The following is a 210,064-nucleotide window of genomic DNA, read 5'->3' as shown; positions in this document are numbered from 1 at the left end:
GTAACGTAAGACATGAGGACCTCCGTGGACTCGATCAGGTGTGGTTACCCATATCGATACCGGAGGTCCTCACCTCATTTCCTCACGCCACGCTGCACACAACCACCGTGGGAAGAACAGCTAGGCAAGGACAAATGGCCTCCGCCGTGACTGCTGCAAGACGCGGCGTTCGTACGTCCGTCATGTGATGAGACGCCATCGGGGCGAGCGCATTCGCCCCACGCTATCTTCCGCTGCTACTACTTCTACTTCGCTCGACCTGGAGTCCTCTCACACGTCGCCATCCGCGATGCTGGCGAGAGCGGCAAGGTGGCCTTCCAGAGCGCGACTTCCGTCTGGCGTGATCGCTATCCACGTAAGTTTTCGGGCATCCGCGCGGAGGGGCGAGCTTTCTTTTCTGACGGCGACGAGGCCCGCTTCACTGAGTATCTTGAGGCTTCTCGACAGATTGACGTCAGTGATCTCAAGGGCGTCACGAATCACCCCAAATTCCAATTCCGCCACGCGCCGCAGCAGTCCGCAGATACGGAGGCGCGTCGGAGAGTGAATCACCTCGTTGAACATAGGAATGATCTTGGCGCTCATCGCGTCTGGTCTCTCGTGCCGGCAATCTCGTTCCGGAGGGCGTCGTCGTATCGACGGCCCAAGACGAGAGTGACAGTGAATGCAACAACCGCGGGAATAGCAACCCACCACGGGCTGGCGCCGACGACCTTAATCGCAACCCCTGCTAGGAACGCCAGAAGGGCTACCCCTAGCGTCACCAGGAGCAGACGCCTACTAAGCGGTCCTGCCGGCTGGGTGACCGTCACTCCATAGCGACTGCTGTAGGTCATGGTGAGAACTGGAATGGCCACAATGCTGAGGGCCACCACCATAATTGACGCTGGGCCCGAGAATGCTTGCGATCCCACGAGCAGTGCCACGATCAGCCCAAGCGCCGTGTGGTACCACCAGGGAGTGACAACCCGTTGAGACAAGCTCTTGCCATCAGCGTCGAGGGTGTTTAGCGCCTCACGTGCTTGCGCTGATGTCGGCTGTGCCGGGGGTTTCGGAGAATCTCCCGAAGAATCGTTTTCCATAATTGAAAGTCTATATATGATTTACACTTTTAGAAAGTAACTTTTCGCGTTTCATCGTGCGGCGCCGTGCGCTGCTTACTATCGACGCGGCCGATCGGATCGGCGCTCTCGCTGAGGGCAGCTCGGGCTGCGGGCCAGCTGTTTTCGTCGACATGCAGAGCGGTCCGAAGGTAGGCCGTGCTCATCCGCTGGATCACCGCGACCCGCTCCGGGTTCTCGTCGGTGGTCTCGGCGACTTCATATCCAACGATCCCGCCCAGCGCATGCTCGGCGCCGTAGAAGGAGAGCAGGTCGGTAGCTCCGGGACTGTACGTGAAGGCATCGGCAAACCAATCGGGCCCGCGACTCGACATCATTGACTGGTCATGGTCGCCCGCAACGACGAGGGTTGGCGTGGCCAACTCCTGGAACGAGGGTCGCATGAACGGGAAGTTCGCCTGCGCAAACGGGTGCAGGTCGTCACCACCAACACCGGTTGCTGAGAACAGGATGCCCGCGGTAACGCGGCTGTCAGACATATCTTCACCGACTTCGCCTGCATCACTGAGGATCCGTGCGCCAAGGAGCGACTGAGCGGTTTGCCCACCCCAGGAATGACCGGTGGCGGCAACGCGACCGTGGTCGACGCGCCCCGCAAGGCTCGGGACGGCGGCCTCAATGGTGTCGAGCTGGTCCAAGACGCGCGTGAGATCCGCGATCCGCTCAGACCAGATCGACGGGAAGACCGGGTGATCGAGACCGAACCCGTTGCGGCGCGAGTCCAGATGCGTCGGCTGAATCACGACGAATCCGCGGGAGGCCCAGAATGCCGTCAGCGGCGCGTACCCGTCGAGGTTCCACCCGTTCCCGTGAGAGAACACGACGATGGGGAGGTTCGTGCCGGTTGCCGGGGCAGACACTCGAACTTCCAATGGGACAGGTCGCCCCGAGGCGGACAACTCGACGGGAGCGACGGAGACGACCGGAGCGCCTCCCCCAACGATGCCGTCCAGTGTGTCGACGATGAATGAAGCCATGACAGGTTCCTTCCTCAGGGGTGCGCTGTGCGATAGTAGTTATCGGAGCATTGTTCCGCAACAATACGGAACAGTGTTCCGAAACGCAAATGCACGCCGCCAGTTTCGATGGGATGTCACATGACCATTGCTCGTTCCAAGCAGGTTGGTCGTCCTAGAAGCAGCGCCGAAACACTGCTCAGCGCAGCGGCAGCAGTGTTCGTGACGTCCGGAGTTGATGCCCCGGTACGGGAGATCGCGGCAAAGGCTGGCGTCGGCGTGGGGACGATCTATCGCCACTTTCCGACGCGTCCGGAGCTGGTGGTTGCGGTCTACCGCCACCAGGTCGAGGCATGCGCAAATGCGGGACCACGACTGCTCGCGGAGAGCGCGACGCCAGAGGCGGCTCTGCGGGCTTGGCTGGCCTTGTTCGTGGATTTCCTCGTAACTAAGCACGGACTCGCCGGCGCAATGCAAGGAGACAGCGCCGGATCCGACGCTCTGCACACCTATTTCGTTGACCGGCTCGTCCCCGTGTGCGCCGCGCTCCTCGAGGCAGCGCGCGAGTCTGCACACGCAGTGCCCTCGGTGGATGCCTACAACGTACTCAGAGGAGTCGGGAACCTCTGCATCGGTGCAGCGAGCGACGATCGGTATGAGGCAGACACTCTCGTGCAATTGTTCATTTCGGGCGTTCTAGCCCCGGGCGCTCGCTGACACGCTGCTAGATGCGACTCACTTTAGGGGCTGCCAACGGCCGTCTCATAGGCATTTGCTACCCTGACGGTAGTCAGTGACACCGAGGGACGACCTTCGGCAGGTGCATCATCAGGGGACGGCCCCATCAAGGAGCCCGTGGTGTCCCCCACAGATCTGAAACACCTGGTCGGAGCATCCGACATCGTCCGCGTCGTACTCGGCTGGAGCGCATTCGGCGCGCTACTGCTCGTCCGTCCACTGCTCGCAGCACCAGTCCCGGCGGCACTGCTGATCATCGCGCTCGTCGTGATCATCGCCGTGATCCTGGTTTGCGCGTTCGGCGTCGTGAAGCAGGCGGAAGCACTCGCCCATCGTCTCGGTGACCCCTACGGCTCGCTCGTGCTCACCCTCTCGATCGTGCTCATCGAGGTGATCCTCATCTCAGCGGTCATGCTCGGCCCCGGCGAGCATGCCACGATCGCCCGTGACTCCGTCATGGCGGTGTCAATGATCATCCTCAACCTCGTCGTCGGCCTCGCCCTGCTCGTCGGCGGCATCCGTCACCGCGGTATGAATCACAACCGAACCGGTACTTCGGCGTATCTCGCGATGCTCGTCGTGCTCGTCGCGCTCGCGTTCGCCCTGCCCGCGCTCATCGGAGAGAACGGCTCGTACACGCCGACGCAGCAATTCCCGATCATCGTCATCACACTCGTGCTCTACAGCTTTTTCCTGTTCCGCCAGATGGGATCGCAGGCAGGGGACTTCGTCGAGGTCGATGAGCGAGTATCGTCTGCCCCGCAGCACGCGACCCAGACCGCGACTGGGAGACTCGGCATCCGGCAGGTGATCCGCACACACCGCACCGAAGTGCTCGTCCGTCTCACGTTGCTCGTGATCACCGTCGTCCCGATCGTGCTGCTGTCGCACGATATGGCTGCGCTCCTAGACGACGGCCTCGGCCGCCTCGGCGCACCGGCCGCACTCGCTGGCGTACTCATCGCCGCCATCGTGTTCCTCCCTGAATCCATCACCGCCGTCCGTGCCGCACTGGGCGGCGAGGCCCAGCGTGTGAACAACCTCTGCCACGGCGCACTCGTCTCGACCGTCGGACTCACTATTCCGGCTGTGCTCGTGATCGGCATGCTCACCGGCCAGACCGTGATCCTCGCGGAATCACCGGCGAACCTGTTGATGCTCGGCGCGACGCTGCTGCTGTCCGTCACGACCTTCGCCGCGAAGAGCGTGACGGCAATGCACGGGGCAACGCACCTCGCCCTCTTCGCCGTCTACGCGATCATTCTCTTCAGCTGACAGCTGTCCACCGCGCTGGAAACGCCCCGGAATCCGGCGCGTCCAGACCTTGCTATGGTGGAAAGGATGCTCGTGGCCTCACGAGCAGGGAGCGCTTGCGCGCTCTCACGCGGGACGCGCCCGACTGCGCGACAACTGCAACCGATCTACTTCCCCCTCGAGGATGCACCGTAATTCGGCGCGCCTCAAAGCACCCCGAACCGAAAGGAGTCGCACCCCGGGTCTCTCGTCTGTGTGCTGCCATGCACCTCAGTGACCCAGGTTCGTTCCCCGTCATGCTGACAGCATCATCGATTCATCTGCCCATCACCACCCCCTCTCACTACTCCCCCACTTAGCACGCACTTTCTCTTTTCGAACAGCGGCGCCTGCCGCACCAAGACGAGAAAGTGAGAACCACCGGTGGGAGACCTCCAAACACTGTCAGGACCGATCGTTGTCCTGCTCATGCTGCTGTTCTTCGGCGGCAGCCTGTACATGTCGATTCGCATCTCCAAGAAGAAGGAGAACGCCGACGGCTACATGACTGCTGGCGGCAAGCTCGGATTCGGCATCTCTGCCGCATCGATGACCGCCACATGGATCTGGGCATCGTCAATGTATGCCTCAGCCACATCCGGCTACACATACGGCATCTCCGGCCCTATTCACTACGGGCTCTGGGGCGCCCTGATGATTCTGCTCATCTACCCCTTCGGCCGTCGTATCCGCAAGGTCGCGCCGAAGGCGCACACCATCGCCGAAGTGATGTTCGCCCGACACGGCCGCTCCAGCCAACTCATGCTCGCCGGGTCCAACGTGCTCGGCAGCGTTATCAGCCTCACCTCGAATCTGATCGCTGGTGGTGCCCTCATCTCGATGCTGTCGCCGTTCTCCTTCACGCAGGGCATCGTCGCCATCGCGATCGGCGTGCTGGCTTACACGCTGTGGTCCGGTTTCCGAGCCTCGGTGCTGACCGACTTCGCGCAGGTCGTAGCCATCCTGGGTGCCGTAGCGATCATCGTCCCGATCATCTTTTTCTCCGCAGGCGGGCCTGATCTGTTCGTCGCGGGAGCGAAGAACCTCACTCCGCAACAGGGAGACTTCTTCTCCTCTGACGCGTTCTTCAACCAGGGTGCGCCGTACATCGCTGCCGTGCTCGCCTACGCGATCGGCAACCAGACCATCGCCCAGCGCCTGTTCGCCGTGCGCGAGGATCTGATCAAGAAAACGTTCATCACCGCCACCTTCGGGTACGGCGCGAGCATCATCGGCATCGGCATGCTCGGAGTGATCGCGCTGTACGCCGGCATCGAGCCGATGGGCGGCGACGTCAACAACCTGATTCCACAGATGGCGGCAACTTATCTGCCACCTGTCTTGATCTGCCTGTTCTTCGTCATGATCATCGGTTCGCTGTCCTCGACCGCAGATGCCGATATGACGGCACTTTCATCGATCATGATGGCGGACATCTACGGTCAGAACATCGCCGGCAAGAAGAACGCCAACCCGAAGACGATGCTGCTCGTCGGCCGACTCACCATGGTCGGAGCGACTGCGGCAGCACTGGGCTTCGCGTCGATGCAGTTCAACATCCTCGATCTGCTCGTCTTCGTCGGTGCGATGTGGGGTGCGCTCGTGTTCCCCGTGATCGCGAGCTTCTACTGGAACCGCGTCACCAACGTCGCATTCAGCGTCGCTGTCGTCGCAGCCCTCGCCGCGTTCCTGCCGGTGCGCTTCGAGTGGGTCGATCTGTCCGGCGGGCTCGGCGTGGTCAGTGACGTGGTATCGGTGATCGGCATCGGCGTCGTGCTGGCGCTCATGTCGTTCGGGTTCTTCGGTCTGAGGGTCGCTCTCATCGTCGGAACTGTCGCAACCGTGGCATCCGCCCCGTTCGCGATCGGATTCTTGCACACATACCCCGTGCTGTCGGGATCGCTGGTCGCCTATGCGGTCAGCACTGTCGTATGCGTCGCTCTGACGATGATGAATAAGACCAAACGCTTCGACTTCAACCTCATCAGACAGCGCACCGGTGACTTCGACACTGCAGAATCCGAGATCATCGCGCAGGCCGAAACCGTCGTGAAAGACGCGGATGTCACTGGCACCACGGCATTCACAGGAAAGGACGCATGATGGAGATCATTCTGCTGACGGCATATGTGCTGGTCTGGCCGGTTGCGGTCATCGGCGTACTCGCCGTGATCATTCGCGCATTCACCAAGGATGCGCGCGAGGCCAAGCGTGAAGGGCGTCAGATCATCTGACGCCCCTCACGGGATTCCCAAGTGCGATGATGATCACATGATCACGAATCTCACGGCGCTTCAGGAGCAACTGCTGTCCAAGGCACGTTCAGCGAACGCCCAGCGCGCCGCGGAGACGGTCTATGGCGGTCGCGACGCTATCCTGCGTCAGACTGTCATGGCCCTCCTCGCGGGGGCTGAGCTTCCCGAGCATGAGAGCCCGCCGGAGGCGACGCTGCAGGTGCTCGCCGGAAGCGTGCAGCTCAACGGGCAGGACAGGCACTGGCAACTCACTGCCGGAGACGTCATCCCGATTCCGCCCGAGCGGCACAGCGTCAGAGCAGAGCAGGACAGCGTCTTCCTGCTGACGGTGCGCCGCTCGGTGGAGTAGCCAGACCCTGCTGATCAGCCGGACGGGTTCTCCAACGGCATCCCGTCGCATCCGTCTCGGACTTGTCACCGACGATCACTGGCGCAGACGACTGACCTCCGCCGTCGCCGATGCCGCCGGTGGGCTCGGACTCGACGACCGTGTGGCGCGTTCCACGCTCGCCAGCCAGGCGCGCACCGGCCATAACAGCCTCCTACGATAGGTCGCAGGCGCATACACTCCGAGGCCCTTGCGCCCATCGGAGTGAGAAGCTACAAGGAATCAGACGCCGGGTCGAACCGAGAGATCCGTGATCTGTGCGTCGCGTGGCAGGTCGAGAGCGGTGAGAATCGTCGTCGCGACCGACTCGGGGTCAATGAAGCGCTCGGGCACGTACTCGGTGCCCTCCTGCTGATGCACTCGCTCCTGCATCGGCGTCGCCGTGCGTCCGGGGAAGATCGAACTCACCCGCACACCGTGCTCTGCTTCCTCGGCGCGCAACGCGTCGGCGAGAGCTTTGAGGCCGTGCTTGGATGCCGCATACGCCGCCCACTCGGCGTTCGCCCGCAGACCAGCACCCGAGTTCACGAAAATCACCTGCCCGCGCGACACGCGCAGCACCGGTAGCATCAGTCGCGTCAGCTCGGCGGGAGCGATCAGATTCACGGCCAGCTGCTGCTCCCACAGTGTCGGCGGAAGGTCGGCAACGCGGCCAAGGTCCACGACTCCGGCGATATGGATGAGCGAATCGATGCGCTCCGGCAGCGGCTGCTTCGAGAACGCCCAGGAAAGACGTCCCGGTTGACTCAAGTCGCCGACGAGGGTCGTCGCGCCGGGGAACTCAGCAGCGATCGCGCGTGCTCGACCGGCATCCCGTGCGAGAAGAACGAGCTCGTCGCCACGCTCGTGAAGACGACGTGTCAGTGCTGCACCGATTCCGGAACCGGCGCCGGTGATCAGATGCACAGCCATGCTACGGACGCTCGGAGGCGGTCTCGGTCAGCTCGAACGGCACGACGGGGCAGTCCTTCCACAGGCGCTCCAACCCGTAGAACACGCGCTCTTCCGAGTGGAAGACGTGCACGATCAGGTCGCCGAAGTCCAGGAGAATCCATCGCGATTCTGCGCGGCCCTCGCGGCGGACGCGCTTGTGTCCCGCCTCGATGAGCTTGTCTTCGACCTCATCGGCGATCGCGGCGACATTGCGCTCGCTGTTTCCGGTAACGAGCAGGAAAATATCGACGAGCGGCAGAGGCTCTGAGACGTTCAGCGCGACGAGATCCTCTCCTCCTTTGGAGGAAGCGGCGTCTACGGCGAGTTGCAGCATCTCTTCGGCTGTTTCAGGTGATTGCATTAGAACACATTCGAGGTGAAGGCGATGACCAGAGCCGCCGCCAGGACGAGCGCCAGACCACCGGCGGTAATCGCCAGAGTCAGCATGAGCTTGTTGCCCTTTTCGGGCGCCGGTGGGCGGATGACCTCGCCGGCGGGTTTGATCGTGCTGACCGCGGCACTGGCTGCGATCGGCGTGGGTGAGGATGCCGGAGGCAGTTCCCCATCGATGAGAACAGCGTCTGCTTCCTTGCCGTCGGCGGTGCCGTGGGCGTGCCCCTGCGAGCCGATGCCCCGCGGCAGTTCGTAGCTGCCGGTGACCAGAATCTCGCCGGTGGAAGCAACGGGCCCGGACAGCGAGCCCTCCCCTGCGGACGGAGTGAAGATCAGGGTGTTCGGTGCGAGGTTCTGCGATCCACCCGAGTCCGAAGTGATCAGTTCGTCGAACGACGGTGTGAAGGCGGGAACAGCGGACTGCTCGGTGAACAGCTCCTTGCCGAACTCGGGATTGACGACAGGGGCTTCATCGATGACGTTCTCATCGACGACGTTCTCGTCGACGACGTTCTCGTCGACGGGCTCGTCTTCAGCGGTCGGCAGGTCTGCTTCTGCGGGCTGCTCGTCAACGGCCAGTTCATCCGTCTCGTCGGACTCTTCGACGGCTACGGGTTCGACAGCAACGGGTTCGACAACAACGGGTTCGACAACATCCCATTCGATCGCCGACTTTGCGGCAAAAGGCATTTCGGTCGCGGCTTCTTCGTCGACAGATTCTTCATCGACAGCTTCTTCGGTCGAAACAGCGTCATCGTCGACGAGCTCCGGCTCGATAACCGGAACAGATGCGGTACGAATGAGCTCCTGCTGTCGAACACGGCGACGAGTCAACGGCGCCTCGCCGGTTTCCGGATCGATCTCGGGTTCCGGAGCGGATGCGACGGGCGGGGCGGGCGACGGAACGGGCGCGACCTTTGCCGCCGCAGCGTCTTCTTCGCTGATGATCGGCGTGGTGCCGGTCAGACGCATCTCTCGCAATTGCTTGCGGGTCAGCGGCTGGCTTCCCGGCTGATCCGATGTTGTCATGCCTTGCTCCGATACAGATGATGCTTCGCTATGTACTGGACGACGCCGTCCGGAACGAGGTACCAAACGGGCTGGTCGTCACCCACACGGTCACGGCATGCAGTCGACGAGATCGACAATGCCGGAACCTCGAGTTGACTGACATTCTCGCTCGGCAGGCCATCCGTACTCAGCTCGTGCCCAGGACGGGAGACCGCGACGAAATGAGCCAACTCCCACAACTCATCATGGTCCCTCCAACTGAGAATTTGCGCTACGGCATCTGCTCCGGTGATGAAGAACAGCTCAGCATCCGGACGCTCATTCTTGAGGTCACGCAGCGTGTCTTTCGTGTAGGTCGGACCGCCACGGTCGATGTCGACGCGACTCACCGTGAACTGAGGGTTCGATGCGGTCGCGATCACCGTCATCAGATAGCGGTGCTCACTGGGGCTGACATTCGCCTTCTGCCAGGGATGCCCCGTCGGGACGAAGACAACCTCGTCAAGGTCGAACGAGTGCGCAACTTCGCTCGCCGCGACCAGGTGCCCATGATGGATCGGGTCGAACGTCCCGCCCATCACTCCGATACGGGGGGCACGCGTGGTCGTCGTCTTCATACGCCCTAGTGGCCGTGTCCGTCGGTGCCGTGTCCGTCAACACCGTGCTGCTTGGCCCAGGCCTCTGCCTTAGCCGAGTGACGGTTGGCAACATGGCGGTACGAGAACGTAACCAACGCGAGCAGCCCGAACAGGATCGCGGCGATGACACCGAAGATAAATGTCTCGGCAGCCACGTTCCCGTGGTGCTCAGTTTCGGCGGTGGCCATCGCAAGCTGTGCGATGAGGTTCATCCTGACTCCGTTTCGTGACCGGTTGCGAGTAGACGCTCCCCCATCCTATCGCTCAGCCGCGGGTCTGACCTGACCCACGCGCCAGCCACTTGGTGCTGGTGAGCTCTGACAGTCCCATCGGCCCGCGCGCGTGCAGTTTCTGCGTCGAGATCCCGACCTCGGCTCCGAAGCCGAACTCGGCGCCGTCTGTGAAACGCGTCGATGCATTCACCATCACCACCGCGGAGTCCACCTCGGCGAGGAATCGCTCGGCACTGCGAGAATCCGTCGTCACGATCGACTCGGTGTGGCCGGTGCTGTACTCACGAATATGTGCTAGCGCCTCATCGAGAGTGTCAACGACCTTGATCGCGATCTCGAGGCCGAGATACTCGGTGGCCCAGTCCTCTTCCGTTGCCGGAATCACTTCGGTGACCAGGCCCGCCACCACATCGTCACCGTGGATAGCAACGCCTTCACTCTTCAGCGCAGCGCCGATCAGCGGAATCAGCCGCGGTGCTGCCGCACGCAGTACGAGCACGGTCTCCACCGCGTTGCACACGCTCGGACGCTGCACCTTCGCATTCACGACGATGTCCCGCGCCCACTCGTCCGGCGCGCTCTCATCGAGGACGATGTGCACGTTACCGGCGCCCGTCTCGATGACCGGCACCGTCGATTCGGTGACGACGGTTTCGATGAGTCTTGCACTGCCGCGCGGAATGAGAACATCCACGAAGCCTCTCCCCTGCATCAAAGCCTTGGCGCCGTCCCGACCGAAGTCGTCCACGGTCTGAATCGCCTCCGCTGTGATGCCGGCGTTCGTCAGTGCATCGCGCATGACCTGAACGAGCACCGTGTTCGATTCGCGTGCTGCACTGCCACCGCGCAGCACGCTCGCATTGCCGGAGCGCAGCGCCAGCGCAGCGATGTCTACAGTGACGTTGGGGCGGGCCTCGTAAATGGCTCCCACCACCCCGAAGGGCACGCGGACCTGTTCAAGAGCGACACCATTGGGCATGCGGTGTCCGCCGAGCACCTGTCCGACCGGATCGGCGAGGGCTGCGACTTCTCGGACCGACGAAGCGAGAGCCGCGACCCGCCGCTCGTCGAGCCGCAGGCGATCGATGAGGGACTCACCGATGCCATCTGCGCGTCCACGTTCGACATCACGGGTGTTCGCCTCGATGATGTCGGCCGCCTTCGCCTCGAGGGCGTGGGCGATCGCTTCCAGCGCTTTGGCCTTCTCATCGCTGGTCAGGCGTGCGGTCGCACGTGAAGCTTCTTTCGCACGCGAAAGCCGGTGCTGCGGGGTCTCGACGGTCATGCCGCCAGCTTATCGAGACTGCGTCCGGCGGGCGCCGCGTATGACGCTTCAGCCGATGGGCGACACGGCCTGCTCAGCAGGCTCGAACCAGGTACCGATATCGGCGCCCTTCAGCGCACTGTCGACAAGATTCGCACTGGTCACCAGAACTCCGATTCCGGATGCTGCCGCCAGCCGCGCTGCGGACGCCTTCGTGGCCGCACCTCCGGTACCGACACTGTTGACCACGGTCGCACCGAATTCCATCCCGGCGAGGTCGGCATCGGCGGCTATGACGTCGATCGGTTCAGCACCCGGCTCCGACGGCGGTTTCGTGTACAGCGCTTCGACGTCGCTCAACAGCACCAGGGCATCCGCCTCGATCAACTGCGCAACCAGGGCGGCCAACCGGTCGTTATCGCCGAAGCGGATCTCCTGCGTCGCCACCGTGTCGTTCTCATTGACGATCGGGATCACGCGCAGGCTCAGCATCCGATCCATGGCTCGGCGCGCGTTGCTGCGCGAGGTGACCTGCTCCAGATCACCGGTGGTCAGCAAAACCTGACCGGCGACGATCTTGAAGGGACGCAACGCTTCGAGATAGCGGTACACGAGCACATTCTGCCCGACTGCTGCCGCCGCCTGCTGGGTCGCCAGATCAGTCGGTCGGGCTTCCAGATCCAGATCCAGATAGGGAATCCCCGTCGCGATGGCACCGGATGAGACCAGGACGATCTCGCAGCCACGGGCATGCGCCGAAGCCAGCGCGTGCACGATCATCGGGATACGCCACGACGACTCACCGCTGATGGACGAGGAACCGACCTTGACGACGATGCGCTCGGCGTGCGCAAGCTCCGCACGCGTACGTGCGGTCATGCGCCTTCTCCGTCGTAGTCCTCCTCGGCCGTGACACGACGCTTGTGCTCCTGCTCGGCCCGTTCCACCGCTCGCGCATCCATGCGCTCGTAGTACTGCTCGCGGCGCTCTTGCGTGGTGCGACGCGAGTTCGGGGCCAGTCGAGGATCGGTTCCGCGCGGTGCCGCCACCAGCTCGGCAGCCGAACGCACGGACGGCTCCCAATCGAATACGAGCCCCTCGCCTTCGCCGATGACGACGGTGGCGCCCGGTGTCGCACCGAGGCGGAAGAGCTCCTCCTCGACGCCGAGACGCTCGAGCCGGTCGGCGAGATAGCCGACGGCCTCTTCGTTCTGGAAGTCCGTCTGCTGCACCCAGCGCACCGGCTTATCGCCGATAATCCGGTAGTAGTTCCCGTAGGAGCCACCCTCCATCCGGATAGTGAATGCCTTCTCCGAACCACGCGGGCGAATGACGATCGGTTCAGCCGGCATCTCGACAGCGTTTTGCGCTCGGTGCTGCTCGACGATGTCGCCGAGAGCGAATGTCAACGGGCGAAGCCCCTCATGCGAGACCGTCGAGATGTCGAACACGCGGAACCCGCGCGCTTCCAACTCAGGGCGGACGAGATCAGCGAGATCCCGAGCTTCAGGAACGTCGATCTTGTTGAGTGCGATCAGCTGCGGGCGATCAAGCAGGGGAATCTGCCCCTCTGGAACCTCGTACGCTGCGAGTTCGGCGAGAATGACGTCAAGATCAGAGATCGGGTCGCGTCCGGGATCGAGCGTCGCGCAGTCGAGCACGTGCAACAGCGCCGAACAGCGCTCGACGTGACGGAGGAACTCCAGGCCCAGCCCGCGCCCCTCACTTGCTCCCTCGATGAGCCCGGGGACATCCGCGATCGTGTAGCGGGATTCCCCGGCTTGCACGACCCCGAGGTTAGGATGCAACGTCGTGAACGGGTAGTCGGCGATCTTCGGCCGCGCAGCAGACACAGCCGCGATCAAGCTCGATTTACCGGCCGAGGGGTATCCCACCAGCGCCACATCGGCAACGGTCTTGAGCTCGAGGATGATCTCGCCCTCGAAGCCCGGCGTGCCCAGCAGCGCGAAGCCAGGGGCCTTGCGCTTGGTCGTGGCCAGCGCAGCGTTTCCGAGGCCTCCACGTCCGCCTTCGGCTACGACAACGCGCTGGCCCGGTGCGACCATGTCGACCAGGACCTCGCCGTCCACCTTCTTCACGACCGTGCCTACCGGAACGGGCAACACCAGTTCTTCACCGGCGTAGCCGGCGCGGTGATCGCCCATGCCGAATCCGCCGTTGCCGGAAGAACGGTGCTGTGAGTGGTGGTACGACAGCAGTGTTCCGACCTGCGGGTCGGCGACCAGGGTGATGTTGCCGCCATCGCCGCCGTTGCCGCCGTCAGGGCCGCCCAAGGGCTTGAACTTCTCACGGTGAACGGAGACACAACCGTTGCCGCCCTTACCGGCGCGCAGTTGCAGCTTCACCGTGTCGACGAACGTGACCATGTGTCCCTTTCAGTCCCTGCTTGTGACAGGCTCAGCGACCGGCCGAGTGCGGATACGCAGACGGGGCGGGCCGAAGCCCGCCCCGTCTGGATGTCTACTGTGTTGCGACTACTGAGCAGCAGCGACGATGTTGACGACCTTGCGGCCGCCCTTCGCGCCGAACTCGACCGCGCCCGCTTCCAGAGCGAACAGCGTGTCGTCGCCGCCACGGCCGACGCCTGCGCCGGGGTGGAAGTGCGTGCCGCGCTGACGGACGATGATCTCGCCTGCGCTGACCTGCTGGCCGCCGAAACGCTTTACGCCAAGACGCTGGGCGTTGGAGTCACGACCGTTACGGGTGGAGCTTGCGCCCTTTTTGTGTGCCATGTCCTGAGCCTCTTCTGTGCTTACTTGATGCCGGTGATCTTGACGCGCGTGAGCTCCTGGCGGTGGCCCTGACGCTTCTTGTAACCGGTCTTGTTCTTGTACTTCTGGATGACGATCTTCGGGCCGCGGAGGTTGCCGACGACCTCAGCCGTGACCTTGACCTTCGCGAGCGTGTCAGCGTCGGTGGTCACCGTAGCGCCGTCGACGAGGAGCACAGCGGGAAGCTCGATCTTCTCGCCCTGGGCTGCCTGAACACGATCGAGCTGAACGATCGTGCCGACCTCGACCTTCTCCTGCCGTCCACCGGCGCGCACTACTGCGTAAACCACTTGATACCTGTTTCGTTGGGGAGCTGAACGCTCCGTAAATCTCACGGGAAGACTGTGCCTGCGTTCATCGCAAGTCCGACGGTGCGAGCTCGGCTGTACCGCACTTACACGTGGGGACGACTCAGCTCGCGCACCAAGGGACAACTTTACCGGATCAGAGGCTCACTCGCAAAGCGAGCCTCTACCGTGTCGCGCAACAGTAGGATCACGGCGTGACCCTACTGATCGATGATCCCATCTGGCCCGCGCACGGACGTCGTTGGTCTCATCTGGTCAGTGACTTCAGTTTAGACGAACTCCACGCATTTGCGCGCCAGAATCACCTGCCGGCGAGATCTTTCGACCTCGACCACTATGACGTGCCTGAGGACGCCGTCCCCCGACTCATTGCCGCCGGTGCCGTACCGGTCGGCGGCAAAGAGCTCACCAGGAGATTGATCGCCTCAGGACTCCGAATCCCCGCTCGCGACCGAAGTCGCTGACGAGTTCACCGAGATCGGCGTTCCGGTCAGCGCAGCGGTCGTCACCCGGCGACGGTTGCGCCCCTGCCCCGGAGCCTTCGGCTCGGGAAGTGCATCCAGGACCGAATCCAGGAGTTGTTCAGCTTCAGTCTTGGGCGCCTTGCCGCGATCGGACGAACGCTTCTTGCGCGGTTTCTTCGGACGCTCCGACGCCACCGGCTCTTCGCGTTCGACGACCGGCACGATGACGGGTGCATCAGCTACCGGCGCAAGCGTCGACGCAGCGATCTGTGCGAGCGCGGTCTTTGCCCCTTCCGGGATGCTGTGCGCGACAGGACTCGGAGCCTGCGAGTTCTGGTTCTGCTGGTTGCTGTTTCCACCGCGCTGGCGACGGTTGTTCGACTGACCGGAGTTGTTCGAGCTCGAACGGTGCTTCACGACCGGATCGTGATGAACGACGACGCCGCGGCCTGCACAGACCTCGCAGGCTTCGCTAAATGTCTCCAGCAGTCCCAGACCGAGCTTCTTGCGCGTCATCTGCACCAGCCCCAGCGAGGTGACCTCGGCAACCTGGTGCTTCGTACGGTCACGGCTCAAGCATTCGATGAGCCTGCGCAACACGAGGTCGCGGTTAGATTCGAGAACCATGTCGATGAAGTCGACGACGATGATGCCGCCAATGTCGCGCAACCGCAGCTGACGGACGATCTCTTCAGCCGCTTCGAGGTTGTTCTTCGTGACCGTCTCTTCGAGGTTTCCGCCAGATCCGACGAACTTGCCGGTGTTCACGTCGACGACTGTCATCGCCTCGGTGCGGTCGATGACCAGCGATCCACCCGACGGCAGCCAGACCTTGCGGTCAAGCGCCTTCTCGATCTGCTCGGTGATCCGGAAAGCGTCGAACGGATCCGTCTCGTCCTCGTAGGGCTCGACCCGCTCCAGCAGATCAGGGGCAACGCTTTCGAGGTACCCCCGAATCGTGTTCTGGGACTCTTCGCCCTGAATCAGCATCTTCGTGAAGTCCTCGTTGAAGACGTCACGCACGATCTTGACCAGCAGGTCGGGCTCAGCGTGCAGCAGTGCCGGAGCCTGCTGGCTGTCGACCTGCTTGCGGATGTGCTCCCACTGAGCAGTCAGGCGCTGCACATCGCGCGTCAACTGGTCTTCAGTGGCACCTTCAGCCGCGGTCCGGACGATGACGCCACTGGACTCGGGCAGCACCTCCTTGAGGATCCGCTTCAGGCGTGCCCGCTCGTTGTCGGGAAGTTTGCGGCTGATGCCGTTCATCGACCCACCGGGCACGTACACCAGGTAGCGGCCGGGCAATGAGATCTGGCTGGTCAGGCGAGCACCCTTGTGGCCCACCGGGTCCTTCGTGACCTGCACGAGAACTCGGTCGCCGGGCTTGAGTGCGAGCTCGATGCGTCGCGGCTGATTTCCGGTCTCGACGCCGTCCCAGTCGACCTCTCCGGAATACAGCACCGCGTTGCGTCCGCGGCCGATGTCGACGAAGGCGGCTTCCATGCTCGGCAGCACATTCTGTACGCGGCCGAGGTAGACGTTGCCGATGAGGGACGCGTCCTGGTTGCGCGCGACGTAGTGCTCCACGAGCACAGCATCCTCAAGCACACCGATCTGGGTCCGTCCGTTCTTCGAACGCACGACCATCTTGCGGTCAACCGATTCGCGCCGAGCGAGGAACTCCGCCTCGGTCACGACCGGGCGGCGCCGTCCGGCGTCGCGTCCATCCCGCCGACGCTGCCTCTTGGCCTCAAGTCGCGTGGAGCCCTTGATCGCCTTCGGCTCGGTGATGTACTCGACAACACGCTGGCGCTGACGCGGCTCGTCGCGCTGTTCGTCCGTGTCCGTGCTGCCGCCACGGCGGCGGCGCCCACGGCGTCCGGAACCCGACTCCTCGTGATCGCGGTCATGGTCACGATCGCGATCACGGTCGCGGTGGCTTCCGTGATCAGGACCCGCGAGCGCAGGCAACGGAACGATCTCCGGCGCGTAGAAGTGCAGCTGCGTGGAAACCTGCGAGACGAACACCTCGGGGATCAGCCCCAGCGCGACAGCGGTCAGCGGCTGTTCGGCTTCGACCTCCTCGATCACGGAGGTTTCCGGCGTTATCGGACTCTCCGCGTTCTCGTCGATGGTAGGTGTGTTGTTGTCATTGTTCTCATCGGCCATCTCTGGCTTACTCCCTGCGCGGAACACCCGGTGCTCCGCGAATTCTCATGCGGCACCCGCAGGTTCCGCGAACTCACTAGGTTTGCGACCGGCTCGTAGCTCTGGTCGCGAGGGGCATTGGACCCCGAAGTCTGCGTCGATGCTTCGTACGGCACGCCGAGCGCATGCATCTCAGCTCATTATCGCATCATGTTGGCCAGTTCGCGGCATCCGGGGTCCACGGATGTTATTCGCGGCGCACTTCACGTCGCATCCATAGCGTTCGCTGAGATAATCCGGATATGAGCGAGCAGCGCACGCGCCCCATCTTCTACGCCGTATGGCTGATCATTGCCAGCATCATCGGCTGGTGGGCTGCTTTCCAGCTCACGATCGACAAGTTCATCCAATTGGCGAACCCGGATGCCGATCTCAGCTGCAACATCAGCACGATGATCCAGTGCGGCAAGAACCTCGACTCGTGGCAGGGCGAGGTCTTCGGTTTCGCCAATCCGATCATCGGGTTGACTGGCTGGATGGCTCCGCTGGTGGTCGGGGTGGCTGTTCTCGCCGGTGCGAAGTTCCCGCGGTGGTTCTGGGCGGCCTTCGGCGCCGGCATCACCTTCGCGTTCGTCTTCATCTGCTGGTTGATCTCGCAGAGCCTCTACGCGACCAACCTCGGCTACCTGTGCCCGTTCTGCATGCTGACCTGGTCCGTCACGATTCCGACGTTCTTGGCAACAATGGTGCACCTGTTCCGTAACGGCACCTTCACCCGTTCCGAGCGAGTGATGGCGCGCGCTGACCGCCTGATGGCCTGGGTGCCGTTGGCGACGATCCTGGCCTACGCCGTCATCATCACAATGATCCAGATGCGTGGTCTAGATCTGCTGGGCGAAGTCGTCGGCATGATCTTCTGACGCGACAGCGACCCAGAAAAAGCGCGAAGCCCGCGACCTCAGGTCGCGGGCTTCGTGCTTTTCAGCTCAGATCAGGCGAACCAGATTCCCAGCTCACGGGCTGCGGATTCTGGGCTGTCCGAGCCGTGCACGAGGTTCTGCTGCACGGCCAGGCCCCAGTCGCGACCGAAGTCGCCACGGATGGTTCCTGGCGCAGCCCCCGTCGGGTCAGTCGTGCCGGCGAGCGAGCGGAAGCCTTCGATGACACGGTTGCCTGCGAGGCGGATCGCCACGGAAGGTCCCGACATCATGAACTCCAGCAGCGGCTCGTAGAAGGGCTTGCCTTCGTGTTCTGCATAGTGGGCCGCGAGACGGTCGCGGTCGGGCTCGACGAGACGGATGTCCACGAGTGCGTAGCCCTTCGCCTCAATGCGGGCAAGGATAGATCCGGTCAGTCCGCGGGCGACGCCGTCCGGCTTGACGAGGACAAGGGTTTCTTCGGTGGCCATGTCAATCACTCTCTGTGTGAGTTTCGGTTTCAGAACTGTTCGGATTCGCGACGGCTGGACGTTGTGCATCCAACCGGGCCCCCATGATCGTCGCATATGCCCACATGCCACCAAAAACCAGCGCCGCGATCACGATGGCAGGAACGAAGATTCCCGCTAGCGCCACGATGACCTGCAGCACCCATCCGGCCCCGATGGCCCAGGGTTTGGTGATCATGCCGGCGACGACGACCATCGCCAGCGCAACGACGGCGCCACCGACGATCGCCCACCATTGCGGGATACCGTCCGGCAGAGCATTCAGGCCGAAAATCGTAAGGCCGGCGAGAATGACCACGATCGCTTCAAAGCCGAGCACCATGGGCGCGAGCTTCTGTACCAGTGTGCGCGGAGCACGCTCGGGACGAGGATCGGTTGCTGGATCAGTCATGCGTGCCACCCTGACTTCCAGTCTTCCTCGTCCGCGAGCAGCATGGCCTCACCGGCGAGCACAATGGATCCGGCGATCACCACTGCGCGGCGCTCGGACGATGCTGCCCATTCTCGAGCGGCGTCGGCAGCATCTGCGAGCGCGGGGAGCACCGTGACACGATGCCCGGTCGCCTCGACGAGATCGCCGATCAGGTCGGCGTCGCTCGCGCGCTCCGATGTCGGAGACGTCGCGAAGATGTGCGCTGCGGCCGGGGCGAGCTCAGCGATGATCCCGGCTGCATCCTTGTCGGCGAGCACACCGATGACCAGGCCCCATTCATCGAAGTCGAAGCTGTCGTCCAACGACTGAGCGAGTGCCTTCGCACCGTGCGGGTTGTGCGCTGCGTCCACGATCACCGTCGGCGCGATGCCGAGCAGCTGCAGGCGTCCAGGAGACGTCGCCCCCTGCAGACCATCTGTGATGATGTCATCGGCGATGCGCTGTGATGCGCCGCCGATCAGCGACTCGACCGCCGCGACAGCGAGAGCTGCATTGTGCCCCTGGTGCGCACCATATATGGGTAGGTATTCCTCGACATACAGGCCGGCCAGACCGCGGATCGTGATCAGCTGTCCGCCGACGGCGAGCTTCTGCTCCGCGAGACCGAACTCGTCGCCCTCGAACGCGATCGTTGCGTCCTGCTCTGTTGCGACACGGCGCAGCACAGCGGCCACGTCATCCGGTTGCTGCGCTGACACGACGGCTGCGCCCTGCTTGATGATTCCGGCCTTGACTTCGGCGATCTGGGTGATCGTACTGCCCAAGCGGTCGACGTGGTCGATGGCAATGGGCGTGAACACCGCGACATCGCCATCGGCGGTGTTGGTCGAGTCCCATGCGCCGCCCATGCCCACTTCGAGAACGAGCACATCGACCGGAGCATCCGATGCCGCGACGAAAGCGAGAACAGTGAGCAGTTCGAAGAAGGTCAGCGGCTCGTCGCCAGCTGTTTCGAGCTCAGCATCCACAATCCCGACGAAGGGTTCGATCTCGTCCCAGGCGTCAGCGATCGCGGCATCCGCAATGGGCTCGCCGTCGATCATGATGCGTTCGGTGAAGCGTTCCAGATGCGGGCTGGTGAACAGGCCGGTGCGCAGGCCGTGCGCGCGCAGGAGACTCTCGATCATGCGCGCGGTCGACGTCTTGCCGTTGGTGCCGGTTATGTGCACGACGCGGTACGTCTTCTGCGGATCATCGAGCAGCTCGAGGATGCGGGCGGTGCGCTCCTTGCGCGGTTGCACCCACCGCTCGCCGGCGCGAGCCAGCAGCGCGTCATACACAGCATCGGCGCGGTTGCGGTCAGACATTCTTCGCTCCCTCGATGTTCGTATCGATCGTCACGATGATGGCTGCCTTCTCTGATCCGAGCGTCGTGGCGCCACTGCAGAAGACTCCGTCGCCGGGGTTCGTAACGTTCTGCACCAGCTCATCAATGTCGTCGGTCGCCTGCACGGCAAATCCGATAGCGAGGGTCTCCCCCGCGATCAGCTCAGCGTGTGCCTGCAACGCCTCCGCGTTCGCCGCCGAGACGTTGAGTGCGAGCACGATACGGTCACTGACATCGAGACCGGCGTTCTTTCGCGCTTCCTGAACGACCCGGATGGCGTCACGCGCCATACCCTCGGATTCCAGCTCCGGGGTCGTCTGCGTGTCAAGCAGCACGAAGCCGCCGCTCGGGAGGATCGCGAGAGCTTCACCCTCGGGCCGGCCGGAGGTTTCCAAAGCCATCTCGTACTCGGATGGTTCCAGCGCGATGCCGTCGACGACGACCACGCCATCGCGTTCTTCCCAGAGCCCAGCACGTGCACCCCTGATGACGTGCTGCACCTGCTTACCCAGACGCGGGCCGGCCGCACGGGCATTGACGCTGAGGCGATGGCTGATGCCGTACTCGGCGGCTGCGGTGTCTGTGAGCTTCACCAGCTCAACGGATTTGACGTTGAGCTCATCGCGCAGGATGTCCTCGAACTGACCGAGCGAATCGGCAAGTGGTGAAACAACACTGAACCGGGCAAGCGGCAGGCGCACACGCAGCTTCTCTTTCTTACGTAGCGCATTGCCGACGTTGGAGAATTCGCGCACAGCATCCATCGCGCCATTGATGTCGTCGGCTGCGGGGAACGCATCAGCATCCGGCCAATCCGTCAGGTGCACACTGCGCCCACCGGTGAGCCCCTGCCAGACCTTCTCGCCGACCAGCGGAACGAGCGGCGCTGCCACCCGGCAGAGCGTCTCGAGTACCGTGTACAGCGTGTCGAAAGCCTCACGGCTCTTCGGCTCGTCGGTCACACCCACCCAGAACCGGTCGCGCGATCGGCGGATGTACCAGTTCGTGAGCACCTCGGCGAAATCACGCAGGCGAGCGGATGCCGTCGTCGAGTCCAGCCCCTCGAGATCGGATGCCACGTCCCGCACAAGATCGCCCAGGCGGGCGAGGATGTAGCGGTCAAGAACGTCGGTGGAGTCGGTGCGCCAGGTGGCCTCGTAGCCATCGCCGGACGCGTTCGCGTAGGTGACGAAGAAGTACCACGAGTTCCACAGCGGAAGCAGGAACTCCCGGACGCCCGCACGGATGCCCTCCTCCGTGACCGCGAGGTTGCCGCCGCGAAGAACGGAGCTCGACATCAGGAACCAGCGCATCGCGTCGGAGCCGTCACGGTCGAGCACCTCGGAGACGTCCGGGTAGTTGCGCAACGACTTCGACATCTTGTAGCCGTCACTGCCCAGGACGATGCCATGGCAGCTGACCCCGGTGAACGCAGGCCGGTCGAACAGCGCCGTCGAGAGCACATGCATCACGTAGAACCAGCCACGAGTCTGCCCGATGTATTCGACGATGAAGTCCGCCGGCGAATGCGAGTCGAACCACTCCTGGTTCTCGAACGGGTAGTGCACCTGCGCGTACGGCATGGATCCCGAATCGAACCACACATCGAAGACGTCCTCGATACGGCGCATCGTGCTCGCGCCGGTGGGATCGTCCGGATTCGGGCGCGTCAGGTGATCGATGTACGGACGGTGCAGGTCGATCTCGCCCTCGGGGTTGCGCGGCAGCGCTCCGAAATCGCGCTCGAGCTCTTCAAGCGAACCGTACGCGTCGACGCGCGGGTACTCCGGGTCGTCGCTCTTCCAGATCGGGATGGGCGAGCCCCAGTAGCGGCTGCGGCTGATCGACCAGTCGCGCGCACCCTCGAGCCACTTACCGAACTGGCCCTCCTTGACGTTTTCCGGCACCCAGGTGATCTGCTCGTTGTTCGCGAGCAGGTCGTCCTTGATGTCGGTGACGCGGATGAACCAGCTCGACACCGCCTTGTAGATCAGGGGGTTGCGGCAGCGCCAGCAGTGCGGGTAGCTGTGCTCGTAGCTCGCCTCACGGATCAGACGTCCGCTGTCCTTGATGAGACGGATCAACGGACGGTTGGCATCCATCCACAGTTCCCCGGCGACGTCGGTGACGTTCGGCAGGAACTTGCCACTGTCATCGAGGGACAGGATGGTCGGGATGCCCGCCTGATCGCTGAGCCGCTTGTCATCCTCACCGTAGGCCGGGGCCTGGTGGACGATACCGGTGCCATCGGTGGTTGTGACGTAGTCATCGACGAGGATCTGCCACGCGTTCTCGGTGCCGTACGTCTCAACGTCCGTGTAGTAGTCGAACAGCGGCTCGTAGCGCAGGCCACCGAGCTCGGCGCCGGTGATGGCGCGCTCGACGGCTGCGGATGCGGATGCCGCATCCTCGTAACCGAGCTCCTTCGCATAGCCGCCCAACAGGTCGACGGCGAGCAGGTAGCGTTCAGTGCCTTCGGCATGCGGCACGACCACGTAGGAGATCTCCGGACCCACGGCGAGCGCGACGTTGGTCGGAAGCGTCCACGGGGTCGTCGTCCACGCGAGGGCGCGAACGCCGGCGAGGCCCTGGGCCACAGCATCCGATCCCATCAGAGGGAAGGAGACCGTCACAGAGGGGTCCTGACGCATCTGGTAGACGTCGTCGTCCATGCGCAGCTCGTGGGCACTCAGCGGTGTCTCATCGCGCCAGCAGTAGGGCAGCACACGGTAGCCCTCGTAGGCGAGGCCCTTGTCGTACAGGGTCTTGAATGCCCACAGCACGCTCTCCATGTAACCGAGGTCGAGCGTCTTGTACCCGCGGTCGAAGTCGACCCAGCGCGCCTGACGCGTGACGTACGCCTTCCACTCCTCGGTGTAGGCAAGAACGGAGCTCTTCGCCTTCTCGTTGAAGACGTCGATACCCATGTCTTCGATCTCGGCCTTCTCGGTGAGTCCGAGTTGCTTCATCGCCTCAAGCTCGGCGGGAAGACCGTGGGTGTCCCAACCGAAGACACGGTCAACCTTCTTACCGCGCATGGTCTGGAAGCGCGGGAAGAGGTCCTTGGCGTATCCGGTCAGCAGATGACCGTAGTGCGGCAGCCCGTTAGCGAAGGGAGGGCCGTCGTAGAAGACCCACTCGTCGGCGCCGTCACGCTGGGCGATGGATGCCCGGAAGGTGTCGTCCTGCTTCCAGAAGTCGAGGATCTCCTGCTCGATCTGCGGGAACCGCGGGCTGGACGGAACGGCGGCGGGGCCGAAGGCTGAGGTGCCTGCGCTGGCCGAAGGGCGTGGGTAGGTCATCATGTCTCGCAGTGTCGTGGGCGGATGCTGCTTGCGAGGACGATCTTGTACAAAGACCGCGGTACCACCCCACGTGCTCTTCGACCCTTCGACAAACTCAGGGATCGATGAACCACTCTCACTGCGGCGATGACGGGCCTGCCCCGCTCGGTTCTAGTTGCAGTCACCTGCGTTCTTCCGAGAGCTCCCCGGTGATGGCCGGATCAAAGCGTGTGCGTCCATTGTACGCGCGGAGGGCGCTGCGCAGGAACTTCGCAGAACATCACGAATCTCGCAGGTTTGAGGCGAATCTCTGCGAGATTGAGGCGGTCCTGCGGGATGTGCGCTCGGGCTGCGCGGCTCAGGAACGTCGGGAAGCGAGATGCAGCCCCTGCGCAACAGCGCGCATGATGAGATCTTGCACCATGTGCCACTCATCCATCAGTTGGTCGTAGCTGATGCGGATCACGTGGTAACCCATGAGCTTGAGCTCCGCGTCATGCCGAATATCTTCGGAGCGCTGCTCGCCGACATGGTGTCCGCCATCGATCTGCAGCACGAGCCGGTCGCCGATCAAGGCATCGACACGATGTCCTGCAATCCAGATCTGCGTCCGAATGGGGAGCTTCAGCCAGCGCAGGCGCGGACGCAGATAGCTCTCGGTTCCGGCGTCCGCGAACGGCTGCACTTCGCTCAGCAGTCGACGAGCGGACGGACGAAGCGGGAGATTCCCCATCGACTCACGGGCAATCAGGCCGAGCTTGAGCGCCGATTCCCAGGTCGCCAGAGCCTGTTCGTACGGCTCACACTCCGCGATGATGGCAAGCACGTTCTCGATCGAATCCTCCAGCACCCCCGGTGGGCGGGGAATCAACGGCTTGGACCAGTGCACGCGGATGTGCGTCGGCTTCCCGCCTGCGCTCCCCGGGGTCGCCGCTACGTGCACGCCTGGGTTCTGGTCATGCACCCAGACTCCGAGCCGGCGGGCCTGCGTCACACAGGAGAGCACGACCCCGCGCTGCGCAGCCGAGACCAGCAGCGGCGACGCATCCGGCAGGGCCACCCACCCCTGCCTGATGCGCTGAATCGCACCGGCGGCAAGAGCAGCGTCGAAATCGGCACGACGAAACCCGAGATCGATCAGCGCGGACACTCGTGCGACACCGCCGAGGCGTGCGACTTCGAGGGAGATATCTCGACGTGCGCGTGGATGCATGAACGAGACTGTGGCACAGCATCGGGACAGCCGTGGCGCTCGATCACGTGTTCTGCGTAGAGGCCTGGGAACTCTCGATCTGTGCAGAACGAGTGGCGATCCCTCGCAGAACAACCCATAGTTCGCAGGAACCGCGGCGGATCGTGCGAAATTAGTGCGGTCCTGCGAAGTTCGTGCTGAGTCTTACCCCGGCACCAGGCCGAACACGGCGACGTCGTGGCGGACAGGGCCCACGGGCAGCGCGCTGCGCAGAGTTCCCTCGTGGGTGAAGCCCAGGCGTTCAGCCAGGCGGATGCTGCGGACATTGTGCGCGGCAGTACGAATCTCCGCGCGTTCGATGCCATCGGCGAACATGTCTGAGATCAGAGCTTGACAGGCCCGCAGGACAATCCCTTTGCCCTCGGCCTCAGCCGCGATCCAGTAGCCGAGCTCCCCCGTCCGGTAGTACCGATCCAGCTGCGCAGACACCGATCCGATCGGCCGCCCGTGCTGCAGCACCACCGTGGGGATGGCAGTACCGGCAATGAACCGCCGCAGCTGCTCGCTGTTCCAGTCGTCGTCCACCCCGTCAGGGTCGAGATTGTGTGCCCAGGGCTCCCACTGACGCAGCCGCTCGAGATTGGCCAGCGCAACCGGACGCACCGCCCGAGCCAGATCGGGTGTCCGCAAGGCCAAGGTGATCCCGTCGCCGAGGTCCCGCTCGAAGCCCATCAGCGGTGGTATCCGTGCATGTCGTCCTGAACGCCGTTGATCCAGATCTCATCGCCGCCATCAGGATCGGCAATGCGGATCGTGCGCGCAAAGGCCTCATCCACGACGGATGCTGCAAACCCGGCATCCCGCAATCGCGCAGCACGAGCATCGAGGTCTCCGCGTGCCTCGAACGAGAGTCCGATCCGTGGCTCTCCGGCGTGCAGTCCGATCGAGCCCCCATCACAGAGCATCTCGGTCCAGCCGCCGCGATCAGCGGCGATCCCGGCCCGGAAACCGAGCGCCTCGAGAATCGCACGCGGCTGGGTGAGGTCTTCCTGGAACCAGATCGGCTGCACGGCGATCTCGCCGGCACCGCGCTGCACCGCTCCCTCAGACACGGAGATCGAGACACCGGATGCCGCACGCACCACGAGCATCTCCCCCACGCCTTCCATCGTCATCGCCTCGACGTCGAATGCAGCAAGGGCGGATGCCGCAGCATCCGTGTCTTCGACGATGAGGTGGATCTCGGTCACACCCGGTCGGTGCTCGTCCGTCGCCCCGTGCACGGCGAGGACGCCGTCGGCGTGAAACTCGGCCCACTCCGGTGCCGGTGGGAAGGGGGCAACGAACCCGAGGGCCTCGGCCAGCGCCCACCAGCGCTCGGGCTGCGCGGTGTACAGGATCTGCTGTACGACGGTCATGACAGTTCCTCCAGGTATCCCCGCAGCGCTGCCTCGACGAGCCCAGACAGACTCGTGCCCTCATCGATTGCTCGGTGCTTGATCTCGCGGATCAACTCCGGAGGGAGATAGACGTTGAACTGCGCCTTCTTCTCGCCAGACCCACTTGCTTGCATGCTAGCAATTTAGCATGCAGTACCCGATAGCCTCGACCTATGGCCCGAGTAACCGATTCTCCTGCAGCTCCGCGACTCTCACCGCCCGATCTCCCGCCGCACCTCGAGCCAGCACGCCCCTCTCGCGGCGCCGACATTCTGCAGTCGGCGCTGGAACTGTCCGGTGACGTCGATCTCGCCCATTGTTCGCTCGAGCAGTGCACCATCACGGCCGACGCGAACAGCATCGATCTCACCGGAGCCACGATTCTCGACGTCGCCGCCACAGATCTGCGCGCCGCTTCCATCACGCTGCGCAATGCTGGCATCCGTCGTCTGCGCATCAGCGGCGGACGCATCGGGACCCTCGACCTCAGCGGCACGCGCATCAACGAACTCGAGATCCGCGACGTGCGCATCGATTATCTGACGCTCGGCGGTGCGAAGGCGACAGACGTCCTCATCACGGACGCGACCATCCGCACCCTCGATCTCCCCCAGGCCGAGATCTCACGCATGGCGTTCAGTGGATGCCGCAGCGAAGAGGTCGACCCACGCGGCCTGCGCGCCAAGGACGTCGATCTGCGCGGACTCGACGCTGATGTCTTCGTGGATGCCACGAGTCTGCGCGGCACGACGCTCACGACCTTTCAGATCCAGCAACTCGCCCCGGCGATCGCCGCGGGGCTGGGCATTCGGATCCTGGACTGAGCCCCCTGGCCTGATCAGTCAACGCCGACGAGCAGGTCCGCCAGGGATCCCAATGCGCCGATCCCGGTGAGCTCTCCTGGCAGGAGCGGTATCTCGACGAGTGGCATGTCGGGGAGCGTTTTCCGCACCGTCCCGAGGTGCCGATCTTCCAGAGAGCGACGCGCGCGCAGCAGTTCACCGGCGTCTGCGGGCGAACGTCGATTCGCAACCAGCGCCGCCACTGGCACCTGCAATTCGCGTAGGGCATCGACGACTTCGATCGTCTCGGCCACTGGCAACGCTTCAGCAGTGAACACAACGATGAACCCGGCAGTTGACGGATTACTGATCGCCTCTTGCAGCGCGTCAAAGCGCGCACGACGCGCCTGCAGCGTACGGCGCAACTGCGCGTCTGAATCCGCGGCCGGTTCCGCCCGCCCGGCCAATCCACGCATCGCCGCAGAGAAGCGTTCTGATCGATCTCGGTTGCGCAGGAGAGACTCGGTCCATCCGGACAGCTGACCGGGCAGTGCAAGCAGCCGGAGAGTATGACCCGATGGGGCGGTATCGAAGACCACGAGGTCGTATTCGTTGCGCGCCAGCTCCGCAGCCTCGGCGATCCGCTCCAGCACGGCGGACTCATGACTCCCCGGAGCATGCCGAGCACGATCGAGGTGTTCTCGCGCCTGTGCGTGCTGACGCTCGGGCAGCATGCGCAGCATGGTCTGCTCAACCGCTGCGAGGTGTCGCTCGACCGTGGCGTGCGGGTCGATCTCCATCCCGTCGACCGCGCCCGCCGGTACGTCGCTGTTCACGTCGAAGCGGGCCAGACGCACCGGCTGATCCCCGACCTGACACTCCCAGAGATGTCCAAGATTGTGCGCCGGGTCCGTGGAGACCACGAGCACTCTCGCACCCTCTCGCGCCCGGGCGAGGGCCACGGCCGAGGCCAGCGAAGTCTTCCCGACGCCACCTTTTCCGCCGAGGAACACCACACGTCTGTCGCGGATCAGATCTAACAGCATGCGACCTGATCCAACGGCGAGCGCGGCATCCCCATACGCCGATGCCACGCATGAAAGTCATCCGCGAGCATGGGCATCAGCTCGACGCTGTAGTACGCAGCAGGATCGGGTACACCCAGAGCCTCACCAAGAACGACCATCGTGAACAGATCGTCCTCATCGCGTCGCTCCCGAGCGAGAGCCTGCCGATAGGGGCCGGCGTAGTACTCCGCCAGCCCCGATTGGAAGGCGGCCCAGCGCCGGGACAGGCGCCGGGCCGCCTCTCTGTATGTCACAGATCAGACCTCCTCGCGAACCGCCTGCAGCTGTGCATCCTCATCCTCATGCTCGGGCGGCTCTTTCGCGGCTTTACGCATCGCGATGACCGCCTCAACAGCGACCCAGATGCTGGCGACGATGATAATGACGTCGAGCACGAACAGCAGCCAGTCCGGCTCGCCGGGGTTAGCGAACGCCGCGAGCTGCTCGATCGCCGCCCAGAACGACATCACGAACACCAGGACCAGCGGGATGAGCGCCACCAGCGGATTACGCCGCTTCCGGATGAGCATCACCGCGATGATCGACAGAGTAAGCGAGGCCATGAGCTGGTTTGTCGTACCGAACAGCGGCCAGATCCGCAGCCCTCCGTCTCCTCCGAGCCCCTGCGAGAAGGTCAACCCGAGCCCGAGCACCACAACAACGACGGTCGCCGGGAACTTCGTGATGCGAATCTTCATAGATTCGCCCATCTCCTGCACGACAAAGCGGAGCAGACGCATACCTGTATCCATAGTCGTCGCGGCAAACAACACCGCCATCGTCGCCAGCACTGTCGCGCTCAGCGACGCCGGAAGCCCGATACCGGTCTCCATAAGTTGCCCGCCACCCTGAACGAACGCCTCAACACCGCCAGCGCCGAAGGAGCTGTAAACCTCATTCCACTCAGCCACCGTGCGGAAGCCGCCGATCACTGCGAGAATCGTGCCCAGCGCGAGCAGCCCTTCGCCGACAGCTCCGAAGTATCCGACGAAGCGAGCGTCAGTCTCCTTGTCGAGTTGCTTCGAACTGGTACCCGACGACACCATGCCGTGGAAGCCAGAAATGGCTCCGCACGCGATCGTCACGAACAACAGTGGAATCATGCTCGGCGTACCTTCCGGTACCGCCATGTTGATCATCGGGGCGACGATCTCGGGCTTATCTGCGGTGAAGAGAGTTGCGATCAGCACCGCGCCATACAGGAGGATCAGTCCCACGAAAAGCTGCACGCCGTTGATGTAGTCGCGCGGCTGCAGCAGCACCCACACGGGCAGCAGCGAGGCGATCGCGCCGTAGACGAACAGCGCCACAATCCAGAACGTGGCCGGGCTCATCCCCAGCGTGCTTTCCGGCAGAACCACCGGCACCTGGTCACCGAGCACGATGAGTGCATACAGCGCGACGACACCGACGACGGTGATGGGAATCAGCGGCCAGCGCAGACGGTACACGGCGACGCCAACCAGCAGCGCCACGATGATCGCGCCCCATGTCGGAATGACCGCCGACGGCGTGCTGATCAGCAGGTTTTTGATGACCACGGCGAACGCTGCGATGACCATCAGGAGCAGCAGGAAGATGACGACGAGGAACAGGTTGGCTCCGCGTTTGCCGATGTACCGGGCAGAGAGCGCGCCGATTGAACGCCCCTTGTTCCGCGTAGAGGCCCACAGCGCGCCCAAGTCGTGCATTCCTGCGAAGAGCACCGTGCCGATGGTGACCCAGAGGAATGCGGGCAACCAGCCCCAGATGACAGCGATCGCGGGCCCGACAATGGGCGCGGCTCCCGCGACCGAGGTGAAGTGGTGCCCCCACAGAATGTATTTGTTGGTCGGAACGTAGTCGACGCCATCATTCAACTCATGCGATGGCGTCTTGAATGACGCGTCGAGCTTGAACACGCGCTTCGACAGATATTTGGAGTAGACGAAGTAACCGAAGACAAACATCGCGATGCCGATGAGCATCAACAATAGGGGAGTCATGAGACGTTTTCCTCTCCAGCAGCGACGGCTTTGTCACTGCGTGCTCTTACGCTAGCAAACCTGAGAGTTCCCTGATAGAGACGCGCTCAACGTCCGGCCGCCAGCAGCTCCCTGGTGAACGGATGCTGCGGTGCGGCGAACACGTCCGCCACCGGCCCCTGTTCGACGATCGCCCCGTCGAGCATGACGAGAACGTCATCGGCAACGGCCACGACGACATCAAGATCGTGCGAGATCAGCACCATTGAGAGCCCTCGTTCGCTCTGAAGCCGTTTCAACATCTGCAGCACCTTCTCGCGTACTGACGGATCCAGCGCCGAGACCGGTTCGTCAAGGATCAGCACGTCGGGCTCTGCGGCGAGCGCACGGGCGATAGCCGCTCGCTGGCGTTGTCCTCCAGACAGCTGCGCCGGTCGGCGACGCGCGAGATCCGCCGAGAGATCCACCTCGGCCATCAGCTGTGCGACGCGCGCCTTCCGTGCGTTACGCGCAACGCCGCCCGCAGCCAGTGCTTCACGCAACGAGCGGCCGATGCTCCAGCGCGGGTCGAATGCGCCGAGCGGATTCTGATGCACAAGCTGCACCCGGCTCCTGCCGCGCCAACGAATGCTGCCGGCATCCGGGGTCTCGACTCCGACGAGCATGCGGGCGAGTGTGGTCTTTCCTGATCCCGACTCCCCCACGATCCCCAGCGTCTGACCCTCGAGCAGAGTGAAAGATGCATTCGCCACGGCCGTCCTGCCAGCGAAGCTCTTCGACAGTTCGACGGCGCCCAGCACCGCGGTACCGAGTCCGAAACGATCCTCCGACCGCGGCTCATGCCGGCTGGCTGCGATCAGCATGCGGGTGTAGTCCTCGCGAGGCGCATCGAGCACCTCAGTGACGAGTCCCTGCTCGATCACACGCCCTGCTCGCATCACAAGTACGCGATCAGCGACGCGCCGAACCGCGGCGAAGTCATGACTGATAAAGACGACGGCGGTGCCAGCATCTACGATCTGGCGCATCAGCGTCAGCAAGCGCGCCTGCACAGTCGTGTCCAGCGCCGTCGTCGGTTCATCGGCGATCAGGACGGCGGGGCCTGCGGCGAGCGCTGAGGCGATGAGCGCCCGCTGACGCAGACCGCCGCTGAGCTGGTGAGGATACTCCCGTGCACGCACCTGAGGGAACGGCATGGCAACAGATTCAAGCAGTTCGACTGACCGATCACGACGCTGGGAGCGGGTCAGGTCGGTATGTATGGCCAGGGGCTCGGCCACCTCGGCCCCGATTCGGCGCAGCGGGTCCAATGAGACCAGGGCGTCCTGGGAGACCAGCCCGATGCGGTTGCCGCGCAGCGCGCGCCACTCGCGATCGCTGTGCCGCCGAGCATCCACGCCATCGACAGTGAGCGTGTGAGCGGAGACGCGAGCGGTATCGGGAGCCAAGCCCAGCAGCGCGGCCGCGGTCAGCGACTTCCCGGCCCCCGATTCGCCGACGATGGCGAGGCATTCGCCGGGAGCGACGGTGAACGAGACACCGTCGACGAGTAGCGCCCCGCCGATGGAGATCGACAGTTCCTGCACATCGAGGGCCCTCATATGCGCCTCCCTTCGGCCCGCGCCCGCAGCGTGCGGCCGACGACGGTCGCCGATATGACCGTCAGCGTGATCGCGAGTCCGGGGAAGAGGGCGATCCACCAGGCTTGCGCGAGGACGTTGCGCCCGCCGGAGAGCATCAGGCCCCATTCCGGGACCGGCTCGATCGGACCGAGACCGAGAAAGCTGAGGCCTGCGGCGGCCAGGATGCTGGAGCCGACCCCGATCGTGGCCAGCACGCTGAGTGCACCCAGCACGCCGGGGATCACGTGCCTGGTGAAAGCCGGCACGGGCGGCACACCGAGGATGCGCGCCGCTTCCACGTGCTCGGCACGCACGAGGATGCGCGTCTGCACCCGCGCCAGTCGCAGGTACACCGGGATCGCGGCGATCGTCACGGCGATCGCGATGTTGACCGGTCCGGGTCCGAGGACGGCGACGACCACGAGGGCTACGAGAAATTCCGGAAACGCCATCCAAACGTCCGCGACCCGCATGAGAACAGCATCCACTGCCCGCGGAGCGATCCCACTGAGCGCACCGATGATCAACCCGACGACCAGGGCGAGGGCTGTGGCAAGCAAGCCGATCCCGACGGAGCGCCCCGCTGCGTAGACAACGCGGGAAAAGACATCGCGTCCGCTCTGGTCGGTTCCAAACAGGTGGGCGGCGCTCGGCGCTTCGAGGGCGGCCCGTACGTCGGTGCGCAGCGGGTCGTGCGTGCGATCAATTGGGGCATCAGCGCCATCACCGCCACCACGGCAAGAACGAGCAGGGCCGCGCCGAGCAGGATGCGTCGCGACGCCGTCATACGCTCACCTGCCGTCGCTGACGCGGATCCAGCACGGGCTGCAGCAGTTCGACGAGGAGATTCACAACGACGAACACGACGGCACTGAACAGGATGATCCCGGTGATCACCGGAAGATCACGATCGGAGATCGCCGCGAGGGTCACCCGGCCGAGCCCTGGTCTCGCGAACACCGTCTCGACCAGCACAGCGCCGCCGAGCAGCGATCCGATCAGATAGGCCGTGAGTGTCAGAGCGCCCGCTGCCCCGTGCCGGAGGGTGTGGTGCATTGTCAGCCGGGTGTACCCGGCGCCGCGTGCGCGCACCGTGGTCGCGAACGGCTGGCGTTCAGCCGCCTCGATGCCATCGCGGAGCACTTGGCCAAGGAGAGCTGAGACCGGAAGAGCGAGCGTCACCGCCGGTAGCACGATGGTCGCCGGATTGCGGGTTCCGGCGACCGGGAACCAGCCGAGACCGAAGGCGAACACGCTGAGCAGAATGAGGCCGATCCAGAACACCGGCGATGACAGCACAATCAGCTCGATCCCTGCGATCACGGTCCGCGAGATCTGCCCGTGAAACAGCAGCGTCCCGCAGAGCGCGAGAATCACAGCGATGACCAGGGCCAGTGCGGTCAACTGCACGGTGGAGCCGAGCTGGCGGCCGATCACCTCGGTCACCGGCATCCGCAACTGGTAAGACTCTCCGAGGTCGCCGCGCACGAGCTGCCCGAGATAGCTCAGGTACTGCTCCCCCGGCGGGCGATCCAAACCGAGCTGAGTGCGAATACCGTCCTTGACTGCGTCACTGACCTGGGCCTGCGGCCCGAGCATCACCGAAACCGGATCGCCGGGGATGACTCGGAATGCGAGGAATGCGACGGTCGCCGCGCCCCACAAGACGACGATGACGGATGCCGCGAGCTCCGCAATCCGCGTCAGGGTGGCTCTCACCGTTCCCCCTCCGCCGAGATCAGCTGACCGTCGCCGCGTAGAACAGCGGCCGTCCGTACAGATCGTAGGCCAGGCCGTCGACGCTGTCGTTCACTGCGGTGATCAGCGACGGACTGTACAGCGGAACAATCGCGGTGTACTTGGCGTTCCACTGCTGCAGCTGCTGGTATATCGCGGTGCGCTCTTCCGTGTCGGTGGTCGCGATGCCCTGCTCTAGCAGAGCATCCACGTCCGCGTTCGACACCTGTGACGCGTTCTGGAAGCCATCGGTGTGCAGGTGGCTGCGCAGCAGGTCGCCGTCGACTCCGGAGAAGCCCCAGTCCGTCAGGTCGAAAGTCTTCGGCCCGTACTGCTCGTTGTACGCGCCCGGCTCGAGGACCTCGCGCACGACCTCGAAGCCGATGTCGGCGAGGTCGGACTGAATCGCATTGCCGAGAGCCGCCTTGTCATCGGGAACCGGCGTCCACGCGATCCAGCGCACTGACAAGCGCTCGCCGTCTTTCATCCGGATGTCGTCGGCATCGCGCTCGGTCCACCCGGCGTCGTCGAGCAGCTGATTCGCCGCATCCTGGTCGAACGGCCAACTGCCCTCGAGGGAGGCGTCATAGCCTGGCGTGGTCGAGCCGAGGATGCTCCAGGCCCGCGGGAACTGGCCGAAGAAGATCTCCTCCACTGCTGCGTCGATGTCAATGCCACGCGCAAACGCCTGCCGCACCTTCTGATCTGCGAACACCCCGTACTTCTCATTGAGGTACAGCGAGTACGGCAGGCCGGGGTACTCAAGAGACTCGACAGTCAGCGTGTCGGGAAGCGTGGCGGCGAGGTTCGGCGGCAGATTGCTGGCGAGGTCTGCCTCCCCGCTCTCCACGACTCCGGCACGCACTGAGGCCTCAGGCAGAATCTCCACGCGCAGGGTCTCGAACTTCGCAGCCTCTGCACCATCAGGGCCCCACGCATAGTCGGGGTTGCGGGTGTAGACGAGCTCTTGATCGGGCGTGTACGCGGTGAGCTCGAAGGGACCGGTACCCACCGTCACGTCGGGTCCGCCGGCCTTTAGCTGATCGGCAGAACTTTCCAGTACAGCTGGCGAGTAGAACCCGAGCTGCGCGGTGCTCGCAGCCTGCAGGAACGGCGAGTACGGCTGAGTGAAGTTCACCTCCACGGTGAACTCGTCGATGACTTCGGTGCCCGCGTAGAAGTCAGCGCCAAGCATGCTGGCGGCCTGCGCGGATGCCGTCTCCGGATCGACGATGCGGTCGAAGTTCGCTTTGACCGCATCGGCGTTGAAGGGCTCACCATCATGGAAGGTGACATCGTCGCGGAGCTCGAAGGTGTAGCTGGTGGCATCCTCGGAGACCGTCCAGTCCGCAGCGAGCCACGGTGAGAATGACCCATCAGCCTGCTGGGAGACCAGAGAATCCAGGACGACCCGCTGCACCATGCCAGACACGTCGAGCTGACTGGTCTGCGGGTCCATGTGACCGGCCGAGAGATTCGCTCCCTCGATGGCCCAGACGACCTCGCGGTTCGAAGCCGCTGGCGGATCGTTCACCGTGCCCGTGCAGGCACTGAGGGCGAGTGCGGCAGCAGCGGCGAGCGCGGTGATGGGCAGAATACGACGCACGAGTGGAGTGGGCATGCGGGTCCTCAGAAAAGGTGAAGGGGTCGACCCAGTCTACTCGCAATTGTTGGACTCGGTCGAACTAGCCCCCGCTCCACCGCGCTCACTCTTCGTTAGACTGGTCAGCACATTCCACACTCAGGCACGCTCACACAGTGCCGCATACATCGCGCAAGGAGACCTTCATGGCCGCGTCCACTCAGAATCAGATCCCTGAAAAGCCCGTCCTCGAAGGTCTCGAAGCGAAGTGGGACGGCACCTGGTCCGCGCAGGGCACTTATCTGTTCGATCGCGTCCGCGCAGCAGAGCTCGGTCGCGAGGGCGTTTACTCGATCGATACACCTCCGCCGACGGCATCCGGTTCTCTGCACATCGGACACGTGTTCTCGTACACGCACACCGATGTGAAGGCGCGCTACGAGCGCATGCGCGGCAAGAGCGTCTTCTACCCCATCGGGTGGGACGACAACGGCCTGCCCACCGAGCGCCGCGTGCAGAACTTCTACGGAGTGCGCGTCGATCCGACCCTCCCCTACGACTCCGATTTCACTCCTCCGTTCGAGGGCAATGCGAAGAGCCTGAAGGCCGCCGACCAGCAGCCCATCAGCCGCCGCAACTTCATCGAACTGTGCGAGCGCCTCACGATCGAAGACGAGAAACAGTTCGAAGAGGTCTTCCGCCAGCTTGGCCTCAGCGTCGACTGGACCCAGACATACCGCACGATCTCAGATGAGACGATGCGCCAGAGCCAGCTCGGCTTCATCCGCAACCATGAGCGCGGCGAGGCATACCAGGCGCTCGCCCCGACGCTGTGGGACGTCGACTTCCGCTCCGCCATCGCACAGGCGGAGCTCGAAGATCGCGAACAGCAGGCCGCCTTCCACCGACTCGCCTTCCACAAGACCGACGGCACCGGCGACATCCACATCGAAACCACCCGCCCCGAGCTTCTCGCGGCATGTGTCGCGCTCGTGGCGCACCCGGATGATGAGCGTTACCAGTCGTACTTCGGCCAGACCGTGCGCACCCCGCTGTTCGATGTCGAGGTTCCGGTGCTCGCGCATCATCTCGCCCAGCAGGACAAGGGGTCCGGCATCGCGATGGTCTGCACCTTCGGTGATGTGACCGACATGATCTGGTGGCGCGAGCTCGACCTGCCGATCCGTGCGATTCTGGGTCTGGACGGCCGCGTGATCGCCGATGCTCCGGAGGCGATCGTTTCGGATGCCGGCAAGAGCGCCTATGCCGAATTGGCAGGCAAGACCGTCTTCAGCGCCAAGAAGCGCATCGCCGAACTGCTCGAGGAGTCCGGCGAGCTGCTGGAGGTCTCCAAGCCCTTCAACCACGCCGTGAAGTTCTTCGAGAAGGGCGACCGCCCGCTGGAGATCGTGTCGACGCGTCAGTGGTACATCCGCAACGGCGCCCGCGACGAGAAACTGCGCGAGCAGCTCATCGACCACGGACGCCAGATGCAGTGGCACCCGGACTTCATGCGCGTGCGCTACGAGAACTGGGTCGGCGGTCTCACCGGCGACTGGCTCGTTTCTCGCCAACGCTTCTTCGGTGTGCCGCTGCCGGTCTGGTACGGCCTGGACGCGAACGGTGACCGCGACTACGACCGCGTCATCATGGCTTCCGCCGAGCAGTTGCCGGTTGACCCGACCGTGGATGTGCCGGTCGGTTACGCCGAGGATCAGCGCGGCCAGGCCCTCGGCTTCGAGGCCGAGGTCGACATCCTTGACACCTGGGCCACCTCGTCTCTGACGCCGCAGCTGGCGGGCGGATGGCAGCGCGATGAGGAACTGTGGAACCTGGTTGCACCCTTCGACGTGCGCCCGCAGGGACAGGACATCATCCGCACGTGGCTGTTCTCGACGATGCTGCGCTCGACGCTGGAAGACCAGCGCTCGCCGTGGCAGCACGCGTCGATCTCCGGCTTCATCGTCGACCCCGACCGCAAGAAGATGTCGAAGTCCAAGGGCAATGTGGTCACCCCGGCCGACATTCTCGAGAAGCATGGATCGGATGCTGTTCGCTACTGGGCGGCCTCCAGCCGCCTCGGTGTGGATGCCGCCTTCGACCCGCAGAACCCGACGCAGATGAAGATCGGTCGCCGCCTGGCGATCAAGATCTTGAACGCGGCGAAGTTCGTCCTGTCGTTCCCGGTTCCCGAAGGTGCCGAGGTCACGCACGCTCTGGATGCTTCGATGCTCGCCACGCTCGATGGTGTCGTCGCCGAAGCCACCAAGGCGTTCGACGCGTTCGATCACGCCCGCGCACTGGAGATCACTGAGTCGTTCTTCTGGACGTTCTGCGACGACTACCTCGAGCTGGTCAAGGAGCGCGCCTACGATCAGACCGACGTCGGACAGCCCTCAGCTGCGCTCGCACTGCGGATCGCCCTGTCGACGCTGCTGCGGCTGCTCGCCCCCGTCGCGTCCTTTGCGACGGAAGAGGCCTGGTCCTGGTTCGAGGAGGGCTCGATCCACACCGCTGCCTGGCCGACCAGTGGTGACCTTGCCGGCGGCGACGCATCCGTGCTCACCGCCGCCAGCGCCGCTCTCATCGGCATCCGTCGGGCCAAGACCGAGGCGAAGGCCTCGCAGAAGACGCCGGTATCACGCGCCGTGATCGTCGCCCCCGCCGAGACCCTCGAGTCCATTCGCGCGGCCGCAGATGATCTCCGGGCCGTTGGCCGCATCGCCGAGTTGGAATTCGTCGAGGGCGCTGAACTCGCTGTCACCGAGATCGAGCTGGTTCCTGTGGAGGAGAGCTGATGCAGCTGGGTACGCGTTGGGCGGCGGGATCGGATGCTCCGGCATCCGTCCCCGCTGTCCTGCGTCCAGCGATCACTGAAGTGGAGGCCCGCGGTCTCGCCGGGCACTGGACGCTCACCTGGCTCGAGGGCCGTCCGATTGCAGAGTTGGATGCCGGGTGGGAGGTCTTCGTGACCGCCACCGGCGAGGTGATTGCGCGTGAGTTCGAGGACTGACGACCTCAGCGCAGTGGCAGGCCCATGTGCAACAGGGCATGGTCAGTGGCGCGCGGATCAGGCTTGCGAGTCTGTTCCGCTTTGATCGCTGCGAGCATCGCCTCTCGCCGATCCTGTCGACGCTCTACTCTGCGGGTTGCCCAACGCGTCATCGCATCGGCCAGCCTGATGGAGCCCCGCTCGAGAGCGTTCGCTCCGCGCGGCACGGGAGATGTACGGGTGACTGCGACAGCGCTCATGATGCGGACTCCTTGTTCGTCGTATGACTCTTCAGTGGGAAGACGTCGGCTCGAACACTGACCCGCCGCACACCCTCGCCCTTCTGATCCCGATACTGTTCAGCAGCCTCGTCGATGAGCGCCTCGATCTTCTTCGTGAGTTCGATGGTCTGCTCTGCGGTCATGCTGATCCCGCTGGTCATCGAGGTGCTGGCACCCCTCCATTCGACCGGCTCTTTATCAATGCGCCCGGTGAAGAACTCCATGAGCTCGTCATGCCGGCGGCGATGCACCTCTGCGACCGCGACCTGGAGTGCGGCTTCCCCCGAGGGTGAGCCCTGCACCGCGCGGGAGTCGTAGACGATCCCGCCCACCGGCCGCTCCCACCAGCGCTCTCGGCCTGCCCTGACACCGTCGACCTCACGGATCAGGTCGTGGCTGGCCAGCGACCGCAGGTGGTAGCTGGTCGCACCGGACGACTCCCCCAGTATTTCAGCGAGCGTGCTGGCGGTCTGCGGTCCCTCATTCGCGAGGATGTCGAAGATCCGCACCCGCAGCGGGTGCGACAGTGCCCTGAGTGCACCAGCATCCAGAACGCGACGTTCTGCTGCAGCGGGGGTCTTCTTTGCTTCGCTCATAATGCAAAGATATCCTTGCAAGGCTTTCTTTGCAAGCTTTATTTTGCAATCGTTTCTTTGCACGACACCATGCGCGCGCGTCGTAGGCTCGTTTTATGACCGATGCCGCGAACCCGCTCCTGACGCCGTCCGCTCTCCCCTATGCACTTCCGGACTATGCCGCGATTCGCCCCGAGCACTATCTCCCCGCTTTCCAGGCCGCGTTCGAAGAGCACCTCAATGAGATCGCCGCGATCACCCGCGTGCGATCGATGCCCACATTCGAGAACACAATGATCCCGCTCGAGCAGGCGGGAGCCCTGCTCGAGGCCGTTGCACACGCCTTCTACACGGTGAGCTCCGCGGACGCTACCGACGAGATCCAGGCGATCGACGAAGAGTTGGCGCCCCTGATGGCCGCTCATGAAGACGCCATCCGGCTTGACGCTCAGCTGTACTGGCGTGTGAAGAACATGTACGAGCAGCTCGATCAGCTCGACCTCGATGGCGAGAGCCGATACCTCGTGGAGCGGCACTACCGTGAGATGACGCACGCTGGCGCTGGACTGGATGAAGCCGCAAAGGCCCAGCTGACCGCGCTGAACCAGAAGCTGTCGATGCTGACGACGATGTTCGAGAAGAATCTGCTGGCCGATACCAACGACCTGGCTGTGCTCTTCGAGAGCGCGGAGGAGCTGGACGGCCTTTCCGAAAGCGAGCTGTCCGCGGCATCTCGGGCAGCGAGCGAACGCGGCGCTGATGGCGGCTACCTGATCTCGCTGCCGCTATTCACCGGGCATCCGTATCTCGCTTCGCTGACGAACCGCGAGAGCCGCAGACGGATCATGGCCGCATCGCGCTCGCGCGCCACGCGCAACAATGCCAACGGCAACCAGGCCACCCTCACGGAGATCGTCGCCGTGCGCGCAGATAGAGCTCAGCTGCTCGGATATTCCTCGCACGCCGCCTACGTCACCGCTGATGAGACAGCTGGCACACCGGAGGCCGTGTCGGAACTGCTGCACCGGCTGGCCCCTGCCGCGGCAGCCAACGCTCGCACTGAGCAGGCTGCCCTGCAGGCGATCATCGACGAGACAGAAACCGATCCTTTCACCCTTGAGGCGCACGACTGGGCGTTTTATACCGAGAAGGTGCGCACCACAAAGTACGACATCGATACGGCCGCGCTGCGGTCCTGGTTCGAGGCGGAGCGCGTCCTGCAGGACGGCGTGTTCTTCGCCGCAACGCAGTTGTACGGCGTGACGTTCGTCGAACGCGACGATCTTGTCGCGTACCATCCGGGTGCGCGGGTATTCGAGGTGCACAATGCCGGCGGCAGCGCGCTGGGGCTCTACATTCTCGATCTCTACACCCGGGACTCCAAGCGCGGCGGTGCGTGGATGAACCCGATTGTCAGCCAATCCGCGCTGCGCGGCACAGCGCCCGTCGTCGTGAACAACCTCAACGTGTCACAGCCGGGAGATGGGCAGCCGACGCTGCTGACGCTCGATGAGGTGACGACGCTGTTCCACGAATTCGGGCATGCGCTGCATGGGCTATTCGCGACAGTCAACTACCCGCATTTCGCGGGCACCAATGTGTTCCGTGATTTCGTGGAGTTCCCCAGCCAGGTCAACGAGATGTGGATCCTGTGGTCGGAAGTGCTCGACAACTATGCGCGGCATTTCGAAACCGGCGAGGCTCTGGATGCTGCGGTCGTCGAGCGGCTGCGCGCGACAGAGACCTTCAACCAGGGGCACGACACGAGTGAATATCTCGCCGCTGCCTGGCTCGATCAGGCCTGGCATCGGCTCGCGGCTGACGAGTCGGTTTCGGATGTCGCGGCATTCGAGGCGGCAGCGCTTGCTGAGATCGGGCTAGACAATCCGGTCGTCCCCACCCGCTACTCCTCGACGTACTTCGCGCACATCTTCTCGGGCGGGTACAGCGCGGGTTACTACTCCTACATCTGGAGCGAGGTACTCGACGCCGACACCGTGGAGTGGTTCCGTGAGAATGGCGGGCTCACCCGCGAGAACGGCGACCGTTTCCGCGCAAGGCTGCTCGGTGTCGGCGGCTCAAAGGATCCGCTGGATGCATACCGTGACTTCCGCGGCCGCGACGCCGATATCGCGCCGCTGCTGAAACGCCGCGGGCTGGACGGGTGACACAGATCGACGCGATCCCCTAGCGCTCTCGCGCTGATGGGCGACTCACTCAGAATTTTCAACGTGGATCGTCGCTGACGGGCACAGTTCCGCCGCTTCGCGAACCGCCGCCCATTCGGATTCTGGCGGGTTCGCGTCGAGAAGCCGGACGAACCCGCCGTCTTCGTCCCTGTTGGCGAACACCCGGGGCGCAGTCCTACTGCAATGCGCCGAGGCGATACAGGTGGTCGGGTGCACGGTGACCTTCATGATCTCTACTCTCGTTGTCGTGGTTGCTCATCCGCGATACTCGCGGACCAGCGGACAGGTATACGGGTCACGGTTCATGTGCCCCACCTGGTTCAGGTAAGCGAGAATCGTCCGAAACGACTGACTGAGTGTGGCTTCTTCGTAGGGGATGTCGTTGGCCGCACAGTGTCTGCGGACGATCTTCTGCAGGGCAGGAAGACTCGGTCGCGGCGCCTTCGGGAACAGGTGGTGCTCCACCTGATACTCCAGGCCTCCCATGAAGAAGTGCACGAGCGGACCACCGCGCACGTTCCGCGACATGCGCACCTGGCGCCGCAAGAAGTCGATTTTCGCGTCATGCGGAACCGTGGGCATCCCGATGTGGTTGGGCGTGAACGCACCGCCGAGGAGGAATCCGAACACGGCCACCTGCACCGCCGCGAAGGCCGCAGCCATGAGCGGCGGAAGGACAAGGAAGAGGAACGCGAGAAAGCCGACGATGCGGATTCCGACGAAGAGGATCTCCGTCCAGCGATGCGTCACATTCTTGCCGACGAGGATCGTCTTGACCGAGTCAACATGAAGGGAGAACCCTTCGAACAAGAGAAGCGGGATGAAAAAGAATCCCTGGAATCGGCCGATCCGTGACAGGAATCCCGTACGCCCATCAGTGCCTTCTGGGGTGAAGGAAAGCACGCCCGCCCCCACATCCGGATCCGAACGCTCCTTGTTCGGATTTGCGTGATGACGACCATGCTTGTCGACCCACCAGCCGTAGCTGAGGCCGGTGAACAGACCCGCGAGAACCCGGGCTGTCCAGTCGTTCCAGCGACGTGACTCGAACATCTCCTGGTGAGCCGCCTCATGACCGAGGAAGCCGAGTTGCGCCATGCACAACCCGAGCAGCGCTGCCAGGATCAGCTGGAACCAGGTGTCTCCGAGAAGAATCACGCCTACGAGAATCACCACTGCCGACAGCATCCAAAAGAGCATCATTGCCCAGTAGAAGCCGTAACGCCTGCGCATCAGATCGGCCTCATTCACCTCTGCCGCAAGTTGATGGTAGGCCTCCGTATACCGCTCGTCATGCATCGTTGCTCCTGTGATCACCGCCAGCGCAGTACAAATACAACATCTGTCGATGCTAACCAGTGGCGCTCGAATGATGCCACCCCTGGACCCGTTGCTGCGGGACAGGGATACTACGCACTCAGAGCAGTCCGAGCCCGGAGGCGAACTCGCGCATCCTCGTCGCCATTGCCTCCGGCACCTCGGCGATCGCGAAATGCCCACCCTCCGGCATCCGTCCGAAGGAACGCAGGTCGCGGTAATACGCCCACGCAACGCTCTCGGGGTAGTCATACTCGTGCCGCTGGATTGCGACTGCGGCTGGCACCTCGACGGGAGGGATGCGCTCATACTCGCCGCCGTCGAAGTAGCTTCGGAAAGAGGTTGCAATGCTCTGCGTCGACCAGTAGATCATCGCCTCGGTGAGGATGCGATCGCGCGAGATCCTGCGCTCGAGCAGCTCTGGTCGAGCCGTCGGAGTATCGCTCCATTCCACAAGTTTCTCGGTGATCCATGCGATGAGACCCGCCGGAGAATCGTTCAGAGCCGCGGCAAGCGTGTCCGGACGTGTCCCCTGGACATGCCCGTAGGCACCGTCCGGACCGCCGCTGGCAGCGAGGCGTGCAAAGAACGCGCGAGCGGCCGGGTCTTCCGCGTGCGCCCGTTCCTCATCCGTGCCGAAATGCGCATGTGTCGCGAAGATGCCCTGCACGCTTTCAGGGTACGTCGCCGCGATCAGATCGCTCACGTTGGCGGAGAGGTCCTCTCCGTAGGTGAGATACCGTTCGTAGCCCAGTGTGTCGCTCATCAGCGAGTGCATCAGCCGAGCCATCACGCCCTCTGACATGGTTCCGTCGTACGCAGCAGAGAATGCGAATCCGGGCAAGCTCGGGACGACCACGTGGAAATCAGGAAGCAGCCGAGCGAACTCGAGCTGAAGCGCGAAGGTGTGCGGCCACCCATGCATCACCAGCAGCACAGGAGCATCAGCGCGTTCCGAGCGCAGATGAACGAAATGAATATCGGTGCCCTCGACCTCGGCGATGAACTGGGGGTGCTCATTCAACCATCGCTCGCGCGCGCGCCAGTCAAACACGGCCCAGGCTTCGACGAGCTCGCGCAGATAGGCCGCCGACAGCCCGGACTGCGGGCGCCGGGGTGAGTCCGCAAGCAGGCGCGCATGCAAAAGCCGCTCGCGCAGGTCATCGATGATGCCATCAGAGATCGAGATTCGGAAGCTTCGCATGGCGTCACCTTAGACCGGAGCGCCGACATCCGAGGCGATGAGCTGTGTCTGCGGAATCAGAGTGGCGGCGCGGTATACAGCTGCGTCGAGCAGCCTTGCTCACCAGGTTGGAGCCAGGTCTGGTCGTACGAGGGGGCGAGCAGAGCCCCCGTTGCATCCTTGACCCGCAGAATGCAACCCGTCCCCGGTCGCACGCCGACGGCAACGACAACCTCTCCCGCTTCGGTTTTGACGACCTCGATCGTGAACTCCTCCCCCGGAAACTCGGCGCGCAAGCGGTCGGCCACTGTCGAACCGGGAGCGTCTATCAGGATTTTTTCCACCCGCTCCGCGGCGCCGTCTGGGAGGACCGGGCGGTTCGAGGCCGGGGGTGTTCGCGGTTCTGGAAGACCGTCGCACGGGATCATTTCCAAGCGGACATCCTCACCTAGCGCAATCGTGTAGCGGTAGCACTGCACGGCCGACCCGGCCGAGTTGAACGGTCCGTAGTATCCACCGATGGAGTTCTCCGTGACGCTTGCGCTGAGGCGGGCTTCGATCGTGCCTGTCTGCTCGAGTCCGATCGCCCCCGTCCAAGTCAACGGTTCGACCGTCGCAGCACGCGAATGGAATCTTTCGGCGGCCACCGTCTCTGCATCAATCGGCTCACGGATGCCGTCAAGGTCCTGAGCCAGAGCACGAGCGACGTCCTCGACCCGCGCGGCAGCAAGCTCGTCACCATCCCGATCTCGCATAGCTGAGATGAGGATGACCACGAGGACGACCGCGACGACCACGACCGTCAGTACCGCAATCGCGAAACTCACCCCCAACTTTCGCACGAGCGGGCTCATCGCCACCTCAGCAGCTGCATCGCCTTGTACCAGGTGAGCTGATGGAAACTCTGCAGCAGCCGCTCGCCGGCCTTTGCCAACGGCACGACGCGTACGGAAATGAGTTCGCCGGCATCGAGCGATTGTGCCGCCACCTGTGTACAGTCGCGAGCGAGGAAGTGGTGAACGCGGTTCGTATGGTTGCCGAAGTTCGCCCAGGTGGCGCCGAGGTCAATGATCTCGCTTGCTTCGCAACCTGTTTCCTCGCGAAGCTCCCTCGCCGCAGCGTCCTGCGGCAACTCTCCGGCATCGACCGCTCCACCGATCGTGCCGAGCGCCATGACGCCCGCGCCGTGTCGGTACTCCTCGACGAGCATCGCATCACCGTCGGCGTTCAGCGCGAGGACCGAGATCCACTCCGCTGGCTCCATTACGTAGTACGGCGCGATTGTGCGACCGGCGGCATCCAGGCACGTGTCTGCACGCAGTCGGATCCAACGATCGGCCACGACGATCTCGGAATCAACCACCGTCCACGGCGCAGGCTGTACCCGGGCCGCAGTCATCGTCCGCTCAGGCGCTCTTGCGCTTGCGCTCCAACACGACCGTGGGTGCCGCGCCATCGTCAACAGCCTCGCGGGTGACAATGACCTTCTTCACGTCTTCCGCCGACGGAATCTCGAACATGATCGGGCCGAGCACATCTTCCAGGATCGCACGCAGACCGCGCGCACCTGTCTTGCGCTCCACTGCAAGATCGGCGATCGAGCTCAGCGCATCGTCGTCGAACTCGAGCTCCACACCGTCGAGCTGGAACATGCGCTGGTACTGCTTGACCAGGGCGTTGCGAGGGCCCGTGAGGATCTCGATCAGCGCCTTCTGGTCGAGCGGCGTGACCGATGCGACCACCGGCAGTCGACCGATGAACTCGGGAATCAATCCGAACTTGTGCAGATCCTCGGGCAGCACCTCGCTGAACAGATCGAGGTCTTTGCTCTTGTCATGCAACGGTGCACCGAACCCGACGCCGTGCTTGCCTACCCGCGAGGAGACGATGTCTTCCAGCCCGGCGAAAGCACCAGCGACGATGAACAGCACGTTCGTGGTGTCGATCTGCAAGAACTCCTGATGCGGGTGCTTGCGACCGCCCTGCGGTGGCACCGCCGCGACAGTCCCCTCGATGATCTTCAGAAGCGCCTGCTGCACGCCCTCGCCGGAGACGTCACGAGTGATCGACGGGTTCTCCGACTTGCGAGCGATCTTGTCGATCTCGTCGATGTAGATGATGCCCTGCTCGGCACGCTTCACGTCGTAGTCGGCGGCCTGGATGAGCTTCAGGAGAATGTTCTCGACGTCTTCACCCACGTAACCTGCTTCGGTAAGCGCTGTGGCATCGGCGACGGCGAAGGGTACGTTGAGCCGCTTGGCCAGAGTCTGCGCAAGGTAGGTCTTACCGCAGCCGGTGGGGCCGATCATCAAGATGTTGCTCTTCGCGATCTCGACTTCGTCGGCCTTCTGCTCGGCGAGCTGCAGGGTGCCATGCGCACGAACGCGCTTGTAGTGGTTGTAGACGGCGACAGACAGCGAGCGCTTGGCCTGCTCTTGTCCGACGACGTATTCCTCGAGGAAGCTGTAGATCTCGCGCGGCTTGGGCAACTCGAAGTCCGCGACGCCCTCGGCCGAGGATTCCGCCATGCGCTCTTCGATGATCTCGTTGCACAACTCGACGCACTCGTCGCAGATGTACACACCGGGGCCAGCGATCAGCTGCTGCACCTGTTTCTGGCTCTTTCCGCAGAATGAGCACTTGAACAGGTCAGCGCTTTCACCGATTCGGGCCATGCGCGTCCTCCTTGGGGAGACTGAGAAACTCCTTCGAGCCTAACCGCTACCTCCGACACTGCGCCGCATTGGCACGGTCGGAGCGCACACTCCCGTGTCGATTGTCAGTAGTCGCTGGCTGCCTCGACGTCTTCGACGATTGCGCGGGTGCTCGAGACGCCCAGGCGTGTCGCGCCCGCGGCGATCATGGCCTCGGCAACCTCACGCGTGCGAATTCCGCCGGAAGCCTTAACCTCGAGACGGTCGCCGACGGTGCTCTTCATCAGCTCGACCGCATGAACGGATGCTCCACCCGCCGGGTGAAAACCGGTCGATGTCTTCACGAAATCCGCTCCGGCGGCTTCTGCCGCGCGGCTGACGGCCACGATGGCCTCATCGCTGAGCGCCGCCGATTCCATGATCACCTTGAGCACGATGGGCGCGGGAGCAGCTTCCCGGACGGCGCGGATATCGGACTCCACTCGGGCGTAGTCAACATCGATCGCGGCTCCGATGTCGATGACCATGTCAAGCTCGTCGGCACCCTGTGCCACCGCAAGCGCAGCCTCTGCAGCTTTGATCTCTGAGTGGTGCTTACCGCTGGGGAAACCGATCACGACAGCCAGCTTCAATCCCTCGGGCAGATCGATCGGGAGCATCGACGGCGACAGGCACACACTGTAAGCGCCGAGCTCGGCTGCCTCTGCAATGGTCGCGGCGACATCAGCTCGGGTTGCCTCCGGCTTCAGAAGAGTGTGGTCGGCGTAACGCGCGAGGTTCTGCGTCATGAGTGTTCTCCTTGAGATCTGGATCGGACAGAAGTGGGTCATCGGCACGATGGCCGATGACCCACATCTCGATTAGGACCGCTTACGCGTCGTCAACACCTGGTCAACGACACCATAGTCAAGAGCCTCAGCCGCGGAGAGAATCATGTCGCGGTCGATGTCCTTGTTGACCTGTTCAACGGGCTTGCCTGTGTGCTTGGCCATGGTCTCTTCGAGCCACGTGCGCATGCGCAGGATCTCGGCTGCCTGGATCTCAATGTCCGACGCCTGACCGTGCCCTGCTTCACCCATTGCCGGCTGGTGCATCAGCACGCGGGCGTTGGGCAGAGCGAGCCGCTTGCCTGGTGCTCCTGCTGCCAGCAGCACCGATGCGGCAGAGGCCGCCTGGCCGAGAACGACAGTCTGAATCTGCGGCGCAACGTACTGCATCGTGTCGTAGATCGCCGTCATCGCGGTGAAGGATCCACCGGGTGAGTTGATGTACATCGTGATGTCACGCTCGGCGTCCTGGCTCTCGAGCACCAAGAGCTGCGCCATGACGTCGTCAGCGGAGACGTCGTCGACCTGTACGCCCAGGAAGATCACGCGATCTTCGAAGAGCTTGTTGTACGGATCCTGACGCTTGAAGCCGTACGCCGTGCGCTCCTCGAACTGCGGGAGCACGTAGCGGCTGGAGGGCAGGTTGCCAGCGGATTGGAAAGTAGGGGTGTACATAGATATCCTCTCGAATCCGTTATTCAGCCGAGTCGGCGGTGCCGCCGCCGCCAATGACATCGGAGGCCGACTCGCGAATGTGATCGACGAAGCCGTACTCGAGCGCCTCAGCTGCTGTGAACCAACGGTCACGGTCACCGTCTTCGTTGATCTGCTCGACGCTCTTCCCGGTCTGTGCGGCCGTGATCTCGGCCAGACGGTTCTTCATCGAGACGATCAACTGGGCCTGCGTCTGGATGTCACTCGAGGTGCCACCAAAGCCACCGTGCGGCTGGTGCAGCAGAACACGGGCGTTGGGCGTGATGTACCGCTTGCCCTTGGTCCCAGCAGTGAGCAGCAGCTGCCCCATGGACGCCGCCATGCCGATGCCGACCGTGACGATGTCGTTGGGCACGAACTGCATCGTGTCGTAGATCGCCATACCCGCGGTGATCGAGCCACCGGGCGAGTTGACGTAAAGATAGATGTCCTTCTCCGAGTCCTCTGCGGCGAGAAGAAGAATCTTCGCGCAAATCTCGTTGGCGTTATCGTCACGCACCTCTGACCCCAGCCAGATGATGCGGTCCTTCAGCAGTCTGTCAAAGACGCTTGTCGCGACAAGGGGTTCTGCAGCCATTTCAGCTCCTGTTTCCGTGTTCGGTGATTCGAATCTACCGGCGCACGCGCCGCGCTCAGGCCGTGTTCGCCGTCGGCATATCAGCGTGGCGCACCAGATGAACGATCGCCGAGTCAGCAAACCGGTTCAGACGCCGGTAGCGTCGAGGTATGAGTGATACCGCACCCCTGCTCGGACTGCTGCTCGATGTCGATGGCCCGATCGCCAGCCCTGTGACCCGCACGGTCGCGATCCGGTCGATTGTGACCGATCTGGTGGAGCTTGCCGGCGCTGGCATCCCGATCGTTTTCAATACCGGACGCTCCGACGCTTTTCTGCGCGAGGAAGTCGTCATGCCGCTTGTCGCCGCCAGTCTTCCCGAGCATGCGCGGGTTTTCGCCGTGTGCGAGAAGGGTGCCGTGTGGTTCGCCATCACTCCCGAAGGTGCTGGCGAGATCGAGGTGTCGCATGAACTCGCGGTTCCGGCATCCTACGCAGAATCGATCGAAAAGCTCGTCGGGGAGCGATTCGATGATCACATGTTCTTCGACCGCACCAAGCGCGCCATGGTTTCGATCGAGCAGCACACGAGTATCGACAACGCCGCCTACAAGGTGCGACAAGTTGAGTTCGACGCCGCGGCCTTCGATGAGATGGGCCGGCACGATCTCGGTATCGAACACAATGGCGTGATCGCGGCGGATGCTGTCGGCGACGTCGGGTACCGCATCGACTCGACGATCATCTCCACCGATATCGAATCGGTCCGGCTCGGCAAGGATCTCGGCGCAATGCGCGCGATCGAGATGCTGCTGCCGAATGGCCCGCTGCCTCAGCAGTGGCGCACGGTGGGCGACTCGCGCACCGACTACGCGATGGCCGACTGGCTACACGAGCAGGGCTTCGTTGTTGCTCATGTCGATGTGCGGCCGGCCGATGGCATTCCGGAGACGCCCTACCCCGTACTGACCGCCGGAGAGTTGATCCACGACGAAGCAGGGGCTGCGTTCCTCACGCGCTGGGTCGAGATGGTGCGCGGCACGGCCACGCACGATACCGACGTGCGCTGAGCTCCTCGAGAGCGAGTTCGTTCTCGAAGCTTCACGCTTCAACGCGAAAGGACGGATGCCGAAGCATCCGTCCTTTCGTCAAATTTCAGCGCGATTACTCGGCTGCGTCAGCCTTCTTCGCCGGAGCCTTCTTGGCGGCCGGCTTCTTCGCAGCGGGCTTCTTCGCGGCCGGCTTCTCGTCAGCAGCCTCAGCGTCAGCAGCCTTCTTGGCAGCCGGCTTCTTGGCGGCGGCCTTCTTCGCCGGAGCCTTCTTCACAGCAGGCTTCTCATCGGCGGAAGCGTCAGCCGACTCAACAGCCTCGTCCTCGTCATCGACGGCGACCAGGCTCGACAGGTCCACGGGCTTGCCGTTGGTGTCGACCACGTTGACCTTGCCCAGAGCAATCGCGAGCGCCTTGTTGCGGGCGACCTCGCCGACCAGTGCGGGCAGCTGGTTCGAGGACTGCAGCGCCTCGACGAACTCCTGCGGAGCCATGCCGTACTGCGCAGCGGACTGGATCAGGTACTGGCTCAGCTCTTCCTGCGAAACCTGCACGTCAGCCTGCTCGGCGATCGTGTCGAGGAGGACCTGCGTGCGGAACTGCTTCTCGCTGGCCTCGGTGACCTCAGCGCGGTGCTCGTCATCCTCGAGGCGGTTCTCACCTTCGAGGTGGTTGTGCACCTCGTCTTCGATGAGCTGCGGCGGAACGGGGATTTCAACCTTCTCGAGCAGCGCCTCGATGAGCTTGTCGCGTGCGGCCGAGCCCTGTGCGAAGACGGCCTGCTCGCTCACGCGCTCGGCGAGGCTGTCGCGCAGCTCAGCGATGGTGTCGAACTCACTGGCGATCTGAGCGAAGTCGTCGTCTGCCTCAGGAAGCTCGCGCTCCTTGACAGCCTTGACGGTCACGGATACCTCTGCCTCGGCGCCGGCGTTGTCGCCACCGACGAGCTTCGAGCGGAACGTCGTGTCCTCGCCAGCGGTGAGCGACTCAACGGCGTCATCGATGCCCTCAAGCAGCTCGCCGGAGCCGACCTCGTAGGAGACACCCTCGGCGCGGTCGATCTCGTTGTCGTCGATCGTGGCGACCAGGTCGAGCTCAACAAAGTCGCCCTTCGCTGCCGGACGGTCGACGGGGATGAGCGTGCCGAAACGGGCGCGCAGCTGGTCAAGCTCAGCGTCCAGCGCAGCGTCGTCAGCTTCGACTGCGTCAACGGTCAGCGTGATCTCGTCGAACGCGGGAACCTCGATCTCGGGGCGCACGTCCACCTCGACATCGACGAGCAGGTCTCCAGAGAAGTCCTTCTCGTTCGGCCACTGGGTGATGTCAGCGGACGGACGGCCGACGACGCGCAGCTTGTGCTCGTTGGCAGCCTCGCGGAAGAACTTGTCAAGCGACTCGTTGGCAGCGTGCTCGATGACGGCGCCACGGCCGATGCGCTGGTCAATGATAGGAGCGGGGACCTTGCCCTTGCGGAAGCCGGGGATCTGGACGTCCTGCGCGATGTGCTCATACGCGTGCGCGATGCTGGGCTTCAGGTCGTCCGGGGTGACCGTGATGGTGAGCTTCACCCGGGTCGGGGTCAGCTTCTCGACGGTGCTATTCGCCATGCTTGTGTGTCTCCTTTTGGATTTCCGCGCAACGGCGCGGCCGTGAGGTTTTAGGGGGCCGTTGTCGGGGCGACAGGATTTGAACCTGCGACTTCCCGCTCCCAAAGCGGGCGCTCTACCAAGCTGAGCTACGCCCCGGTCGATCCCGTAGACGGGAACGGCCTCGTCGAGTCTAACGGACAGGAACACTCTCAACGTCCGCTATGCTAATCAGGTCCGGTTTTGACCGGGTTCGGTCCCAGAGCTAGTCGATGGGTCCGGGGCTGTAGCTTAGTGGTAAAGCCTCTGTCTTCCAAACAGATGATGCGAGTTCGATTCTCGTCAGCCCCTCCACTTCTTCGGAAGGATGCGCCGTGACCGAGTCACCAGCTCCTCCGGGTTCAGCACGACGCACCATTGTCATCCGCCTAGCAGTGACTGTTGCCGTGATCGGCATTCTGTTCGGGGCTGTTCAGCTGACAGCGAATCTGCTTTATGACGACGCGCGACGCGCATTCGATTCGCTCGCAACGGATGCCGAGACCAGTCGCTCATCCTTGGTCGAAGCCGTCGACGAACTTCACGAGGTCAGCAAAGCTGGAGAGAGCGTCACCGCCACAGCCAGCGTCTGGCTGATGGATGCTGAGGCCAAGCAGAACCTCGCCACTGCTGTTGACGACGCTGCGCCCGTGGTGGAGCAGATGACCTCGACGGCAGGCGAAACCGCGCCCACTGCGGCGACGAAGCCCGGGTGGGCATGGGAATTGTTCGGCGCGACAGCGCAGCTCAATGCCGATTCTTCGACGACCGTCCGACTGATCGACGATTACAGGTCGGCGGGTCAGGATGCTGCGGCCGCCACGAGTGTGCTGCAAGAAGCGGGCACCGCCGCTGTAACCTCGGCAACCGAATCAGCCGAACAGTTCGAGGCCGACCATATCTCGGCGCGCAACCCCGACATCGTGGCTTTTCGCGCTGCTACTCAACGCCTGACTCGGTCTTCCGATGACTTCTCCGCCGAAGCATCCACCGCTTACTTGGACATGGAACAGGCAGCTGCCGCCATGCTTACATCCGAGCATGCCGAACTCATGGAGAAGAGTGGCCCGCTGAACTCCGCTCGAGACGAGGTCGAGACCTTCGCTCGCAGCCTCGCACCCGGCCTCCTTCTTGACTTCGACTGGGCACCGCTCGTCAACGGATTCGGGGATGCAGACAGCATGGGCGGTTACGCAAGTTGGTGGTACGGCGACCCCGGGTACGCGAATATCGAGTTGTCGAACTCGGTGGCGGAACGCTGGCCGAGCGAGCGCAGCAGAGCCCTGGTCGCGCATGAGGTCGGTCACGCGATCAGCGTTCGATGCGAGGGCGCATATGACGATTCGTCACAGGACAAGGTCGAGGACTGGGCGACAGCGTGGGCCATCAGCATGGGCTACCTCAACCGAGCCAACGGAACATCCACTTACGGCACTCCCCCGCAAGAACTGATCGACGCTGCCGCTGCATGCCGTTAATGAGGCCGATTTGCATGCGTTCGCATATGGATTTGGTATGCTGATGTTTTTACCGATATCGACCAGGGCCCCAACGGGGGTTATGGTGTCGAGTAACAGGGCGTCCTACCCAAACGCCCACTATGAGGGGGATCCATCATGACCGAAGCTGTAGCCACACCTAAATCTGTCAGTTCTCGCACGAAGGCGATCATTGCCATCGCCGCCGGAGCCGTTCTCCTGCTCGGCGGCGGCACCACGCTCGCGTACTGGTCGACGACACAGACGCTAGCCGGCGGAACCGTCGCCAGTGGTGACCTCGACATCCAACCCGTCGGCGGACAGACGTGGACCCTTGTCGGAGAGGACGGTACAGAAGTCGTCGTCACCGATCTGTCCACCATCGACATCGTCCCCGGCGACACGCTTCAGCTCACCGGTGATTTTGCGCTCACCCTCATCGGTGACAATCTCGTTGCCGACCTCACCGTGTCTGACGTGGCTAATCTTCCCGCTGGTATCGTCACACCCGTTGTTGTGAACGTCGAGGATTCAACGGGCGTCGCCTTCCCCGGTACCGGGTTGACCAGTGACCTGAATGGGGAGACTGTCAGCGTCAACGTCGACTTCCAGTTCGATCCCCAAACCGTCGGCACCGACTTGCAGCTGACCGATTTTACTTTCGAGGACATCACGTTGACGCTCACGCAGGTTCAACCGTAAGGCAACGTCTGAAGCAGCGGTAAGCATGCGTCGCCTGGTGATCGGTGCCGCCGCCGGGGTCCTCGTGGCCCTAGCGGCGGCAACCGGAGTGTCCGCTTACTGGCAGGCACAGCAAGAGTTGCAAGGCGGTCTCGTAGCCTCCGGTGACTTGACCGTTTCGGCGACCTGGGTCGGCGGCACGCCTAACTGGACCGGCCTCTACCCCGGTCAATCCGTCGAACGAAGCGTCGCGGTCGTCGTGGCCCCAGAAGGCGACAACTTGAAGTGGACGGTGAACGCCTCTTCTTCCAATCCAAACGACGCCTTCACCTTCCAGGCTTGGCGGGGTGCGTGCGGCACCGGTGCTGCGCTGCCAGCAACCGATTCCCCGGAGACGATGAGTATCTGCGTGCGCTACACGCTGAGCTCCGACGCGGCTGCTGTCGCCCAGGGTCTAACCTCCACGCCAACCATCACCATCACCGCCGAACAGGTCAGCGGATGAGACGTGAAAACAGGCGCTTATGGCGTGCCGCCGCGGTCACCGCGATCATCGCGATGCTCACGTTCGCTGTCCCCGCGTCATCGTGGGGGTACTGGAGTGCGAGCACTGCACTGTCAGCCACAATCACGACCGGTGCAGTCGAGGCTCCGACCGGCCTCACTTGCACCTCGTCCGGGCTCCTCGTCTTCCGGCAGGCGAACGTCGATTGGGCAGACGTGTCCGGCGCAGTTTCTTACATCGTGATCGTGCGTAACGCTAGCGGAACAGTCAATCAACAGACCACAACCCCGACAAGCAACATCGCTCTCACCGGAGGAGTGCTGAACAACCTCCTCGGGGGGCTCGTCTCAGTACTTTTCAGCAGCGGAAATGCGCTCGTCGAAGTGCAGGCGGTCCATAGCAGCGGATGGGTCTCCCCCGTGAGCAGTTCCGCAGTAGCAATTGGACGTAGCGGCTTGCTCATCGACGGCTTGCTCGGAGGCGTCGAGTGCAAGTAACGGGCGTGCACACCGGCACCAAACGCAAGAGCCACCTACTTTCCCGCATTCTCGGCACCATCATCCTCGCCCTCGTGTGCGCCCTTGCTTTCTTCACCGTGATCATCCCCTTCGTGCTCGGCGCGCAGAGCTACACGGTCCTCACCGGCAGCATGCGTCCGGCTCTTGACCCCGGCCATCTCATTGCCGTCCGGGAGACACCAATCGACGAGATCAAAGTCGGCGACATCGTCACTTTTCAGATCGAATCAGGTAAACCCGAGGTCGCGACACACCGCGTCGTCGGCATCGGCTATGGCGCGGACAGTGACCGTTTGCTCATCACTCAAGGTGACGCGAACAACGTGCAGGATGCAAACCCTGTGCAGGAGGTCCAGCTACGCGGGGTTGTCGTCTATGCGATCCCCTGGCTCGGGTACATCAATATCTGGGCCACGCCAGCGGTGAAGTCCATCCTCGTCACGGTTCTCGGTGTCGGCGCGATCGGCTGGGGCCTGTTCATGCTCGTGAAAGACACCCGGACCCGACGACGGGTGGCACGGGCGGGAGCAGCCGTCACCACTGCCGCACTGCTGGTCATCGCAGTCCCTTTCGCCACGACCACGCCAGCTCAGGCGGCTACAACTTCGGAATATCTCCTTCTCAGCACCGACGGCATCACCTGGACGACGGGATCGAACCTCGCTCTGCCTGACGTCGCCGAGCGGATCGTCCCTGGCAAGCGGGTGCCGATCGAACTCTGGGTGCGCAACGTGAGCAGTGATGCCGCTGAGTTCACGATCACCGGACTCTGGTCGCCCGGCGACCCGACCGCCCCAGAAGACATCGCCCTCGCGTCCGATCTCATCCCGCCGCGACTCGAAGGTCAAGCACTCGCCCCGGGCGACAGCGTCCAGGCTCCCGTCTCTGTTGGCCTCGCCGCATCCTCCAACAACTCGACGCGCACGGCATCCGCGGTCCTTACCGTGAGTGTCACGCTCACGCAGTCCGTCGAATCGCCCGCCGATGATCCGCTGGCTACGACCGGCGCCACGATCCCCACCGGGCTCATCATCTCCGCAGCCGTTCTCGTCGGCGCCGGGCTGCTCGTGCTGCTTATTCGCCTCATCGCAGCCAGACGAAAAAACCGCCGCGACCCATAAGGATCACGACGGTTTCGTCAAAGAACTAAAGCGGCGGCGCTCAAGCCTGTCCGCGGCGCTCGCGTAGCTGAGTGAGCGCGTCCTCCAGCAGCTGAACAGCCTCGTCGTCGCTGCGACGCTCCTTCACGTACGCGAGGTGCGTCTTGTAGGGCTCGTTCTTGCCGATTTCGGGCGGGTTGTTCTTGTCGCGGCCAGCCGGCAGCCCCGAACGGGGGTGGTCGATCGTCTCAGGGATCTCTTCGTCGGGAAGCCCCGCAGCGAAGTAGCGAACAGTCTCGTTGCCGAGGCCGTCCCAGTACGAGACCGCGATGCGGTCGGCGTGGTAACCGTGGTCTTGTTCACCCATCGGGCCAGAACCGACACGGGTTCCGCGGATGGCGTTTCCTCCGGTAGCCATATTAGGCCACCACCTCCAGTTTGGTGATGAGCCCCAGCGCCACGATGGAGACGAACCACACCAGCGCGAGGATGATTGTGAAGCGGTTGAGGTTGCGCTCTGCGAGACCGGAAGATCCGACAGCAGAGGTCATCCCCCCACCGAACATGTCGGAAAGGCCGCCGCCGCGGCCCTTGTGGAGAAGGATGAGGAGAGTCAGCAGGACGCTGGTGATGCCCAGCACAACCTGCAGGACGAACTCAAGAATTGCCACGAGGGAGAGCCTTTCGCTGGGACAGAATTCCCGTAAGGGTCAAGTATACGACGGAGGCGGGGCCGAAACCCCGCCGCCGCTCATACGCCGACGTGCTTTTCGAATCGGATGATTGCGGCGAAGTCGTCAACGACGAGGCTCGCGCCACCGACCAAGGCACCGTCAACATCGGGTTCACGCATGAAGCTTGCGATGTTCGCTGCCTTCACCGAGCCACCGTAGAGAACACGGGTGCGCGCAGCAGCGTCCTCGTCCAGGCTCTTCGCCAAGACGCCGCGAAGCGCAGCGCACACATCCTGTGCCTGCTGCGGCGTCGCTGCCTGTCCAGAGCCGATGGCCCAGACCGGCTCGTAGGCGACCACAACGTCAGCGGATGCCGGAACGCCCTTGAGCGCCGCTTCCAACTGACCGGCCGGCACCGCACTGGCACCGAACTTCTCGAGGTCTTCTGCGGTCTCACCGACGCAGATCACGGGAACGAGCCCGTGCTTCAGCGCCGCCTGAACCTTCGCAGCCACAACGTCGTCACCCTCAGCGTGATACTCACGACGCTCCGAGTGGCCGATGATGACGTACTTCGCGTCGAGCTTGGCCAGGAATGCACCCGAGATCTCCCCCGTGTACGCACCCGAATCGTGTGCAGAGACATCCTGCGCACCCAGCTCGAACGGAATCTTGTCCGCATCGATCAGGGTCTGCACGCTGCGGATGTCGGTGAAGGGCGGGAACACCGCGACCTCGACCGAGCCCTCTTCGTGCTTGGCATCCTTCAACGCCCAGTGCAGCTTCTGAACGAAGGCGACCGCCTGCAGGTGGTCCAGGTTCATCTTCCAGTTGCCCGCAATCAGCGGGGTACGAGCTGTTACGCCCATCCGAGCACCTCCAGGCCGGGTAGTTTCTTGCCCTCGAGGAATTCGAGGCTGGCGCCTCCACCCGTCGAGATGTGACCGAACTGGTCATCGGCGAAGCCAAGCTGACGAACAGCCGCTGCCGAGTCACCGCCGCCGACCACGCTGAGGCCGTCGACCTCGGTGAGAGCCTGAGCGACTGTCTTTGTACCAGCAGCGAACGCTTCGAACTCGAACACGCCCATCGGGCCGTTCCAGAACACCGTCTTCGAGCTGCGGATCGCCTCGGCGAATGCCGCAGCGGTATCAGGTCCGATGTCGAGGCCGATGCCGGAAGCACCGAATGCGGACTGCTCAATGGCGTCTGCTGCGGTCACTTCGTACGCAGCATCCGCAGCGAACTTCTCGGCCACGACGACATCCGTCGGCAGCACGATCTCCACACCGCGCTCGGCTGCTTCAACGAGATAACCGCGAACAGTTTCGAGCTGGTCTTTCTCCAACAGGCTGGATGCCACAGCGTGGCCCTGCGCTGCGAGGAAGGTGAACAGCATCCCGCCACCGACCAGAATCCGGTCGACACGCGGAAGCAGATGCGAGATGACACCGAGCTTGTCGCTGACCTTCGAGCCACCGAGCACAACCGTGTAGGGGCGCTCCGGGTTCTCCGTCAGTCGGTCAAGAACCTCGAGCTCTGTCGCGATCAGGAGTCCAGCAGACGAGGGCAGCAGCTCCGCCAGTTCGTAGACGCTGGCCTGCTTGCGGTGCACGACGCCGAATCCATCAGAGACGAGCGCGTCGCCCAGTTCCGCAAGTTCAGCGGCGAAAGCCTGACGGGTTCCGTCGTCCTTCGACGTCTCTCCCGCATTGAAGCGCAGGTTCTCGATGACGACGACGCCGCCGTCCTCCAGCGAAGCAACAGCCTCACGGGCGGACTCGCCCACCGTGTCGCGAGCGAACGCGACCGGCTTGCCGAGCAGCTCGGCCAGCCGCTGCGCCACAGGCGCAAGGCTGTACTGCGGGTCCGGGGCGCCATCGGGGCGTCCCAGGTGCGAGCACACGATGACACGTGCGCCCGCATTGATGAGGGCATTCAAGGTCGGCAACGAGGCACGAACACGGCCATCGTCCGTTATGACGCCGTCCCGCAGAGGAACGTTCAGGTCACAACGGACGATGACGCGCTTGCCCTCGAGCGAACCCAGTGATTCCAGGGTGCGCAGGGTCATGATCTTCTTAGAGACGCTCTGCGACGTACTCGGTCAGGTCGACGAGACGGTTGGAGTAGCCCCACTCGTTGTCGTACCAGCTGGAGACCTTCACGAGGTTGCCGCTGACGTTGGTCAGCGTCGCGTCGAAGACCGACGAGTGTGCGTTGTGCACGATGTCGCTCGAGACGATCTCGTCCTCGTTGTACTGCAGGTAGCCCTTGAGGCGACCGTCAGCAGCTGCCTTCTTGTAGGCGGCGTTGACCTCGTCGACCGTGAGGTCGGCACGATCGGAGATGATCGTCAGGTCGACGATCGAGCCGGTGGGAACCGGCACGCGGTAGGAAGAGCCGCTGAGCTTGCCGTTGAGCTCGGGGAGCACAACGCCGATCGCCTTGGCAGCACCGGTCGAGGCCGGCGTGATGTTGATCGCTGCGCCACGTGCGCGACGCAGGTCGCTGTGCGGGCCATCCTGCAGGTTCTGGTCAGCCGTGTAGGCGTGCGCAGTCATCATGAAGCCGCGCTCGATGCCGAACTCGTCGTTGAAGACCTGTGCCAGCGGAGCGAGGCAGTTGGTGGTGCAGGACGCGTTGGAGATGATGTTGTGCGCGGCCGCGTCGTAGGTGTCCTCGTTCACGCCCATGACGAACGTGGCGTCGACGTCGGTGCCGGGAGCAGAGATCAGGACCTTCTTGGCGCCTGCATCGATGTGCTTCTGGGCGAGCGCACCCTTGGTGAAGAAGCCGGTCGACTCGATGACGATGTCGACACCCAGCTCGCCCCACGGGAGGTTTGCGGGGTCGCGCTCTGCGAACGCCTTGATCTTCTTGCCGTTGACCGTGATGCTGTCGTCGTCGTAGCTGACTTCGGCATCCAGAACGCCGCTGACAGAGTCGTACTTGAGCAGGTGCGCAAGCGTCTTGTTGTCGGTAAGGTCATTCACCGCGACGATTTCGAGGTCTGCTCCCTGCGCGAGTGCTGCGCGGAAGTAGTTACGTCCGATACGGCCGAAGCCGTTGATGCCGATTTTGACAGACACTAAGGTCTCTCCCTGTTTCTCGAGCGCTCTCGCGCATTTTCAATAGAGAATTGGTGTGGACAACGGCGTCCCGACGAGCTGAATGCCCATCGGGACACTCGTCTTGGTTACGACAGTACCAGCAGGCCCTTCGTCTGGTTACGTGCAGTTTCGAGACGCTGGGCGACGTTCTCCCAGTTCGCGATGTTCCACGCGGCCTTGACGTAGTCAGCCTTCACGTTGAGGTAGTCCAGGTAGAAGGCGTGCTCCCACATGTCGAGCTGGAACAGCGGAATGGTTCCCATCGCCGTGTTCGAGTGCTGGTCGAACATCTGCTGGATGATCAGACGCTGGCCAATCGAGTCCCAGCTGAGTACAGCCCAGCCAGAACCCTGGATGCCCATCGCTGCAGCCGTGAAGTGCGCCTGGAACTTCTCGAACGAGCCGAAGAACTCGTCGATGGCAGCCTTGAGCTCGCCCTCGGGCTGACCGCCGCCATTCGGCGACAGGTTCGTCCAGAAGATGGAGTGGTTGACGTGGCCACCGAGGTTGAACGCGAGGTCCTTCTCGAGCTTGTTGACGTTTGCGAGGTTGCCGCTGTCGCGAGCCTCAGCGAGACCATCGAGCGCAGCGTTTGCACCAGTCACATACGCCTGGTGGTGCTTGTCATGGTGCAGTTCCATGATCTTGCCGCTGATGTGCGGTTCCAGGGCCGCGAAGTCATAGGGAAGGTCGGGAAGCGTGTAGATCGCCATGTCGTTTCATCCAATCCGCGCCGTACCGCGGCGCTTGTCGGTCCTCCACGCCACCCACATGCGGCGAGGAGCAGACTTTTTCATCCTACTGACGACAACGCCCGAGCGGTGGGGTTCCTTCCGCGGGTGGAGAAAAATGTCTGTCCTCTACCCGGGTGCGTGGGGATCAGACGTCCAGCCCGGCGGGGACGGCAGCTTCCGTGTTCGAGATGCCCTCCTGCTGGGCGCGCTTGTCTGCCATGGCCAGCAAGCGACGGATTCGGCCGGCGACGGCATCCTTCGTCAGCGGCGGCTCAGCGTGGTGACCGAGCTCATCCAGGCTGGCGTCACGATGGGCAAGACGCAGTTCGCCGGCAAGGCGCAGGTGGTCGGGAACATCTTCGGCGAGGATCTCCAGCGCGCGCTCCACTCGCGCGCAGGCGGCCACTGCGGCCTGCGCTGAGCGACGCAGGTTCGCGTCGTCGAAGTTCACCAGGCGGTTGACGCCCGCTCGCACCTCGCGGCGCTGCCGCATCTCTTCCCAGGTGGCGGCCGTCTTCTGCGCGCCGATCTGGCTCAGGAGCGAACGGATAGATTCGCCTTCGCGGACGACCACTCGCGGCGTGCCACGTACTTCGCGGGCCTTCGCTGCGACCCCGAGCCGATGTGCGGCACCGACGAGGGCCATTGCGGCCTCGGAGGTCGGGCAGGTCACTTCGAGCATCGCCGAGCGTCCGGGCTCCGACAGCGTGCCGGCTGCGAGGAACGCACCGCGCCACAGACCGGCAATCTCTTCGCGAGACCCGGTGGTCAGACGGTTCGGAAGCCCGCGCACGGGGCGACGGCGCTGATCCAAGAGGCCGGTCTGGCGAGCAAGGGTCTCCCCTGCCGCAATCACACGGACGGCGTAGCGTGCACCATCGTGGGAGCTGGCCGACTGCACCTGAGCGATTTCGGGGCGAACGCCGTAGATCTCGGCGAGGTCGCGTGCGACGCGACGCGCCAGCAGGTCGGCGTCCACCTCTGCCTCGACTGCGACGCGACCGGCGATCGAGTGAAGACCACCGGCGAAGCGGAGGATCGCAGTGACTTCAGCGACCCGCACTGTCGGGGGTGCGTTGCGGATGCTGATGAGTTCAGCCTTGACATCGGTGGTTAGCGCCACGGGACTCCTTGTAAAACCTGATGCGTCGGATCGCGACGCAAAGAACTAGTTTACCCGGCGCGGCACCGTTCTATTCCCGGCCGAGGTCGCGGTGACGCACGCTGATCGCGATACCGGGAATCACCGATAGCCGCTTGGCCAGTTCCTCCGCCATCGCAACGGAACGGTGCTTGCCTCCGGTGCATCCGATCGCCACCGTCGAATGCCCCTTGTTCTCGCGCTGGTAGCCAGCAAGAACCGGGTCGAGCATCGTGGCGTAAGCGTCAAGGAATTCCGCTGCTCCCTCACGCGAGAGCACGTAGTCGCGCACGGTTTCGTCTTGTCCGGTCAGCCCGCGCAACTCTTCCCGCCAGTACGGGTTCGGCAGGAAGCGCATGTCCGCGACCAGATCGACATCGGTGGGCAGGCCGTATTTGAAACCGAAGCTGAGAATCGTCAGACGGTGGCGCGCTGCGCCCTCGTCAGAAAACGTCTCCGAGACCTGGGTCGCCAGCTGGTGGATGTTCAGCGACGAGGTGTCTATGACGATGTCGGCTGCCTCGCGAACCATTGTCAGCCGACTGCGCTCCAGACGGATGCCGTCCAGCAATGTGCCGTCCTCTTGCAAGGGGTGCGGGCGGCGAACGGCCTCGAAACGGCGAACCAGCACATCATCAGAGGCATCCAGAAAGACCACCCGGACACTGCCTCGCGAGCGAAGTGCCCGCGCCACTTCCGGGAAATCGTTGAACAGGTTGCGGCCGCGCACATCGACGACTGCAGCCACCTTGGGCAGCGCTCCCCCGCCGAGATCCGTGAGATCAAGCAGAGGACGCAGCATCTGCGGCGGCAGGTTGTCCACGACATACCAGCCCAGGTCCTCCAAGGCATTCGCTACTGTCGAGCGCCCTGCACCGGACATGCCGGTGACGATGAGGAACTCGTTCTTCTCCTCGGCGGTCATCGGTTCTCCCTCTTCCTGTGAAGACCAGCCTATCGAGTCGCGAGATGCGTGTGGATGCCCTCCGCCAGCGCGGGTCCGATACCCGGCACTTCCTGAATCTCAGACGGGGTCGCCGAGCGCAGCGCGGTCACCGAGCCGAAGTACCTCAGCAGCACCTTGATGCGCGCAGCGCCCAGGCCAGGCACCTCCTCGAGAACCGTGGAGATGTCGCGTTTGCGGCGCTTACGCTGGTGAGTGATCGCGAAGCGGTGAGCTTCGTCTCGCAACCGCTGCAACAGGTAGAGCGCCTCGCTGGTGCGCGGCAGAATCACGGGAAAGTCTTCCCCGGGCAGCCAGATCTCCTCGAGCCGTTTGGCTATGCCGCACAGTCCGATCTCGGTGTGCCCGGAATCACGCAATGCGCGTGCTGCCGCTTCTACCTGCGGCTTTCCGCCGTCGACGAGCAGGAGCTGCGGCGGATATGCGAACCGCGGCTTCTTCTTCGTCATGACGACTTCGGCGTCTTCGGTGCCGTCGACAACGGTCTCATCGACTTCTTCCGGCCGATCCAGGTACGCGAGGCGACGCATGAGCACCTGGTACATCGAATCGGTGTCATCCGTCGTCTCGGCGATATTGAACGAGCGGTACTGATCTTTGCGCGGCAGCCCGTCTTCGAATACGACCATCGACGCGACCACATTGGTGCCGCCGAGGTGCGAGATGTCGAAGCACTCGATGCGCAGTGGCGCGGCCTCGAGATCGATCGCCTCCTGCAGGTCGGTCAGCGCCTGCGTGCGCGCCACGTAATCGCTCGTGCGACGGGTTTTGTGTCTGATGAGCGCTTGCTGGGCATTGACTGTTGCGTTGCGCATCAGCTCGGCGCGCTGGCCGCGCTGAGCGACAACGACCTCGACACGCCGACCCCGGCGCTCGCGCAGCCACGCTTCGAGATCTGCGGCATCATCCGGCAAAGCGGGGACGATGATCCTTCGTGGCACGTCGACGCCTTCGCCGTAGGCACGCTGCAGCACCTGGTCGACGAGTTCTGAGCCGGAGATGTCGATCTCCTTCTCGATCGTCGTCGCACGCACCCCGCGCACGCGTCCACCGCGAATAACGAACTGCTGCACAGTCGCGGCGAGCTCGTCCTCCGCGATACCGAACAGATCGGCATCCTCGTCCGCCGCAAGAACCAGCGAGCTCTTCCCGAGCACCGCTTCGATCGATGCCAGCTGATCGCGGTATTTCGCCGCTGCCTCGTAATCCATCGCGGCCGAGGCCGCCAGCATCCGCTTGGTTATCTGCTTGGTGAACCGTTCATCTCCGCCAGCCATGAACGCGACGAAGTCGTCGACCATCGCGCGATGCTCTTCGATGGATACCCGCATCGAACAGGGTCCGCCGCATTTGCCGATCTGGCCGGGAAAACACGGACGCCCCGTGGCCATCGCGCGCTTGTAGCTGGAGTCGCTGCAGGTGCGGATCGGGAACGCCTTCACCATCAGGTCGATGGTCTCGTGCACGGCCCAGACTTTCGGGTAAGGCCCGAAATACCGCGCACGCGGAATCCTGCGGTTGCGGGTGACCAGTACCCGCGGAGCTTCGTCGCCGAGAGTGACCGCCATGAACGGGTAGGACTTGTCGTCCTTGTAGCGCACGTTGAACGGCGGATCGAACTCTTTGATCCACATGTACTCGAGTTGCAGCGAGTCGACGTCGGTGGGCACGACCGTCCACTCGACCGAAGCCGCGGTGGTGACCATCCGGCGGGTGCGCTCATGCAGTGTTCGCAGCGGAGCGAAGTAGTTCGATAGCCGCTGGCGCAGGTTCTTCGCCTTGCCGACGTAGAGCACGCGCCCCTCAGCATCCAGAAAGCGATACACCCCTGGATTGGTCGGGATCTCCCCTTGGCGGGGTTTGTAGGGCAGGATGTCGGCCATCAGCCGACCTTCCGAGCCCCGCGTCCCGCACCGAGGATCTCGTCGAGGAACATGCCGGTGTGGCTTTCCTCGGCGCGAGCGATCTGCTCCGGCGTGCCGGTAGCGATGATCTGGCCGCCGCCGGAGCCGCCCTCGGGCCCGAGGTCGATGACCCAGTCCGCGGACTTGATGACATCGAGATTGTGCTCGATGACGATCACCGTGTTGCCCTTGTCGACCAGCCCGTTCAGCACTTCGAGGAGCTTACGAACGTCTTCGAAGTGAAGACCCGTCGTGGGCTCGTCCAGAACATAGATGCTGCGGCCATTGCTGCGGCGCTGCAGTTCCGTGGCGAGCTTGACGCGCTGCGCCTCGCCACCGGACAGCGTCGTGGCAGACTGACCGAGCCGCACGTATCCGAGGCCCACATCCACGAGCGTCTTCATGTAGCGGTGGATCGCCTGAATGGGCTCGAAGAACTCGGCAGCCTCTTCGATCGGCATCTCCAAGACCTCGGCGATGTTCTTGCCCTTGTAGTGCACGGCCAGCGTGTCGCGGTTGTAGCGCTTGCCCTGGCAGACCTCGCAGTCAACGTAGACGTCGGGCAGGAAGTTCATCTCGATCTTGATCGTGCCATCACCGGAGCAGGCCTCGCAGCGCCCACCCTTGACGTTGAAGCTGAACCGGCCAGGCAGGTAGCCGCGCACCTTCGCCTCGGGGGTTTCGCTGAACAGCGTGCGGATCCGATCGAACACACCGGTGTAGGTGGCCGGGTTTGACCGCGGTGTGCGGCCGATCGGCGCCTGATCGACGTGAACCACCTTGTCGAGATTGTCGAGCCCGGTCACGCGGGTGTGCTTTCCTGCGAGGGTTCGCGCACCGTTGAGCTTGGATGCGAGCACGCGGTACAGGATGTCGTTCACGAGCGAGGACTTACCCGAACCGCTCACACCGGTGACGGCAGTCAGCACGCCGAGCGGGAAGTCCGCCGTCACGTTCTGCAGGTTGTTCGCACGCGCACCGACGACGCTCAGCATGCGCTTCTTATCGATCTTGCGCCGCTTCTTCGGTGTGGGGATCTCGCGCCGCCCGGCGAGGTAGTCGCCCGTCATCGAGGCGGTGTCGCTGAGCAGAGCCGCGTACGGACCGGAGTGCACGACGCTGCCGCCATTGACACCAGCACCGGGGCCGATGTCAACGACCCAGTCAGCCGCTTCGATCGTCTCCTCGTCATGTTCGACGACGATCAGCGTGTTGCCGAGATCACGCAGCTTCTGCAGCGTCTCGATCAACCGCCTGTTGTCTCGCTGGTGCAGACCGATCGATGGTTCATCGAGAACGTAGAGAACCCCGGTCAGCCCCGAGCCGATCTGCGTCGCGAGCCGAATGCGCTGCGCCTCGCCACCGGACAGCGAACCTGCGGCTCGGCTGAGGTTGAGATATGCCAGCCCCACCTGGAGCAGGAACTCGAGACGCAGTCGGATCTCGCGCAGCACCTGTGCTGCGATCTTCGCTTCACGGTCGGTGAGTGACAGCGTGTGCATGAACGTCGAAGCGTCGGCAAGGCTGAGATGCGAGACTTCGGCAATCGAGTGCCCGTGCACGCGGACGGCGAGCACCTCGGGCTTCAACCGGTCGCCGTTGCACGCCTGGCACGGCACCTCGCGGAGGTACTCGCCCCAGCGGGCGCGCTGGTTGTCGCTCTCGGCCTGCGCGTACTGTCGTTCGATGTAGGGCACGACGCCCTCAAAACCGGAGGCGTAGCGCATCTCGCGCCCGTAGCGATTCTTCCACTTGACGGTGACCTTGTAGTTGTCGCCGCGGAGGATGGCATCCTGCACGTCCACGCGCAGGTCTTTCCACGGGGTATCGAGATCGAAGTTCAGATCACGTGCGAGGCCTTCGAGTAGCCGCTCGTAGTACTGGAACAGTCCCTTGCCCTGGGTCGTCCACGGGATGATGGCACCCTCGCGGATGGAGAGCTCTTCATCGCCCAGCATCAGGTCGACGTCGACCGACATGCGCGTGCCCAGCCCCGAGCAGGTCGCACACGCTCCGAACGGGGCGTTGAAGGAGAACGTGCGCGGCTCGATCTCGGTCAGCGTGATCGCGTGCCCGTTGGGGCACGCCAACTTCTCAGAGAACGACTGCCAGGCCTCGTCGCCTTCTGCGTCGACGAAGTTGATCTGCATAACACCGCCGGCCAATCCCAGCGCGGTCTCCACCGAATCGGTGACGCGTCCGAGAATGTCAGCGGATGCCACGAGCCGGTCGACGACGACGGCGATATCGTGCTTGTAGCTCTTCTTCAGCTTCGGCGGTTCGGCGAGCTGGATGAGCTCGCCATCGACGATCGCGCGCGAGTAGCCCTTGGCGCCCAGCTCGCGGAACAGATCGACGAATTCGCCCTTCTTCTGCGAAACGATCGGTGCCACGATCTGATAGCGCGTGCGCTCTTCGAGCTCCATGAGCTGATCGGCGATCTGCTGAACGGTCTGACGCTGGATCTTCTCGCCGCACTCCGGGCAATGCGGGATGCCGATGCGGGCCCAGAGCAGTCGCATGTAGTCGTAGATCTCGGTGATCGTGCCGACCGTCGAACGCGGGTTGCGGTTGGTCGACTTCTGATCGATCGAGACCGCAGGGCTCAGTCCCTCGATGAAGTCGACATCAGGACGATCGACCTGACCGAGAAACTGTCGCGCATAGGCACTGAGCGACTCGACATAGCGGCGCTGACCCTCGGCGAAGATGGTGTCGAATGCGAGGCTCGACTTCCCCGATCCGGACAGACCGGTGAACACGACGAGCGAGTCGCGAGGAATGTCGATATCGACGTTCTTGAGGTTGTGTACGCGAGCACCGCGGACACTGAGTTTTCCGGGGCTGACAACGGGGACGATAGGCACCGGACAAGTCTACGAGGGGCCACAGACATTGGCTCTGTTAGGGCATTCAGGAACGCCTGCGCGAGTGCCCCAGAGCCGATAGCAGCACAATGACGAGTATCGCGAGTGCGCCAGCACCAATGATCGTCGCACCCGTGACCGTGACCGCCGTGCCGGTGAAGACCAGCATCACCAGGAGGGTCACCGGCTGGGCGATGAGTTGGATCAGCAGCAGTCGGCGCAGCGTCGGCCGAAGCGCCACCAGGACCACCCGCGAGTTCCATCTCAGCACGAGAAGCAGCGACGACAGCACGTGAATCACGTGCACAGCGAAGACAGCAACCGCCGTTTGCCACAGAGTCGGTTCGCTCATCAGCATCCCGATCGCGATCCCGGCAATGGCGATCCATCCGCCGAAGCTCTGCGGGAACACGATCCCGACCACGGTTGCCAGCACGACGATGATCTGCCAGCCGACCACGGGCACCAGCAGCAGAGCGGTGCCAGAAACGAACACGAGGAAAAACACCCATACAACGACGGCCGGAACAGCAGCAGTCGTGCGGACCGTGTCGTGCTTACGGCGCAGCTGGATCATCGTCGCGTCCTCGCCAACATGCTCAGGCTCGCCTCGATGCCTTCGCGCCACGCAACGGTGTCGACTCCGGTGTTGGCCAGGTCATGCATCACTTCATCGCGGTCCGCGAGCACGACACGAAGCGCCACCTGCTGCTCTCTGCTCAGTCGCTCGCGATTGAGCGTCGGCAGAGTATCTATGGCAACCACTCGGTGTCCGGCAGCCCGCCACATCAGTGCGACATCGGATGCTGCACCCTCGAAGAACGTGGAGACAACAAAGATCACCGACCCGTGCGGCACCGGCGGCGTGCGGTGGAATCGTGCGTCTTCACCGGCTTGGCCTGTTGCGGCGATCGCCGCTTCGACTTTGGCGAGATGGCGCGCTCCCGCGCCGCTGCGCACAGATCGGCCGCCGTGCATCAGCACGTGAAAGGCGACGCGATCTCCTGCGCCGATCGCCGCTGTCGCGATCGACGCGGCGGCCTCTCGCGCCAGATCCAGCGAGGTCACTCCGCTGCGCTCGAGGTCTCCGCTCCCCCAGGTTGCGACTACGGCGCCGAGGTCATCGGCGGTGTCCATCGATATGACGATGGTCGCATCGCTCAGCGTGTTGGTGCGTCGCACCAGGAGATCGCCTGGGCGCCGCGCCATGCGCGCAGTGGCGCGCCAGTCGACGCGGCGCAGCTCATCACCGGGGACGAACGGGTGGATGTCGCGGAAGTCTCCGCCCTGCCCGGGCCGGCGTCCTTCATGGTTGCCGTGCATGCCGGTGAGCCGGGGCGACAGAGGCAGCGGAGGCAACGCTGTCTGCGCAGGTGCGACGTTGCGGACGAGTTCAGCGATCTCGGTCGCAGGCCCGAGGATGGCGCCATCGGCAGAGAATCCTCTGGCGGATGCCCGAACCGCGGCCACTGGCCCCGAGTGCAATGCGGCACTGACGGACACCACGGGTTCCCTGCCAACGGGAAGAATCAGATGCCGTCGGCGCCGCGCCGACTGCACGATGACGAGTTCAGCGACTTCGGCGTCACCGGTCACCGCGACTTCGGTATGCAGCGTCCCATCGTTCGTCAGGGGCAGCGCCCGCACCGCGACAGTCGTCTGCTCGCCAGCATCCGCTCGGGTCAGCGCCAGCGCGCTGGCGATGGCCAGGGGCAGCCCCATCGCCGCTACATCAGGGCGAGAGAAGACGAGACCGAGGCAGGCGAGGCCGGCCGCAACGATGACTCCGATGACGAGGCCCGGCCCCCATCGACGTCTGGTGATGGGGCGTGTCACGCTGGCGCGCCGACCGTCGGAGGAACGGGCACCTGGCCCACAACCTGCTGCACGATCTGCTCTGCGCTGGTCCCCTGTGCCCAGGCCTGCGGGGTCAGCGTGAGCCGGTGCGCAAGCACGGGGACAGCGATCCTCTTGATGTCGTCAGGGCGCACGAACTCACGACCATCCAGCGCCGCGAGCGCGCGCCCGAGCAGCAGCAGTGCCAGCGAACCGCGCGGCGATGCCCCGACCGCGACGTTCTGCGCCTGCCGAGTGGCCGCTGCGATGTCGACGCAGTATCGCGCGATATCCGGATGAACCGAGATCGCTTCCACTGCGTGCTGCACTTCGAGCAGTCGCTCAGCGTCGATCACGGCGTCGACCGTGGTGGCTTCGGCTCTGCGGGCTACCCGGTTCAGGAGAATCTGCGTCTCACCCGACACCTCCGGGTATCCCACCGCAAGGCGCACCATGAAGCGGTCCAGCTGCGCTTCCGGCAGAGCGTAAGTGCCCTCATATTCGATCGGATTCGAGGTTGCGATCACGTGGAACGGCGCGGGCAGCGGAAAGCTGTTGCCTTCGACGGTGACCTGTCGCTCGGCCATTGCCTCCAGCATCGCCGACTGTGTCTTCGGCGTTGTGCGGTTGATCTCGTCGGCCAGCAACAGCCCGGTGAAGATCGGGCCCTGCCGAAAAACGAAGTCGCCGGTGTCCGGCGCGTAGACATACGATCCGGTGACGTCGCCGGGGAGCATGTCCGGGGTGCATTGCAGGCGACGAAAGCCGAGCCCGAGGGCGGATGCCAGGCTCCGAGCGGCAAGCGTCTTACCGAGTCCGGGCACATCCTCGAACAGCACATGTCCGCCGGCGAGAATCGTCGCGAGTGCGAGTTCGATCGGATCATCCATTCCCACCACAGCAGTGCGGACTGCTGCGAGGATCTGCGCTCCGGTCTCGGCGATCGTCATGTTCTGCGTCATTGCTTCTCCTTGGTCCGCGAAAGCGTGTCGATGGCATCCAGCGCACGCTCGATATCGTGACGTGTGGTGCCGGATCCGATAAGCCGCTCCCAGATGTCGAGGTCGATCAACGCCGCGATAGCGGCGCGATCGTCAGGATTGTCCGGATCGAGGTCTCGTCTTCCCAGGCAGCGCTTGAGCGTGTCGCGAACGCGACGGGTGATGAGCGCCCCGGCTGCTCCCGTTGTCGGGTTGAGCGACCATGCCATCCGCGCGATGGCGGTCCCTCGGCGTTCGGGCCCGGCGGTGATCGTCGGGGAATCGAGACGCGGTTCGTCCGGGATCCCCACGCGCAGACATACCGTCAGGATGCCAGCGAGGACGCCCCAGCCGACGGCGAAGGTGAGCTGCACACCGATGGCAAACACGAGGATGAGCGTGACGCCGGCAGCGACGGCGAGCGCCGTGATGATGTGTGAGCGCGTCATTGCCATCCCTCCTCGATAGTCTTCAGCGCAGTGCGCGCGGTGTCGCGGTCCTGTTCATCGGCAACATAGCTGCCGAATCGAACGCTCTCATACAGGCGCAGCAGTGCGTCAGCGGCATCTGAGATGCCTTCGCGCTGGGTGATGATGCGGATGGCGAACTCCGCCGGAGTCTCACTCATGCCACGAGCTATGCCAGCATCGGCTGCGCTTTCTTCCAGGCCGACCCACGAAGCGATGATGGCATCCGCGGGAATCGCGCGCTCGTCGATGAGTTTGAGCGCGCCTTCGATGCCGCGTCGGATCACCGGGGCGGCGACTGCGGTGTCCTCGGCAGTCGGCTCTTCCACAAGGTCGTGGCCCGTGTCGCTTCCGGGTTGCGCACGCAGCGGACGATCTCGCCAGGCCCGCAACAGCGCCCGCACCACGAGAAAGAGAACGGCGATCACTGCCAGTGCGGCAAGAATCAGGAAGATGGTTCCGATGATCGCGCCGACGATGTCCGAGCCTGTCTCCGGAAGTGGAGCCGCGGAGCCGGTCGGCATCGGTTGCGCAGGTTCAGAGAACGTCGGGGCGCTCGGCGCGGGGAAGACGGGCGGGTTGATCGTCGGCGCACCTTGCACTGCTGCTGCGAAGATGACGAGGAGGAATAGTCCGCCGACCGCGGCCACAATCGCCGACCGCTTCACACTGCACCCGGATCGGGTCTCGGTGAAGAACTGGGCATGCGTTCACCCTATGGGGTCACTGCTTCTCTACGCGTCCGGCAAACGGCGAAAGCCCTTCACGAAGCGTCGCAATCTGCTCAATACCCATGTTCACCGCGGCCATCACCTGGTGCGGCACATCGACGGCACGCGCACGGAGTTCGCGACCGGCTTCGGTGAGCGTGATGTCTAATCGGCGCTCGTCTTCGCGACTGCGCTCGCGCGCGACCAGTCCTTCTTTCTCCAGCCTCTTCAGCAGCGGCGATGCGGTAGCGGGATCAAGAGCAAGGTCAGCAGCCAGATCATTCAGCGGTCGCGGCGAGCGCTCCCACAGCGCCAGCATCATCAGGTACTGCGGATGAGTGAGCCCGAGCGGCTCGAGAATCGGCCGGTAGATCGACACGACATTTCGGGCTGCTGTCACGAGGGCAAAGCACAACTGGTTCTCCAGCTTGAGCAGATCGTCAGAACTCGTCACATTTCGATTATACGTCTGCACTAATAGTTAGTACACTCAGCACTATGGAGAATCCGTCAGAGAGCGTGCCGCTTCGCACACGTATCCGCGAGGCGGGTGGGCTGTACCGCTGGTTCAATACGAACCTGATCCGCTTGGCGGGGCCTGCCGCGGTCGGCCCCTATGAAGCAACACCTCCTCCTACCCAAGCTCAACGCGCTGAGCGCGCGTGCCCACTGTGCGGACAGGCGATGAACGCGCACGAAATCGATCGATCAGGGCCGAAGCCCCTGATGCGGTGCCCGTAGCTCGCACCACCGAGTACCCGCAGTATCGGTAACCTATGGCCAGCAGAGAGATTTATTCGCAGCTGGAGGGGTGACGATGCTCGAGGTGAGCGAAGCGGTCGACTGGGATGCCGCACCGGAGGGCTTGGATCGGATCACCGCTGACCTGCGCGCCATGCGAAACGCCGCCGGCGCCCCGTCGTTCAACGAGATCACTCGACGCATCAGTGTTCTTCGCGAGCAGCGCGGTATTCCTCTGCACGAAAGACGTGTTGCCAGGAGCACCGTGTGGGCATCGTTCCAGGAGGGACGCCGGCGCCTTGACGCTGACGCCGTCGTCGAGATCGCGGCCGCCCTGGGACTACCTGAGCCGTTCCATGCCACCTGGGCGCAGCGTGTGCGTGCTGCTCGAACCGCAGCGGATGCTGCTTTCGTCGCCGTCGCACGACCCCAGGCCCCCGTACCGGTACCCTCCTTCGCCGGCCGTGCGCGAGAAGTCTCTGCCACGGCCACTGCGCTGTCTGAAGACCGACGAGTCTGGATCACCGGAATGCCTGGCTCCGGCAAGACGCAATTGGCGTTCATGGCCGTGCAGCAGCTCAACAGCGGCGGGAGTGTGTTTCTCGATCTGCGCGGGCGCAACGCCGAGTCTCCGCCGGTAGCCCCCGAGGCGGCTCAGCGCGCGATTCTTCGGCAGCTGAAGGTTGATGACAGCGCAACAAAGACCTCGGCCGACCGCGCGCATCTGATTCTCACTGCGCTCGCCGTGCAGGATTGTGCACTCATCCTGGACGATGCGACTGACTACTCCCATGTCGATGCGATCATCGGGCCCGGTGGCACGGGTCGAGTCGTCGCGACAAGCCGGAGCCTCCATGAAGACGCAGACTGGCAGATGATCCGGCTGCTCGGACTCGACCAGAACGAGACCACGGCGCTGCTGCGATGTTTCGCTCCGGGAGTCGACATCTCTGCGGCTGATTCCGAACGACTTTCGACGATCTCCGGCGGCTTGCCGCTGGCGGTCGCCCTGGTCGGTGCACGGCTGGCCACACACGCGGAGTGGACACTCGGCGAGCACATTGATCTCATGACCGAGCGGCTGAATTCTGACCGAGTCGATGATGAAGTGCGCGCGACACTGGAGCTGTCTTACGCCGAACTCGATGCACACGCCGCACAGCTGCTGCGCATCTTCGCTGATCTACCCATCGCCGAGATTGATGCGGAGAGCGCCGCGGCTGCGATCGAGACCGAGCCGGGCGCAGCGACCGTGCACATCGCTGCGCTGGCTGATGCCAACCTGGCCATTCGGCGCGACGATGATCGCATCGCTCTCCACGCGCTCGTGCGCGCATTTGCCCGCGAGCGCGCCAACGAAACGGATCCGCCGCGCATGCGCTCATCAGCATTCGAGCGGGTCGCGCTCCAGGCGACGCAGAAGACATGGGGAGCATACGCGACGATCGCTCGCAGCATGAGCGACAGCCCCCGCCGGAGCGACTTCGTATATCCGGAGCGCGATTGGACTGCAGATGAGGCTAGCGACTGGCTCTATTCTCAGCTGTCATCGCTGCTGGCGATGGCGCATGCGGCCCCAGAACGCGGACACCCGGAGATTCTCTTCCACCTGTCGGATGGGCTGAGTTGGTGGATGAACATCGCCGGCCGTACGACCGAAGCGCTGAGACTGCATCAGGCAGCTGCCGAGGTGGCTTCCGAGATCGGCGCTGGGCGGGCTCTGGCGACAAGCAGCCTGGATGCCGGCCAGCTGCTTCTGTACAGCGATGACCCGAGAAGCGCGCAGGCTCATTTCGATCGAGCCCGAATACTCGTTGATGAGACCGGACAGAACCCCGATCTGAGAATGGCGGGGCTTCTGACGAACATGTCAGCACTGGTGGATCTGCGGCTGGGGCAAGTTCCCGCTGCGATCGAGAAGCTGCAGCGCACAGTGCAACTGCATGAGAACAAGGACGACGAGGTCCCACTGTGCCTGTCGGCGCTGGTAAATCTGGGACTCTCCTTGCATACCGCCGGGCGCTTCGATGAAGAGCGCGACACTGTTTTGCGGGGACTCGAGCTGGCCGTTTCTGTCGGACATCGTCTGTTCGAAGCGAATCTGCGAACGAACTATGCAACCGTCCTGCTGGAGTACGACCAGTTCGAGGAGGCGATCCTCTCAGCTGACGCAGCCCGGACGATCGCCGAGGAGCTCGGCCATCCGTATCTCACGGTATACAGCGAGGTGACCGCTGCGAAGGCGATGATGCGACTCGGTGACCCCACCGCGGCATTGGTCCGGGCAGAAGATGCAATCACAACATCGCGCAGTCTGGGACAGCCGCTGGTGACGACGGAGGCGCTGATCCACTCGACACCCATCGCGCTGGCCGCCGGCGAGCACGATCGCGCGATGCGCATGCTCGACGAGGCCGAACCACAGCTCGGCGAGCAGGCCGACAACGTGCTGCGCGGTCGCCTTCTGCAGCTGCGCGCTGACAGTGCCACGGATCCGGCTGCCCGCGAAAAGCTGCTCCGCGCCGCCGTCGAGCAGTTCGAACTCGCCGGGTCGTATCTCGCGAACGACATCAGGGACCAGGTCGGAGCCCGCTGAGCTGAAACGGCTGGAGACGCTCGCGTTCCGATTCGTCCCGAATAGGAGCGCAACTGCTCCCCCTCTCGCCAGGATGTGCGTGATATGTGCCGTTGGCCGTGCACACCACGACCATCCACCGAGAGGGATCATGACATCATCACGTCGAAGCGCTCAGCGCTTCTTGCACCGCAGAAAGCTCGCACACCCCGCTGCCGTCACGATGGGCACGGGCATCGCGTTCGCGCTTGTTCTCGCCTCGGCGTTGCCCGCCGCCGCCCTGGATGACTCGCAGCGCAACGCTGACGAGACCGCTATCCCCGCACCAGCCGCCGCGCCCGCGGCAGCCGAAAAACTCGCTGGCGCCGCGGAGACCTTCGCCGTCCACGTCAATGCAGAAATCATCACGCAGGCGGAACTGGACATCGAAGGGCTCATCATCCAGGGCGTCGACTTCCCGGCAGGTTCCGAAGCGACCATCAGCATCCCTGGTGTCGTGTCAGAAACAGCCACTGTCGATGCCGACGGCTGGGTGTTCGCAACCCTGACCGCGCGTCTCGACGCTGGCAGCTACGTCGCGCGTATTTCAGCCGGCGGGATCACCCAGGAGACGGCCTTTGAAGTAACCGCGGGTGGTTACGAACCCTGGCTGTATCTCGAGGGCGAAGACGGCATCGCGCAGTGGGACATCAAACACAGCGGCATGCTCACCACCGGTGACGGGTTCCCCACGGATGCCACGCTCGATGTCCTGGTCGACGGGGTCGCAGAGCACCAGGTCACGTCCGATGAGGCGGGTTACACCGAGTTCACCATCAGCGGCGAGTTCTCGGTCGGCGAGTACGACCTCACGCTCGCGGCAGCCGATGTGGAGGCATCCGCTTCACGGACTTTCGTCGTCGATGACGATGCTGATTGGTACTCCGGCTGGGATCAGCCCACTATCTCAGCGTCTGCGTTTGTCGTCACAGAATCAGAGCTCGCCGCCACCGCACTGGTTATCGACGGCGAGGGGTTCCCCGACTACGCCACCGTTGAACTGACGGTGGATGATGGTGCTCCGACGGCTGTCCGCGCCGATGTCCTCGGCGACGTCGAGGCAGAGGTGTCCGGTCCGCTCAGCGTGGGCGAGCACACCGTCACACTCACACACCCCGTTGGCACCGCATCGGTGACCTTCAGCGTCGTGCCCGATGAGCAGGGTGCTTTCCCCGCCCCCGGAATCTACGAGGGCACATCACGGCAGACGCACGCGAGCAGCAATGAGATGAATGACCCGGAAGTTCGGCCGTTCTCTGTCGAGGTGAATGATTCCGGCGCGATCACCCTGGTGACGGGCGAATACTGGTGGGCCTGCGTCACTGCCGGCTACCACGGATCGGGCTTCGATGACTTCTCGACGGATCCGATTCCGACAACGCCCGTAACCGTCGGCCAGCCCTTCGAGATCGATTGGGAGGGGATCGCGATGACCTTCAAGCTACACGGCACCATCAATGCTGACGGCTCCGCGAGCGGACGAATCTGGGCAAACCTCGGCGTATGCGGTTCGTCGATCCTCGATTGGACTGTGCAGGGAGATGCTGTCCCGCAGCCGGTCGATCCTGACCCGACCGAGCCGGACCCGACCGAGCCCGACCCGACCGAGCCCGACCCGACCGAACCGGACCCGACCGAACCGGACCCGACCGAGCCCAAGCCGACCGAGCCGGACCCCACGGAGCCCAAGCCGACGGAGCCCTCAACAACCGCACCAGTGGCGGACTACCCGGCACCGGCCGAGGATCAGTTGACGGACGCCACGCTGGGCGAGATCACCACGGTCACCACCGCTCAGGCGGGCCAGACCATCACGGTGCACTTCGCTGGTGACCGGGCTGGTCAGAGCGCTGGCATGTGGCTGCTCTCGACGCCGTCGCCGCTCGGTGTGAAGACGGTGTCCGCCGAAGGCACGGTACAGATCACGCTGCCGAAGAATGTCACCGGAACTCACCGGATCGCAGCTGTTGCGGCTGACGGAACCGTTATCGGATGGCAGCAGATCACGATCACAGCGGCAGAAGACGAGCCGGGGCTGGCCGCCACCGGCGGTGAGGTGTCTTCTGCACTCATCTCGATCGCGGGGCTTACCGTGATCGCCGGAGCGTTGCTGATGCTGCGCCGTCGCACCGCCTGATCAATCGACTGGTACGTGAGGCTTGTGCCCTGGAGTTTCTCCGGGGCACAAGCCTCACTTGTTTAACTCAAGCGTGGCCCGCACGCTCCATCGCCCGCAGCTCCTTCTTCATATCTTGCACTTCATCGCGTAGGCGACCGGCGAGCTCGAACTTCAGCTCTGCCGCAGCCGCAAGCATCTGGTTCGACAGATCCTCGATCGTCGCCTCCAGCTGCTGCGCACCCTCTGCCGCGATTCCCTGGCGCCGCAGCCCCGGAGTCGGGCTCTTGCCTTTGCCCGATCTCGCGTTCCCTCTGCCGCGCAGCATCTCCTGCGTGTCAGATGCTTCCCTCGCCAGGACGTCAGTGATGTCGGCGATTCGTTTGCGCAGCGGCTGCGGGTCGATCCCACGCTCCAGGTTGTACGCAACCTGCTTCTCACGCCGACGATCGGTCTCGTCGATTGCTTTCGCCATCGAATCGGTGATCCGGTCGGCATACATGTGCACCTGCCCAGACACATTTCGTGCTGCACGGCCGATTGTCTGGATGAGGGAGGTCCCCGATCGAAGGAACCCCTCCTTGTCAGCATCCAGAATCGCCACGAGAGATACCTCAGGCAGATCCAGGCCCTCACGCAGCAGGTTGATGCCGACCAGCACGTCGTACACACCCGCCCGCAACTCGCTGAGCAGTTCTACACGTCGAAGGGTGTCGACATCCGAGTGCAGATATCGCACCCGCACACCATGTTCGCCGAGGAAGTCGGTCAGCTCCTCTGCCATCTTCTTCGTCAGCGTCGTGACCAAAACACGTTCATCGCGCTCGACGCGCACGCGGATCTCTTCGAGCAGATCGTCGATCTGCCCCTTGGATGGCTTCACGATGATCTCAGGATCGACCAGTCCGGTCGGACGGATGATCTGCTCGACAACGCCATCGGCGATGCCCATCTCGTACTTCCCTGGCGTGGCCGAGAGGTACACCGTCTGCCCGATGCGGTTCTTGAATTCGTCCCAGCGCAGGGGGCGGTTGTCCATCGCGCTGGGAAGCCGGAACCCGTGTTCCACCAGAGTGCGCTTACGCGATGCATCGCCCTCGTACATCGCTCCGATCTGCGGCACAGTCGCATGGGACTCGTCGATCACCATCAGGAAGTCGTCGGGGAAGAAGTCCAACAGGGTGTGCGGAGGCTCTCCCGGTTCGCGGCCATCCATGTGGCGCGAGTAGTTCTCGATTCCGGAGCAGAATCCCAGCTGCTGCAGCATCTCCAGGTCAAACGTCGTGCGCATACGCAGTCGTTGCGCCTCAAGCAGCTTTCCTTGGCGCTCGAACTCGGCCAGGCGCTGTTCCAGCTCAGCTTCGATGGTTCCGATCGAGCGCTGGATGACATCTGTTCCGGCGACGTAGTGCGAAGCGGGGAAGATGGGCACCGCGTCGAGTTTTTCGATGACTTCACCGGTGAGCGGATGCAGCGAGTACAGCGCCTCGATCTCATCGCCGAACAGCTCGATGCGGATCGCCGTCTCCTCGTAGACGGGAATGATCTCGATCGTGTCGCCGCGAACACGGAAGTTGCCGCGCGAGAAGTCGACGTCGTTGCGGTTGTACTGCATCGCGATGAACTGGCGGATGAGAGCGTCGCGGTCATAGCGCTCCCCCACCTGGAGCGCGACCATGGCTCGCAGATACTCCTCCGGCGCGCCGAGGCCGTAGATGCAGGACACCGTCGAGACCACGACGACATCGCGCCGCGACAACAGCGAGTTGGTCGTCGAGTGCCGCAACCGCTCGACTTCGGCGTTGACCGAGGAGTCCTTCTCGATGAATGTGTCTGTCTGCGGTACGTAGGCCTCAGGCTGGTAGTAGTCGTAGTACGACACGAAGTACTCGACGGCGTTGTTCGGCATGAGTTCACGGAACTCATTCGCCAGCTGCGCCGCCAGGGTCTTGTTGTGCGCGAGCACCAGAGTCGGGCGCTGAACCTGCTCGATCAGCCAGGCAGTCGTCGCCGATTTTCCGGTACCTGTCGCGCCGAGCAGCACCACGTCGGTCTCACCCGCGTTGATACGCGCGGCCAGCTCAGCGATCGCCTGCGGCTGGTCACCGGCCGGGGCATAATCGCTGATCACCTCGAACGGACGGACGCTGCGCGTGGGTTGCATACTTCCAGCGTAAGCGCAGCCTCAGACATCGGCATCGCGCATCTAGAGTAAGGCTGTGATCGAGTTTCTGATCGGCTCCAGCCTCGCAGCATCCGCTGGCCTGAACGCGTGGATGCCGCTGTTCCTGCTGGGACTGGCCGACCGCTTCCTGCCCACTGTCGAGCTGCCCTCCGGCTGGTCGTGGATCGCCAGCGACATTTCCCTGTGGGTACTCGGCACACTGCTGATCCTCGAGGTCGTCGCCGACAAGATCCCAGCCATGGACTCGATCAACGATGTGATCCAGAGCGTTCTGCGTCCAGCATCCGGTGGAATCGTGTTCGGCGCCGGATCCAGTGCGCAGACTCTCGCCGTCGATGACCCGTCTGCATTCTTCTCCGAGAACACCTGGGTGCCGATCATCACCGGCATCGTCATCGCGCTCATCGTGCACGTGGTCAAGGCGACCACCCGCCTTGCAGCGAACACCGTCACGGGCGGACTCGCCGCCCCGGCTCTCAGCACGGCCGAAGACGGAGCGTCCTTCCTGCTCGCGGCCCTCGCCATCGTGGTGCCGATTCTTGCCGGACTGCTCCTGATCGCGCTGATCGTCGCGGTCGTCATGTTCTTTCGCCGACGTCGACGCAAGCGCGAGCGCCGAGTCACCCCGCCGGACGGTCCGAACGCAGTAGCACCGTCGCAATAGTGGCGGCGAGCACGGCCATCGCGATCACCACGGTGAGAAACCAGCCCCAGCCGGCTTGGCCGAAGACCATGCCCAGCATCCAGCCGAACAGGCTCGATCCGGCGTAGTACGCAAAATAGTAGAGCGATGGCGCCTGCGCCCGAGTCTCCGCATCCGCGATTACCGGTGCCCAACTGGACGCGATCGCATGTGCTCCGAAGAATCCGGCAGTGAAGACGACGAGTCCCGCGAGGATCACGATCGGATGAGGTACGAGCATGAGCAGCACGCCGCTCAAAAACACGCCGATCGATCCGAGCAGAACGGTGCGACGCCCGACCCTGCTCGCGAGCGCCCCCGCCCACGGCGAGGAGAGCGTGCCGGCGAGGTACGCGAGGAACAGAAGCGTGACCAGCCACACAGGCAACAGGAACGGCGGCGCTATGAGATAGAACCCCAGATAGTTGTATACCGCGACAAAGGCCCCCATCAGCAGAAACCCCTGGGCGTACAGGGCCAGCAGCGGGAGGGAGCGCAGCGGACGGATAAGCCGAGTCAGCATGCCCGGACCAGCATCCGCACGCTTGCGACCAGGAATGAACCTTCGCGCACGTGGAACCAGCCGGAGAAACAGCACTGCCGCGAACGCGCAGAAAACGATGACGCTCCACACGCCGACGCGCCAATCGAAAAGCTCGCCCAGCGGGCCTGCGATCAGACGCCCGGAAAGACCTCCGACTGTGGTGCCGGCGGTATAGCTGCCAGCGGCGGCCGCGACGTGACCTGCGCGGATCTCCTCGCTGAGATAGGCCAGGGCCACGGCTGGAACAGCCCCAAGTGCCAGCCCCTCCCCCAGGCGCAGCACGAGGAGTACCGCGATCTCGGTACTCAGCGGCGCAGCCAGACCGAGCACCGTCGCGGCGATGATTCCGATCGCCATCGCCGGAACACGGCCGATCCGGTCGGCGACGAGAGACCACGGGATGACCGCTGCGGCAATGCCCAGTGTCGCCGCCGAGATGCTCAGCGCGGCTGTCGACGGTGCCACTCCCAGGTCGGATGCGATCTGCGGGAGCACAGCCTGCAACGAGTACAGCTGGGCAAACGTCGCCACCCCCGCGAAGAACAGTCCCCAGATCAGCCGTCGGTAGGAGCGCGTCCCGCGGCTGTGGCCCGTGAACTCTTCGGCATTCACCCCGCCTCGAGCTGCTTCCAGAGAGCATCCGTCTGCTGATAGGTCTGCTCCATCGTGCCCGCGGTGTCAATCACGACATCCGCGATAGCAAGGCGTTTGTCGTCGGAGACCTGCGCGTTGATGCGGTCCTGGGCTGCGTGCGGCTCCATGCCACGCAGTTCGATCAGCCGGCGCAGCCGATCCTCGGCCGGCGCGTGCGCAACCACGATCATGTCCCACGGGTCATCGACACGCGCTTCCACCAACAGCGGCACGTCGTATACGACGACGGCGGATGCGTCATCGGAGAATGCCGCATCCATTCGGCGCTGCGATTCCACACGCACCGCAGGATGCACGATGCCGTTGAGGCGTGCAAGTGCGTCCTGATCGGAGAACACTCGTTCTCCGAGGGCAGCCCTGTCCAGCGCACCGGATGCGTCGATGACGTCGGTCCCGAAAATCGCTGCGATCTCCTGGAGCACCGCAGAGCCGGGAGCTTGCACGTCACGCACGATCTGATCCGCGTCGATGACGACAGCGCCGTGTTCTTCGAGACGGCGAGCGATCGTGGACTTCCCGGATGCGATTCCGCCGGTCAGCGCGATGAGAGGCATGTTTACATCCTGGCACGCGGATGCCGCAGCATCCGCCCCGGCGAATGCGAAACGGACCGCCACCCGAAGGTGACGGTCCGTTTCAGAAGAGGCGTGGCTTACGCGTTGCCGCCCGAGAGCTTCTCGCGGAGAGCCGCGAGAGCTTCGTCGTCAGCAAGCGTGCCGGCACCGGAGGAGTCGCTCGTGAACGACTGACCAGCGGCAGCGCCGAAGTCGTCGCCCGCAGCGGCCTCGGCCTCGGCTGCCTTGGCAACCGCAACCTTGTGAGCTTCCCAGCGAGCCTGGGCTGCAGCGTACTCCTGCTCCCATGCCTCGCGCTGAGTGTCGAAGCCTTCCTTCCAAGCACCGGTCTCGGGGTCGAAGCCCTCGGGGTACTTGTACTCGCCGTTCTCGTCGTACTCGGCAAGCATGCCGTACAGAGCCGGGTCGAACTCGGTGCCGTTGGGGTCAACCGACTCGTTGGCCTGCTTGAGCGACAGCGAGATACGACGACGCTCGAGGTCGATGTCGATGACCTTGACGAAGACCTCTTCGCCAACGGAAACGACCTGCTCGGCCAGCTCAACGTGCTTGCTGGAGAGCTCGGAGATGTGAACGAGGCCCTCGATGCCATCTGCGACGCGAACGAACGCACCGAACGGAACGAGCTTGGTGACCTTGCCCGCTGCGATCTGACCGATCGCGTGCGTGCGGGCGAAGACCTGCCACGGGTCCTCCTGCGTCGCCTTCAGCGACAGGGAGACGCGCTCACGGTCGAGGTCGACCTCAAGGATCTCGACGGTGACCTCCTGGCCAACCTCGACAACCTCGGATGCGTGCTCGATGTGCTTCCACGACAGCTCGGAGACGTGCACGAGACCGTCAACGCCGCCCAGGTCGACGAACGCACCGAAGTTGACGATCGACGAGACCTGACCCTTGCGGACCTGGCCCTTGTGCAGGTTGTTGAGGAAGTTCGAGCGCGACTCGGACTGCGTCTGCTCGAGCAGTGCACGGCGCGAGAGAACCACGTTGTTGCGGTTCTTGTCGAGCTCGAGGATCTTCGCCTCGATCTCCTGGCCCAGGTACGGGGTCAGGTCGCGGACACGGCGCAGCTCGATGAGCGATGCCGGCAGGAAGCCACGGAGTCCGATGTCGACAATGAGTCCACCCTTGACGACCTCGATGACCGTACCGGTGACGACGCCGTCGTCTTCCTTGATCTTCTCGACATCGCCCCAAGCGCGCTCGTACTGTGCGCGCTTCTTGGACAGGATCAGACGGCCTTCCTTGTCCTCCTTCTGGAGAACGAGAGCCTCAACCTCGTCGCCGACCTTGACGACCTCGTTGGGGTCAACGTCGTGCTTGATGGAAAGTTCGCGGGAGGGGATGACACCCTCAGTCTTATAACCGACGTCGAGCAGAACCTCATCGCGGTCGATCTTGACGATCGTGCCTTCGATGATGTCGCCGTCGTTGAAGAACTTCAGAGTCTTCTCGACCGCGGCCAGGAAGTCCTCAGCAGATCCGATGTCGTTGATGGCGACCTGCTTGGTGGCCGGGGCGGTCGTTGCGCTAGTCATGTAGTGGGTTGTCCTTGTTGGGTGGTTACTCGGGCCTCAGCAGTGCTCACGCACAGGTGTGTGAGCACGAGAAGCGGATGGATTGGTTCTCAGCCACTTTGACATGCGGTTGCCTGCCAAAGGTGACACCTCAGAATATCAGAGAAAACACAGACCAGGACCTGTGGATAACTTCGACGCGGTATCAAGGATTCACGTTAGCGTGTGCGAGTGACTTCCCTGCGCTCAAGGACGAACCGATATCGGATGCTGGCGCTGCTGACCCTGGCGGTGGGCACACTGTGCGCCTGCACACCGACTCCCGCGCCGAGCCCGACGCCGACGGCCGCGTTCGCGAACGAGGAAGAAGCATTCGCTGCGGCGGAAGAGGTTTATCGGGCCTACACGCATGCGCTCAATAGCCAACGATCAGGAATAGCCTCCAGCGACCCCGCCGGTTTCCTGGTGGGAACTGCGCTCGAAGAACACCTGTCGAGTGAGCGAGACCTTGCGGAACGAAAGATCACTCTTGAAGGCGACACCGTGCTGGAGCAGCTGGTCGATGTCGAGGCAGATCTCGATAGCGACCCAATCACGTTGATCGGTGTCGCGTGCCTCGACATCGGTGACACACGTGTGATCGGAGAAGATGGGACGGACCTGACCCCGGCGCTCCGCGCACCACAGGCTGCTTTGCAGATCCAGTTCGTGGCAGTTGACGACACATTCTCGATCTCAGATTCCACAGTTGATGAGGGTTCAGAATGCTAGAACTTTTCTTATCTGCAGCGCTCGCGCTTAGTACTCCCTCATCCCCGGTGGCATTTGGTTGCAGCCAAATCGACGTCTTAGTCGGCGAGTGCACGCCGGAAGGCGACGAAGTCGTCATCGGCGGAACCGAGGTCGTTCCGGGTTCGCCGCCGGGCCATAACCCCGGCAGGCCGATTGGCAATGATGGGCCGAATCCTGCGCCCGCTCCTATCCCTCCCCCGATCGACCAAGACTTCGTCGATTGCCTCGACGACTGGGACTCCTATATCCGCTGCTTCGAGCGCACCAATGAAGACGTCGAGCCTGATGAGGAAGACGTCGTCGAGATCCCGACTGTCACGATCAGCGATGTCGTGCGCTTCGCCCCGCACGGTTCGCTCGTCGCCGGCGAGCCGGACAACGTCGGCGTCGTGGGGCTTCCGACCAACTTCGTCGCTTCGGCTGACGAGCACACGGTGTCCGGTGAGCTGTTCGGCTATCCCATGGTCGTGCGATTCACGCCAGTGGGATTCGACTTCGACTACGGCGATGGAGCGACCACGACAACTTCCACCGGCGGGCTGAGCTGGGACGCACTCGGCGCAGCTCAGTTCACACCGACGGAGACGAGTCACACCTACGCCGCACGCGGCATCTACGCGGCCGACGTCTCGGTTCGATACACGGCCGCCGTCGACTTCGGTATCGGCTGGTTCCCCATCACTGGCGAGGTGACCTCGACCGGCGCAGCGCAGGAGATCAGGATCTTCGAGGCACACACCGCCCTCGTCGCGCACACATGCGAACAGGATCCGCGCTCCCCCGGCTGTTGACCCGGACGACGTCGCCCCCCCCTGTGCCATGCTGATTTCATGAGCGACAAGCTGATGCTGCTGGACACCGCCTCCCTCTACTTCCGAGCGTTCTACGGTGTGCCCGACAAGGTGAAATCGGCGGACGGCACCTCGGTGAATGCGGCACGCGGCCTGCTCGACATCATCGCCAAGCTCGTCAAGCTCTACGAGCCCACTCACATCGTCGCGTGTTGGGACGACGATTGGCGCCCGCAGTGGCGCGTCGACCTGATCCCGAGCTACAAGGCGCATCGTGTCGTCGAGCTCGTCCCAGCCGGCCCCGACATCGAAGAGGTTCCCGATCCACTCGAGGCGCAGCTGCCGATCATCCGCGAAGCGCTGCGACTTCTCGGCATCCCGATCATCGGTGTTGCCCAGCACGAGGCGGATGACGTCATCGGCACGCTCGCCACTCGCTCGACGATGCCGGTCGACATCGTCACCGGAGACCGCGACCTCTTCCAACTGGTCGACAACGATCGCGGCATCCGCGTCATCTATACGGCACGGGGAATGAGCAATCTTGAGATCGTCACCGACGAGACCGTCGTGAAGAAGTACGGTGTGCTGCCATCGCAGTACGCCGACTTCGCGACGCTGCGCGGCGATGCATCGGATGGACTACCCGGCGTTGCGGGCGTCGGAGACAAGACCGCAGCGACGTTGCTGCAAGCGCACGGCGATATCGCTGGCGTCCGTGCCGCAGCCGAAGCCGGGGAGGGAATGAGCGCCGGCATCCGCGCGAAGCTGCTCGCAGCCTCCGGCTATCTCGATGTCGCGCCGACGGTCGTCGAAGTCGCGCGAGGTCTCGACATCAGCTGCCCGAGCGACCCCGTGCGTGCACTCGATCCTGCCGAGGCCGACGCCGCCACTGATCTGGCCGAGCGTTGGAACCTCGGTTCCTCGATGGACCGCGCCATCGCAGCGCTCGGGCGTTGACTCCAGCTCAGGCTCGTCGGAACGCGACGAACATCGCAGACACGAGAGCGGTCGTATAGACAGCGGCGACAATGAGCATTGTGATCAGCGGCAGCTGCCAATCACCGGTGCTCTCGTTCAACGCGCCCATGATCGGCGCGCTGAACGCCGCAAGAACATATCCCCCACCCTGCACAAATGCAGACATGGTCGCAGCCTCCGATGCCGAGCGCGACGCGCGGATCAGCCCAGTGAAGATCAGAACGAATCCGCTCGAGTGAGCGATCGCGCCGAAGGCCGCCCAGATGCCCGCCAGCTCCGGAGCGAACAGCATCCCGAGCACCATCGTGGCGAAGCACACCCCCATGAGCACAGCCGACGGCACCGCCCCGACGTATCGCAGCAGAGCCGGAGCCAGAAACGCGCCGGCGATAGCCACGCCCTGAAACAGTGACGCCAGCGCGCCAGCGGCCGCGGCATCAACTCCCGTCTTGTCCATCAGGATCGTCGGCAGCCACGTCGACATTGCGTAGTAGATCGCTGATTGCGTTCCGAACGCGGCGAACAGCAGCCAGACGATCGGCCGGCGAACCGTTGCCGCGACACTGTTATCGACGATGACGGGCATCGGTCCGGTGATCGCCTCAGCATCCGCGCTCGAAAGCCCCGGCTGCGGCGCCGATCCGGAGAGCCGCTCCGCAGACCGCGTCGCTCCGCGCGATCGCATGATGTGCACCACCCACAGAGCGATGCCGGCAACGGTGAACACGCCCCACAGCAGAAGCGCGAGCCGCCATCCGGTAATCGCCGCCAGCGGCACCGTCCCCAGCGCTGTGATGAGCGAGCCGATGTTCATCGTCGCCGTGTATGCCGCTGTCGTTATCGCCGTGCGCTCGGGAGGCAGATCGCGGCGGATGATGACCGGGATCACGACGTTTCCGATCGTGATCGCCGCGCCCATGATGAACATGCCGGTGAGCATCGGCCCGAACCCGGGCAGGGCACGCACGAAGGTGCCCACCAGCACGCCGCCGAGGGTGAGCAGAAGTGCGAGCTCCGCGCCGGCGCGCCTGATCAGAAGCGCAGCGAAAGGCGTCAGCGCAGCGAACATGATGATCGGCGCCGTGGTGAGCAAACCCGCCGACGCCGCACTGATATTCAGATCATCGATGATGTCGGGGAGCACCGGAGTCAGCGCGATGATGGGGGAACGCAGGCTCAGCGCCGCCACCAGGATTCCGGCGAGAACGAGCCAGGGAAACGCGCGCCGTGTCATGCCGCCCATGCCCGCAGCCGCTCCACGCCCCAGGTCGTGACGATCCGCTCCGCCGGAACACCAGCCTGCTCGGCGCGCTCGGCACCGTAGTCCAGCAGGGAAAGCTGTCCGGGCGCATGGGCATCTGAATCGAGTGCGAACAGGCATCCGGCATCCAACGCCAGGGCGATCAGTTCATCCGGCGGATCTTGCCGCTCTGGGCGCGCATTGATCTCCACCGCCACGGCGTTCTCGGCGCAAGCGTCGAACACTGCCCGCGCGTCGAACTGCGACGGAGGCCTGGTTCCGCGCTCGCCCTGCATGAGACGCCCAGTGCAGTGTCCGAGCACGTTCACCCGCGGATGCGAGACAGCAGCGATCATTCGCACTGTCATCGGGCCGGCATCCATGCGTAATTGTGAATGTACGGATGCCACGACGATATCGAGCTCCGTCAGAAGCTCCGGGTCCTGATCGAGTTCGCCATCATTCAGGATGTCGACCTCGATGCCGGCCAGCATGGTGAAGGTCTCGGTCGATGCGGCCCTGACCTGCGGAATCTGCTCACGCAGTCGCTCGGAGGAAAGCCCGCGTGCAACCCTGAGCCGCGGTGAGTGGTCGGTGATCGCGAGATACTCGTGCCCGAGTGCTCGCGCAGCATCCGCCATCGTCTGGATGGACGTCGTCCCGTCTGACCAGTCGGTGTGCGCGTGCAGATCGCCGCGCAATCTGCCCCGAAGTTCAGACGTCCGCTGCGGCGCCACCTCACCGCGGAGCGAGATCAAATACTCCGGGACATGACCTGCTTGCACCTGCTGAATCACGGCGAAGGTCGATTCTCCGATGCCGGCAGCCGCGCGAAGGCGGGTCGGATCGTTCCGCACCGACTCCGCAAGGGACTCGTAGGTGGCGGCCGCCTGGCGAAAAGCCTTCGCCCGATAACGCGATGCTCGTTCGCGCTCCAGGAGCGTCGCGATCTCGAGCAGAGCGGCTACGGCATCCATGACATCTCAGCTGGCGGCGAGCTCACGTGTGGAATCGACCCACGCTTCCAACTTCGCTGCTGCGCTGCCGTTGTCGACCGCAGCCTCCGCACGTGCGAAGCCATCACGCAGGCGCTCGAGAATCGGACGCTGCACCTGCGTGGCATCCTGCGACAACTCGAATGCGACGATTCCTGCCGCCGCATTGAGGAGCACGATGTCACGCACCGGGCCCTTCTTCCCCGCGAGTGTGTCACGCAGAACGCCGGCATTGTGCTCCGGAGATCCGCCGATGAGGTCAGAAAGATCAGCGGTCGGGATGCCGAGATCGCGAGGATCGAGGTCGTGCTCGTGGATGTCACCGCGGGTGACTTCCCAGATACGACTGTGCCCTGTCGTGGTCAGCTCATCGAGGCCATCGTCACCGCGGAACACGAGCGCCGTCGCTCCTCGGGTGCGGAAGACACCGGTGATCAGCGGTACACGTTCGAGCTGCGCTACTCCCACCGCGTTCGCTTCCGCACGCGCCGGGTTGCACAGCGGCCCGAGCATATTGAACACCGTCGGAACACCGAGCTCGCGTCGCGCGCTGCCAGCGTGCTTGAACCCGGGATGGAATGCCGCGGCCCACGCGAAGGTGATTCCGGTGCGCTCAAGAACTTCGGCTACGTGCTCGGGTGGCAGCGAGAGCTCCAAGCCCAGTGCGCCGAGAACGTCGCTGGACCCCGACGCCGAACTCGCCGCACGGTTGCCGTGCTTGACCACCGGGATGCCCGTGGCGCCGATGATCACTGCGGCGGTCGTGGAGATATTGACTGTTCCGATGCGATCTCCGCCAGTACCGACGATGTCGAGCACGTTCGGCGATACGGGAAGCGGAACCGCTGCTTCAAGAATCGCATCGCGGAAGCCGACGATCTCATCGACCGTCTCGCCCTTGGCACGCAGAGCAATCAGAAAGCCGGCGAGCTGGGCATCGGAGAGCTTCCCCTGCATCACCTGACGCATCGCCCATGTCGACTCCCAGACGCTGAGATCGCGTCGCTCGAGCAGAGAAGTGAGCACATCGGGCCAGGTGAGTGAGTCTGCCATGAGCCGATCTTATCGGCGTGAATAAATTCCATCGCACACCGGCGAGCACCCGTATGCGCTGTATCCCTTGACTTCATCGAGTATTCGCAGGTACTTCTTAGGTAGGCCTAAGTACCCAATCAGGGAAACGGGCCACCCAGGTGCAAGAATCATGTCTCCGTATCGGCCATAATGGAGGAGTGACCACCTCAGCGACCTATGCCCCGGCGGCAAGAACCATCAAGCGCCCGAACTCGGTAGCTGTCGGCACCATCGTGTGGCTCGGCAGCGAGGTGATGTTCTTCGCGGGACTGTTCGCGATCTACTTCACCCTTCGCAGCACGTCCCCCGACCTTTGGGCCGAACGCACCGAACTGCTCAACGTTACGTTCGCGGCGATAAACACCGCGATCCTGGTGTTCTCCTCGTTCACGTGCCAGATGGGCGTGTTCGCGGCAGAAGATCTCCAGTCGTACCGCATCAAGAAGGGGCAGCTCAACGGCGCAGGACGCCGCCGCCTCTTCGGATGGGGAATGGTCGAGTGGTTCTGGCTCACCTTCGCGCTCGGCGCGATCTTCGTCTCCGGTCAGGTATGGGAGTACGCCACTCTCGTCGCAGAGGGCCTTCCCATCCAGGCTGATGCTTATGCATCCGCGTTCTACCTGACCACTGGCTTCCACGCCATCCACGTCACCGGCGGACTCATCGCGTTCCTACTCATCATCGGACGCGCGTTCGCAGTGAAGAACTTCACGCACAAAGAGGCGACCTCCTCGATCGTCGTGTCCTACTACTGGCACTTCGTCGACGTCGTCTGGGTCGTGCTGTTCTTCGTCATCTACTTCCTGAAATAAGAGCGGAGCTGACCTGCGAAATGGCACGAGAGAAGAAGCGTCGCTCAAACGGACGCCGTAGCCCCCTGGCCGCTGCTGCGTTGATCGGAGCAGGCCTCCTCATCACTGGAGGCATCTACGCCGGAGCATCTGCGGCGTTTGCCTCAACAGATGCCCAGCCGACGGCGAGCACTCAGCTCACCGTCGAAGATGGCAAGAAGCTGTTCCAAGCGAACTGTGCGACCTGTCACGGCCTTGACCTGCAAGGAACCGACAACGGCCCGAGCCTGTATGGCGTCGGCGAACTGTCTGTCGAGTTCCAGCTGGCCACCGGTCGCATGCCCCTGCAGATGCAGGGACCGCAGGCACCGCAGAAGGAGCCGCAGTTCACCCAGCCGCAGATCGAAGCGATGGCGGCTTTCGTTCAGGAATCCGCCCCGGGACCCAGTTATCCCGCAGACGAGATCCTCGACGGCAACGGCGACGTCTCGCACGGTGCGGAGCTATTCCGCATCAACTGTGCGATGTGCCATAACGTCGCATCTGCCGGTGGAGCACTGACCGAGGGAAAGTACGCCCCGGGCCTCGCGAACACCAGCGCCCTGCACATCTATGCAGCCATGGTCACCGGCCCGCAGAACATGCCCGTCTTCGGCGACATGAACCTGTCGGACGAAGACAAGCGCGACATCATCTCGGCCCTGCTTTACCAGCAGGAGGCTGTGCAGATCGGAGGCTTCACGTTGGGCTCACTGGGCCCGGTCTCTGAGGGCCTGTTCATCTGGATCTTTGGTATCGGCGGCCTCGTCGGCCTCGCTGTGTGGATCACAGCGAAGTCCAACTAGCACGCTTAATCATTCAAGAAGGAACGTACGAGGAGCACCATGGCACACGACGACGACTCGCAGGCTCTTGACAGGGCCTACCAGCCCTCTCCGGGGCTGAGTGTCGCAGTCAGCGATCCCGCACAGAACCCCGGGCTTCCGCCGCACCGCGAGCGGATGACCGACAAGGATCCGAAGGCGGAGAAGCGCGCGGCTCGCACGGTCTACACCCTGTTCTACCTGTCTCTTGCAGGGAGCATCTGGGCCGTTGCGGCATACATGCTGTTCCCCATCGAAGACCAGTCGTTGCTCTCGATCCGGCACAACAACCTCTTCATCGGACTCGGGATCGCACTGTCGCTCCTGTGCATCGGAATCGGCGCCATTCACTGGTCCAAGGCGCTGATGTCCGACAAGGAGCACATCGAGATGCGCCACCCCACCCGGGGCACGGACGCAACACGTGAAGCTGCCGTCGAGGTGTTCGCCGCTGCAAACGAAGAGTCCGGCTTCGGCCGCCGCACGATGATTCGCAACTCGCTGATCGCAGCGATCGTTGCATCCATCGTTCCCGGTGTCGCGCTGTTCCGCGGCCTGGCTCCGCACAACAACGCAGACGGCAACCCGATAGCCGGTGACCCGGTCGCGCTTCTGAAGCAGACCATGTGGGAAAAGGGGCAGCGTCTCGTACGCGACCCCGACGGCACCCCCATCCGCGCAGCGGACGTCACTCTGGGTTCCGCGTTCCACGTCATCCCTGAGAATCTTGTTTCGCTGTCGCACCATGACGGCTACCTCGAGGAGAAGGCAAAGGCCATCGTGCTGATGATGCGCCTTCGCCCTGAGCAGTTGATCGAGTCCGAGGAGCGCAAGACCTGGTCGTACGACGGCATTGTCGCGTACTCCAAGGTCTGCACGCACGTCGGATGCCCCGTCGCACTGTACGAACAGCAGACACACCACCTGCTGTGCCCGTGTCACCAGTCGCAGTTCGACGTCACCGATCACGCCAAGGTCATCTTCGGCCCAGCCGCGCGTCCGCTGCCGCAGCTGCCGATCACCGTTGACGACGAGGGCTACCTCGTCGCACGCAGCGACTTCACCGAACCTGTCGGCCCGAGCTTCTGGGAGCGCCATTGAGCACCGCAACGCTGTCCAAAGAGGACAAGGACAACAAAGCGCCCCTCGGCGGCCGCTTCATCGGAGCAGCCTCGAACTACATCGATGAGCGCACCAGCATCTCCGGTATCGTCAAGGAGCTGGGTCGAAAGATCTTCCCAGATCACTGGTCGTTCATGCTCGGCGAGATCGCGCTGTGGAGCTTCGTCGTCGTGTTCATCTCCGGAACATTCCTGACGTTCTTCTTCGAGCCCTCGATGGTGCCCACGCACTACACGGGCGCTTACGTCCCGATGCGTGGACTTGAGATGTCGGCCGCATTCGAATCTGCTCTGCGCCTGTCATTTGACGTGCGCGGCGGCCTTCTTGTGCGCCAGATCCACCACTGGGCTGCGCTCGTCTTCATCGCCGGCATCGGTTTGCACATGCTCCGTGTGTTCTTCACCGGCGCGTTCCGCAAGCCGCGTGAGCTCAACTGGGTCATCGGCTTCGTGCTGTTCATCCTTGCCCTGGCAGAAGGCTTCACCGGTTACTCGCTTCCGGATGACCTCCTCTCGGGTAACGGTCTGCGCATCATCGACGGCATGATCAAGGGTCTCCCCCTGATCGGAACATGGACCTCGTTCTTGCTCTTCGGTGGCGAGTTCCCCGGCACAGACATCGTCGGCCGCCTGTACAGCCTGCATATCCTGCTGCTGCCGCTGCTTGTGATCGCACTGATCGTTGTGCACCTCATGCTCATGATCATCAACAAGCACACGCAGTTCGCCGGCCCCGGCCGCACGAACGACAACGTCGTGGGCTACCCGATGATGCCGGTGTACATGTCGAAGATGGGCGGTTACCTGTTCATCGTCTTCGGCACCATCGTGCTGATCGCGACGTTCTTCCAGATCCTGCCCTTCTGGGAGTACGGTCCTTACGACCCGTCTCCGATTTCGGCAGGTACGCAGCCGGACTGGTACATCGGCTTCGCTGATGGCGCTCTGCGCCTGGCACCGCCGAACCTGGACATCGTGATCCTGAACCACACGCTTTCGCTCGGCATCCTCATCCCGGTCGCAGTCCTCGGACTGTTCATCGTCGCTGTCGCGATCTACCCCTTCCTCGAGGCGTGGATCACGGGCGACAAGCGTGAGCACCACCTGGCTCAGCGCCCGCGCAACGCGGCAACGCGTACCGCGATCGGCGTTGCGGGTGTCATCTTCTACGCAGTCCTGTGGGCAGCGGCATCCTCCGACCTCATCGCGACGCACTTCATGCTCACGATGGAAGGTGTGATCCACACGCTCCAGGCGACGCTGTTCCTCGGCCCGGTTCTCGGATACTTCATCACGAAGCGCATCTGCATCGCGCTCCAGAAGAAGGACCGCGAGATCGTGCTGCACGGCTACGAGTCCGGTCGCATCGTTCGCCTTCCCGGCGGCGAGTACATCGAGGTTCACCAGCCGGTCGACACGTACGACCGTTGGAAGCTCATCGACATCGACACCTATGAGCCCCTCGTCGTGCGCCCGAACGCCAAGGGCCGCATCCCGTGGACCGAGAACCTGCGTTCGTCGATCTCGCGCTGGTTCTTCGAGGACCGTCTTGCTCCGCTCACTCAGGCTGACGTGGATGCTGCAGACGCCCACCAGAGCCACGTGACCGCGAACACAGCTGAGGCTGAGGCCGAAGAGATCCAGGGCGCTCACGAGCGCGCTGGTGCTCCGGACGCCCCGCTCACGCCCACGCCGGAGACGCACGTCGATGAGACGCCCAACACTCCGAGTTCGGTCATCGCGACTGACCCGGTGAAGAAGCCTCGCAAGAAGAAGGAAGAGGGCAAGTAACACTCCCCTCCCCTGCTGAAGGGCCCCGTCCATCTGGACGGGGCCCTTTCTTCATGTAATCTGCTTCGCATGTCATCCGTCGTACAGCTCCTCCGCGCGCCCTCGCTCGCAGCCACTCCCTACGCCTATGCCGCTACGGCCCCGGCGGAGTCGCGATTGATCTTCCTCGCCGGCGCTTGCCCGCTCAACGCGGATGGTACGACGGGCCATCCGGGCGACTACGCCGCACAGGCAGCGCTCTGCCTCGACACGCTGAGTGGTGCGTTACGTGCCGCCGGCGCTACTTTTGCTGACGTCATCAGTACGCGAGTGCTCGTTGCATCTCCCCGACGCCAAGACCTCGTCACCGCGTGGAGCGTTGTCGAAGCTGCATTTGGTGACCACGATGTTCCCAGCACCCTGATGGGAGTTACTGTGCTCGGCTACCCTGACCAGCTCGTTGAGATCGAAGCAGTCGCAGCAGTATCCGATGCTTCGTCTCCGCGAATCACGTCCGGCGTAGGCTGAAGCCATGATGGATCGTGCAGATTTCTTCGCCGCAAAACTTGCTTACGAGACCGATGCCAGCGACGTCTACGCCGCGCAGAAGGCCGGCGAGGACGTCGTGGTCATCGACGTTCGATCAGATGAGGCCTGGGCGCAGGGACGCGTTCCGGGCGCCATACACATGCACTACGGCGAGATCGCCGCGCGTGCACACCAGGAGATCGCTCAGGACGCCGAGGTCGTGGTCTACTGCTGGAGCCCCGGATGCAACGCCGGAGCCAAGGGCGCGCTCGAGTTCGCCAAGCTCGGCTATCGTGTGCGCGAGATGATCGGTGGCTTCGAGTACTGGGTAAGAGAGGGCTATCCGGTCGCTGATGCCGACGGCATCCACCGTCGCCCGATCGACCCGCTCACTGGCATCCCCCGCATCCGCACCCGCACCTGATCCCCCCTCCCCTCTCTTCTTCCCCCCTTCCGCTGCTTGCGAGTGGGTAGTTGTGGCTCGAAATATGGCCGAAAACGAGCCACAACCGGACACTCGCAAGCAGTGGTGGGAGAAGAAGAGACAAAAGAAGGCCCCCGGACGAATCCGGGGGCCTTCTTTAATACGGAGAGATCAGCGGGCGAAGTTGCCGCGGTAGAACTCGTAGACCCAACCGACGATCGCGATCGCGAAGATAATGATCCCGATGGGGAGCAGGAAATGTCCGACGGCCAGTCCGACCAAGAACACACCGGCGGATGCCGCCAGCACCATCGGCCACCAGGACCACGGTGCGAACTCGCCGAGCTCCGGGTCGCCGTCATCGATGTCTGCGGTCAGGATGTCTTCCGGCAGTTCGCCGCCCTGCGCCTTGTGCGTACGGTCGAGGTACACCGCGATCATGGCAGCCATGAACGCGCCGAACAGCAGTGCAATCGTGCCGACCCACTCGACCTTCGCTGCGCCGACAAGCTCCGGGTAGGCAACGATGTGCCAGACCGTGTAGGCCGCCGCAACAATCAGGAAGAACGCGGTGAGGATCCACCAGAGAACGATATTTGAACGCATGGCTTACTTGCCCTCTCCGGTCGTACCGGCAAGAGCAGGCTCGGGCGCCCCCACGGGGTGCTCAGCTGCTTCCGGGTGGTTCAGGTCGAATGCCGGACGCTCGCTGCGGATGCGCGGGATCGAGGTGAAGTTGTGACGCGGCGGCGGGCAACTGGTCGCCCACTCGAGCGATCCACCGTAACCCCACGGGTCGTTGACCATGACCTTGGGCGCCTTGCGTGCGGTGATCCAGACGTTCAGGAAGAACGGCAGCATCGATGCACCGAGAATGATCGAACCGATTGTCGACACCTGGTTACCCCAGGTCCAGCCATCGGCTGCCGAGTAGTCGGCGTAACGACGCACCATACCGTCGACACCCAGCCAGTGCTGGATGAGGAACGTCATGTGGAAGCCGATGAACAGCATCCAGAAGTGCACGTAACCGAGACGCTCGTTGAGCATGCGACCGGTCCACTTCGGCCACCAGAAGTAGAAGCCGGCGAACATCGCGAACACGACGGTACCGAAGACCACGTAGTGGAAGTGAGCGACGACGAAGTACGAGTCACTGATGTGGAAGTCCAGCGGCGGGGCCGCGAGGATGACACCGGTCAGACCACCGAAGACGAACGAGACGAGGAAGCCCAGTGCGAACACCATCGGTGTTTCGAACGTCACGGATCCGCGCCAGAGCGTTCCGATCCAGTTGAAGATCTTCACACCGGTCGGTACCGCGATGAGCATGGTCATCAGAGCGAAGAACGGCAGCAGCACACCACCGGTGACGTACATGTGGTGAGCCCACACCGACACCGACAGCGCCGCGATCGCGATCGTCGCGTAGACCAGAGTCTTGTAACCGAAGATCGGCTTGCGGCTGAACACCGGGAAGATCTCCGAGACGATGCCGAAGAACGGCAGCGCGATGATGTACACCTCGGGGTGACCGAAGAACCAGAACAGGTGCTGCCAGAGGAGCACACCACCGTTGGCCGGATCGAAGATGTGGGCGCCGAGAATACGGTCAGCGGCAGCGGCGAAAATCGCAGCGGCGAGCACGGGGAACGCCATCAGGATCAGCAAGCTGGTGATCAGCGTGTTCCACGAGAAGATTGACATGCGCCACATAGTCATACCGGGAGCGCGCATGGTGATCACCGTGGTGATGAAGTTCACCGCACCGAGAATCGTGCCGAAACCAGACATGCCTAGTCCGAGCATCCACAGGTTTCCACCTGCTCCCGGCGAGAACGTCGCGTTCGCGAGCGGCTGGTAAGCAAACCAACCGAACGATGCTGCACCCTGCGGGGTGAGGAAGCCGGCGATCGCAATGATCGAGCCGAAGCTGAACAGCCAGAACGCGAAGGCGTTCAAACGCGGGAACGCCACATCAGGAGCACCGAGCTGCAGCGGCAGGATCGCATTCGCGAAACCTGCGAACAGCGGCGTCGCGAACATCAGCAGCATGATGGTGCCGTGCATGGTGAACAGCTGGTTGTACTGCTCCTTGGTCGGCACGATCTGCATACCGGGAGCGAACAGCTCAGCACGGATGACCAGGGCCATCACACCACCGAGCAGGAAGAACAGCACCGACGAGATCAGGTACATGTACCCGATGGTCTTGTGGTCAGTGGACGTGATCCACTTGACGACGATGTTTCCCTTTTGCTCGGTGCGCGACGAGCTCAGCAGAGCCGCCTGACGCGCCGGTGTGCCGGTCGGACGAGCGCCAGCCGATGTGCTGGGCATCTCAGAGGTAGTCGACATGAGACTTACTCTCCTTCTTCCTCGGAGTCAGTCTCGGGCGCGGTTCCAGTGCCCGGGAAGTTGCTGAGACGATCGTAAGCATCGGAGATATCACCCGTGTTGCCCTCGGCGCGCAGCGAATCGACATAATCGTCGTACTCGTCCTGCTCAACGACCTTAACGTTGAAGAGCATCATCGAGTGATACTCGCCACAGAGCTCGGCACACTTTCCGGCGTACTCGCCGACGCGCGTCGGGATGAAGGACCAGGAGTTGTCCTTACCGATGTACATGTCCTTCTTGTACAGGAAGTCGATGATCCAGAAGGAGTGGATGACATCGCGAGACTGCAGGTTGATCTGGACCTTCTGGTCAACCGGCAGCACGAGTGTCGGAAGCTCATCGTTATCGATGTTTCCATCGGCATCCGGCTGGGCCTGAATACCCATTGTCCACACGGCGTCAGACAGATCGTCGTCCTCGCCGGCGTACATGAAGTCGAAGGCCCACTGCTTGCCGATCGCGGTGACCTGAACATCCGCGTCGTCGCCCCACTGGGTTTCGATCTCGGCCTGGTCGCGCGCCGTGAAGAAGAACATTCCCATCACGAGGATCAGCGGAATCACCGTGTAGAAGATCTCGATCGGCATGTTGTAGCGCATCTGCACCGGCAGGCCGGTCTGGCCCTTGCGACGGCGGTATGCGACGGCCGCCCACCCCATGAGGCCCCAGGTGATGAGGCCAACGAGGAGAAGAACGATCCACGAGTTCACCCAGAGACCGGCGACGCGGTCAGTCTGGTTCGTGGCGGCAGTGCCGTCTTCCACGAAGCCTGGGAGGAATCCATGAAGCTCGGTGGGAGAACATCCCGCCAGAGCCACGGCTGCCGCAATTCCTACTGGAATAGCGGCCCAACGAAGGCGGCGTTTCAAGGGCACGATGCACCTTTCAAGATCGCGGACAGGGCTTCCCTAAGTCTAGGGCAACCTCACACCTGATTCATGCCAACCACGCAGGCGTGGCCCAGCTGTTGATCAGTGGAAGCTGTCACCGCACGCGCAGCTGCCGCCGGCATTCGGGTTATCGATGGTGAAGCCCTGCTCGGAAATCGTGTCCTTGAAGTCGATGGATGCCCCATCGAGGTAGGGAACACTCATGTTGTCGATGATGACCTCGACGCCATCGAAGTCGACGGTCTCATCGCCATCGAGGTAGCGCTCGTCGAAGTAGAGCTGGTAGATGAGTCCGGAGCATCCGCCTGGCTGAACGGCAACGCGCAGACGCAGATCTTCACGTCCCTCCTGCGCGAGGAGGTTCTTCACCTTGGTCGCGGCCGCGTCGGTCAGCTTGACGCCATGTGCGTTGGTGGTCTCGGTGGTCAGTGTGGTGTCGCTCATGTCACTCCTTGGGAACAGGCCGTTCGCAGACGGCTGGTTGCTCTGATTCTACCGCCGGTCGCCTGGCTGCGGGTCGGATGCTGGCCAGCTCAGAGGGTGATCTCGTTCATGCGAGTCAACATCAGTGCCTCGGTCGCAACGGCATGCCGGAACGTGTCCAGATGCAAGGACTCGTTCGGGCTGTGCGCGCGTGCGTGCGGGTCTTCGACTCCGGTGACGAGAATCTGCGCTGCCGGGAATTCGCGCACGAGGTCGGCGATGAACGGAATCGATCCGCCGACACCGAGATCGACCGGGTCGACACCGTAGCCGTCCGCCATCGCCTGGCGGGCGAGTTCGACTGCCCATCCGTCGGTGTCGACGAGGAAGCCGTTACCGAGATCCACGTCCGAGAACGTCAGCTCGGCTCCGAACGGGGCGTGCGAGCGCAGGTGGCTCTCCAACGCCGCGTAGGCCTCTTCGCCCGTCTGGCCTGGTGCGACGCGAGCGCTGATGACGACCGTCACTTCGGGCAGAAGCGTGTTGGATGCTGCCTCCACACTGGTCGCATCGATGCCGATGACGGTGACCGCCGGCTTGTTCCAGATCCGGCTGAGGATGCTGTCGCGTCCGATCGGCGACGTGCCAGGCAGCAGCCCGGCCTCATCGCGCAGCGTTGCTTCGTTGTACTCGGGGGTATCGGCATCCAATTCGGTGAGCCCCTCGACGGCGACAGCGCCATCGGCGTCCCAGAGCGTGGAGAGCAACCGAACGGTCGCCATCATCGCATCCGGAACTGCGCCACCGAACATGCCGGAGTGCGAGGCGTGGTCCAGGGTCCGTACCTTCAGCGTGAAGCGCGCGTTGCCGCGCAATGAGACGGTCAGGCCCGGGGTCTCGGAGTCCCAGTTACCGGAATCAGCCACCACGATCGCGTCGGCGCGCAGCGCGTCGACGTTGTCGCTGAGGAACTGTGCGAACGACCGAGAGCCGTATTCCTCTTCACCTTCGATGAACATCGAGACGCCCAGCTCGAGGTCATCTCCCAGCACCTCGGCGACCGCGCGCAGAGAAGCGATATGCGCCATGATCCCGGCCTTGTCGTCGGCGGCTCCGCGTCCGTACAGGCGCCCGTTGCGCACGGTCGGCTCGAACGGCGGGGTCTCCCACAGCTCGTCCGCTCCGGGAGGCTGAACATCGTGGTGCGCATAGAGCAGGATCGTCGGCTTGCCGCCACGTGCTGCTCGTGTTGCCAGCACTGCGGGCTGACCGAGCTCGTCGGTGCCGTCGATCGTCGCGCGGAGCACGCGAACCGATTCGAAGACCCCCGTCTCGGTGGCGAGCGTCGCAACGTGCTCAGCGCTGCGCTCGAGCTGAGTCTGGTCAAACGAAGGCCAGGCGATGCCCGGGATGCGCACCAGATCGCCCAAATCCGACAGCGCGGAGGGGATGCCGATGGCCACGGCCTCGGTGACGGCGGATTCGATGGCGGGGTCTGCATTGGGCGGCACTGAACTCATGCGAGTAATCTTAAGGCCGAACCCTAGTTTTCTATCCGAGGAGCCCCGTGGCCACTTCCACCCCATCGACGAACGACGACTCCCCCGAGACGCCAGTCGTCGGCAAGGGACGGCCGACACCCAGTCGCGCCGAGCAGGAAGCTGCCCGGCGACGCCCACTTGTCGCTGACACCAAAGAAGCCCGTGCTGCCGCGAAGGCGCAGCTACGCGAGCGCCGTGACCGTGCTCAAGCGGGTATGGCCGCCGGTGAGGACAAGTATCTTCCGCCCCGTGACAAGGGTCCGCAGCGCCGGTGGGTGCGCGACTACGTCGATGCCGGCTGGCACGTCTCCGAGTGGGTGATGGCGCTGATGGTGGTGGTCATCCTCGTCTCGCTGATCCCGGATCCCACGTTCTCGTTCTACGCCTTCGTAGGCTTGTGGGCTTTCATCCTCGTTGCCGTGGGCGACATGGTCCTACTGGGAACTCGCGTGAAGAAGAAGGCCGCCGCGAAGTTCGGCAAGGAGCGTCTCGAGAAGGGCCTGGGCTGGTACGCCGCGATGCGCTCACTCCAGATGCGCTTCATGCGTCTGCCGAAGCCGCAGGTCAAGCGCGGACAGTACCCCGAGTAACCCCTAATTCCCTTTGCGAGCGGGCGCTCGTGGCTCTTCGCAACGCGAATCTCGAGCCACGGGCGCCCACTCGCAATTTAGGTGGGTGGTGGTGGTGTGTGATGGGGGCGCTACGGGCGGCGGAGCGCGCGGTTGATCTGGCGCGCCCAGAGCGGGCCACGGTACAGGAACGCTGTGTAGCCCTGCACCAGGGTGGCGCCGGCATCCAATCGCGCTTGCACGTCGGATGCCGTCTCCACTCCCCCGACGGAGATCACGCAGAAGCTCTCCGGAACCGCCGCGCGCACGATCCGCAGAACATCCATCGAGCGCTCGCGCAGCGGCGCGCCGGACAGGCCACCGGCTCCAGCCGCTTCGACGACAGCGGCATCCGTCGTGAGTCCTTCGCGACTGATCGTGGTGTTGTGGGCGATGATCCCGTCCAGGCCCTCGCTGACGGCGAGCTGCGCGATCGCAGTGATCTCCTCATCCGGCAGGTCCGGAGCGATCTTCACCAGGAGCGGTGTTGAGCCAGCGGCATCCTTCACGGCGCGCAGCAGCGGCGCGAGAGTCTCGACCGCTTGCAATCCGCGGAGCCCGGGAGTGTTCGGTGAGGAGACGTTCACCGCCAGGTAGTCGGCCAATCCGGCGAGCTTCTTCGCACTCGCGACATAGTCGGCGGTGGCGTTTTCGACCTCGACCACCCGACTCTTGCCGATGTTGACACCGATGATCGTCTTCGGCCGATGGCGGCGGAGCTTCTCCAGCCGGCGTGCCGCAGCATCCGCGCCATCGTTATTGAAGCCCATCCGATTGATGACGGCACGGTCCGCGACGAGACGGAACAGACGAGGTTTCGGGTTGCCCTCCTGAGGGATGGCGGTGACCGTCCCGATCTCGACGTGTCCGAATCCGAGTGCGGCCAGGCCGCGCACGCCCACGGCGTTCTTGTCGAAGCCTGCTGCGACACCGAACGGCGAATCGAAGGTCAGTCCGAGCGCTGAAACCTGCTGATCTGGGCTGGGCGCGGCGATCGCTCTGGTGATCCAGGAGAACGGCGGAACGCCGAGCACACGGACCACCGCCATGCCGGCGTGGTGGGCGAACTCGGGATCGAAGCGCGAGAGAACAGCGCGAAAAAGCAGCGGATACATCCCTGCCAGATTACCGCTCGGCCGGGTCTGCTCCGGCCGCAACATGATCCGAGCGCAGGTCACTGATCGCGCTTTCGAAATCTTCCAATGAATCGAACGCCTGGTAAACGCTGGCAAAACGCAGGTAAGCAACCTCATCCAAGTCGCGAAGCGGCCCGAGGATCGACAGGCCAATCTCGTTGGCATCCAACTGCGAGACACCCGTCTGACGCACGGCTTCCTCAACCCGCTGCGCGAGAACGGCGAGATCAGCCTCGGTTACCGGACGCCCCTGGCAGGCCTTGCGCACACCCGAGATGACCTTCTCCCGACTGAATGGCTCCATCACACCCGAACGCTTGATCACGTTGAGGCTGGCCGTCTCAGTCGTTGTGAAGCGTCCACCGCATTCCGGACACTGCCGTCGACGACGGATGGAAAGCCCGTCGTCGCTCGTGCGTGAATCGATCACACGGGAATCGGAATGACGACAGAACGGGCAGTGCATGGTGTTACAGCGTAGTCGCTCAGACCGTCGGCTCGGGGAAGCGCGCCTCGACGGCATCACCGTGTGCAGGAAGCGCTTCGGCGTTCGCCAGTGCGACGACGTCCGCGCGCGCGCGGGCGAGAGCCTCGTGGTTGTATTCGATGACCTGCTGCGGACGCAGGAACGTGTATGCGCCGAGACCCGCTGCATAGCGCGCCTGTCCCCCGGTGGGCAGCACGTGATTGCTGCCGGCCATGTAGTCGCCGAGGCTGACCGGTGTCTGGTCGCCGACGAAGATGGCGCCGGCGCTCGTGAACGCGGATGCCGCGTCCGCCGCATCCGCGAGGTGAATCTCGAGGTGCTCTGGTGCATAGGCGTTACTGAAGGCGGTAGCCATCGCACGGTCATCGACCAGGACGATGGCCGACTGCGGCCCGCCGAGGGCAGCAGCGACCCGGTCGCGGTGCGCAGTGGATGCTGCCAGCTTCGCCACCGCGGTGGACGCACGCTCTGCAAGCTCCGTGGAGTCGGTGACGAGAACGGCTGATGCCTGCTCGTCGTGCTCGGCCTGACTGATGAGGTCAGCGGCGATGAGCGTCGCATCTGCCGCCTGGTCTGCAATGATCAGGATCTCGGTGGCACCCGCTTCAGAATCGGTGCCGACGACTCCGGCGACGGCCCGCTTCGCGGAGGCGACGTAGTTGTTTCCGGGTCCGGAGACCACGTCGACGGGATCGAGGCCGAGGCTTGCGACGCCGTAGGCGAAAGCGCCGATCGCGCCGGCCCCACCGATGGCGTAGATCTCATCGATGCCGAGTAGCGCTGCCGCGGCAAGGATTGTCGGGTGCACGCGTCCACCGTGCTGGGCCTGGGGCGGCGATGCGAGCGCGATCGATGACACACCAGCGACCTGCGCGGGCACGACGTTCATGACGACGCTGGATGCCAGAGCCGCCTTACCGCCGGGAATGTACACGCCGGCGCGGTGGATCGGCTGCCAGCGCTGCAGAATTCGCGCTCCGGGACCGATATCGGTCGTCTGGGGCGCAGGAACCTGGGCGAGAGAGCCCCGCCGCACTCGTTCGATCGCATTCTCCAGAGCGGTGCGAACAGCGGGATCGACGGATGCCATCGCCTCGGCGATGTGCTCTGCCGGAACCCGGATCGCGTGGTCGGTCACCTTGTCGAAGCGTGCAGCCTGATCGCGCAGAGCACTCTCGCCATGAGCGCGAACGTCCTCGACGATGCGTGTCGCGGTCTGCAGTGCTTCTGCCCGGGCCTGTGCGGCGCGTGGAACCGCGGCGAGCATATCCGCTGGCGAGAGCTGCTGCCCTCGGAGATCAATGGTGCGCACTTCAGCCCTTCGTGATGTCGTTGATGTCGTGCAGGTAGCCGACGCGGCCGTCATCGTGGCGTACGACGTAGGTCTCACCGCGATCTTCCAACACCAGAGCCCAGGCTTCCGGACCGATCTGGAACAGCGTCTGGCCCTGCTCGTCGACGACCTCACGCGCGTCCGGCGCGAGCGCCCAGAACGGCTGAGCGGCGGAAACGGCCTGAGTAGCGGCAGCCGACTGCTCGTGCGCTGCCGCATCGGCTGTGGCCTCGACATCCTCATCCACGATGGAATCGACGCTGCTCACCGGCTCGGAAACGTCACGCTCGAAGCTCTCCGGCTCCGGTTCAAAAATTTCCGCGTCCGCAAAAGCGTCGCTATCGGCGTCGCTATCGGCGTCATTGCCGCGGGCGGATCGTGCGTACCCCGGTACATAGTCGTCGTCGATAGCGGTCGTCATGCCGAGCGCACCGCCGGACGCATGCGAGGTCAGCGGCACGCTGTTCAGCAGATCCAGTGGCTCCGCACCGCCCGTTTCCGGCGCATCCGACGCATCCGGCGCATCCGGCGCATCCGGCGCATCCGGCGCATCCGATGCTTCCGACTGAGGTGATCCGTCAAGAACGGCAGCTTCCGGGCGCGGTCGGGCGATCACGGGGCGCGCGGGGTTCGCGTTGCGATGAGCGAGTGTGACCAACCGGCCTTGAAAGTCCTCACGCAGTCCGGGGATGAACGGTGCGAACACGGTCAGCGCCACCAGGGCCAGCGCGCCGATGAACTGCACGATCATCACCCAGCTCAGCAGGAAGTAGCCCTGAACCGCCATCGCGGCGATCGACTCCCAGATTGTGCTGGCCCAGTACACCGCCGCGACGGAGAAGGCGACCGACGCGAACTGATCGATTCCGAGCGAGCCGACGCGTCGGATGCCCTCAGGCGAGAACCGGCGCAGCACGATCAAGAAGACCGCAACAGTGGGCAGCCCGATCGGCAGAATCCAGGAAATCCCCCGCATCCAGATCGAAGTTCCGCTGATCTGTGCGTACAGCGGGAAGAACGATGTCACGAAAATGACCAGCCAGACGGCAACGATGAGCAGCTCGCGAAGAGTGAAACCGAGTATGCCGTGCTCGGGAGTCACTTCCTCGTCGTAGAAGACACCGTCATCCTCAGTGACAGGATCGTCCGAGAATTCCGTACTCATCAAGCGAAGTCCTTTCGATTTGGCACGCACCTGATCCTGTGCGTCCAACGCGTCACGATATTACCCGCTGTGGTCGAACAGCGCCGCTGAGGGACGCGAGACGACGTCATCCGAGACAGGTCGGCCCGAGCAATGACTTGAGATCCCCGAACAGGTCAGCGGAGACCTTCACGGGCATCGGAACGTCGAACACCTTGGCCGTCTGCCCCCGATGCACGCGCAGCACAACCTCGGTGTCGCCGCTATGACGGCGGAGCACTTCAGCCAGTTCGTGCATGACACGCTCTGTAGCGCGTTGCTCTGCGAGAACGAGCGACAGCGGCCCCGACGCGTCAAAGGAGCCGATGTCGGGAGTGAATGCTGATTGTCCGTGCAGGTTTAATCCATCGTCACGGCGTGAGATGCGTCCGCGCACCGCCAGGATGGCATCCTGCTGCAGCGTGTGCTGGTACTCGGTGTACGTCTTACCCATGAACATCACGGTGACCTCACCGTTGAAGTCCTCGACGGTGATCATGCCGTAGGGATTTCCGCTGGCCTTCGCCACGCGATGCTGCACGCTGGTCACGAGGCCGGCCACGGTGACCTGATCGCCGTCTTGCAGGTCTTCGGACGCGAGCAGATTGTGGATCGAGATCGACGCGTGCTTGGCTAGCGGCACTTCCAGCCCGGCGAGCGGATGATCCGACACGTACAGACCGAGCATCTCTCGCTCGAAGGCGAGCTTGTCCTTCTTGATCCATTCCGGGCGCTCCGGGACCTTCGCCGGGACGGCTTCTTCGACCGCCTCGTACAAGCTGTCGAAGTCGAAGCCGATGGCTCCCTGCGCCTCATTGCGTTTCTGATCGACGGCCGCTTCGGTGGCATCCTCATGGATTTCCATCAGGGCACGGCGGGTGTCTCCCATGGAGTCGAAGGCTCCGGCCTTGATCAACGACTCAACGGTGCGCTTGTTGGAGACGTGCAGCGGCACCTTCTTCAGGAAGTCGTGGAAAGAATCGAAGTTCTCCTTCTTGCGCGACTCGACGATGCCGTCGACGACGTTGCTGCCGACGTTGCGGACCGCACCGAGGCCGAAGCGGATGTCTTCCCCGACGGCGGCGAAGAAATTGATCGACTCTCGGACATCCGGCGGCAGAACCCGGATCCCCATGCGTCGGCACTCATTGAGGTAGATCGCCATCTTGTCTTTGGAATCACCGACGCTGGTCAGCAGCGCTGCCATGTACTCGGCGGGATAGTGCGCCTTGAGATACGCGGTCCAATACGAGACGAGCCCGTATGCGGCGGAGTGCGCCTTGTTGAACGCGTAGTCGGAGAAAGGCAGCAGGATGTCCCACAGCGACTTGATCGCGGCGTCACCGAATCCGCGCTCTTTCATACCGCCGGCAAAGCCCTCGTACTGCTTGTCAAGCTCGGACTTCTTCTTCTTACCCATCGCCCGACGCAGAATATCGGCCTGTCCCAGGCTGAAGCCGGCGACCTTCTGCGCGATGGCCATCACCTGCTCCTGGTAGATGATCAGACCGTAGGAGGTATCGAGGATGTCTTTCAGCGGCTCTTCGAGCTCGGGATGAATCGGGGTGATCGGCTGTAGCCCGTTCTTACGCAGCGCATAGTTCGTGTGCGAGTTCGCACCCATGGGGCCGGGTCGGTACAGCGCAATGACAGCCGAGATGTCTTCGAAGTTGTCGGGCTTCATCAGTCGCAGCAGGGAGCGCATCGGCCCACCGTCGAGCTGGAACACACCGAGGGTGTCTCCCCGCGAGAGAAGATCGTACGCCGGACGATCTTCAAGCTCGAGGTGCTCGAGATCGACGTCCTCACCGCGGTTCATGCGGATGTTGTCGAGGGCATCCGAGATGATCGTGAGGTTCCTGAGACCCAGGAAGTCCATCTTGATCAGGCCGAGCGACTCGCATGACGGGTAGTCGAACTGCGTGACGATCTGACCGTCCTGCTCACGGCGCATGATCGGGATGATGTCGAGCAGCGGTTCGCTCGACATGATCACACCAGCCGCGTGCACACCCCACTGGCGCTTCAGCCCCTCCAGGCCGATGGCGCGATCGAAGACGGTTTTCGCCTCCGGATCAGTCTCGATCAGCGCGCGGAACTCGCTTGCTTCTTTGTACCGCGGATGCTTCGGGTCGAACATGCCGTCCAGCGGCATGTCCTTGCCCATCACCGGTGGCGGCATCGCCTTGGTCAGACGCTCGCCCATGCTGAAGGGGAAGCCCAGCACGCGTCCGGCATCCTTCAAGGCCTGCTTGGACTTGATCGTGCCGTACGTGACGATCTGTGCGACACGCTCGTCACCGTACTTCTTGGTGACATAGTCGATGACTTCGCCGCGGCGCCGATCATCGAAGTCGACGTCGAAGTCAGGCATCGACACACGGTCAGGGTTGAGGAATCGCTCGAAGATCAGGCCGTGCTCGAGCGGGTCAAGATCGGTGATCTTCATCGCATAGGCGACCATGGATCCGGCACCGGAACCACGCCCAGGTCCGACGCGGATGCCGTTGTCCTTGGCCCAGTTGATGAAGTCGGCAACGACGAGGAAGTAGCCGGGGAAACCCATCTGCAGGATGATGTCGGTTTCGTATTCGGCTTGCTTGCGCACCTTGTCCGGGATGCCGCCGGGGTAACGGTAGTGCAGGCCCGCTTCGACCTCTTTGACCAGCCAGCTGTCTTCGCTCTCGCCCTCCGGGACGGGGAAACGCGGCATGTAGTTGGCCGAGGTGTTGAACTCAACCTCGCAACGCTCTGCGATCAGCAGCGTGTTATCGCACGCTTCCGGGTGGTCGCGGAAGAGCTGGCGCATCTCCTGCGCAGTCTTGATGTAGTAGCCGTCGCCATCGAATTTGAAGCGGTTCGGGTTATCCAGCGTCGAACCGGACTGCACGCACAGGAGAGCCGCGTGAGCGTCAGCCTCGTGCTGGTGCGTGTAGTGCGAGTCGTTCGTGCCCACCAGCGGGATGCCGAGATCTTTCGAGATCTTCAGCAGATCGGTGATGACGCGACGTTCGATGTCGAGGCCGTGATCCATGATCTCGGCGAAGTAGTTCTCTTTACCGAAGATGTCTTGGAACTCTGCGGCCGCGGCCCGTGCCGCGTCGTACTGGCCCAGGCGCAGCCGCGTCTGGATTTCGCCCGACGGGCATCCCGTCGTCGCGATGAGACCCTTCCCGTAGGTCTGCAGCAGATCCCGGTCCATTCGAGGCTTGAAGTACTGCCCCTCGAGGCTCGACAACGAGCTGAGCCGGAAGAGGTTGTGCATACCCTCGGTGCTCTGGCTCCACATCGTCATGTGGGTATATGCACCGGACCCAGAGACGTCATCGCGCTTCTGCTCGGGAGCGCCCCAGGCGACTCGCGTCCTATCGCCGCGGTGCGTTCCGGGCGTCACATAGGCCTCGAGGCCGATGATCGGCTTCACGCCGGCGTTTTTGGCCGCGTTGTAGAACTCGAAGGCTGCGAAGGTGTTGCCATGATCGGTGACAGCGATGGCCGGCATGCCGTAATCGGCCGCCGCCTGAGTCATCAATCCGATCTTTGCGGCGCCGTCCAGCATCGAGTATTCGCTGTGCACGTGCAGGTGAACGAAGGAGTCGGATGCCACGTGTTCGAGTCTACGTCGGGGCACAGACGTCGGCACTTTGATATGGGTCCGGAGATCACCCGAGCTCGTCGATCACGCCGATAACGCCGCTTTCTTCTCCGACTTCGATAAGTCCAGTCTCATCACGACGCGAGGAAAACCGTTGAGCACCGAACTCGTCTCCGCAGCCTGAACGAATCCCGCTTTCTCGAACAGCAATTTGGTACCGACGTACATCATCGTCAAGTCGACTCGCTCGCCCGCGTTGTCGACCGGGTACCCCTCCACAGCCGGCGCTTCACGCTCCTTCGCATATGCCGCCCCGCCTGCGATCAGCGCGTGCATGATCCCCTGCTTGCGGTAGCCCGGGCGCACCCGAAAGCACCACAGCGACCACACATCGAGGTCATCCACATGCGGAATCAGACGATTTCTGGCGAAGCTCGTGTCCCGACGCGGACGGACAGCTGCCCAGCCCACATCCGGTGTGTGGCATCCTCTGACTGGTCGCGTCACAGAAGATGCGCGTGCTTGCAGCCCGCACCCGCCACAAGTGAGACACGGCTCAGCGGCGTGTCTCAGAAATCGCGGCACCCGGCGTGTGGACCCGCCACTTCTGTGACACCAAGACGTGCGGATCCTGCACCGAGTCAGTCCCCGCGCAGGATCTCCAAGGCGTGCTCGAAGTCGGCGGGATACGGCGACTCGAATGAGACCCACTCCCCCGTTGCCGGGTGCGTGAAGGCGAGCCTATGGGCATGCAGCCACTGCCGAGTCAGCCCCAGCTTCGCGGCGATCGTCGGATCGGCGCCGTAGAGCGGGTCGCCGACGCATGGATGCCGGTGAGCGGCCATGTGCACGCGGATCTGGTGCGTGCGGCCGGTCTCCAGGTGGATCTCGAGCAGCGAGGCACCGGGGAACGCCTCAAGCGTCTCGTAGTGCGTGACCGAGTCCTTGCCGTCGGGAATCACGGCGAACTTCCACGAGTGATTCGGATGCCGTCCGATCGGTGCATCGATGGTCCCTGCCAGAGGATCCGGATGCCCCTGCACAACGGCATGGTAGATCTTCTCGACCGTGCGCTCCTTGAAGGCGCGTTTGAGCACGGTGTACGCGGACTCGGTCTTCGCAACGACCATCAGTCCGCTGGTTCCGACATCGAGCCGGTGCACGATCCCGGCCCGCTCGGCAGCCCCGCTGGTAGCGATGCGGAAGCCCGCACCTGCCAGGGCGCCGAGCACAGTCGGCCCCTCCCATCCCACGGAGGGGTGCGCGGCAACGCCCGAGGGTTTGTCGATCACGACAATGTCGTCGTCATCGTGGATGATTCCGAGCTCCGGCACGACGACCGGGATGATCTTTGGGTCCTCTTTGGGACGCCACTCGACGCTCAGCCATCCGCCGGCACGCAGCCGATCGGATTTGCCGAGCGTCACGCCGTCCAGACTCACGCCTCCGGCCTCAGCCACCTCAGCGGCAAAGGTACGGGAAAAGCCCAGCATCTTGGCCAGCGCGGCGTCGACGCGAGCCCCTTCCAACCCATCCGGGACGGGAAGCGAGCGAGTCTCCATACTCAGGCGTCCTTCTCGACGGCCTTGGCATCGGTTTCGGCAGAGGTTCCCGTGACCGCTTCAGCTTCAGCTTCAGCTTCAGCTTCAGCAGATACAACCGGGTCGTCCTTCTCGCGCGTGCCATCCAGACGGAGTCCCAGTACGACCAGGAGCGCGACGGCGATCATGCCGCACACGATGAAGATGTCTGCGACATTGAAGATCGCCGGCATCATCCAAGGCATAGAGATCATGTCCACGACATGACCGACTCCGAAACCCGGGTCCCGAAACAGCCGATCGGTGAGGTTGCCGAGTACACCGCCGAGCAGGCAGCCGAGAACGACAGCCCATAGCCGGGAATTGAGGCTGAACGCCTTCCAGATGATGATCGCTGAGACAACAGCGAGAGCGATCGTGAAGATCCAGGTGACTTCGCTGCCCAAGGAGAAAGCCGCTCCGGGATTTCTCACGTAGTACAGCTGAAGGAACTCACCCAGCACCGGAACCGCTTCATGCAGCGGCAGATGCTCAACGGTGAGGTACTTCACAAACTGATCGGCGGCCAGCACCACAATCGCGAGAATCGCGACGATGATACCGGCCGCCGGTCGACTGATCAGGCGACGTCCTGACAATGCGACGACCTACAGGCCGATCGCGGAGACCGGCGTCGAGTCCGTCGAAGTCGCCTTCTCGTCAAGGTCACGCAGCTGGCCCTCGATGTAACCGCGCAGCTGGGTGCGGTAGTCGCGCTCGAAGTTGCGCAGCTCGGTGATGCGAGCTTCCAGCGTGTTGCGCTCGCGCTCCAGGCGTGCTGCCTCTTCGCGCTGCTTCACCTGTGCTTCGCTCTGGATGCGGTCGACCTCGGTCTGGGCCTCGGAGATCAGCTGGCTCTTCTTAGCCTCACCCTCGGCAACGTGCTCGTCGTGCAGACGCTGTGCGAGCTCGATGATGCCGGCGGTCGCGGTCGTGGAGCCTGCGGCCTCGACCGGGGCTGCAACGGCAACGGGCTGCGGAGCGGCGGCGGGAGCCGGAACCTCGTCGACGACGGCGGGCTTCTCTTCAGCCGGAGCGGGAGCCGCAGCAGCAACAGGAGCCGGGGTCTCACCGGATTCGTATGCGGCCAGCTTCGTCTTCAGCTCGGCGTTCTCTTCGAGTGCCTTGCGCCACTCGACGACGATCTCGTCGAGGAAGTCGTCAACCTCATCCGGGTCAAAGCCGTCCTTGAATCGGACGTGCTGGAACTGCTTGGTGACGACGTCATCCGGGGTCAGTGCCATTTTCTCGGCTCCTCTTTCGATGAGTTCTGTAGCCAGTGACTGAAAGCATGGCTCGGTATTGATTCGGCGCGTACCCGGGGCGCGCACCTGGGTGCAAGCATAGTCCCCGCTCGGCGAGCACGCGATGTGAGAAATCACATCGCGTGCTCGAGCGGCCAACTACACGCGGATGAAAGCTTGCACGACCGACATCAGAATCAGCACGGCAAGCATGGTGAGGGTGAACCCGAAATCCAGTGACAGCGTTCCGATGCGCAACGGAGGAATGAAGCGTCGGAACAGCTTGATCGGCGGATCGGTGACCGTGTACACGAGCTCTGCGGCGATGAGGCCGCCGCCCTTGGGCCGCCATTCGCGGTTGAACAGCGGGATGTAATCAAGGATCAGCCGTGCGAACAGAACGAAGATGTAGATCAGCAGGATCAGATGAACGATCGATGCGATCCCAGAGACCAGCGCGGTCACGGCTTAGGACTGATCAAAGCCCGCAGAATCTGGATCTGCGTGGGCGATGCCGCCGTGTCCCGAAACAGCAATGTTCTCCGGCGAGAGCAGGAAGACCTTGCTGGTGACCCGCTCGATGCGTCCGTACAGACCCAGCGAAAGACCGCTCGCAAAGTCAATCAGACGGCGTGCGTCAGCATCGCTCATCTGAGACAGGTTGATGATCACCGGAACGCCTTCGCGGAAGTTCTCAGCGATCAACTGAGCATCGCGGTACTGCTTGGGGTGCACCGTGAGGATCTCGTTGACTGTTCCGGCCGTGGGCTGGCGCACGGCGACCGGGCGACGCAGTGGAGTCACAGGCGCGGGCGCCGACTCTTCCTGGTCACGGTCACGCTCACGCTGTGCGCGCGCGGGGGCCGGAGCAAGCTCTTCCTCGTAGGCCTCTTCCTCATCGGCGAGGCCCAGGTACACCATGGTCTTCTTCAGCGGGTTTCCCATCGTGTCCTCCGTATTTGGCGTGGGCTGATCTGTTTCGAGGTTAACCCCGGTCGGGCCGGGGTCCGGTTATTGCCGAGCCGATCCGCAGGTGTGTCGCACCAGCTGCGATCGCCTCCGCGAAGTCGGCAGTCATGCCGGCAGAAATCCAGGCGGCTTCTGGCTCGATTGCTCGGATGCTGTCGGAAATACCGCGCAGGCGCGCAAAGGCGGATGCCGGTGCCTCATCAAGCGGCGCAACGGCCATCACGCCCCGCAACCGCAGCGACGGCAACGTCAGGATGTGCTCCGCCAAGGACTCGGCCTCAGCGGGCACCACACCCCCGCGTCCAGCGTCATCGGTGAGATTGATCTGAACGAGCACGTCGAGCAGGTCGTCGCCCTCGGCGGCACGGTGCAGCGCGTCTGCCAGCTTGATCCGGTCGACAGAATGCACGACAGCGGCGCTGCGACGAATCGCCGCGGCCTTCTTCGTCTGCGCTTGGCCGACGAAGTGCCAGCGCAGGTCATCCAAGGCCGGGTCAAGGGCCGAGTGCTTAGCGGAAAGCTCCTGCTGCCGGTTCTCTCCGACATCCCGAACGCCCAGGTCGTAAAGAGCGCTCACCAGTTCGACGGGATGGAACTTCGTCACCACGATGCGGGTGATTTCACCAGCATCCCGCCCTGCCGAGCGCGCGGCGTCCGCGATCTGCGAATCGATCGCGGACAACCGCGCAGCAAGGTCAGTCAAAATAATCGGGCCTGTCTTCGCCGGGGTTTACTTGAGGAACTCAGGGATGTCGATGTCGTCGTCGCTGAATGCCGGCTCGAGGCTGGTCGAACCAAGTCGCGGCGCAGGCTGGGCAGGCTCGCGCTGTGCGGCCGGTGCATCCGCTGCGGTGTTCTCAGACAGCTTTACCTCGGGCAGCGAGGCCGACTCCGGGCGAGAGACGACCATCGGGTCGAGGCGCACCGAGGGTGAACCTCCGTCGAACCCGGCGGCGATGACGGTGACACGCACCTCGTCGCCCAGAGTGTCGTCGATGACCGTACCGAAGATGATGTTCGCCTCGGGGTGCGCAGCTTCCTTCACAAGATCTGCAGCATCGTGGATCTCGAAGATACCGAGGTTGGAACCACCCTGGATCGAGAGCAGCACGCCGTGCGCGCCTTCGATCGACGCTTCGAGCAAGGGCGATTCGACAGCGAGCTCCGCAGCCTTGATGGCCCGATCGGCGCCGCGGGCGGAACCGATACCCATGAGCGCGGAACCCGCGCCCTGCATGACCGACTTGACGTCGGCGAAGTCGAGGTTGATCAGACCCGGGGTCGTGATGAGGTCGGTGATGCCCTGGACACCGGCGAGGAGAACCTGGTCGGCGGTGGCGAAAGCCTCGATCATCGAGATGCCGCGGTCGCTGATCTCCAGCAGACGGTCGTTCGGCACGACGATAAGTGTGTCGACCTCTTCTTTCAGCTTGGCGACGCCAGCCTCAGCCTGGCTCTGGCGGCGGCGGCCTTCGAAGGAGAACGGCTTTGTGACGACACCGATGGTCAGCGCGCCGATCGACTTCGCAATGCGGGCGACGACCGGGGCACCACCGGTACCCGTTCCGCCACCCTCACCGGCGGTGACGAACACCATGTCGGCACCGGTCAGCGCCTGCTCGATCTCTTCCGCGTGATCCTCGGCTGCGCGACGTCCGACCTCGGGGTCGGCACCGGCGCCGAGTCCACGGGTCAGTTCACGCCCCACGTCGAGCTTGACGTCGGCATCGCTCATCAGCAGCGCCTGCGCGTCAGTGTTGACCGCGATGAACTCGACCCCACGCAGGCCGAGATCGATCATGCGGTTCACGGCGTTGACGCCGCCACCGCCGACGCCGACGACCTTGATCACGGCGAGGTAGTTCTGGTTCTGGCTCATGGCCGGCCTCCGTTGTGTTGAGCCTGGAAAGAATGTGAACCTTAAACCTCAACTAGAGGTGTAAAGTATTTCCCGGTATTGCGTTCTCATCACTGACGGTATGCGCACTGACGCCGCGCGCGCGCACCAACACGGGCGTGTCGTGTGTTTCGAGATGAAACACGCTCAACCGACGACGGGAACCAGGTACGACGACACATCGACAGTGCGCGCATCCGGTCGTGGAATGAGCACTCGGCTCAGAGTTTCGGCCTTCATGACCGAGTCATCAGCGCTCCCCCAGACCACCGAGAGCCCCGTCGACAGCTTCAGCGAGACGTCATCGAGGGTGCTGGCGGAGACCTCCGTCACCGTTGCCCGGATATCCGCGGGCAACGACCTGATCACAAGTCCGACAGATTCGAAGGCGTCCGACTCTGTCCCCCCGACAACGTTCAGCACGGGTTGCCCGGCCGGGGCATCCGGTGTCGTCGACAATGCGACTCCCGCTGCGTCCACCAGGGTGTACCCGGCATCCGAGGCGACCACGCCGATCGGCGTGCGCTCGACGATCCGCAGGGTGAGATCGTTCGGGGGGCGCGCCTCGAGCGCATACGTCTCGATCAGCGGAAAGGCGATCAGCGCCGATTTAACGTCATTCTCGTCGACGAGCGCCAGCGGTGTGCCGAGCTGGTCAGCCAGAGCCGCCTCGATCACCATCGGGTCCAGAGCGGATGCCCCGACCACGGTGATCTTACGCACCGCGAATAGCGGACTGTACGCGGCGGCGGCTGTCCCACCGATCAGAATCAGCACCGCCGCCAGCGCGCCCAACCAGATGAGCCGACGACGGCGAGAGCGCTGCGTGAAGCGGCGGATCTCCGCGCGCAGCGTCTTGCGACGCGCGCGAGCAGCACGCCACACATCGCGGACCGTGAGTGTCTCGTCCTCCGTAGGCGCATCCGGTTCAGAAAGCGTCGCAGAACTCTCTGACGCGGCCGAAGTAGTCGAAGTCTCGGCGTCGATATCAGCCGGCCGCTCACGAGTGAAGCGCGCCACCCGAGACGTTTGAACCGGGGCTGGCTGTTCCTCCTGCTCAGGCGCTCTCGGAAGCGGTGCCGGACGACGCATCGCTCAGTCCTCGGCGGTCTTCCGCAGCGATTCGAGCACCTGCGGAATGATCAGGTAGACGTTTCCGCAGCCGAGGGTGATCACGTAGTCGCCCTCTTGAGCCACGGTCGCGGTGTAGTCCGCGGCCTCTTGCCAATCGGTCACGTAGTGCACGTGGTCAGGATCGGAGAAAGCGCCGCTGACCAGTTCGCCGGTGACACCGGGAACCGGATCTTCCCGGGCACCGTAGACATCGAGCATGACCGTGTGGTCTGCATAGGTCTCGAGCACTTCGGCGAACTCGCGGTACATGTGCTGCGTGCGCGAGTACGTGTGCGGCTGCTGGATAGCGATCAGCCGGCCGGCGCCCACGACGCTGCGTGCGGCTTCGAGCGCAACTTTCACTTCAGTGGGGTGATGCGCGTAATCGTCGAAGACGCTGACCCCGCGCTCGACGCCATGCAGCTCGAAGCGTCGCACGGTGCCGGCGAAGCCCTCGACCGCACGAACCGCGTCCGCCAGGCCGTACCCCAGCGTCAGCAGCACGGCGACAGCCCCCGCGGCATTGATCGCATTGTGCTCGCCGGGCATCGCCAGTTGCATGCGCGCGCTCTGGCCCGCGTGGACGAGAGTCGCAGCGATAGGCCCTGCCGTGGACACGTCGATCAGACGCACATCGGCATCCTCCGCTTTACCGAAGGTGATGACGTTTTTGTGCGAAAGGCCCGCTTTCACTCGGAGAGCGCCCGGGTCATCGCTCGAGATCACAACGGCCTCGCTCGCGGCATCCGCAAAGCGAATGAAGGCGTCGTGAAAAGCCTCATCCGAACCGAAGTGATCAAGGTGGTCAGGGTCGACGTTCGTGATCAGCGCGATGGCAGTGTCGTACAGCAGGAACGTGCCGTCGGACTCATCCGCTTCGACGATGAACAGTTCATCCGCACCCGAGGCGCTCGAAGCGCCCAGCTGCTCGATAACGCCGCCGTTGACGAAGTTCGGGTCGGCGCCAAGTTCCTGCAGAGCGGTGACGAGCATGCCCGTCGACGACGTCTTACCGTGCGCACCGGCCACCGATACCAGGCGTCGTCCACCGATCAACCAGTGCAGCGCCTGCGAGCGGTGGATGACGTGCAGTCCACGCTCTTTAGCGGTGACGAACTCCGGGTTCTCCGGCCAGATCGCGCCGGTGTGCACGACAGTATCGGCATCACCGAGGTGGGCGGCATCGTGTCCGACGTGCACGATCGCACCGGCCGCAGCGAGAGCGCGCAGGCTATCGCTGTCTGAGCGATCGGAACCGGAAACCCGGATGCCGGCGTCGAGGAACATCTTCGCGAGTCCGCTCATGCCCGATCCACCGATCCCGATGAAGTGGGCAGCGGTGATGGACTCCGGAATCGGAAGGGAAAGGTCAGGTCTGATCATGTCCCGTCCATCCTAATTCGCTGCCCTGACAGTGACCTCTGGCCACGCCGCCCCAGTCACGTGTGTGCTGTTCAGGCGCCGAGTGCCCGATCGATCATCGCAATGACATTCTCAGTGCCGTTGCGGGTACCGACGTTCTTCGCAGCATTCGTCATTCGCGCCCGACGCTCGGCATCGGCCAGCAGCGGGATCACCTGCGCACGCACGGCGTCACCGGTGAAGTCCGCATCGTCGATGACGATCGCCGCACCCGCATCGATGCTCGAGGCCGCGTTGAGTCGTTGTTCACCGTTACCGACGGCGTACGGCACGTACACCGCGGGCATGCCGAGCGCGCTGATCTCGCTGACCGTCGCCGCCCCAGAGCGCGACACGATGAGGTCTGCCATGGCAAATGCGAGATCCATCCGATCGACGTATCGACGCAGTGCGTAGCCTGGCACCTCCGGATCGACGAGGTCGCTTCGCTCCCCCGTCACATGCAGCAGCTGCCAACCGGCAGCGAGCACATCGCCCCAGGAATCAGCCACGGCCTCGTTGAGGTGCAGTGCGCCCAACGACCCGCCGAAGACCAGCAGCACGGGGCGTGTGGCATCCAGCCCAAAGTGCTCTGCCGCCTCGGCACGCAGTGCGTCACGATCCAAATTCACGATTTCACGACGCAACGGCATTCCCACAACCTCGCTGCCCTTCAGCGCAGTGCCGGCGAATGCGACACCGACGCCAGCGGCCGAACGAGCACCCAGCACGTTCGCCAGGCCAGGCTTCGCGTTGGCCTCGTGCACGACGAACGGCACATTCTCGCGTTTCGCGGCGACGTATGCCGGTGCCGAGGCATACCCTCCGAAGCCGATCACGACGTCGATGCTGTGCGCACGAATGTGTGCTCGCACCTGCGCGATGGCCGTGCGGAATCGTCCGAGAAACGCCAGGGCCTGCTTGTTCGGTCGGCGCGGGAACGGCACCTTGTCCACGATGAGCAGTTCGTAGCCCCGTTCGGGTACGAGGCGCGCTTCCAGGCCCTCCTTCGTGCCGAGCACGAGGATGTCGGCCTGGGCGTCGCGCTCACGAAGCCCGTCGGCGACGGCGAGCAGCGGGTTGACATGGCCGGCGGTGCCACCGCCGGCGAGAAGGTACGAAGTCACTTGGTGACCCTATCCCGCTCTGATGCGGGAATCGTGCGAGCGAATGCCAGCAGCACTCCACAGGCCAGCAGCACGGACAACAGCGCCGTGCCACCCTGCGACATGAACGGCAACGGCACCCCGAGCACGGGGAAGATGCCGATCACGACACCGATGTTGATGAGCGCCTGACCGAGGATCCAGACGGTGATGCCGCCGGCGGCAACACGGATGAACGGGTCGGGGGTCTTCCGCATGATGTGGAACGCACCAACAGCGAAGAAGGTGAACAGTGCCAGCACCACGATGCATCCGATGAGCCCAAGCTCCTCACCGACGATCGCGAAGATGAAGTCGTTGGCCGCCGCGGGCAGCCAACCGTACTTCTCCTGCGAGTTGCCCAGGCCCAGGCCGAAGACCCCACCCTTCGCCATGCCCCATACGGCATGAATCGACTGGTAGCAGTCGTCTTCGTAATTGGCCATGTCCGAGCAGACCATCGTGATGCGACGCATCCGGTCCGGGCTGACGACGGCAAGTGCGATGATGCCGACCACGCCCAGTAAGACCGGGAGGATGAACAGGCGCAGTTTGACGCCGGCGAAGAACAAGCATCCCAGCAGGATTGCCACGAGAACCATCACGGTTCCGAGGTCACGTCCTGCCATCACGGTGGCGATCGCGAGCAGTCCGACCGGGATGACCGGGATGAACACGTGCCGCCAGATACCGAGAAGTGTGCGCTTGCGCAGCAGTACGTAAGCGATCCACAGCGCGAGGGCGAGTTTGAGGAATTCCGAGGGCTGCATGGAGACGACGCCGAGGTCGATCCAGTTGCGGTTTCCGGCGTCTTCGATGCCCAGTGGTGTGAACACCAGAAGCTGCAGCAGCGTCGCCCCGATCAGCGCCGGCCAGGCCAGTTTCTTCAGGAATGCGATCGGAATACGGCTGACCAGGAACATCAGCGGGATGCCGACAGCGGCGAACATCGCCTGCTTGAGGGCGGTATCCATGGATCCGGATTCGGTGGCGCTGGTCGCCGAGATCACCATGATGATGCCGAACGCCGTGAGAAGCAGCGCGGTGGATGCGATCAGAAGGAACTCGCTGGAGGGCGGCGTGAAAATCCGCCCGAGTGAGACGCGTGCCGCGAGTCCCTGAGATTCAGTGCGCGGTGGGCGAGCTGTCTGCGTCATCCGCGCTCCCCCGCTCGATCCACGTGCGCACCGCATCGGCGAAGCGGTGGCCACGATCCGCGTAGCTGGTGAACTGGTCGAAGGATGCCGCGGCAGGAGCCAGTAACACTGTGCCCCCGTCGGTGACGATCCCTGCGGCAAGTTCCACCACACGAGTCATGACGTCTTCAGTCTCACCAGTGACGACCTCGATCACCGGGACTGCGGGCGCGTGTCGCTCGAATGCCGCGACCACCTCGGTGCGTTCGGCTCCGATGACCAGCGCCGCTCGCGCGATCCGCCCGGCATCCGCGACCAGTTCCGACAGGTCGACGCCCTTCAGATCTCCGCCAACAATCCACACCGCTCCGGGATACGCGCGCAGCGACGAGGCTGCAGCATGGGGGTTGGTGGCCTTGGAATCGTCGACCCAGGTGATGCCCTGATGACGGGCGATGACCTGAATACGGTGCTCGTCGAGGCGGAATGCCTGCAGCGCGCTGCGAATCGCCTCCGGCGTCGTTCCGAGAGAGCGGGCGAGAGCGGTGGCTGCGAGGATGTTCTGCACGATGTGCGAGGCGGACAGACCCGCGTTCTCGAGGTCGGCAAGCGTGGTGATCTCCAGCGCGCTGTTGCGACGGTCATCGAGGAACGCCCGGTCGGCAAGAATACCGTCGACGACGCCGAGGTCGCTGGGCCCGGGCACGCCGAGATCGAAGCCGATGGCTCGGGCTCCCTCCGTGACATCTGCTTCCTCGACCATGTGCTGCGTTGCCGCGTCGGCCTTGTTGTAGACGCAGACGACTCGCGTGTTGCGGTAGACGATGGCCTTTGTTGCGCGGTAGGCCTCGGCGCTGCCGTGCCAGACGAGGTGATCGTCAGCGAGGTTCAGACAAACCGACGCGTAGGGAACCAGCTCCCCTGCCGCGCTGCTCTGTGCGATGTACCAGAGCTGGTGGCTGGAGAGTTCGACGACCAGCACATCGAAGCCGGCAGGATCACGCACAGCATCCAGTACCGGAATTCCGATGTTGCCGCAGGGCGCGGCACGCAGTCCGCCTGCGACGAGCAGCGACGCCGTCAGCTGTGTCGTCGTTGTCTTGCCATTGGTGCCGGTGATGAGCACCCAATCCGCCGGAGTGCCGTCTGCGCGCACGACCTTATCGCGCACGCGCCAGGCAAGTTCCACGTCACCCCACAGGGCGATGCCGGATTCCTGCACCCAGCGGATTACCGGATGCGACGGCGAGAAACCCGGGGATGCGACGACGACATCAGCACCGAACTCGCGAAGCACTTCAGGAACCTCACTGAGCGGTCCGAGTTCCAGTTGCGCACCGATGACCGGGACGAGTCGTTCATACTCGTCCGAGGCTGATTCGGAGAGCACCAGCACGTCAGCACCGACCTCGGTGAGGGTGTCGGCCGTGGAGAAGCCGGTCACCGACAATCCGAGCACTACAACCCGCAGACCCTTCCAGTCGGCGTGCCAACTGGTCAGAGCATCCAATCTGGTCATGCCAGCGTGAGCCATTCGACATAGAACAACCCGACCGCTGACACAGCAAGAAGGCCGGCGATGATCCACAACCTGACGACGATGGTCACCTCTGGCCAACCGCGCATCTCGAGGTGGTGGTGGAACGGGCTCATCAGGAACAGCCGTTTGCCGCGAGTGATCTTGAAGTAGGCACGCTGCAGGATCACCGATCCGGACGACAGCACGAAAACGCCGGCGATCACGAGCAGCAGCAGTTCGGTGCGGGTGAGGATCGCCATCGCGGTGATGACGCCACCGATGGCCATCGAGCCGACGTCGCCCATGAAGACCTTCGCCTTGGGCGCATTCCACCAGAGGAATCCGATCAGGCCGGCCGCAAAAGACGCAGCGATGATCGCGAGGTTGAAGGGGTCGCGCACCTGATAACAGGCCGCGAGAACATCATCTTCAGCACCAGCGCCGGTGCCGATGCAGGACTGCTTGAACTGCCAGAAGGCGATGAGGCTATAGGCGCCGACGACGAACACACCGGCTCCGGCGGCGAGACCGTCCAGGCCGTCGGTGAGGTTCACGCTGTTCGATGTTGCGATGCCGATCACGGCGATCCAGATCAAATAGAGGATCCAGCCGATGATGACGCCGAAGCTGAAGAGGTTCAGCCACGGGATGTCACGGAACAGCGACACATGGCTGCTCGCAGGGGTCTGCCCCCACTGGTTCTTGAAGTTCAACGCGACGATGCCGAAGGGAATCATCACGATCAGCTGGCCGATGACCTTCCGCCAGCCGGACAGCCCGAGGCTGCGCTGCGACTTCACCTTCATGTAGTCGTCGATAAACCCGACGACACCGAAGCCCACCATGAGCCAGATGACAAGAATCGCGGACAGTGCCGGGGTGCTGCCGCCGACGTAGACGCCGACGAAGTAGCCGACGATCGTGCCCATGATGAAGATCACACCGCCCATCGTGGGGGTGCCGCGCTTGGCCTCATGACTCGGGTTCGCGATGTCTTCCGGGGTGCGGATGACCTGCCCCCAGCCCCAGCGGCGGAACAGCCGCAAGAAGACCGGGGTGAGGAAAAGGGTGAAGGCGAGCGATATCGCCGCTGCCATCAGGAGTGATCTCACGAGAACAATTCTCCCAGACGATCGCCGAGATGCCTGAGGCCCACGGAATTGGATGATTTGACGAGCACGCGATCGCCGTCGCGCAGCTCTGTGCTGAGGTAGTCGAAGGCTGCGTCCTGGTCGGGCAGATGCACAGCCTCGCTGTCCCACGATCCCTCGCCGACGGCGGCGAGATAGAGCCGTCGTGCCTCAGAACCGACCACGACGATGCGGCGAATGTTCAACCGCACGGCGAGCAGACCGATCCGGTCGTGCTCTTCCCCCGCGCTCTCGCCCAGCTCGCTCATCGCACCGAGAACAGCGACGGTGCGCTCGTCTGGCCCGGTGATCTGTGCGAGTGTGCGCAGAGCGGCAGCGGTCGAGTCCGGGCTGGCGTTGTACGCATCGTTGATGATGCGCACCCGGTCGTTGCCCATCGGCTGCATCCGCCAACGCTCAGCGATCTCAACCGTTTCGAGGCGCGCGATGGCATCCGCCGTCGAGACGCCGAGCACGCCGGCTGCGGCAATTGCCGCCAACGCGTTACTGATGTGGTGCGCACCGAGAACTTTCAATCGAAGTGGCAGTGACTCACCGGCCGCAGTGATCACTGCACTCGTGCCGTCGGCGGTGACGTGAATATCGCTCGCGCGCACGTCAGCGGAGTCGTTCTGTCCGAAGCCGACGACGCGCTGGCCGTGAGCGATCGCGATCTCGCGCATGGCGGACACGCGTGAGTCGTCGATGTTCAGCACGGCGACGCCGCCGGGCCGGGAGGCCGTGATCAGTTCGGATTTGGCCTGGGCCGTTGCCTCGATGCCGCCGAAGCCGCCGGCGTGCGCCATCCCGACCATCAGGATGACAGCGACATCGGGCTCGACCAGGCCGGCGAGGCGGGCGATGCTGCCGGGTTCGGCCGCGCCGAACTCGCTGACGAGGAACCGTGTCGTCTCAGTGACCCGCAGCATCGTGACGGGCGCGCCGACCTCGTTGTTGTATGAGGCGATGGGCGCGATCGTCTCTCCCTCATCGCTGAGGATGCGCGCGAGGAAGTTCTTCGTCGTCGTCTTGCCGTTGGACCCGGTGATGCCGATGACCTTCATGTCACCGGATTCGCGAACCCGAGCGACGACGGCACGAGCGAGGTCTGCCAGTGCCGCCACGGCATCCGGCACGATGATCTGTGAGATGTCGGCGACGACGGCGTGCTCCACGAGCGCGAGGACCGCGCCGTTGGCAGCGGCGGCCTCGACGAAACGGTGTCCGTCGGTCTCAGCGCCCGGCTTGGCTACAAAGATGCCGCCTGCGGTCATCTTCCGAGAATCGGTATCGACGACGCCGCTGGCCACTGCCTGTGCGGTATCAGCGTCGATGGTGCGCAGATCGCCGCCGGTGATGGCAGCGATCTCGGCAAACGACAGGGCGATCATGACATCTCCATGCGCGGCTTCACGCCGGCTACTTGAACTTGGGAAGCAGTTCGTCCATCGGTTCCGTGGACGGTGAGACGCGGTAGGTCTTCAGGACCTGGGTCATCGCCTTCTGGAAGCCGGCCGCCGTCGCTGCTGATGAAGTAATTCTAGTCGGCTCGTCGAGCGTGACGATCACGACGTACTCAGGATCGTCCACTGGAGCGAAGCCGACCATACTCGTGAAGTAGATGCCCGACTTGTAATCGCCGTGCCCGTCGGGAACCTCCGCCGTACCGGTCTTGATGCCGATGCGATAGCCGGGAACCTCGACCCGTTCAGCGAGGCCGCCCTGCACCGCGACGTTCTCGATCATCCGCGCGACCTTGTCGGCGGTGGCCTCCGAGACGATCTGTTCACGCTCAGGCGCCTCGGGCTTGACGACGGTGCCGTCAGGCAGCGTGCACGATTCGATGAGCGAGAGATCGATCTTCTCGCCGCCGTTGGCGATGGTCTGGTACACGCTGGCGACCTGCGGGGCAGTGACGGTGAAGTACTGACCGAACGTCGTCGTGTAGAGCGACTGACTGTCCCACTTCGAAACCGGATGCAGGCTGCCGCCCTCCTCGCGCGGAAAGTTGATCGTCTTCTCGCCGACGCCGAATTTCTGCAAATAGTCGTACCGGGTCTGGGGATCGACCATCGTGCCGAATTTCGACAGGGCGACGTTCGACGAGTCGATCAGGGCTCCAGCGAGTGTGTACTCGTAGGCGCCGTGCACGAACGCGTCGTTGACCATTGCACCGTTCGGGAAGGTCTCTCGACTCGACGCACTCACGGTGGTGCTGTCATCGACGGCGCCCTCCTCGATCAGGGTCGCCGCAGTCACCGCCTTGTAGGTCGAGCCGGGCTCGAACGTGCGTGTAAAGACCTTCGTTCCCCAGTCGTCGGGATTCGAGGCGTTCAGATCATTCGGGTCGAGCGAGGGCCACTCGGCCGCCGCCCGAATCTTTCCGGTCTTGACCTCGACGACCACGGCGGTGGCGGCTTTTGCCCCCTGAGCCTGTGCTTCCTCAGTCATCATCTGCTGCAGATACCACTGCAGATCGCTGTTGATCGTGAGCTGCACCGTGCCGCCGTCCTGCGCTTCGACGGTGCGTTCGCTGCCCGGAATGATCACTCCGGTTGTGCTGCGCAGATAGCTGTGCTCACCATCGGTCGGCGCGAGGCACGATGTTTCGAGTTGCTCGACTCCAGCCTGCCCCTGACCCGCGCTGTCGACGAAGCCGACCACGTTTCCGGCCACCGCGCCATTCGGGTAGACCCGGGTCTCCCGCGGAATCATGTCGAGATAAACGAGCCCGAGGTCGCGCAGTTCGAGATACTTCTCCGTGCTGAGTCCGTTCTTCAGCAGGTAGTACTGCGAGTGCGGGTCTGCCTCGAGATTGGCGGCCACGGCAGTGCGAAGCTCATCAGCATCCTGACCGATGATCTCCGCGATCTTGTCGGCGGCTTCATTCCAGGGCAGCTTCGGCGGGTTCTTCTCGTCCTCCTCGACCTCGACGATCAGGCTAGGACTGAGCTGCGCGTCATAGACCTTCATGCTCGAGGCCAGAGTAACGCCACTGGCGTCGACGATTGTTCCGCGATCGCCATACAGAGTCTTGGTGGTGCCGAGCTTGCCCACATGCAGGGAATCATCGACGTGCTCGGTCGCGCTCACGACCTGGATGTCAACCAAGCGCACAACGAATGCGGCCAGCACAGCCAGGATCACCGCGAGAGCGACGACAGTACGTCGGCGTGGGCCGCGCGTTGCTCGTGTCGTCATGTGGGTGTCTCCATGTCCGATCAGCGGGTCGATGGGCTCGGGAGCCCCTCGGTGATGGGCGGGGGAAGGTTCGGATCGACCGCGTCCACAGCCTCGTCAGTTGCAGGTACTTCTTCTGCGGCGGGCGGCGGCGCCGGCTGCTGCAGCAGGGCGTTGTGAACGGCCCCGTTGCCGCGCGGGTCTACGGTCGATTGGCTGCCGGCTCCGGTGTTCGACCCGAAGATCGTGGCGTCGCTCAGTCGCAGGTAGGAGGCAGAGCCGGTGACGACGAGGCCCAGTTCTGCAGCCTTGGTCGCTAACATCTGCGGAGAAGATATGCCGGCCAGATCATCGCTGAGGGCGCTGGATTGCAGGTTGAGTTCGCGTTCCTGCGCCTTCAGGTCTGCGAGCACGAACGAGTCCTGCGTGATCGCCAGTGACAAGCCGATCTGGCCGATGCCGATCGCTGCTGCTCCCGCGAGGGCGATCAGGGCGTAGGCGAGTTTGGGACGCCGCCGCGGGGCGGGTGCTGTGACCGGCTTGAGTCGGCGATCAGGACGCGTCGCGGGGGCCTGTGGTTCGGGCAGCAGCGCTGCCGCGGTCGCGCGACTCATGCTGCCTCCCTGATTCGTTCAGCGGCGCGCAAGCGCACCGGGATCGCGCGCGGGTTGCGTGCCTTCTCTTCATCGCTGGCGAGTTCTGCACCCTTGGTGATGGTCCGGAAACGCGGAGCATGCTCGGGGAGTTCCACGGGGAGCCCGGCCGGTGAAGTGGATGCGGATGCCGCGGCGAAGGCTTGCTTGATCAAGCGGTCCTCCAGCGACTGATAGCTCATCACGACGATGCGCCCACCGACGTCGAGGGCGTCCATCGCCGCGGGGATCGCATCGGCGAGAACGCTGAGCTCGGAGTTCACTTCGATGCGCAACGCCTGGAAGACCCGCTTGGCCGGGTGACCGGCTCGCTGCACTGCCGCGGGAGTGGCCTGCTGCAGCAGGTCGACCAGGTCCTGCGAACGGACGAAGGGATTCTCGTCCCGCGCCTGCACGATGAAGCGCGCGTAGCGTGCGGCGAGCTTTTCCTCGCCGTAGCGCTCGAAGATGCGCCGGAGGTTGCCCTCGCTGTATGTGGCGAGTACCTCAGCGGCAGTGACGCCCTTCGTCTGGTCCATACGCATGTCCAGCGGAGCATCCTTCGCATAGGCGAAGCCGCGCTCCGCCTCATCAAGCTGCAAGGAGGAGACGCCGAGATCCATGAGGATGCCCGACGCGCCATGCACGTGCAGCCCGATCTCGTCGTACACGGTGTGCACCAGCGTGATGCGGTCAGCGAACCGTTCCAGTCGCTGTCCGGCGATGCGCAGTGCGTCGGTGTCCCTGTCGAGGCCGATGAGCCGAATGTTGTCGAAACGCTCCAGCAGGGCTTCGGAGTGTCCGCCCATGCCGAGCGTGGCATCCACCAGCACTGCTCCGTCGTGCTGCAGCGCCGGGGCCAACAGCTCGATGCAGCGCTCGAGGAGAACCGGGGTATGTATGTCGCGAAGATTCATGATCTTTTCCGGTTGACCTTCGACTCTGATCCCCCTCCGCTTCTCGACCCGGCACCGGGGAAGTGTGTCGGGGCGGGAGCGGCGGGGCATCACAGTCGAGGTCAGAAGAGTCCCGGAATCACCTCCTGTTCCAATTCTGAATAGCTGTCCTCGCCAGCAGCGAGGTAGTCGTTCCAGGCCGCAGCATCCCAGATCTCGGCGTGTGCGCCGACGCCCGTGACGATGAGCTCTTTCTCGAGCCCCGCGTACTGACGGAGGGGAGCAGGGATGGTGATGCGGTTCTGGCTGTCCGGCATTTCGGCGCTCGCTCCGGAGAGGAACATGCGCAGAAAGTCACGGGCTTGCTTATTGCTGAGCGGCGCCTGACGGATCCGCTCGTGCATGGCCTCGAACTCGGCGGTGCTGAAGACATACAGGCAACGCTCCTGGCCACGGGTGACCACGATGCCGCCACCGAGATCCTCACGAAACTTCGCCGGCAGGATGACCCGACCTTTGTCGTCGAGCTTCGGTGCGTGCGTCCCCAACAACATCGGCCATCACCCCCTCTGTTTCCGGCCAAATCGAGGTTGGCCCCACTTTACTCCACTTTGCTCCACTTTTATATGGCAATGTCTCGACAGCATGGCAGATTCGTTCACCTCCTGCCAGAACTCCCCCGTGATCACACGGAGAATCGGGTCGTCATGCGAGTGGAGGAAAACGGAGTGCACACAAAAAAGACCCGGATGCGATTGCATCCGGGTCTGTAAAAGGAAGAGGGTCAGCGACCGTCTTGGCGACGATCCCAACGATCGTTCATACGATCCATGAATGAGGCCGAACTCTGCGGCGACGTCGGCCGCTTCGTGTTCGAGACGCGGCTCGGGCCGGTTCGACGAACCGGCGTGGCTGCGAGGATCACACCGGAAACCATGGCCGCGAAGCCGATGACACCGATGATGATGCTGCCGACCGCGCCGATCTGGCCACCGAGCGCCACACCAGCGACGAGCGCGCCGATGCCGACCAGAAGCAGAACAGCACCGTACACAAGGTTTCGGTAGCTGAGAGTGCGATCTCCGGAAGGCGCGCTGACGATGTCGGCGTCGTTATGCAGGAGATGGCGTTCCATCTCATCGAGCAGACGCTGCTCCTGTTCTGACAGTGGCATAACGCCCCCCTTGGGTTCAGTGGCTTCAGTCTACGCTGGCTCAGGCGCAGAGGCTAGATATCAGCTGAGAACCTAAGCTGAGTATCGTGCTTTCTCCCACGCTAGTCCACGATGCCATCGCCCCTCGCCTCGACCTCGTTCTGAGCGGGCTTCGCGCCGAGTCAGCGCAGTATGGTCCGGATGCGGAGATGTTCATCGATGCCGCAGCTGAAACCCTGCGCGGCGGCAAGCGCCTCCGCGCCCGCTTCTGCCATGCCGGATGGCGCTCAGTCGCTCGATTCGCGGATCGAAATGCGGGCGAATCGAATGCTGTGTGGGACCTCTGCGCGGCGCTAGAGATCTTCCAGTCCGCCGCCCTCGTGCACGATGACCTCATCGACAACTCCGACACGCGACGCGGACGCCCGGCCGCGCACCGAGCTCTCGAGATGCAGCACCGAGAATCCGCCTGGGCTGGGGACGCCGAGGCCTTCGGGCGCGCCTCCGCGATCCTGCTCGGAGATCTGCTGGTGGCCTGGAGCGATGACCTGCTCGAGCAGGCTTTGACCGATCATGCTCACGCGCCCGCTGTGCGAGCCGAGTACGCACGCATGCGTCGCGGCGTCACTGTCGGCCAGTTCCTCGACATCGCTGAGGAGTCCGCGTGGCGGGTGAATCCAGCATCCGAGCATGCCGACCGCGCCCTGCGCATCGTCTCGTTGAAATCCGCGCGCTACAGCATCGAGCAGCCACTCCTTCTCGGCGCCGCGCTCGCGGGTGCCGAGAAGGCGCAGTCGGACGCTCTGCGCAGCTTCGGGCATCCGGTGGGAATGGCCTTCCAGTTGCGCGACGATGTGCTCGGCGTGTTCGGCGATGAATCGGTCACAGGGAAACCGGCTGGCGACGATCTGCGCGAAGGCAAGCGCACTGTCTTGATCGCGTTCACCCGCGAACGACTTGAGCCGTCGGGGCGCCGAGTGCTCGATGAGATGCTCGGTGACCCCGAGCTTGCGCCTGAGCAGGTGGCTGCCCTGCAGGCGACGATCGTCGAGTCCGGGGCGCTCTCGCGTGTAGAGGAACTCATCGATTCCTATGCGCAGGAGGCGGACCGCGCACTTTCCGGCGCACGGCTGGACAACGCCTCGGTCAGCGAACTGCGCGATCTCGCGCGAGCGGCGACGGTGCGAACCGCCTGAAGCGGAGCAGGTTCCTGCTCAGGTGCAGGGCACCTGGTGAAAGTGCGCTCAGGCGAGAGTGCGCTCAGGCGAGAGTGCGCGCGACGCGGCGAACCGCGCTCTTGTGGCCGTCGAGAAGCGCCGCGATCGGCGTGCGCCCGAGTTCTTCCTGGTCGGCCATCAGCCAGTCGATGACCTCGTCATCGCTGAACCCCGCATCCTTCAGCACGATGATCGTGCCTCGCAGCGAGGCCAGCGGACGCGCGTCGACGATGAAGATCGACGGAACCGCGAACGCGCCGTTGCGGCTGGAGCCGACGAGGTACTGCTCGGCAATCAGCCTCCTGACGCGGCCCAGCGGTTCGTCGAGGATCTCAACGAGGTCCGGGGTCGTCAGCCATTCGAAGGCCGGGGTTTCGGGAGCAGTCTCAGACACTGTTCGACTATCTCATTTCCCGGGAAACATCGCACATTCTCCCGCGTGTCACTCCAGTAACATCTGTCACTCTGGTTGACATCTGTTTACATCCGTGTCAGCGTTTCATGAGCCCAAAAGGGGGGAATCCTTGAGACTCCAAACCGAGCGACACCGCACCCGCTACGCCCAAATCGGCGTCCCAGCAGCAGTGCTGGGGGTTCTGGCGACGGCGTTCAGCGCCGCGCCCGCCACCGCTGCCACAACATCTTTCGATACTGGATCGCATCATCGACTGACAGTGGTTCCCAAACCGATTCCGATGGCTGCGGCCCCGACCTCCTACGTCGTGCAGAGCGGTGACACTGTCTCCGCGATCGCCGCGAAGTTCGCTCTCCGCACGGTCGACGTGCTCACGTGGAACGATCTGAGCTGGCGCTCGGTCATCTACCCCGGCCAGACGCTCTCGCTCACAGGTTCGGCTCCGGTCGCCACACCTACTCCCGCTCCCGCGCCAGCACCCGCCGCAGTGACGCACACCGTCGTCGCCGGTGACACAATCTTCGCCATTGCGCAGAAGTACGACACGTCGGTCGACGCGGTACTGGCCGCCAACGGGCTCAGCCGCGCATCGGTCATCTACCCGGGACAGGTCATCACGATCTCCGGCGCGGCGGCCCCGGCACCTGCGCCCGCCCCTGCGCCTGCCGCGGTTCCGCCCGCGGCGCCCGGCTCCGCAGCATCCACGCACGCGGTCGCCCCCGGCGATACGCTCTTCGCCATCGCGCAGAAGCACGGAATTTCTCTCGACGAGCTCTACCGTCTGAACGGATTGGGCCCCGCCTCGATCATCTATCCCGGCGAGAGCATCATCGTGGCCACCCCAGCACCTGCGCCGGCACCTGCTGCTCCAGCGCCCGCCGCTACGGGGCCGCAGACCGCGGCGCTCGATACTCCGCAGGCGGAGAACGCGGCGCTCATCATCAGCATCGGACGCGAACTCGGCGTCTCCGACCGCGGTATCGCCATCGCGCTGGCCACATCGATGGTCGAGTCGTGGTTGCGCAACCTCGACTGGGGAGATCGAGATTCGCTCGGACTGTTCCAGCAGCGTCCGAGTACGGGTTGGGGTACACCAGAGCAGATCATGAATCGTGATCGCAGCATCCGGGTCTTCTTCGGCGGAGCATCCGATCCGAATGGCCAGACCACACGAGGACTGCTCGACATCGCCGGTTGGGAAAGCATGCGCTTCACCGACGCTGCACAGGCCGTGCAGATCTCGGCATACCCGGAGCGCTACGGCGCTTGGGAGGCTCAGGCGTACGAGTGGATCGCACTTCATGGCTGATTCCCCGGTGTTTCCGCGCCGAAAGGGTGAGCCGCTCCCCTGGCTTTCAGCCAGTTCTTCATAGACTCTGTACGTGACGACCAATCAGCAGGCCGACCCCCTCATCGGGCGGCTTGTCGACGGCCGTTACCGTGTGCGTGCGCGTATCGCCCGCGGCGGTATGGCCACCGTCTACGTCGCCACTGACCTGCGCTTGGAGCGCCGCATCGCGCTCAAGGTCATGCACGGGCATCTCAGCGACGATTCGGTGTTCCAGAGTCGGTTCATCCAAGAGGCTCGCGCAGCCGCTCGGTTGGCCGATCCGCACGTCGTCAACGTCTTCGACCAGGGCCAGGACGGCGAACTCGCCTACCTCGTCATGGAGTATCTTCCCGGCATCACGCTGAGAGAGCTGATGCGCGAGCAACGCCGGCTGAGCATTGCTCAGACCATCACGATCATGGACGCGATCCTCTCCGGACTTGCTGCAGCGCACAAGGCCGGCATCGTTCACCGTGACGTGAAGCCTGAGAACGTGCTGCTCGCTGAAGACGGCCGGATCAAGATCGGCGACTTCGGTCTTGCCCGTGCAACGACCGCCAACACCGCGACCGGCCAGCAGCTGCTCGGCACGATCGCCTACCTCGCGCCGGAACTCGTCACGCGAGGAATGGCCGACGCCCGCAGCGACATCTATGCGCTGGGGATCATGCTTTACGAGATGCTCACCGGCGAGCAGCCGTACAAGGGCGAGCAGCCGATGCAGATCGCTTTCCAGCACGCGACCGAGTCAGTGCCGCGACCGAGTGTGCGCAATCCGGGCGTTCCCGAGCCGCTGGACGAACTCGTACTGTGGTCGACGGAGAAGTCTCCGGATGAGCGACCGAACGACGCTCAGCAGATGCTCGACCGGCTCCGCGAGATCGAGCGCGAGCTCGGCGTATCGCCCATGGCTACAACGACGGCGACTGTGCCCCTGCGTTCCCAGAGCGACTCCGGTGATCTGACCAAGGTCATGCCGACGACGATGGCGCTTGATGATCCGACCGGACCGGTCGCCACGGCGGGTGCCGCTGTCCAGCAGCCCATCGACAATGCGACGCTGCTTCGACGTCGATCTTCCAAGCGTCGCGCGCGCGGCGCATTCTTGCTCACTCTGGTGTTGCTGCTGGCTGTTGTTGCCGGCGGTGTCGGTTGGTGGTTCGGGTCTGGACCGGGTTCGCTCGTGGCCGTGCCGAGCGTTGCCGGAAAGACACTGGAGCAAGCGACCGCGCTGTTGGCGAATGAAGAACTCGTCGCCGTTCCCGGTGAGAGGAGCTCGGTCGAGGTTGCTGCCGGCACAGTCATCGACTCTGATCCCGGTGCTGGTGAGCGACTCGATAAGGGCGCATCCGTGACCGTGTTCGTCTCCACGGGTCCCACGCTGCACACCATCGAGCCTCTGAATGGCAAGACCGAGGAAGAGGCACGCCAGTACCTCGCTGAGCTCAACGTCAATGTGGCTGATGAGACGCTCGAGCTCTACTCCGACGCTGCCGACGACATCGTGATCAATGCCTTCGTGACGCCGCGTGCCGAAGGTGAGCCGTATATCTGCGGTGAAGGCTGCGACCTGTTCGAAGACGACTCCGTCGAGCTTTACGTCTCGCTGGGCGGGCTTCCTGATGTCGTCGGGATGTCGGCTGACGACGCAGTCGCAGCGCTGGCCGAGAAAGAGATCTCAGTCAGCGAGCAGGTCGAGGAGTTCAGCAACGATGTCGAGGCCGGCATCGTCATCTCCATGGCCGAACGTGAGGGCGGCGGCAACTGGCGCCCGGGCGATTCGACGCGTTTGGTTGTGTCGAAGGGGCCTCAGCTTTTTGAGGTGCCCAACGTCGTAGGCCTCACCCGCGATGAAGCGGCCCAGGTACTCAGAGACAACGGCTTCAGCCCAACGTGGAACAAGCTTTGGAGCGCACTAGCCAACGGAAATACCGAGGTCACTGGAACAGATCCCGCGTCCGGTTCAATGCGCCGTGCCAGCACCGAGGTCTATATGCAGATCCGCGGCGTCTTGTAAGCGCCGAGAACGCACAAACCGCCCTTCCTCGGCATCCGGAAGGACGGTTTGTGCGTTCTCGAGACCCGCGCGCGATCGGGTCAGCCCGCGGCGACGAGAATTCGGCGGATCCGTTCGATCAGGTCGCGGGCACCATCGCGCAAGTCGTCCGCGCCGACGAGAATGACGCGGTATCCGGCATCCTCGAGGAGCTGGACTCGCGTGAGGTCTTTCAACCAGCGCGCACGCGAGGTGCGGTGTTCGTCCCCCTGGTACTCGATGATGAGCCGCTCCTTCCGGTAGCCCAGGTCACCATGAAGCATGCCCCTGCTCGTGCGCACCTCGAGCTGCACTTCCGGTTCGGGCAGGCCACCGGCGATCAGTGCCAGCCGAAGCAGTGTCTCGCGCGGAGAGTCCACTGGTTGCCGTAGCCGCTTCATCGCCCACCGGATCGCGGCCGCACCACGGCGCCGACCATGCCGGCTGATTGCCGCGATGAGATCCTCCTTCGTGCACAACGGCTGTCGACGCCTGCCAGTGTCATCTATCTCCCCGCTGATGAGAAAGTCTCCGACCGCGACAAGCCAGTCCCGCGAGAGCATCGTCGACAACTGGCACCAGACATCCGCCGGGCTGAGTAACCGGATCCCGTCCCGGGTGAACGTCGGCAGGTCTTCCTCACCACGCTCCCAACCGACAACACCCGGCCGACGCACACGCCCGCGCGCACCCACCGCGGTCACATGCAGATCCGGATAATCCTCGGGCAGAGGCATCCGCCACAGTTCAGCGGCCGTGACGTGGCTGAAGAATTGGTGAGATCCGAGCGCCCGACTCAATGCCGCGCAGCGATCGCGCAGAGTCTCCACAGGTTCAGCGGAGCGCACCCCATGAAACGGACGTACCAGATCGCGTCCTCGCATCCGCTTCTCGCTCGCACCGCGCGAGGCACCCGTCTGCACATGAAACGTCTGGCCTCGCAATGAGGAAGGCAATCTGGTCCGCGGTCGCATCTCCCGATCCTGCCGCCTCAACCACCCGGCCTGTCAGAGTTATCCACACCCCGACCGACAACACAGAAACCGCCCTTCCTCAGCATCCGAAAGGGCGGTTTCTGCGTTCTCGAAAGAAAAGTGGGAAGGGGCTCAGCGCTTCTCGAGCTCCTCCGCCACGAGGAACGCGAGCTCCAGGCTCTGCATGTGGTTCAGGCGCGGGTCGCACAGGCTCTCATAACGGGTCGCGAGAGCGGCCTCGTCAATGTGCTCAGAGCCGCCCAGGCATTCAGTCACATCGTCACCGGTGAGTTCGACATGGATGCCGCCGGGGAAGGTTCCCACCGCACGGTGCGCCTCGAAGAAGCCACGCACCTCGTCCACGACGTCGTCGAAGCGACGCGTCTTGTAGCCGGTGGGCGTCGTGATGCCGTTGCCGTGCATGGGGTCGGTGACCCACAGCGGCTGAGCACCTGATTCGCGAACGGCTTCCAGCAGCGGCGGCAGGGCATCCCGAATCTTGCCGGCGCCCATGCGTGTGATGAACGTCAACCGGCCCGGCTCACGGTCCGGGTCGAGCTTGTCGATCAGCTGAAGCGCCGTCTCCGGTGTCGTCGTCGGCCCGAGCTTCACGCCGATGGGGTTGCGGATCTTGGAGAAGTAATCGACGTGCGCACCGTCGAGGTCACGAGTGCGCTCTCCGATCCACAGGAAGTGCGCTGAGGTGTTGTACGGAGTGTCCGTGCGCGAATCGATGCGCGTCATCGGGCTCTCGTAGTCCATCAGCAGGCCTTCGTGGCCGGTGAAGAATTCGACGCGCTTGAGCTCTTCGAAGTCCGCGCCAGCAGCCTCCATGAACTTGATGGCCCGATCGATCTCGGCCGCCATCCGCTCGTACCGCTGGTTTGCCGGGTTCTGCGCGAAGCCCTTGTTCCAGGAGTGCACCTCACGCAGGTCCGCGAATCCACCCTGCGTGAAAGCGCGGATCAGGTTCAGCGTGGATGCTGCTGTGTGATAGCCCTGCAACAAACGATCTGGGTCAGGCTGCCGGGAACCCTCGGTGAAGTCGTAGCCGTTGACGATATCGCCACGGTATGCGGGCAGTGTGACCTCGCCGCGGGTCTCGGTATCGCTCGAGCGGGGCTTGGCGAACTGCCCGGCCATGCGCCCCATCTTGACGACGGGCATCGACGCGCCGTACGTGAGCACGACCGCCATCTGCAACACGGTCTTGATCCGGTTACGGATCTGCTCAGCGGTCGCCCCGGCGAAGGTCTCGGCGCAGTCACCGCCCTGCAGGAGGAACGCGTTTCCGGATGCTGCGCGCGCCAAGCGGTCGCGAAGATTGTCTACCTCACCGGCGAACACCAGCGGAGGAAGAGCCGCGATCTGCTTCGACACATCGGCGACGCGATCGCCATCTGTCCAGATGGGCTGCTGCTTGATGGGAAGGGAGCGCCAGACGTCAAGGTTGGCATCGTGCTGCTGAGGCATTTCCCCAGCTTACTGGCCAGGAGAGCGGTAACCGGCGTCAGTTACGACGAGGCATCCGCTCTTTCACCGAAGAGGCGTAGACGTCGTCGTATTCCTGCTGACCGAGCCGCTGCAGAGCGACCATGATCTCGTCGGTGACCGACCGCAGGATATAGCGATCGTTCTCCATTCCGGCATAGCGCGAGAAATCCAGTGGTTCGCCGATGACAATCCCGACGCGCACCAGCCGCGGAACGGTCTGACCAATCGGCATCGCCGTGTCGGTGTCGACCATGACCAGCGGGATCACCGGGACCTTCGCCTCGAGCGCCATGCGCGCAAGTCCCGTGCGACCGCGATAAAGCTTGCCGTCGGGGCTGCGTGTGCCCTCCGGGTAGATGCCGAGCAGGTCGCCGCGGCCGAGCACCTGCAGCCCGGTGTTCAGCGATGCCTCGGATGCTTTGCCACCGGAACGGTCGATCGGAATCTGACCGGTCGCCTTCATGAAATACTTCGTGGCCCACCCTTTGATGCCGCGGCCGGTGAAGTAGTCGCTCTTCGCGAGGAACGACATCCGTCGATCGATCAGCAACGGCAGAAACACCGAGTCGGAGACCGAGAGGTGGTTGCTCGCCAGGATGGCGGCGCCGTGCTTGGGCACGTTGCTTCTCCCCACGATCCAAGGACGAAAGATCGCCTTGACGATGGGGCCGACCACAACGTACTTCATCAGCCAGTAGAACATCGTCTCGAAGTCTATCCCCGAGGCGATGCTTCCAGCAGCGCAGCCGCGCCATCGCCTCGCACGCGGTGCGACTCAGTTTCACAAACTGCGCAACTGGATTCCAGAATCACCCCGTTCCGGGTGCTCTCGTGCCCTAGACTCTTGGGAACCCGTGCCCTACCGGTACCGAAGGAGTTGCCGTGGTCCAAATTGAAGTTCCTGCGATCGTCCCCGCTGATCCAGAGGCGAACATCACCGATCTGCTGGTGAAGCGCGTCGAGGCAACGCCCGATCTCGCACTGTTCTCTCTTCCTCGCGGTGCCGGTTGGCACAATGTCAGCGCCGCCGACTTCCAGACCGCAGTGATCGCCCTTGCCAAGGGTTTCGCGGCCGCTGGCATCCAGCCTGGCGAGAAGGTCGGATTCCTCGCGCGCACCACGTATGAATGGACGCTGGTCGACTTCGCGCTGTTCTACGCCGGTGCGGTGATGGTCCCGATCTATGAGACCAGCTCCCCCGCGCAGATCCAGTGGATCATGGAGGATTCCGGGGCCAGCGCGCTCATCGTCGAATCCGCCGACCACTTCGCCAAGCTCGACGAGGTCCGCGGAGATCTCCCCCTCATTCGTGAGGTTTGGCAGCTGCATCTCGGAGCCATCGACTCGCTCACCGCGGCTGGCGCTGGCATTGAGGATGCTGAGATCGAACGTCGCCGCAATATCGCCGTGGGTTCTGACATCGCGACGCTGATCTACACCTCCGGCTCGATGGGTCGCCCCAAGGGCTGCGTTCTCACACACAGCAACTTCGTCGAGCTGACCCGCAACTCGGCCAAGGCGCTCGACAAGGTTGTGGGAATGCCGAACGCATCGACGGTGCTGTTCATCACGACTGCGCACGTGTTCGCCCGGTTCATCTCGATCCTGAACATCCACGCTGGTGTCCGTACCGCGCACCAGCCGGATACGAAGCAGCTGCTCGAGGCGCTCGGATCCTTCAAGCCCACCTTCCTGCTCGCTGTTCCCCGTGTTTTCGAGAAGGTGTACAACTCCGCCGAGCAGAAGGCCGAAGCGGGCGGCAAGGGCAAGATCTTCCGCGCCGCGGCGGATGCTGCGATCGAACACTCCAAACTCCTCGAAGCGGGCAAGAAGATCCCGCTGGGGCTGAAGATCAAGTTCGCACTGTTCGACAAGCTCGTCTACAGCAAGCTCCGCGCCGCGATGGGCGGCAACATCGCCTACGCGGTCTCCGGTTCCGCTCCCCTGGGCGCACGCCTCGGACACTTCTTCCACAGCCTTGGCGTTGTGATCCTCGAAGGCTACGGCCTCACCGAGACCACGGCACCGGCGACGGTGAACCTCGCTGACAAGTCCAAGATCGGTACGGTCGGTCCCGCCCTTCCCGGTGTCGGAGTTCGCCTGGGCGAAGACGGAGAGATCGAAGTCAAGGGCATCAACGTCTTCAAGGAGTACTGGAACAACCCCGAGGCGACCGCCGAGTCGTTCCACGACGGCTGGTTCCGCACCGGAGACATCGGCAGTTTCGACTCGGAAGGCTTCCTCACGATCACGGGCCGCAAGAAGGAGATCCTGGTTACCGCCGGCGGCAAGAACGTCGCACCGGCCGCCCTGGAGGACCCCATCCGGTCGAACCCGATCATCGGTCAGGTTGTCGTCGTCGGCGATCAGAAGCCGTTCATCGCGGCACTGGTCACGCTTGACTCCGAGATGCTACCCACCTGGCTGAAGAACAACGGACTCGACGAGAGCATGCCGCTTGCGGATGCCTCGAAGAACGAGGCAGTCCGTGCCGAGGTGCAGCGCGCCATCGACGCCGCGAACGGTAAGGTTTCCCGCGCAGAATCGATCCGCAAGTTCACGATCCTCGAATCGGAGTGGACCGAGGCGAGCGGCCACCTCACGCCGAAGCTCTCGATCAAGCGCAACGTGATCGTGTCGGACTTCGCCGATGAGATCTCGGCGATCTACGACGAGCCGGTGCACACCACGAACGTCGCCATCGGCTGAGCGCACAAGCTCCCTAACGAGAAATGCCCCCGCGATCGCGGGGGCATTTCTCGTTGAGCAGGCTACGGAGTTCGCATCAGAACCAGTCGCTCTCGCGAACCTGGCGCATCGCAATCTTGCGATCCTCGGGTGTGAGACGGGTGAGGTAGAGGTTGCCGTCGAGGTGATCGGTCTCGTGCTGCAGCGCCTGCGCGAGCAGCCCTTCGCCCTCGAGGATCACCGGGTTGCCATCGAGGTCGATGCCTTCGACACGTGCCCAGGGATGCCGCAGCGCGTCATGCCAGAGCCCGGGCACAGACAGGCAGCCCTCCCCGGTCGGCACCGGGTCTCCACGCACCTCGGTCAGTACCGGGTTGAGCACGTACCCGATGTCGCCGTCGATGTTGTAGCTGAATGCACGAACAGCGAATCCGATCTGGGGGGCTGCGACGCCGGCACGTCCGGGCAGCTCGACGCTGTCCACGAGGTCAGCGACCAATGACCGGATCCCGTCATCGATCTCCTCGATCGGTGCGCAGACGGTTCGCAGCACCGGGTCGCCGAAGACGCGAATCTCCCGAACGGTCATCAGGCTGCGCTCGTACGCAGGGCCTCAATGAGGGATGCTGCGAGTTCCCGAGCGGCCTTGCGGGTCTCCGGCTGGAGGTTGGAGAACACGATGGTTCCACCGCCGGCGATCTGCGTGTCGTACGGCATCCGCACGACGCTGCGCGCGCGCGTACCGAAGTGGGCTTCGAGCTCGTTCAGCCGCACCAGGGGGCTGCCGGGAGTTGACTGGTTGAGCACGATGATGGCGCCGCGCGCCTGATCCTCGTAGCCGTTGGTCTCGAGCCAGGTCAGCGTCTCCGATGCGAGACGTGCCTCATCGACACTCAGCCCAGACACGATGATGAGCTGATCCGACAGATCAAGCGTCGCGCCCATCACCGAGTGCACGATGCCGGTGCCGGTGTCGGTGAGCACGAGCGAGTAGTAGTGCGCTGCAACATCAGCGACGTCACGATAGTCGTCGTCGCTGAAGGCTTCGGCAACACGCGGGTCGGAATCCGAGGCGAGCACGTCGAGTCGGGTGGTGTCTCGCGCGACGATCGCGGAGATGTCGTGATAGCCCTTGACCTCGTCGTGAATACGAACGAGGTCGCGTACGGAACGGCCGTTGGTGCGCACGACTCGGTCGGCCAACGTTCCCCGGTCCGGGTTCGCGTCGACAGCGATGACCCGGTCGTCACGGGCATCCGCCAGAGCCATTCCCAGCAGAGCCGTGATCGTGGTCTTGCCCACGCCGCCCTTGCGCGACAGCACCGGCACGAACCGGGCGCCGCCGGCCAGCGGTGCTGCAATCCGAGCGCTCAACGCCTTGCGTGCGCGCACCTTCTTGCCATCACCGATGTTGAGCTTGCGACCGGAGATCGTGTACAGGAAACGGCTCCAGCCGCCCTCGGGCTCGGGCTTGGTGAGCCGCTGCGGGTCGAGCAACCGGTCGGCGGTGAGCAGATCGGCTGACTCGCGGTTGGACTGGCCGATCTGGTCACCCAGACGCTTGGAGGTCAGCGCGACCTCTGGACGGGCCGCCACGGGGCGCTGCGCGAGCGCCGTCTCAGTCGGCTTCGGGTCTTCCTGGGAAGTGGTCACGGTCTCGCTCTTCGTTTCGGCGGGCAGGGTCTCTGCCGGTGCGTTCTCTGACTGCTTGGGCGCGGTCTGCGCCGACGTTGTCAGGGGCGACCCGGTCTGGGTCGACTCGGATGCTGTAGCCACTGACTCTGTGGACGTGGTTGCGGTGACATCCTGCTTCATAGCCGCCGCGATCCACGCGGATGTCGCGCTTTCCGTCTTCGGCTCCACCGGCTTTTCGACCGGGGTCACCGATTGTGCGACCGGCGCGACCGGCGCGACCGGCGCGGCGGATGCGACCGGCTTCGGTGCGGCGGATGCTGCGGGTCGGGGTTCGGCGGACTTCGGAGTCGCAGGCGCTGTCGTCTCGGCCGGGGTGGGCGTCGATTTCTTGGCCTTTGTCTTGACCTTGGCTTTGGCCTTGGGCGTGCTCTTAGCCGCAGGCGTGGGCCGGGAGCTCCCTGCTGCCGCGTCCACCGCGGCCGCAGCCGAAGCAGCGGCAGCCGGCGCCGGCGTTTCGGGCTCTGCGACGACCTCGGCGATCACTGTTTCATCCGCAAAAACTGGGGCGGCAGCATCCGTCCGGTCACCGGTGTCGGGCTCGACCACGGGATCGACGATCTCGTCGACGGCATCCGCAACGGGTTCCGAGGAAGGCTCCGTGGCGGGGAGCTCGATGATGATTCCGGAACCGTCCAGCAGAATGCGTCCGGTCTCTTCCGACGGTGCCGGGGGTTCGGTCTCGCCGTCGATGACGAGCTCCGAGTAGATCTCACCGTCCACAACGGAGTCGTCGACGAGGTCGTCGTCTTCGTCACGCGGAAGCGCGACATTCACCTGCGCGGTCTGCCCGAGGATGCCCAAGGCGGTCGTATCCAACGAGGCGGCCTCGTCGAGAACGCCGAGGGAATCGTCCTCCGGAGAATCGGGTGTGTTCTTCGGTGTCACTGTGTCACTCCAAGCTTGTGCGAGCATGTCGCCCGCACAAGATTACTTGGCTGGACTGATTACAACCAAAAGGTCACCCGCGTCAACCTGCTGAGTCGCACCGATTGCGAGCCTGTCGATGACGCCGTCGACGGGTGCGGTGATAGCCGCTTCCATCTTCATCGCCTCGATGGATGCCACCGGTTCACCCGCACGAACGACCGCCCCCACCTCGACCTTCAGCGAGACAACACCCGAGAACGGAGCAGCCACCTGCCCCGGCTTGGACGTGTCTGCCTTCTCCACCTGGTGCGCATCGACAGCCACTGAACGGTCCCGGATGAACACCGGCCGCAGCTGTCCGTTCAATGTGGTCATGACCGTGCGCATACCGCGGTCGTCTGCTTCGCCGATCGCTTCGAGACCGACGTAGAGCTGCACGCCGCGATCGATCTCCACCAGGTGCTCCTGGCCCTGCACGAGCCCGTACAGGTAGTCGCTGGTGTCGAGGACGGAGACATCGCCGAAGATCTCACGCAGCTGCGTGAACTCACTCGTCGGGCCCGGGAACAGCAGAGTGTTCAACCGCTCACGCCGTTCCTGGCTGCTGCCGGCCAGCGCCTTCTCATCATCCGCTGAGATCTCCGTGAATGCACTGCGCACCTCACGGCCTGCGAGCACCTTCGTGCGGAATGGCTCCGGCCACCCGCCAGGCAGATCACCGAGTTCGCCGGCCATGAAACTGACGACCGAATCCGGCACGTCGTACTTCTCGGGGTTCGCCTCGAAGTCCGCTGGATCGGCTCGCACCGCTGCGAGGTGCAGCGCGAGGTCGCCGACGACTTTCGACGACGGAGTGACCTTCGGCACGCGGCCGAGAATGCGGTCCGCCGCGGCGTACATGTCCTCGATGAGCTCGAAGTCATCTGCCAGGCCCAGCGCCTTGGCCTGCTGACGCAGGTTCGACAGCTGTCCGCCCGGGATCTCGTGGTGGTAGACACGCCCGGTGGGGCCCGGAAGGCCCGACTCGAACGGCGCGTACTGGTTGCGCACGGCTTCCCAATAGGGCTCGAGGTCCGACACGCCGGCCAGATCCAGACCGCTATCGCGATCGGTGTGTTCCAGCGCCGCCACCAGCGACGAGAGCGAGGGCTGACTGGTCGTGCCCGACAGCGGCGCGGATGCCGCATCGACCGCGTCGACGCCGGCACCACTTGCCGCCAGCAGAGTCGCCAGCTGGCCGCCAGGGGTGTCGTGGGTGTGCAGGTGCACGGGGAGGTCGAAGCGCTCACGCAGCGCCGTGACGAGCTTGGCAGCTGCGGCTGGACGCAGCAGGCCCGCCATGTCTTTGATCGCCAGGATATGCGCGCCGGCATCGACGATCTGCTCGGCGAGGCCGAGGTAGTAGTCGAGCGTGTACAGGTCTTCGGCGGGATTCAGCAGGTCCCCGGTGTAGCACAGCGCGACCTCGGCGACGGTTGTTCCTGTCGCCCGGACTGCGTCGATCGCCGGGCGCATCTGCTCGACGTCATTGAGCGCATCGAAGATGCGGAAGATGTCGACGCCGCTCGCCGCCGCTTCGCTGACGAACGACTCGGTGACCGCCGCGGGATACGGGGTGTACCCGACGGTGTTGCGTCCGCGCAGGAGCATTTGGATGTTGATATTCGGCAGCGCCGCACGCAGTTTGTCCAGCCGCTCCCAGGGGTCTTCCCCGAGGAAGCGCAGGGCGACGTCGTATGTGGCACCGCCCCAGGCCTCCACCGACAGCAGCTCGGGTGTGAGACGTGCCAGGTACGGGGCCGCAGCGACGAGGTCACGTGTGCGCACTCGCGTCGCGAGCAGCGACTGGTGCGCGTCACGGAAGGTGGTGTCGGTGATCGCCAGAGCGCTCTGCTCGCGCAGACTCCGAGCGAAGCCCTCCGGTCCCAGTTCCAACAGACGCTGGCGTGATCCCGGGGCGGGCTGCGTGCTCAGGTCGAGAACAGGCAGCTTCGTCGCCGGGTCGGCTGCTCCCGGGTGCGCTCCGTTGGGCTTGTTGACGGTGACGTCGACGAGCCAGTTCAGCAGCTTGGTACCGCGGTCCTTCGACACCCGCCCCTGCAGCAGGTCAGGGCGCTCGTCGATGAACGACGTGCTGACATCGCCGGCGACGAACGCGTCATCGGCGAGCAGCGCCTGCAGGAACGGGATGTTCGTCGAGACGCCGCGGATTCGGAATTCTGCGAGGGCCCGGCGTGCGCGTCCCACCGCGGTCTCAAAATCACGGCCTCGGCAGGTGAGTTTGGACAGCATGGAGTCGAAGTGCGGGCTGATCTGGGCGCCCTGGTGCACCGTGCCACCATCCAGGCGGATGCCGGCGCCACCGGGCGAACGGTAGGTGGTGATCTTGCCGGTGTCCGGGCGGAATCCCTGCGTTGGATCTTCTGTGGTGATGCGGCACTGCAACGCCGCGCCGCGCAGGTGGATGTCGCCTTGCTGGAGTCCGAGTTCGGCCAGCGTGGCACCCGCGGCAATTCGCATCTGGGTCTGCACGAGGTCGACATCGGTGACCTCTTCGGTGACCGTGTGTTCGACCTGGATGCGGGGGTTCATCTCGATGAAGACGACTTCACCGGTGCGCTCCCCTGCTGTCTCGAGCAGGAACTCCACTGTGCCAGCGTTCTCATATCCGATCGATCGGGCAAAGGCGACGGCGTACCGGTGCATATCCTGACGGATCGTTTCGTCGAGGTTCGGGGCAGGAGCGATCTCCACCACCTTTTGGTGGCGCCGCTGCACCGAGCAGTCACGCTCGAACATGTGCACAGTCTCACCGGTCTTATCGGCGACGATCTGCACCTCGATGTGACGGGGGCGCACAACGGCCTGCTCCAGGAACATGCGCGCGTCACCGAAGGCGCTTTCCGCTTCGCGCATCGCCTCTGCCAGAGCGGGTGCGAGCTCACCTCGGCTTTCTACCCGACGCATTCCGCGACCACCACCGCCGGCGACGGCCTTGGCGAACAGCGGGAATCCGATGTCATCGGCTTGAGCGACCAACTCGTCGACATCGGCGGATGCTTCGGTGGAGCGCAGCACTGGCACACCGGCCTCTACCGCATGCCGTTTGGCTTCGACCTTGTTGCCCGCCATTTCCAGAACTGACGCAGGCGGCCCGATGAAGACGATGCCGTTGGCTGCCGCTTTCTCTGCGAGATCAGGATTCTCGGAGAGAAACCCGTATCCGGGGTAGATCGCGTCGGCGCCGGATTCTTGAGCAACTCGAATGATCTCGTCAACGTCGAGATACGCGCGAACAGGGTGTCCGCGTTCTCCGATCTGGTAGGCCTCATCAGCCTTCAACCGGTGCTGGGAACCGCGGTCTTCGTATGGGAAAACAGCAACAGTGCGCGCTCCCACCTCGACAGCAGCCCGGAACGCGCGAATGGCGATCTCACCACGGTTGGCCACAAGAATCTTCTGGAACATGCGCACCTCTGAGGGCTCGATATGCGGCATTTTCGACGCACATGGGGCGGGGCTGAGTGTTTTCCAAGCCTAGGGGACGGTAACGTGGTCTACGTGCACGTACTTAGCGTCAGCTCTCTCAAGGGAGGCGTCGGCAAAACGACCGTGACTCTCGGATTGGCCTCAGCGGCCTTCGCCCGAGGAGTCCGGACGCTCGTCGTTGACCTCGATCCACAGTCCGATGTGTCCACAGGGATGGACATTCAGATCGCCGGCCGGCTCAACATCGCCGACGTTCTGGCGAATCCGAAGGAGAAGACTGTCCGGCAGGCGATCACCTCCAGCGGCTGGGCGAAGGTTCACCCTGGAACGATCGATGTACTCATCGGCAGTCCTTCTGCCATCAACTTCGATGGCCCGCACCCGAGCGTTCGCGACGTGTGGAAGCTCGAGGAAGCTCTGGCTTCGGTCGAGAGTGACTACGACCTCGTGCTGGTCGACTGCGCCCCGTCGCTGAATGCTCTGACCCGCACCGCGTGGGCGGCCAGTGACCGAGTGATGGTCGTCACAGAGCCCGGTCTCTTCTCCGTCGCAGCAGCCGATCGTGCGCTGCGCGCGATCGAAGAGATTCGCCGCGGTCTCTCCCCCCGGCTTCAGCCGCTGGGAATCGTAGTGAACCGCGTACGCCCGCAGTCGATCGAGCACCAGTTTCGCATCAAGGAACTGCGCGACATGTTCGGCCCGCTGGTGCTGTCACCGCAACTGCCGGAGCGTACGTCGCTTCAGCAGGCGCAGGGCGCCGCGAAGCCGCTGCACATCTGGCCCGGAGACTCCGCACAGGAGCTCGCTGCTGACTTCGACCTGCTGCTGGACCGGATTGTGCGCACGGGCCGGGTTCCGGTGCCGGAGAACGGCACCCAGGCCTGACTCAGCGATACGAAAAACGCGCCCAGCATCGCTGAGCGCGTTTTTTATTTGCGCCGGTTATAGAGCCCGCTATCGAGTACGGCTCCGGTACGACAGGGGCCTCGCGCCCCGAGGCTCCAGGCAGCGCGAAGCGGTGTCTGGAATGGGCGTGGGGTATCAGGCGGTGCGCTTCGCGCGGCGCGCCGAGAGGTCGTCGATGGGCTCAGGAGCCGTGGGCTCGAACTCGACAAGCGTTGACTCGACCTCGCGGAGTACCTTGCCGACGGCGATGCCGAAGACGCCCTGGCCGCGGCTGACAAGGTCGATGACCTCATCGTTCGACGTGCACAGGTAAACGGATGCACCGTCGCTCATGAGCGTGGTGCCGGCCAGGTCACGGATGCCGGCTGCACGAAGCTGATCAACGGCGATGCGGATCTGCTGCAGCGAGATGCCGGTGTCCAGGAGTCGCTTGACAAGCTTGAGCACGAGGATGTCGCGGAAGCCGTACATGCGCTGCGAACCGGAGCCGCTGGCACCACGAACGGTCGGGATGACCAGTTCGGTGCGAGCCCAATAGTCCAACTGACGGTAGGTGATGCCGGCCGCACGGGCAGCGACCGCACCGCGGTAACCAACCTCGTCGTCCATGGCTGGCAGCCCGTCGGTGAAGAGGAGTTCGGTCACGAACTGCGGGTCGCCTGTAAGCCCATCCGCTTTCATTTGAATTCCTCTCTGGAGTGCTTACCTCCACGCTAGAGCAGTGCCCCGGTACCGGCAATGACATCCGGGCCGGGGCGAAGGTGTGTCGCAATCAGTTCGTTACGAAAGCACTCGAGCGAGTGCTTCGCGCACGAAGATCGCCCGCACTTCGTCGATCTTGGTGGCAAGCTCTGGGGCCATCTCGCGGGCTTTTCCACGCGACGTGGCATCGGTTCGCCGAAGCAATGACGACAGCGACGACTCGATCAGCGCCACCTCCCGCTCGGCGCTCTGACGGAGCGTGCGCAGGTGGCGAGGTTCGATTCCATGACGGTCAAGAGCCACCAGGCCGCGCAGCAGCGTGACCGTGGACTCTGGGTAGGCTTCAGCGGCGGTGATGATCCCGGTACTGATGGCATCGTTCAAGATCTGCGGACCTGCGCCCGCTGCGGACAGCAGCTCGTCCCGGCGATAGCGACGGGGGGCGGGAACGATCGAAGGCGGCGGAGCGAGGGCTGCTGCTGCCTCACCGTTGGCCACTGCCTCGTCGAGCTGATCACGGATGACGCTGAGCGGAAGATAATGGTCGCGCTGCAGAGTCAGTCCCAGCCGCAGGCGGTCGATATCCCCCTGCGAGAACTTGCGATAGCCGGAATCCGTACGAGACGGGCTGACGATTCCCTGGACCTCGAGGAAGCGCAACTTGCTCGACGTCAGATCGGGAAACTCGGGCGTGAGTCGTGCAAGCACCTGACCGATACTGAGAAGCCCCGCGGACGCAGAGCGGTCGCGGGGATGAAGTGCCGCCATCAGTTCTGTGCCGCTGCGAGATCTGCGGGCGACGCAAAGAAGTTCAGTCGGAACTTGCCGACACGCAATTCGTATCCGTTCGACAGGATGCTGCGGTCGACGCGCTCACCGTTGACGTAGGTGCCGTTGAGGGAACGCTGGTCGATGATCTCAAAGGCGCCACCGGATCGCGTGATCTCGGCATGCCGACGAGACACCGTCACGTCATCGAAGAAGATGTCTGCCTCGGGGTGGCGACCGATCGTGGTGACGTCGGTGTCCAGCAGGTAGCGGGCGCCAGCAAGTGCCCCCGAGCGAACGAGCAGCAGCGCGGCTCCAGCGGGGAGTGCGGCGATCGCCGTCTGCTCTACCTCGGTCAGATCTGCCCCGAAAGGCACGAAAGACAGATCGGAGTCGTGCCCGAACGTCTGTGTGGCGTCGTGCTTCTGTTCGCCGTCGCGGTGAATCGCCGCGTTCTGTGCCGATCGGCTTTCGTAATCTGTCACGGTGGCCCTCCTCGTGTCCAGACTAACTGATCTGCGACCGCCCTCGGGAGGGTCAATCTGTATCAGCGCTCGCATAGAGGCATTTCCTATGGTGAAGGTGTGCGCACACTCACTCTTCGACGCCCTCTGGTTCCGACAGCGCTTGCGGCAACTCTGCTGGCAGCGTTCGTTTTCCTCTTCGCGTGGCCGCAGTCCGCGGCCGCTCATGATGCACTGATCGCCTCTGACCCGGCCGCAGACTCGACTATCGAGACGATGCCGGAAGAGCTCACCCTCACGTTCAGCGCTGCGCTAATCAGCGGTGAGGGAACGACGGCAATTGAGGTAGTGGATGCCGACGGCAACTCGGTCATCGATGGGGAGCCGACCGTCGACGGCGCAGTGGTGACTCAGCCCCTCCTGTCGGAGGCGGCAGCTGGCGAGTATCACGTGGAATGGCGTGTCGTCTCCAGCGATGGGCATCCCACCGACGGCGTGTTTGGTTTCACGACGACAACCAGCACGGTGCCCGATCCGATCGAGCCGTCCGCCACTCCGTCCGCAGAGCCATCAGCCGAGCCGTCAAGCGAGCCCTCTTCTGCGCCGAGCGCAGAAGAAAATGCAGAACCCACGCAAACCGCCGCCCCGGCGCCGGACGCGCAGGATGCGTCCCCCGCGACGGGATGGATCTGGACGATCTCCATCGTCGGCGTTCTGATCGCCGCAGGCGTCGTTGCCTGGCTGATCATTCGCAGCAGGAAGAACGCTTCTCCAACCGGTTCAGACACCCCCACAGAGCGATAGGCTTTAGACATGCCTCATTACGACGTCGTCATCCTTGGCGCGGGCCCCGGCGGTTACGTCGCAGCGGTCCGTAGCGCTCAGCTCGGTCTGAAGACCGCGATCATCGAAGAGAAGTACTGGGGCGGTGTCTGCCTGAACGTGGGCTGCATCCCTTCCAAGGCTCTTCTGAAGAACGCGGAGCTTGCTCACACCCTCAAGCACAAGGCCGACTTCTTCGGTATCTCCGGTGAATTCACCATCGACTTCGGCAAGGCGTTCGACCGCTCACGCGAGGTTGCCAATGGCCGGGTCAAGGGCATCCACTTCCTGATGAAGAAGAACAAGGTGACCGAGTACGACGGTCGCGGCACCTTCACCGGCCCGAAGGCGATCTCGGTCGCGAAGGCCGACGGCACCACCGAAGAGGTCACGTTCGACAACGCGATCATCGCCACGGGCTCGAAGGTTCGCCTGCTTCCTGGCGTCGAACTCAGCGAGAACGTCGTCACGTATGAGGAGCAGATCCTCTCCCGCGAACTGCCGGAGTCGATCGTCATCGTCGGCGCCGGCGCCATCGGCATGGAGTTCGCCTACGTTCTGACGAACTACGGCGTGAAGGTCACGATCATCGAGTTCCTCGACCGTGCGCTTCCCAATGAGGATGCCGATGTGTCGAAGGAGATCACCAAGCAGTACAAGAACTACGGTGTCGACATCCTCACCTCCACCAAGGTCGAGACGATCGTCGACAACGGCTCCTCCGTCACCGTCACCTACACCGGCAAGGACGGCAACCAGGCTTCCATCGACGCCGGCAAGGTGCTCATGTCGGTCGGCTTCGCCCCGAACATCGAGGGCTTCGGCCTCGACAAGACCGGCGTCAAGCTCACCGAGCGCGGCGCGATCGACATCGATGACTACATGAAGACGAACGTTGATGGCATCTATGCCATCGGCGACGTCACCGCCAAGCTTCAGCTCGCGCACGTCGCCGAGGCACAGGCCGTCGTCGCAGCCGAGACCATCGGAGGAGCTGAGACGCAGACGCTGGGCGATTACCGGATGATGCCGCGTGCAACGTTCTGCTCGCCGCAGGTCGCTTCCTTCGGCCTCACCGAGCAGCAGGCGAAGGACGAGGGACGCGAGATCAAGGTCGTGTCGTTCCCGTTCATGGCCAACGGCAAGGCCCACGGGCTCGGCGAGCCTGTCGGCTTCGTCAAGATGATCGCGGACGCCGAGAACCTCGAGCTCATCGGTGCGCACATGATCGGCCCGGACGTCTCCGAGCTTCTCCCCGAGCTCACGCTCGCGCAGAAGTGGGACCTCACCGCTCTGGAGCTGGCGCGTAACGTGCACACGCACCCGACCCTGTCGGAAGCGCTGCAGGAGGGCTTCCACGGCCTCGCCGGCCACATGATCAACTTCTGATCTTCCGCAAAGGAGCCCGGCAGATTCTGCCGGGCTCCTTTGCGTCCACCTGCAGGGCGAATGCACGGATGTACGAGCATCCCACGGCGTGTCGCCCTGCGCCCGTACGATCGCCCTGCAAGTGTGCGGGGCCCGAGCCGACCTACAGGCCGCGCATCGTGATCATTCCGGCTGCCCGACTTCGCAACAGCGGCGTACCGAGCGCCCTGATCACGGTGTTACGGATGCCCACGCCCAGGCGCGGCGAGGGACGTCCCATCACCATATAAAAGGCGGACCTCCGCTGCGCGCGTACGGCAGCACGCTGGGCGCTGTGCTCGTACTCCCGAAAATCTGGTTGGCCGGTGCGCAATGATCGCTCGATTGCCGCCGCGAGGTGGTGCGCGGCAATCCACCCGAGACTCATTCCCTGTCCGCCGATCGGACTGGTCTCATGTGCGGCGTCACCCACCAGCACTACTCTCCCCACGGCAACTCGCTCCGCTCGATGCTGTCTCGCTTGAAACGCTGTGGGCTGCAGGCGGACGGGCAACCGCAGCCGGATGCCGGTGCGCTCCCGGATCGCTTCTACGAACGACGCCGCATCGCCGAGGGTACGACGTGGATCTGCGGCGACCCAGCGCCTTCGATCCCCCGGAAGTGGAAACGATTCGACCAGCCCAGCGGGCTCACAGTACAGCTGGACGCGCGATCCAGTCAGCGTGTCCGGGATGTCCACCATTGCGTACGAACCGCGCCCCGGCCGCGCACGCCAGCCGATACCCAGCTGCTGGCGAATGCCGCTGCGCGCTCCGTCTGCAGCGACCACGAATGATGCCGAGGCCTCGCGCCGCTCCGCGTCCACATCCATCGATAGCCGGACGACACCCGCATCATCGAGGATGCCGACAACGTCGTGGCCACGACGCAAAGCACCGCTATGTAGCTGCTCCAACCGCTCTACCAGCAACGCGTGCGTGCGATGCTGCGGCAGAATCAGCACTCGTTGCTGCGCGTTGAAGGAGAGCGACGCGAGGATGCGGCCGTCACAGATCACCTCTCCCCCATCCAGTTCGAGTGCTTCACGACGCGCCTGTACTCCCAGACCCGCGGAATCCAGCACCGCGCGGCCAGGCGGGTGGATACCGATCGCGCGCGAACGATCATCAGTTCCCCTACGGCGTTCGTACACGCCCACATCGATCCCTGCTTGAGCGAGTAAGCACGCCAGCAGCAGACCGACCGGCCCCGCCCCGATGATCGCGACGTCGTGATCAGGCATGCGCAGCCGCCCATCGCAATTCCAGCCGTGCAGGAAAAGCCCGTCCCACCTGCCACGGCGATGGCACAACCGACGCAAGTTCGTCTGCGGTAAATGCCCGCCGGATGCTGGTGAGCCCATCAGCCCGAATGAACGAGCCTGCGAGCAGATTTTTCGCGAACGGCAGGGTTCCCGCAGCGAAGGCCCGGTAGGCGAACCTGCTGCGTTCGATGTCGCGATGGACCACGAGGCCTTCAGCACTCACGAGGCGGGTCGAATCAGCGAGCGTCTCCTGCAGCTCCCGCTGGCTCAGATGATGAAGCAGGTGATTGGAGATCACGATGTCGAAGACCTCCCCGGCGCCGACCAGCTCCGTCGTATGCGCACACCGATACTCCACACCGCCGCCACGACTCTTCGCCCAGCGAATGGCTCTGGCATCGGCATCCAGCGCCACGACATCCACCGTCAGCCCGTCTCGCCGCGACCACCGGGCGATCGCCCGCGATACATCCCCGCCACCGGCACCGACATCGAGAACTCTGACCGGCCCCTTCCGCGCGCGCGGGCGGACGTCCCGTCGGTACACCGTGCGCCAGCGCGACACCACGGCATTGACCAGCGCGAAGCGGTCGTAGGTGCGCTCCAGCATCTGCGGATCCGCATGCGGATCATCCATCAGTTCGCGTGCATCCACCTCGCGAACCGCGAGATCACCCCGCACTGCGCCCGGGAGCGACGACGGTCATGAGCGCTGTCTCGGCAGTGAGGCCGGGGCCAAACGCCATCGCGGCGACGCGCTCCCCATCCCGCGTGCCGGCATCCTCCAAAATCCTCCGCAGCACGAACAGGACCGTCGCACTGGACATATTGCCGTACTGTCTGAGAACCTCGCGAGCGGGGTGAAGTTGCTGCTCCGAGAGACTCAGCCGTTCCTCGACGCGGTCCAGGATGCTGCGCCCGCCGGGGTGAATCGCCCAATGCGAGATCTGCTCGCCGATCGTGCCGTCCTCGAATGCCTGAGCGAGGGGAGCTTCTTCGCGGTACAGCGGCCGAAGAGCGTCGTGAATGTGCTCGCCGATGAGCTGCGGGACCGCCGTCGACAAGACCATCTCGAAGCCGTGATCCCCGATCGTCCACGCCATGTCCTTCTCCCCCTCGGGGATGATGCCGGTGTGAAACCGATCGAGCGCAAGGCCGGGCGCATCGGAATCGAATCTGCGCGCGGTGACGATCCCCGCAGCAGCACCATCGGCGAACAGCGAGGTGGCGACGATCATGTCCGGGTCATCCGAGGAGCGCAGATGCAGCGTGCACAGTTCGACGCTGACTACCAGCACCACAGCATCCGGACTGCCGGCGCAGATCTCGCTGGCCGCTCGAAGCGCGGGCATCGAGGCGTAGCAGCCCATGAATCCCAGATGATATCGCCGCGTGCTCCCGCTCAACCCCAGGGCACGGACGATCTCATAGTCGGGGCCCGGCGCGTAGAAGCCGGTGCAGGAGACGGTGATGACGTGGGTGATATCGGCGGCGGTGATATCGGCGGCGCCATCCAGAGCACGCCGCGCCGCTTCCACGTAGAGCCTGCCTGCTTCACGGATGTATACCTCGTTGCGCGCTTTCGTTCCCGGTTCGAGGAGAAGACCGGTGGTTCGATCGAAGAACTGCGGCGATTCGACCTCGGCAGTGAACGACAGCTCTTCGAGCACCGTGTACCGGGTGTCAATACCCGAACCGTTGAACGACGCAGACACGATCCGCTTCGCCAGCCGCCCGATATCTGGCTGTGCGGCGAAGACATCGCGAACCTCGTCCTGCACGAGCGGTGTATCGGGAACGATCGTCTGCAACGATCGGAGCACGGCCGGTCGGGTCATATCGTCACTCAAGCACGATAGAAGACCTGAGAAAAGGGGGTTGCGCAGCACTGGCGGCTGTGCGGGTGCGGTTCAGACGCCGAGGGCGCGAGCGAGCTTGGATCCGGATGCCGCGTGCCGTCCGCCGGCAGCGAATATCGCCACCTCGACGGCGGCGAAGAACTCATCGCGACCCGCATCATCGGCGGGAGCTGCGGGTCCGAGTTCCATCTCCCACTCCCGCCATACGCGAGCGGTTCCCGACCGGAGATCCGTGGCGCGCACCTGATCGTCCACGAACTCCGCAACGATACCTGCCGGACCGGTGAACAGGTAGGCCGTCCGGCTGTTCACGATGCGTGCCAGTGGAGTGAGTGGCGCGGTCGTCCACCGCGCGAGCACGGCTGTGACAGCATCCGGGATCGTTTCATCGTCACCAAGCGGCCATCCCAGCTCCAGACGACCGTCGCCCTCGCGCGGCCCCTTGATGTGCCAGCCCTCATCAGGGCCGCCGGTGCGTCGCCGAAGCGCGACACCGGACTGCGACAGTGCGGCATCGTGGGTATCGAAGTAGCGGGCATCCAGCTCGCGCAGCTCACCGGAAGTGACAGCATCCACACCGGGGATCGCTCCCCAGACCGGCAACGGGGTCGACGTGTCGACGTCGTACTTGCGCTCAACCTCGAAACTGCGGGAGGCGCCGTCAGCCGATGGCTCAGTCGTCACTGGGCGTGATGTCGTCGCTGGACTCGACAAACCAGAAAGCTACCTCGGTGGGCCCGTCGCTCGTACCGGTGTTGATGGCATCGCCATTTCGTCGATAGATGATCTGCGTCGCACCGTAGGGCGCGATCAGACTGTCCTGCTCGGCGTCGTCGAGAGGAAGAACCTGCCCGTCGAGCGGGCCACCGTGAAGTCGTGCGATTGCCATGTGTTCACCATAGTCCTGTGCCTGGGGATCGCGCTTATGCCACGGCGATACCCAGCACCGCGCCAATGATCATCCACGGGCCGAAGGCGATTCTGGTGGAACGATTCGCCTGCCGCAGCATCATGAGCACCAGCGCATAGAGAGCACCCAGAACGAATGCGGATGCTGCGCCGATCGCGAGTGCCTGCCACCCGTGCCATCCCAGCAGCAGGCCGATGACCGCTGCGAGTTTCACATCGCCACCACCGAGCCCTCCTGGACTTGCAGCACGCAGCACCAGATAGAAACCGCCGAGTATCAGCATCCCGATGAGTCCGCTGGTCAGTCTGATGGTGCTGTGCGTGGCCAGTGCGTCGATGCCGACCACGGCAAGCAGTGCGGCCAGGGTCGGCAGCACGATGCGATTCGGGAGCCGGTGCGTTCTGGCATCGATCACGATCAGCCAGACTCCGACTCCGGCGAGCGCGAGATGGGCGAGCACCACGATGATCTCGCGGAGCAACGTCGCAGAGGGCATAGCGGAAGGTTACGAGATCATCGGATGCCGCATGAGCCCCCTGTGGATAACTCAGAGATCGATGATGTCGAGGTGGACCATGAGAGTGTCGCCCTCTTCAATCTGCTGTGCATCGCGGATCGCCTTCTTCAGCGGCAGCACGAATGCACCTTCGGAGAAAAAGATCGAGGTGCGCCAGGTCGAGGTGCCGATCCGCGCCTGCACCCGGAGTGATCCGAACCCGCGCGGAGGGGCGGGCAGTTCGCGCAGTTCCCGCGAGAGCTCTTCGGGGAGCGTCGCAAAGTACCAGGCTTCCACCCGCTTCTCCCAGCGGGTGACCGGGCTGTCGAACTCGATCTGCATACGTCAACGGTAGCGCGAAAACGAATGTCTGATGTGCGAATTACGATCAACACATAGCTTGATTTATTCGTAAATATATTCGAGGATGGATGCATGGGCACAGCACTCTCCGCCCCTTCAGCTCTCCCCCGCGAGGGCAACACCTCCCGCGCTCAGGAGGTGCATCGACTGCGCAACGAGATCGCTCGCATGCAGCGGCGCCGCAGTGATGTGCCGTTCCTCCCTCTTGACCCAGCTTTGGAGGGTCTTCTGCCCGATTCGGGGTTGCGGGTCGGTTCTTCTTATTCGATTTCACCGTCGCCCAGCCTGTTGGGCGCGCTGCTTGCCCCGCCCTCACAGAGGGGCTCCTGGTGTGCCGTCATCGGGATGCCGACGATCGGCGTAGAGGCAATGGCCGGATTCGGAATCGAATTGGAGCGTCTCATCCTGGTACCCGACCCTGGGCCGCGGTGGCTCACTGTTGCCACGGCGCTCTCCGAGGTGGTCCCTCTCATCGCGGTGCATCCGCGCAGCCGGGTCTCCGATGCCGACATCGCCCGGTTGAACGCCCGTCTGAGAGATCGGGGATGCACTCTGCTGGTCACGGCACCCTGGCCGCAGAGCGAGGCGACGATCCGCGTTGAAGAGACTGAGTGGCACGGTCTGGGCTCTGGGTGGGGACTGCTCGCCGATCGCACCGTGACGTTGCGGGCGTCGGGACGCCGACACGAGTCGGCAAGTCGCGTTCGAGTGCGCATGCCCACTTCTCTCGGGCGGGTGGATGCCGAGGCGACTCCCCTGCGCGCCGTGGCATCGTTGCCGACTCCGGCAGCTGCCGTCACAGACACCGGCACCTGGGCGGTGGCCGGATGATGCCCCCACGCCATCTGGTGCTGTGGCTTCCGGACTGGCCGGTGCGAGCGGCGTTGGGGGCACCACCCGCAGAGGAGCCCGTTGCGATCTTGCAGGCGAACATCGTTATCGCCTGCTCTGCAGCGGCCCGGGCTCAGGGAGTACGCCGTGGTCAGCGGCGGCGGCTCGCCCAGTCGCGCTCCCCTGCCCTGCAGCTGATTCCTGCCGACCCGCGTCGAGACGAGCGGGTCTTCCTGCCCGTGCTGCGTCTCCTCGAAGAGCTGGTTCCCGGCGTGCAACCCCTGCGACCTGGGCTCGCCGCTCTTCGTTCCCGCGGGGCCGCTCGCTATTACGGCGGAGAAGAGCAAGCAGCACTACAGCTCATCGGCGCTCTCACCGATCATGGCTATCCCGGAGCCCGAGCGGCCATCGCCGATGGTCTGTTCACCGCTGAGCAGGCAGCACGCCTGGCCGCCCCTGCGCTCGTTGTCGCCTCCGGCGGATCACAGGAGTTCCTCGCCCCGCTTCCCGTGCAGGCGCTGGGAGATGACGAGGTCACCGCCCTGTTGCAGCGACTCGGCATCCGCACTCTCGCTGAGTTCGCAGCCCTCCGCGAAGGCGACATCCGAGACCGGCTGGGTGAGCGCGGCGCGCGCTTGCATGCTCTGGCCTCGGGCGCCGATTCGCGCCCGCTCACACCCCAGCATCCTGAGCCTGAGCTCGCACGAGAAGTCGTCTTCGAAACTCCACTGGAGCACACAGATCAAGTCGCTTTCGCGGTACGACAGACCGCGGATGCCGTCACCGCTGCTCTCGCCGACCTCTCCCAGGTGTGCACCGAAGTGCGCATCGATCTGACCGATGATGACGGCGTGATTTCATCACGCGTCTGGATGCATCCGACCTCCTTCGAGGCGAGCGATCTGGTTGACCGGGTGCGTTGGCAGCTCGAGGGAATTCGGCCGCAGGAGTCATCCGCTGAGCGCACCGGTGCCGGTATCAGCGAGGTGCGCATCGTGCCGACCAGAGTCGATGACAGCGCGCACCACCAGCCGGGCCTGTTCGGGCAGGGCCCGCAGCAGCGTTTGCATCATGCGGTCTCTCGCGTGCAGGCGATGCTCGGACATCGCGGGGTGGTCACCCCGGTCGTGATCGGCGGCAGAAGCCTCGCCGATCGGCAGTTGCTTCAGCCTTGGGGCGATCGGGTGCCACCGGAGCGCGATGCGAATCTTCCCTGGCCAGGCAGCCTGCCACCGCCGTACCCCTCGGAGGTGTTCGTGCCACCCCGCCCTGCCCAGGTGGTCGGAGCAGATGGCCTCCCCCCGATCGTGGACGCGCGCGGGGTGCTCTCTGCGCCTCCGGCCTGGATCGAGCAGGCTCCGGTGCTGAGTTGGGCTGGCCCATGGCCGCTGCGTGAGCGCGCCTGGGACACCCACCGTGCTCGTCTAGCTCAACGCTTTCAGATCGTGGACGAATCGCAGCGCGCCTGGCTTGTCCTGTTCGAGAACGATGCGTGGTGGGTCGAAGGGCGGTACCACTGATGGGCTTCTACAACCCGCCGATGTCGTGGAAAGAGCTCGAGAAGACACTCAGCGCTCCGACAGCTCCCGCCTCCCCGACCACGACAGAGCCCGCACGCCGCCCCGACCCTGGTCCGACTAGCCGACGGCGAAAGGCTGACCCTCCCCCGAAGATCGTCCGACCGACCGAAGCGGTCCCGTACGCGGAATTGCACGCGCATTCCTCCTTCTCGTTTCTCGACGGGGCATCCTCACCGGAGGATCTGCTCGCCGAGGCAGAACGGCTCGGCCTGACTGCTCTTGCCATCACCGACCATGACGGCTTCTACGGTGCCGCCCGTTTCGCCGAGGCAGCCGATGTCAGCGGCGCCCAGGTGCAAACGATCTTCGGTGCCGAACTGTCGCTGGGGTTGCCCGGGCCGCAGAACGGCGTTCCCGATCCGGTCGGTGAGCACCTTCTCGTGCTCGCCCGCGGTTTGGAGGGCTATCACCGGTTGTCCGGTGCTATCACCAGGGCACAGCTGCGCGGCGGCGAGAAAGGGCGACCGGTCTACGATCTGGACGACCTCGCCGCGAGCGCGGGCGAAGACTGGACGATCCTCACCGGCTGCCGAAAGGGCGGCGTGCGGCAGGGACTGGCACGCGGAGATGCCGCCACACCGCTTCGCCGGCTGGTTGATCTCTTCGGACAGGATCAGGTCGTCGTCGAACTCATGGATCACGGCGACCCGATGGATGATCGACGAAACAGTGCCCTGGCCGATCTGGCATCCACCCATCGGCTCCCCGTCGTGGCAACCAACAATGTGCACTATGCGGCGCCTGCTCGTGCTCGTCTCGCCGAAGCTGTCGCGGCGGTCCGCGCGACCCGGGGGATGGATGAGCTCGACGGCTGGCTTCCTGCGCACGGCTCAGCGCATCTGCGCAGCGGAGCGGAGATGACCACTCGATTCCAGCGTTACCCCGGGGCGATCTCACAGGGACTCCGCATCGCAGCCGAGTCGGCTTTTCCGCTGCGGCGCGCTCGCCCCGCGCTCCCTCGCCAAGAGGTGCCGGAAGGACACACGCCGATGAGCCACCTCCGCGCACTGGTCTGGGCTGCTGTTCCCGAGGTGTACCCGCGGTTGGATGACGAAGGCCGCGCGCGCATCGAGCGGGAGCTGAACGTGATCGAAGAGAAGGACTTCCCGGGTTACTTCCTCATTGTGCACGGCATCGTCACCGAGGCGAAGCGCCGTGGCATCCTCTGTCAGGGGCGAGGCTCCGCCGCGGCGAGCGCCGTCTGCTATCTGCTGGGCATCACCGCTGTCGACCCGATCCTCTACCGTCTTCCTTTCGAACGCTTCCTCGCCACCACCCGCGAGGAAGAACCCGACATCGACGTGGATTTCGATTCGGATCGGCGCGAGGAGATCATCCAGTGGGTCTACGGGAAATATGGGCGCGAGCGCGCAGCGCAGGTGGCGAATGTCATCCAGTATCGGCCGAAGAACGCGGTGCGCGATATGGCCCGGGCTCTCGGTCATGCTCCCGGCCAGCAGGATGCCTGGTCGAAACAGGTCGACGGGTGGGGTGCGAGCCTGTCCCCCGTCGACGGCCATGACATTCCCGGCACGGTGCTGGAGTATGCCGGAGAACTGCTGAAGGCTCCTCGCCATCTGGGCATCCACTCCGGCGGGATGGTCCTCACCGCTCGCCCGGTCGGTGAAGTGGTACCGGTGGAGCACGCCCGCATGGAGAACCGCACGGTCATCCAGTGGGACAAAGACGACGCCGCCTGGATGGGACTGGTGAAATTCGACCTGCTCGGACTGGGCATGCTCGCAGCTCTCCAGCACTGCTTCGATCTCATCGCTTCCTCCACCGGTGAGCGGTGGACGCTGCAGACGCTGCCCAAAGAAGAAGCGGCGGTGTACGACATGCTCTGCCGCGCCGATTCGATCGGTGTGTTCCAGGTGGAATCCCGTGCACAGATCGGACTCCTCCCGCGGTTGCAGCCACGCCGCTTCTACGATCTCGTGATCCAGATCGCTCTCATCCGCCCTGGCCCCATCCAAGGCGGAGCGGTGCACCCGTTCGTTCGCCGCAAGCTCGGCCAGGAGAAGGTCACCTACGCGCATCCGTCATTGGAGCCGATCCTGGAGCGCACCCTGGGGATCCCCATCTTTCAGGAGCAGCTCATCCAGATGGCGACCGTGCTGGGCGATTGCACGGCCGATGAGGCCGATCTGCTGCGTCGGGCGATGGGCTCCAAACGCGGTCAGGAGAAGATCGAACGAATCGAGAAGAGGCTCTACGCCGGGATGGCCGCACGGGGGATTCCGGATGCTACGGCCGATCAGATCTACGCACAGATTCAGGCATTCGCACACTTCGGTTTCGCGGAATCACACTCGCTGTCCTTCGCGTTGCTGGTCTATGCCAGCTCGTGGGTGAAACTGCACTACCCCGCGGCGTTCCTTGCCGGTCTTCTGCGTTCCCAGCCGATGGGGTTCTACTCTGCGGCGACGCTCACCGCAGATGCCCGCCGGCATGGCGTCGAGGTGCGCCGCCCTGACCTGCACGCCTCCGGCGCGGCGGCGGCGTTGGAGCACGCGGACGACTCTCCGGTTCCCTCCGGTGTGAAGACCTGTCTTCTTCCAGAGCACCCTCCCGCCGAGGAATTCAGCCGAACAGCCCCCGATGAGTCTGCGGCGCATCGGCGCGATGCCGCCTTCGCGGTACGGCTGGGGCTGTCAGATGTGCGCGGGATCGGCATGCCGATGGCCGAGCGCATCGTCGCTGAGAGAGCGGCGAACGGCCCATTCCAGGATCTGAATGATCTGGTGCGCCGCACGGACGCCACGGCCGCTCAGTTAGAAGCCCTGGCCACTGCTGGGGCATTCGAGTGCCTGGGGATGAGTCGCCGCGAGGCTATCTGGCTCTCCGGTGCCGCCGCCGAGGATCGTGCCCGGTTCTTGCCCGGCACGACCGTATCGGTGCAGCTTCCGCTGTTCACCGATCAGACGAGCTACGAACAACTCGCGGCTGATCTTTCCGCCACTGGCGTCTCAACCGACGATCATCCGATGGCCCACTTCCGCTCGGCGCTGAACGAACGCGGTGTACTCACCGCCGCGGGGCTGCAAATGCATGAGGTGGGCCGCCGCATCGAAGTCGCCGGACTCGTCACTCACCGGCAACGTCCGGCGACAGCATCCGGTGTCACATTCCTCAATCTCGAGGATGAGCATGGTCTCGTCAATGTGGTCTGTTCCACGGGGGTCTGGAGCCGCTACCGACGGGTTGCTCGTGATTCCCCCGCCCTCATCGTGCGCGGCATCCTGGAGCGTTCCCCGGAGGGCGTCATCAACGTTCTCGCGGATGCGTTCCAGGATCTGCGCACCGGGATCGAACATCGCTCCCGTGATTTCCGCTGATCATTCGTCAACCGAGCGCACCGCCACCAATCGGCCGTTGACGGCACCGTCCCGTTCGAACCGCTGAATGCCGGAGTAGATGTCGTCAAATGAGATCTTCTCGACTAGCGAGGACACAATCCCGGCCGCGATCATATCCAGAACCTCAGAGCAGTCCTCGTTCGTGCCACCGTTGGAGCCGATGTAGGTGAGCTGCTTGAGGATCATCGTCGTCGTGGAGATGTTCGTCCGCTCCGATCCCATTCCCACCTGCACGACGGTGCCTTTGAAACCAACCGTTTCGATCGCGTCGTCGGTGGTCGTGTCAAACCCGGCGTAGTCGATGATGACGTCGAGCTCCTTGTCGGCGAACTCACGAATGTTCTCAGCGACCGCTGAAGCGCCGAGTTCCTTGGCCCGCTTCCACGCATCCTGATTTACCTCGGCGACATAGACAGTCGCGCCGAGCCCCCTGGCGAACTGGATTGCAAGGCTGCCAAGACCGCCGGCGCCGATGATGCCGAGCTTGGTGCTCGAGGTCACACCGCCCACCTTGAGGGCGTGATAGGAAGTCATTCCGGCATCCGTCGCAGGAGCCGCCTGTTCCCATGGAACAGCGTCGGGAATCGGGATCACCTGGTAGTCGAACGCCTTGACTTTGTCGGCGAACCCGCCGTCGGTGCCGGTACCCGGCCCCTGAATCGTCGCAGGAACAGCGACGCGCTGTCCGACGGTGAACCCGGTGACGTCCTCGCCGATGGCGGAGACGATGCCGGCGATCTCGTGGCCCAATGTTATGGGCAGGAATCCCAGGATGCCGGTGAGAGTTCCGTCGAGGTAGCCGACGTCCGTGTGGCAGATACCAGCCGCGATCACGTCGATGACGACCTCGTGGCGGCCGGCCACGGGATCGGGAACCTCGGTGAGCTCCAGCGGTTGGTGGGCAGCGGTGATGCGCCAAGCTTTCATAGTCTGTCCGTTCCTACCGTGGTGTTCTCAGGCGCCGAGATCGGCGGTGTTGATGCCGGCGAAGGCATCGGCGACGGCGGGGTTCGCGGCGATCATCTCGTCGGCGAACTGCTCCCCCGTGACGTAGTAGGGCTTCAGGTCTGTCGAATCGGCCTTGAGCTCGTCGGCGACGTGAGTCCAGCCTTCCGGAGTGCTCTCCGGTGCTTGCACTCGCGGCATCCCTGCAAGGGCAAGGCGGCCGGCATGCCCGCCACTCACCTGGAAGAAGTCCCCGTGCACCGTCGTGTCCTGGTGGGCGAGGAAAGCGACGAAGTTCGCCACGTGCTCCGGGCCCATTCCGTCACGAAGAGTGCTGATGATGTCGGGGTTGCTGTAAGCGCTCTCGGTCATGGGGGTCCAGGCAGTCGGCATGATCGTGGTGACGTTCACGCCGACGCGATCGCCTTCCATGGCGAGCGAGTTTCCAAGCGCCCAGATCGCGCCCTTGGCCGCGCCATACGCACTCGCTCCGGGATTCGCGAGCACTCCGCTCGAGGAGACCAGTATGAGCCGGCCCGCCCCGGAAGCCACGAGGTGCGGCCATGCTGCGCGAGAGACTTCGACGGTTCCGCGGAAGGACACGTCGAATACCTTCCAGAACTCATCGCTCGGTTGTTCTCCGAAGAGACCCACGCGAATGATTCCCGCGTTGTTGACGACGATGTCCAGCTGTCCGAAAGTGTCGATCGCCGTCTGGACGACGTCGGCACCGCGGGTACTCACATCGTGGACGTCCGCCACTGCTGTGCCTCCACCCGCAGTGATCTCGTTGACAACGCGGTCAGCTTCGGTGCTCGATACGTCGTTGACGACGACGCGCGCTCCACGTTCCGCTAGCGCGATCGCGTGGGCACGTCCCATTCCCTGTCCGGCTCCTGTGACGAGCGCGACTCGTCCGTCGAAATCCAGCATCGGTGCTCCTTCCGTAGGGTGAGTCCAATATGAGACCCGGTCTCATAATACGCTCCTTCCGGTGCAGTAGGGTCGGGCATCATGCCATCTGAGACCAAGCTCCGCCCCGGGAGGCGACCCCTCACCACACCCGAGAAGATCGAGAGCACCGCACTCGACCTTCTTCTGGAACGCGGGTTCGACACCGTATCGGTCGCCGAGCTCGCTGCGGCGGCGGGCGTAAGCAGAGCGACGTTCTTCCGCTACTTCGCGACCAAAGCGTCGGTCGTATGGTGGGGGTTCGATCGTGCGGTCGATCAGCTGGCAGAGGCGCTGCAGAATACGCCTGAATCAGTGGAAACCCTGAGCGGGCTGCGCGCCGCCATCGCGCAGTCGGTCGCGGCCGGGATCGATCCGGGCGGGGTGTGGTGGGAGCGGTTCGTGCTTCTGGATTCGACGCCATCGCTGCGTGGCGAGGCCACGGACCGCTGGAACCGCTGGCTTCAGGTCGTAGCCGCCTTCATCGCCGGCCGGATGGGCCTCGGCGAATCCCATCCGATACCCGCAGCGATCGCTGCAGCACATCAGGGGGCGTATCTCGCGACCCTTCGCACCTGGGACGGGCGACCGGGCGACCCGCACGAGATGCTCGCACGAATGATGAGGACCCTGACGACTCTCGACGTCGCGCTTTCCGGCCTTGTCGCCGACGAGCAGGACATCAGCTAGCAATCACCAGAATCGCGGTTCCTCGGGTTCGGGCACGCGGTCGGCTCCGCCCCAGCGCAACGCCTCACCCGTCGCAGCAGCTGCCGCAGCGTCCGCTCCGCGCAGCGCAATTTCGGCCTCTGCCGAATTAGCGCCGATCGGGTCGACCAGGAGCGTCGTACTGACACCGGAGCGGGTGGACGCAACGGTACACTCCAGCACGCGGCCCGTCCAGGTGACCGCTTCACTGCCGTGCCGGGTGCTTTGCTGGTACCGAATCCTCGTCTCCAGGTCGGTCACCGCGATCACGACCGCAATACCCGTGTCGTCCAGGCGCTCGACCACCTCGACGCGATGCGCTTGCGGGATCGGCGCCGACACCGCAATCACAATCGTCCTGTCCATAGCTACAGCTTATGAACCCCACCCGGCGAAGCAAGTGGCACTTCCGATGTCTCCCCGCTGAACTCCAGACACCTGCCGTTACGCTGGAGACCATGGATGCCGGAGCCGAAAACCTTAATGCGATCGCTGCCTGGGCAGTCTCCCTTATGGAGACGCTCGGTGGAGTCGGCGCTGGCGTCGCCATCGCCGCCGAGAACCTGTTCCCGCCGCTTCCGAGTGAGATCATCCTGCCCCTGGCCGGATTCGCCGCCGCGCAGGGAACGCTCGGACTGATCGAAGTGTTGATCTGGACGACGATCGGATCCGTGGTCGGGGCGCTGGCTCTGTACGGCATCGGCGCGTGGCTCGGCCGGCGACGGATGTACGCGATCGCACAGCGGATGCCGTTGATCAAGGTCGAGGACGTCGAACGCACGGAGGCGTGGTTCGACCGGCACGGTTCGAAGGCGGTGTTCTTCGGGCGGATGATCCCGATCTTCCGCAGCCTGATCTCCATTCCGGCGGGCATCGAACGGATGCCGCTGCTGCGGTTCACTCTTCTCACCACTGCCGGCAGCGCCATCTGGAACACGATCTTCGTCCTCGCCGGTTTCTACCTGGGCGCGAACTGGCACGTCGTCGAGGAATACGCCGGTGTTTTCCAGAAGATCGTCATCGCCGTCGTCGTCATCGCCGTCGTGACGTGGATCATCATTCGTATCCGGCAGGTGCGACGGAAGCGTCTCGCCGTCGATTGACCGCGGCGTCGACGCACGCCCAACGGTCGAGTCCTGCTCCTGATCTGTTCTGCACCCGGCGCCCGCGAGCGCGCGTGAAAGTGTCAGGATGGATGCATGGCGGAGGTGAACGACCGGACGGACCTCATCGTGATGCGCCGTGTGCGCGATCGGATCGATCGAGAGTTCGCGCACCCTCTCAATATCGAGGATCTCGCCCGCGGCGCACACATGTCCGCGGGCCATCTCAGCCGGGAGTTCCGCCGGATCTATGGCGAGCCGCCCTATTCGTATCTCATGACCAGGCGGATCGAGCGGGCGATGACGCTGCTGCGTCGCGGCGACCTGAGCGTGACTGAGATCTGCTTCGCCGTCGGGTTCTCATCGTTGGGGACCTTCAGCTCCCGGTTCTCCGAGCTCGTCGGTGTGTCGCCCAGCGTGTATCGCGACGACCCGTCCCGCTCCGTCGAGGGCATCCCGCCATGTCTTGCGCGTCAGGTGACCAGACCGGTCAGAAATCGAGAAGCGCATCTCCGGACATCCACCTAGCGTTGTCGCTATGAACATCGACATCCACAACGCGTTCCTGCCCCACACCGACGCCGACGCGGCGCTCGGTTTCTACCGCGACCTGCTCGGGTTCGAGGTCCGTAAGGACGTCGGATACAAGGACATGCGCTGGATCACGGTCGGTCCCGTCGGCAGCGCGACCTCGATCGTGCTGCATCCGCCGGCCGTCGACCCCGGCATCACCGACGACGAGCGCGAGACGATCATGAATCTTATTGCGAAGGGCGTCTACACCGCCCTCACCCTCGCGACGGACGATCTCGACGGGTTCTTCGAGCGGATGGAGGCCGGTGGCGCCGACGTCGTCCAGGAGCCCACCGATCAGGACTACGGCGTGCGCGACTGCGCGTTCCGCGATCCATCCGGCAACCTCATCCGCGTCAACCAACTCTGACCGGATCGACTTCCGCCATACGATGGCCGGGTGGAGACATTTCGCGGGATGAAGACGCTCGGTGTCCTCGGCGCAGGTCGCCTCGGCACTGTGCTCGCCCGGTTCGCCGTTTCCGCAGGGTTGCGCGTCCTTGTCGCGCGGTCAGGCGATCCAGCGCCGATCGCACACCGCATGCGGTCGATAGGTGCGACAGCCATGTCTACAGCGGCTGTCATCGAAGAGTCAGATGCTGTGGTTCTCGCACTTCCGCTCGGAAGCCTCCAGACGCTGACCGCCGATGCGCTGTGCGGCAAGCTGGTCATCGACGCCATGAACTACTGGTGGGCATCGGACGGCATTCGCGACGATCTGAGCGATCCGCGCACTTCGACCAGCGAGCTGGTGCAGGCCCATCTCGGTGGCGCTCGCGTCGTGAAGGCGCTGAGTCACATGGGGTATCAGGACCTCGAGGACGAAGCGCGACCGACGGGTGCACCGGGGCGCAAGGCGATCGCGATCGCCGGGGATGATTCCCACGACATCGAAGTCGTTTCGCAACTGGTGGATGCACTGGGCTTTGACCCTGTGCACGCCGGACCGCTCTCGGCGGGAATCATGCTGGAGCCCGGTGCCGAGGCGTTCGGAGCTGACGTCGATGCCGGTCAGCTGCGCGACATGCTCGCCGGGTTCTGGGAGTCGCAGCGCGGGATCATCGTCCGCCGGGCTCGCGCTCACAGCCAACGATGACGGCCGCCGGTGACGGCGATGGCCGCTCGAATGGTCAGCGGGCGCGTTGGACCGGTGGCATGTTGATCCCGAGTACACGCGCCCGCCCCGGCCAGTCCGACTCCCCGCGATAGGGGAAATCGAGTTCCAGCAACGCCGAATTATCGAGCGCTGGAAAGATGTCGCGGTACCAGTCGGGGTCCAAACCGATGAGCTCGCAGAGCATCAGACGCATCAGCGTCGCGTGGCCAACGATGAGTACCCGGCCGTCGGGAAACTCGGATGCCAGTTCGTCGAACACGGGCATGGCACGCGCAATACCGTCGATGCCGGCTTCACCACCCGGAAGCGGATGCTGTGCCGGCCGCCGTCCGAAACCTGCCCAGTCGACGGGGAAAGCGGCCGCCAACTCCGCTGGTGTCAGTCCCTCCCCCTGTCCGAAGTCGATCTCGACAAGACGCGGGTCGATTCGGAGGGGCAGCTCGGCGGCGTCGGCAGCGGGTTCAGCGGTCAGTCGTGCCCGGCTCAGCGGCGACGACACAATCGCCGAGAGCGCGGCGGTCCCTGCCCATTCGGCGAGCGCGGCGGCCTGGTGAACAGCCCCCGGAACGAGAGCGACATCGGACGAACCCGCGTACCGATGTTCGGCGTGCCAGACGGTCTCACCGTGTCTGGCGAAGTACAGCGTTGTCATACATCCTCCACTCGTTGCCTCCACTCTGGCGCACGTTCGCCGCCGCGCTGGCAACCAGCGGCGTTTCGCCACCGTGGCCGCGTCACCATTGACGCCCGCAGAGGGTGATGCCATGGTGAGTTTTGAAGGAGCAGCCATGCGCGAATACGCTTTTGCCAGCATCCCGATCCTCCGACGGCGCAGTGGGACCGTGCTGAGAACGGACTATCGTGACGTGATCCGTGACCATGCCGCAACCGGTTGGGAGTTCGTTCAGGCGATCAGCTTCGAATCAGACGCACAGCCGCGCCTAGACCTGGTGTTCACACGAGAGGTAAGAGAATGAAGCATCCACTTCGCCTGTTGCAGGCCTTCACCCTTTTCTCAGCCGGACTCTTCGGGCTGTTCGTGTTCATGGGCAATCTCATGGACTACGACTCCAACTACCAGTTCGTCAAGCACGTGCTCTCGATGGACACCACGTTCGACGGCAATGCGCTGATGTGGCGTGCCATCACCGCACCGTGGGTGTGGACTGTCGGCTATCTCGGCATCATCGTTGTTGAGGGGGTCTTCGCCGCACTCGGACTCATCGGTGGTGTCAAACTTTTCCTTCTGCGCGACGCCGATATCGCCCGCTATGACAAAGCCCGCGTGTGGGGATACGCCGCCTACGCCCTGGGCTTCGCGATCTGGTTCATCGGCTTCATCGTCATCGGCTCCGAGTGGTTCGCGATGTGGCAGTCGAGCTCATGGAACGGCAAGGACACAGCTATGCCGCTCGCTATCCTCTGGGCCGGGTTCGCGGTACTCCTCGCGCAGAACGAGCCCGTGACCGTTGATCAGGGACGGATGTAGACCGGCGTACCGACCGGAACCTGCGCGAGTGCATCGATCGCTGCCGGGTCGAGGCGGATGCATCCGTTCGAAATCGCGCCGGCTCGAGCGTCGTGATAATGGAAGGCGGTAACGGCAACATCGCCTCCGGCGAACCCGTCGAGGGTTGGTGACTGCACAGCCAGGTACACGATCGGATGCCCGCGCGTGTATCCGAACTCCGGAACGACAGCCGTCTTCATCACGAAGCTGCGTCCGATGGGCGTGGGCGTCGCTTCTGTTCCCCACGCGAAATCGGTAGCGATGCGCTCTGGCACGCCATCTCGAACGATGTCGACCGTGCGCTCGGACAGGCTCACCTCGACACTGACCGCGGACTCGGTGATCACGACGTCCGCGACGCGCAGCCATCCGGTGATCTGGGCGGGGTTGCCCTGCGACGGAATCGCCTGACGCCCGGAGAGTAAAACTCGCACCCAGTGCTCCTGCCGTTCGATCACGGGGACCGTCGTGCCGCCGTGCACGAACTCGATGGGCAGGTATGCCACCGGCTCCGCGGTGGGATCAGCCCACACCGGCGCTCCCTCACCCTGCGCTGTGGCGTGCTGGCCGGAGGTAGGCGCATCAGGAGCGTCGTCGACGGGGAGCGCCGCGTTGACGGCGTACACATTCGCTTCTGGCAACACGGCCACGTCGTACACGGATGTGTTCGCGGGGAACCCGGTCGGTGTCTCAGAGGGGGTGGGAGTCGGCGTCTGCGTCGGTATCGCTGTCGCGGCCTGTTCGGGCGGGGAGGCCTCTGTCTGTCGTGACCCGATGATCCACAGGAGCGTGAGCACCAGAGCAACAGCCAGCGCCGCCACGAGGGCGATCATCCAGCCCGTTCTCTTCTGCACTCTGACCCCACCTAGCAACACATAAACATCCGGCGCCAATCGTAGCAACGGCATTAACGTTTCGTTTCCGAATCATTGGCTCGTCGTTCATGCTGCCGCCGTACGGTCGCGTTTATAAGAGTCGACGCGGTCTGTGGGGAGCATCATCAACGGATACCGGCAGGCGCGTGGGATCGGCATTGTTATCTTCCTGGGCGTCATCGTGTTGCAGTTCATCGTTCCGCTCTTTTCGGACGGTCCGTACCTGGAGTCACTCGACCCGTTGGGCATTCTCATCTCAACCGGCGTCGGCCTCATCTGCCTTGTCGCCATCTGGTTCTCTTTCCGTCCTCCCGCGCATGAGCGCCGCGAGTTTCAGGATGCTCCCCTCGGTGTCGGCATGCTCGTCTCGGCTCGAGCGACTGGAACCTCCTTCAACGATCAACCGGAGATCGAGCTGGTCCTTGACGTCGATACCCCGGATGGGCGAAGCATCCGCGGCACAGCGCACACGATCGTCAATCAGGGTGAGCTCGCGCAGCTCACCCCCGGATCGACGTTTCCGGTGCGGTATCGAGAGGATGGCCGGTTCGCGGTCGCTCCGGATGCTGAAACCGCGGACCTACAGAACTCTCTCTACGCTTCTCAGATCGCCCGCGGCATGCTCACCGAGCAGCAGGTCGACGTCGCCACCCGCGGCACAGACGCCACGGCCGTGATCATGGCGATGCAGCCTACCGGCGAGATCGCGCATGGCCAGGCGGTGCTGCATCTCGACCTGCGCGTGAACAGGCCCGATGGCAGCAGTTTCGATGCCAAGCGAGACATGCCCGCTGCACCCGCAGCACTCGAGGACCTGCAGCCGGGCCGCATCGTGCAGGTGCGATACCTGCCAAGCGACGAGACGTACGTCGCGATCAGTACACGGGTCGGTTGATCGTGGCTCGGCTCCGCAAACGTCTTCCCAAGGATTTCGAGCAGATTGTCGCATCCGGCGATCTGGAGGAGATGCAGGCGGTCTTCAGTGTCTGCGATATCAACGCGCGCAGCGCCGGGAAGGCTCCAGGGTTATCCACCTACGGCATTCCTGAGGCGCTGATCCGGTGGATGGTCGCATCCGGTGCTGATATCGAGGCGCCCGATGATGATGGTGAGACGCCGTTGCACCATCATGCCGGCGCCTGGAACGGCCACCCCGCCGTGCTGATCGAGCTTGGTGCGAATATCGAGGCTCGCGACCGGCGCGGGCAGACGCCGCTTTTCGGCGCCAGCCTCCATGTCGACAACACTCGGACACTGCTGGCAACTGGCGCCGACGTCCATGCCACGAACGATGAGGGCCACACCGCACTCGAGGACAGAATGCTGGATGCTGACACCGGCGATCTGGACCGCATCGCAGCGACTTCGCGGCTGCTCGTTGATACGGGCGCGACTGTGACGGATGCCGGTCGGGCTGCTGTGGTTCGCCTGGGCGAGAAGTTCGAAGCCATCCGCGAGGTCTACAATCCGGACTCAGTGGAGCGGGCTGCACAGGACATGGCAGCGCTCTATGAGCTTTTCGACGCAGAGCCTGCGCCGGCTGTGCATCGTCATGATGGGGTCTCCCCCGTCGAACTACACAGCACCGACTGGCGTGATCAGTACGACGAACTCTGGGCGAGCCTCGTGCCGGCCATGGGCCCGGCACCCACGGTTCAGGGTGAGACAGTGCGCATCGCCACGCGAGTACTCAACGAGATCGAAGACAACGGCTCGGTCAACTGGGACGATGATTTCCGGGCGATGCTCGACTCGCTTCCCGCACATCTCTCATCCGGGACGCCACTCGCCCCCGACCGTCTCGCTGAGCTTGATCAGTTGGTGCGCACACTACGGCGTGGCAGGTCCAGCGGCACCGAGACGCTCGAACTCGTACGGTTGGTCGTGGTCTGGGTGTCACACAATCTTGAGCCGATGCCCCTTGTCGAACCGCCGTACCGGCGGTGACCCCGACTAACGGTTGTTGACGTTGCTCAGTCCGTGAAGCGCTTGGGTAATGCACTCTGCGGGATCACGGGGATCTTCCTGCAGCCCCCACCAGTGGAGCGCCTCTATGACTGCCGTATGGATCGCTGCCCCTGCGGTGACAGGGATCAACGCCTGGGCTGGTTCGCCTCTGCGTGTGGCGACGAAGTGAATCACAGTGTGGCGCCAGCCCTCGAAAGTGCTTGATCTGTTGGTGCGCAGTTCCGGCGAGAGGGCAATGAGGCGCAGTCGTGCACGCATCGTCGTGAGGTCCTCGACGTTGCGGGCGAAGACGTTGGTAATCGCGTGAGCAACTGCGTCGACGATCGGGCTGCTCTCGGCCGCGGCATCCAACTCGGCTGTGAGCGCATCAACGGAAACTTCGATTCCGCCCCAGACGATGTCGGCTTTCGTCGGGAAATATCGATGCAGGGTTCGCACGCTCATGCCTACCGTCTCAGCGAGAGAACCCATCGATACGTTCTCGTAGCCGCGGAGCGCGATGAGGTCAAGAAGCTGACCGCGCAAAACCTCCGGCTCGGCTTTCGGCGGACGGCCTATCCGAGTCCCGTGTTGCTCCATGCCTTCACAGTACCCAGTTGTCGACAAAGACCTTATGGCATACTCTGTCATAACGTGTTTTGCGAGCTTGCCATGGAGGCAGTGATGTCCTTTCCTTTTCCTGATGTTTCTGCACAACCGATCGCGAATCTGATCGCGTTGAACGGACGGGCGGCACTCGTTACCGGCGGCGCCCAGGGTCTGGGCCGGGCCATCGCAGAGCGACTTGCCGAAGCCGGCGCCAACATCGCACTCGCCGATCTCAACGTTGAGCTCGCGAACGAAGCAGCCGGTGCAATCAGCACACGGTATGGCGTGAAAGCAGTCGGCGTGCAGATGGACGTGACCGACGAGAAGTCAGTGTCGGAGGCTGCAGCCGACGCTGCCGCCGCCATTGGGGCCCCGACGATCTGGGTCAACAACGCCGGCCTCTTCCCGAGTATCCCGGTGGCTCACATGTCTGTTGAGGCTTGGGATCAGGTCTACGCAGTAAACACTCGCGGGGCCTTCCTCGGGGCGCGTGAAGCAGTGAATCAGATGACCGGCAACGGTGGAGTCATCGTGAATATTGTTTCTACGGCTGGCTTCCAAGCGCCAGCAGCGGGCCTGTCTGCATATGTGAGCTCGAAGCATGCGGTGCGCGGGATGACGAAGGCCATGGCCCTCGAGTTCGCACCGTTGGGTATCCGCGTGCTCGGCGTTGCGCCGAGCTACGTCCCCACTGAGGGCAATATTGCGATGGCGACCGCCATGATGGCAGAGGCCGCGGCTGCTGGCATCGAGATTCCTCCCATGGACGTCATGAACCAGAGCTTGATCGGACGCACGGGTACCCCTGACGACATCGCCCGTGTCGTACTGTTCGCGGCGAGTGACCTGTCCATGATCATGACCGGCAGTGTTCTGCTTGCCGACGCTGGAGAGACGATCTGACATGGCGACGTCCTCTGAGATGGAAGAACGCTACGACGTCATCGTCGTTGGATTCGGCCTCGCTGGCGCGGCAGCTGCCATCGAAGCGGCAGATCGCGGCGCCCGAGTGCTCGTGCTCGACAGCTCCTACGGTGGTGGCGCCAGCGCGTTGTCCGGCGGAGTCGTATACGCGGGTGGCGGGACTCGCTACCAGGCCGAAGCTGGCTATGCGGATACTCCAGAAAACCTTTACCGCTATCTCAAGCAGGAGGTAGGCGATGCGGTAGACGATGCAACGCTGCGTAATTTCTGTGATGAGAGCCCAGGGATGATTCCCTGGCTCGAGCAGCAGGGCGTGTCGTTCGCCAGCTCGGTAGCACCGTATAAGACGTCGTACCCGACCGACGAGCACTATCTCTATTTCTCAGGAAACGAGAAAGCTCATCCCTACCAGTTGACCGCCACGCCGGCGCCGCGCGGGCACCGGGCGAAAGCCAAAGGGCTCTCCTCGGGAAAGGTGCTCTGGACGCATCTCGCCGAATCCGCGTTGCGCAAAGGCGTAACTTTCATCCCCATCGCTAAGGTCACCGACCTCATTGTCGATGAGGGCATCGTCACAGGCGTCAAGTACCGCGTGTTGGAACAGTCACACCCGACCGCCGCGCGTCACCGAAAGATGACGAAGCGCACCGCGAAAATTGGCAACTGGATGCCCGACCTCGTGAAGGGCACGACCGACAAGATCGCGCGAATCTGGCGAGACGGCTCGGTGGAGCGTGAGGCGCGTGCGGCGGCAGTCATCCTGTCCGCTGGCGGCTTCATCTACAACAAAGAGTGGGTCAAGGAACACGCGCCCGGATTCACCAAGATCTCCCCGCTTGGCACTCCTGAAGATGACGGCAGTGGCATCCAGCTTGGAATGGATGCTGGCGGTGCGACCGCCAAGATGGGAAACGTCACTGCGTGGCGCTTCCTGTCACCGCCGAGCGCTTTCATCGAAGGTGTGACCGTTGGCGTCAACGGTAAGCGCATCGCGAATGAAGATCTGTACGGAGCCACTCACGGCAATGTGCTTATGCGCGAGTTCGGTGGAAAGGGGTGGGCCGTTTATGACGCCGACAACTGGAAGAAGGCGCGTCGCCAGTATTGGACGCAGACTCAGATCTTCCACAAGCTCACGGCGACCTACACTTTCACGATCGGTCACAAGCGCGCTCGCACGCTCGAGTCGCTCGCGATGAAGATGGGCGTTGATCCGGCTCGTATGGCGCAAACCATCTCCGCGTATAACGCCGGTATTGTCTCAGGTACCGGCGACCCGGCTCACAAGCAAGCAGACGTCTGCCATCCGGTCGCAAAGGCGCCCTTCTATGCAGTAAATATCTCCGATGACGCCTCCCCGTTCTCGCCCATCCCCGGACTGACACTCGGCGGATTGATCGTCGATGGAGACTCCGGGCTTGTGAAGCGTGAAGACGAGTCGATGGTTCACGGGCTATACGCTGCTGGTAGAAATGCCGTCGGCGTCTGTTCCAATAGCTACATCAGCGGATTCTCGCTGGCGGATTGCATCTTCAGCGCACGTCGAGCCGCCGCTCACGCCACAACTCACCTTCCAGATACAGAAAAGAAGCTCACCGCATGAATCTCTCCGGAAAAGTTTTCGTTGTCACCGGTGCTGGAAACGGCATCGGACGATTCACAACGCGGTTGCTCCTCGAGAATGGGGCGCGTGTCGCAGGAGTCGACCTGAATGGGGAGGGCCTCGCAACAACTGCCGCTCTCGCAGGGGCTGGCGAGCGCTTCAGCAGCCATATCGTCAACATTGCTGACCGTGAGCAGGTGATGTCTTTGCCAGCTGCAGTGATCGGCGCACACGGAAACGTCGATGGTCTCGTGAACATCGCAGGAGTAATCCAGAAGTTCGTCAAGATCATCGACCTCCCGTTCGAGGAGATCGAGAAGGTGATGAACGTCAATTTCTGGGGCACCATGAACATGATCAAGGCGTTCCTGCCCGCACTGATCGAACGCCCTGAGGCGAGCATTGTGAACGTGGCAAGCATGGGCGCCTATGCTCCTGTGCCTGGTCAGGCTGTGTACGGCGCTTCGAAAGCGGCGGTTCAGCTGCTGACCGAAGGGTTGTATGCAGAGCTTCTGAATACCAACGTGGCGGTCACATCTGTGTTCCCCGGCGCCATTGCGACCGACATCGCGTCGAACTCCGGCGTCACGCTCGGTGACGATGCTTCAGCCGATTCGCCTGCGTTCAAAATGACGTCCCCGGAGGCTGCCGGTCAAGCCATCGTCAAAGCCATCCGTAAGGGTTCTTTCCGCGTAACGATCGGGGCTGACGCATCAGCGATGGACAAGCTGGCACGCTTGAGCCCGAAGTTGGCGGCTCGCACGATCGCGAAACAAATGGGTAGCCTGCTGAACTGAGCGACGTCGCAGTTGGTGCGGGCATTGCGGCGGGGCAGGCTCGCCAGCACAAGCGTGCGAAGTCGGCGACGCGGATAGCACATACATACACCAGTCAGGCACGATCTGTGCCAATTGTGTCTGAAATGGAATAGCTGGTTGGGCAGGTGTGTTGTACTTCATGGCGCTCGACGTGACGTTCGCGCCTGGGGTCCCCCGCCTTCGGCGCTTCGGCGCCTGGAGCTTCCGACGCGTCACGAAAGAGGTATTTATGCCAGCACTCGCACTCGCCCCTGAGCAACCGTATCCGCGGTCTGGTCTGCTTGATCGCGACGACGTCATCATTGACGGGGGTGTGCTGCACATCGTTCATGACTCAGTAACACCGCAACAGGCGCGTATCGATGACCTGCTTTTAGTTGCGGCCGCGTTGGAAGATGCCAGCGTCGAGGTCACCCTGATCCGAAGCGACCACTCCGTCCCCACACTCGTAGTCGACGTCAACGCACATGCTGCAGCCATCGCCGCACTGGCGGCCGTGTGCGACGGCGAACCCCTGTACACCAAAGCGAAGCAGCAGCCGCCCGTGCTCGCGACCGAAATATCCGCCCCGCCCACTGGGCAGGCTACTGGACCGCTGGTCGTGCGTGTGTATCGCCCACGCATCACGACGAATCATTCGCTGCGCTACGGCGCGTCCCTCGGGGTCCGCCTGGAGTTCTGGCGCCTACGGGACGATCTCGTCGAGGCACCGAGCGACAATGCGCTCACACGCCGCGTCATCTCTCGCGAGGATCTCGCCTTCGCCACCGTCGAACGATACGGTCGCCGCTGGCGCACGATCGCGGGTATGTTCGATCCGCAACCGCATGAGTTCATCGGCGACATCGACATGGTTTTCTCATGGGTCGATGGATCCATGAGTGAGTTCCAGCAGCAACGGGCGGCACGCATGGCCGAGTACGTCGTCGGTGAGGGTGATGACGGTCCCGCCCGGTACCGTCACGTCGACGAGCTGCGCTACGCGCTGCGGAGCGTTCACATGTATGCGCCCTGGGTGCGACGGATCTTCATCGCGACAGACTCCCCCGCCCCCGCCTGGCTGATCGATCACCCCAAGGTGACGCTTGTGCGCAGCGAGGAGTTCTTCGCCGATCCCTCAGTGCTGCCCACTCACAACTCACACGCCGTCGAGGCGCAGTTGCACCGGATCCCGGGCATCGCCGAGCACTTCCTCTATGCGAACGATGACATGTTCTTCGGCCGATTGGTCTCCCCGGAGCTGTTCTTCACGTCGGCCGGGGTAACGAAGTTCGTCGAGTCCGAGGTGCGCATCGGCACCGGAATCCCCGCGCCGCATCGCAGCGGCCACGATAACGGCCTTCGAGTGAACCGGGATCTCTTGAGAACCCGATTCGGTCGCACGATCACGCGCGACCTCTCACACTGCGCCACCCCGCTGCGCAAAAGCATCATGGCCGAGCTCGAACGTGAGTTTCCCGAGGACTTCGAGCGCACCGCGGCATCTCGATTCCGCTCCGCCGCCGATATCTCAGTGACCAACAGTCTGTTCCATTACTACGCGCTGATGACCGGACGGGCAGTCGCCACCAGGGAGCCCCGAGTGCGATACGTGCACACGACGCTCGCGACCGCACTTCGGCGCATGGAGCGGCTCGCTGAAAGAACCGACGTTGATATGTTCTGCCTCAACGACGGCGGCGAGACAGAACTCCCCGAAGAAATCAGAATCCGAACTATCCGCGCGACACTGGATCAGATGTTCCCGGTGCTGCCGCCCTGGGAGCGGGCCGACGTCAGTGCTGCCGAGCGATCGGCTCGGTCGGAGCATCCGCAGATGGCTCGCTGAACGGGCCGTTACCCGCATCAGTGGGGCCGAGATCCGAGCCGTCTGGGTCGAGGTCTGCACTATTCGGGCGGATGTTCGCGGCGGAGAGCCTCCGGCGGACCTCCGCCGCGTCGATGTATTCCAGTGTGCGCGGCACGTCGATCGGCACTACCGAGTGCACAACCATGTCATCAAACACATGCACGAGGTTGAAGGTCTGTGCGCCGTCCTGCGGACGCATGCCACCGGTCGGCACCGTAAGGTCTTGCGCGTAGCACGTCGACGATGCGACCGAAACGGGAATGCCCGCGAACGTCGCGAAGGTCGAGTAATGCAGATGACCGGCGATGATCGCCCTCACGTCGGTGCCGCGCAGCACCTCGGCGAGCCGTGACTGATCGCGCAGCTCGACGCTCACCGCCAACGGCAACACGCTGGGGACGGGAGGGTGATGCATCGCGAGGATCGACCCCAGCGGCGCCGGTGTTGCCAGTTCATCGCGAAGCCACTGCAATTGCTCATCGCTCAGCTCGCCATGGTGCGCGCCCGGAACGGTCGAGTCGAGCGTGATCACGCGCAGCCCGTTGAGTTCGTCGACCCGGTCTACCGGCCGCAGGTCGGCTGCTTCATCCAGCAGTCCTTCGCGAAACGCCCCACGTTCATCATGATTGCCCATGACCCACAGCACGCGCGCACCCAATCGCTCGGCAAACGGCTCGACAAGGCCACGCAGGGCAGCGTAAGCGGCGGGCTCACCCAGGTCGGCGAGGTCACCGGTGAAGACGATCGCGTCGGGAGTGATACCGGATGCTTCAAAGACGGTAAGCGCACGGGCCAGCCGTTCGGTGCCATCCACCAGATCGAACAGGCGCGCACCCTCCGCGGTCAAGTGGGTGTCACTCAGGTGCAGAAGGGTCTGCTCAGGTAAGGGATACTCAGAGCTGCGCATCGTTTCGGCTCCTCGCCTTGGCCGCGGTTTCCCGGAATGCTACCGGTGAGAGATGACGACGAACCGGCGACACGGTGAACAGCGCGCGAAACAGCTCAGATACGAGGCGCCCGGCGCGGAGGCGGCGGGGGCACAGCCTTGGCTAGATGGACCCGATCCAGAGAGATGGTGACGAGACCACGACGCGTCTCGAGGACACATTCGTCGTTATCGCGCTCGCGTAGGTAGCCGACCGCGTCGGTGAAGCCCCCATCGATGCGTGTGCGTACCGTCATCCGAGTGCCAATCGGGGCGGCCCGGATGAACTCGACGGGGTCTGACATGCCCTCACTCTACGGTCGTGCGGGCAGAGTCTCGCTTCAGGTCGGCGCTGCGTTCAGTGAACCGACCCGGGTTCTGTGCCGCTGTTATGCGGGGAGCGGCTCTCGGGTGCATTCATCGTCTGCGCCTTTGCTTGACCTTCCTCCGTGCAAGCCATCTTGCTCTCGTTTGAGCCCGAGTGGTTAGTCAGTTCGAAGAAGTACCCCGAGATGCTCTTTCGAACGCACGTCAAACCGCCGGACCGGGACTTCCTCGATGTCTCCCTCGGCGGGCGCGCGCGGTTGACGATGAAGAGGGTGACGATGTGTGTTTTTCACTTTGTGGGTGCGGATGTGTGTTTTGTCAACGTCATCGTTACAGCGTTCGCCATCTCGGGCACGTGGGTCTTCCTGCCCGGCGACGGAGACGACGACCATTCTCGACCGGGCCAGATCCTGGAGCGGCCGGCGGTCGACGATGTTGAGCCTGATTCGGCCCTGATCCACGTGCGAGACCATGTCTGCCAGGTGGGAACCATCGGGTCTCACCCGCACATTCGCCGTCCCGAAGCACAGCGCCCGTCGCCCAATACTCCTCGAGCGGGATCATTGCGTCCGCTGCCTTCTGCAACGCAACGCCCCGTTGAGCCCATCCGACACGGCCCCTTACCGAGCGGCGTCGAATCGCCTCTGATACTCGGCAACCTTGTCGCGGTGGCTCTCGGACCATAACTTGAGCTGTCGCACGCTCTGATGCAGGGACAGTCCTAAGTCGGTCAGCTCATAGGTGACCGTCACTGGGACTGTCGCGGTAGCCGTGCGATTGACGAGGCCGTCACGCTCTAGTGATTTCAGCGTCTGCGACAGCATCTTGGGGCTGACCCCAGCGAGGGTGCGGCCCAGCTCAGAATATCGCATCGAACGAGGTTCGCCGTCGCAATCGGGACCGCTCCCCAACGCGGATAAGACTAAGGTCACCCACTTGCTCGAGATCTGCCCCAGCAGCTGATGGCTAGGGCAGGCTGCAAGAAAAGCGTTGTAGTGCACCTTCGCGTCGGCCTTCTTCTCGGCTGCGGTCATCGTCGCCATGAAGCTCCCTTTGGGTATCAACGCACTATTCGGTAACTACTACCGTTGATATAGCAGTTCATCCAGGATGGGACATGACCTGCTGTTCCACAAGCCCTAGAAAGGCACCCAATGAGCACCCCCACCCTCACCTTGCCCGGCGGCACCTGGTCCCTCGGAGACACAACCGTCTCCCGATTCGGCTATGGAGCTATGCAACTCGCCGGCCCGTGGGTCGTCGGGCCCCCGAAAGACCACGACGCGGCCCTAGCCGTCCTCCGCGACGCAGTCGCCAGCGGAATCACCCACATCGACACCGCCGAAACTTACGGGCCACGCGTCGTCAACGAACTCATCCGCGAAGCACTTCATCCGTATGCAGAAAGCCTGATCATCGCCACCAAGGCAGGTGGACGCCGGGATGCCCAGGGCGGATGGCCGTCTGCCCGGAAGCCCGATGAACTCCGCGCCCAAATCGACGACAACCTCGAGACTCTCGCCGTCGACTCCCTTGACCTTGTGCACCTGCGACTCGGGGATGCCAACGGCCCCGTGCCTGAAGACCTTACGGAAGCGTTCGAGACCCTCGTTGATTTGCAGCGGCAAGGCGTTATTCGCCACCTCGGCGTCAGTAATGCAACCGTCGATCAAGTCGCCCAAGCGCAGTCGATTGCACCGATCGTGTCGGTGCAGAACATGTACAACCTGGCCAACAGGCTGGACGATAACCTCATCGACCGGCTCGCGACCGAAGGGATCGCATACATCCCATTCTTCCCTCTAGGCGGCTTTAGCCCGCTTCAGTCAACGGCGCTCTCCGCCGTCGCCACACGCCTTGGCTCTTCCCCGATGTCGATCGCTCTAGCGTGGCTCTTGCAGCGGTCGCCAAATATTCTCCTCATCCCCGGCACGGCCTCGAGGCAACACCTGCGCGAGAACATCGCCGGCGCAGCCCTCGAGCTTTCAGACGAGGACCTGCGAGAACTCGAGGCCATCGACGCGTAAGACGAGACGCGCAAGACGAGACGCAAGCGGCACCCATTCGCCGCACCCCAGCGAAGCATTAGTGACGTCATAAGCCGAGGCGGAAGCGTAGTTACGGTCGTTAAAGAGTGACCGCGATCGCTGTGACAATTCTCGTCACGCCGAACTCCCACGCATGGTCGACATTTCCCCTTCCCCGCCAGATCCAGAACACCTTTACTTGCTGCGGCCCCAAATTCAGGCCGAGCAACTGGCGTCCCCGTACCGGGTGACATGATCAGCTGGAAGGCAGCGGGATGCTCGTGGCCGAACGCGCGGAACCTGCTCGCGAGTTGCACCAGATCCGGAGCGGAATTGAGTCGGTTGGCGGGGGAAGGGGCTCGAACACCGACGCGCTGCGCAATGGCCTGCATCGTAAGATGCGCCTAACCCGTCTTGCTCGAGGAGGTCGCGAGCGGCCAGCACAGTTGCGTCAAGAGAGGTATCGTCTGGAGCTATTGACAGCAGCCCTGATGGGTATGCGTCATAGCCATGATGAAATTGGACAGCCCTCTCCACAGCATTGGCAACGACATCGTTGAGGTGTACCTGACCGTTACTCCCGAAGGCGTGACCGTCGTCGATGCCTGCCTCGCCGGCCACTGGCGCGAGCTACTCGCGAACTCGAGTCGGCAAGTCGCACACTCGATGAAGCCGACAACTCGCCAAGGTTCTTCGACATGACATGTTCGACTTCGTCCGCTCGTGGCCGACCGCAACTTGCCAAGGTTGCGTTGCCCCGCAGGCGGGACGTTCAGCGGACGCTCCGAAACGTGGTTCGGCACGATTCGAGCCGCTGTCCGAGTTGCCCGCAAGCGGAACCTTGAGCGGGCAGCGGTCAAGGCCCGATGCGGATGACACGCTTACCTCGGCCGCCACCGGTTTCAACTGCCCGATGCGCGTCGACGATCTTCTCGAGCGGGTAGATCCGCTCGATGACGGGCATGATGCCGCCGGCCTCGACAATGTCGGTGAGATGAGCGATCAGACCACGTGGCGGCTGGCCAAAGAGTGTTCGAATCCGTTTCCGTCCGTAGATCGCGGAAAATGCGATTGCCGCAATGCTCGTGGTGGAGCTGAACGCGATCGTAACCATGCGTCCATGTTCCACAAGGTGACGCCGGTACTGTAAGAGTTCCGAGCCGACCGTGTCGATGATCACGTCGAACGTTCCGAGATCTTCAACCTGCGTTGCCCTTCGGTCGAGCACTATATCTGCCCCGAGATCAAGCACGAACTGTGTATTCCGTTCACTGACGAGAGCAGTGACGTGGGCACCCAGTGAGTGCGCGTACTGCACTGCGGTGCTGCCGACTCCGCCTGCGGCGCCCCTAATCAGTATGCGACTCCCCGCCTTGACCCGGCCCTTGTCTCTCACTGCAGTAATTGCCGTGATTCCCACCGCCGGCAGCGCTGCCGCGTCAACGATGTCGATGTTCGTGGGTATGGCCGCGAGCAGATGTGCGTCGATGGCCATGAACTCGGCCGCTGCGCCGGTTGTTCGGGAAAAGAAGCCGGCCTTGACACCCCAGACTTGGTCGCCTGGCACGAATTCTGTGACGTCAGCCCCGACCAGTTCGATTGTCCCCGCGATGTCTATACCAGTGCCTTGCGGAAAACGGCGTCCTGCGAGCAGTTTCAGCCGCCCGAGCCGCGTCTCGGTGTCGACGTGGTTGACACTGGTGGCTGAGACCCGCACCAATACCTGCGTCGCGGTCGGCCGAGGAGTGACGACCTCAACGGCCTGCAGCTCGTCGGGGCCCCCATACGAGAAAAACTGAACCGCACGCATGATGACTCCTCGCCTAAATGGAACGAGCATTCCAGGTGGAAACGCTATCATCAAGTGGTACGCAGGTTCCAGTTGTGCTCGAGAGAAGGTTTTATGGCCCCGACAACAACAGGCGAGCTTCGAGCGGATGCTCGCGGCAACCGCGATCGAATCATCGCTGTTGCCGCGGAAGCCTTCGCGCAGTTCGGCACCGGCATCTCGATGACCGATATAGCGAGGCGCGCCGGGCTGGGGGTGGCGACCCTCTTCCGGCGCTTTCCCACAAAAGAGTCGCTGGTCGATGTTGTTTTCGCGGCCAGCGTCGAAGAATGGCTGAGGCGCCTCGCCGAGGGCCTCGCCGAGCGGGATAGCTGGGCGGCCCTCTGCCGCCTCATCGCCGATGTCGCTGCTGAGCAGGCAAGACACCCGGCGTGTGCGGACATGATCGTCACATCATTCCTGCACGGCGACGGTTTTGCAGCCGAGAGAAAAGCAGTCGAAGAGGGTTTCGTCGAACTCATTCGTCGAGCGAAGGCTGAGAACCGCGCGGTAGCCGATCTTGAATGGTCCGATGTCACGCTCCTGCTGGAGGCCAACGCTGGCGTCGTCATGGTTGCTGAAGGAGACGCCTCTGTAGCGTCAGATCGGCTTATCAATCGACTACTCGGTGCCTTCGCCGCAGAATATCCCGAGGTTCGCCGTGCTCCGTTCCGGGTCGATCACGGCAAGGTGTGATCGCAACACGGACCCCATGCGGGCGCCAGACAACAGGATGCTTTGCTGACGAAGTGGGCAACGACTTCGTTTCGAATCAGAGTTAGCTCGCTGTAGAAGGGCTTGTCGGTACGCATCTGCGTGAGCTTCGATGTCATCGCGGTGGTTGCTTCGCCGAGCCGAGTCATGTCGAGGAAGTTCTCTAGACGACTGTGCTGCTTGCCAGCTTCAGCCCCCAGCTCCCTTAGGAGGATCCCGATGCCTCGATCAGCCTCGATCAGAGCGAGAGCGAGGTACTTCTCAGCGGTGCTTCAGCCCGAAGTTGGCGGCTCGCACGATCGCGAAACAAATGGGTAGCCTGCTGAACTGAGACAGAGCAAAGGACGTAACCACGGGTCGCCATCAGGCGCGCGTTTTCTTGTCCTTCCCGATCCATCCCATATGGGTGTGTGTGAAGGCGTCCGGGAGCTTCAGCCCATATCCGAGAACGCGGTCGACTCCCACGTGGAATGCCCAGGCGAAGGCGATGATGGCGGACCACAACGACAGGGCGGGCGCGGAGCTGCTGGCTACGAGTGCGACAACAGCCAGAACGGCAGCCCACGCGTAGGTGTGAATAGCGTTGTACCAGGCGGCTCCTGCGGCGGGAGACCGAAGATATCCGAGTTGTGACAGATCGAACACCAAGAACAGTGCCAGTGGCATCCACCACCAGTCTGGGGCTAAGACGATTGTCCCCACGAGCGAGAACACCGCGATCAGGCCACCTTCAATACGCTGGATTACTGCTGGTCCTGTTACGCCGCCGTCTCTCATTTGTGATCTTCTCCTTCTGCTCGGACCGCCTCTGAGGAGGTCCGGCCGGTCCGAGCTGTGATCTCGAGGGCGCGGATGAGCGAGGCTGCGTCAAAGGGACCGGTGTGCCGCACGCCGTTGACGAAGAAGGTGGGCACGGCAGTGATCTCCATTGCCTCGGCATCGAGCGTGTCGTCGCGAACGCGTGCAGTGACCTCCGCCGAGTTGAGGTCGATTTCGAATCGATCAACATCCAGGCCCAGCTCAACGGCACGCCGCAGGATGTCTGCGGGCAGCTGGTTATTCTGATCTGCGAACAGGCTCCGCATGAACTCAGGAAATTTTCCCTGTAGCGCAGCAGCTTCAGACGCCTCCGCTGCGGCGAGCGCGTTGGGATGGTAGCTCGTGAGCGGAGCATGCCGCCAGACATATCGCACCTTATCCCCGAGCTCACGCTGCACTTCCGCAATTGCCCCTGTTGCTTTGAGACAGAATTCGCACTGGAAGTCGCCGTACTCGACAAGCGTGTAGGGAGCGTCATCTGGCCCGAACGTATTATCGCGAGACCCATCAACGGGACGCACGAGCGTGCGGCCAACCTCAGTCATCGGGTGCACGAGATCCGAGATACGAAAGAAGAGGCTGGCGAGTGCAAACGCGATGACGGATGCTGCGAGCACACCCACGCGCGCGATGTTTTGGGTATCCGGGTCAGAGATCGCTAAATCGACGATCAGCAGCGAGATCGTGAATCCAATCCCTGAGAGCAGCCCACCGCCGGCTATGCGATCAAGTGTGAGACCCGGCCCGAGGCTGCCGATGCGGAAGACCTGCATGAGCGCGGTAGCTCCAAAGATTCCGACGAACTTGCCGACGACGAGACCGACGACGATTCCCCACATGATCGGAGATCGGACTGCGGCAGCAAGGACTTCTCCGCTGACGTGCACCCCGGCGTTCGCCAGCGCGAACAGCGGGATGATGGCGTATGCGACAAGCGGTGCATAGGCGGTTTGCAGTCGTTCGTTGATCGAAATCGATTCGCGCAAGCTGTTGGCGGCTACGCGCGCATACTGGGAATTTGGTGATTGGCGGAACGTGCGCGTGAGATCCAGAGCGTGCTCGACATCTCGGCGGTTGGGCCGATAGACGGGAACGAGGAGCGCAATAGTGACGCCTGCGAGTGTCGGATGCACACCAGAAGCGAGGAATGCGAGCCAGATGATGATCGAGAGCAGAGCGTACGTTGGCCCTCGACCGGCCCGAAGATACCGCGCGAAGTAGATTCCTGTGAGTCCGATTGCCGCGATGACGAGGGGAAGCAGCTGCACGTTCTCCGTATAGATGAGAGCGATGATTGCCAGGGCACCGATGTCGTCAACGACGGCAAGAGCGAGAAGGAAGACACGCAGCCGTCCAGGCGCACGCGGGCCGACGAGAACGAGAGCGCCGACGAGAAACGCGGTGTCGGTCGAGATGACAACGCCCCACGCGTCTTCATTGCCGGTCCCTGACGTGATCATGATGTACAGGAGCGCGGGAACCCCGAGGCCCGCGATTGCCGCTACGACGGGAACCATCGCACGCGACCACGTCGTGAGCTCGCCGATGGCAAATTCTCGCCGCACTTCGAGCCCGACCGTGAAGAAGAACACCGCCATGATCGCTTCATTGACGAACCCGTGCAGGGTGAAGTTCAGCTGCAGATCCTCGACGCCGATGACAAGGTGAGTGCCCCACACTTGTTCGTACGAAGCGTACGAAATGTTCGCCCAAGCGATCGCGACGACCGTGGCGATCAACAGTAGGAGTGCACCGAGTCGACTTTGCCCCATAGCTTGGATTCGACTGCCGAAGGAGTGCTGGGAACGAGATTCGGATCGGTCGCGTTCCGGGTCTGGTGACCGCCGAATGATGGTCAGACCGACGTCGGAGCGCACAGATGCGTCCGATGATGATTCGTGTGCATTCATCGTCTGCGCCTTAACTCGCCCTTCTTCCGTGCAAACCATCTTGCTCTCGTTTGAGCCTGCGCGGTTGGTCAGTTCGAAGAAGCACCGCGGTCCAGGTTCGTCCTGGATCACCCTGACGCATACGCAGGATCCGGTCGGGCCAACCCAGCTGGTTCCTTCAGCGCCCAGAGTTGCGCCTTAGCCCTAGTCATTCTGGATCTCGCGGTCGACGCACCACCTAGCGGGACGTCACCCGCAGTCCATCTCATGGGACGCATGGTTTGCATGATTCTGGTCCCCAATTGGTCCCCGCACCGCAGTGCGGGTCACGCCCGCCGAGCTTCTATGCCTACCCCCGCGCATCGCGCCCTCGTACGCTCACTGCCACACGCGAATAATCGCCGGACTCGGCGAGGTTGACGAGGAGCTCAGCAGCATCCGCCCGGGTGAGTCCGGTCGGCCGGTCCAGCTCGCCCGTGCTCACGTGCGGCATGCCGACAGAGGGCGCATTGGCGAGCCTGTTGAGGCGAACGATTGTCCAATCGAGATTGCTGTTGGTGACCACCCCTCCGGCATGCGCAGTATCGGCATACGCGGTTGCGAACACTCGGCGCAGTAGCGCCATCACCAATGCGGGATGGCGGGCGACGATCGGGTAGGCGCTCGTCATGATGAGTCGCCGCGTTCCAGTCGTGGTCATTGCTCTCACCAGGGTCCTGGCCGAATCCCGCACGGCTGTCGGATCGGCGCGGTCGCCACCGGCGAGCACCATGATGACCGCATCGGCATTCGCCACAGCGGTCGACATAGCCGTCAGATCCCTTGCATCACCGCGAACTGTCACGACCAGAGGCGATTGGTCGGGGACGCGTTCGGGGCGTCGGGCCAGCCCGGTGACGTGATGCCCGTGAGCCGTGGCCGCCTTGACGACATGTCCGCCGAGACGGCCCGCAGAACCGATGACGGTGATCCTCATGGCCATGTCCTTTCAGCGTTCGACCGCGAATTCCAGTCGAGATGGTGTTCGTAGATCTCGCGGGAGCTCTTGGTATCGGCGGTGAGCCGCAGCACCGTGGGCAGCAGGGCATCGCGCATCATTCGACCGAGCGGACCGGGTGCCTTGCTGTTGTTGATTCGGGCGGCGGCTTTGACGATCTTCTCGACGCGGGGTCGCCGGATCTTCTCGAATGCGGCGAAGGCCGCGGCCGGAGAATCGTGGCCCCGGAGGGCGGCAGCCAGTACCGCGGCGTCCTCGATCGACAGCGAGGCTCCCTGACCCGAGGTGGGCGATGGTGCGTGAGCAGCGTCGCCCACTACCAGCATCCGGTCGGAGTGCCACCGCGGGAGCGAGGGCAGAGTGTGGATAGCGGTCATCGGAGCGAAATCGTCGGTAGCTGCAATCAGTTCGAGTGCCGGTCCGGCATCATCGCGATAAAGGTCAGCGAAAACGTTCCTCCACTTGTCGGAACTTAGCGCCTCAACTTCACCCCGCGCAGGTTCGCGTCGACGCGGAATGTTGACGAACCACCAGACCTCACCATCCGGTGCAGTGGCATAGCCGAAGAAGGCACGCCTGCCAAAGATCATCTCGTAACTCCCGGGAGCGGCTTTCACAGTGACGCCGCGCGCGTAGCCACCGGTGGTGAGCAGCCCACTGAACTTCGGACGCGGCGCATTTGGGTCAATGATTCGTCGAACGGTGGAGTGAATGCCGTCGGCTCCGATGAGAATATCGGCCTCTTCTTGAGTCCCATCCGAAAATTCTGCGCGAACACCATGACCTGTTTCGTGGGCCGAGATCAGTTGCTTGCCTTGCTGGATTGCGATGCCACGGCTCGTCGCCTCGTCATGCATGGCGCGGTAGAGCGCTTCACGCTGAATCGTCCGGCTGACGGTGCCGTCCGCTAACGTGCCGCCGGTCGGGGTGATGCCGAGGGTCTTGCCGGTGTGGGTACGGAGCCTGATCCCGGGCGTGGCGAACCCGGCCGCTATGGCACGGGTGTCAGCGTCAAGCGCGCGGAGCGCATCGATGCCGTTGGTGGCGAGGGTAAGCATAATTCCACGGCCATCGGCACCTTCTGGTCGCGCCTCGAACACGGTCGAGTGAATACCCGCTTTGTGTAGAGCGATCGCGCTAGCTGGCCCGGCGATACCGCCACCGATGACAAGGGCTGTTCTAGGTTGGGTCATGTCTTCAGTTCCTTTCTAACGAGTGGGGTCGGGTCGACTGTTCCAGAACGGTGCCCAGCCGGTACTGGTGATCTTGCGAATCAAGGTGTCGATGAATTCGGACTCCGCCCGCAGCAGCGCGATGCGGTAGTCGTCTTCCACCAGGAAGATCGGATGGACACCTCCGGCGATGGTTGTCGCCGCCTGCACGGCCAATGCTGATGCTTCTGTTTGGTTCTGCCGCTGTCTTGTTCGAAGTGACTCGACCGCTTCATCGATGGCAAGGATCGCCACGAGCGACAAGGCAGCGGAAAGCGATGGAAACTCGGCTGGCGGGTTCTCAATAAGATCTCGCAACCAGGCGCGGGTCTCGACGCGGCCGGCATCCGTCAACTCGTAGACGGTGTGCTTGGGGAGTTTGCCGGTGCGGCCGGTACCCGCAGCAACGATCATTTCTGCTTCAGCGAGCTGTTTGACCACGCCGTACAGCGCGCCGTAGCTGAGCTTGAACGTCTTAGCTGCGTCATTGTTCTTCAGCTGTCGATACAACTCATAAGCATGCATCGGTTGCTGAGTCAGATACGCGAGAACAGCGAGGCCTAGAACATTCTTACGGGCCGCGCGAGGGAGGTCTTGGCTCATACCGTCGAGACTAATCACGCAAAACTAGTTTTTCAAGACTAGATTATGATCGACCACACCATCGACGAATGGGTGATGAGGTACGGCGCATCCACGATCAAGAACACGATCGCACCGCTGACAAGAGTTCTCGACGAGGCGGTGCGCGACGGGCTCCCACCCATGAGTCCAGACAAGAATCGGCCCAAGCGGAGCCTTAGCCGTGATGACTCCCGAGAATAATCTGCTGAGGGGGCATCGCCCAGAGCGCACGCGAGGTCTCCTCGGCCACGCCTCCTCCGAAACCGCCCGCGAATTCCTACACCAGTCTCAGCCAGGCGCTCATTTAGCCGTGGAACGCGAGAAGGCCTGCAGTCTGAGTGTGTATAGCACCACTCAGACTGCCGGCCTTCTCTTCTATCGGTCACAAACGTACTGACCGAGTACAGCTAAATCGCCGTGGCACCACCGTCGATGACGAGCTCACTGCCGGTGATGTACGTCGACTCATCCGATGCGAGGAAGACGACGAGGTCGGAGATTTCACGCACGTCGGCCATGCGCTTCACGGGGATGGTCTGCGCAAACGCGTCGACGTCTTCCTTCGGAACACTGGCGAGCAGCGGCGTCATGACTGCTCCGGGGTGAACGGAGTTGGCGCGGATGCCCTTGTCGGCGTACTCGATGGCGACAGCCTTGGTGAGGCCGCGGACAGCGAACTTCGCCGCAGCGTAGGCGGCGTTCGTGGCCTGGTAGACGAAGCCCGCGACCGAAGAGATGTTGATGATGGAGCCGCCGCCGTTCTCGAGCATGCCCGGCAGTACAGCCTTGATGCCGTAGAAGACGCCGTGCTGATCGACGGCGACCGTGCGGTCGTAGTCTTCAAGCGACAGTTCTTCGATCTTGGCCATGGGGCCCGCCAGGCCCGCGTTGTTGACGAGCACGTTGACGGGGCCGAACTTGTCGTTCGCCTGCTTGACCACGTCGGCCCAGGCTTCAAAATCTGTGACGTCGTGCTTGATGAACAGTGCATTCTCGCCGATCTCGTTGGCGACCTTTTGGCCAGCCTCGGCGTTGACATCGGTCAGCACGACCCGTGCTCCGTGCTCAGCGAGCACGCGGGCGTGCGACTCGCCCATGCCTGCACCGGCTCCGGTCACGATAGCGACCTTGTTTTCTAGACGACTCATGAAGGTTCCTTTCTTTGCCGCGCCCGCACGCTGGAATCCGTATTTGCGTCGTGCGATACGCGCTCAATGGGCTTTTTAGGCTCAAGGCCGGCGCGGGTGTTTTTATGCTTCCACCCTACCAGATCAATGCATACGCATACATTTCAGCACATGTCGTCACTCTGTGCCCGTGCCGTCATCCAGAACAATACGACGCGCCCAAAAAAAGGGCGCTTTCCGAATTTCACGGCCTCACCGCCCACAAAATCATGACATCGACAGAAAAAGGGGCCGGCACTCTTGGCAACAACGAAACGCCCCCGAGAGTTACAACTGCGCTATGCCTGAGCGCTTGACCAGATTTGACCGGACCTACGTGCGCGACCGAGGTCTCACCCTATGAAGGGATGCCGGCCGAAACGGCCCCACGCCAGAAAGACGGCCAGGACAAGGTAGACCACGTTCCCCGTCATTGATTTCACCTCTCCCCGGCGGAGGTGGACGAAGATCGCGCCGACCATCACTACCGCTAGCCCGATGGCGGCTAGTGGCACCAGAACCGGGGCGATGCTGAGCACGGCGGGAAGGATCAGGCCCGACGCGGCCAGAACCTCGACGACACCGATGGACTTGATGGCGGTTGCGCTGAAGTCTTCGGCCCAGCCCTGGGCTGGTGCAGTGACGAGCTTCGCCTTTGGCAGGACCAGCTTCACGGTGCCGGACGCCAGGAAAACTGCAGCCAGCAGTCCGGCAACGATCCACAAAGCAATATTCAAAATGGTCTCCTCGTATGGTTTATCTGGCAACTTGATTTCGCCAGGTGGTTAATTCGCCTCACCATTCCGACGGAGCACCGGGCCGCGGTGAGCGCTATGCCGGTGCTCGGTTCTGTCGGTTTCGAGGATGAGCTCGATGAAGCGCTGAACGGCTTCTGAGACGGCGGCCATCCGCAACGACGGGAACATGTCGAAGTTGTGGTTCGCGCCGCGCAATTCCGCATACACGACGGGGCTCGTCGACACGTCGCGAAGCTGCTCCGCGTAGGCACGCGCTTCTTCGCGTGGGATCAGCGCGTCGTGCGTGCCGTGCACGATCAGAAAGGGCGGGGCATCCGCATTGATCGCGGTGTGCGGCGAGACCACGTCAGAGCCCATTCCGGCCGCGCCGAAGTATTCGTACAACGCGACGACGCCGCGCACAGGCGCGCCGGTCAGTGCGGCGGTCGTGGCGAGGTTGGCACCTGACGAACCGCCGGCCACGAAGATCGCGCCCGGGTCGCCGCCGTACTCGCTGGCATGGTCGCGGACCCAGTCCAGTGCGTCATGCGCGTCGGCGATCTGGTCCGGATATCGCACGCCGTACATACGGTAGTTCACGCTGATGCAGACCCATCCGCGGGCGGCGAGATAGTACAGCATGGCGTGGGAGAAAATCGACTTGCCGCCCCAACCGAAACCATTCAGGCCGCCGTTGTGGAGGTACACGAGCACGGGGGCCGGGGCCGTACTGGTTCGGTGGCGGGGCACGTACACGTCAAGCAGGTGTCCGATGCGGGCCGGCCCGTAGCGTCGGTTGCGGATGCGTCGTACGTCGGGGCGCCACGACACGATGGGTAGCAACACGATCCGCCACCACGACGAACGACTCCTGGGCACCACCCCACGGGGTCCGTAGACGCTCTCCAGCGCTGCCGAGAGCGTCGTGCGCGACGAACCGGCACGCACCAGGATCCACCCCAGCATCATGGCGACCAGCGCGGTACCAACGACCGTCAACCACCACCAGAATCCCGGCTGCGGATTCAGCACAGTGGCCCACGTGCCGGCCACCAGCCACCACAGCCCGATGAACGGAAGTTCGTTCATCCACCACCCGAATGCGAACGTCACCCGGAACGGCGCACTGCGACGTGGGTGGAAGGGAATTAGTGCAAATACGGCGAACAGGGCAACCGAGAGTGTTGTTGTCAACGCGCTGTTCATGCTCGCTCCTCCGATTTCGTGGTCTGGTCGAGCAGCATGTGGCACCTCCATCGATGATTTACTACTCTTGTAGAGAGGTCCCTACTCTACGCCTGTAGAGTAGGGTGTCAACCTGTCGCGGAGGTCATCGTGCTGAGCAGCAACCGCCGTGAGCAGCTGGCCGACGCCGCCCTGGCGACGATCGCGCGGGAAGGCAGCCGGGGCCTAACGCACCGGGCCGTCGACCGTGCCGCCAGGCTGGCCGAAGGCACCACGTCGTACTACTTCCGGTCTCGAGGCAGCCTGCTCGAGGCTGCCGTGCGCCGACTGGCGCAGCACGACGCCCAGATGCTAATTTCGTTGCCCACCAGCTCACCGGACGAACTCGTCGACGCGTTCGCCCACGCCGTCGCCGACCTCGAACAGCAGCGATGGCTGCATGTCGCGCGGCTCGAACTCACCCTAGAGAGCACGCGGCATCCGGAACTGCGTGTCGTTCTCAGCGAATCCGGCAGCACGATTCATCGCGCGCTCACCGACCGACTGCACGCATCGGGGCTGCCGGATGCGGCGACCCGCGCAGCCGCGCTCCTGGTCACCGTCGACGGGTTGCTGGTCGACAGCCTCGCCGGCACCGACGCTCGAATGCCCGGACCCGACCACGCCCGCAGGCTGCTGCACAAAGCGCTCACGTAACACCAAAAATCAACGCCAGTATGGTCAAGTGCAGGAGGCAGAATGCTCGATCTGAGCTATGCACGGGATCTCGTCGTCACCGGAATCATCTTCGGCATCGCGGCATTCGCATGGGGCGGCTGAGCGGCCCCCGGCAGGATGGGCCTGGCGTGTGGTGCTCGCCGCGATCAGCGTCGGCGGATTGGTGCTCGCTGCCATTGGCATCCCGGTCGCCATCGAAAACTGGAACACTTCCACGGCGATCGATTTCCGTCGTCGTGTTCTGGATCAAGGTCATCGCCATCGTCGTCCTCGCCATCGTGCTTTCCCGCCGCCGCCGCGGCGAGCTCATCGCGCCCGTGGTGCTCATCATCGTCGGTGTGCACGACGCAGCTTCGCGCCGTCTCGGGATTAATCCACGAACCGGAAGGGGACGGATCGCGACGGCGATGGACCAGTACGGCGTCTACGGTGCGGTCAAGGGCTAAGCCTGAATATTAGCCATCGGTTGTTGTCTGTATCGAGCGTATGCGCTCAGATGAATCGCATGCAGTCCGCCGACGTCAGCAACCGGAATCAGAAAGCAATTCAGATCACCATCAATGACAAAGAACTCGTCGATCTCTTCTGGCCCGTACGTTCTGCGGACGTTTCCCGTCGTCGACAGGTAAGCCTTCCACGACCTACCTGAACGCGTACGCGTGGTTTTGACTTGCACGCGCCGAATTCCGCGAGCGTCAGACACAAGCAGGTCGTATCGACTGGACTCGAGTGGCCAGGAGACGTCACAACCTGACATCGTGAACCAAGCTGCCGCTAATAGGGCGCCTGCACGATCAAGATGGTGAATCGCGGGCGTCAGCCCCGCCGCCGAATCAGCCCGCGCAGGCGCCTTGAGATGGGATACTGCGATATTGAGTCTTGCTGCATGTCCCCTCAATACCGCAACTTCCGACTCGTGCATGATCGACAAAGCTTCACCTACTTCAGCCCAGGTGGCCGCCTTGCGGATCGCGCCTCTCAGTTCGTCTTCTGTCCAACGGCGCTGACCACAAAAGTGCTGATAACTCAGGCCGAGCTCATCGGCGCGTGTCCGCACAGAGCAGATTGCGGCAGATGACGTGCTTGCGAGTCCCAGTGCGCGCAGCGTGCCCCGCCAGCTAGTCGAGGCCGTGATCGCGTCGGCCAGCTGTTCGTCGGAATACGTCCGCTCGCGCACCATGGCGTCACTCTACGGTTGGCCCCAGACAAAAGTGAACCGCACAACGCAACGTGACCTGCGGATATTCAAGGACCTGCTCCATCACCAACGAAAAATCGCGGAAACCCTTGAGTTTCCGCGATTCTTTGGTCGGGCTGACAGGATTTGAACCTGCGACCCCCTGACCCCCAGTCAGGTGCGCTACCAAGCTGCGCCACAGCCCGTTGTTCTGCGCTCACGCGCAGGCAACTCCCCTATCTTAGCCGGATTTCAACGCCTTCGCGAACCGGCGTGAGAACGAGCCCTTGCCTGTGTCGGGACCCCGGCGTAGCGTGCCGATATGCCAACAATCACGACCGCTCTTGCCCGTCCCGAGCTCTGGGACGACATCCAGCACGCGTTGAGCGGTGGCGGCGACGGACGAAGTTGCCAGTGCGTTTGGCCCGTGCTGACCAACAAGGAGTGGGAGTCCACCAGCTTCGATGCGCGCACGACGATATTCCAACAGGAGATCGCCTCCGACTCCCCACCCGGCCTCGTCGCCTACGTCGACGACGAAGCCGCAGGATGGATGCGCATCGGTCCGCGTCCCGCCCAACGCCGCCTCGCCCGAACCCGCAACATCATCACCACCACCCGCGAACCGCTCGACGACAATAGCGTCTGGGCGGTCACGTGCTTCGTCGTCCGCAAGGAGCACAGAGGGCAGGGCATCAACGCCGCGCTCCTGAAAGCCGGGATCGATTTCGCCCGGGCATCCGGCGCCCGCGTCATCGAGGGCTACCCGATCAACACCGCGCTGACCGACGTGCGTGTGAACGATCTCTTCCACGGCGCACTGTCGACCTTCTTGAACGCCGGGTTCACCGAAGTGCCGAGCACCAAACCCAACCGACCGCTGGTGAGTCTCGACCTCCGCGGCTGAGCCGCCGATCTACGATGGGGGGATGCAGCGCAGCACCCCACCCCGCGCCCTCCAGCTCTGGGCTTTCATCCCGTACGTCGTAATGTCGGTCGTGCATGTGATCGCCCTGGCCGTTCAGAGCGACATTGCCGGGCCGACCAAGCTCTGGCTCATGCCTTTGCTCGCTCTGCCGATCCTGCTCTCGCTGCGGCTTCGCCCTCATCTGGCGATCGCACTCCTCGTGGCAGCCGTGTTCTTCTCCTGGCTCGGCGACGGCGCCGGCGCCTTCTTCCCCGGCGGGCCCGAGCTCCCCCTGATGCTGCTGTTCTTCGGCATCGCTCACATCGCGTACATCATCGTGTTCCTGCGCACCCTGCGCCTGCGAAAGATGCCGCCGTGGGCACTGGTCTACGCCGCTTGGTGGGTCGCCATGGTCGCTGTCCTCGGCCCGCACACGGGCCCGCTGCTACTCGCCGTCGCCGGGTACGGCCTGGTACTCGGCAGCACCGCCGCGTTCTCGACGCGCTGCCATCCCCTCATCATCTGGGGTGGTGTCTTCTTCCTCATCAGCGACACCGTCCTCGCTTTCCGCCTCTTCCTCTCCGACACGATGCCGCAGTGGACGAGTCCGCTGGTGATGCTCACCTACACGCTCGGCCAGGGGCTGATCATCGCCGGTGCTCTCGTGACCCTCCGTCTGAGAAAAACCTCATGATGGATGCCCCGGTCAGAGTCGACAGTTGGCTGTGGGCGATCCGCATCTACAAGACCCGCTCCGCCGCCACAACCGCATGCCGCGCCGGGCATGTGCGCGTCAACGGCGAAAAGGCCAAAGCCGCCCAGATGGTGAAGCCCGGCGACGAACTGCGGGTGCGTATCAGTGGGTTTGACCGCCTCCTCGTCGTCCGGCAGACGCTCACCAAACGCGTCGGCCCGCCGGTCGCCGCACTCGCTTACGAGGACCGCACTCCCCCGCGCGACCCGGTTGCCGCCCTTGGCCTGCGCGACCGCGGTGCAGGCCGCCCGACGAAACGCGAAAGACGAGACATCGACCGGTTGCGCGGGCGAGACTGAATCCGCTCAGCCCAGCCTTTCGCGCAGGCTCGGCCACGCATCGGCAAACCCCGGATGCAGTGGACGCTCGGTGACCTCATCGACAGGCACCCACTCCAGAGCCACGCTCTCGGGGTCGCTGATCACCGGCTCGAACGGCCTGACCACGTCGGCGACGACCGTCGTATACGACCAGATCTTCAGATCGAGCACACTGGTGAACCGTGGCGAAACCGCCCCCACGGGGACACCTGCTTCTTCCGTCGCCTCACGCAACGCCCCATCGATCGCAGATTCGCCCTCGTGCAACGCTCCCCCGGGCAACCCCCAGGTGCCGCCGAAATGACTCCAGCTGACCCGGTGCTGCAACAGGATGCCGCGCTCGGCATCCACCGCCAGCAAACCGGCTGCGCCGAAACGCCCCCAGTACTTCTCCCCGGTCGCCGCAACAACCCAGGCGTCACCAGGATCCCGCGGCCCATCCGGACGTCGCGGCTCACCGGGAACAGGAGGAACGATCGTCATTACCTCAGCATTTCACAGCATCCACTCCTCTGGGTCGGCGACAGACACGAGCGGCAACGTAACTCTGGGAGAATAGTCGGGTGAAGCTTCTCGTCGCCGCCCTTGATTCCGAACTCGTCGCCTTCCCCGAAGATCTGCCCGGGTTTGAACGCCTCGTGACCGGACCCGGCAAACTCAAGGCCACCTTTGCCCTCACCCGCGCCCTCGACGCCGGCACCTACGACGAGATTCTCGTGGTAGGCACCGCCGGTGCTCTCGACGAGTCCGTCGCATCCGGTGTCCACGAGATCAACTGGACGTTCCAGCACGACGTGATCAACGAAGAAGGCGTCCGCGGCGAGCATGTGTCCATGCCGCAACGCATGGATCTCAGCGACGGCGACATGGTCATCGCCACCGGAGACAGCTTCATCGACGATGCCGATGCCGTACAGCTGATCCTGGCGCTGGGCGGTCGCCTCGTCGACATGGAGTCGTACGCGTACGCGTGGGTCGCCGCGCAGTTCGGCGTACCAATCCGCATTTGGAAGGCCGTCTCCGACCGTGCTCAAGATGACGCGAACACCACCTGGACTGAGGCCGTCACCGCGTGCAGCCACCAGCTGCGCGAGCGTCTTCGCGACGCGTACGGCGTCTGAGCGGCCCCAGCCCCGCGACGATTAGCTCAGCGCGGGCGTAGGTGCACCCGAGCGCAGACGTGCGGCCGCGAGCTCTTCCGCCGCCGCGAGGGGCGTGATCCCACGCTCTGCAGAATCGGTGAGGATCGTGCGGACAGTGTCGCCGATCTGCGCGACGCGCTCCATAATCTCAGCCCGCGTGCCGAGCTGCTTGGCCTCATGGTCGAGATAGATCACACCGCCAGCGTTGACGACGAAATCCGGTGCGTACAGGATGCCGCGCGAAGCCAGCCGATCCGCACCGCTGTGCGAAGCGAGCGGATTGTTCGCCGGCCCGCAGACTGCGGCGGTGTCGAGGGCATCAATGACCTCGTCCGTCAGCAGCCCGCCGATGCCGGCCGGCACGAACACATCCGCCGGCACAAGGTGCTCCGTGCCAGGCTCCACCCACTTCGCCCCCAGCTCGCCCGCCAGATGCTGACGCGCGGAGTTGACGTCGGTGACCGTCAGCACCGCCCCCTCGGTCGAAAGCCGAACGGCGAGGCGTCCGCCAACCTGGCCGAGTCCGGAGATCGTGATGCGGCGCCCAGCCACGTCCGCCGAACCCGTGGTGCGCTCCAGTACAGCGCGCAGTGATTCGTAGACGCCCAGGCTCGTGGGCCCGGCCGGTTCACCCGAGCCACCGGTAGCATCCGGAAGTCCTACGACATGGGCCGTGCGCTCAGCGACAACGGCCATGTCGTCCATGGTCGAGCCAACGTCCTCGGCGGTACGGTACAGACCGCCCATCGATTCCACTGCGTCACCGAGATCGAGGAACGCATCACGACGCCGTTGCGCGTCAAGCTCGGTGCCGGGCTCCAGCCCGATGACGGACTTTCCACCGCCAGCATCCAACCCTGCCGTCGCATTCTTCAACGTCATCGCTGCGGAAAGACGCAGGGCGTCACCGAGAGCATCGCTCCAGTGCGGGTACGTCCACAGCCTCGCACCGCCAAGGGCAGAACCGAGCACCGACGAGTGCAGCGCTACCGCAATGAGCAGGCCGCTGCGCCGTCCGGTGATCACCTCCACACGTTCGTGGGCGAACTCGGGCAGGGGCAGGGTATGCGACATTGCAACCTCTTTCGACGGGCCTTGTGGGCGCAGAAGGTGGATGCCGCTGTGTCGCAGCATCCACCTTCTATTGCATCACTCGGTCAGCCGTTAGGCAACCTTCTGCGACTAGCGCTGGCGCTTCTCCCGAACGCGCATGTTGATGACGATCGGCGTGCCCTCGAACTCGTAGAGCTCACGCAGTCGACGCTGAATGAAGCGCCGGTAACCCGGGTCGAGGAACCCGGTTGTGAACAGCACGAACGTCGGCGGGCGCGTCGCGGCCTGCGTACCGAACAGGATGCGCGGCTGCTTGCCACCGCGCAGCGGGTGCGGGTGCTCGGCGATCAGTTCGCTCAGGAACGCGTTGAACTTGCCGGTCGGAATGCGGCGATCCCAGTTCTCCAGCGCCGTCTCCAGCGCCGGGACGAGCTTGTCGAGGTGACGACCGGTCTTCGCGGAGATGTTCACGCGCGGAGCCCACGCGACGTGCGCGAGGTCCTGCTCGATCTCACGCTCCAGGTAGCGGCGACGGTCCTGGTTCTCCATGTCGTCGTCGGTCAGGCGATCCCACTTGTTGAACGCCAGCACGAGCGAGCGTCCGGATTCAAGAACGAGATCGATGATGCGCACGTCCTGCTCGCTGAGCGACTCAGAAACGTCCAGCACGACGACGGCGACTTCCGCTTTCTCAAGCGCAGCCGAGGTACGCAGCGAAGCGTAGAAGTCAGCACCCTGCTGCAGGTGCACTCGCCGACGGATGCCGGCCGTGTCGATCAGGCGCCACAGCTTTCCGCCGAGTTCGACGACCTCATCCACCGGATCACGGGTGGTTCCGGCCAGTTCGTTGACAACGACGCGGTCTTCACCGGCAGCCTTGTTCAGCAGCGACGACTTGCCGACGTTCGGGCGTCCGAGGATCGCGACGCGACGGGGACCGCCGATCTCGTACTTCGCGACCGACGAGATCGACGGCAGCTTCTCAAGCACGGCATCCAGCAGATCCGCGACTCCTCGACCGTGCACGGCCGAGGTCGGGTACGGCTGGCCGAGACCGAGGCTCCACAGGGAGGCGATCTCCGGCTCCTGGCGGGCATCGTCGATCTTGTTGGCGACGAGGAACACCGTCTTGCCGCTCTTGCGCAGCAGCTTCACGACGTGTTCGTCGGTGGAGGTGGCCCCCACCATCGCGTCGACGACGAACAGCACGAGGTCCGAAAGGTCGATCGCGACCTCGGCCTGGGCTGCAACCGAACGGTCGATGCCCTTGGCATCCGGCTCCCACCCGCCGGTGTCGACCAGCGAGAAGCGCCGGTCGTTCCATTCGCCCTTGTAAGTCACGCGGTCGCGTGTGACACCGGGGGTGTCTTCCACGACTGCTTCGCGGCGCCCGAGGATACGGTTCACCAGCGCGGACTTGCCGACGTTCGGACGTCCGACGATCGCCACGACCGGAAGTGCGGGAAGGAATTCGACCCCGCCCTCGGCCTGCGCAAGGCCGGCAAGCAGCGCGGCATCATCCTCGTCCAGGTCGTAATCGGCGAGACCAGCGCGCAGAGCCTCCGCACGCTGTTCGGCGAGCTGTTCGTCAAGCTCATCCATCTTCTCGGCGAGGTGGTCGGGACCACCCTCGTATTCGTCAGCGGCCATGTTCCGCTCCTTGCTTTCGTTCGATCACCGCGAGTACGGCGTCGATGGTCTGTGGGAAATCGAGGTCCGTCGAATCAACGACTTCAACGCCATCTGCGGCGTTCAGGAAGTCGACGACGGCGCTGTCCGAAGCATCGCGCTTGTGCAGCGCTTCTGCAACGGCAGCGGCATTCTCGCCGGCGAGTTCACCGGCTCGTCTGGCCGCCCGCACCTCGGGGGCGGCAGTGAGAAGAATCCGTACCGCAGCGTCCGGGGCGACCACCGTGGTGATATCGCGCCCTTCCACGACGACCGCTGGGTAGGGCGATGCCGCCACCAACGAACGGAAGAAGATGTTGACCTGCTCGCGCACCGCGGGAACTCGTGCGACGCCGCTGACTGCTCCGGAGACGCGGGGCTCACGGATCGCTGCCGTGATGTCGTTATCGCCGACAGCGACGGTGCGGTCATCAGGGTCAAGCCCGAGACGAAGATCGAATTCGGATGCCGCGGCCAGAACGGCTTCGGCATCTTCGGTGTCAGCACCACGCTCGAGGACGTGCCAGGCCAGCGCCCGGTATGCAGAGCCGGTGTCGAGGTAGCCGTAGCTGCGCGCGCGGGCGACAGCCTTGGAGACACTGGACTTGCCAGAGCCTGCCGGTCCGTCGATGGCAATGAACTTGCCCGCTCCGGCCACCCCTTCGACAGGCTCAGCCAGCGGCGCGGGGATGGAAGCGTCACTCATTGGTTGCTCCTGCAATTCGCCATCCGCGCGTGTGCAGTCCTTCGATCGCGCCGAGCAGCGCAGCCGGGGCCACGCTGATCTCAGCGAGGCCGAACTGCGCGCCTGGCGAATGCTCCAGGCGCAGGTCTTCTACGTTCACTCCGAGTTCGCCGAGCTCACCGAACAGGCGCCCGAGCTGCCCCGGGGTGTCGTCGACCATGACGACCAACTGTTCGAACCGGCGATTCTGACCATGTTTGCCGGGCAGACGCTCCACGCCGTCGTTTCCCTGACGGATCGCCTCGGCCACAGCGCGGCGTGCACCGGGTGCCTCGGGTTCGCGAAGCGCATCCGACACGGTGCGCAGGTCTGCGGCGAGCGCGTCGAGAACCTCGACCACCGGCTGCGCATTGGCGCCGAGGATCTGCACCCACAGCTCCGGCGCGGAAGCAGCGATCCGCGTGGTGTCGCGCACCCCCTGCCCTGCCAGACGAAGGGCGTCCTCGTCGGCGGTGGCAAGTCGTGCGGCCAGCAGACTGGCAACCACCTGCGGCACGTGCGAGGTGAGCGCCACCGAACGGTCGTGCTCTTCGGGAGTCATCTCCAGCGGCATCGCTCCGACGTCGAGCGCGAGCGCCTCTACGAGCGCGAGATCAGCAGCCCGGGTTTCCTCGTCACGGCAGACAACCCACGGGCGACCGATGAACAGGTCCGCGCGTGCGGAGATCGCTCCCCCGCGCTCGCGTCCGGCAAGGGGATGCGAGCCGATGTAGCGGGTGATGTCGACACCGCGTTGCTTGAGCAGGCGGAACGGTTCCAGTTTGACGCTGGCGACATCAGTGACCACGGCATCCGGGAATCGAACAAGTTCCGCCTCAATGACGTCAGCTGTGACATCCGGCGGGACGGAAACCACGATCAAAGCGGGCGCGTCATCATCGCGAGCGGCACGCCCCGCACCGTAGTCAATCGCCAGGCGGAGTTGCGCGGGCGAGGTGTCCGACAGGACGACGTCCACACCCTTGGCTGTCAGCGCGTGCCCGATACTCGACCCGAGAAGGCCGGCACCGACGATGCGCACCGTCCCCGAAAGCCGCAGCGCTCGGCTGCTGCCATGGGTTCTGGCGGTCTCGGTCACTCGTTCTCCTGGGCGTCTCCCGGCGTGGTGTCCGAGGAGGAATCGTGGCGCGAGAGAGTCAACAGCGCACCACGTTCGATTTTAGTCAGTTCCCGGGTCTTCCCCGCCGGGAGAGTTCCCAGGTGGAGCGGGCCGAACTGGCGACGGACGAGTTCAGTGACCGGATGCCCGACAGCGGCGAGCATCCGGCGGACGATGCGGTTGCGTCCCGAGTGCAGGGTGAGCTCTACCAGGCTGGAGGCGGCTTGACCGGTCACTGAGCCGGTCGACGTGTCCAGCAGTCGTGCCTTGTCTGCCTTGATCGGGCCGTCTTCGAGCTCGATCCCGCGGGTCAGCTGCGCGATCACCTGCGCTGTGACCGTGCCCTCGACCTTGGCGATATAGACCTTGGTGACCCCGAACGAGGGGTGCGCGAGCACATGTGCGAGTTCACCATCGTTCGTGAGGATGAGCAGGCCACTGGTCTCAGCATCCAGCCGTCCGACGTTGTACAGCCGCTCTTCCCAGTCCTTCGTGTACTGACGCAGATCCGGGCGGCCGTTCTCGTCTTTCATCGTGCTGACGACGCCGGTGGGCTTGTTCAGCATGACGTAGCGCTTCGACACATCGAGTTGGATGGCGGTGCCGTCGACGTCGACCAGGTCGTTCTCCGGGTCGATCCGCCGTCCCAACTCTTCGACGACCTTGCCGTTGACGCGGATTCGGCCCTCGACGATGTACTGCTCCACCACGCGACGGGATGCCACGCCTGCCGCCGCGAGGACCTTCTGCAGGCGCACGCCGTCCGGTAATGCTCCGTCACCGAGGCTTGTGGACGGGTCGGGTGTCGAGTCATTCATCGGATATTTCCTTCGTCGAATCCATCAGCGCCGTCATCGAGGAGCGGCGATATCGGGGGCAACTCGTCGATCGAGTTGATACCCAGGTTCTGTAACAGCGCATCGGTGGTGCCGTAGTTGATCGCACCGGTCTCAGAATCAGCGAACAGTTCGGTGATGAGCCCGCGGGCAAGAAGCGTGCGTACGACGGAATCGACGTTCACAGCGCGAATGGATGCCACCTGGCTACGCGTGACCGGCTGCTTATAGGCGATCACGGCCAAGGTTTCCAGCGCAGCCTGCGACAGTCGGGCCGGCGCCTGCCCGCCGATGAACTCGGCGACAAGCGCGTCGTGGCCCTCACGAACATACAGTCGCCATCCGCCGCCGACCTCGCGCAGCTCGAACCCTCGCCGCGGTCCCTGCCCGTTGCCGTCGTAGTCATCGACGAGCGTTTCGATCGCCTGGCGCACGGCCGGCACCGGAGCGCCCACGGCCGCCGCGAGAGCGACGAGTCCCAGCGGCTCATCGATGATCAGCAGAATCGCCTCGAGTTTCTCGGTGAGTGGTGAGACCGGCACTGCCTCGTCGACAGACTCGGGGCTGGTCGAAGTGTCATCGGTCATAGTCGGCCCCCAGGCTCGCAAGTGTCTCGTCAGACCAGGAATCGGCGGCCCAGCGCAGCGTCAGCTCGCCGAGCGGTTCGATCTGTTCGAAGGAAAGGGCGGCGTGTCGGTAGAGCTCAAGCACGGAGATGAACCGCGCGACGACGATTCCTGGCTCGGTCGTTCCGGAGACCAGCTCACGGAAGGTGAGGGACTCGGTGTTGCGCAGCAGAGTCACCACGATGGCGGCCTGCTCTCGAATGCTGACCAGCGGCGCGTGCAGGTGGTCGAGCCCGACACTGGGGATGTCTTTCGGCGCAAAGGCGAGCAGCGCGAGCGCCGCGAAATCGTCCACGCTCAGTGTCCACACCAGATCCGGCGTCTGCTTGCGGTGCTTCTCGTCGAGGCGCACGGCGCGCGAGTGGCGCCGATCCTCTCGTTGCAGACAACGGGAGAACCAGGTCGATACCTCTTTGAAGGCCCGGTACTGCAGCAGTCGCGCGAACAGCAGATCTCGTGCTTCCAGCAGCGCCACGGCTTCGGCATCGACGAGTTCGCCCTGAGGCAGTAGGCCCGCCACCTTCATATCCAGCAGGGTGGCGGCAACGACGAGGAATTCGGATGCCTGATCCAGCTCCTCGTCCGATTCAAGCGCGCCGAGGTACGTGATGAACTCATTGGTGACCGCGCTCAGCGAGACCTCGGTGATGTCCATCTCATGCTTGGAGATGAGATTCAGGAGAAGGTCGAACGGGCCGTCGAAATTCGACAGGGAGACGCGGAACCCTTCGACAGGTTCTTCGCTAGGCGACGGCGCCACGGGCGACCAGCTCCCGGGCCAGTCGCAAGTACGCCTGGGCGGCGGCATGCTCTGGCGCGAACTCGGTGATCGGAACACCCGATACCGATGCGTCAGGAAACTTCACCGTGCGTCCGATCACAGTTTCCAGCACGTCATCGCCGAATGTCTCGACGACCCGTTCCAGCACCTCACGGGAGTGCAACGTGCGTGCGTCGTACATGGTCGCAAGCAGCCCGTCGAGCTGAATGGCCGGGTTGAGCCGATCACGAACCTTCTCGATGGTCTCGATGAGCAGAGCCACACCACGCAGCGCGAAGAACTCGCACTCCAACGGAATCAGCACACCGTGGCTGGCCGTGAGCGCGTTGACGGTGAGCAGGCCGAGCGAAGGCTGGCAGTCGATGAGGATGACGTCGTATTCGCTGGAGACCTGACGCAGCACGCGGGCGAGGATCGTCTCACGCGCAACCTCGTTGACCAGGTGCACCTCAGCGGCAGACAGGTCGATGTTCGCGGGCATCACGTCGAGCCCGTCGACGGAAGACTTCACGATGACATCGCGCGCATCGCGCTTGGTGTCCAGCAGCAGGTCGTAGATTGTAGGCACGTCGTGCGTGGGGATCCCGAGGCCGGCCGAGAGCGCACCCTGCGGGTCGAAGTCGACGGCGAGCACCTTGCGACCGTACTCAGCGAGGGATGCTGCCAGGTTGATCGTTGTCGTGGTCTTGCCGACGCCGCCCTTCTGGTTGCACAGCGCGATGATTCGCGCCGGACCATGGGACTCCAACGGGGCCGGGATGTCGAAGCCGTTATACGGACGCCCGGTGGGTCCCATCAGGGTGCCGCCAGCGTTCGACGTCTTACCCTTGGACTTCGCCACGTTCTGAGCCACCGAATCTCCTGCTTCCTTCGTGCTTGCTCGATTCTACCGATTGACTGCCCGTTGTCTTCCGCGCCGCCCCGCTCTCCCCCAGATCCCGGCTTGATCCCCGCTGCGAGTGGGTAGTTGTGGCTCCTTCTGGACGAGAAAGTGAGCCACGCGCGGCCACTCGCAACTAACGCGCCCGCGGATGCGAGGTCGCGTAGATGTCACGAAGCGTGTCCACCGACACATGGGTGTAGATCTGGGTCGTTGCGACGGATGCATGGCCCAGCAGTTCCTGCACCACGCGCACATCTGCGCCGCCCTGCAGCAGATGGGTCGCGAACGAGTGGCGGAGCGTGTGCGGTGATACTTCGGCGGTGATGTGCGAGGCCTCGGCCGCCGCACGGATCACCAACCAGGCACTCTGACGTGAAAGCGGAGCTCCGCGTGCTCCGAGGAACAGCCGTGCTGATGCCTGGCCCTTAGCTGCGAGGGCCGGCCGCACCCGCGTGAGGTAGGCATCCACGGCATTCCGCGCAAACGAGCCGAGCGGCACGATGCGCTCCTTGGAGCCTTTGCCGCGAAGACGCAGCACGTCACCATGGGCGAGGTCGTCGACATCGAGGCTCACTGCCTCCGATACGCGTGCACCGGTCGCGTAGAGCAACTCGAGCAGAGCACGGTCGCGAATGCCGATCGGTTCCTCAGCAGACGGTGCCGCCAGCAGCCGCTCGACCTGGTCGATCGAGAGCGCCTTCGGCAGACGTTGCGGAGCCTTGGGCGGTCGAAGCCTGCCGCTGGGGTCTTCGAGCTCGATTCCCTCGCGCACGAGAAAACGGTGCAGCCCCCGTACCGACGACTGTAGCCGTGCCAGGCTTGTCGCGGCAGGACGCGGCACCATGGCCGAACGGTCGGCGATGAAGCGGCCGATGATGGCCCCTGTCACCGCTGACGTGTCGTTGACCCCAACATCTGTCAACCAGGCCAGGTACACAGCCAGATCTCGGCGGTACGCGCCGACGGTGTGCTCGGACAGCCCGCGCTCGATCGTGACGTGTCGGAGGTACGCATCGATCGCGCGGTCGATCAGCACGACTAGCTCCGCAGTCTCCGCTCGGCCGCGAGCGCGCCGATGGAAAGGATGCCGTTGTGCAAACGCCCGGCAAGCACGCCGTCGACGACGTCAGACAGCGCCACCCACTCCACCCGGATGTCAGCTTCTTCATCGGATCGCTCGTAAACGGCCGCTGCCGAGTCGATGCCGGTGGCGAGATAGATGTGAATCATCTCGTTGTTGCCGCCCGGCGTCGTCCACGTCGACACCAGCAGCTCCCAGTGTCGGGCGACGATATCGGCTTCCTCGGCCAGCTCGCGCTGGGCCGCGACCATCGGCTCTTCCCCCGCGATATCGAGCAGCCCCGCAGGCAGTTCCCAGTCACGGTGGCGGATCGGATGCCGGTACTGCTGGATCAGCAGCACCCGGCCGTCGTCGTCGAGCGCGAGCACAGCGACCGCGCCGGGATGATCGACGTACTCGCGGGTGATCTCACCATCACCGTAGGCAAGGCGATCAGATCGGACATCCCACACCCAGCCCTTGTAGACGACATCACTGTTGACGGCCGCGGGCTCAAAAGGCTCGTCGTGCAGGCCGGCCTCTGGCATCTCGACGAGTAGAGCGGCCGAAGACTCAGGCATCGGACTCCACGTCGAAGAGCTCGCTGGAGCGGTGGCGCTCGATGGCAGCACCGATCAGACCGCGGAACAACGGGTGCGGGGTCGTCGGACGCGAACGCAACTCAGGATGCGCCTGCGTTGCGATGTAGTAGGGGTGCACGTCGCGCGGCAACTCGGCGAACTCGACGAGATCGAGCTCGGGGTTCAGACCCGAGAACACGAGCCCAGCATCCGCGATGCGCGCACGGTAGGCGTTGTTGACCTCGTAGCGGTGGCGATGGCGCTCGGAGATCTCCGTCGAACCGTAGACCTCAGCCGCCAACGAGCCTTCGGCCAATGCCGCCTGGTACAGCCCGAGCCGCATGGTGCCGCCCAGGTCGCCGCCATCGATGATGTCGACCTGCTCGGCCATGGTCGCGATGACCGGCTCCGCCGTCTCAGGGTCGAACTCGGTGGAGGATGCTCCGGCGATACCGGCCACATTGCGTGCGTACTCGATGACCATGCACTGAAGACCCAGGCACAGGCCAAGAGTCGGAATGCCCTGTTCGCGCGCGAACTTCAGTGCGCCGAGCTTGCCCTCGATGCCGCGGATGCCGAAGCCGCCGGGAACGCAGATGCCGTCCAGGTCGCCGAGCGCCTTCTCCGCGCCTTCCGGCGTCTCGCAGGAGTCGGAGGGGATCCAGCGGATGTTGACCTTGGTCTCCTGCGCGAATCCGCCAGCCTTCAGCGCCTCGGTCACCGAGAGGTAGGCGTCGGGCAGGTCGATGTACTTGCCGACAAGACCGATCGTCACCTCGTGCTTGGGGTTGTGCACAGCGTGCAGCACCTTCTGCCAGCGCGACCAGTCGACTTCGTTCGCCTTGGCGTCGAGTCCGAGCCGACGCGCGATGTACGAGTCGAGGCCCTGGTCGTTGAGGGTCGAGGGAATGTCGTAGATGCTGGGCAGATCGACGGTGTTGATCACGCCTTCGACGTCGACATCGCACATGAGCGCGATCTTGTTGCGATTGCTCTCGCTGACGGGTCGGTCGCTGCGCAGCACGAGCGCATCAGGCTGGATGCCGACCTGGCGAAGGGCTGCGACCGAGTGCTGTGTCGGCTTGGTCTTCTGCTCCCCCGAAGCCCCCATGAACGGCACGAGCGAAACGTGCACGAAGAACACGCTGTCTCGACCGAGTTCGTGGCGCAGCTGGCGCGCGGCCTCAAGGAATGGCTGCGACTCGATGTCACCGACGGTGCCGCCGACCTCGGTGATGATGACGTCAGGCTTCGGCGTCTCGTCGGCCTGCAGACGCATCCGGCGCTTGATCTCGTCGGTGATGTGCGGAATAACCTGCACGGTGTCGCCGAGGTACTCCCCGCGGCGCTCCCTGGCGATCACCTGCGAGTAGATCTGACCTGTGGTGACGTTGGCCGCCTGCGACAGGTTGATGTCGAGAAAGCGCTCGTAGTGGCCGATGTCGAGGTCCGTCTCGGCGCCGTCGTCGGTGACGAAGACCTCACCGTGTTGGAACGGGTTCATCGTGCCGGGATCGACGTTCAGATAGGGGTCGAGCTTCTGCATGACCACGCGCAGACCGCGCGCGGTGAGAAGGTTTCCCAGGCTGGCTGCTGTGAGCCCCTTGCCCAAAGATGAAACGACACCGCCAGTCACAAAAATGTGTTTGGTCGTGTCGTTTTTGGGCCCCGCATCAGAAGAGTTCATCACGGGCTTCAATCCTAACAGTTAGCTCAGACCGGAAGGCTGAGAAGTTCTCGGGCATGGGTGAGGGCTGCGTCGGAATCGGCGAGTCCGGAGAGCAGTCGTGCCATCTCCTCTTCGCGCTCGTTCCCCTCCAAACGGCGGACACTGGACGCGGTTACGGCACCATCATGAGCTTTCACGACGGTGAGGTGGTTCGAGGCGAAGGCTGCGACCTGAGCGAGGTGCGTCACAGCAATCACTTGAGAAGTCTCTGCAAGCCGGGCGAGTCGCCGCCCAACCTCGATCGCAGCGGCACCACCGATTCCGGCATCCACCTCGTCGAACACGAAGGTGGGGACGGGGTCGGTTCCGGCGATGACAACCTCGATGGCGAGCATCACGCGCGACAGCTCTCCGCCGGACGCACTCTTGGCGACTGACCGCGGTTCAGCACCAGGGTGGGGTGCAAGCAGAATCGCCACATCATCGCGGCCACTGGCAGTTTCCGTTCCCGCACGCACCTCAACCTCGAGGCGCGCATCCGGCATTGCCAGCGCATGCAACTCTTCGGTGACCGCGGCGCCGAGGCGCGTGGCCGCTTCTGTCCGCGCCTTCGTCAACCGGGTAGCGGCATCATCCAGTCGCACACGTGCGGCGTCGCGCTCTTCGTGCAGTCGTTCCAGGCGGTCGCCGTCGTCGTCAAGCTCGGCGAGTCGTGTGGATCCGCTCTCCCAGAGCTCCAGCGCTTCGTCCAACGACCCGTGCGTGCGGATGAGTGTCGTGAGCGCCGCGCGCCGTTCTTCGACCGCCGCGAGCTCGTGCGGTCCGGTCTCGTCGAGGTCGGCGAGGTACGCGGAGAGCTGCAGCGCGAGATCTGTCACCCGGTAGCCGACATCGGCGATGCCCTCGGCAATCTCGCTGAGCGTGGTGTCGGCAGCCCTCTCGAGGTTGCGGCGCGCTTCAGCCAGCAGCTCCGCGGCGTCTGGTTCGTCTTCTTCGCTCGAGAGCGCGTTGCGCGCAAGGGATGCCGCGAGCCGCAGCTCTTCAGCGTTGGCGAGCCGCTCGGCCCGCTCGGCGAGAGCTGTGTCCTCGCCTGCCTCCGGCGCAGTCGCCTCGATCAGCTCCAGCGCCTCACGCAGCCGGCCCGCTTCTTCAGCGCGTCGGTCACTGTTCTCGGTGATCTCGATGATCTCCAAGTTCAGATCACGCCACCGCGTGAACGCCTCCGCATACGCCACCACAGCAGTAGCGATGGATGCTCCGCCGAAGCGATCAAGAGCGTCTCGTTGCGCTGCCGTTGATCGCAGGCGAAGCTGCTCGGACTGCCCGTGCACGACCACCAGTTCATCGGCCAGTGCCGACAGAACGCTGGCTGGCGCCGCCCGTCCGCCGACACTCGCCCGGCTGCGCCCCTCGGCGCTGAGCGTGCGCGAGACATACAGCTCACTGCGGTTCGCATCGATGGGTTCCAGTTCGCCACCGGCACCCGCCACGATATCGGCGACAGACCCTGTCGTCGGCACGATCCAGACGCCGGCCGCCGACGCCTGCGCTGATCCTGCGCGCACCGCACCGGAGTCGGCGCGCTGGCCCAGCAGCAGTCCGAGCCCAGTGACGACCATGGTCTTTCCGGCTCCGGTTTCACCGGTGATCGCGGTGAACCCCGGGCCGAGAGGCAGTACCGCGTCGGCGATGACTCCGAGCCCCTGCATCCGCATCTCTTCGATCACGTCTGTGCTCCGCCGCTCTGCCCGCGCCAGCCGGCCACTGGCAGCTGGAACTTGCGTACGAGGCGGTCAGTGAACGCGGCCGGATGAAGGCGTGCCAGACGCACCGGACGAGACGATCGACGCACGACAACACGCGCTCCGGGAGGAAGCTCATGCGAACGACGCCCGTCGCACCACAGAATGCCGGTGCCATCGGTGCGTTCGAGCATCTCGATGGCGACCGAGGCATCCGGGCTCACGACGAGCGGGCGCGCGAACAGGGCGTGCGCGGACAGCGGGATTACGGAGATCGCTTCCACCCCGGGCCAGATCACAGGGCCGCCCGCCGAGAAGTTATATGCCGTGGAACCAGTGGGAGTGGAGATGACCATGCCGTCGCAGCCGTAGCTCGACAGCGGCCGACCATCGATCTCGAGGACGACCTCGATCATGCGCTCGCGACTCGCCTTTTCGACCGTCGCCTCGTTTAGCGCCCACGTCTCGAAGACGACCTCTCCCTGAGCATCCTTCACGCGAACGGCCAGAGCAAGACGCTCTTCGACGTCGTAATCGCGGGCGATGACACGGTGCACGGCATCATCCATGGCATCCCGTTCGATCTCGGCGAGGAAGCCGACGTGCCCCATGTTGATGCCGAGCACGGGGGCGCTGCGGGTGCCGCGAACCAGCTCAGCGGCACGCAGGATGGTGCCGTCACCGCCCAAGACGATGGCCAACTCGAGATCGTCCACAGCGACGACATCGCCCAACGTGTCGACGTCGGCGAAGATCTCATCAACGGCGGAAAGTTCAATACGATCATCGACTGCCAGCACAGGCCGTGCGCCGGCGCTGCGCAACAGGTCGATGACACGACGGGCTGCTGCGACGGTGTCTTCCCGGCCGGCATGGGCGACAACCAGGATATTGCGCTCGTTCATCGTCCTCCTGCCAGCTCGTCGATGCGTCCCGTCCATTCTGTCGGATTGCTGCCGCGTCCGGGCGCCATGTGGATGAGGAACTCCGCGTTGCCATGCGTGCCGAGAATCGGCGAGGCCACGATCCCCAACATGCCGAGACCAGCATCCCAGCCGTGCCAGACGACGCGGGCAACAGCATCCGCACGCGTGGCCGGATCAGTGACCAATCCGCCCCTGACGGCTGTGCGCCCGACCTCGAACTGCGGCTTCACGAGCACGACGATGTCCGCAGTCGGCGCAGCAACCGCCGTGGCGGCCGGGAGAATCAGCTCGAGTGAGATGAAAGAAAGATCGCCCACGATCAGATCCGGGGCTTCGGCTTCGCCGGTGGCTTCGGCCAGGCTTGCAGCCGTCATGTAGCGGACGTTGAAGCCTTCGACATTGACCACGTCCGGGTCTTCGGCGACTGAGGCGGCGAGTTGCCCATGCCCCACGTCGACAGCGAGCACCTTGCGCGCGCCACGCTCGCGCAGAACCTGGGTGAATCCACCGGTGGATGCCCCCATGTCCAGAGCGAGCCGACCGGTCGCCTTGACGTCGAAGGCATCCAGAGCAGCCACGAGTTTGTGTGCCCCGCGGCTGACATAGTGATCAGTTTCGGCGACGTCGATTCGGGATGATTCGCCCACCGTTGCGGAGGGCTTGATGATCTGTCGCCCATCGACGCGCACCAGGCCTGCCGCAATCAGCGTGGCGGCATGGGTTCGAGAGCGCGCCAGACCTCGAGCGGCCAGAGCGGCGTCGAGACGAGTCACTTCGCTCCCGACGAATGCTTCTCTCGAGAGTCGAGCTTGGTGCCGCTCTCCAGACGTCGGAAAAGTTCGTCGTGGAGCGTCGTATAGGCATCGGCGCGCGCGGCAAGGGGCTGGCCCTCGATCAGGCGCAATCTGCTCCAGAGGCCATCGGTCGGCGCCGCCCTATCTTCATCGCTCACAGTTCCACTGTACGTGCCACTACCGACATGGTCGATGCGGCGCACTCACGGACGATGGAACGGGTCTTCGTAGAGTTTCTCCGGCACGCGAAGCACGAACACCGGCGTTCCGGAGTCCCAGATCGCCGCCGCACCAGCACGCACGAGATCGACCTGGCGCTTGCCCTCAGCGAGGATCTCGACGTCGCCGCCGGTGACGCGAACGGATGCCCCGTTCACCGTGACCACGCCGTCCTTACGCTGGGTCTGCGGGTACGGCTCATGCAGTTCACGCAGATCACTGAGGATGAAGGTGGGACGCGAGCCCTCGGGCGCTGCCAGCACATGCTTTGGCCGGTCGATACCGGTCAGCACCAGCGCCGAATCAATTCCGACGCGTGCGGCACCGAGGATATCGGTGTCGAGGCGGTCACCGATGAAAAGCGACTTTGCTGCGCCGAAGCGGGCCAGAGCTTCTTCGAAGATGGGAACTTCCGGTTTGCCGGCCACTGTGGCGAGGCGGCCGATCGCCGTGTGAACTGCGGAAACCAGAGTTCCGTTGCCCGGTGCAACGCCGCGCTCGCGCGGAATGGTCCAGTCGCTGTTGGTGGCGATCCAGGGGATGCCACCCTCTTCTTCCGGTAGCTTGAGCGCGAATGCCGCCTCGGCGAGGTCGGTCCAGGCCACGTCGGGCGCGAAGCCCTGAACGACGGCATCCGGCGCGTCCTCTGCGCTGCGGGTGACCGAGTAGCCGGCCTTCTCCGCTTCGACGACAAGGCCCTCTCCCCCGACGATCAGCAGGGTTGCAGGAGCGGGAACCATCGTCTGGAGCAGACGCATGGCGGCCTGTGGACTGGTCACGACATCGTTGGCCGCAACAGCCAGTCCGAGCGAGGTGAGGTGTTCGGCAACTGAGACATCAGTGCGAGACGCATTGTTGGTGATGTAGCCGATGCGACGGGTCTCAGCTGCGGTGTTCAGGCTCTCAACCGCGTATGGGAGTGCGCCAGGGCCGGCGTAGACGACGCCATCGAGATCAGCCAGCACAACGTCGACACCGTCCAGCGGAGTCGGGCGAGACTTGGAGAAAAACGCCACTCAGGATGCCCCTTCTTCAGTCGGACCGTCTTCTTCCTCGATCAGGCCGTCTTCGATGATGATTTCTTCTTCATCATCGCCGCTCAGGCCGAGTGCGTCAGATGCGACCTCAGCGCGCTCTGCCCAGAAAGCTGCCTCGTCATCGCGTCCCAGATCTTCGAGTACGGCGGCATGCGCGCTGAAGAGAGCAGGGCTGAATTCGAAAGCACGGTCCGGGTCGAGTTCCGGAATCTGCAGCTCGCCGAGCGCGAGCTCGAGCTCGCCCTGGTCGAGTCGCGCACCTGACATCGCGATCGCAAGTGCGACGCGAACAGGAGTTACCAACTTCGAACGATCGACGGCGCGTCCGGTCTCCAGCGCACGGTCTGCGCGGCCGATGCCGCGTTCGCTGTCCACCATCAGAGCGATCTGATCGTCTTTGCCTGAAATCCGGCGGTAGGTGCGCAGTTCGCGCAGCGCGAGTGCGAAGTCGCCGATTGAGTAGGCGGTGATCGCCAGCGACTCGCGGACGATGGCGATACGGCCGGCACGACGGGATGCCGCCAGAGCGTGCTCGTGCGCCAGAGCGGGGTCTTCATCGATGAGACGAGCGGCCATCGCCAGGTGTCGCGCGACCTGCTCTGCGTTCTCCTTGCTCAGAGTCTTCAACTCGTTACGCGCGGAGGCGTGCAATGCGTCGGCACCGACGTCTTCTGGAATCAGTGGATCATCGTGCCGCGGACGGTCATCCGACTGGCGATCCGGACGGTCGCGTCCCGTTCCCCCGCGCTGCGGGAAGCCCCGACCAGCGGGCCGGTCATCGCGGCGTGGTCCGCCATCACGACCCTGGTAGCCCCCCTCGCGACGGGGCGCACCGTCACGCGACTGGTAACCGCCTTCACGACGAGGCGCAGCACCGTCACGGCGCGGAGCACCATCACGCGACTGGTAACCGCCCTCACGACGCGGAGCAGCACCATCACGACGGGGTGCACCATCACGCGACTGGTAACCGCCCTCACGACGAGGTGCAGCACCATCGCGACGAGGAGCAGCACCATCACGGCGCGGAGCAGCACCATCACGGCGCGGAGCACCATCACGCGACTGGTAACCGCCCTCACGACGAGGAGCAGCACCATCACGGCGCGGTGCGCTGGACTTGCCAGCAGCAGTTGAGCGATCGGATCGTGGGCGCCCCTGACGGTCGTCGCGTCTGGGACTGGAGCTTTCATCGCGTCGTGGGCGACGCTCATCCTCGTTCGGCATGATCCTGATTCTCTCAACTTCCTGTAAAACGCAAAATGGCCACCCAGCGTTGGGTGGCCATTTTGTCTAAAAGAAGTTCGGCGGTGTCCTACTCTCCCACAGGGTCCCCCCTGCAGTACCATCGGCGCTATGAGGCTTAGCTTCCG

At 63.7% G+C, this 210,064-nt stretch carries 209 protein-coding genes, 3 tRNA genes, 1 rRNA gene and 2 pseudogenes; 63 read left to right on the top strand and 152 right to left on the bottom strand.

Features of this window, described 5'->3' with window-relative positions; translation table 11 throughout:
- Window positions 1-270 precede the first annotated feature (270 nt).
- From ACSS7Z_RS13835 to ACSS7Z_RS13825, 3 genes are read right to left on the bottom strand one after another with little or no spacing between them, the layout of a single operon-like run.
- Window positions 271-585, bottom strand: a complete 315-nt coding sequence (locus ACSS7Z_RS13835) for a transcriptional regulator (protein WP_438255449.1) — start codon at window positions 583-585, stop codon at window positions 271-273.
- Entirely contained in the window at window positions 582-1,082 is a 501-nt protein-coding gene (locus ACSS7Z_RS13830) for a hypothetical protein (protein WP_438255448.1), read from the bottom strand. The genes ACSS7Z_RS13835 and ACSS7Z_RS13830 overlap by 4 nt, the downstream gene beginning before the upstream one ends.
- 29 nt (window positions 1,083-1,111) lie before the next feature.
- Window positions 1,112-2,098 (bottom strand): alpha/beta hydrolase family protein, encoded by a 987-nt coding sequence (locus tag ACSS7Z_RS13825; protein WP_438255447.1) that lies wholly within the window; start codon window positions 2,096-2,098, stop codon window positions 1,112-1,114.
- Window positions 2,099-2,218: 120 nt separating this feature from the next.
- On the opposite strand from ACSS7Z_RS13825, the gene ACSS7Z_RS13820 reads away from it, so the two are divergent.
- The 5 genes from ACSS7Z_RS13820 (at window position 2,219) to ACSS7Z_RS13800 (ending at window position 6,712) form a co-directional block, all read left to right on the top strand.
- The gene (locus tag ACSS7Z_RS13820) at window positions 2,219-2,794 is read left to right on the top strand and encodes a TetR/AcrR family transcriptional regulator (protein WP_438255446.1); all 576 of its coding nucleotides are present in this window, start codon (window positions 2,219-2,221) and stop codon (window positions 2,792-2,794) included.
- Between the two features lie 141 nt (window positions 2,795-2,935).
- Window positions 2,936-4,090, top strand: a complete 1,155-nt coding sequence (locus ACSS7Z_RS13815) for a calcium:cation antiporter (RefSeq protein WP_438255445.1) — start codon at window positions 2,936-2,938, stop codon at window positions 4,088-4,090.
- Between the two features lie 447 nt (window positions 4,091-4,537).
- On the top strand, window positions 4,538-6,211 hold the full coding sequence (locus ACSS7Z_RS13810; protein ID WP_438255454.1) for a sodium:solute symporter family protein: 1,674 nt from the start codon (window positions 4,538-4,540) through the stop codon (window positions 6,209-6,211).
- Window positions 6,211-6,342, top strand: coding sequence for a putative transporter small subunit (locus ACSS7Z_RS13805; RefSeq protein WP_438255444.1), 132 nt, complete (start codon window positions 6,211-6,213; stop codon window positions 6,340-6,342). The genes ACSS7Z_RS13810 and ACSS7Z_RS13805 overlap by 1 nt, the downstream gene beginning before the upstream one ends.
- Before the next feature lie 37 nt (window positions 6,343-6,379).
- Window positions 6,380-6,712, top strand: coding sequence for a cupin domain-containing protein (locus ACSS7Z_RS13800; RefSeq protein ID WP_438255443.1), 333 nt, complete (start codon window positions 6,380-6,382; stop codon window positions 6,710-6,712).
- A gap of 261 nt (window positions 6,713-6,973) precedes the next feature.
- Here the strand turns inward: ACSS7Z_RS13800 and ACSS7Z_RS13795 are convergent, their stop codons facing one another.
- The 10 genes from ACSS7Z_RS13795 to rplU all read right to left on the bottom strand — a co-directional run bounded on the left by ACSS7Z_RS13795 (window position 6,974) and on the right by rplU (window position 14,305).
- A complete protein-coding gene (locus ACSS7Z_RS13795) occupies window positions 6,974-7,663 on the bottom strand; it encodes an SDR family oxidoreductase (protein ID WP_438255442.1) in 690 nt (229 codons plus the stop codon).
- A gap of 1 nt (window position 7,664) precedes the next feature.
- The gene (rsfS, locus tag ACSS7Z_RS13790; RefSeq protein WP_438255441.1) at window positions 7,665-8,045 is read right to left on the bottom strand and encodes a ribosome silencing factor; all 381 of its coding nucleotides are present in this window, start codon (window positions 8,043-8,045) and stop codon (window positions 7,665-7,667) included.
- Entirely contained in the window at window positions 8,045-9,106 is a 1,062-nt protein-coding gene (locus ACSS7Z_RS13785; RefSeq protein ID WP_438255440.1) for a hypothetical protein, read from the bottom strand. Before ACSS7Z_RS13785 ends, rsfS begins: the two co-directional genes overlap by 1 nt.
- Window positions 9,103-9,705 carry a nicotinate-nucleotide adenylyltransferase gene (gene nadD / locus ACSS7Z_RS13780; RefSeq protein ID WP_438255439.1) on the bottom strand — a complete coding sequence of 201 codons (603 nt, stop codon included), beginning with the start codon at window positions 9,703-9,705 and terminating at the stop codon, window positions 9,103-9,105. The genes ACSS7Z_RS13785 and nadD overlap by 4 nt, the downstream gene beginning before the upstream one ends.
- Window positions 9,706-9,710: 5 nt before the next feature.
- Window positions 9,711-9,938: a hypothetical protein gene (locus tag ACSS7Z_RS13775; RefSeq protein WP_438255438.1), complete on the bottom strand. Its 228-nt coding sequence runs from the start codon at window positions 9,936-9,938 to the stop codon at window positions 9,711-9,713.
- A 52-nt stretch (window positions 9,939-9,990) separates the two neighbouring features.
- Window positions 9,991-11,244, bottom strand: a complete 1,254-nt coding sequence (locus ACSS7Z_RS13770) for a glutamate-5-semialdehyde dehydrogenase (protein WP_438255437.1) — start codon at window positions 11,242-11,244, stop codon at window positions 9,991-9,993.
- A gap of 48 nt (window positions 11,245-11,292) precedes the next feature.
- Window positions 11,293-12,102 (bottom strand): glutamate 5-kinase, encoded by an 810-nt coding sequence (gene proB / locus ACSS7Z_RS13765; RefSeq protein ID WP_438255436.1) that lies wholly within the window; start codon window positions 12,100-12,102, stop codon window positions 11,293-11,295.
- Window positions 12,099-13,610, bottom strand: coding sequence for a GTPase ObgE (obgE, locus tag ACSS7Z_RS13760; RefSeq protein ID WP_438255435.1), 1,512 nt, complete (start codon window positions 13,608-13,610; stop codon window positions 12,099-12,101). The genes proB and obgE overlap by 4 nt, the downstream gene beginning before the upstream one ends.
- 108 nt (window positions 13,611-13,718) lie before the next feature.
- Window positions 13,719-13,976, bottom strand: a complete 258-nt coding sequence (gene rpmA / locus ACSS7Z_RS13755; RefSeq protein WP_438255434.1) for a 50S ribosomal protein L27 — start codon at window positions 13,974-13,976, stop codon at window positions 13,719-13,721.
- Between the two features lie 20 nt (window positions 13,977-13,996).
- Window positions 13,997-14,305 carry a 50S ribosomal protein L21 gene (gene rplU / locus ACSS7Z_RS13750; RefSeq protein ID WP_438255433.1) on the bottom strand — a complete coding sequence of 103 codons (309 nt, stop codon included), beginning with the start codon at window positions 14,303-14,305 and terminating at the stop codon, window positions 13,997-13,999.
- 212 nt (window positions 14,306-14,517) lie between these two features.
- On the opposite strand from rplU, the gene ACSS7Z_RS13745 reads away from it, so the two are divergent.
- Window positions 14,518-14,787, top strand: coding sequence for a DUF4031 domain-containing protein (locus ACSS7Z_RS13745; protein ID WP_438255432.1), 270 nt, complete (start codon window positions 14,518-14,520; stop codon window positions 14,785-14,787).
- On the opposite strand, the gene ACSS7Z_RS13740 is transcribed toward ACSS7Z_RS13745, so the two are convergent.
- Window positions 14,749-16,956 carry an Rne/Rng family ribonuclease gene (locus ACSS7Z_RS13740; protein WP_438255431.1) on the bottom strand — a complete coding sequence of 736 codons (2,208 nt, stop codon included), beginning with the start codon at window positions 16,954-16,956 and terminating at the stop codon, window positions 14,749-14,751. The genes ACSS7Z_RS13745 and ACSS7Z_RS13740 overlap by 39 nt on opposite strands.
- 281 nt (window positions 16,957-17,237) lie before the next feature.
- On the opposite strand from ACSS7Z_RS13740, the gene ACSS7Z_RS13735 reads away from it, so the two are divergent.
- Window positions 17,238-17,855, top strand: a complete 618-nt coding sequence (locus ACSS7Z_RS13735; protein WP_438255430.1) for a vitamin K epoxide reductase family protein — start codon at window positions 17,238-17,240, stop codon at window positions 17,853-17,855.
- 71 nt (window positions 17,856-17,926) lie between these two features.
- Here the strand turns inward: ACSS7Z_RS13735 and ndk are convergent, their stop codons facing one another.
- The 8 genes from ndk to ACSS7Z_RS13695 all read right to left on the bottom strand — a co-directional run bounded on the left by ndk (window position 17,927) and on the right by ACSS7Z_RS13695 (window position 26,191).
- Complete coding sequence (gene ndk, locus ACSS7Z_RS13730) at window positions 17,927-18,343, bottom strand: nucleoside-diphosphate kinase (protein WP_438255429.1); 417 nt, start codon at window positions 18,341-18,343, stop codon at window positions 17,927-17,929.
- A gap of 1 nt (window position 18,344) precedes the next feature.
- Window positions 18,345-18,773 carry a DUF4233 domain-containing protein gene (locus ACSS7Z_RS13725; protein WP_438255428.1) on the bottom strand — a complete coding sequence of 143 codons (429 nt, stop codon included), beginning with the start codon at window positions 18,771-18,773 and terminating at the stop codon, window positions 18,345-18,347.
- The gene (locus tag ACSS7Z_RS13720; protein WP_438255427.1) at window positions 18,770-20,122 is read right to left on the bottom strand and encodes a bifunctional folylpolyglutamate synthase/dihydrofolate synthase; all 1,353 of its coding nucleotides are present in this window, start codon (window positions 20,120-20,122) and stop codon (window positions 18,770-18,772) included. The genes ACSS7Z_RS13725 and ACSS7Z_RS13720 overlap by 4 nt, the downstream gene beginning before the upstream one ends.
- A complete protein-coding gene (gene ileS / locus ACSS7Z_RS13715) occupies window positions 20,115-23,444 on the bottom strand; it encodes an isoleucine--tRNA ligase (RefSeq protein WP_438255453.1) in 3,330 nt (1,109 codons plus the stop codon). Before ileS ends, ACSS7Z_RS13720 begins: the two co-directional genes overlap by 8 nt.
- A gap of 340 nt (window positions 23,445-23,784) precedes the next feature.
- Window positions 23,785-24,639, bottom strand: coding sequence for an endonuclease domain-containing protein (locus ACSS7Z_RS13710; RefSeq protein ID WP_438255426.1), 855 nt, complete (start codon window positions 24,637-24,639; stop codon window positions 23,785-23,787).
- A gap of 183 nt (window positions 24,640-24,822) precedes the next feature.
- Window positions 24,823-25,350 carry a GNAT family N-acetyltransferase gene (locus tag ACSS7Z_RS13705; RefSeq protein WP_438255425.1) on the bottom strand — a complete coding sequence of 176 codons (528 nt, stop codon included), beginning with the start codon at window positions 25,348-25,350 and terminating at the stop codon, window positions 24,823-24,825.
- The gene (locus tag ACSS7Z_RS13700; RefSeq protein WP_438255424.1) at window positions 25,350-26,036 is read right to left on the bottom strand and encodes a VOC family protein; all 687 of its coding nucleotides are present in this window, start codon (window positions 26,034-26,036) and stop codon (window positions 25,350-25,352) included. Before ACSS7Z_RS13700 ends, ACSS7Z_RS13705 begins: the two co-directional genes overlap by 1 nt.
- Entirely contained in the window at window positions 26,033-26,191 is a 159-nt protein-coding gene (locus ACSS7Z_RS13695) for a ribbon-helix-helix domain-containing protein (protein WP_438255423.1), read from the bottom strand. Before ACSS7Z_RS13695 ends, ACSS7Z_RS13700 begins: the two co-directional genes overlap by 4 nt.
- A gap of 39 nt (window positions 26,192-26,230) precedes the next feature.
- Between ACSS7Z_RS13695 and ACSS7Z_RS13690 the strand changes: the two genes are divergently transcribed.
- Complete coding sequence (locus ACSS7Z_RS13690) at window positions 26,231-26,881, top strand: pentapeptide repeat-containing protein (RefSeq protein WP_438255422.1); 651 nt, start codon at window positions 26,231-26,233, stop codon at window positions 26,879-26,881.
- A 14-nt stretch (window positions 26,882-26,895) separates the two neighbouring features.
- On the opposite strand, the gene ACSS7Z_RS13685 is transcribed toward ACSS7Z_RS13690, so the two are convergent.
- The 7 genes from ACSS7Z_RS13685 to ACSS7Z_RS13655 form a co-directional block, all read right to left on the bottom strand.
- Window positions 26,896-27,885, bottom strand: coding sequence for an ArsA family ATPase (locus ACSS7Z_RS13685; RefSeq protein ID WP_438255421.1), 990 nt, complete (start codon window positions 27,883-27,885; stop codon window positions 26,896-26,898).
- Window positions 27,876-28,160, bottom strand: a complete 285-nt coding sequence (locus ACSS7Z_RS13680) for a cory-CC-star protein (protein ID WP_438255420.1) — start codon at window positions 28,158-28,160, stop codon at window positions 27,876-27,878. The genes ACSS7Z_RS13685 and ACSS7Z_RS13680 overlap by 10 nt, the downstream gene beginning before the upstream one ends.
- A gap of 3 nt (window positions 28,161-28,163) precedes the next feature.
- A complete protein-coding gene (locus tag ACSS7Z_RS13675) occupies window positions 28,164-29,891 on the bottom strand; it encodes a carbon starvation CstA family protein (protein ID WP_438255419.1) in 1,728 nt (575 codons plus the stop codon).
- An 86-nt stretch (window positions 29,892-29,977) separates the two neighbouring features.
- Window positions 29,978-31,471, bottom strand: a complete 1,494-nt coding sequence (locus ACSS7Z_RS13670; protein WP_438255418.1) for a dipeptide ABC transporter ATP-binding protein — start codon at window positions 31,469-31,471, stop codon at window positions 29,978-29,980.
- Entirely contained in the window at window positions 31,468-32,052 is a 585-nt protein-coding gene (locus tag ACSS7Z_RS13665) for an ABC transporter permease (protein WP_438255417.1), read from the bottom strand. The genes ACSS7Z_RS13670 and ACSS7Z_RS13665 overlap by 4 nt, the downstream gene beginning before the upstream one ends.
- 223 nt (window positions 32,053-32,275) lie before the next feature.
- Window positions 32,276-33,211: an ABC transporter permease gene (locus tag ACSS7Z_RS13660; protein ID WP_438255416.1), complete on the bottom strand. Its 936-nt coding sequence runs from the start codon at window positions 33,209-33,211 to the stop codon at window positions 32,276-32,278.
- Between the two features lie 19 nt (window positions 33,212-33,230).
- Window positions 33,231-34,850, bottom strand: a complete 1,620-nt coding sequence (locus tag ACSS7Z_RS13655) for an ABC transporter substrate-binding protein (protein WP_438255415.1) — start codon at window positions 34,848-34,850, stop codon at window positions 33,231-33,233.
- 167 nt (window positions 34,851-35,017) lie between these two features.
- On the opposite strand from ACSS7Z_RS13655, the gene valS reads away from it, so the two are divergent.
- Both valS and ACSS7Z_RS13645 read left to right on the top strand, forming a co-directional pair.
- Window positions 35,018-37,609 (top strand): valine--tRNA ligase, encoded by a 2,592-nt coding sequence (valS, locus tag ACSS7Z_RS13650; RefSeq protein ID WP_438255414.1) that lies wholly within the window; start codon window positions 35,018-35,020, stop codon window positions 37,607-37,609.
- Window positions 37,609-37,824 (top strand): hypothetical protein, encoded by a 216-nt coding sequence (locus tag ACSS7Z_RS13645; protein ID WP_438255413.1) that lies wholly within the window; start codon window positions 37,609-37,611, stop codon window positions 37,822-37,824. Before valS ends, ACSS7Z_RS13645 begins: the two co-directional genes overlap by 1 nt.
- A gap of 5 nt (window positions 37,825-37,829) precedes the next feature.
- Here the strand turns inward: ACSS7Z_RS13645 and ACSS7Z_RS13640 are convergent, their stop codons facing one another.
- Window positions 37,830-38,063 (bottom strand): hypothetical protein, encoded by a 234-nt coding sequence (locus ACSS7Z_RS13640; protein ID WP_438255412.1) that lies wholly within the window; start codon window positions 38,061-38,063, stop codon window positions 37,830-37,832.
- A complete protein-coding gene (locus tag ACSS7Z_RS13635) occupies window positions 38,060-38,680 on the bottom strand; it encodes an ArsR/SmtB family transcription factor (RefSeq protein ID WP_438255411.1) in 621 nt (206 codons plus the stop codon). Before ACSS7Z_RS13635 ends, ACSS7Z_RS13640 begins: the two co-directional genes overlap by 4 nt.
- A 95-nt stretch (window positions 38,681-38,775) precedes the next feature.
- Between ACSS7Z_RS13635 and ACSS7Z_RS13630 the strand changes: the two genes are divergently transcribed.
- Window positions 38,776-40,827, top strand: coding sequence for a M3 family metallopeptidase (locus ACSS7Z_RS13630; RefSeq protein WP_438255410.1), 2,052 nt, complete (start codon window positions 38,776-38,778; stop codon window positions 40,825-40,827).
- A gap of 45 nt (window positions 40,828-40,872) precedes the next feature.
- On the opposite strand, the gene ACSS7Z_RS13625 is transcribed toward ACSS7Z_RS13630, so the two are convergent.
- The 9 genes from ACSS7Z_RS13625 to ACSS7Z_RS13585 form a co-directional block, all read right to left on the bottom strand.
- Window positions 40,873-41,076, bottom strand: a complete 204-nt coding sequence (locus tag ACSS7Z_RS13625) for a ferredoxin (RefSeq protein WP_438255409.1) — start codon at window positions 41,074-41,076, stop codon at window positions 40,873-40,875.
- A gap of 27 nt (window positions 41,077-41,103) precedes the next feature.
- Window positions 41,104-42,147, bottom strand: coding sequence for a fatty acid desaturase family protein (locus ACSS7Z_RS13620; protein WP_438255408.1), 1,044 nt, complete (start codon window positions 42,145-42,147; stop codon window positions 41,104-41,106).
- A gap of 118 nt (window positions 42,148-42,265) precedes the next feature.
- Window positions 42,266-43,369, bottom strand: a complete 1,104-nt coding sequence (locus ACSS7Z_RS13615) for an epoxide hydrolase family protein (protein ID WP_438255407.1) — start codon at window positions 43,367-43,369, stop codon at window positions 42,266-42,268.
- Window positions 43,370-43,425: 56 nt separating this feature from the next.
- Window positions 43,426-44,202, bottom strand: coding sequence for a hypothetical protein (locus ACSS7Z_RS13610; protein WP_438255406.1), 777 nt, complete (start codon window positions 44,200-44,202; stop codon window positions 43,426-43,428).
- Window positions 44,199-44,747, bottom strand: a complete 549-nt coding sequence (locus tag ACSS7Z_RS13605; RefSeq protein WP_438255405.1) for an NUDIX hydrolase — start codon at window positions 44,745-44,747, stop codon at window positions 44,199-44,201. Before ACSS7Z_RS13605 ends, ACSS7Z_RS13610 begins: the two co-directional genes overlap by 4 nt.
- A gap of 7 nt (window positions 44,748-44,754) precedes the next feature.
- Window positions 44,755-46,023: an ATP-dependent Clp protease ATP-binding subunit ClpX gene (gene clpX, locus ACSS7Z_RS13600; RefSeq protein WP_438255404.1), complete on the bottom strand. Its 1,269-nt coding sequence runs from the start codon at window positions 46,021-46,023 to the stop codon at window positions 44,755-44,757.
- A 104-nt stretch (window positions 46,024-46,127) separates the two neighbouring features.
- Window positions 46,128-46,832, bottom strand: a complete 705-nt coding sequence (deoC, locus tag ACSS7Z_RS13595) for a deoxyribose-phosphate aldolase (RefSeq protein WP_438255403.1) — start codon at window positions 46,830-46,832, stop codon at window positions 46,128-46,130.
- 30 nt (window positions 46,833-46,862) lie between these two features.
- On the bottom strand, window positions 46,863-47,504 hold the full coding sequence (locus tag ACSS7Z_RS13590; RefSeq protein WP_438255402.1) for an ATP-dependent Clp protease proteolytic subunit: 642 nt from the start codon (window positions 47,502-47,504) through the stop codon (window positions 46,863-46,865).
- 19 nt (window positions 47,505-47,523) lie between these two features.
- Window positions 47,524-48,120, bottom strand: a complete 597-nt coding sequence (locus ACSS7Z_RS13585) for an ATP-dependent Clp protease proteolytic subunit (RefSeq protein ID WP_438255401.1) — start codon at window positions 48,118-48,120, stop codon at window positions 47,524-47,526.
- Between the two features lie 149 nt (window positions 48,121-48,269).
- Between ACSS7Z_RS13585 and ACSS7Z_RS13580 the strand changes: the two genes are divergently transcribed.
- Window positions 48,270-49,169 (top strand): hypothetical protein, encoded by a 900-nt coding sequence (locus ACSS7Z_RS13580; RefSeq protein ID WP_438255400.1) that lies wholly within the window; start codon window positions 48,270-48,272, stop codon window positions 49,167-49,169.
- 94 nt (window positions 49,170-49,263) lie between these two features.
- On the opposite strand, the gene tig is transcribed toward ACSS7Z_RS13580, so the two are convergent.
- Window positions 49,264-50,757, bottom strand: coding sequence for a trigger factor (tig, locus tag ACSS7Z_RS13575; protein ID WP_438255399.1), 1,494 nt, complete (start codon window positions 50,755-50,757; stop codon window positions 49,264-49,266).
- 64 nt (window positions 50,758-50,821) lie between these two features.
- A tRNA-Pro gene (locus ACSS7Z_RS13570) sits at window positions 50,822-50,895 on the bottom strand.
- A 121-nt stretch (window positions 50,896-51,016) separates the two neighbouring features.
- Here ACSS7Z_RS13570 and ACSS7Z_RS13565 point away from each other — a divergent pair.
- The 6 genes from ACSS7Z_RS13565 to ACSS7Z_RS13540 all read left to right on the top strand — a co-directional run bounded on the left by ACSS7Z_RS13565 (window position 51,017) and on the right by ACSS7Z_RS13540 (window position 55,078).
- Window positions 51,017-51,090, top strand: a tRNA-Gly gene (locus tag ACSS7Z_RS13565).
- Between the two features lie 20 nt (window positions 51,091-51,110).
- Entirely contained in the window at window positions 51,111-52,253 is a 1,143-nt protein-coding gene (locus ACSS7Z_RS13560; protein ID WP_438255398.1) for a hypothetical protein, read from the top strand.
- Window positions 52,254-52,391: 138 nt separating this feature from the next.
- The gene (locus ACSS7Z_RS13555; protein ID WP_438255397.1) at window positions 52,392-52,955 is read left to right on the top strand and encodes an alternate-type signal peptide domain-containing protein; all 564 of its coding nucleotides are present in this window, start codon (window positions 52,392-52,394) and stop codon (window positions 52,953-52,955) included.
- Window positions 52,956-52,980: 25 nt separating this feature from the next.
- Complete coding sequence (locus ACSS7Z_RS13550) at window positions 52,981-53,439, top strand: hypothetical protein (RefSeq protein ID WP_438255396.1); 459 nt, start codon at window positions 52,981-52,983, stop codon at window positions 53,437-53,439.
- Window positions 53,436-53,936 carry a hypothetical protein gene (locus ACSS7Z_RS13545; RefSeq protein ID WP_438255395.1) on the top strand — a complete coding sequence of 167 codons (501 nt, stop codon included), beginning with the start codon at window positions 53,436-53,438 and terminating at the stop codon, window positions 53,934-53,936. The genes ACSS7Z_RS13550 and ACSS7Z_RS13545 overlap by 4 nt, the downstream gene beginning before the upstream one ends.
- Complete coding sequence (locus ACSS7Z_RS13540) at window positions 53,927-55,078, top strand: signal peptidase I (protein ID WP_438255394.1); 1,152 nt, start codon at window positions 53,927-53,929, stop codon at window positions 55,076-55,078. The genes ACSS7Z_RS13545 and ACSS7Z_RS13540 overlap by 10 nt, the downstream gene beginning before the upstream one ends.
- A 40-nt stretch (window positions 55,079-55,118) precedes the next feature.
- Here the strand turns inward: ACSS7Z_RS13540 and ACSS7Z_RS13535 are convergent, their stop codons facing one another.
- The 16 genes from ACSS7Z_RS13535 to ACSS7Z_RS13460 form a co-directional block, all read right to left on the bottom strand.
- The gene (locus ACSS7Z_RS13535) at window positions 55,119-55,475 is read right to left on the bottom strand and encodes an RNA polymerase-binding protein RbpA (RefSeq protein ID WP_438255393.1); all 357 of its coding nucleotides are present in this window, start codon (window positions 55,473-55,475) and stop codon (window positions 55,119-55,121) included.
- Window position 55,476: 1 nt separating this feature from the next.
- Entirely contained in the window at window positions 55,477-55,728 is a 252-nt protein-coding gene (gene secG / locus ACSS7Z_RS13530; RefSeq protein ID WP_438255392.1) for a preprotein translocase subunit SecG, read from the bottom strand.
- A gap of 80 nt (window positions 55,729-55,808) precedes the next feature.
- Window positions 55,809-56,600, bottom strand: coding sequence for a triose-phosphate isomerase (tpiA, locus tag ACSS7Z_RS13525; RefSeq protein WP_438255391.1), 792 nt, complete (start codon window positions 56,598-56,600; stop codon window positions 55,809-55,811).
- A complete protein-coding gene (locus tag ACSS7Z_RS13520) occupies window positions 56,591-57,805 on the bottom strand; it encodes a phosphoglycerate kinase (protein ID WP_438255390.1) in 1,215 nt (404 codons plus the stop codon). Before ACSS7Z_RS13520 ends, tpiA begins: the two co-directional genes overlap by 10 nt.
- Window positions 57,806-57,812: 7 nt before the next feature.
- Window positions 57,813-58,823, bottom strand: coding sequence for a type I glyceraldehyde-3-phosphate dehydrogenase (gene gap, locus ACSS7Z_RS13515; protein WP_438255389.1), 1,011 nt, complete (start codon window positions 58,821-58,823; stop codon window positions 57,813-57,815).
- A 107-nt stretch (window positions 58,824-58,930) separates the two neighbouring features.
- Window positions 58,931-59,557 carry a superoxide dismutase gene (locus ACSS7Z_RS13510; protein WP_438255388.1) on the bottom strand — a complete coding sequence of 209 codons (627 nt, stop codon included), beginning with the start codon at window positions 59,555-59,557 and terminating at the stop codon, window positions 58,931-58,933.
- 166 nt (window positions 59,558-59,723) lie between these two features.
- Window positions 59,724-60,701 (bottom strand): DNA-binding protein WhiA, encoded by a 978-nt coding sequence (whiA, locus tag ACSS7Z_RS13505; RefSeq protein ID WP_438255387.1) that lies wholly within the window; start codon window positions 60,699-60,701, stop codon window positions 59,724-59,726.
- 70 nt (window positions 60,702-60,771) lie between these two features.
- A complete protein-coding gene (gene rapZ / locus ACSS7Z_RS13500) occupies window positions 60,772-61,644 on the bottom strand; it encodes an RNase adapter RapZ (RefSeq protein WP_438255386.1) in 873 nt (290 codons plus the stop codon).
- A 29-nt stretch (window positions 61,645-61,673) separates the two neighbouring features.
- Entirely contained in the window at window positions 61,674-63,566 is a 1,893-nt protein-coding gene (uvrC, locus tag ACSS7Z_RS13495; RefSeq protein ID WP_438255385.1) for an excinuclease ABC subunit UvrC, read from the bottom strand.
- Complete coding sequence (uvrA, locus tag ACSS7Z_RS13490) at window positions 63,566-66,454, bottom strand: excinuclease ABC subunit UvrA (RefSeq protein ID WP_438255384.1); 2,889 nt, start codon at window positions 66,452-66,454, stop codon at window positions 63,566-63,568. Before uvrA ends, uvrC begins: the two co-directional genes overlap by 1 nt.
- A 46-nt stretch (window positions 66,455-66,500) precedes the next feature.
- Window positions 66,501-67,031 carry a hypothetical protein gene (locus tag ACSS7Z_RS13485; RefSeq protein ID WP_438255383.1) on the bottom strand — a complete coding sequence of 177 codons (531 nt, stop codon included), beginning with the start codon at window positions 67,029-67,031 and terminating at the stop codon, window positions 66,501-66,503.
- The gene (locus ACSS7Z_RS13480) at window positions 67,028-68,290 is read right to left on the bottom strand and encodes a DUF58 domain-containing protein (protein WP_438255382.1); all 1,263 of its coding nucleotides are present in this window, start codon (window positions 68,288-68,290) and stop codon (window positions 67,028-67,030) included. Before ACSS7Z_RS13480 ends, ACSS7Z_RS13485 begins: the two co-directional genes overlap by 4 nt.
- The gene (locus ACSS7Z_RS13475) at window positions 68,287-69,252 is read right to left on the bottom strand and encodes an AAA family ATPase (RefSeq protein WP_438255381.1); all 966 of its coding nucleotides are present in this window, start codon (window positions 69,250-69,252) and stop codon (window positions 68,287-68,289) included. Before ACSS7Z_RS13475 ends, ACSS7Z_RS13480 begins: the two co-directional genes overlap by 4 nt.
- Window positions 69,249-69,719 carry a hypothetical protein gene (locus ACSS7Z_RS13470; RefSeq protein ID WP_438255380.1) on the bottom strand — a complete coding sequence of 157 codons (471 nt, stop codon included), beginning with the start codon at window positions 69,717-69,719 and terminating at the stop codon, window positions 69,249-69,251. Before ACSS7Z_RS13470 ends, ACSS7Z_RS13475 begins: the two co-directional genes overlap by 4 nt.
- The gene (locus ACSS7Z_RS13465; RefSeq protein ID WP_438255379.1) at window positions 69,716-70,405 is read right to left on the bottom strand and encodes a DUF4129 domain-containing protein; all 690 of its coding nucleotides are present in this window, start codon (window positions 70,403-70,405) and stop codon (window positions 69,716-69,718) included. The genes ACSS7Z_RS13470 and ACSS7Z_RS13465 overlap by 4 nt, the downstream gene beginning before the upstream one ends.
- Before the next feature lie 55 nt (window positions 70,406-70,460).
- Entirely contained in the window at window positions 70,461-70,901 is a 441-nt protein-coding gene (locus ACSS7Z_RS13460) for a MarR family winged helix-turn-helix transcriptional regulator (protein WP_438255378.1), read from the bottom strand.
- Window positions 70,902-71,258: 357 nt separating this feature from the next.
- On the opposite strand from ACSS7Z_RS13460, the gene ACSS7Z_RS13455 reads away from it, so the two are divergent.
- Together ACSS7Z_RS13455 and ACSS7Z_RS13450 are read left to right on the top strand one after the other, a co-directional pair.
- Window positions 71,259-73,784 carry a tetratricopeptide repeat-containing protein gene (locus tag ACSS7Z_RS13455; protein WP_511261849.1) on the top strand — a complete coding sequence of 842 codons (2,526 nt, stop codon included), beginning with the start codon at window positions 71,259-71,261 and terminating at the stop codon, window positions 73,782-73,784.
- A 130-nt stretch (window positions 73,785-73,914) separates the two neighbouring features.
- The gene (locus ACSS7Z_RS13450; protein WP_438255377.1) at window positions 73,915-75,939 is read left to right on the top strand and encodes an LPXTG cell wall anchor domain-containing protein; all 2,025 of its coding nucleotides are present in this window, start codon (window positions 73,915-73,917) and stop codon (window positions 75,937-75,939) included.
- A gap of 67 nt (window positions 75,940-76,006) precedes the next feature.
- Here the strand turns inward: ACSS7Z_RS13450 and uvrB are convergent, their stop codons facing one another.
- Window positions 76,007-78,082, bottom strand: coding sequence for an excinuclease ABC subunit UvrB (gene uvrB / locus ACSS7Z_RS13445; protein ID WP_438255376.1), 2,076 nt, complete (start codon window positions 78,080-78,082; stop codon window positions 76,007-76,009).
- A 55-nt stretch (window positions 78,083-78,137) separates the two neighbouring features.
- Between uvrB and ACSS7Z_RS13440 the strand changes: the two genes are divergently transcribed.
- Entirely contained in the window at window positions 78,138-78,767 is a 630-nt protein-coding gene (locus ACSS7Z_RS13440) for a DUF4126 domain-containing protein (protein ID WP_438255375.1), read from the top strand.
- Here ACSS7Z_RS13440 and ACSS7Z_RS13435 read toward each other — a convergent pair.
- From ACSS7Z_RS13435 to rpsA, 3 genes are all read right to left on the bottom strand, one after another.
- The gene (locus ACSS7Z_RS13435; protein ID WP_438255374.1) at window positions 78,724-79,941 is read right to left on the bottom strand and encodes an MFS transporter; all 1,218 of its coding nucleotides are present in this window, start codon (window positions 79,939-79,941) and stop codon (window positions 78,724-78,726) included. The two genes, ACSS7Z_RS13440 and ACSS7Z_RS13435, sit on opposite strands and share 44 nt — an antisense overlap.
- Window positions 79,938-80,537, bottom strand: coding sequence for a dephospho-CoA kinase (gene coaE / locus ACSS7Z_RS13430; RefSeq protein ID WP_438255373.1), 600 nt, complete (start codon window positions 80,535-80,537; stop codon window positions 79,938-79,940). Before coaE ends, ACSS7Z_RS13435 begins: the two co-directional genes overlap by 4 nt.
- Window positions 80,538-80,635: 98 nt before the next feature.
- Window positions 80,636-82,099, bottom strand: a complete 1,464-nt coding sequence (rpsA, locus tag ACSS7Z_RS13425) for a 30S ribosomal protein S1 (protein ID WP_438255372.1) — start codon at window positions 82,097-82,099, stop codon at window positions 80,636-80,638.
- A gap of 210 nt (window positions 82,100-82,309) precedes the next feature.
- Here rpsA and ACSS7Z_RS13420 point away from each other — a divergent pair, with 210 nt between their 5' ends.
- From ACSS7Z_RS13420 to ACSS7Z_RS13410, 3 genes are read left to right on the top strand one after another with little or no spacing between them, the layout of a single operon-like run.
- A complete protein-coding gene (locus tag ACSS7Z_RS13420; protein ID WP_438255371.1) occupies window positions 82,310-82,849 on the top strand; it encodes a hypothetical protein in 540 nt (179 codons plus the stop codon).
- Window positions 82,850-82,896: 47 nt separating this feature from the next.
- Window positions 82,897-83,661 (top strand): hypothetical protein, encoded by a 765-nt coding sequence (locus ACSS7Z_RS13415; protein ID WP_438255370.1) that lies wholly within the window; start codon window positions 82,897-82,899, stop codon window positions 83,659-83,661.
- Between the two features lie 39 nt (window positions 83,662-83,700).
- Complete coding sequence (locus ACSS7Z_RS13410; protein WP_438255369.1) at window positions 83,701-84,621, top strand: 5'-3' exonuclease; 921 nt, start codon at window positions 83,701-83,703, stop codon at window positions 84,619-84,621.
- Between the two features lie 7 nt (window positions 84,622-84,628).
- Here ACSS7Z_RS13410 and ACSS7Z_RS13405 read toward each other — a convergent pair whose 3' ends face one another.
- From ACSS7Z_RS13405 to trpD, 3 genes are read right to left on the bottom strand one after another with little or no spacing between them, the layout of a single operon-like run.
- Window positions 84,629-85,885, bottom strand: coding sequence for an MFS transporter (locus tag ACSS7Z_RS13405; RefSeq protein ID WP_438255368.1), 1,257 nt, complete (start codon window positions 85,883-85,885; stop codon window positions 84,629-84,631).
- Complete coding sequence (locus ACSS7Z_RS13400) at window positions 85,873-86,859, bottom strand: PHP domain-containing protein (RefSeq protein WP_438255367.1); 987 nt, start codon at window positions 86,857-86,859, stop codon at window positions 85,873-85,875. The genes ACSS7Z_RS13405 and ACSS7Z_RS13400 overlap by 13 nt, the downstream gene beginning before the upstream one ends.
- 6 nt (window positions 86,860-86,865) lie before the next feature.
- Window positions 86,866-87,930 (bottom strand): anthranilate phosphoribosyltransferase, encoded by a 1,065-nt coding sequence (gene trpD / locus ACSS7Z_RS13395; protein WP_438255366.1) that lies wholly within the window; start codon window positions 87,928-87,930, stop codon window positions 86,866-86,868.
- 179 nt (window positions 87,931-88,109) lie between these two features.
- Here trpD and ctaE point away from each other — a divergent pair, with 179 nt between their 5' ends.
- The 6 genes from ctaE (at window position 88,110) to ACSS7Z_RS13365 (ending at window position 93,448) form a co-directional block, all read left to right on the top strand.
- Entirely contained in the window at window positions 88,110-88,763 is a 654-nt protein-coding gene (gene ctaE, locus ACSS7Z_RS13390; RefSeq protein WP_438255365.1) for an aa3-type cytochrome oxidase subunit III, read from the top strand.
- A gap of 20 nt (window positions 88,764-88,783) precedes the next feature.
- On the top strand, window positions 88,784-89,587 hold the full coding sequence (qcrC, locus tag ACSS7Z_RS13385; RefSeq protein WP_438255364.1) for a cytochrome bc1 complex diheme cytochrome c subunit: 804 nt from the start codon (window positions 88,784-88,786) through the stop codon (window positions 89,585-89,587).
- A 39-nt stretch (window positions 89,588-89,626) separates the two neighbouring features.
- Window positions 89,627-90,706 (top strand): cytochrome bc1 complex Rieske iron-sulfur subunit, encoded by a 1,080-nt coding sequence (gene qcrA, locus ACSS7Z_RS13380; protein ID WP_438255363.1) that lies wholly within the window; start codon window positions 89,627-89,629, stop codon window positions 90,704-90,706.
- Window positions 90,703-92,517 carry a cytochrome bc1 complex cytochrome b subunit gene (qcrB, locus tag ACSS7Z_RS13375; RefSeq protein WP_438255362.1) on the top strand — a complete coding sequence of 605 codons (1,815 nt, stop codon included), beginning with the start codon at window positions 90,703-90,705 and terminating at the stop codon, window positions 92,515-92,517. The genes qcrA and qcrB overlap by 4 nt, the downstream gene beginning before the upstream one ends.
- 69 nt (window positions 92,518-92,586) lie before the next feature.
- Entirely contained in the window at window positions 92,587-93,024 is a 438-nt protein-coding gene (locus tag ACSS7Z_RS13370; protein ID WP_438255361.1) for a RidA family protein, read from the top strand.
- Window positions 93,025-93,028: 4 nt separating this feature from the next.
- On the top strand, window positions 93,029-93,448 hold the full coding sequence (locus ACSS7Z_RS13365; RefSeq protein ID WP_438255360.1) for a rhodanese-like domain-containing protein: 420 nt from the start codon (window positions 93,029-93,031) through the stop codon (window positions 93,446-93,448).
- Window positions 93,449-93,619: 171 nt separating this feature from the next.
- Here the strand turns inward: ACSS7Z_RS13365 and ctaF are convergent, their stop codons facing one another.
- The 5 genes from ctaF to ACSS7Z_RS13340 all read right to left on the bottom strand — a co-directional run bounded on the left by ctaF (window position 93,620) and on the right by ACSS7Z_RS13340 (window position 98,681).
- The gene (gene ctaF / locus ACSS7Z_RS13360) at window positions 93,620-94,054 is read right to left on the bottom strand and encodes an aa3-type cytochrome oxidase subunit IV (RefSeq protein WP_438255359.1); all 435 of its coding nucleotides are present in this window, start codon (window positions 94,052-94,054) and stop codon (window positions 93,620-93,622) included.
- A 3-nt stretch (window positions 94,055-94,057) separates the two neighbouring features.
- The gene (gene ctaD / locus ACSS7Z_RS13355) at window positions 94,058-95,806 is read right to left on the bottom strand and encodes an aa3-type cytochrome oxidase subunit I (protein ID WP_438255358.1); all 1,749 of its coding nucleotides are present in this window, start codon (window positions 95,804-95,806) and stop codon (window positions 94,058-94,060) included.
- 5 nt (window positions 95,807-95,811) lie between these two features.
- Complete coding sequence (gene ctaC, locus ACSS7Z_RS13350) at window positions 95,812-96,723, bottom strand: aa3-type cytochrome oxidase subunit II (protein ID WP_438255357.1); 912 nt, start codon at window positions 96,721-96,723, stop codon at window positions 95,812-95,814.
- A gap of 96 nt (window positions 96,724-96,819) precedes the next feature.
- Window positions 96,820-97,182: an iron-sulfur cluster insertion protein ErpA gene (gene erpA / locus ACSS7Z_RS13345; protein ID WP_438255356.1), complete on the bottom strand. Its 363-nt coding sequence runs from the start codon at window positions 97,180-97,182 to the stop codon at window positions 96,820-96,822.
- Window positions 97,183-97,271: 89 nt separating this feature from the next.
- Window positions 97,272-98,681, bottom strand: coding sequence for a dipeptidase (locus ACSS7Z_RS13340; protein WP_438255355.1), 1,410 nt, complete (start codon window positions 98,679-98,681; stop codon window positions 97,272-97,274).
- A gap of 47 nt (window positions 98,682-98,728) precedes the next feature.
- On the opposite strand from ACSS7Z_RS13340, the gene ACSS7Z_RS13335 reads away from it, so the two are divergent.
- Complete coding sequence (locus tag ACSS7Z_RS13335) at window positions 98,729-99,292, top strand: DUF3043 domain-containing protein (RefSeq protein WP_438255354.1); 564 nt, start codon at window positions 98,729-98,731, stop codon at window positions 99,290-99,292.
- A 110-nt stretch (window positions 99,293-99,402) separates the two neighbouring features.
- Here ACSS7Z_RS13335 and ACSS7Z_RS13330 read toward each other — a convergent pair whose 3' ends face one another.
- The 25 genes and pseudogenes from ACSS7Z_RS13330 to ACSS7Z_RS13210 form a co-directional block, all read right to left on the bottom strand.
- Window positions 99,403-100,425 (bottom strand): quinone-dependent dihydroorotate dehydrogenase, encoded by a 1,023-nt coding sequence (locus tag ACSS7Z_RS13330; protein ID WP_438255353.1) that lies wholly within the window; start codon window positions 100,423-100,425, stop codon window positions 99,403-99,405.
- 10 nt (window positions 100,426-100,435) lie between these two features.
- Window positions 100,436-100,912 carry a transcriptional regulator NrdR gene (gene nrdR, locus ACSS7Z_RS13325; protein WP_438255352.1) on the bottom strand — a complete coding sequence of 159 codons (477 nt, stop codon included), beginning with the start codon at window positions 100,910-100,912 and terminating at the stop codon, window positions 100,436-100,438.
- Window positions 100,913-100,931: 19 nt separating this feature from the next.
- Window positions 100,932-102,245 (bottom strand): histidinol dehydrogenase, encoded by a 1,314-nt coding sequence (hisD, locus tag ACSS7Z_RS13320; RefSeq protein ID WP_438255351.1) that lies wholly within the window; start codon window positions 102,243-102,245, stop codon window positions 100,932-100,934.
- 1 nt (window position 102,246) lies between these two features.
- Window positions 102,247-103,431 (bottom strand): hypothetical protein, encoded by a 1,185-nt coding sequence (locus tag ACSS7Z_RS13315; RefSeq protein ID WP_438255350.1) that lies wholly within the window; start codon window positions 103,429-103,431, stop codon window positions 102,247-102,249.
- A gap of 106 nt (window positions 103,432-103,537) precedes the next feature.
- Complete coding sequence (gene dnaE / locus ACSS7Z_RS13310; RefSeq protein WP_438255349.1) at window positions 103,538-107,056, bottom strand: DNA polymerase III subunit alpha; 3,519 nt, start codon at window positions 107,054-107,056, stop codon at window positions 103,538-103,540.
- 72 nt (window positions 107,057-107,128) lie between these two features.
- Window positions 107,129-107,515, bottom strand: a pseudogene (locus ACSS7Z_RS13305) (GNAT family N-acetyltransferase); the annotation flags it as partial.
- 170 nt (window positions 107,516-107,685) lie between these two features.
- Window positions 107,686-108,606: an RluA family pseudouridine synthase gene (locus ACSS7Z_RS13300; RefSeq protein WP_438255348.1), complete on the bottom strand. Its 921-nt coding sequence runs from the start codon at window positions 108,604-108,606 to the stop codon at window positions 107,686-107,688.
- A 2-nt stretch (window positions 108,607-108,608) separates the two neighbouring features.
- The gene (gene lspA / locus ACSS7Z_RS13295) at window positions 108,609-109,223 is read right to left on the bottom strand and encodes a signal peptidase II (RefSeq protein ID WP_438255347.1); all 615 of its coding nucleotides are present in this window, start codon (window positions 109,221-109,223) and stop codon (window positions 108,609-108,611) included.
- A gap of 9 nt (window positions 109,224-109,232) precedes the next feature.
- Entirely contained in the window at window positions 109,233-109,868 is a 636-nt protein-coding gene (locus ACSS7Z_RS13290) for a DivIVA domain-containing protein (protein WP_438255346.1), read from the bottom strand.
- Between the two features lie 159 nt (window positions 109,869-110,027).
- Window positions 110,028-110,333, bottom strand: coding sequence for a YggT family protein (locus tag ACSS7Z_RS13285; RefSeq protein WP_438255345.1), 306 nt, complete (start codon window positions 110,331-110,333; stop codon window positions 110,028-110,030).
- A gap of 3 nt (window positions 110,334-110,336) precedes the next feature.
- Window positions 110,337-110,813 (bottom strand): cell division protein SepF, encoded by a 477-nt coding sequence (locus ACSS7Z_RS13280; protein ID WP_438255344.1) that lies wholly within the window; start codon window positions 110,811-110,813, stop codon window positions 110,337-110,339.
- A gap of 40 nt (window positions 110,814-110,853) precedes the next feature.
- On the bottom strand, window positions 110,854-111,540 hold the full coding sequence (locus tag ACSS7Z_RS13275) for a YggS family pyridoxal phosphate-dependent enzyme (protein WP_438255343.1): 687 nt from the start codon (window positions 111,538-111,540) through the stop codon (window positions 110,854-110,856).
- Between the two features lie 27 nt (window positions 111,541-111,567).
- Window positions 111,568-112,716, bottom strand: a complete 1,149-nt coding sequence (gene ftsZ / locus ACSS7Z_RS13270; protein WP_438255342.1) for a cell division protein FtsZ — start codon at window positions 112,714-112,716, stop codon at window positions 111,568-111,570.
- 165 nt (window positions 112,717-112,881) lie between these two features.
- Entirely contained in the window at window positions 112,882-113,754 is an 873-nt protein-coding gene (locus ACSS7Z_RS13265; RefSeq protein WP_438255341.1) for a cell division protein FtsQ/DivIB, read from the bottom strand.
- Window positions 113,755-113,829: 75 nt separating this feature from the next.
- Window positions 113,830-115,230, bottom strand: a complete 1,401-nt coding sequence (murC, locus tag ACSS7Z_RS13260; RefSeq protein ID WP_438255340.1) for a UDP-N-acetylmuramate--L-alanine ligase — start codon at window positions 115,228-115,230, stop codon at window positions 113,830-113,832.
- 71 nt (window positions 115,231-115,301) lie between these two features.
- Entirely contained in the window at window positions 115,302-116,375 is a 1,074-nt protein-coding gene (locus ACSS7Z_RS13255) for a UDP-N-acetylglucosamine--N-acetylmuramyl-(pentapeptide) pyrophosphoryl-undecaprenol N-acetylglucosamine transferase (protein WP_438255339.1), read from the bottom strand.
- On the bottom strand, window positions 116,372-117,550 hold the full coding sequence (ftsW, locus tag ACSS7Z_RS13250) for a putative lipid II flippase FtsW (protein ID WP_438255338.1): 1,179 nt from the start codon (window positions 117,548-117,550) through the stop codon (window positions 116,372-116,374). The genes ACSS7Z_RS13255 and ftsW overlap by 4 nt, the downstream gene beginning before the upstream one ends.
- Window positions 117,519-119,048 carry a UDP-N-acetylmuramoyl-L-alanine--D-glutamate ligase gene (gene murD, locus ACSS7Z_RS13245; protein ID WP_438255337.1) on the bottom strand — a complete coding sequence of 510 codons (1,530 nt, stop codon included), beginning with the start codon at window positions 119,046-119,048 and terminating at the stop codon, window positions 117,519-117,521. Before murD ends, ftsW begins: the two co-directional genes overlap by 32 nt.
- Window positions 119,045-120,160: a phospho-N-acetylmuramoyl-pentapeptide-transferase gene (mraY, locus tag ACSS7Z_RS13240; RefSeq protein WP_438255336.1), complete on the bottom strand. Its 1,116-nt coding sequence runs from the start codon at window positions 120,158-120,160 to the stop codon at window positions 119,045-119,047. The genes murD and mraY overlap by 4 nt, the downstream gene beginning before the upstream one ends.
- Window positions 120,157-121,569 carry a UDP-N-acetylmuramoyl-tripeptide--D-alanyl-D-alanine ligase gene (locus ACSS7Z_RS13235; RefSeq protein WP_438255335.1) on the bottom strand — a complete coding sequence of 471 codons (1,413 nt, stop codon included), beginning with the start codon at window positions 121,567-121,569 and terminating at the stop codon, window positions 120,157-120,159. The genes mraY and ACSS7Z_RS13235 overlap by 4 nt, the downstream gene beginning before the upstream one ends.
- A 28-nt stretch (window positions 121,570-121,597) precedes the next feature.
- Window positions 121,598-123,379, bottom strand: coding sequence for a peptidoglycan D,D-transpeptidase FtsI family protein (locus ACSS7Z_RS13230; RefSeq protein WP_438255334.1), 1,782 nt, complete (start codon window positions 123,377-123,379; stop codon window positions 121,598-121,600).
- A gap of 20 nt (window positions 123,380-123,399) precedes the next feature.
- Window positions 123,400-123,972: a cell division protein FtsL gene (ftsL, locus tag ACSS7Z_RS13225; protein WP_438255333.1), complete on the bottom strand. Its 573-nt coding sequence runs from the start codon at window positions 123,970-123,972 to the stop codon at window positions 123,400-123,402.
- Entirely contained in the window at window positions 123,969-124,907 is a 939-nt protein-coding gene (gene rsmH / locus ACSS7Z_RS13220) for a 16S rRNA (cytosine(1402)-N(4))-methyltransferase RsmH (RefSeq protein WP_438255332.1), read from the bottom strand. The genes ftsL and rsmH overlap by 4 nt, the downstream gene beginning before the upstream one ends.
- 101 nt (window positions 124,908-125,008) lie before the next feature.
- Entirely contained in the window at window positions 125,009-125,440 is a 432-nt protein-coding gene (gene mraZ, locus ACSS7Z_RS13215; protein WP_438255331.1) for a division/cell wall cluster transcriptional repressor MraZ, read from the bottom strand.
- A 230-nt stretch (window positions 125,441-125,670) separates the two neighbouring features.
- On the bottom strand, window positions 125,671-126,060 hold the full coding sequence (locus tag ACSS7Z_RS13210; protein WP_438255330.1) for an SCO2097 family morphological protein: 390 nt from the start codon (window positions 126,058-126,060) through the stop codon (window positions 125,671-125,673).
- 86 nt (window positions 126,061-126,146) lie between these two features.
- Between ACSS7Z_RS13210 and ACSS7Z_RS13205 the strand changes: the two genes are divergently transcribed.
- Entirely contained in the window at window positions 126,147-127,235 is a 1,089-nt protein-coding gene (locus tag ACSS7Z_RS13205; RefSeq protein ID WP_438255329.1) for a polyprenyl synthetase family protein, read from the top strand.
- A gap of 64 nt (window positions 127,236-127,299) precedes the next feature.
- Here ACSS7Z_RS13205 and ACSS7Z_RS13200 read toward each other — a convergent pair whose 3' ends face one another.
- Window positions 127,300-127,650 carry an Rv2175c family DNA-binding protein gene (locus ACSS7Z_RS13200; RefSeq protein ID WP_438255328.1) on the bottom strand — a complete coding sequence of 117 codons (351 nt, stop codon included), beginning with the start codon at window positions 127,648-127,650 and terminating at the stop codon, window positions 127,300-127,302.
- A 130-nt stretch (window positions 127,651-127,780) separates the two neighbouring features.
- On the opposite strand from ACSS7Z_RS13200, the gene ACSS7Z_RS13195 reads away from it, so the two are divergent.
- Together ACSS7Z_RS13195 and pknB are read left to right on the top strand one after the other, a co-directional pair.
- Window positions 127,781-128,980 carry a LysM peptidoglycan-binding domain-containing protein gene (locus ACSS7Z_RS13195; RefSeq protein WP_438255327.1) on the top strand — a complete coding sequence of 400 codons (1,200 nt, stop codon included), beginning with the start codon at window positions 127,781-127,783 and terminating at the stop codon, window positions 128,978-128,980.
- Between the two features lie 73 nt (window positions 128,981-129,053).
- Window positions 129,054-131,018, top strand: coding sequence for a Stk1 family PASTA domain-containing Ser/Thr kinase (gene pknB / locus ACSS7Z_RS13190; protein ID WP_438255326.1), 1,965 nt, complete (start codon window positions 129,054-129,056; stop codon window positions 131,016-131,018).
- A gap of 80 nt (window positions 131,019-131,098) precedes the next feature.
- Here pknB and ACSS7Z_RS13185 read toward each other — a convergent pair whose 3' ends face one another.
- The 3 genes from ACSS7Z_RS13185 to ACSS7Z_RS13175 all read right to left on the bottom strand — a co-directional run bounded on the left by ACSS7Z_RS13185 (window position 131,099) and on the right by ACSS7Z_RS13175 (window position 134,207).
- Window positions 131,099-131,866 (bottom strand): DUF559 domain-containing protein, encoded by a 768-nt coding sequence (locus ACSS7Z_RS13185; RefSeq protein WP_438255325.1) that lies wholly within the window; start codon window positions 131,864-131,866, stop codon window positions 131,099-131,101.
- Between the two features lie 276 nt (window positions 131,867-132,142).
- Entirely contained in the window at window positions 132,143-133,483 is a 1,341-nt protein-coding gene (locus ACSS7Z_RS13180; protein ID WP_438255324.1) for a class II 3-deoxy-7-phosphoheptulonate synthase, read from the bottom strand.
- A 37-nt stretch (window positions 133,484-133,520) separates the two neighbouring features.
- Window positions 133,521-134,207, bottom strand: coding sequence for a lysophospholipid acyltransferase family protein (locus ACSS7Z_RS13175; RefSeq protein ID WP_438255323.1), 687 nt, complete (start codon window positions 134,205-134,207; stop codon window positions 133,521-133,523).
- Between the two features lie 179 nt (window positions 134,208-134,386).
- Here ACSS7Z_RS13175 and ACSS7Z_RS13170 point away from each other — a divergent pair, with 179 nt between their 5' ends.
- The gene (locus ACSS7Z_RS13170; RefSeq protein ID WP_438255322.1) at window positions 134,387-136,213 is read left to right on the top strand and encodes an AMP-dependent synthetase/ligase; all 1,827 of its coding nucleotides are present in this window, start codon (window positions 134,387-134,389) and stop codon (window positions 136,211-136,213) included.
- Between the two features lie 76 nt (window positions 136,214-136,289).
- Here the strand turns inward: ACSS7Z_RS13170 and ACSS7Z_RS13165 are convergent, their stop codons facing one another.
- From ACSS7Z_RS13165 to ACSS7Z_RS13155, 3 genes are read right to left on the bottom strand one after another with little or no spacing between them, the layout of a single operon-like run.
- On the bottom strand, window positions 136,290-136,781 hold the full coding sequence (locus ACSS7Z_RS13165) for a peptide deformylase (protein ID WP_438255321.1): 492 nt from the start codon (window positions 136,779-136,781) through the stop codon (window positions 136,290-136,292).
- Window positions 136,781-138,772 carry a MinD/ParA family ATP-binding protein gene (locus ACSS7Z_RS13160; RefSeq protein WP_438255320.1) on the bottom strand — a complete coding sequence of 664 codons (1,992 nt, stop codon included), beginning with the start codon at window positions 138,770-138,772 and terminating at the stop codon, window positions 136,781-136,783. Before ACSS7Z_RS13160 ends, ACSS7Z_RS13165 begins: the two co-directional genes overlap by 1 nt.
- A gap of 42 nt (window positions 138,773-138,814) precedes the next feature.
- A complete protein-coding gene (locus ACSS7Z_RS13155; RefSeq protein WP_438255319.1) occupies window positions 138,815-142,222 on the bottom strand; it encodes a pyruvate carboxylase in 3,408 nt (1,135 codons plus the stop codon).
- 93 nt (window positions 142,223-142,315) lie between these two features.
- On the opposite strand from ACSS7Z_RS13155, the gene ACSS7Z_RS13150 reads away from it, so the two are divergent.
- Window positions 142,316-143,128, top strand: a complete 813-nt coding sequence (locus ACSS7Z_RS13150; protein ID WP_438255318.1) for a ParA family protein — start codon at window positions 142,316-142,318, stop codon at window positions 143,126-143,128.
- Between the two features lie 156 nt (window positions 143,129-143,284).
- Here the strand turns inward: ACSS7Z_RS13150 and ACSS7Z_RS13145 are convergent, their stop codons facing one another.
- The 3 genes from ACSS7Z_RS13145 to ACSS7Z_RS13135 form a co-directional block, all read right to left on the bottom strand.
- On the bottom strand, window positions 143,285-143,830 hold the full coding sequence (locus ACSS7Z_RS13145; RefSeq protein WP_438255317.1) for a MerR family transcriptional regulator: 546 nt from the start codon (window positions 143,828-143,830) through the stop codon (window positions 143,285-143,287).
- A gap of 99 nt (window positions 143,831-143,929) precedes the next feature.
- Entirely contained in the window at window positions 143,930-144,619 is a 690-nt protein-coding gene (gene ftsR / locus ACSS7Z_RS13140; RefSeq protein WP_438255316.1) for a transcriptional regulator FtsR, read from the bottom strand.
- Window positions 144,619-145,104 (bottom strand): FHA domain-containing protein, encoded by a 486-nt coding sequence (locus tag ACSS7Z_RS13135; protein ID WP_438255315.1) that lies wholly within the window; start codon window positions 145,102-145,104, stop codon window positions 144,619-144,621. Before ACSS7Z_RS13135 ends, ftsR begins: the two co-directional genes overlap by 1 nt.
- Window positions 145,105-145,203: 99 nt before the next feature.
- Between ACSS7Z_RS13135 and ACSS7Z_RS13130 the strand changes: the two genes are divergently transcribed.
- Together ACSS7Z_RS13130 and lpdA are read left to right on the top strand one after the other, a co-directional pair.
- Window positions 145,204-145,887, top strand: coding sequence for a copper resistance CopC family protein (locus ACSS7Z_RS13130; protein ID WP_438255314.1), 684 nt, complete (start codon window positions 145,204-145,206; stop codon window positions 145,885-145,887).
- Between the two features lie 9 nt (window positions 145,888-145,896).
- Entirely contained in the window at window positions 145,897-147,294 is a 1,398-nt protein-coding gene (gene lpdA, locus ACSS7Z_RS13125; RefSeq protein ID WP_438255313.1) for a dihydrolipoyl dehydrogenase, read from the top strand.
- A 142-nt stretch (window positions 147,295-147,436) separates the two neighbouring features.
- On the opposite strand, the gene ACSS7Z_RS13120 is transcribed toward lpdA, so the two are convergent.
- The 7 genes from ACSS7Z_RS13120 to ACSS7Z_RS13090 all read right to left on the bottom strand — a co-directional run bounded on the left by ACSS7Z_RS13120 (window position 147,437) and on the right by ACSS7Z_RS13090 (window position 152,183).
- On the bottom strand, window positions 147,437-148,555 hold the full coding sequence (locus ACSS7Z_RS13120) for an FAD-dependent oxidoreductase (protein ID WP_438255312.1): 1,119 nt from the start codon (window positions 148,553-148,555) through the stop codon (window positions 147,437-147,439).
- Complete coding sequence (locus tag ACSS7Z_RS13115; RefSeq protein WP_438255311.1) at window positions 148,548-149,231, bottom strand: methyltransferase domain-containing protein; 684 nt, start codon at window positions 149,229-149,231, stop codon at window positions 148,548-148,550. The genes ACSS7Z_RS13120 and ACSS7Z_RS13115 overlap by 8 nt, the downstream gene beginning before the upstream one ends.
- Window positions 149,232-149,247: 16 nt before the next feature.
- On the bottom strand, window positions 149,248-150,414 hold the full coding sequence (locus ACSS7Z_RS13110; RefSeq protein WP_438255310.1) for a type III polyketide synthase: 1,167 nt from the start codon (window positions 150,412-150,414) through the stop codon (window positions 149,248-149,250).
- A gap of 72 nt (window positions 150,415-150,486) precedes the next feature.
- The gene (locus tag ACSS7Z_RS13105) at window positions 150,487-151,119 is read right to left on the bottom strand and encodes a CYTH domain-containing protein (protein WP_438255309.1); all 633 of its coding nucleotides are present in this window, start codon (window positions 151,117-151,119) and stop codon (window positions 150,487-150,489) included.
- The gene (locus ACSS7Z_RS13100) at window positions 151,109-151,324 is read right to left on the bottom strand and encodes a response regulator (protein WP_438255308.1); all 216 of its coding nucleotides are present in this window, start codon (window positions 151,322-151,324) and stop codon (window positions 151,109-151,111) included. Before ACSS7Z_RS13100 ends, ACSS7Z_RS13105 begins: the two co-directional genes overlap by 11 nt.
- Window positions 151,325-151,358: 34 nt before the next feature.
- Entirely contained in the window at window positions 151,359-151,841 is a 483-nt protein-coding gene (locus ACSS7Z_RS13095) for a prepilin peptidase (RefSeq protein ID WP_438255307.1), read from the bottom strand.
- Between the two features lie 51 nt (window positions 151,842-151,892).
- Window positions 151,893-152,183 carry a DUF1905 domain-containing protein gene (locus ACSS7Z_RS13090; protein WP_438255306.1) on the bottom strand — a complete coding sequence of 97 codons (291 nt, stop codon included), beginning with the start codon at window positions 152,181-152,183 and terminating at the stop codon, window positions 151,893-151,895.
- A gap of 93 nt (window positions 152,184-152,276) precedes the next feature.
- Here ACSS7Z_RS13090 and imuA' point away from each other — a divergent pair, with 93 nt between their 5' ends.
- From imuA' to ACSS7Z_RS13075, 3 genes are read left to right on the top strand one after another with little or no spacing between them, the layout of a single operon-like run.
- Entirely contained in the window at window positions 152,277-153,035 is a 759-nt protein-coding gene (gene imuA' / locus ACSS7Z_RS13085; protein WP_438255305.1) for a DnaE2-dependent mutagenesis accessory factor ImuA', read from the top strand.
- On the top strand, window positions 153,032-154,555 hold the full coding sequence (locus ACSS7Z_RS13080) for a DNA polymerase Y family protein (RefSeq protein WP_438255304.1): 1,524 nt from the start codon (window positions 153,032-153,034) through the stop codon (window positions 154,553-154,555). The genes imuA' and ACSS7Z_RS13080 overlap by 4 nt, the downstream gene beginning before the upstream one ends.
- On the top strand, window positions 154,555-157,953 hold the full coding sequence (locus ACSS7Z_RS13075; RefSeq protein ID WP_438255303.1) for an error-prone DNA polymerase: 3,399 nt from the start codon (window positions 154,555-154,557) through the stop codon (window positions 157,951-157,953). The genes ACSS7Z_RS13080 and ACSS7Z_RS13075 overlap by 1 nt, the downstream gene beginning before the upstream one ends.
- On the opposite strand, the gene ACSS7Z_RS13070 is transcribed toward ACSS7Z_RS13075, so the two are convergent.
- Window positions 157,954-158,901 carry a zinc-binding dehydrogenase gene (locus tag ACSS7Z_RS13070; protein ID WP_438255302.1) on the bottom strand — a complete coding sequence of 316 codons (948 nt, stop codon included), beginning with the start codon at window positions 158,899-158,901 and terminating at the stop codon, window positions 157,954-157,956. It abuts the gene before it with no gap.
- Between the two features lie 27 nt (window positions 158,902-158,928).
- Window positions 158,929-159,852, bottom strand: coding sequence for an SDR family NAD(P)-dependent oxidoreductase (locus tag ACSS7Z_RS13065; protein WP_438255301.1), 924 nt, complete (start codon window positions 159,850-159,852; stop codon window positions 158,929-158,931).
- An 81-nt stretch (window positions 159,853-159,933) separates the two neighbouring features.
- On the opposite strand from ACSS7Z_RS13065, the gene ACSS7Z_RS13060 reads away from it, so the two are divergent.
- Window positions 159,934-160,560: an acyl-CoA-like ligand-binding transcription factor gene (locus ACSS7Z_RS13060; protein ID WP_438255300.1), complete on the top strand. Its 627-nt coding sequence runs from the start codon at window positions 159,934-159,936 to the stop codon at window positions 160,558-160,560.
- Window positions 160,561-160,563: 3 nt separating this feature from the next.
- Here ACSS7Z_RS13060 and ACSS7Z_RS13055 read toward each other — a convergent pair whose 3' ends face one another.
- Window positions 160,564-160,944, bottom strand: a complete 381-nt coding sequence (locus ACSS7Z_RS13055) for a hypothetical protein (protein ID WP_438255299.1) — start codon at window positions 160,942-160,944, stop codon at window positions 160,564-160,566.
- A 92-nt stretch (window positions 160,945-161,036) separates the two neighbouring features.
- Here ACSS7Z_RS13055 and ACSS7Z_RS13050 point away from each other — a divergent pair, with 92 nt between their 5' ends.
- The 4 genes from ACSS7Z_RS13050 to ACSS7Z_RS13035 all read left to right on the top strand — a co-directional run bounded on the left by ACSS7Z_RS13050 (window position 161,037) and on the right by ACSS7Z_RS13035 (window position 163,350).
- On the top strand, window positions 161,037-161,681 hold the full coding sequence (locus tag ACSS7Z_RS13050; protein WP_438255298.1) for a DedA family protein: 645 nt from the start codon (window positions 161,037-161,039) through the stop codon (window positions 161,679-161,681).
- 96 nt (window positions 161,682-161,777) lie between these two features.
- Entirely contained in the window at window positions 161,778-162,209 is a 432-nt protein-coding gene (locus ACSS7Z_RS13045) for a helix-turn-helix transcriptional regulator (RefSeq protein WP_438255297.1), read from the top strand.
- Window positions 162,210-162,219: 10 nt separating this feature from the next.
- Entirely contained in the window at window positions 162,220-162,624 is a 405-nt protein-coding gene (locus ACSS7Z_RS13040; protein ID WP_438255296.1) for a VOC family protein, read from the top strand.
- A gap of 30 nt (window positions 162,625-162,654) precedes the next feature.
- Window positions 162,655-163,350: an NADPH-dependent F420 reductase gene (locus ACSS7Z_RS13035; protein WP_438255295.1), complete on the top strand. Its 696-nt coding sequence runs from the start codon at window positions 162,655-162,657 to the stop codon at window positions 163,348-163,350.
- A gap of 34 nt (window positions 163,351-163,384) precedes the next feature.
- Here the strand turns inward: ACSS7Z_RS13035 and ACSS7Z_RS13030 are convergent, their stop codons facing one another.
- On the bottom strand, window positions 163,385-164,023 hold the full coding sequence (locus tag ACSS7Z_RS13030) for a histidine phosphatase family protein (protein ID WP_438255294.1): 639 nt from the start codon (window positions 164,021-164,023) through the stop codon (window positions 163,385-163,387).
- Between the two features lie 136 nt (window positions 164,024-164,159).
- Here ACSS7Z_RS13030 and ACSS7Z_RS13025 point away from each other — a divergent pair, with 136 nt between their 5' ends.
- Both ACSS7Z_RS13025 and ACSS7Z_RS13020 read left to right on the top strand, forming a co-directional pair.
- Window positions 164,160-164,348, top strand: a complete 189-nt coding sequence (locus ACSS7Z_RS13025; RefSeq protein ID WP_438255293.1) for a DUF4177 domain-containing protein — start codon at window positions 164,160-164,162, stop codon at window positions 164,346-164,348.
- The gene (locus tag ACSS7Z_RS13020; RefSeq protein ID WP_438255292.1) at window positions 164,345-164,860 is read left to right on the top strand and encodes a DUF2165 family protein; all 516 of its coding nucleotides are present in this window, start codon (window positions 164,345-164,347) and stop codon (window positions 164,858-164,860) included. Before ACSS7Z_RS13025 ends, ACSS7Z_RS13020 begins: the two co-directional genes overlap by 4 nt.
- Here the strand turns inward: ACSS7Z_RS13020 and ACSS7Z_RS13015 are convergent.
- Entirely contained in the window at window positions 164,845-165,735 is an 891-nt protein-coding gene (locus tag ACSS7Z_RS13015) for a L,D-transpeptidase (RefSeq protein WP_438255291.1), read from the bottom strand. The genes ACSS7Z_RS13020 and ACSS7Z_RS13015 overlap by 16 nt on opposite strands.
- Window positions 165,736-165,868: 133 nt before the next feature.
- Between ACSS7Z_RS13015 and ACSS7Z_RS13010 the strand changes: the two genes are divergently transcribed.
- Window positions 165,869-166,651: a hypothetical protein gene (locus ACSS7Z_RS13010; protein ID WP_438255290.1), complete on the top strand. Its 783-nt coding sequence runs from the start codon at window positions 165,869-165,871 to the stop codon at window positions 166,649-166,651.
- A 2-nt stretch (window positions 166,652-166,653) separates the two neighbouring features.
- Window positions 166,654-167,703: an ankyrin repeat domain-containing protein gene (locus ACSS7Z_RS13005; RefSeq protein ID WP_438255289.1), complete on the top strand. Its 1,050-nt coding sequence runs from the start codon at window positions 166,654-166,656 to the stop codon at window positions 167,701-167,703.
- A gap of 6 nt (window positions 167,704-167,709) precedes the next feature.
- On the opposite strand, the gene ACSS7Z_RS13000 is transcribed toward ACSS7Z_RS13005, so the two are convergent.
- Window positions 167,710-168,303, bottom strand: a complete 594-nt coding sequence (locus ACSS7Z_RS13000) for an acyl-CoA-like ligand-binding transcription factor (protein WP_438255288.1) — start codon at window positions 168,301-168,303, stop codon at window positions 167,710-167,712.
- A gap of 84 nt (window positions 168,304-168,387) precedes the next feature.
- Here ACSS7Z_RS13000 and ACSS7Z_RS12995 point away from each other — a divergent pair, with 84 nt between their 5' ends.
- The 4 genes from ACSS7Z_RS12995 (at window position 168,388) to ACSS7Z_RS12980 (ending at window position 173,485) form a co-directional block, all read left to right on the top strand.
- Window positions 168,388-169,215: an SDR family NAD(P)-dependent oxidoreductase gene (locus tag ACSS7Z_RS12995; protein WP_438255287.1), complete on the top strand. Its 828-nt coding sequence runs from the start codon at window positions 168,388-168,390 to the stop codon at window positions 169,213-169,215.
- Between the two features lies 1 nt (window position 169,216).
- Window positions 169,217-170,839, top strand: coding sequence for an FAD-binding protein (locus ACSS7Z_RS12990; RefSeq protein WP_438255286.1), 1,623 nt, complete (start codon window positions 169,217-169,219; stop codon window positions 170,837-170,839).
- Window positions 170,836-171,636: an SDR family NAD(P)-dependent oxidoreductase gene (locus ACSS7Z_RS12985; RefSeq protein ID WP_438255285.1), complete on the top strand. Its 801-nt coding sequence runs from the start codon at window positions 170,836-170,838 to the stop codon at window positions 171,634-171,636. Before ACSS7Z_RS12990 ends, ACSS7Z_RS12985 begins: the two co-directional genes overlap by 4 nt.
- Window positions 171,637-171,886: 250 nt before the next feature.
- Window positions 171,887-173,485: a stealth family protein gene (locus ACSS7Z_RS12980; RefSeq protein WP_438255284.1), complete on the top strand. Its 1,599-nt coding sequence runs from the start codon at window positions 171,887-171,889 to the stop codon at window positions 173,483-173,485.
- Here the strand turns inward: ACSS7Z_RS12980 and ACSS7Z_RS12975 are convergent.
- The 3 genes from ACSS7Z_RS12975 to ACSS7Z_RS12965 all read right to left on the bottom strand — a co-directional run bounded on the left by ACSS7Z_RS12975 (window position 173,433) and on the right by ACSS7Z_RS12965 (window position 175,801).
- On the bottom strand, window positions 173,433-174,413 hold the full coding sequence (locus ACSS7Z_RS12975; protein WP_438255283.1) for a phosphodiesterase: 981 nt from the start codon (window positions 174,411-174,413) through the stop codon (window positions 173,433-173,435). The genes ACSS7Z_RS12980 and ACSS7Z_RS12975 overlap by 53 nt on opposite strands.
- A gap of 95 nt (window positions 174,414-174,508) precedes the next feature.
- Window positions 174,509-174,736 carry a hypothetical protein gene (locus ACSS7Z_RS12970; protein ID WP_438255282.1) on the bottom strand — a complete coding sequence of 76 codons (228 nt, stop codon included), beginning with the start codon at window positions 174,734-174,736 and terminating at the stop codon, window positions 174,509-174,511.
- A 642-nt stretch (window positions 174,737-175,378) separates the two neighbouring features.
- Entirely contained in the window at window positions 175,379-175,801 is a 423-nt protein-coding gene (locus ACSS7Z_RS12965; RefSeq protein ID WP_438255281.1) for a winged helix-turn-helix transcriptional regulator, read from the bottom strand.
- Window positions 175,802-175,912: 111 nt separating this feature from the next.
- Here ACSS7Z_RS12965 and ACSS7Z_RS12960 point away from each other — a divergent pair, with 111 nt between their 5' ends.
- The gene (locus ACSS7Z_RS12960; RefSeq protein WP_438255280.1) at window positions 175,913-176,785 is read left to right on the top strand and encodes an oxidoreductase; all 873 of its coding nucleotides are present in this window, start codon (window positions 175,913-175,915) and stop codon (window positions 176,783-176,785) included.
- Between the two features lie 856 nt (window positions 176,786-177,641).
- Here ACSS7Z_RS12960 and ACSS7Z_RS12955 read toward each other — a convergent pair.
- Complete coding sequence (locus tag ACSS7Z_RS12955) at window positions 177,642-178,595, bottom strand: NAD(P)-dependent alcohol dehydrogenase (protein WP_438255279.1); 954 nt, start codon at window positions 178,593-178,595, stop codon at window positions 177,642-177,644.
- Between the two features lie 93 nt (window positions 178,596-178,688).
- Here ACSS7Z_RS12955 and ACSS7Z_RS12950 point away from each other — a divergent pair, with 93 nt between their 5' ends.
- Window positions 178,689-179,309: a TetR/AcrR family transcriptional regulator gene (locus ACSS7Z_RS12950; RefSeq protein WP_438255278.1), complete on the top strand. Its 621-nt coding sequence runs from the start codon at window positions 178,689-178,691 to the stop codon at window positions 179,307-179,309.
- A gap of 381 nt (window positions 179,310-179,690) precedes the next feature.
- Here ACSS7Z_RS12950 and ACSS7Z_RS12945 read toward each other — a convergent pair whose 3' ends face one another.
- The 5 genes from ACSS7Z_RS12945 to ACSS7Z_RS12925 all read right to left on the bottom strand — a co-directional run bounded on the left by ACSS7Z_RS12945 (window position 179,691) and on the right by ACSS7Z_RS12925 (window position 184,846).
- Window positions 179,691-180,104: a DUF4260 family protein gene (locus ACSS7Z_RS12945; RefSeq protein ID WP_438255277.1), complete on the bottom strand. Its 414-nt coding sequence runs from the start codon at window positions 180,102-180,104 to the stop codon at window positions 179,691-179,693.
- Complete coding sequence (gene nhaA / locus ACSS7Z_RS12940; protein WP_438255276.1) at window positions 180,101-181,918, bottom strand: Na+/H+ antiporter NhaA; 1,818 nt, start codon at window positions 181,916-181,918, stop codon at window positions 180,101-180,103. Before nhaA ends, ACSS7Z_RS12945 begins: the two co-directional genes overlap by 4 nt.
- Before the next feature lie 466 nt (window positions 181,919-182,384).
- On the bottom strand, window positions 182,385-183,011 hold the full coding sequence (locus ACSS7Z_RS12935) for an NAD(P)-dependent oxidoreductase (RefSeq protein WP_438255275.1): 627 nt from the start codon (window positions 183,009-183,011) through the stop codon (window positions 182,385-182,387).
- Entirely contained in the window at window positions 183,008-184,225 is a 1,218-nt protein-coding gene (locus ACSS7Z_RS12930; RefSeq protein ID WP_438255274.1) for an FAD-dependent oxidoreductase, read from the bottom strand. Before ACSS7Z_RS12930 ends, ACSS7Z_RS12935 begins: the two co-directional genes overlap by 4 nt.
- 15 nt (window positions 184,226-184,240) lie before the next feature.
- Complete coding sequence (locus ACSS7Z_RS12925; protein WP_438255273.1) at window positions 184,241-184,846, bottom strand: PadR family transcriptional regulator; 606 nt, start codon at window positions 184,844-184,846, stop codon at window positions 184,241-184,243.
- Between the two features lie 45 nt (window positions 184,847-184,891).
- On the opposite strand from ACSS7Z_RS12925, the gene ACSS7Z_RS12920 reads away from it, so the two are divergent.
- Entirely contained in the window at window positions 184,892-185,068 is a 177-nt protein-coding gene (locus ACSS7Z_RS12920; RefSeq protein ID WP_438255272.1) for a hypothetical protein, read from the top strand.
- 206 nt (window positions 185,069-185,274) lie between these two features.
- Here the strand turns inward: ACSS7Z_RS12920 and ACSS7Z_RS12915 are convergent, their stop codons facing one another.
- The 3 genes from ACSS7Z_RS12915 to ACSS7Z_RS12905 all read right to left on the bottom strand — a co-directional run bounded on the left by ACSS7Z_RS12915 (window position 185,275) and on the right by ACSS7Z_RS12905 (window position 187,976).
- Window positions 185,275-186,015, bottom strand: coding sequence for an SDR family NAD(P)-dependent oxidoreductase (locus tag ACSS7Z_RS12915; protein WP_438255271.1), 741 nt, complete (start codon window positions 186,013-186,015; stop codon window positions 185,275-185,277).
- 371 nt (window positions 186,016-186,386) lie between these two features.
- The gene (locus ACSS7Z_RS12910; protein WP_438255270.1) at window positions 186,387-186,770 is read right to left on the bottom strand and encodes a DoxX family protein; all 384 of its coding nucleotides are present in this window, start codon (window positions 186,768-186,770) and stop codon (window positions 186,387-186,389) included.
- 48 nt (window positions 186,771-186,818) lie between these two features.
- Window positions 186,819-187,976, bottom strand: coding sequence for an alpha/beta hydrolase (locus tag ACSS7Z_RS12905; protein ID WP_438255269.1), 1,158 nt, complete (start codon window positions 187,974-187,976; stop codon window positions 186,819-186,821).
- 129 nt (window positions 187,977-188,105) lie between these two features.
- Between ACSS7Z_RS12905 and ACSS7Z_RS12900 the strand changes: the two genes are divergently transcribed.
- Window positions 188,106-188,651, top strand: coding sequence for a TetR/AcrR family transcriptional regulator (locus ACSS7Z_RS12900; RefSeq protein WP_438255268.1), 546 nt, complete (start codon window positions 188,106-188,108; stop codon window positions 188,649-188,651).
- Window positions 188,652-188,908: 257 nt separating this feature from the next.
- Window positions 188,909-189,118, top strand: a complete 210-nt coding sequence (locus ACSS7Z_RS12895; protein ID WP_438255267.1) for a hypothetical protein — start codon at window positions 188,909-188,911, stop codon at window positions 189,116-189,118.
- Here the strand turns inward: ACSS7Z_RS12895 and ACSS7Z_RS12890 are convergent.
- The gene (locus ACSS7Z_RS12890; protein WP_438255266.1) at window positions 189,115-189,852 is read right to left on the bottom strand and encodes a group I intron-associated PD-(D/E)XK endonuclease; all 738 of its coding nucleotides are present in this window, start codon (window positions 189,850-189,852) and stop codon (window positions 189,115-189,117) included. The two genes, ACSS7Z_RS12895 and ACSS7Z_RS12890, sit on opposite strands and share 4 nt — an antisense overlap.
- A gap of 126 nt (window positions 189,853-189,978) precedes the next feature.
- A tRNA-Pro gene (locus ACSS7Z_RS12885) sits at window positions 189,979-190,055 on the bottom strand.
- 116 nt (window positions 190,056-190,171) lie between these two features.
- Between ACSS7Z_RS12885 and ACSS7Z_RS12880 the strand changes: the two genes are divergently transcribed.
- From ACSS7Z_RS12880 to ACSS7Z_RS12870, 3 genes are read left to right on the top strand one after another with little or no spacing between them, the layout of a single operon-like run.
- Window positions 190,172-190,756: a GNAT family N-acetyltransferase gene (locus ACSS7Z_RS12880; RefSeq protein WP_438255265.1), complete on the top strand. Its 585-nt coding sequence runs from the start codon at window positions 190,172-190,174 to the stop codon at window positions 190,754-190,756.
- A 22-nt stretch (window positions 190,757-190,778) separates the two neighbouring features.
- Window positions 190,779-191,450, top strand: a complete 672-nt coding sequence (locus tag ACSS7Z_RS12875) for a lysoplasmalogenase family protein (RefSeq protein ID WP_438255264.1) — start codon at window positions 190,779-190,781, stop codon at window positions 191,448-191,450.
- Window positions 191,447-191,809, top strand: coding sequence for an Hsp15 family ribosome-associated heat shock protein (locus ACSS7Z_RS12870; RefSeq protein ID WP_438255263.1), 363 nt, complete (start codon window positions 191,447-191,449; stop codon window positions 191,807-191,809). The genes ACSS7Z_RS12875 and ACSS7Z_RS12870 overlap by 4 nt, the downstream gene beginning before the upstream one ends.
- A gap of 12 nt (window positions 191,810-191,821) precedes the next feature.
- Here ACSS7Z_RS12870 and ACSS7Z_RS12865 read toward each other — a convergent pair.
- Window positions 191,822-192,313 (bottom strand): annotated as a pseudogene (locus ACSS7Z_RS12865) (NUDIX domain-containing protein); the annotation flags it as partial.
- Window positions 192,314-192,393: 80 nt separating this feature from the next.
- Here ACSS7Z_RS12865 and ACSS7Z_RS12860 point away from each other — a divergent pair.
- Window positions 192,394-192,951: a nucleosidase gene (locus ACSS7Z_RS12860; protein ID WP_438255262.1), complete on the top strand. Its 558-nt coding sequence runs from the start codon at window positions 192,394-192,396 to the stop codon at window positions 192,949-192,951.
- A 21-nt stretch (window positions 192,952-192,972) separates the two neighbouring features.
- Here the strand turns inward: ACSS7Z_RS12860 and ACSS7Z_RS12855 are convergent, their stop codons facing one another.
- The 19 genes from ACSS7Z_RS12855 to rrf all read right to left on the bottom strand — a co-directional run.
- A complete protein-coding gene (locus ACSS7Z_RS12855) occupies window positions 192,973-194,046 on the bottom strand; it encodes a Glu/Leu/Phe/Val dehydrogenase family protein (protein WP_438255261.1) in 1,074 nt (357 codons plus the stop codon).
- A gap of 108 nt (window positions 194,047-194,154) precedes the next feature.
- A complete protein-coding gene (gene der, locus ACSS7Z_RS12850) occupies window positions 194,155-195,675 on the bottom strand; it encodes a ribosome biogenesis GTPase Der (protein WP_438255260.1) in 1,521 nt (506 codons plus the stop codon).
- Window positions 195,665-196,399, bottom strand: coding sequence for a (d)CMP kinase (gene cmk, locus ACSS7Z_RS12845; RefSeq protein WP_438255259.1), 735 nt, complete (start codon window positions 196,397-196,399; stop codon window positions 195,665-195,667). Before cmk ends, der begins: the two co-directional genes overlap by 11 nt.
- Window positions 196,392-197,516: a prephenate dehydrogenase gene (locus ACSS7Z_RS12840; protein ID WP_438255258.1), complete on the bottom strand. Its 1,125-nt coding sequence runs from the start codon at window positions 197,514-197,516 to the stop codon at window positions 196,392-196,394. The genes cmk and ACSS7Z_RS12840 overlap by 8 nt, the downstream gene beginning before the upstream one ends.
- A complete protein-coding gene (locus tag ACSS7Z_RS12835) occupies window positions 197,513-198,355 on the bottom strand; it encodes a pseudouridine synthase (RefSeq protein ID WP_438255257.1) in 843 nt (280 codons plus the stop codon). Before ACSS7Z_RS12835 ends, ACSS7Z_RS12840 begins: the two co-directional genes overlap by 4 nt.
- Complete coding sequence (scpB, locus tag ACSS7Z_RS12830) at window positions 198,352-198,960, bottom strand: SMC-Scp complex subunit ScpB (protein ID WP_438255256.1); 609 nt, start codon at window positions 198,958-198,960, stop codon at window positions 198,352-198,354. Before scpB ends, ACSS7Z_RS12835 begins: the two co-directional genes overlap by 4 nt.
- Entirely contained in the window at window positions 198,950-199,759 is an 810-nt protein-coding gene (locus ACSS7Z_RS12825; protein ID WP_438255255.1) for a segregation and condensation protein A, read from the bottom strand. The genes scpB and ACSS7Z_RS12825 overlap by 11 nt, the downstream gene beginning before the upstream one ends.
- On the bottom strand, window positions 199,743-200,576 hold the full coding sequence (locus ACSS7Z_RS12820; protein WP_438255451.1) for a ParA family protein: 834 nt from the start codon (window positions 200,574-200,576) through the stop codon (window positions 199,743-199,745). Before ACSS7Z_RS12820 ends, ACSS7Z_RS12825 begins: the two co-directional genes overlap by 17 nt.
- A 220-nt stretch (window positions 200,577-200,796) precedes the next feature.
- Window positions 200,797-201,699, bottom strand: a complete 903-nt coding sequence (gene xerD, locus ACSS7Z_RS12815; RefSeq protein WP_438255254.1) for a site-specific tyrosine recombinase XerD — start codon at window positions 201,697-201,699, stop codon at window positions 200,797-200,799.
- Window positions 201,700-201,701: 2 nt separating this feature from the next.
- On the bottom strand, window positions 201,702-202,304 hold the full coding sequence (locus ACSS7Z_RS12810) for an NUDIX domain-containing protein (RefSeq protein WP_438255253.1): 603 nt from the start codon (window positions 202,302-202,304) through the stop codon (window positions 201,702-201,704).
- Window positions 202,297-203,991 carry a CTP synthase gene (gene pyrG / locus ACSS7Z_RS12805; RefSeq protein ID WP_438255450.1) on the bottom strand — a complete coding sequence of 565 codons (1,695 nt, stop codon included), beginning with the start codon at window positions 203,989-203,991 and terminating at the stop codon, window positions 202,297-202,299. Before pyrG ends, ACSS7Z_RS12810 begins: the two co-directional genes overlap by 8 nt.
- Window positions 203,992-204,017: 26 nt before the next feature.
- Complete coding sequence (gene recN, locus ACSS7Z_RS12800; protein WP_438255252.1) at window positions 204,018-205,700, bottom strand: DNA repair protein RecN; 1,683 nt, start codon at window positions 205,698-205,700, stop codon at window positions 204,018-204,020.
- Window positions 205,697-206,620 (bottom strand): NAD kinase, encoded by a 924-nt coding sequence (locus tag ACSS7Z_RS12795; protein ID WP_438255251.1) that lies wholly within the window; start codon window positions 206,618-206,620, stop codon window positions 205,697-205,699. Before ACSS7Z_RS12795 ends, recN begins: the two co-directional genes overlap by 4 nt.
- Window positions 206,617-207,414, bottom strand: coding sequence for a TlyA family RNA methyltransferase (locus ACSS7Z_RS12790; protein WP_438255250.1), 798 nt, complete (start codon window positions 207,412-207,414; stop codon window positions 206,617-206,619). Before ACSS7Z_RS12790 ends, ACSS7Z_RS12795 begins: the two co-directional genes overlap by 4 nt.
- Entirely contained in the window at window positions 207,411-207,593 is a 183-nt protein-coding gene (locus ACSS7Z_RS12785) for a hypothetical protein (RefSeq protein ID WP_438255248.1), read from the bottom strand. The genes ACSS7Z_RS12790 and ACSS7Z_RS12785 overlap by 4 nt, the downstream gene beginning before the upstream one ends.
- 45 nt (window positions 207,594-207,638) lie before the next feature.
- Complete coding sequence (locus ACSS7Z_RS12780; protein ID WP_438255247.1) at window positions 207,639-208,670, bottom strand: HAD-IIA family hydrolase; 1,032 nt, start codon at window positions 208,668-208,670, stop codon at window positions 207,639-207,641.
- A complete protein-coding gene (locus ACSS7Z_RS12775) occupies window positions 208,671-209,318 on the bottom strand; it encodes a hypothetical protein (RefSeq protein WP_438255245.1) in 648 nt (215 codons plus the stop codon). It lies immediately after the preceding gene.
- 50 nt (window positions 209,319-209,368) lie between these two features.
- The gene (locus ACSS7Z_RS12770; RefSeq protein ID WP_438255243.1) at window positions 209,369-209,905 is read right to left on the bottom strand and encodes a hypothetical protein; all 537 of its coding nucleotides are present in this window, start codon (window positions 209,903-209,905) and stop codon (window positions 209,369-209,371) included.
- Between the two features lie 88 nt (window positions 209,906-209,993).
- A 5S ribosomal RNA gene (gene rrf, locus ACSS7Z_RS12765) occupies window positions 209,994-210,064 on the bottom strand; the annotation flags it as partial.

It is taken from the genome of Microbacterium wangyouchuni (assembly GCF_051546305.1).
GTDB lineage: Bacteria > Actinomycetota > Actinomycetes > Actinomycetales > Microbacteriaceae > Microbacterium.
The sequence above is the reverse complement of the archived record's forward strand: the minus strand, read 5'-3'. Positions and strand labels throughout refer to the sequence as shown.

Bases quoted from the DNA above. Each gene is read 5' to 3' on its own strand.
- ACSS7Z_RS13835 (WP_438255449.1), bottom strand. From the start codon at position 585: ATGAGCGCCAAGATCATTCCTATGTTCAACGAGGTGATTCACTCTCCG.
- ACSS7Z_RS13830 (WP_438255448.1), bottom strand. From the start codon at position 1,082: ATGGAAAACGATTCTTCGGGAGATTCTCCGAAACCCCCGGCACAGCCG.
- ACSS7Z_RS13825 (WP_438255447.1), bottom strand. From the start codon at position 2,098: ATGGCTTCATTCATCGTCGACACACTGGACGGCATCGTTGGGGGAGGC.
- ACSS7Z_RS13820 (WP_438255446.1), top strand. From the start codon at position 2,219: ATGACCATTGCTCGTTCCAAGCAGGTTGGTCGTCCTAGAAGCAGCGCC.
- ACSS7Z_RS13810 (WP_438255454.1), top strand. From the start codon at position 4,538: ATGCTGCTGTTCTTCGGCGGCAGCCTGTACATGTCGATTCGCATCTCC.
- ACSS7Z_RS13805 (WP_438255444.1), top strand. From the start codon at position 6,211: ATGGAGATCATTCTGCTGACGGCATATGTGCTGGTCTGGCCGGTTGCG.
- ACSS7Z_RS13800 (WP_438255443.1), top strand. From the start codon at position 6,380: ATGATCACGAATCTCACGGCGCTTCAGGAGCAACTGCTGTCCAAGGCA.
- ACSS7Z_RS13795 (WP_438255442.1), bottom strand. From the start codon at position 7,663: ATGGCTGTGCATCTGATCACCGGCGCCGGTTCCGGAATCGGTGCAGCA.
- rsfS (WP_438255441.1), bottom strand. From the start codon at position 8,045: ATGCAATCACCTGAAACAGCCGAAGAGATGCTGCAACTCGCCGTAGAC.
- ACSS7Z_RS13785 (WP_438255440.1), bottom strand. From the start codon at position 9,106: ATGACAACATCGGATCAGCCGGGAAGCCAGCCGCTGACCCGCAAGCAA.
- nadD (WP_438255439.1), bottom strand. From the start codon at position 9,705: ATGAAGACGACGACCACGCGTGCCCCCCGTATCGGAGTGATGGGCGGG.
- ACSS7Z_RS13775 (WP_438255438.1), bottom strand. From the start codon at position 9,938: ATGAACCTCATCGCACAGCTTGCGATGGCCACCGCCGAAACTGAGCAC.
- ACSS7Z_RS13770 (WP_438255437.1), bottom strand. From the start codon at position 11,244: ATGACCGTCGAGACCCCGCAGCACCGGCTTTCGCGTGCGAAAGAAGCT.
- proB (WP_438255436.1), bottom strand. From the start codon at position 12,102: ATGACCGCACGTACGCGTGCGGAGCTTGCGCACGCCGAGCGCATCGTC.
- obgE (WP_438255435.1), bottom strand. From the start codon at position 13,610: ATGGTCACGTTCGTCGACACGGTGAAGCTGCAACTGCGCGCCGGTAAG.
- rpmA (WP_438255434.1), bottom strand. From the start codon at position 13,976: ATGGCACACAAAAAGGGCGCAAGCTCCACCCGTAACGGTCGTGACTCC.
- ACSS7Z_RS13740 (WP_438255431.1), bottom strand. From the start codon at position 16,956: ATGGCCGATGAGAACAATGACAACAACACACCTACCATCGACGAGAAC.
- ACSS7Z_RS13735 (WP_438255430.1), top strand. From the start codon at position 17,238: ATGAGCGAGCAGCGCACGCGCCCCATCTTCTACGCCGTATGGCTGATC.
- ndk (WP_438255429.1), bottom strand. From the start codon at position 18,343: ATGGCCACCGAAGAAACCCTTGTCCTCGTCAAGCCGGACGGCGTCGCC.
- ACSS7Z_RS13725 (WP_438255428.1), bottom strand. From the start codon at position 18,773: ATGACTGATCCAGCAACCGATCCTCGTCCCGAGCGTGCTCCGCGCACA.
- ACSS7Z_RS13720 (WP_438255427.1), bottom strand. From the start codon at position 20,122: ATGTCTGACCGCAACCGCGCCGATGCTGTGTATGACGCGCTGCTGGCT.
- ileS (WP_438255453.1), bottom strand. From the start codon at position 23,444: ATGACCTACCCACGCCCTTCGGCCAGCGCAGGCACCTCAGCCTTCGGC.
- ACSS7Z_RS13710 (WP_438255426.1), bottom strand. From the start codon at position 24,639: ATGCATCCACGCGCACGTCGAGATATCTCCCTCGAAGTCGCACGCCTC.
- ACSS7Z_RS13705 (WP_438255425.1), bottom strand. From the start codon at position 25,350: ATGGGCTTCGAGCGGGACCTCGGCGACGGGATCACCTTGGCCTTGCGG.
- ACSS7Z_RS13700 (WP_438255424.1), bottom strand. From the start codon at position 26,036: ATGACCGTCGTACAGCAGATCCTGTACACCGCGCAGCCCGAGCGCTGG.
- ACSS7Z_RS13695 (WP_438255423.1), bottom strand. From the start codon at position 26,191: ATGCAAGCAAGTGGGTCTGGCGAGAAGAAGGCGCAGTTCAACGTCTAT.
- ACSS7Z_RS13690 (WP_438255422.1), top strand. From the start codon at position 26,231: ATGGCCCGAGTAACCGATTCTCCTGCAGCTCCGCGACTCTCACCGCCC.
- ACSS7Z_RS13685 (WP_438255421.1), bottom strand. From the start codon at position 27,885: ATGCTGTTAGATCTGATCCGCGACAGACGTGTGGTGTTCCTCGGCGGA.
- ACSS7Z_RS13675 (WP_438255419.1), bottom strand. From the start codon at position 29,891: ATGACTCCCCTATTGTTGATGCTCATCGGCATCGCGATGTTTGTCTTC.
- ACSS7Z_RS13670 (WP_438255418.1), bottom strand. From the start codon at position 31,471: ATGAGGGCCCTCGATGTGCAGGAACTGTCGATCTCCATCGGCGGGGCG.
- ACSS7Z_RS13655 (WP_438255415.1), bottom strand. From the start codon at position 34,850: ATGCCCACTCCACTCGTGCGTCGTATTCTGCCCATCACCGCGCTCGCC.
- valS (WP_438255414.1), top strand. From the start codon at position 35,018: ATGGCCGCGTCCACTCAGAATCAGATCCCTGAAAAGCCCGTCCTCGAA.
- ACSS7Z_RS13645 (WP_438255413.1), top strand. From the start codon at position 37,609: ATGCAGCTGGGTACGCGTTGGGCGGCGGGATCGGATGCTCCGGCATCC.
- ACSS7Z_RS13640 (WP_438255412.1), bottom strand. From the start codon at position 38,063: ATGAGCGCTGTCGCAGTCACCCGTACATCTCCCGTGCCGCGCGGAGCG.
- ACSS7Z_RS13635 (WP_438255411.1), bottom strand. From the start codon at position 38,680: ATGAGCGAAGCAAAGAAGACCCCCGCTGCAGCAGAACGTCGCGTTCTG.
- ACSS7Z_RS13630 (WP_438255410.1), top strand. From the start codon at position 38,776: ATGACCGATGCCGCGAACCCGCTCCTGACGCCGTCCGCTCTCCCCTAT.
- ACSS7Z_RS13625 (WP_438255409.1), bottom strand. From the start codon at position 41,076: ATGAAGGTCACCGTGCACCCGACCACCTGTATCGCCTCGGCGCATTGC.
- ACSS7Z_RS13620 (WP_438255408.1), bottom strand. From the start codon at position 42,147: ATGCATGACGAGCGGTATACGGAGGCCTACCATCAACTTGCGGCAGAG.
- ACSS7Z_RS13615 (WP_438255407.1), bottom strand. From the start codon at position 43,369: ATGCGAAGCTTCCGAATCTCGATCTCTGATGGCATCATCGATGACCTG.
- ACSS7Z_RS13610 (WP_438255406.1), bottom strand. From the start codon at position 44,202: ATGAGCCCGCTCGTGCGAAAGTTGGGGGTGAGTTTCGCGATTGCGGTA.
- ACSS7Z_RS13605 (WP_438255405.1), bottom strand. From the start codon at position 44,747: ATGACTGCGGCCCGGGTACAGCCTGCGCCGTGGACGGTGGTTGATTCC.
- clpX (WP_438255404.1), bottom strand. From the start codon at position 46,023: ATGGCCCGAATCGGTGAAAGCGCTGACCTGTTCAAGTGCTCATTCTGC.
- deoC (WP_438255403.1), bottom strand. From the start codon at position 46,832: ATGACCCACTTCTGTCCGATCCAGATCTCAAGGAGAACACTCATGACG.
- ACSS7Z_RS13590 (WP_438255402.1), bottom strand. From the start codon at position 47,504: ATGTACACCCCTACTTTCCAATCCGCTGGCAACCTGCCCTCCAGCCGC.
- ACSS7Z_RS13585 (WP_438255401.1), bottom strand. From the start codon at position 48,120: ATGGCTGCAGAACCCCTTGTCGCGACAAGCGTCTTTGACAGACTGCTG.
- ACSS7Z_RS13580 (WP_438255400.1), top strand. From the start codon at position 48,270: ATGAGTGATACCGCACCCCTGCTCGGACTGCTGCTCGATGTCGATGGC.
- tig (WP_438255399.1), bottom strand. From the start codon at position 50,757: ATGGCGAATAGCACCGTCGAGAAGCTGACCCCGACCCGGGTGAAGCTC.
- ACSS7Z_RS13555 (WP_438255397.1), top strand. From the start codon at position 52,392: ATGACCGAAGCTGTAGCCACACCTAAATCTGTCAGTTCTCGCACGAAG.
- ACSS7Z_RS13550 (WP_438255396.1), top strand. From the start codon at position 52,981: ATGCGTCGCCTGGTGATCGGTGCCGCCGCCGGGGTCCTCGTGGCCCTA.
- ACSS7Z_RS13545 (WP_438255395.1), top strand. From the start codon at position 53,436: ATGAGACGTGAAAACAGGCGCTTATGGCGTGCCGCCGCGGTCACCGCG.
- ACSS7Z_RS13535 (WP_438255393.1), bottom strand. From the start codon at position 55,475: ATGGCTACCGGAGGAAACGCCATCCGCGGAACCCGTGTCGGTTCTGGC.
- tpiA (WP_438255391.1), bottom strand. From the start codon at position 56,600: ATGGGCGTAACAGCTCGTACCCCGCTGATTGCGGGCAACTGGAAGATG.
- ACSS7Z_RS13520 (WP_438255390.1), bottom strand. From the start codon at position 57,805: ATGACCCTGCGCACCCTGGAATCACTGGGTTCGCTCGAGGGCAAGCGC.
- ACSS7Z_RS13510 (WP_438255388.1), bottom strand. From the start codon at position 59,557: ATGGCGATCTACACGCTTCCCGACCTTCCCTATGACTTCGCGGCCCTG.
- rapZ (WP_438255386.1), bottom strand. From the start codon at position 61,644: ATGACCGCCGAGGAGAAGAACGAGTTCCTCATCGTCACCGGCATGTCC.
- uvrC (WP_438255385.1), bottom strand. From the start codon at position 63,566: ATGGCCGACATCCTGCCCTACAAACCCCGCCAAGGGGAGATCCCGACC.
- ACSS7Z_RS13485 (WP_438255383.1), bottom strand. From the start codon at position 67,031: ATGATCCAGCTGCGCCGTAAGCACGACACGGTCCGCACGACTGCTGCT.
- ACSS7Z_RS13475 (WP_438255381.1), bottom strand. From the start codon at position 69,252: ATGACGCAGAACATGACGATCGCCGAGACCGGAGCGCAGATCCTCGCA.
- ACSS7Z_RS13470 (WP_438255380.1), bottom strand. From the start codon at position 69,719: ATGACGCGCTCACACATCATCACGGCGCTCGCCGTCGCTGCCGGCGTC.
- ACSS7Z_RS13450 (WP_438255377.1), top strand. From the start codon at position 73,915: ATGACATCATCACGTCGAAGCGCTCAGCGCTTCTTGCACCGCAGAAAG.
- uvrB (WP_438255376.1), bottom strand. From the start codon at position 78,082: ATGCAACCCACGCGCAGCGTCCGTCCGTTCGAGGTGATCAGCGATTAT.
- coaE (WP_438255373.1), bottom strand. From the start codon at position 80,537: ATGCCTCTCATCGCGCTGACCGGCGGAATCGCATCCGGGAAGTCCACG.
- rpsA (WP_438255372.1), bottom strand. From the start codon at position 82,099: ATGACTAGCGCAACGACCGCCCCGGCCACCAAGCAGGTCGCCATCAAC.
- ACSS7Z_RS13410 (WP_438255369.1), top strand. From the start codon at position 83,701: ATGAGCGACAAGCTGATGCTGCTGGACACCGCCTCCCTCTACTTCCGA.
- ACSS7Z_RS13405 (WP_438255368.1), bottom strand. From the start codon at position 85,885: ATGGGCGGCATGACACGGCGCGCGTTTCCCTGGCTCGTTCTCGCCGGA.
- ACSS7Z_RS13400 (WP_438255367.1), bottom strand. From the start codon at position 86,859: ATGGATGCCGTAGCCGCTCTGCTCGAGATCGCGACGCTCCTGGAGCGC.
- trpD (WP_438255366.1), bottom strand. From the start codon at position 87,930: ATGGCAGACTCACTCACCTGGCCCGATGTGCTCACTTCTCTGCTCGAG.
- qcrC (WP_438255364.1), top strand. From the start codon at position 88,784: ATGGCACGAGAGAAGAAGCGTCGCTCAAACGGACGCCGTAGCCCCCTG.
- qcrA (WP_438255363.1), top strand. From the start codon at position 89,627: ATGGCACACGACGACGACTCGCAGGCTCTTGACAGGGCCTACCAGCCC.
- ACSS7Z_RS13370 (WP_438255361.1), top strand. From the start codon at position 92,587: ATGTCATCCGTCGTACAGCTCCTCCGCGCGCCCTCGCTCGCAGCCACT.
- ACSS7Z_RS13365 (WP_438255360.1), top strand. From the start codon at position 93,029: ATGATGGATCGTGCAGATTTCTTCGCCGCAAAACTTGCTTACGAGACC.
- ctaF (WP_438255359.1), bottom strand. From the start codon at position 94,054: ATGCGTTCAAATATCGTTCTCTGGTGGATCCTCACCGCGTTCTTCCTG.
- ctaD (WP_438255358.1), bottom strand. From the start codon at position 95,806: ATGTCGACTACCTCTGAGATGCCCAGCACATCGGCTGGCGCTCGTCCG.
- erpA (WP_438255356.1), bottom strand. From the start codon at position 97,182: ATGAGCGACACCACACTGACCACCGAGACCACCAACGCACATGGCGTC.
- ACSS7Z_RS13340 (WP_438255355.1), bottom strand. From the start codon at position 98,681: ATGAGTTCAGTGCCGCCCAATGCAGACCCCGCCATCGAATCCGCCGTC.
- ACSS7Z_RS13330 (WP_438255353.1), bottom strand. From the start codon at position 100,425: ATGTATCCGCTGCTTTTTCGCGCTGTTCTCTCGCGCTTCGATCCCGAG.
- nrdR (WP_438255352.1), bottom strand. From the start codon at position 100,912: ATGCACTGCCCGTTCTGTCGTCATTCCGATTCCCGTGTGATCGATTCA.
- ACSS7Z_RS13315 (WP_438255350.1), bottom strand. From the start codon at position 103,431: ATGAGTACGGAATTCTCGGACGATCCTGTCACTGAGGATGACGGTGTC.
- ACSS7Z_RS13300 (WP_438255348.1), bottom strand. From the start codon at position 108,606: ATGGAGACTCGCTCGCTTCCCGTCCCGGATGGGTTGGAAGGGGCTCGC.
- ACSS7Z_RS13290 (WP_438255346.1), bottom strand. From the start codon at position 109,868: ATGGCACTGACCCCGGATGACGTCGTCACCAAGCAGTTCCAGCACGTC.
- ACSS7Z_RS13280 (WP_438255344.1), bottom strand. From the start codon at position 110,813: ATGGGAAACCCGCTGAAGAAGACCATGGTGTACCTGGGCCTCGCCGAT.
- ftsZ (WP_438255342.1), bottom strand. From the start codon at position 112,716: ATGAGCCAGAACCAGAACTACCTCGCCGTGATCAAGGTCGTCGGCGTC.
- murC (WP_438255340.1), bottom strand. From the start codon at position 115,230: ATGATCAGACCTGACCTTTCCCTTCCGATTCCGGAGTCCATCACCGCT.
- ftsW (WP_438255338.1), bottom strand. From the start codon at position 117,550: ATGACGCAGACAGCTCGCCCACCGCGCACTGAATCTCAGGGACTCGCG.
- murD (WP_438255337.1), bottom strand. From the start codon at position 119,048: ATGACCAGATTGGATGCTCTGACCAGTTGGCACGCCGACTGGAAGGGT.
- ACSS7Z_RS13235 (WP_438255335.1), bottom strand. From the start codon at position 121,569: ATGATCGCCCTGTCGTTTGCCGAGATCGCTGCCATCACCGGCGGCGAT.
- ACSS7Z_RS13230 (WP_438255334.1), bottom strand. From the start codon at position 123,379: ATGACGACACGAGCAACGCGCGGCCCACGCCGACGTACTGTCGTCGCT.
- ftsL (WP_438255333.1), bottom strand. From the start codon at position 123,972: ATGAGTCGCGCGACCGCGGCAGCGCTGCTGCCCGAACCACAGGCCCCC.
- rsmH (WP_438255332.1), bottom strand. From the start codon at position 124,907: ATGAATCTTCGCGACATACATACCCCGGTTCTCCTCGAGCGCTGCATC.
- mraZ (WP_438255331.1), bottom strand. From the start codon at position 125,440: ATGTTGTTGGGGACGCACGCACCGAAGCTCGACGACAAAGGTCGGGTC.
- ACSS7Z_RS13210 (WP_438255330.1), bottom strand. From the start codon at position 126,060: ATGCCACTGTCAGAACAGGAGCAGCGTCTGCTCGATGAGATGGAACGC.
- ACSS7Z_RS13180 (WP_438255324.1), bottom strand. From the start codon at position 133,483: ATGCCTCAGCAGCACGATGCCAACCTTGACGTCTGGCGCTCCCTTCCC.
- ACSS7Z_RS13175 (WP_438255323.1), bottom strand. From the start codon at position 134,207: ATGTTCTACTGGCTGATGAAGTACGTTGTGGTCGGCCCCATCGTCAAG.
- ACSS7Z_RS13165 (WP_438255321.1), bottom strand. From the start codon at position 136,781: ATGACCGTTCGGGAGATTCGCGTCTTCGGCGACCCGGTGCTGCGAACC.
- ACSS7Z_RS13155 (WP_438255319.1), bottom strand. From the start codon at position 142,222: ATGTTCCAGAAGATTCTTGTGGCCAACCGTGGTGAGATCGCCATTCGC.
- ACSS7Z_RS13145 (WP_438255317.1), bottom strand. From the start codon at position 143,830: ATGAAAGCGGATGGGCTTACAGGCGACCCGCAGTTCGTGACCGAACTC.
- ftsR (WP_438255316.1), bottom strand. From the start codon at position 144,619: ATGGCGGCACTTCATCCCCGCGACCGCTCTGCGTCCGCGGGGCTTCTC.
- lpdA (WP_438255313.1), top strand. From the start codon at position 145,897: ATGCCTCATTACGACGTCGTCATCCTTGGCGCGGGCCCCGGCGGTTAC.
- ACSS7Z_RS13120 (WP_438255312.1), bottom strand. From the start codon at position 148,555: ATGCCTGATCACGACGTCGCGATCATCGGGGCGGGGCCGGTCGGTCTG.
- ACSS7Z_RS13110 (WP_438255310.1), bottom strand. From the start codon at position 150,414: ATGACCCGACCGGCCGTGCTCCGATCGTTGCAGACGATCGTTCCCGAT.
- ACSS7Z_RS13100 (WP_438255308.1), bottom strand. From the start codon at position 151,324: ATGGCAATCGCACGACTTCACGGTGGCCCGCTCGACGGGCAGGTTCTT.
- ACSS7Z_RS13095 (WP_438255307.1), bottom strand. From the start codon at position 151,841: ATGCCCTCTGCGACGTTGCTCCGCGAGATCATCGTGGTGCTCGCCCAT.
- ACSS7Z_RS13090 (WP_438255306.1), bottom strand. From the start codon at position 152,183: ATGCAGATCGAGTTCGACAGCCCGGTCACCCGCTGGGAGAAGCGGGTG.
- imuA' (WP_438255305.1), top strand. From the start codon at position 152,277: ATGGGCACAGCACTCTCCGCCCCTTCAGCTCTCCCCCGCGAGGGCAAC.
- ACSS7Z_RS13080 (WP_438255304.1), top strand. From the start codon at position 153,032: ATGATGCCCCCACGCCATCTGGTGCTGTGGCTTCCGGACTGGCCGGTG.
- ACSS7Z_RS13075 (WP_438255303.1), top strand. From the start codon at position 154,555: ATGGGCTTCTACAACCCGCCGATGTCGTGGAAAGAGCTCGAGAAGACA.
- ACSS7Z_RS13070 (WP_438255302.1), bottom strand. From the start codon at position 158,901: ATGAAAGCTTGGCGCATCACCGCTGCCCACCAACCGCTGGAGCTCACC.
- ACSS7Z_RS13065 (WP_438255301.1), bottom strand. From the start codon at position 159,852: ATGCTGGATTTCGACGGACGAGTCGCGCTCGTCACAGGAGCCGGACAG.
- ACSS7Z_RS13060 (WP_438255300.1), top strand. From the start codon at position 159,934: ATGCCATCTGAGACCAAGCTCCGCCCCGGGAGGCGACCCCTCACCACA.
- ACSS7Z_RS13055 (WP_438255299.1), bottom strand. From the start codon at position 160,944: ATGGACAGGACGATTGTGATTGCGGTGTCGGCGCCGATCCCGCAAGCG.
- ACSS7Z_RS13050 (WP_438255298.1), top strand. From the start codon at position 161,037: ATGGATGCCGGAGCCGAAAACCTTAATGCGATCGCTGCCTGGGCAGTC.
- ACSS7Z_RS13045 (WP_438255297.1), top strand. From the start codon at position 161,778: ATGGCGGAGGTGAACGACCGGACGGACCTCATCGTGATGCGCCGTGTG.
- ACSS7Z_RS13040 (WP_438255296.1), top strand. From the start codon at position 162,220: ATGAACATCGACATCCACAACGCGTTCCTGCCCCACACCGACGCCGAC.
- ACSS7Z_RS13030 (WP_438255294.1), bottom strand. From the start codon at position 164,023: ATGACAACGCTGTACTTCGCCAGACACGGTGAGACCGTCTGGCACGCC.
- ACSS7Z_RS13025 (WP_438255293.1), top strand. From the start codon at position 164,160: ATGCGCGAATACGCTTTTGCCAGCATCCCGATCCTCCGACGGCGCAGT.
- ACSS7Z_RS13020 (WP_438255292.1), top strand. From the start codon at position 164,345: ATGAAGCATCCACTTCGCCTGTTGCAGGCCTTCACCCTTTTCTCAGCC.
- ACSS7Z_RS13000 (WP_438255288.1), bottom strand. From the start codon at position 168,303: ATGGAGCAACACGGGACTCGGATAGGCCGTCCGCCGAAAGCCGAGCCG.
- ACSS7Z_RS12995 (WP_438255287.1), top strand. From the start codon at position 168,388: ATGTCCTTTCCTTTTCCTGATGTTTCTGCACAACCGATCGCGAATCTG.
- ACSS7Z_RS12990 (WP_438255286.1), top strand. From the start codon at position 169,217: ATGGCGACGTCCTCTGAGATGGAAGAACGCTACGACGTCATCGTCGTT.
- ACSS7Z_RS12985 (WP_438255285.1), top strand. From the start codon at position 170,836: ATGAATCTCTCCGGAAAAGTTTTCGTTGTCACCGGTGCTGGAAACGGC.
- ACSS7Z_RS12980 (WP_438255284.1), top strand. From the start codon at position 171,887: ATGCCAGCACTCGCACTCGCCCCTGAGCAACCGTATCCGCGGTCTGGT.
- ACSS7Z_RS12975 (WP_438255283.1), bottom strand. From the start codon at position 174,413: ATGCGCAGCTCTGAGTATCCCTTACCTGAGCAGACCCTTCTGCACCTG.
- ACSS7Z_RS12970 (WP_438255282.1), bottom strand. From the start codon at position 174,736: ATGTCAGACCCCGTCGAGTTCATCCGGGCCGCCCCGATTGGCACTCGG.
- ACSS7Z_RS12965 (WP_438255281.1), bottom strand. From the start codon at position 175,801: ATGGCGACGATGACCGCAGCCGAGAAGAAGGCCGACGCGAAGGTGCAC.
- ACSS7Z_RS12960 (WP_438255280.1), top strand. From the start codon at position 175,913: ATGAGCACCCCCACCCTCACCTTGCCCGGCGGCACCTGGTCCCTCGGA.
- ACSS7Z_RS12955 (WP_438255279.1), bottom strand. From the start codon at position 178,595: ATGCGTGCGGTTCAGTTTTTCTCGTATGGGGGCCCCGACGAGCTGCAG.
- ACSS7Z_RS12950 (WP_438255278.1), top strand. From the start codon at position 178,689: ATGGCCCCGACAACAACAGGCGAGCTTCGAGCGGATGCTCGCGGCAAC.
- ACSS7Z_RS12945 (WP_438255277.1), bottom strand. From the start codon at position 180,104: ATGAGAGACGGCGGCGTAACAGGACCAGCAGTAATCCAGCGTATTGAA.
- nhaA (WP_438255276.1), bottom strand. From the start codon at position 181,918: ATGGGGCAAAGTCGACTCGGTGCACTCCTACTGTTGATCGCCACGGTC.
- ACSS7Z_RS12935 (WP_438255275.1), bottom strand. From the start codon at position 183,011: ATGAGGATCACCGTCATCGGTTCTGCGGGCCGTCTCGGCGGACATGTC.
- ACSS7Z_RS12930 (WP_438255274.1), bottom strand. From the start codon at position 184,225: ATGACCCAACCTAGAACAGCCCTTGTCATCGGTGGCGGTATCGCCGGG.
- ACSS7Z_RS12925 (WP_438255273.1), bottom strand. From the start codon at position 184,846: ATGAGCCAAGACCTCCCTCGCGCGGCCCGTAAGAATGTTCTAGGCCTC.
- ACSS7Z_RS12920 (WP_438255272.1), top strand. From the start codon at position 184,892: ATGATCGACCACACCATCGACGAATGGGTGATGAGGTACGGCGCATCC.
- ACSS7Z_RS12915 (WP_438255271.1), bottom strand. From the start codon at position 186,015: ATGAGTCGTCTAGAAAACAAGGTCGCTATCGTGACCGGAGCCGGTGCA.
- ACSS7Z_RS12905 (WP_438255269.1), bottom strand. From the start codon at position 187,976: ATGAACAGCGCGTTGACAACAACACTCTCGGTTGCCCTGTTCGCCGTA.
- ACSS7Z_RS12890 (WP_438255266.1), bottom strand. From the start codon at position 189,852: ATGGTGCGCGAGCGGACGTATTCCGACGAACAGCTGGCCGACGCGATC.
- ACSS7Z_RS12880 (WP_438255265.1), top strand. From the start codon at position 190,172: ATGCCAACAATCACGACCGCTCTTGCCCGTCCCGAGCTCTGGGACGAC.
- ACSS7Z_RS12875 (WP_438255264.1), top strand. From the start codon at position 190,779: ATGCAGCGCAGCACCCCACCCCGCGCCCTCCAGCTCTGGGCTTTCATC.
- ACSS7Z_RS12870 (WP_438255263.1), top strand. From the start codon at position 191,447: ATGATGGATGCCCCGGTCAGAGTCGACAGTTGGCTGTGGGCGATCCGC.
- ACSS7Z_RS12855 (WP_438255261.1), bottom strand. From the start codon at position 194,046: ATGTCGCATACCCTGCCCCTGCCCGAGTTCGCCCACGAACGTGTGGAG.
- der (WP_438255260.1), bottom strand. From the start codon at position 195,675: ATGGCCGCTGACGAATACGAGGGTGGTCCCGACCACCTCGCCGAGAAG.
- cmk (WP_438255259.1), bottom strand. From the start codon at position 196,399: ATGAGTGACGCTTCCATCCCCGCGCCGCTGGCTGAGCCTGTCGAAGGG.
- ACSS7Z_RS12835 (WP_438255257.1), bottom strand. From the start codon at position 198,355: ATGAATGACTCGACACCCGACCCGTCCACAAGCCTCGGTGACGGAGCA.
- scpB (WP_438255256.1), bottom strand. From the start codon at position 198,960: ATGACCGATGACACTTCGACCAGCCCCGAGTCTGTCGACGAGGCAGTG.
- ACSS7Z_RS12820 (WP_438255451.1), bottom strand. From the start codon at position 200,576: ATGGGACCCACCGGGCGTCCGTATAACGGCTTCGACATCCCGGCCCCG.
- ACSS7Z_RS12810 (WP_438255253.1), bottom strand. From the start codon at position 202,304: ATGCCTGAGTCTTCGGCCGCTCTACTCGTCGAGATGCCAGAGGCCGGC.
- pyrG (WP_438255450.1), bottom strand. From the start codon at position 203,991: ATGAACTCTTCTGATGCGGGGCCCAAAAACGACACGACCAAACACATT.
- ACSS7Z_RS12795 (WP_438255251.1), bottom strand. From the start codon at position 206,620: ATGAACGAGCGCAATATCCTGGTTGTCGCCCATGCCGGCCGGGAAGAC.
- ACSS7Z_RS12770 (WP_438255243.1), bottom strand. From the start codon at position 209,905: ATGAGCGTCGCCCACGACGCGATGAAAGCTCCAGTCCCAGACGCGACG.